The 230,686-nt window shown below is 49.6% G+C and carries 202 protein-coding genes (2 of these 202 cut by a window edge); 70 read left to right on the forward strand and 132 right to left on the reverse strand.

The features are described from left to right. Together JYB87_RS15735 and phsA are read right to left on the reverse strand one after the other, a co-directional pair. Window positions 1-375: the 5' portion of a 4Fe-4S dicluster domain-containing protein gene (locus tag JYB87_RS15735; protein WP_207354394.1), read on the reverse strand. The gene continues 198 nt to the left of window position 1, outside the view; 375 of the gene's 573 nt are visible here — the first part of the coding sequence; the start codon lies at window positions 373-375; the stop codon falls past the left edge of the window. 12 nt (window positions 376-387) lie between these two features. Beyond that, entirely contained in the window at window positions 388-2,667 is a 2,280-nt protein-coding gene (phsA, locus tag JYB87_RS15740; RefSeq protein ID WP_207354395.1) for a thiosulfate reductase PhsA, read from the reverse strand. Between the two features lie 564 nt (window positions 2,668-3,231). Between phsA and JYB87_RS15745 the strand changes: the two genes are divergently transcribed. The 4 genes from JYB87_RS15745 to JYB87_RS15760 all read left to right on the forward strand — a co-directional run bounded on the left by JYB87_RS15745 (window position 3,232) and on the right by JYB87_RS15760 (window position 8,177). Next, window positions 3,232-3,558 carry a c-type cytochrome gene (locus tag JYB87_RS15745; RefSeq protein WP_207354396.1) on the forward strand — a complete coding sequence of 109 codons (327 nt, stop codon included), beginning with the start codon at window positions 3,232-3,234 and terminating at the stop codon, window positions 3,556-3,558. A gap of 122 nt (window positions 3,559-3,680) precedes the next feature. After that, window positions 3,681-5,408, forward strand: coding sequence for a DUF3373 domain-containing protein (locus JYB87_RS15750; protein ID WP_207354397.1), 1,728 nt, complete (start codon window positions 3,681-3,683; stop codon window positions 5,406-5,408). 36 nt (window positions 5,409-5,444) lie between these two features. Beyond that, the gene (locus JYB87_RS15755) at window positions 5,445-6,824 is read left to right on the forward strand and encodes a tetrathionate reductase family octaheme c-type cytochrome (RefSeq protein ID WP_207356738.1); all 1,380 of its coding nucleotides are present in this window, start codon (window positions 5,445-5,447) and stop codon (window positions 6,822-6,824) included. Window positions 6,825-7,034: 210 nt separating this feature from the next. Then, entirely contained in the window at window positions 7,035-8,177 is a 1,143-nt protein-coding gene (locus tag JYB87_RS15760) for a putative sulfate/molybdate transporter (RefSeq protein WP_207354398.1), read from the forward strand. A gap of 38 nt (window positions 8,178-8,215) precedes the next feature. On the opposite strand, the gene JYB87_RS15765 is transcribed toward JYB87_RS15760, so the two are convergent. Then, window positions 8,216-9,982, reverse strand: coding sequence for a sensor histidine kinase (locus JYB87_RS15765; protein ID WP_407695852.1), 1,767 nt, complete (start codon window positions 9,980-9,982; stop codon window positions 8,216-8,218). Window positions 9,983-10,233: 251 nt separating this feature from the next. On the opposite strand from JYB87_RS15765, the gene JYB87_RS15770 reads away from it, so the two are divergent. Then, entirely contained in the window at window positions 10,234-10,833 is a 600-nt protein-coding gene (locus JYB87_RS15770) for a response regulator transcription factor (protein WP_207354400.1), read from the forward strand. A 25-nt stretch (window positions 10,834-10,858) separates the two neighbouring features. On the opposite strand, the gene JYB87_RS15775 is transcribed toward JYB87_RS15770, so the two are convergent. The 3 genes from JYB87_RS15775 to JYB87_RS15785 form a co-directional block, all read right to left on the reverse strand. After that, window positions 10,859-11,815: a pseudouridine synthase gene (locus JYB87_RS15775; RefSeq protein ID WP_207354401.1), complete on the reverse strand. Its 957-nt coding sequence runs from the start codon at window positions 11,813-11,815 to the stop codon at window positions 10,859-10,861. 169 nt (window positions 11,816-11,984) lie between these two features. Next, complete coding sequence (locus JYB87_RS15780) at window positions 11,985-14,939, reverse strand: TonB-dependent receptor (RefSeq protein ID WP_207354402.1); 2,955 nt, start codon at window positions 14,937-14,939, stop codon at window positions 11,985-11,987. A gap of 629 nt (window positions 14,940-15,568) precedes the next feature. Then, complete coding sequence (locus JYB87_RS15785; RefSeq protein WP_207354403.1) at window positions 15,569-17,770, reverse strand: S46 family peptidase; 2,202 nt, start codon at window positions 17,768-17,770, stop codon at window positions 15,569-15,571. A gap of 125 nt (window positions 17,771-17,895) precedes the next feature. Between JYB87_RS15785 and dnaB the strand changes: the two genes are divergently transcribed. Further along, window positions 17,896-19,302: a replicative DNA helicase gene (dnaB, locus tag JYB87_RS15790; RefSeq protein ID WP_207354404.1), complete on the forward strand. Its 1,407-nt coding sequence runs from the start codon at window positions 17,896-17,898 to the stop codon at window positions 19,300-19,302. A gap of 58 nt (window positions 19,303-19,360) precedes the next feature. Continuing rightward, a complete protein-coding gene (gene alr, locus JYB87_RS15795; protein WP_207354405.1) occupies window positions 19,361-20,437 on the forward strand; it encodes an alanine racemase in 1,077 nt (358 codons plus the stop codon). A 53-nt stretch (window positions 20,438-20,490) separates the two neighbouring features. Here the strand turns inward: alr and JYB87_RS15800 are convergent, their stop codons facing one another. Next, window positions 20,491-20,955, reverse strand: a complete 465-nt coding sequence (locus JYB87_RS15800) for a chemotaxis protein CheX (RefSeq protein WP_207354406.1) — start codon at window positions 20,953-20,955, stop codon at window positions 20,491-20,493. 435 nt (window positions 20,956-21,390) lie between these two features. After that, entirely contained in the window at window positions 21,391-21,555 is a 165-nt protein-coding gene (locus tag JYB87_RS15805) for a hypothetical protein (RefSeq protein WP_207354407.1), read from the reverse strand. Between the two features lie 1,100 nt (window positions 21,556-22,655). Between JYB87_RS15805 and JYB87_RS15810 the strand changes: the two genes are divergently transcribed. Together JYB87_RS15810 and JYB87_RS15815 are read left to right on the forward strand one after the other, a co-directional pair. Further along, entirely contained in the window at window positions 22,656-25,052 is a 2,397-nt protein-coding gene (locus tag JYB87_RS15810) for a TonB-dependent receptor plug domain-containing protein (RefSeq protein WP_207354408.1), read from the forward strand. Window positions 25,053-25,143: 91 nt separating this feature from the next. Further along, window positions 25,144-25,611 carry a YhcH/YjgK/YiaL family protein gene (locus tag JYB87_RS15815; protein ID WP_207354409.1) on the forward strand — a complete coding sequence of 156 codons (468 nt, stop codon included), beginning with the start codon at window positions 25,144-25,146 and terminating at the stop codon, window positions 25,609-25,611. Between the two features lie 21 nt (window positions 25,612-25,632). On the opposite strand, the gene JYB87_RS15820 is transcribed toward JYB87_RS15815, so the two are convergent. From JYB87_RS15820 to JYB87_RS15830, 3 genes are all read right to left on the reverse strand, one after another. Next, entirely contained in the window at window positions 25,633-25,827 is a 195-nt protein-coding gene (locus JYB87_RS15820; RefSeq protein WP_207354410.1) for a hypothetical protein, read from the reverse strand. A gap of 174 nt (window positions 25,828-26,001) precedes the next feature. Further along, on the reverse strand, window positions 26,002-26,823 hold the full coding sequence (rhlP, locus tag JYB87_RS15825) for a rhombotarget lipoprotein (protein ID WP_207354411.1): 822 nt from the start codon (window positions 26,821-26,823) through the stop codon (window positions 26,002-26,004). A 94-nt stretch (window positions 26,824-26,917) separates the two neighbouring features. Further along, window positions 26,918-28,807, reverse strand: a complete 1,890-nt coding sequence (locus tag JYB87_RS15830) for a cation:proton antiporter domain-containing protein (protein ID WP_207354412.1) — start codon at window positions 28,805-28,807, stop codon at window positions 26,918-26,920. Between the two features lie 315 nt (window positions 28,808-29,122). Between JYB87_RS15830 and JYB87_RS15835 the strand changes: the two genes are divergently transcribed. Then, on the forward strand, window positions 29,123-29,722 hold the full coding sequence (locus JYB87_RS15835) for an NAD(P)H-dependent oxidoreductase (RefSeq protein WP_207354413.1): 600 nt from the start codon (window positions 29,123-29,125) through the stop codon (window positions 29,720-29,722). Window positions 29,723-29,790: 68 nt separating this feature from the next. On the opposite strand, the gene JYB87_RS15840 is transcribed toward JYB87_RS15835, so the two are convergent. From JYB87_RS15840 to JYB87_RS15855, 4 genes are all read right to left on the reverse strand, one after another. Further along, window positions 29,791-30,360 (reverse strand): PepSY-associated TM helix domain-containing protein, encoded by a 570-nt coding sequence (locus JYB87_RS15840; RefSeq protein WP_228729890.1) that lies wholly within the window; start codon window positions 30,358-30,360, stop codon window positions 29,791-29,793. Beyond that, complete coding sequence (locus JYB87_RS15845) at window positions 30,353-30,814, reverse strand: DUF4920 domain-containing protein (protein ID WP_207354414.1); 462 nt, start codon at window positions 30,812-30,814, stop codon at window positions 30,353-30,355. Before JYB87_RS15845 ends, JYB87_RS15840 begins: the two co-directional genes overlap by 8 nt. Before the next feature lie 312 nt (window positions 30,815-31,126). Continuing rightward, window positions 31,127-32,851, reverse strand: a complete 1,725-nt coding sequence (gene poxB / locus JYB87_RS15850; protein WP_207354415.1) for a ubiquinone-dependent pyruvate dehydrogenase — start codon at window positions 32,849-32,851, stop codon at window positions 31,127-31,129. A gap of 261 nt (window positions 32,852-33,112) precedes the next feature. After that, window positions 33,113-33,766, reverse strand: a complete 654-nt coding sequence (locus JYB87_RS15855; RefSeq protein WP_228729891.1) for a YitT family protein — start codon at window positions 33,764-33,766, stop codon at window positions 33,113-33,115. A gap of 483 nt (window positions 33,767-34,249) precedes the next feature. Here JYB87_RS15855 and JYB87_RS15860 point away from each other — a divergent pair, with 483 nt between their 5' ends. The 3 genes from JYB87_RS15860 to JYB87_RS15870 all read left to right on the forward strand — a co-directional run bounded on the left by JYB87_RS15860 (window position 34,250) and on the right by JYB87_RS15870 (window position 38,252). Then, window positions 34,250-35,773: an alkaline phosphatase gene (locus tag JYB87_RS15860; protein ID WP_207354416.1), complete on the forward strand. Its 1,524-nt coding sequence runs from the start codon at window positions 34,250-34,252 to the stop codon at window positions 35,771-35,773. Between the two features lie 19 nt (window positions 35,774-35,792). Continuing rightward, on the forward strand, window positions 35,793-37,424 hold the full coding sequence (locus JYB87_RS15865; RefSeq protein WP_207354417.1) for an alkaline phosphatase: 1,632 nt from the start codon (window positions 35,793-35,795) through the stop codon (window positions 37,422-37,424). A gap of 84 nt (window positions 37,425-37,508) precedes the next feature. Beyond that, entirely contained in the window at window positions 37,509-38,252 is a 744-nt protein-coding gene (locus JYB87_RS15870) for a hypothetical protein (protein ID WP_207354418.1), read from the forward strand. Window positions 38,253-38,337: 85 nt separating this feature from the next. Here the strand turns inward: JYB87_RS15870 and JYB87_RS15875 are convergent, their stop codons facing one another. Then, window positions 38,338-39,507: an HDOD domain-containing protein gene (locus JYB87_RS15875; RefSeq protein WP_207354419.1), complete on the reverse strand. Its 1,170-nt coding sequence runs from the start codon at window positions 39,505-39,507 to the stop codon at window positions 38,338-38,340. 134 nt (window positions 39,508-39,641) lie between these two features. Here JYB87_RS15875 and JYB87_RS15880 point away from each other — a divergent pair, with 134 nt between their 5' ends. After that, window positions 39,642-40,949, forward strand: a complete 1,308-nt coding sequence (locus JYB87_RS15880) for an HD domain-containing phosphohydrolase (RefSeq protein WP_207354420.1) — start codon at window positions 39,642-39,644, stop codon at window positions 40,947-40,949. A 64-nt stretch (window positions 40,950-41,013) separates the two neighbouring features. Here JYB87_RS15880 and JYB87_RS15885 read toward each other — a convergent pair whose 3' ends face one another. From JYB87_RS15885 to JYB87_RS15945, 13 genes are all read right to left on the reverse strand, one after another. Continuing rightward, window positions 41,014-42,345 (reverse strand): ATP-binding protein, encoded by a 1,332-nt coding sequence (locus JYB87_RS15885; RefSeq protein WP_207354421.1) that lies wholly within the window; start codon window positions 42,343-42,345, stop codon window positions 41,014-41,016. A 4-nt stretch (window positions 42,346-42,349) separates the two neighbouring features. After that, window positions 42,350-42,928, reverse strand: coding sequence for a chemotaxis protein CheC (locus tag JYB87_RS15890; protein ID WP_207354422.1), 579 nt, complete (start codon window positions 42,926-42,928; stop codon window positions 42,350-42,352). After that, a complete protein-coding gene (locus JYB87_RS15895) occupies window positions 42,925-43,290 on the reverse strand; it encodes a response regulator (protein WP_207354423.1) in 366 nt (121 codons plus the stop codon). Before JYB87_RS15895 ends, JYB87_RS15890 begins: the two co-directional genes overlap by 4 nt. A 130-nt stretch (window positions 43,291-43,420) precedes the next feature. Next, on the reverse strand, window positions 43,421-46,531 hold the full coding sequence (locus JYB87_RS15900) for a bifunctional diguanylate cyclase/phosphodiesterase (protein ID WP_207354424.1): 3,111 nt from the start codon (window positions 46,529-46,531) through the stop codon (window positions 43,421-43,423). A 313-nt stretch (window positions 46,532-46,844) separates the two neighbouring features. Next, window positions 46,845-47,906, reverse strand: a complete 1,062-nt coding sequence (locus tag JYB87_RS15905; protein ID WP_207354425.1) for a protein-glutamate methylesterase/protein-glutamine glutaminase — start codon at window positions 47,904-47,906, stop codon at window positions 46,845-46,847. Between the two features lie 18 nt (window positions 47,907-47,924). Continuing rightward, complete coding sequence (locus JYB87_RS15910) at window positions 47,925-48,434, reverse strand: chemotaxis protein CheD (RefSeq protein WP_207354426.1); 510 nt, start codon at window positions 48,432-48,434, stop codon at window positions 47,925-47,927. A 5-nt stretch (window positions 48,435-48,439) separates the two neighbouring features. Continuing rightward, window positions 48,440-49,279 carry a CheR family methyltransferase gene (locus JYB87_RS15915; protein ID WP_207354427.1) on the reverse strand — a complete coding sequence of 280 codons (840 nt, stop codon included), beginning with the start codon at window positions 49,277-49,279 and terminating at the stop codon, window positions 48,440-48,442. Continuing rightward, window positions 49,279-49,845 (reverse strand): chemotaxis protein CheW, encoded by a 567-nt coding sequence (locus tag JYB87_RS15920; protein ID WP_207354428.1) that lies wholly within the window; start codon window positions 49,843-49,845, stop codon window positions 49,279-49,281. The genes JYB87_RS15915 and JYB87_RS15920 overlap by 1 nt, the downstream gene beginning before the upstream one ends. Window positions 49,846-49,854: 9 nt before the next feature. After that, the gene (locus JYB87_RS15925; RefSeq protein WP_228729892.1) at window positions 49,855-51,795 is read right to left on the reverse strand and encodes a HAMP domain-containing methyl-accepting chemotaxis protein; all 1,941 of its coding nucleotides are present in this window, start codon (window positions 51,793-51,795) and stop codon (window positions 49,855-49,857) included. A gap of 48 nt (window positions 51,796-51,843) precedes the next feature. Beyond that, the gene (locus JYB87_RS15930; RefSeq protein WP_207354429.1) at window positions 51,844-54,018 is read right to left on the reverse strand and encodes a chemotaxis protein CheA; all 2,175 of its coding nucleotides are present in this window, start codon (window positions 54,016-54,018) and stop codon (window positions 51,844-51,846) included. 25 nt (window positions 54,019-54,043) lie between these two features. After that, window positions 54,044-54,361, reverse strand: a complete 318-nt coding sequence (locus JYB87_RS15935; RefSeq protein WP_207354430.1) for an STAS domain-containing protein — start codon at window positions 54,359-54,361, stop codon at window positions 54,044-54,046. 12 nt (window positions 54,362-54,373) lie between these two features. After that, on the reverse strand, window positions 54,374-54,742 hold the full coding sequence (locus JYB87_RS15940; protein ID WP_207354431.1) for a response regulator: 369 nt from the start codon (window positions 54,740-54,742) through the stop codon (window positions 54,374-54,376). Window positions 54,743-54,792: 50 nt separating this feature from the next. Beyond that, a complete protein-coding gene (locus JYB87_RS15945; RefSeq protein ID WP_207354432.1) occupies window positions 54,793-55,926 on the reverse strand; it encodes a methyl-accepting chemotaxis protein in 1,134 nt (377 codons plus the stop codon). A 325-nt stretch (window positions 55,927-56,251) separates the two neighbouring features. Between JYB87_RS15945 and JYB87_RS15950 the strand changes: the two genes are divergently transcribed. Continuing rightward, window positions 56,252-57,408 (forward strand): IS3 family transposase gene (locus tag JYB87_RS15950; protein WP_207354433.1). Its coding sequence is split into 2 segments (ribosomal slippage): window positions 56,252-56,489 and window positions 56,489-57,408, totalling 1,158 coding nucleotides; the frame shifts between segments, so codons are not numbered across the junction. A gap of 101 nt (window positions 57,409-57,509) precedes the next feature. Beyond that, window positions 57,510-58,325, forward strand: coding sequence for a class I SAM-dependent methyltransferase (locus JYB87_RS15955; protein ID WP_207354434.1), 816 nt, complete (start codon window positions 57,510-57,512; stop codon window positions 58,323-58,325). A gap of 33 nt (window positions 58,326-58,358) precedes the next feature. Here the strand turns inward: JYB87_RS15955 and JYB87_RS15960 are convergent, their stop codons facing one another. The 9 genes from JYB87_RS15960 to JYB87_RS15995 all read right to left on the reverse strand — a co-directional run bounded on the left by JYB87_RS15960 (window position 58,359) and on the right by JYB87_RS15995 (window position 65,657). After that, on the reverse strand, window positions 58,359-58,784 hold the full coding sequence (locus JYB87_RS15960; protein WP_207354435.1) for a PaaI family thioesterase: 426 nt from the start codon (window positions 58,782-58,784) through the stop codon (window positions 58,359-58,361). 63 nt (window positions 58,785-58,847) lie between these two features. Further along, window positions 58,848-60,554: an FAD-dependent oxidoreductase gene (locus JYB87_RS15965; RefSeq protein ID WP_207354436.1), complete on the reverse strand. Its 1,707-nt coding sequence runs from the start codon at window positions 60,552-60,554 to the stop codon at window positions 58,848-58,850. 244 nt (window positions 60,555-60,798) lie between these two features. Further along, window positions 60,799-61,326 (reverse strand): NifB/NifX family molybdenum-iron cluster-binding protein, encoded by a 528-nt coding sequence (locus JYB87_RS15970; RefSeq protein ID WP_207354437.1) that lies wholly within the window; start codon window positions 61,324-61,326, stop codon window positions 60,799-60,801. A 264-nt stretch (window positions 61,327-61,590) separates the two neighbouring features. Beyond that, window positions 61,591-62,715, reverse strand: coding sequence for an NAD(P)-dependent alcohol dehydrogenase (locus tag JYB87_RS15975; protein ID WP_207354438.1), 1,125 nt, complete (start codon window positions 62,713-62,715; stop codon window positions 61,591-61,593). A 626-nt stretch (window positions 62,716-63,341) separates the two neighbouring features. After that, on the reverse strand, window positions 63,342-63,833 hold the full coding sequence (locus JYB87_RS15980; RefSeq protein WP_267459551.1) for a phosphorylase family protein: 492 nt from the start codon (window positions 63,831-63,833) through the stop codon (window positions 63,342-63,344). After that, a complete protein-coding gene (locus JYB87_RS18800; RefSeq protein ID WP_267459552.1) occupies window positions 63,823-64,071 on the reverse strand; it encodes a phosphorylase family protein in 249 nt (82 codons plus the stop codon). Before JYB87_RS18800 ends, JYB87_RS15980 begins: the two co-directional genes overlap by 11 nt. Window positions 64,072-64,114: 43 nt before the next feature. Further along, the gene (gene pnuC, locus JYB87_RS15985) at window positions 64,115-64,852 is read right to left on the reverse strand and encodes a nicotinamide riboside transporter PnuC (protein WP_207354439.1); all 738 of its coding nucleotides are present in this window, start codon (window positions 64,850-64,852) and stop codon (window positions 64,115-64,117) included. A gap of 233 nt (window positions 64,853-65,085) precedes the next feature. After that, window positions 65,086-65,256: a DUF3012 domain-containing protein gene (locus JYB87_RS15990; protein WP_037441757.1), complete on the reverse strand. Its 171-nt coding sequence runs from the start codon at window positions 65,254-65,256 to the stop codon at window positions 65,086-65,088. A 32-nt stretch (window positions 65,257-65,288) separates the two neighbouring features. After that, complete coding sequence (locus tag JYB87_RS15995) at window positions 65,289-65,657, reverse strand: SpoIIAA family protein (RefSeq protein WP_207354440.1); 369 nt, start codon at window positions 65,655-65,657, stop codon at window positions 65,289-65,291. A 126-nt stretch (window positions 65,658-65,783) separates the two neighbouring features. On the opposite strand from JYB87_RS15995, the gene arfB reads away from it, so the two are divergent. Further along, window positions 65,784-66,200 carry an alternative ribosome rescue aminoacyl-tRNA hydrolase ArfB gene (arfB, locus tag JYB87_RS16000; protein ID WP_207354441.1) on the forward strand — a complete coding sequence of 139 codons (417 nt, stop codon included), beginning with the start codon at window positions 65,784-65,786 and terminating at the stop codon, window positions 66,198-66,200. Between the two features lie 68 nt (window positions 66,201-66,268). After that, window positions 66,269-66,715: a type II 3-dehydroquinate dehydratase gene (aroQ, locus tag JYB87_RS16005; protein ID WP_207354442.1), complete on the forward strand. Its 447-nt coding sequence runs from the start codon at window positions 66,269-66,271 to the stop codon at window positions 66,713-66,715. A gap of 31 nt (window positions 66,716-66,746) precedes the next feature. Here aroQ and JYB87_RS16010 read toward each other — a convergent pair whose 3' ends face one another. Then, on the reverse strand, window positions 66,747-67,316 hold the full coding sequence (locus JYB87_RS16010; protein WP_207354443.1) for a hypothetical protein: 570 nt from the start codon (window positions 67,314-67,316) through the stop codon (window positions 66,747-66,749). A 179-nt stretch (window positions 67,317-67,495) separates the two neighbouring features. On the opposite strand from JYB87_RS16010, the gene ubiD reads away from it, so the two are divergent. Both ubiD and fre read left to right on the forward strand, forming a co-directional pair. Next, window positions 67,496-68,977: a 4-hydroxy-3-polyprenylbenzoate decarboxylase gene (ubiD, locus tag JYB87_RS16015; RefSeq protein WP_207354444.1), complete on the forward strand. Its 1,482-nt coding sequence runs from the start codon at window positions 67,496-67,498 to the stop codon at window positions 68,975-68,977. A 55-nt stretch (window positions 68,978-69,032) separates the two neighbouring features. Then, on the forward strand, window positions 69,033-69,731 hold the full coding sequence (gene fre, locus JYB87_RS16020) for an NAD(P)H-flavin reductase (RefSeq protein WP_207354445.1): 699 nt from the start codon (window positions 69,033-69,035) through the stop codon (window positions 69,729-69,731). 63 nt (window positions 69,732-69,794) lie between these two features. Here the strand turns inward: fre and pncB are convergent, their stop codons facing one another. Both pncB and JYB87_RS16030 read right to left on the reverse strand, forming a co-directional pair. Then, the gene (gene pncB / locus JYB87_RS16025; protein WP_207354446.1) at window positions 69,795-71,063 is read right to left on the reverse strand and encodes a nicotinate phosphoribosyltransferase; all 1,269 of its coding nucleotides are present in this window, start codon (window positions 71,061-71,063) and stop codon (window positions 69,795-69,797) included. A 10-nt stretch (window positions 71,064-71,073) separates the two neighbouring features. Beyond that, the gene (locus JYB87_RS16030) at window positions 71,074-71,700 is read right to left on the reverse strand and encodes a nicotinamidase (protein ID WP_207354447.1); all 627 of its coding nucleotides are present in this window, start codon (window positions 71,698-71,700) and stop codon (window positions 71,074-71,076) included. 365 nt (window positions 71,701-72,065) lie between these two features. On the opposite strand from JYB87_RS16030, the gene JYB87_RS16035 reads away from it, so the two are divergent. Next, a complete protein-coding gene (locus JYB87_RS16035; RefSeq protein ID WP_207354448.1) occupies window positions 72,066-74,225 on the forward strand; it encodes a methyl-accepting chemotaxis protein in 2,160 nt (719 codons plus the stop codon). Window positions 74,226-74,304: 79 nt separating this feature from the next. On the opposite strand, the gene JYB87_RS16040 is transcribed toward JYB87_RS16035, so the two are convergent. Then, complete coding sequence (locus JYB87_RS16040; RefSeq protein ID WP_207354449.1) at window positions 74,305-74,820, reverse strand: GNAT family N-acetyltransferase; 516 nt, start codon at window positions 74,818-74,820, stop codon at window positions 74,305-74,307. A 211-nt stretch (window positions 74,821-75,031) separates the two neighbouring features. Between JYB87_RS16040 and JYB87_RS16045 the strand changes: the two genes are divergently transcribed. Both JYB87_RS16045 and JYB87_RS16050 read left to right on the forward strand, forming a co-directional pair. After that, window positions 75,032-76,513: a sensor domain-containing diguanylate cyclase gene (locus JYB87_RS16045; protein ID WP_207354450.1), complete on the forward strand. Its 1,482-nt coding sequence runs from the start codon at window positions 75,032-75,034 to the stop codon at window positions 76,511-76,513. Window positions 76,514-76,592: 79 nt separating this feature from the next. Further along, window positions 76,593-77,114, forward strand: a complete 522-nt coding sequence (locus JYB87_RS16050) for a GNAT family N-acetyltransferase (protein WP_207354451.1) — start codon at window positions 76,593-76,595, stop codon at window positions 77,112-77,114. On the opposite strand, the gene JYB87_RS16055 is transcribed toward JYB87_RS16050, so the two are convergent. Continuing rightward, entirely contained in the window at window positions 77,115-77,816 is a 702-nt protein-coding gene (locus tag JYB87_RS16055) for an oxidative stress defense protein (RefSeq protein WP_207354452.1), read from the reverse strand. A 205-nt stretch (window positions 77,817-78,021) separates the two neighbouring features. Between JYB87_RS16055 and rimO the strand changes: the two genes are divergently transcribed. Beyond that, on the forward strand, window positions 78,022-79,464 hold the full coding sequence (gene rimO, locus JYB87_RS16060; RefSeq protein ID WP_207354453.1) for a 30S ribosomal protein S12 methylthiotransferase RimO: 1,443 nt from the start codon (window positions 78,022-78,024) through the stop codon (window positions 79,462-79,464). A gap of 77 nt (window positions 79,465-79,541) precedes the next feature. On the opposite strand, the gene JYB87_RS16065 is transcribed toward rimO, so the two are convergent. After that, window positions 79,542-79,772: a ribosome alternative rescue factor ArfA gene (locus JYB87_RS16065; RefSeq protein ID WP_207354454.1), complete on the reverse strand. Its 231-nt coding sequence runs from the start codon at window positions 79,770-79,772 to the stop codon at window positions 79,542-79,544. Between the two features lie 236 nt (window positions 79,773-80,008). On the opposite strand from JYB87_RS16065, the gene JYB87_RS16070 reads away from it, so the two are divergent. Beyond that, entirely contained in the window at window positions 80,009-80,647 is a 639-nt protein-coding gene (locus JYB87_RS16070) for a hypothetical protein (protein ID WP_207354455.1), read from the forward strand. A 53-nt stretch (window positions 80,648-80,700) separates the two neighbouring features. On the opposite strand, the gene pmbA is transcribed toward JYB87_RS16070, so the two are convergent. Further along, on the reverse strand, window positions 80,701-82,044 hold the full coding sequence (pmbA, locus tag JYB87_RS16075) for a metalloprotease PmbA (RefSeq protein ID WP_207354456.1): 1,344 nt from the start codon (window positions 82,042-82,044) through the stop codon (window positions 80,701-80,703). A 158-nt stretch (window positions 82,045-82,202) separates the two neighbouring features. Between pmbA and yjgA the strand changes: the two genes are divergently transcribed. Beyond that, window positions 82,203-82,742, forward strand: coding sequence for a ribosome biogenesis factor YjgA (gene yjgA / locus JYB87_RS16080; RefSeq protein WP_207354457.1), 540 nt, complete (start codon window positions 82,203-82,205; stop codon window positions 82,740-82,742). Between the two features lie 55 nt (window positions 82,743-82,797). On the opposite strand, the gene JYB87_RS16085 is transcribed toward yjgA, so the two are convergent. The 33 genes from JYB87_RS16085 to JYB87_RS16245 all read right to left on the reverse strand — a co-directional run bounded on the left by JYB87_RS16085 (window position 82,798) and on the right by JYB87_RS16245 (window position 121,166). Beyond that, entirely contained in the window at window positions 82,798-83,952 is a 1,155-nt protein-coding gene (locus tag JYB87_RS16085; RefSeq protein ID WP_207354458.1) for an ABC transporter permease, read from the reverse strand. Further along, entirely contained in the window at window positions 83,949-85,097 is a 1,149-nt protein-coding gene (locus JYB87_RS16090) for an ABC transporter permease (RefSeq protein WP_207354459.1), read from the reverse strand. Before JYB87_RS16090 ends, JYB87_RS16085 begins: the two co-directional genes overlap by 4 nt. Continuing rightward, window positions 85,097-86,074 carry an HlyD family secretion protein gene (locus tag JYB87_RS16095; RefSeq protein ID WP_207354460.1) on the reverse strand — a complete coding sequence of 326 codons (978 nt, stop codon included), beginning with the start codon at window positions 86,072-86,074 and terminating at the stop codon, window positions 85,097-85,099. Before JYB87_RS16095 ends, JYB87_RS16090 begins: the two co-directional genes overlap by 1 nt. Then, window positions 86,064-87,461 carry a TolC family protein gene (locus JYB87_RS16100; RefSeq protein WP_207354461.1) on the reverse strand — a complete coding sequence of 466 codons (1,398 nt, stop codon included), beginning with the start codon at window positions 87,459-87,461 and terminating at the stop codon, window positions 86,064-86,066. Before JYB87_RS16100 ends, JYB87_RS16095 begins: the two co-directional genes overlap by 11 nt. Window positions 87,462-87,561: 100 nt before the next feature. Further along, window positions 87,562-89,010: a metalloprotease TldD gene (gene tldD, locus JYB87_RS16105; RefSeq protein ID WP_207354462.1), complete on the reverse strand. Its 1,449-nt coding sequence runs from the start codon at window positions 89,008-89,010 to the stop codon at window positions 87,562-87,564. Between the two features lie 38 nt (window positions 89,011-89,048). Further along, a complete protein-coding gene (locus tag JYB87_RS16110; RefSeq protein WP_207354463.1) occupies window positions 89,049-89,894 on the reverse strand; it encodes a carbon-nitrogen hydrolase family protein in 846 nt (281 codons plus the stop codon). Beyond that, window positions 89,848-94,137: a YhdP family protein gene (locus JYB87_RS16115; protein WP_207354464.1), complete on the reverse strand. Its 4,290-nt coding sequence runs from the start codon at window positions 94,135-94,137 to the stop codon at window positions 89,848-89,850. Before JYB87_RS16115 ends, JYB87_RS16110 begins: the two co-directional genes overlap by 47 nt. Further along, the gene (gene rng / locus JYB87_RS16120) at window positions 94,137-95,648 is read right to left on the reverse strand and encodes a ribonuclease G (protein WP_207354465.1); all 1,512 of its coding nucleotides are present in this window, start codon (window positions 95,646-95,648) and stop codon (window positions 94,137-94,139) included. The genes JYB87_RS16115 and rng overlap by 1 nt, the downstream gene beginning before the upstream one ends. Window positions 95,649-95,738: 90 nt before the next feature. Next, window positions 95,739-96,320: a Maf family protein gene (locus tag JYB87_RS16125; RefSeq protein ID WP_207354466.1), complete on the reverse strand. Its 582-nt coding sequence runs from the start codon at window positions 96,318-96,320 to the stop codon at window positions 95,739-95,741. A 2-nt stretch (window positions 96,321-96,322) separates the two neighbouring features. Beyond that, the gene (gene mreD, locus JYB87_RS16130) at window positions 96,323-96,811 is read right to left on the reverse strand and encodes a rod shape-determining protein MreD (protein WP_207354467.1); all 489 of its coding nucleotides are present in this window, start codon (window positions 96,809-96,811) and stop codon (window positions 96,323-96,325) included. Next, window positions 96,808-97,692, reverse strand: a complete 885-nt coding sequence (gene mreC, locus JYB87_RS16135; protein ID WP_207354468.1) for a rod shape-determining protein MreC — start codon at window positions 97,690-97,692, stop codon at window positions 96,808-96,810. Before mreC ends, mreD begins: the two co-directional genes overlap by 4 nt. Before the next feature lie 48 nt (window positions 97,693-97,740). Beyond that, window positions 97,741-98,790: a rod shape-determining protein gene (locus JYB87_RS16140; protein WP_037441700.1), complete on the reverse strand. Its 1,050-nt coding sequence runs from the start codon at window positions 98,788-98,790 to the stop codon at window positions 97,741-97,743. Window positions 98,791-99,002: 212 nt separating this feature from the next. After that, window positions 99,003-102,428, reverse strand: coding sequence for a DUF6701 domain-containing protein (locus JYB87_RS16145; protein ID WP_207354469.1), 3,426 nt, complete (start codon window positions 102,426-102,428; stop codon window positions 99,003-99,005). 268 nt (window positions 102,429-102,696) lie between these two features. After that, entirely contained in the window at window positions 102,697-103,161 is a 465-nt protein-coding gene (locus JYB87_RS16150; RefSeq protein ID WP_207354470.1) for an MSHA biogenesis protein MshP, read from the reverse strand. Continuing rightward, the gene (locus JYB87_RS16155) at window positions 103,151-103,954 is read right to left on the reverse strand and encodes a PilW family protein (protein ID WP_207354471.1); all 804 of its coding nucleotides are present in this window, start codon (window positions 103,952-103,954) and stop codon (window positions 103,151-103,153) included. Before JYB87_RS16155 ends, JYB87_RS16150 begins: the two co-directional genes overlap by 11 nt. Further along, window positions 103,954-104,442 (reverse strand): type IV pilus modification PilV family protein, encoded by a 489-nt coding sequence (locus JYB87_RS16160; protein ID WP_407695819.1) that lies wholly within the window; start codon window positions 104,440-104,442, stop codon window positions 103,954-103,956. Before JYB87_RS16160 ends, JYB87_RS16155 begins: the two co-directional genes overlap by 1 nt. After that, window positions 104,432-104,899: a type II secretion system protein gene (locus JYB87_RS16165; protein ID WP_207354473.1), complete on the reverse strand. Its 468-nt coding sequence runs from the start codon at window positions 104,897-104,899 to the stop codon at window positions 104,432-104,434. The genes JYB87_RS16160 and JYB87_RS16165 overlap by 11 nt, the downstream gene beginning before the upstream one ends. A 25-nt stretch (window positions 104,900-104,924) precedes the next feature. Then, window positions 104,925-105,416, reverse strand: a complete 492-nt coding sequence (locus tag JYB87_RS18850; protein ID WP_207354474.1) for a prepilin-type N-terminal cleavage/methylation domain-containing protein — start codon at window positions 105,414-105,416, stop codon at window positions 104,925-104,927. Between the two features lie 36 nt (window positions 105,417-105,452). Further along, window positions 105,453-106,055: a prepilin-type N-terminal cleavage/methylation domain-containing protein gene (locus tag JYB87_RS16175; RefSeq protein ID WP_207354475.1), complete on the reverse strand. Its 603-nt coding sequence runs from the start codon at window positions 106,053-106,055 to the stop codon at window positions 105,453-105,455. Between the two features lie 62 nt (window positions 106,056-106,117). Beyond that, complete coding sequence (locus JYB87_RS16180; protein WP_207354476.1) at window positions 106,118-106,609, reverse strand: hypothetical protein; 492 nt, start codon at window positions 106,607-106,609, stop codon at window positions 106,118-106,120. Next, the gene (locus JYB87_RS16185; RefSeq protein WP_207354477.1) at window positions 106,609-107,829 is read right to left on the reverse strand and encodes a type II secretion system F family protein; all 1,221 of its coding nucleotides are present in this window, start codon (window positions 107,827-107,829) and stop codon (window positions 106,609-106,611) included. The genes JYB87_RS16180 and JYB87_RS16185 overlap by 1 nt, the downstream gene beginning before the upstream one ends. A gap of 2 nt (window positions 107,830-107,831) precedes the next feature. Then, the gene (locus tag JYB87_RS16190; protein WP_324032289.1) at window positions 107,832-109,580 is read right to left on the reverse strand and encodes a GspE/PulE family protein; all 1,749 of its coding nucleotides are present in this window, start codon (window positions 109,578-109,580) and stop codon (window positions 107,832-107,834) included. Beyond that, window positions 109,577-110,845 (reverse strand): tetratricopeptide repeat protein, encoded by a 1,269-nt coding sequence (locus tag JYB87_RS16195; protein WP_207354478.1) that lies wholly within the window; start codon window positions 110,843-110,845, stop codon window positions 109,577-109,579. Before JYB87_RS16195 ends, JYB87_RS16190 begins: the two co-directional genes overlap by 4 nt. Further along, window positions 110,842-111,738, reverse strand: a complete 897-nt coding sequence (locus tag JYB87_RS16200; protein ID WP_207354479.1) for an ExeA family protein — start codon at window positions 111,736-111,738, stop codon at window positions 110,842-110,844. The genes JYB87_RS16195 and JYB87_RS16200 overlap by 4 nt, the downstream gene beginning before the upstream one ends. Before the next feature lie 3 nt (window positions 111,739-111,741). Further along, window positions 111,742-113,439: a pilus (MSHA type) biogenesis protein MshL gene (mshL, locus tag JYB87_RS16205; protein WP_207354480.1), complete on the reverse strand. Its 1,698-nt coding sequence runs from the start codon at window positions 113,437-113,439 to the stop codon at window positions 111,742-111,744. A 2-nt stretch (window positions 113,440-113,441) separates the two neighbouring features. Continuing rightward, window positions 113,442-113,777 (reverse strand): MSHA biogenesis protein MshK, encoded by a 336-nt coding sequence (locus JYB87_RS16210; RefSeq protein WP_207354481.1) that lies wholly within the window; start codon window positions 113,775-113,777, stop codon window positions 113,442-113,444. Then, window positions 113,761-114,420, reverse strand: a complete 660-nt coding sequence (locus JYB87_RS16215; RefSeq protein WP_207354482.1) for an MSHA biogenesis protein MshJ — start codon at window positions 114,418-114,420, stop codon at window positions 113,761-113,763. The genes JYB87_RS16210 and JYB87_RS16215 overlap by 17 nt, the downstream gene beginning before the upstream one ends. Then, the gene (locus JYB87_RS16220; RefSeq protein WP_207354483.1) at window positions 114,417-115,016 is read right to left on the reverse strand and encodes a PilN domain-containing protein; all 600 of its coding nucleotides are present in this window, start codon (window positions 115,014-115,016) and stop codon (window positions 114,417-114,419) included. The genes JYB87_RS16215 and JYB87_RS16220 overlap by 4 nt, the downstream gene beginning before the upstream one ends. After that, complete coding sequence (locus tag JYB87_RS16225) at window positions 115,013-115,879, reverse strand: MSHA biogenesis protein MshI (protein ID WP_207354484.1); 867 nt, start codon at window positions 115,877-115,879, stop codon at window positions 115,013-115,015. The genes JYB87_RS16220 and JYB87_RS16225 overlap by 4 nt, the downstream gene beginning before the upstream one ends. A 174-nt stretch (window positions 115,880-116,053) precedes the next feature. Continuing rightward, window positions 116,054-117,961 (reverse strand): RNase E specificity factor CsrD, encoded by a 1,908-nt coding sequence (gene csrD / locus JYB87_RS16230; protein WP_207354485.1) that lies wholly within the window; start codon window positions 117,959-117,961, stop codon window positions 116,054-116,056. A gap of 256 nt (window positions 117,962-118,217) precedes the next feature. Further along, window positions 118,218-119,462 carry a malic enzyme-like NAD(P)-binding protein gene (locus JYB87_RS16235; protein WP_207354486.1) on the reverse strand — a complete coding sequence of 415 codons (1,245 nt, stop codon included), beginning with the start codon at window positions 119,460-119,462 and terminating at the stop codon, window positions 118,218-118,220. Window positions 119,463-119,988: 526 nt separating this feature from the next. Continuing rightward, entirely contained in the window at window positions 119,989-120,201 is a 213-nt protein-coding gene (gene rpmE, locus JYB87_RS16240) for a 50S ribosomal protein L31 (protein WP_037441662.1), read from the reverse strand. A gap of 122 nt (window positions 120,202-120,323) precedes the next feature. After that, window positions 120,324-121,166 (reverse strand): fimbrial protein FimV, encoded by an 843-nt coding sequence (locus JYB87_RS16245; protein ID WP_207354487.1) that lies wholly within the window; start codon window positions 121,164-121,166, stop codon window positions 120,324-120,326. A gap of 102 nt (window positions 121,167-121,268) precedes the next feature. On the opposite strand from JYB87_RS16245, the gene priA reads away from it, so the two are divergent. The 5 genes from priA to hslU all read left to right on the forward strand — a co-directional run bounded on the left by priA (window position 121,269) and on the right by hslU (window position 127,964). After that, window positions 121,269-123,464, forward strand: a complete 2,196-nt coding sequence (priA, locus tag JYB87_RS16250; RefSeq protein WP_207354488.1) for a primosomal protein N' — start codon at window positions 121,269-121,271, stop codon at window positions 123,462-123,464. A 131-nt stretch (window positions 123,465-123,595) separates the two neighbouring features. Next, window positions 123,596-125,341 carry an arginine--tRNA ligase gene (gene argS, locus JYB87_RS16255; RefSeq protein WP_207354489.1) on the forward strand — a complete coding sequence of 582 codons (1,746 nt, stop codon included), beginning with the start codon at window positions 123,596-123,598 and terminating at the stop codon, window positions 125,339-125,341. 3 nt (window positions 125,342-125,344) lie between these two features. After that, window positions 125,345-125,932 carry an SPOR domain-containing protein gene (locus tag JYB87_RS16260; protein WP_207354490.1) on the forward strand — a complete coding sequence of 196 codons (588 nt, stop codon included), beginning with the start codon at window positions 125,345-125,347 and terminating at the stop codon, window positions 125,930-125,932. 159 nt (window positions 125,933-126,091) lie between these two features. Beyond that, window positions 126,092-126,616, forward strand: coding sequence for an ATP-dependent protease subunit HslV (hslV, locus tag JYB87_RS16265; RefSeq protein ID WP_207354491.1), 525 nt, complete (start codon window positions 126,092-126,094; stop codon window positions 126,614-126,616). Between the two features lie 22 nt (window positions 126,617-126,638). Then, window positions 126,639-127,964: an HslU--HslV peptidase ATPase subunit gene (hslU, locus tag JYB87_RS16270; RefSeq protein WP_207354492.1), complete on the forward strand. Its 1,326-nt coding sequence runs from the start codon at window positions 126,639-126,641 to the stop codon at window positions 127,962-127,964. Between the two features lie 64 nt (window positions 127,965-128,028). On the opposite strand, the gene JYB87_RS16275 is transcribed toward hslU, so the two are convergent. Continuing rightward, window positions 128,029-129,792, reverse strand: coding sequence for a sensor domain-containing diguanylate cyclase (locus tag JYB87_RS16275; protein ID WP_207354493.1), 1,764 nt, complete (start codon window positions 129,790-129,792; stop codon window positions 128,029-128,031). Between the two features lie 166 nt (window positions 129,793-129,958). Beyond that, window positions 129,959-130,411, reverse strand: coding sequence for a YhbP family protein (locus JYB87_RS16280; protein ID WP_207354494.1), 453 nt, complete (start codon window positions 130,409-130,411; stop codon window positions 129,959-129,961). 160 nt (window positions 130,412-130,571) lie between these two features. Here JYB87_RS16280 and JYB87_RS16285 point away from each other — a divergent pair, with 160 nt between their 5' ends. Further along, the gene (locus JYB87_RS16285) at window positions 130,572-131,153 is read left to right on the forward strand and encodes a nucleoside triphosphate pyrophosphohydrolase family protein (protein WP_207354495.1); all 582 of its coding nucleotides are present in this window, start codon (window positions 130,572-130,574) and stop codon (window positions 131,151-131,153) included. 105 nt (window positions 131,154-131,258) lie between these two features. On the opposite strand, the gene JYB87_RS16290 is transcribed toward JYB87_RS16285, so the two are convergent. The 11 genes from JYB87_RS16290 to uvrD form a co-directional block, all read right to left on the reverse strand. Further along, window positions 131,259-132,587: a c-type cytochrome gene (locus JYB87_RS16290; RefSeq protein WP_207354496.1), complete on the reverse strand. Its 1,329-nt coding sequence runs from the start codon at window positions 132,585-132,587 to the stop codon at window positions 131,259-131,261. Between the two features lie 50 nt (window positions 132,588-132,637). Beyond that, on the reverse strand, window positions 132,638-134,917 hold the full coding sequence (locus JYB87_RS16295; RefSeq protein ID WP_207354497.1) for a xanthine dehydrogenase family protein molybdopterin-binding subunit: 2,280 nt from the start codon (window positions 134,915-134,917) through the stop codon (window positions 132,638-132,640). Next, on the reverse strand, window positions 134,914-135,408 hold the full coding sequence (locus tag JYB87_RS16300) for a (2Fe-2S)-binding protein (protein WP_207354498.1): 495 nt from the start codon (window positions 135,406-135,408) through the stop codon (window positions 134,914-134,916). The genes JYB87_RS16295 and JYB87_RS16300 overlap by 4 nt, the downstream gene beginning before the upstream one ends. A 364-nt stretch (window positions 135,409-135,772) precedes the next feature. Beyond that, on the reverse strand, window positions 135,773-136,780 hold the full coding sequence (locus JYB87_RS16305; protein WP_207354499.1) for an ABC transporter substrate-binding protein: 1,008 nt from the start codon (window positions 136,778-136,780) through the stop codon (window positions 135,773-135,775). Between the two features lie 206 nt (window positions 136,781-136,986). Continuing rightward, window positions 136,987-137,817, reverse strand: coding sequence for a class I SAM-dependent methyltransferase (locus tag JYB87_RS16310; protein WP_207354500.1), 831 nt, complete (start codon window positions 137,815-137,817; stop codon window positions 136,987-136,989). 29 nt (window positions 137,818-137,846) lie between these two features. Then, window positions 137,847-138,872 carry a FecCD family ABC transporter permease gene (locus JYB87_RS16315; protein WP_207354501.1) on the reverse strand — a complete coding sequence of 342 codons (1,026 nt, stop codon included), beginning with the start codon at window positions 138,870-138,872 and terminating at the stop codon, window positions 137,847-137,849. A 2-nt stretch (window positions 138,873-138,874) separates the two neighbouring features. Then, window positions 138,875-139,648: an ABC transporter ATP-binding protein gene (locus JYB87_RS16320; RefSeq protein WP_207354502.1), complete on the reverse strand. Its 774-nt coding sequence runs from the start codon at window positions 139,646-139,648 to the stop codon at window positions 138,875-138,877. 10 nt (window positions 139,649-139,658) lie between these two features. Beyond that, window positions 139,659-140,714: an ABC transporter substrate-binding protein gene (locus JYB87_RS16325; RefSeq protein ID WP_207354503.1), complete on the reverse strand. Its 1,056-nt coding sequence runs from the start codon at window positions 140,712-140,714 to the stop codon at window positions 139,659-139,661. A gap of 70 nt (window positions 140,715-140,784) precedes the next feature. Beyond that, window positions 140,785-142,941, reverse strand: coding sequence for a TonB-dependent receptor (locus JYB87_RS16330; RefSeq protein WP_207354504.1), 2,157 nt, complete (start codon window positions 142,939-142,941; stop codon window positions 140,785-140,787). Window positions 142,942-143,358: 417 nt separating this feature from the next. Then, the gene (ubiA, locus tag JYB87_RS16335) at window positions 143,359-144,234 is read right to left on the reverse strand and encodes a 4-hydroxybenzoate octaprenyltransferase (RefSeq protein WP_207354505.1); all 876 of its coding nucleotides are present in this window, start codon (window positions 144,232-144,234) and stop codon (window positions 143,359-143,361) included. A 174-nt stretch (window positions 144,235-144,408) separates the two neighbouring features. Beyond that, window positions 144,409-146,577, reverse strand: a complete 2,169-nt coding sequence (gene uvrD, locus JYB87_RS16340) for a DNA helicase II (protein WP_207354506.1) — start codon at window positions 146,575-146,577, stop codon at window positions 144,409-144,411. A 208-nt stretch (window positions 146,578-146,785) separates the two neighbouring features. Here uvrD and JYB87_RS16345 point away from each other — a divergent pair, with 208 nt between their 5' ends. Then, on the forward strand, window positions 146,786-147,541 hold the full coding sequence (locus JYB87_RS16345) for an AzlC family ABC transporter permease (RefSeq protein ID WP_207354507.1): 756 nt from the start codon (window positions 146,786-146,788) through the stop codon (window positions 147,539-147,541). Further along, window positions 147,541-147,861 carry an AzlD family protein gene (locus JYB87_RS16350; RefSeq protein WP_207354508.1) on the forward strand — a complete coding sequence of 107 codons (321 nt, stop codon included), beginning with the start codon at window positions 147,541-147,543 and terminating at the stop codon, window positions 147,859-147,861. The genes JYB87_RS16345 and JYB87_RS16350 overlap by 1 nt, the downstream gene beginning before the upstream one ends. 72 nt (window positions 147,862-147,933) lie before the next feature. On the opposite strand, the gene JYB87_RS16355 is transcribed toward JYB87_RS16350, so the two are convergent. Next, window positions 147,934-150,336 carry a TonB-dependent receptor plug domain-containing protein gene (locus tag JYB87_RS16355; RefSeq protein WP_207354509.1) on the reverse strand — a complete coding sequence of 801 codons (2,403 nt, stop codon included), beginning with the start codon at window positions 150,334-150,336 and terminating at the stop codon, window positions 147,934-147,936. A 280-nt stretch (window positions 150,337-150,616) separates the two neighbouring features. Here JYB87_RS16355 and JYB87_RS16360 point away from each other — a divergent pair, with 280 nt between their 5' ends. Then, window positions 150,617-151,114, forward strand: coding sequence for a YbaK/prolyl-tRNA synthetase associated domain-containing protein (locus tag JYB87_RS16360; RefSeq protein WP_207354510.1), 498 nt, complete (start codon window positions 150,617-150,619; stop codon window positions 151,112-151,114). Here JYB87_RS16360 and JYB87_RS16365 read toward each other — a convergent pair. Together JYB87_RS16365 and JYB87_RS16370 are read right to left on the reverse strand one after the other, a co-directional pair. Next, complete coding sequence (locus JYB87_RS16365; RefSeq protein ID WP_207354511.1) at window positions 151,111-151,434, reverse strand: NAD(P)H-binding protein; 324 nt, start codon at window positions 151,432-151,434, stop codon at window positions 151,111-151,113. The genes JYB87_RS16360 and JYB87_RS16365 overlap by 4 nt on opposite strands. Before the next feature lie 47 nt (window positions 151,435-151,481). Beyond that, window positions 151,482-152,687, reverse strand: coding sequence for an RNA-guided endonuclease InsQ/TnpB family protein (locus tag JYB87_RS16370; protein ID WP_207354512.1), 1,206 nt, complete (start codon window positions 152,685-152,687; stop codon window positions 151,482-151,484). Between the two features lie 45 nt (window positions 152,688-152,732). Here JYB87_RS16370 and tnpA point away from each other — a divergent pair, with 45 nt between their 5' ends. Continuing rightward, window positions 152,733-153,149, forward strand: coding sequence for an IS200/IS605 family transposase (tnpA, locus tag JYB87_RS16375; RefSeq protein ID WP_207354513.1), 417 nt, complete (start codon window positions 152,733-152,735; stop codon window positions 153,147-153,149). A gap of 62 nt (window positions 153,150-153,211) precedes the next feature. Here tnpA and JYB87_RS16380 read toward each other — a convergent pair whose 3' ends face one another. From JYB87_RS16380 to JYB87_RS16400, 5 genes are all read right to left on the reverse strand, one after another. Next, entirely contained in the window at window positions 153,212-153,547 is a 336-nt protein-coding gene (locus tag JYB87_RS16380; RefSeq protein WP_207354514.1) for an NAD(P)H-binding protein, read from the reverse strand. A 198-nt stretch (window positions 153,548-153,745) separates the two neighbouring features. Next, window positions 153,746-154,492, reverse strand: a complete 747-nt coding sequence (locus tag JYB87_RS16385) for a fumarate reductase iron-sulfur subunit (protein WP_207354515.1) — start codon at window positions 154,490-154,492, stop codon at window positions 153,746-153,748. Continuing rightward, window positions 154,489-156,489 carry a fumarate reductase flavoprotein subunit gene (locus JYB87_RS16390; protein WP_207354516.1) on the reverse strand — a complete coding sequence of 667 codons (2,001 nt, stop codon included), beginning with the start codon at window positions 156,487-156,489 and terminating at the stop codon, window positions 154,489-154,491. Before JYB87_RS16390 ends, JYB87_RS16385 begins: the two co-directional genes overlap by 4 nt. Window positions 156,490-156,568: 79 nt before the next feature. Continuing rightward, a complete protein-coding gene (locus JYB87_RS16395; RefSeq protein ID WP_207354517.1) occupies window positions 156,569-157,240 on the reverse strand; it encodes a fumarate reductase cytochrome b subunit in 672 nt (223 codons plus the stop codon). A 205-nt stretch (window positions 157,241-157,445) separates the two neighbouring features. Continuing rightward, window positions 157,446-158,171, reverse strand: a complete 726-nt coding sequence (locus tag JYB87_RS16400) for a fumarate reductase cytochrome b subunit (protein ID WP_207354518.1) — start codon at window positions 158,169-158,171, stop codon at window positions 157,446-157,448. A 372-nt stretch (window positions 158,172-158,543) separates the two neighbouring features. Between JYB87_RS16400 and prmA the strand changes: the two genes are divergently transcribed. The 3 genes from prmA (at window position 158,544) to fis (ending at window position 160,869) form a co-directional block, all read left to right on the forward strand. Then, the gene (prmA, locus tag JYB87_RS16405; RefSeq protein WP_207354519.1) at window positions 158,544-159,431 is read left to right on the forward strand and encodes a 50S ribosomal protein L11 methyltransferase; all 888 of its coding nucleotides are present in this window, start codon (window positions 158,544-158,546) and stop codon (window positions 159,429-159,431) included. 146 nt (window positions 159,432-159,577) lie between these two features. After that, a complete protein-coding gene (gene dusB / locus JYB87_RS16410; protein WP_207354520.1) occupies window positions 159,578-160,549 on the forward strand; it encodes a tRNA dihydrouridine synthase DusB in 972 nt (323 codons plus the stop codon). Window positions 160,550-160,563: 14 nt separating this feature from the next. Further along, on the forward strand, window positions 160,564-160,869 hold the full coding sequence (gene fis / locus JYB87_RS16415; RefSeq protein ID WP_207354521.1) for a DNA-binding transcriptional regulator Fis: 306 nt from the start codon (window positions 160,564-160,566) through the stop codon (window positions 160,867-160,869). A 224-nt stretch (window positions 160,870-161,093) separates the two neighbouring features. Here the strand turns inward: fis and JYB87_RS16420 are convergent, their stop codons facing one another. The 4 genes from JYB87_RS16420 to JYB87_RS16435 form a co-directional block, all read right to left on the reverse strand. Next, entirely contained in the window at window positions 161,094-161,681 is a 588-nt protein-coding gene (locus tag JYB87_RS16420; protein ID WP_207354522.1) for a hypothetical protein, read from the reverse strand. Beyond that, window positions 161,678-162,130, reverse strand: a complete 453-nt coding sequence (locus JYB87_RS16425; protein WP_207354523.1) for an ankyrin repeat domain-containing protein — start codon at window positions 162,128-162,130, stop codon at window positions 161,678-161,680. The genes JYB87_RS16420 and JYB87_RS16425 overlap by 4 nt, the downstream gene beginning before the upstream one ends. Window positions 162,131-162,146: 16 nt before the next feature. Continuing rightward, window positions 162,147-162,731, reverse strand: a complete 585-nt coding sequence (locus JYB87_RS16430) for an ankyrin repeat domain-containing protein (RefSeq protein WP_207354524.1) — start codon at window positions 162,729-162,731, stop codon at window positions 162,147-162,149. A gap of 320 nt (window positions 162,732-163,051) precedes the next feature. Then, entirely contained in the window at window positions 163,052-164,932 is a 1,881-nt protein-coding gene (locus tag JYB87_RS16435; protein WP_228729893.1) for a methyl-accepting chemotaxis protein, read from the reverse strand. A 293-nt stretch (window positions 164,933-165,225) separates the two neighbouring features. On the opposite strand from JYB87_RS16435, the gene JYB87_RS16440 reads away from it, so the two are divergent. Continuing rightward, entirely contained in the window at window positions 165,226-165,900 is a 675-nt protein-coding gene (locus JYB87_RS16440) for a TorF family putative porin (protein WP_207354525.1), read from the forward strand. 48 nt (window positions 165,901-165,948) lie between these two features. Here the strand turns inward: JYB87_RS16440 and JYB87_RS16445 are convergent, their stop codons facing one another. The 3 genes from JYB87_RS16445 to JYB87_RS16455 form a co-directional block, all read right to left on the reverse strand. Continuing rightward, complete coding sequence (locus tag JYB87_RS16445) at window positions 165,949-166,137, reverse strand: zf-HC2 domain-containing protein (RefSeq protein ID WP_207354526.1); 189 nt, start codon at window positions 166,135-166,137, stop codon at window positions 165,949-165,951. A gap of 2 nt (window positions 166,138-166,139) precedes the next feature. Beyond that, window positions 166,140-166,703, reverse strand: coding sequence for a sigma-70 family RNA polymerase sigma factor (locus JYB87_RS16450; RefSeq protein ID WP_207354527.1), 564 nt, complete (start codon window positions 166,701-166,703; stop codon window positions 166,140-166,142). A 105-nt stretch (window positions 166,704-166,808) separates the two neighbouring features. Beyond that, complete coding sequence (locus JYB87_RS16455; protein ID WP_207354528.1) at window positions 166,809-167,351, reverse strand: hypothetical protein; 543 nt, start codon at window positions 167,349-167,351, stop codon at window positions 166,809-166,811. Window positions 167,352-167,652: 301 nt separating this feature from the next. Between JYB87_RS16455 and JYB87_RS16460 the strand changes: the two genes are divergently transcribed. Further along, window positions 167,653-167,919 carry a hypothetical protein gene (locus JYB87_RS16460; RefSeq protein WP_207354529.1) on the forward strand — a complete coding sequence of 89 codons (267 nt, stop codon included), beginning with the start codon at window positions 167,653-167,655 and terminating at the stop codon, window positions 167,917-167,919. Window positions 167,920-168,015: 96 nt separating this feature from the next. Further along, a complete protein-coding gene (locus JYB87_RS16465) occupies window positions 168,016-168,990 on the forward strand; it encodes a GGDEF domain-containing protein (RefSeq protein ID WP_207354530.1) in 975 nt (324 codons plus the stop codon). A 10-nt stretch (window positions 168,991-169,000) separates the two neighbouring features. Here the strand turns inward: JYB87_RS16465 and guaD are convergent, their stop codons facing one another. Then, the gene (gene guaD, locus JYB87_RS16470; RefSeq protein ID WP_207354531.1) at window positions 169,001-170,347 is read right to left on the reverse strand and encodes a guanine deaminase; all 1,347 of its coding nucleotides are present in this window, start codon (window positions 170,345-170,347) and stop codon (window positions 169,001-169,003) included. A gap of 441 nt (window positions 170,348-170,788) precedes the next feature. On the opposite strand from guaD, the gene JYB87_RS16475 reads away from it, so the two are divergent. The 5 genes from JYB87_RS16475 (at window position 170,789) to JYB87_RS16495 (ending at window position 173,881) form a co-directional block, all read left to right on the forward strand. Next, entirely contained in the window at window positions 170,789-171,184 is a 396-nt protein-coding gene (locus JYB87_RS16475; protein WP_324032653.1) for a type IV pilin protein, read from the forward strand. Between the two features lie 25 nt (window positions 171,185-171,209). After that, window positions 171,210-171,656: a GspH/FimT family pseudopilin gene (locus JYB87_RS16480; protein WP_207354532.1), complete on the forward strand. Its 447-nt coding sequence runs from the start codon at window positions 171,210-171,212 to the stop codon at window positions 171,654-171,656. A gap of 38 nt (window positions 171,657-171,694) precedes the next feature. Next, on the forward strand, window positions 171,695-172,111 hold the full coding sequence (gene pilV / locus JYB87_RS16485; protein ID WP_207354533.1) for a type IV pilus modification protein PilV: 417 nt from the start codon (window positions 171,695-171,697) through the stop codon (window positions 172,109-172,111). Between the two features lie 8 nt (window positions 172,112-172,119). After that, entirely contained in the window at window positions 172,120-172,656 is a 537-nt protein-coding gene (locus JYB87_RS16490; RefSeq protein WP_207354534.1) for a PilW family protein, read from the forward strand. 64 nt (window positions 172,657-172,720) lie between these two features. Then, window positions 172,721-173,881 (forward strand): pilus assembly PilX family protein, encoded by a 1,161-nt coding sequence (locus tag JYB87_RS16495; RefSeq protein ID WP_207354535.1) that lies wholly within the window; start codon window positions 172,721-172,723, stop codon window positions 173,879-173,881. Between the two features lie 94 nt (window positions 173,882-173,975). Here JYB87_RS16495 and JYB87_RS16500 read toward each other — a convergent pair whose 3' ends face one another. After that, window positions 173,976-174,857: a LysR family transcriptional regulator gene (locus tag JYB87_RS16500; protein ID WP_207354536.1), complete on the reverse strand. Its 882-nt coding sequence runs from the start codon at window positions 174,855-174,857 to the stop codon at window positions 173,976-173,978. Between the two features lie 140 nt (window positions 174,858-174,997). Between JYB87_RS16500 and JYB87_RS16505 the strand changes: the two genes are divergently transcribed. Beyond that, the gene (locus JYB87_RS16505) at window positions 174,998-176,650 is read left to right on the forward strand and encodes a tannase/feruloyl esterase family alpha/beta hydrolase (protein WP_207354537.1); all 1,653 of its coding nucleotides are present in this window, start codon (window positions 174,998-175,000) and stop codon (window positions 176,648-176,650) included. A 91-nt stretch (window positions 176,651-176,741) separates the two neighbouring features. Here the strand turns inward: JYB87_RS16505 and JYB87_RS16510 are convergent, their stop codons facing one another. Further along, window positions 176,742-177,974: a M24 family metallopeptidase gene (locus JYB87_RS16510; protein ID WP_207354538.1), complete on the reverse strand. Its 1,233-nt coding sequence runs from the start codon at window positions 177,972-177,974 to the stop codon at window positions 176,742-176,744. A 136-nt stretch (window positions 177,975-178,110) separates the two neighbouring features. Then, entirely contained in the window at window positions 178,111-180,510 is a 2,400-nt protein-coding gene (locus tag JYB87_RS16515) for a glycoside hydrolase family 127 protein (protein WP_207354539.1), read from the reverse strand. 96 nt (window positions 180,511-180,606) lie between these two features. Between JYB87_RS16515 and JYB87_RS16520 the strand changes: the two genes are divergently transcribed. Continuing rightward, the gene (locus JYB87_RS16520; protein ID WP_207354540.1) at window positions 180,607-182,364 is read left to right on the forward strand and encodes a DUF885 domain-containing protein; all 1,758 of its coding nucleotides are present in this window, start codon (window positions 180,607-180,609) and stop codon (window positions 182,362-182,364) included. Window positions 182,365-182,441: 77 nt separating this feature from the next. Here JYB87_RS16520 and JYB87_RS16525 read toward each other — a convergent pair whose 3' ends face one another. After that, window positions 182,442-183,728, reverse strand: coding sequence for a hypothetical protein (locus tag JYB87_RS16525; protein WP_207354541.1), 1,287 nt, complete (start codon window positions 183,726-183,728; stop codon window positions 182,442-182,444). A 442-nt stretch (window positions 183,729-184,170) separates the two neighbouring features. Here JYB87_RS16525 and JYB87_RS16530 point away from each other — a divergent pair, with 442 nt between their 5' ends. Next, window positions 184,171-185,571, forward strand: coding sequence for a DUF945 family protein (locus tag JYB87_RS16530; protein WP_207354542.1), 1,401 nt, complete (start codon window positions 184,171-184,173; stop codon window positions 185,569-185,571). A 93-nt stretch (window positions 185,572-185,664) separates the two neighbouring features. Here JYB87_RS16530 and JYB87_RS16535 read toward each other — a convergent pair whose 3' ends face one another. After that, complete coding sequence (locus tag JYB87_RS16535; protein ID WP_207354543.1) at window positions 185,665-186,867, reverse strand: MFS transporter; 1,203 nt, start codon at window positions 186,865-186,867, stop codon at window positions 185,665-185,667. Window positions 186,868-187,505: 638 nt separating this feature from the next. Here JYB87_RS16535 and JYB87_RS16540 point away from each other — a divergent pair. The 4 genes from JYB87_RS16540 to JYB87_RS16555 all read left to right on the forward strand — a co-directional run bounded on the left by JYB87_RS16540 (window position 187,506) and on the right by JYB87_RS16555 (window position 192,733). Next, a complete protein-coding gene (locus tag JYB87_RS16540; RefSeq protein WP_207354544.1) occupies window positions 187,506-188,798 on the forward strand; it encodes a cytochrome c in 1,293 nt (430 codons plus the stop codon). A 19-nt stretch (window positions 188,799-188,817) separates the two neighbouring features. Next, the gene (locus JYB87_RS16545; RefSeq protein ID WP_207354545.1) at window positions 188,818-189,303 is read left to right on the forward strand and encodes a (2Fe-2S)-binding protein; all 486 of its coding nucleotides are present in this window, start codon (window positions 188,818-188,820) and stop codon (window positions 189,301-189,303) included. Then, the gene (locus JYB87_RS16550) at window positions 189,287-191,590 is read left to right on the forward strand and encodes a xanthine dehydrogenase family protein molybdopterin-binding subunit (RefSeq protein WP_207354546.1); all 2,304 of its coding nucleotides are present in this window, start codon (window positions 189,287-189,289) and stop codon (window positions 191,588-191,590) included. Before JYB87_RS16545 ends, JYB87_RS16550 begins: the two co-directional genes overlap by 17 nt. An 84-nt stretch (window positions 191,591-191,674) precedes the next feature. Continuing rightward, a complete protein-coding gene (locus tag JYB87_RS16555) occupies window positions 191,675-192,733 on the forward strand; it encodes an XdhC family protein (RefSeq protein WP_207354547.1) in 1,059 nt (352 codons plus the stop codon). 29 nt (window positions 192,734-192,762) lie between these two features. Here JYB87_RS16555 and JYB87_RS16560 read toward each other — a convergent pair whose 3' ends face one another. Further along, window positions 192,763-193,344 carry a nucleotidyltransferase family protein gene (locus tag JYB87_RS16560; RefSeq protein WP_207354548.1) on the reverse strand — a complete coding sequence of 194 codons (582 nt, stop codon included), beginning with the start codon at window positions 193,342-193,344 and terminating at the stop codon, window positions 192,763-192,765. A gap of 255 nt (window positions 193,345-193,599) precedes the next feature. Here JYB87_RS16560 and JYB87_RS16565 point away from each other — a divergent pair, with 255 nt between their 5' ends. From JYB87_RS16565 to JYB87_RS16590, 6 genes are all read left to right on the forward strand, one after another. Continuing rightward, window positions 193,600-194,001 carry an HvfA family oxazolone/thioamide-modified RiPP metallophore gene (locus JYB87_RS16565; RefSeq protein WP_207354549.1) on the forward strand — a complete coding sequence of 134 codons (402 nt, stop codon included), beginning with the start codon at window positions 193,600-193,602 and terminating at the stop codon, window positions 193,999-194,001. A gap of 67 nt (window positions 194,002-194,068) precedes the next feature. Then, on the forward strand, window positions 194,069-194,899 hold the full coding sequence (locus JYB87_RS16570) for an HvfB family MNIO-type RiPP peptide maturase (RefSeq protein WP_207354550.1): 831 nt from the start codon (window positions 194,069-194,071) through the stop codon (window positions 194,897-194,899). Further along, window positions 194,889-195,665, forward strand: a complete 777-nt coding sequence (locus JYB87_RS16575) for an HvfC family RiPP maturation protein (protein ID WP_207354551.1) — start codon at window positions 194,889-194,891, stop codon at window positions 195,663-195,665. Before JYB87_RS16570 ends, JYB87_RS16575 begins: the two co-directional genes overlap by 11 nt. A gap of 11 nt (window positions 195,666-195,676) precedes the next feature. Then, window positions 195,677-196,279, forward strand: coding sequence for an HvfX family Cu-binding RiPP maturation protein (locus JYB87_RS16580; RefSeq protein ID WP_207354552.1), 603 nt, complete (start codon window positions 195,677-195,679; stop codon window positions 196,277-196,279). A gap of 126 nt (window positions 196,280-196,405) precedes the next feature. Beyond that, window positions 196,406-196,966 carry a DJ-1/PfpI family protein gene (locus tag JYB87_RS16585; protein WP_207354553.1) on the forward strand — a complete coding sequence of 187 codons (561 nt, stop codon included), beginning with the start codon at window positions 196,406-196,408 and terminating at the stop codon, window positions 196,964-196,966. A gap of 146 nt (window positions 196,967-197,112) precedes the next feature. Then, window positions 197,113-197,838 carry a hypothetical protein gene (locus JYB87_RS16590; RefSeq protein WP_207354554.1) on the forward strand — a complete coding sequence of 242 codons (726 nt, stop codon included), beginning with the start codon at window positions 197,113-197,115 and terminating at the stop codon, window positions 197,836-197,838. A gap of 65 nt (window positions 197,839-197,903) precedes the next feature. On the opposite strand, the gene JYB87_RS16595 is transcribed toward JYB87_RS16590, so the two are convergent. The 5 genes from JYB87_RS16595 to JYB87_RS16615 form a co-directional block, all read right to left on the reverse strand. Continuing rightward, the gene (locus JYB87_RS16595) at window positions 197,904-198,221 is read right to left on the reverse strand and encodes a hypothetical protein (protein WP_207354555.1); all 318 of its coding nucleotides are present in this window, start codon (window positions 198,219-198,221) and stop codon (window positions 197,904-197,906) included. Window positions 198,222-198,342: 121 nt separating this feature from the next. Further along, a complete protein-coding gene (locus JYB87_RS16600; RefSeq protein WP_324032300.1) occupies window positions 198,343-201,471 on the reverse strand; it encodes an efflux RND transporter permease subunit in 3,129 nt (1,042 codons plus the stop codon). A gap of 2 nt (window positions 201,472-201,473) precedes the next feature. Then, complete coding sequence (locus JYB87_RS16605) at window positions 201,474-202,622, reverse strand: efflux RND transporter periplasmic adaptor subunit (protein ID WP_207354556.1); 1,149 nt, start codon at window positions 202,620-202,622, stop codon at window positions 201,474-201,476. 227 nt (window positions 202,623-202,849) lie between these two features. Then, window positions 202,850-204,553 (reverse strand): formate--tetrahydrofolate ligase, encoded by a 1,704-nt coding sequence (locus tag JYB87_RS16610; protein WP_207354557.1) that lies wholly within the window; start codon window positions 204,551-204,553, stop codon window positions 202,850-202,852. Between the two features lie 144 nt (window positions 204,554-204,697). Continuing rightward, window positions 204,698-205,531, reverse strand: a complete 834-nt coding sequence (locus JYB87_RS16615) for a MaoC/PaaZ C-terminal domain-containing protein (protein WP_207356746.1) — start codon at window positions 205,529-205,531, stop codon at window positions 204,698-204,700. Between the two features lie 183 nt (window positions 205,532-205,714). Here JYB87_RS16615 and JYB87_RS16620 point away from each other — a divergent pair, with 183 nt between their 5' ends. Beyond that, on the forward strand, window positions 205,715-206,488 hold the full coding sequence (locus JYB87_RS16620) for a methyltransferase (protein WP_207356747.1): 774 nt from the start codon (window positions 205,715-205,717) through the stop codon (window positions 206,486-206,488). A 15-nt stretch (window positions 206,489-206,503) separates the two neighbouring features. On the opposite strand, the gene JYB87_RS16625 is transcribed toward JYB87_RS16620, so the two are convergent. After that, window positions 206,504-207,370 (reverse strand): TraB/GumN family protein, encoded by an 867-nt coding sequence (locus JYB87_RS16625; RefSeq protein ID WP_207354558.1) that lies wholly within the window; start codon window positions 207,368-207,370, stop codon window positions 206,504-206,506. 45 nt (window positions 207,371-207,415) lie between these two features. Here JYB87_RS16625 and JYB87_RS16630 point away from each other — a divergent pair, with 45 nt between their 5' ends. Both JYB87_RS16630 and JYB87_RS16635 read left to right on the forward strand, forming a co-directional pair. After that, window positions 207,416-207,721, forward strand: a complete 306-nt coding sequence (locus JYB87_RS16630) for a prephenate dehydrogenase (RefSeq protein ID WP_207354559.1) — start codon at window positions 207,416-207,418, stop codon at window positions 207,719-207,721. Between the two features lie 105 nt (window positions 207,722-207,826). Then, complete coding sequence (locus JYB87_RS16635) at window positions 207,827-209,572, forward strand: GGDEF domain-containing protein (protein WP_207356748.1); 1,746 nt, start codon at window positions 207,827-207,829, stop codon at window positions 209,570-209,572. Window positions 209,573-209,596: 24 nt separating this feature from the next. Here JYB87_RS16635 and JYB87_RS16640 read toward each other — a convergent pair whose 3' ends face one another. Further along, window positions 209,597-210,127 (reverse strand): DUF3016 domain-containing protein, encoded by a 531-nt coding sequence (locus JYB87_RS16640; RefSeq protein WP_207354560.1) that lies wholly within the window; start codon window positions 210,125-210,127, stop codon window positions 209,597-209,599. Between the two features lie 397 nt (window positions 210,128-210,524). Here JYB87_RS16640 and JYB87_RS16645 point away from each other — a divergent pair, with 397 nt between their 5' ends. Both JYB87_RS16645 and JYB87_RS16650 read left to right on the forward strand, forming a co-directional pair. Next, window positions 210,525-210,797 carry an HU family DNA-binding protein gene (locus JYB87_RS16645; RefSeq protein ID WP_207354561.1) on the forward strand — a complete coding sequence of 91 codons (273 nt, stop codon included), beginning with the start codon at window positions 210,525-210,527 and terminating at the stop codon, window positions 210,795-210,797. Between the two features lie 279 nt (window positions 210,798-211,076). Further along, entirely contained in the window at window positions 211,077-211,766 is a 690-nt protein-coding gene (locus tag JYB87_RS16650) for a TorF family putative porin (RefSeq protein ID WP_207354562.1), read from the forward strand. A gap of 149 nt (window positions 211,767-211,915) precedes the next feature. Here the strand turns inward: JYB87_RS16650 and JYB87_RS16655 are convergent, their stop codons facing one another. Genes JYB87_RS16655 through JYB87_RS16665 form a run of 3 tightly spaced genes read right to left on the reverse strand, consistent with a single transcriptional unit; the run spans window position 211,916 to window position 216,205 of the window. After that, entirely contained in the window at window positions 211,916-213,628 is a 1,713-nt protein-coding gene (locus tag JYB87_RS16655; protein WP_207354563.1) for a putative bifunctional diguanylate cyclase/phosphodiesterase, read from the reverse strand. Between the two features lie 11 nt (window positions 213,629-213,639). Then, window positions 213,640-214,068 carry a response regulator gene (locus tag JYB87_RS16660; protein ID WP_207354564.1) on the reverse strand — a complete coding sequence of 143 codons (429 nt, stop codon included), beginning with the start codon at window positions 214,066-214,068 and terminating at the stop codon, window positions 213,640-213,642. Beyond that, the gene (locus tag JYB87_RS16665; protein WP_228729895.1) at window positions 214,049-216,205 is read right to left on the reverse strand and encodes a sensor histidine kinase; all 2,157 of its coding nucleotides are present in this window, start codon (window positions 216,203-216,205) and stop codon (window positions 214,049-214,051) included. Before JYB87_RS16665 ends, JYB87_RS16660 begins: the two co-directional genes overlap by 20 nt. Window positions 216,206-216,486: 281 nt before the next feature. Between JYB87_RS16665 and JYB87_RS16670 the strand changes: the two genes are divergently transcribed. Then, a complete protein-coding gene (locus JYB87_RS16670; protein WP_207354565.1) occupies window positions 216,487-216,669 on the forward strand; it encodes a hypothetical protein in 183 nt (60 codons plus the stop codon). A gap of 96 nt (window positions 216,670-216,765) precedes the next feature. Here the strand turns inward: JYB87_RS16670 and JYB87_RS16675 are convergent, their stop codons facing one another. Beyond that, window positions 216,766-217,731 (reverse strand): PDC sensor domain-containing protein, encoded by a 966-nt coding sequence (locus JYB87_RS16675; protein WP_207354566.1) that lies wholly within the window; start codon window positions 217,729-217,731, stop codon window positions 216,766-216,768. 334 nt (window positions 217,732-218,065) lie between these two features. Here JYB87_RS16675 and JYB87_RS16680 point away from each other — a divergent pair, with 334 nt between their 5' ends. After that, entirely contained in the window at window positions 218,066-219,883 is a 1,818-nt protein-coding gene (locus JYB87_RS16680) for a M4 family metallopeptidase (RefSeq protein ID WP_207354567.1), read from the forward strand. 61 nt (window positions 219,884-219,944) lie between these two features. Here JYB87_RS16680 and JYB87_RS16685 read toward each other — a convergent pair whose 3' ends face one another. The 8 genes from JYB87_RS16685 to JYB87_RS16720 all read right to left on the reverse strand — a co-directional run bounded on the left by JYB87_RS16685 (window position 219,945) and on the right by JYB87_RS16720 (window position 228,124). Next, a complete protein-coding gene (locus JYB87_RS16685) occupies window positions 219,945-221,315 on the reverse strand; it encodes an alanine/glycine:cation symporter family protein (RefSeq protein ID WP_207354568.1) in 1,371 nt (456 codons plus the stop codon). 190 nt (window positions 221,316-221,505) lie between these two features. After that, a complete protein-coding gene (locus JYB87_RS16690) occupies window positions 221,506-222,453 on the reverse strand; it encodes a DMT family transporter (protein WP_228729896.1) in 948 nt (315 codons plus the stop codon). A 127-nt stretch (window positions 222,454-222,580) separates the two neighbouring features. Beyond that, complete coding sequence (locus JYB87_RS16695) at window positions 222,581-224,035, reverse strand: MBL fold metallo-hydrolase RNA specificity domain-containing protein (protein WP_207354569.1); 1,455 nt, start codon at window positions 224,033-224,035, stop codon at window positions 222,581-222,583. Window positions 224,036-224,171: 136 nt separating this feature from the next. Then, window positions 224,172-225,404, reverse strand: a complete 1,233-nt coding sequence (gene arsJ, locus JYB87_RS16700; RefSeq protein WP_207354570.1) for an organoarsenical effux MFS transporter ArsJ — start codon at window positions 225,402-225,404, stop codon at window positions 224,172-224,174. Further along, a complete protein-coding gene (locus JYB87_RS16705; protein ID WP_207354571.1) occupies window positions 225,401-226,420 on the reverse strand; it encodes an ArsJ-associated glyceraldehyde-3-phosphate dehydrogenase in 1,020 nt (339 codons plus the stop codon). The genes arsJ and JYB87_RS16705 overlap by 4 nt, the downstream gene beginning before the upstream one ends. Window positions 226,421-226,466: 46 nt before the next feature. Then, complete coding sequence (locus tag JYB87_RS16710) at window positions 226,467-226,700, reverse strand: thioredoxin family protein (RefSeq protein ID WP_207354572.1); 234 nt, start codon at window positions 226,698-226,700, stop codon at window positions 226,467-226,469. Window positions 226,701-226,719: 19 nt separating this feature from the next. Further along, complete coding sequence (locus JYB87_RS16715; protein WP_207354573.1) at window positions 226,720-227,706, reverse strand: permease; 987 nt, start codon at window positions 227,704-227,706, stop codon at window positions 226,720-226,722. Between the two features lie 55 nt (window positions 227,707-227,761). Beyond that, a complete protein-coding gene (locus JYB87_RS16720; protein WP_324032303.1) occupies window positions 227,762-228,124 on the reverse strand; it encodes a metalloregulator ArsR/SmtB family transcription factor in 363 nt (120 codons plus the stop codon). 491 nt (window positions 228,125-228,615) lie between these two features. On the opposite strand from JYB87_RS16720, the gene JYB87_RS16725 reads away from it, so the two are divergent. The 3 genes from JYB87_RS16725 to proB form a co-directional block, all read left to right on the forward strand. Beyond that, window positions 228,616-228,795 (forward strand): hypothetical protein, encoded by a 180-nt coding sequence (locus JYB87_RS16725; RefSeq protein WP_207354575.1) that lies wholly within the window; start codon window positions 228,616-228,618, stop codon window positions 228,793-228,795. 13 nt (window positions 228,796-228,808) lie between these two features. Then, complete coding sequence (putP, locus tag JYB87_RS16730) at window positions 228,809-230,302, forward strand: sodium/proline symporter PutP (protein WP_207354576.1); 1,494 nt, start codon at window positions 228,809-228,811, stop codon at window positions 230,300-230,302. 75 nt (window positions 230,303-230,377) lie between these two features. Then, window positions 230,378-230,686 carry the 5' portion of a glutamate 5-kinase gene (gene proB / locus JYB87_RS16735; RefSeq protein ID WP_207354577.1) on the forward strand. The gene runs 840 nt beyond the window's last position, so 309 of the gene's 1,149 nt are visible here — the first part of the coding sequence; the start codon lies at window positions 230,378-230,380; its stop codon lies beyond the right edge, outside the window.

Consider the following 230,686-nt stretch of genomic DNA (forward strand, 5'->3'; position numbering starts at 1 on the left):
TGTATCGGTACAGAAGTTACATTTATCGGCTACCCGAGTGACAGGGTTCATAAAGCGCACTTTGTAGGTACACGCCGCCACGCAGTATTGGCAACCCACGCACTTATCTTTGTTGATGGTGATAATGCCATCATCATTGCGATAGGCTGCGCCAGTTGGGCAAACCTTGATACAAGCGGCATCCTCACATTGTTGGCAGGAGATGCGCGCATAGCTGTAGTGCAGATTAGGCATCTCACCAAAGGGGCCTTCAACGCGCACTTGCAATCTTGCTACGCCATCGGGCACATCGTTTTCAGTACGGCAGGCGACATTACACGCCTGACAGCCGATGCATTTGTTTTCGTCATGCACCATGACATATCGCTTATTCATGTTGGCCTCCCCTTATGCCTTTTCCAATTTCACGCCGGTGGTATGGACACACATACCGCTAATAGGCGCTGTTTGGTGAGGTAGCAAATTACCGCAGTGGATCCCCTTACCTGTGGCACGGGTGAGTTCGCGGTTCTTCGAGCCAAAGCCCATGTAGGCAAAAACCGTATCGGGACGTATGCCCTTGGTGACCAATGCCTTGCCCTCTTCACTGCCAGCACTTGAGGTCAGCCGAATCTTATCGCCATCGGCAATACCGCGTGCGGCTGCCGTTTTGGGATGGATCCACACCGCGTTGTCAGACATTAAGTTGGCCAGCATCGGCACATTGTGCGTGGCACCGTTGGTGTGTACCGCGACTTTGCCTTGAATAAAGTAGAGCTCATCGGGTTGCTTGAGGGTGACATCACGGAAGACGATGTTGCCGCGTCCAGCAACAAGGGCTTCAACCGTGTCGGAGTACAGCTCAATTTTGCCGCTTGGAGTTTTAAATTTCAGATGCGAGCCATAACTGCCATCGTCGTCAGCCGCGATAGCAGTGGCAAATTCCGCAGTAAAGTCGGCCACCATTTTTGGTTCGCGCAGCATCAGCGGCTTACCAAAACTGACATAACCCTCTGTTTTAATGCGCTTCAGTAACGCATAATCTTTATGGACTTGGGCTAGTTGCAGAGTATGAATATCGTCCCATGGATAATAGTCTTGATACCCCAATTTGATGCCTAATTCGCGGAAGATCTGCCACGCTGGCTTGGTATCGCCAATCACCTCAACCACTTGTTGGCGCACATAATAGGCAGGGTTCTTACCTGACTTATCGGCAATCTCTTCATCCCGCTCCAGATAGGTTGACTCAGGCAGCATATAATCAGCGTAAGCCGCGGTTTCGCTGATATACAGATCGCAGGCCACCACCAGATCGAGCCCTTTGAGCACTTTTTCGATGCGCGCTCTGTCGGTCATGGTTTGCATTGGATTGGTACGCGCCATAATCCAGCCATGGATTGGATAAGGCTTGCCCGTTTCAAAGGTATCGAGAATCGATTGATACACCCCGCCCATGCTGGCAACGAGGCTGAATTGTTTATCGTAGGTGTCGATCCGTTCAGCAGTCGGACTTGGGATTTTCACCCCAGGTTTTGCCAGACTCGGGGCCACATCAGCACCGGCAAACTTGTTGTAAGTTTTGGCTTTTTTACCGGCATAAATGCCGCCTTTACGCTCAAAGTTGCCAATCAACACGTTGGCGGCATAGATGGCGCGGCGCAGTTCAAACTCTTCTGGCGTAAAGGTATTGCGGTGACCAAAATCGACCACCGCATGGGGTGCAGCTTTGGCCAGCTCATGGGCAATACGGCGAATGTCCTTGGCCGACACATCGGTTAAGCTTGCCGCCCATTCAGGGGTGTAGTCACGCATCTGCGCTGCAAACTGTTCAAAGCCCGCGACATAACGTTCAACAAAGGCTTTGTCGTAAAGATTATCGGCAATCAGCACATGGTTCAGCGCCAATGCGATGGCAATATCACTGCCGGGTTTGACCGGATACCATTCGTCCGCTTTGGAGGCGACCACTGAAAACCGCGGATCAAACACCACTAGTTTGGCGCTTTTCTCCATCTGCGCCTTCATCAACCCGCGGGTTTCCGACATGTTGATGCCTTCGTAAAGGTTATGGCCAAAGTTGATAATGTATTTGCTGTTGCCAAGATCGCGTTTGACCTTAGTGCCAAACATCACTTGCGCTGCGACACCATAAGCACCGGGGCAAAGCGAGAAGTGAGTAAAGGTATTGGGGCTGCCGTAGGCTTTGGCGAGATCAAACACATAGCCATGCTCAGAGCCAGATTTAGACGAAAACACCACGCTTTCTGCGCCATGTTGTTGCTTGATCTGCTGCATTTTTTCAGCAATTTCGGCGTAGGCTTGCTCCCAGGAGATCTCTTGCCACTTACCTTCGCCACGCTCGCCGACACGCTTCAATGGCTTCACAATCCGCTGTGGATCGTAGAGTAAGCTGTGCCCAGCACCACCACGGGCGCACACCTTACCGCCAAAGGATTTGGCCGCTTTATTGCCTTCAATAAAGACGGTTTTGCCATCGACCACTCTGGCCGAAATTGGACAGCGAGTTGAACACATTTCACACATGCTATTGACGGCGGTTGCACTGCCTTTGAGTGGCTCAGCGCCCATTGCGGCAATGGAGCCGGGCAGCCCCCCTGAAAATGCACAAGCCGCCCCACTGGCTCCTGCGCCTTTCAGAAAGGCCCTTCGATCAAGCTTAATCATGGTTAACCTCCAACATCTTCCTCAGAAGATGAGTCGCTCACTTTTGAATTTTGCTTCGGTAACTTACGCAGTTACCTGTGTATTCGAGCGTATTGTTAATCCACTCAGAAATTATCGGTATTGTGGTAAACCACAATGGTGAAATGACTGTGATCTAACACACTAGGCTATTTCACAGAATTGATTTAAATGTGAACGAAATAACATTTTAAATTAATGTTAAATCCAACCAATTTTATTTTCGCTGGCAATCTTTTTTATTGCGCCATTTTCACAAATGTTAACTTGGTCACTATTAAAAAATGCCATTAAGCCTGGGTATATTTATTTATCATGAATTATTAAAGTTATTTCATCTTAATGATTTTACTAGATTTATTAATTCATAAAATTCTTATCAATTAGATTTTTTTCAATGAAATTTTTATCAATTAGAAAAATTTCATGAAAGTGATCAGCCTCAAATCTTCACATTTATACCTTTGCTAAATTGTTAACCGTTAAAAAAACAAAAATTCATTTCGCTAAAGAAATGAGCATTAAAATACGCAATATGAGGACTCGATGATGAAAACTAAACTCCAGCTTGGTGTGGTATTGCTGGCCGCTTTATTCGCTGTTGGCGCAACCGCGGCGGAAGGTGGAAACCCTAAAAAGGGCAAACATCTCTACAAAAAAGAGTGCAAAGTTTGCCATAGCAAAAGTGACGCCGCAGGGGAGATCACCCCAATGAGCAAAACCATGGCGCAATGGGACCGTTTCTTTGACAAAGACAAGCACGGCGCTAAACCCGAAGTGTTTGAAAAACTGTCAGAGCAAGATATCAAGGATATTCAACAGTTCCTGTATGACCATGCGGTGGACTCAGCACAACCACAAACGTGTGGTTAAGCCAAACCACGCTAGTTCGTCACCCACACCAATTTAATTGAAGGCAGTAAAAAATAATGGGGCTCAGCCTCAGGGACACTTGCTGCCTAAAAAAGACCGGATCACCGGTCAGGAGAGAGAATATGCGCACTCTTGTCGCGATTGTTGTTGCACAGGCGTTAGGGTTATCCGTGATGGCTGCCCCTGCTGTTTATGCCGCCGATCAACAGGATTCTGCCAAAATTGCCGAGTTGAAAAAGCAGCTGGCGGATCTTACCGAGGAGTTAGAAGATCTGACGACTCGCGTCTCGAAAAACGAACGCCATAGCGCTACCGACCGCATCGTACTGAGCGGCGATTTCCGCGTGAAAGCACACTCATTGCATTACCAAAACGTGACCTGGAATCCTGCGATTGCAGTGAACTTCAGTGATTTTGGTATGCGCGCTATGGCAGGTGAATATGGCAATCCTATGGATGCTAACTCACCGCTAGGCAAGATGATGACCGCCAATCCCGATCTGGCCATGGCGTTTCAGAGCGGCATGTTGCAAGGGGTGATGCCGTACGTTTTAGCCAACCCAGAAACCCAAGATATCGATAATGATCTGCTGTACACCACTCGGTTACGCCTCAACCTCAAGGCAAAAGTGTGGGACAACGTCGACTTTGCTGGCCGCCTGAGCATGTACAAAAACTGGGGTGATAGCACTGGCGTGCAAGTGTTTGATTCTTGGCGTTCATTCTCAATGGATGGCACCAACTCGGGTAACACATCCGGCGATTGGTTGCGGGTAGAACGCGCCTACTTTGACTGGCGTGATATCGGCGGTTCCCCCTTCTATTTATCGATTGGTCGTCGTCCATCTACTTATGGTCCTCCTAGCCAATACCGTGAAAACGAACTGCGTGGCGGCACCCCATCTGGCCACTTAGTTAACTTCAACTTTGATGGTTTGACCTTAGGTTACAAACTGGGTGAATTGCTTGATGTTGAAGGCATGGTTGTGCGCTTCTGCTACGGCCAAGGCTTTGAATCACAATGGGGCAATGGCGAACTGTTTGGCGACACTGTCACCAAAGATACCCACCTGGGTGGCTTTAACATTGACGTGATTAACGATGGCAACCACTTCCTGCAGTTAACCTTGTTTGGCGCCAAAGACATCAACGATGGCTTCAAAGGCACTATCGCCTTCCCTAACCAATTGGCCAGCATTTTTGCGCCAACCATGTATCAAGATCTGCAAAAGTTCGACAGCTTCAACTTTGTGACTCGCGTACAACCAAGTGGTGTGATTGGCGATATGTACTTGGGCGGCATCGGCTATGCCTACGAATCCGATGACGAACAGAAGTTTTTCGCCTCCTTTGGTTGGACCCAAACCAACGGTAACGGCAACGCCGGGATGTTTGGTGGCATGTTGTCTGACGCCGTATTCACTGCCGAGTTAAACGCTGACGGTACTGAAATCATTATGAGCCCAGCTACCGCCGACGATGACAGCAGCCACAACGGTTACGGGGTGTATGTGGGCATGCAGATCCCTGCACCTTACGGCAAAGTAGGCCTTGAGTATAACTACGGTTCTAAATACTGGACCCCATTCACTCAAGCGCAAGACGACCCTATCGGCAGCAAGTTAGCCACCCGTGGCCACGTGGTTGAAGGCTACTACATCTTTGATGTGAATCCGAAGATGTTCATCAAGCTGGCTGGCCTGTATTACGACTATGACTACACCGGCAGTGGCACCCCAGTGGGTGCGCCGCAAAAAGTGAGCGATGTCATCGCTGGGCGCGCTTACTCACTGCTGCCTGTGGTTGATAAGGCATACGACGTGAACGCCTCACTCACCGTGAACTTCTAATCGAGCGCCTCGGTTCGCCGAGGCAGGAGCAACATGATGAAACGACATTTACTGTTATTGCTGGCATTAGCCGCGAGCAGCAGTTACGCCGCAGGCCCTCACCAAGATGTTCTGCAAGGCCCATTTGCCAACGGCTCAGCAGTGACTGAAGCGTGCTTAGCCTGTCACGAGCAAGAAGCCACTGACTTTATGACCAGCTCACACTGGACTTGGGAATTAGAGCAGAAGCTGCCAGATCGCACAGTTAAACGTGGTAAGAAAAACGCAATTAACAACTTCTGTGTGTCAATCTCCGGCAACGAACCACGTTGTACCGTGTGTCATGCGGGTTATGGTTGGAAAGACAACAGTTTTGATTTTAAAGATAAAACCAAAGTGGATTGCTTAGTCTGTCACGACACCACCGGCAGCTATGTGAAAACCGTTGCGGGTGAAGCCATGGAGAATATCGACCTGGTGAATATCGCCCAAAACGTCGGCAAACCGGTACGTGATAACTGCGGTAGCTGCCACTTCTACGGCGGCGGTGGTGATGCGGTTAAACACGGCGATTTGGACTCCTCAATGGCCTATCCGAGCAAGTCTCTCGACGTCCATATGAACGCCGATGGCAATGATTTCAAATGCCAAGATTGCCACCAAACCACTGGGCACCAGATCAGCGGCAACGCCATGGGTGTATCACCCGGCGGTGAAGATCATATCGGTTGTGAAAACTGCCACGATAAAGCCCCACACGCCAATAAGCGCTTGAATGCTCACGTGGAAACCGTTGCTTGCCAAACCTGTCACATTCCATTCTTTGCTCGCGAAGAAGCCACCAAGTTGACATGGGATTGGTCTACCGCTGGTAAAGATCTGCCTGAATCTGAAGATGAATTTGGTCGTCACACGTATCTGAAGAAGAAAGGCAGCTTCACTTGGGGCAAGATGGTGAAACCAAGTTACGCTTGGTACAACGGTCATGCCGATGCCTATATGGCCGGCGACAAGATGGACCCAACCAAAGTCACCAAACTGGCGTATCCATTGGGTAACATCAGCGACGCTAAAGCCCGTATCTACCCCTTTAAAGTCCACATCGGTAAACAGGTTTACGATAAGAAGAACAACATCTTCTTAAATCCAAAAACCTACGGTAAAGGCGGCTATTGGTCAGATTTCGATTGGGATAAGGCGATCCGTCTCGGTATGGATGCCAGCGAGGCGATGAAAGCCGCCGGCGTGTCTTATAGCGGTGAGTTCGACTTCGCTCCAACTGAAATGTGGTGGCGCATCAATCACATGGTGTCACCAAAGGAACAAGCACTGAAATGCAGCGAGTGTCACTCTGCTGAAGGTCGCTTGGATTGGAAAGCCCTCGGTTACGATGGTGATCCAATGAAAGTGAAGTCTGGCGCGCGTCACGCCAAGTAAACGCTCTCCACCCTGCTTGCCAGCCTGATGAGGTTTCTCAGGCTGGCTTTTTATTTCAGACAATACGTCCAACTGCTTAAACAATATGTCCTAATCCCCTACTTTATGAATGGATAATTATTACTAATTTGGTATTTTAGCGCCGGCGCAGATAATCAAAATTGGCACTATACTTGCCATTGACGGTTATCTTTCACAACGGCAACCTCTATGACATCTGACTCAAGTAACGCAAAATCAGCGAATCAGTTTGTTGGTGAACTGACTGGCGCCTTTGCGGATTTGGGGACTTTTCTCCCGTTAGTACTTGGCCTTATCGCGTTAAACCAATTTTCCCCTCAAGGTATCTTTTTTGGCTTCGGTGTCATGTGCTTTGGCGTAGCACTGTTTTATCGTCGTCCGATCCCGGTACAACCCATGAAAGTGATCTCCGCCTTGGTGATCGCGCAGGGACTGAGCCCGGGCATGATGCAAGCCAGCGCCATGTTGATGGGACTTATTTTGCTTGCACTGGCCTACAGCGGCGCAATTGAGTGGTTGGCGAAACAGATCTCTCAAGCGATCTCGATCGGTATTCAGTTTGCGATTGGGTTACAGCTGTTGTGGATGGGCGCCAAGATGATGTCGCTATCGCCACTTATTGGCTTTGGCGCGTTTGCGGTGATCTTCCTCGCGCGCTTCTTGCCACTGCGCTACCTGTCTATGCCACTGGTCATCGTGCTTGGCATGTTGTGGCAATATCATCTGGGCGATAACAGCGCAGAATTTCAGTTTAACGACACCGCTTGGCACCTTGGCTGGCCAGCAATGAATGACTGGCAAAGTGCATTAACCTTGCTGGTGTTGCCGCAGTTGGCAATGACGCTGACTAACGCGGTGATTGCCTCGTCATTTATGGCGAAAGATAAATTCCCGGAAGATGCAGCGAAATTTACCCCGAAAGCGTTTGCCACCAGCTCAGGTTTTGCCAATTTGTTGTTAGCCCCCTTAGGTTCGATTTCGATGTGCCACGGCGCGGGCGGCCTTGCGGTGCAATACCACTTTGGCGCACGCAAAATGTGGGCACCGCTGATTTTTGGTAGTTTCTGCTTGATGATTGCCTTGTGTTGGGGCGAAACCGTGGCGTGGCTATTAAGCCTGATCCCGATGGCAATTTTGGGCAGTTTGCTTTCAACCGCAGGGTTACAACTGGCTTGGTCAAAACGACTGATTGATGGTCGGCCATTCTGTATGGTGGTGATTGCGGTAACTGCAACATTTAGTTTGGCATTTAATGCAGCGATTGGGCTACTGGCAGGTTTAGCACTGGAATTTCTGCGCCGCCGTTGGCATCTGGTAGCAGCCTTGCGCTAACCCTAGCGTTGCAATTCCCGCGCATATTGAGTTTGTGGTTACTGTTGCCCTTGTTCAGGAAAATAAGGTAGCCATAAACTCACTTCACAACCGCGTTGCGTCGACCGATTTTTTAGCTGCAACACGCCATGGTGCTCCAGCACCACATCACGACAAATCGCCAAGCCCAGCCCTAAGCCATTTTCTTTAGTAGATGCGAATGACTGCATCAGCGCTTCAACCGGCTTACTTAAGCCACTACCTGAGTCGGTAATCTGCAACAGCAACCATGAATGCGGACTTTGTTGCTGTTCTACTGGTGCCGCAGTTTGATAATGCAGTTGAACCAGCAACTGCCGCTCATCTTGATTATCTTCCATCGCATCAATAGCATTTTTTAGCAGATTCACCAACACTTGGCTCAGGCCAACACTGTCGCCGTAAAACCTCGTGGCTTCGCCCTCAATGGTGACCTTGAGTTCAATCTGATGCTGCTCTAATGACTTATGAAGCAGTACCAACGCATCCTCTAACAGCTCACCCAATAACAAAAATTGAAAGCCGCTGCGGCGCTGCTTTAGCAAGCCGCGAATACGATGCACCACGCCCCCCGCACGTAACGACTGAGTATGAATTTTGGCGAGCACTTGGGCTAATTCATTCGGCAGCGCATTCGGCTGAGCTTGCTGTTGCAATAACATCAACGCGCCTTCGCTGTATTGGGTTATCGCCGCAATCGGCTGGTTCAGCTCGTGCGCTAACCCCGCGCCAATTTCGCCTACAATCGCGGCACTTTGCATCCGCTCCAGCTGCAACTCTTTCTCTTTAATCTCCCGCTCGGCGGCCAACAAGTGTTCATTCTTTTGCCGAAAACGATACTCCAGCCACAAGTGATAAAACGGAGCACCCACGATAATCAATAGCAACGCCCACGCCCATTGACGCTGGCGTTTAAACCAATCGACCGCGACTTGATACAGTGGTGGCGGATTGTTTTGCAACTGCAGTTCATCGTACAAACGGATGACTGTTAGCTGACTCACCGGCGACGTCCAGCCCATTAATCTGGCAGTAATCGCAGCATTCGAATCGGCCGAGAGCTCGAACAGCGCCTGCGTCAGTTTTTGGGTAATCGGACTCGGCACCAAATCTGACGCCGCAAATGACCAGTTAGGATACAGCGTGGTGCTAGTATCACAATCGTAGCCTTTCAAGCGTTGACCGTTGATCACCCGAAAATCATCACGCCCGATTAGGCCCTCATCCACCATCTCTTCTAATGTGCAAAACGGGGTGATCGCCGCATCGACTGAACCATCACGTACTTGGTACACCAATGGCTCCAGCGGAAATCCCAAAAAATGCACAGTGCCAAAGAAGCGGTTGCCCTCAAACCCTTTTTTATTGAGTAAGCCTATGGTCGCTTGGTAGCCACCGAGAGCTTCAGGATCAGTTGCCACAATAGTGCTGTTATGCAGATCGGCAATGGTTTGAATCGCGCTATCGGCACGGACGATAATTGCCGAGCCAATCGCATAAGTGGCACCATTGTGTTTGCGACTGCGCATGGTTGCTAACCATGAAAGCGGTAACTGATTGGAAAGATTAAGATATTGCCCAGGGTTAGTGACGATAAATTGAATACGATGCTCGATCAGTTGCTGATCCATCTGCTTAAACGTGAGTGGCACCACCTCAAAGCGATTACCGGGCAGGCGGTCGCTGAGATAATCCATCATGGGCTGCCAGCGCATAATGCCTTGGTTCACGCCATGATTGGCCAGCACCCCAACTCGGAAGGTCGCCTCGATGGGATAGTCGCCCATCTCCGCATCCGTGGTATTGGCAAACACCTTAATGCAGTAACCGAGCAGCAACAGCCACAGTAAGCAACGCAATCAGTCAGCTCCACCTATTTTGAATAATGTTTAGCCTACTGAGCAATCAATCCAAATTCTATGAGCTACTGCAGATCCCCATATTTAGCGCGTGATCAGTCTCTAAAAGCGGGCAGTTACTGTTGCTGTGATAGATATTTAGTCGTTAGTCTGGCGTAAAACGAGCGGGAGATTATGCGATGTCAGCTAACCCTGTGGTGTATTTGGTCGATGATGATGCGGCAATCCGCGACTCACTGACATTTATGCTAAAGCAGTATCAATATCAATTGATTAGCTTCGAGAGTGGTGCAGAGTTTTGGCAGCAAGCCGCGTGGCACCAGCCCGGCTGCGTGATTCTCGATAGCCGCATGCCCAAACAAAGTGGCCAAGAATTACAGCAACAACTTATCCAGCACGACAGCCCGCTAGCGATTATCTTTTTAACCGGTCACGGCGATCTGCCAATGGCGGTCGATGCCTTTCGCCAAGGCGCCTGTGACTTTTTCCAAAAACCTGTGAATGGTAAAGAGTTAGCCGCCGCCATTGCCAAAGCGCTCGACTTCAGCCAACGCACCTATGAACAGCAGCAACTACAAACCCTGTATAGCAGCCTGTCTCAACGAGAACAGCAAGTAGTCGCACTGCTTATCGACGGCAATACCAATAAACAGATGTCTGAAAACCTGTGTTTATCACTGCGTACGATTGAGGTTCATCGCGCCAATGCGATGAAAAAATTGGGAGTACATACGATGGCAGAGTTAGTGAAATACACTCAGCTTTCTTCAGCGCAATAGCCTGATTTATATGCCTGAGACCCGATCAAACCCAAGGTGAACTTGTCAGTGGCGCAAGCTCAAACTCAGCCTCAAAACCTGCGCAGCGCACCTCGCGATGTTGCTGCGTGAAAGGGTCTATAAAAGCTAAATGATACGCCACTAATTTAAGTGGCTTGTGGTAATCATCAGCTTGCTTGGGCTGCAAGTTGGGATAAAAACGATCATTGAGTAGCGGCATCCCTAACGCCTCCATATGCAAGCGCAGCTGATGGGTCTTGCCGGTGATGGGGCGCAGTGCAAACAATCCTAATCCGTCTTTTACCGTCAGTAAGCAGATTTCAGAATGACTATTGGGTTTGCCTTGCACACATTGCATGGTAAAAGTGGGATTACCCACCTCAATGCGATTACGCACAGTCCAAAAACGTGGTGTAGCTAATACACCATTTGGATATTGCGCCGCCAATTCTGGTGTGAGTTGAGCCACCGCCTGATAAGTTTTTTGAATATTGCCATCGCGAAATAATGCATGGTACGCATCACGACTCTCGACGGTGGCGGCCATCAACATCACTCCGGCAGTATCGCGGTCTAACCTATGAGCAGGAATAATCGTGTCGATGCCACAACGGCGCCGCAATCGATTGATCAAACATTCATTCACATACTGACCACCGGGTGTCACCGGCAAAAAGTGAGGCTTAAACACTAACAGGCTGTGCACATCCTGCGCGAGGATCTGCTCGCTAAACGGAATAGCCGCTTCCGCCGCTACCTCGCGGTAGTAATACACCCGCGCACAAGGACGGTAAGGCGTATCGGGGCTTATCAACTCACCATCTTGCCAATGCACCTTGCCATCACGTACCCGTGCTTGCCACACATCTGCACCAATCTGTGCAAAATGCTCGCACAAAAACTCCAGCACAGTGTCTGCCGTATGCTGCTGAGGCAAAACAACGAATGATGGCTGCGCCGCGATAGAAGTTGTCGAGGTCATGGGTGATTTTAACAGTGAAAGACAAGCAGCATTTTATTGAAACTTCGACGCAGATGCGATGCTTTCAATCGCCGCTAAATCGAAATGGCAACCAAATAAAAATCCCTACTGACTACTCAGTAGGGATTTTAAAAGATACAACGTTAATGATGCTGTTATATCAGCAGTACTAGAATTTCACGCTCGCGCTAAATTCAACATAACGTGGCGTTTGGAACGCAGTGGTTGCACCGTAGTCTTCATCCAACTGACCTGGATCACCTAGTTCAAAGTACTCGTACTTACGAATGCTCGCAGAAGAGTTGAACACGTTATATACGTTGGCTTTCAGGATAACATCCAGATCTTTAGCCACTTCCCAAGTATAAGAAGCTGACAAGTCTAAACGGTAAACCCAATCAGTTCTGCCTGCGCTACCACGAGGATTGTAGTCGTAGCTACCGTCTTCGTTCATTGTGTAGTAGGTGTCACCGTAGTCAGGAATACCTGATGGGCTGCCGATACCGAACTTGTTGCGTGGACGACCTGATTCGACGCTTAAGTTAGCACCGACGGTCAGATTTTCAGTCAAGGCATAAGCACCAAACACCTTCAACATATGACGGCGATCGTTAGGCAGATAGCCATCAGCACCTTCCATCAGGATTGGGAAGTCGAAGTCTTGGGTCAAACCAGCGTCGGTTTGCGCGTTGTCTGATTTCACCAAACCTTCGGTGTTACCGTAGCTTTGTGACCAAGTATAAGTAACGTTCATGGTCCAATCATCTGACCAACCACGAGCCAAGTTCAGGTCGATTGCGTTATAAGTACGTTCCGCTTCTGGATAAAGCAGTTCTGCACCAGGAATAGTTTCCATAGTGTCAACCACGCCATCACAATCGGTGTCCAGTTTAACAGTCATGTCTTTACCTGGGTTACCCAGTACATAACCGCCACCACCTGGATGTTCACAACCATACTTGTCTTCAGTCCAGTGACTGATAGTCATGTCGTCGATTGCACCATTCAACTTACGTTGAGTACCTTTAATACCCCATGACCAATCTTCGTTAATCATCGCTTGGTAACCAATGATGATTTCATCTTGGTACATAGGGTCTAGCTCTTGGTCAACAATCGCTTGAGTATCTGGGATTTCACCATCAGCCAGTACTGAGTCACCACCAATTTTATCGCCTAAGATTGGTGTTGGAACAGTTGCACCATTGATAACATCAGCGCCAGTGCCTTCCAGTACATAGTATTGACGTACGTCAAATTCGTTACCTGACAAACGAACGTTGGTGTTACTTGCAATCGGCAGATAGTAACGACCGATGTTCGCAAACAGTTTAGATTCACCGTCGCCATTGATATCCCATGAAGCACCAATACGAGGCGCGATCATGTCATCAATTTTCGCAAATGAATCACCTACTGAGTTCATGTTGTCAAATGAATCCCAACGTAAGCCGATGCTTAAGGTCAGGTCATCAGTCACACTCCAAGTATCTTCAATGTAGATAGCTTGAGACTCAACTTTAAAGTCACCGCCCACAGTACGCTGACGTGAACGCGCGTATTGAGTTACACCCACTGGAGTACGGGTACCGTTGGCCAACATAGCACCAACAGCAGGGTTACCTACGTCGTAGTAAACCCAGTAAACACCACCTGGACCGGTGTAGAATTGGTTACTGTTAGATTTATTGTTTTCTTGGTCATAACCGAAGGTCAAAGTGTGTGATTCGTTAATCACCCATTCAAAGTCAGCGCGGAACTCTTTACGCTCGTCTTCACCTTCACTAACAAAATAAGCGTCAGAAGACACACAACCGTTGTAGTAATACTCAGCAACGTCACGCGTGTCGATGATCATGTTACATTGATCCATCACGTCTGAGGTTGTGGTTGAAGCTAGGCTGTATTTGTTGATGCCATACAGCAGCTTAGCGGTGAAATCATCGGTTAATTGACCGGTATAGGTCAGCACATAGTTATCACCACCAGACTCATCAACCGCAGGGCTTAATGCTAAGCCAGTTGACAGTACATTAGTCTTGGTTGTTGACTTGTCTTTATCAGAGAAGCCTAAGAATTCCAAGGTGTGGTTTTCGGCGATGTTCCAGTCTAATTTCAAACCCCAGAATGGGTTATCAGACTTACTAGAAGTTTCCCAATCACCTTGGTTAGTGATGGCATCTGACTTATTGCTACGTGGTTGGTACATGGCGAAGAAGAACAATTTATCTTTAACCAATGGACCAGATGCGTAGATGTTACCTTCATACAGGTCATTGCTATCGTTTGAGTTATCGATATACAAATCACCATTTGAGTTGTAACTGTTCGGTGCGTTAGAACTCAGTGAATCCGGGCGCCAACGAACGTTGCCACCAAATTCCCAATCGTTACTACCGCGTTTTACCACGGCGTTAACCACACCACCGGTCGAACGACCAAATTCAGCACCGTAACCACCGGTTTTAACTTCAAACTGGTCGTAGAAGTCAAATGGAACGTTTGAAAAACCAAGACCGTTACGGAAGTTGGTTACGTTCAAGCCGTTAATAAAGAATGCGTTTTCAGCGACTGATGCGCCACCAAACGAAGCAAAGTTACCAAAACGAGCATCACCACGAGTGGTACCTGGTGCCAACAGTGCAACGCTGGTTACGTCTTTTGGCAAAGGCAAACGCTCAATTTCAGCCTGGCTGATCACCAGAGAAGATTCTGATGAAGTGGTATCAAACGCGGCTACACGACTTCCTACTACAGAAAGACGTTCCATACCTTCAACGTTCATCACCGAGGTAACTTCTGCGTTACCACCGATGGTTACCATCACATCATCAATTACCTTTTCATCATATCCGTCAGCGGTAATTGTGATGGTATATGAACCGATAGGTAAGCGAGGGATACGATATTTACCGGTAGCATCAGTAGTGATGCTACGGGTTAAACCTGTGGCTTTGTTTTTAATTAAGATAGAGGCGTTACTCAGGGGGGCCTCAGTTTGAGAAAGCACACTACCTTGAATCGTACCGTCAGTGTTACTTGCTGCAAATGTTGGAACACTAATTGCGAACAATGTTGACACTGAGGCAGCGATAAGCGACCGCCTAAACTGTTTTTTTATCATCTTGCTCTTCCTTGCTGCCGGACATGGCTTTTAGTAATTGTTTTCAAGTTGATACGATAACGCACAACGGTGTTAATGTTTACACCCTTATTTAACATTGTTCAACATTAGATTGATAAACCTAGACAGAGGTTTTAACGCGAGAAAATCATGATTGATAAGCAATAATGCAAAATTAATGCGAATTATTAACCAATGACGATTTTTATTGATAAAACATCAACACATCGCGCGATAAAATAGACAATACAAACATTGTTGCTAGATTTGTTGAGATTAACATTTCGAACGCTACACATTCAGCTCCTCACAACCATCTAACACTCAAGGATATAAAACAGCAATTTCATTTAATATCAACAATTTATATTGAAATACAAAGAAAAATTGGCATATCGACTTCCCAAGCGTCACTCAGATTGAACGGATTTGATTAACTAGCAGCTACAAAATTGACAAAATTTCAGCCAATAACGCCTATTCAAAAATACGTAAGAAAGTATTTCAGTAACACCTAATGTGACAATCTTGTTTTTAATATGTTTATATTTAGATATTAATTAGTTAACAACAAAAAGACCCTGAGTTATTCAGGGTCTCTTAGGGCATTTAATGTAACAAAACTGTGCTTAATTGCTGTAGTTAACGCTGAGCTCTTGCTGCAGGTTATCGGCGTGATCGACTTCATCCATCATCCACAGGATGTAACGAATATCGACATGCACTGCACGGGTGATTGAGGTGTTGAAGAACCAGTCTTTGGTAATGGCTTCGTAGGTGGAATCAAAGTTCAAACCCACTAACTCGCCTTTGCCGTTAAACACTGGTGAACCTGAGTTACCGCCGGTGGTATCAACACTCGATAGAAAGTCGACCGGCACTGAGTTGAACTGCTCGGGTGCGGCATCACAAGAGACTAACCGACATAACCAAGAACGATCATCTTGGTAAACACTCTTCACCATATGCTTGCCAAAGCGACGTTCTTTAATGGCATCTAACAGTTTTTGCGGTGAGTTGTACGGTGCTACGCCGGTATTCTTCTCCAAAATCCCTTCTACGCGAGTAAACGGTTGTTTGTACACCGCATCACGCGATTGATAGCCGTCCACTTTGCCGTAGCTGATCCGCAGCGTGCCGTTGGCATCTGGGTAAACGGGCTTACCTTGCGCCTTGTTGTATGCAATGATCGCCGCCATGTAAGCTGGGCGCGCAACCGACAGTTCACCGGCCAGATATTTATGTTGCTGCTCTAACTGCATATTGGTGTCATACAGTTTTACCGCGAGCTGAATAAACGGATCGCTGGATTGTTCAAACGCAGCTGGCGTTTTTTCCATCCATGCGAGGCGCTTAGCTTGGTCGGTGAGTTCTGAGGCTTGATACAGCGCATCGACCAGCTCAGGTAAGTTTTGCGTTTTTTGCGCGGCCAACCAGCTATCAAATGCGGCAATGCGCGCATCTTGATTGATATAACTGGTCAAATCCATCAGCCACAATTTTTTATCAACGCTCGGCGCAAATGAAGAGTCGATACGCTTTAGCCTTGAGGCAAACATATCCAGATCGCGCTGCTGATATCCCGGCTCACGCTCGGCATCGGGCTTTTGCTGCTCTTTTGCTAACCGGTATAAACGAATTGCAGTATCTAATAGCGTTGAAGAGCTGACGTTATCAAAGAAGAATTCTTGCTGATAGGCGTGTTGTTGCTGGCTCAGCAGTTGCTCCAATGCCTCAATTTGCGCCAATGTGTCACTGTTTTTCTGCTGTTTTAACCAATCAATAAAGGCAGTTTGCTGCTGCTCACGAATGCCTAGAATGTCGGTTTTATGGAAGCCATCCAGCAGACCGTTCAGTTTTTTCATGCGGTTCGCCATGCTGGCCATGGTGCCGGCGTAACGGATCTCAATCGCTTTATCGGCGTTGCCCATCTCAGTGATGGTGTCGATACGCGCTTGATAACGTTTAGCTTGCTGCGGATATTCCCATTCGCTGGCAAACTTCAATTCAGACGGCAATTTGTAACGGCTGGTGCGACCTGGGTAGCCCGCCACAAATACGCCATCGCCGGCCTTCACGCCACTGCCATTGATCTTCAAAAAGCTCTTTGGCTGATAGGGCACGTTGTCTTTGTTATATGACGCAGGCTGACCATCTTTGCCTACGTAAGCACGCAAGAAGGAGAAGTCACCGCTGTGACGCGGAAACTCGTAGTTATCAATATCACCACCAAAGGCACCGATACTTTCTGCTGGCGCATACACTAAGCGCACGTCGCGAATGATCAGCTGTTTAATCAGGTAATATTCCAAGCCATCGTGAAAGCTACGCACATTACACCGGTAGTTGTCAGAACTTTCACATTGCTTCACCAGCGCTTTACTGCGATCTTCAATGGCTTGGTAACGCGCTAATGCTGCATCTGGTAGGTCTGTCGTCACAGTTTGAGTGACGTCTTTCACCTCTTCAGTGACGTACAAACGCTCATTAGGGCCTGCTGATGGTTCGGCATCCATTGTGCGCGCCAGAAAGCCCTCGTTCATGTAATCATGGTCTTCACTGGAGTTATACTGAATCGCCCGAAACGCACAGTGATGATTAGTGACCACCAGCCCTTTTGGCGAAACAAAACTGGCTGTACAATAGCCCAAACCAACAACGGCATTCATTGGATATTGACTAAGATCCGCCAGTTGTTCTGCGGGAATTGAGATGCCGCTTTCCTTTAGCTTATCGGCGATTGAGGGCATTTGGTAAGGTTGCCATTGACCTTCATCTGCAACAACTGCATAAGATGAAAGCGCCAAGGCGACAGCCAGAGCGATACGCATGAGTAATCCTTTTTGTGAATTTGTGCGCACAACATCAAGTGCGCCCAACAACTCAGTTGCTGGTAATTAAATAGTCGCCGAATTTATAACACGTTTTAGCCATCGATTGGAGATTCGAAATCGCTATGCCACAGCCTGCTGCTTTCAGCTCACGTGACAAACGCAAAGACGCACAAACAGAAGCGTTGAAATTACCGCCTCACTCCATAGAAGCAGAGCAATCTGTGTTGGGGGGCTTAATGCTGGATGCCGAAGCTTGGGACAAAGTGGCCGAATTGGTGGTGCGTGAAGATTTTTATTCTCGCGCCCACAAGCTGATTTTTACCGCCATGCAAAGTTTGACCGAACGCGGTCAACCAATCGATTTGATTACGGTTTCTGAGCAACTTGAGCTAACCGATGAGCTTGAAGATGCCGGTGGCTTTGCCTATCTCGGCGAAATTGCCAAAAACACCCCAAGCGCGGGCAATATTCTGTCCTACTCCGCCATTGTGCGTGAACGCGCTGTGGTGCGCGAGATGATCCGTGTTGCCCACGAAATTGCCGATGCGGGTTACAACCCTGAAGGACGTGACTCCAGCGCCCTGCTCGATCTCGCTGAAAGCAAAGTCTTTAAAATTGCTGAGCAACGCGCCAATGCCAACGAAGGTCCAGAGGGGATCAAATCGATTCTGGAAAAAACCGTCGACAAGATTGAGCAGTTGTATAACAACCCGCACAACGGGGTGACAGGGGTGTCTTCTGGCTTTGGCGATCTCGACAAAATGACCGCTGGCTTCCAATCCGGTGACTTGGTGATTGTCGCGGCGCGTCCATCGATGGGTAAAACCACCTTTGCGATGAACCTGTGTGAAAACGCTGCGTTAAGTGAAGATAAACCGGTACTGATCTTCAGCTTAGAGATGCCGTCCGAACAGATCATGATGCGTATGCTCGCGTCTGTCGGCCGCGTTGACCAAACTCGTATTCGTACTGGTCAGCTAGATGATGACGATTGGGCGCGAGTGTCCTCCACCATGGGCTTGATGCTCGAAAAAGGCAAAATGTATATCGACGACAGCTCAGGGTTAACGCCCACTGAAGTGCGCAGCCGTGCCCGTCGTATTGCCCGCGAACACGGTGGCTTATCGATGATCATGGTCGACTACTTGCAGTTGATGCAAGTACCCGCGTTGGCCGACAACCGTACGCTAGAAATTGCCGAAATCTCGCGCTCACTAAAAGCGTTAGCCAAAGAACTCGAAATTCCGGTGATCGCGCTGTCACAGTTGAACCGCTCGCTCGAACAACGAGCCGATAAGCGCCCAGTGAACTCGGATCTTCGTGAATCAGGCTCTATCGAGCAGGACGCGGATTTGATTATGTTTATTTACCGTGATGAGGTTTATCACGATGACTCTCCAGATAAAGGCACTGCCGAAATCATTATTGGTAAACAGCGTAACGGCCCCATTGGGCGGGTGCGTTTGACCTTCCAAGGTAAATTCTCACGCTTTGACAATTATGCTGGCCCTCAGTTTGAAGAAGACTAGCATTGAGAAATTCGAGCACAGCAACGCTGTGCTCATCAGTATGTAACGAAGGTATAACGTGAAACCTTTTCCTCGAGCAGAAATCAGTCGTCAGGCACTGCAGCACAACCTGATGCGTCTTCGTGAAGTTGCTCCCCACAGTAAAATCATGGCTGTTGTAAAAGCGAATGGATATGGACATGGGCTGTTGAATGTAGCCGAGTGTGTCAGTGATGCTGACGGCTTTGGCCTTGCGCGACTGGAAGAAGCTCTGCAACTTCGCCAAGGCGGAGTTACTGCCAAGCTATTGCTATTAGAAGGTTTTTTTCGTGCAGAAGACTTGCCACTGCTGGTAGAACATCAGATCGATACCGTGGTACACCATGCATCGCAGATCGAGATGCTGGAACAAGCGAATCTGACAAAGCCGGTGACCGTCTGGTTGAAGATCGACAGCGGTATGCACCGGTTAGGGTTTTCACCGGCGCAGTTTGCTGATGTTTATGCACGACTCAACCGCTGCGCGAATGTGGCCAAACCGATTAACTTTATGAGCCACTTTGCCCGCGCCGATGAACCCGAGCAACCGCACACGCTGCAGCAATTGAGTATTTTTGATCGTTTAGTGCGAGAGCTTCCCGGCGAGCGTACTTTGGCTAACTCAGCAGGCGTGTTGTTTTGGCCAGAGAGTCAAAAAGAGTGGGTTCGCCCAGGCATTGCGCTCTACGGTGTATCACCGGTTCACGGCGACAATGGCCCAAAACACGACTTGATCCCCGCGATGACACTGGTGTCTCAGTTGATTGCTGTGCGAGACCATCAAGCAGGTGACCCTGTGGGTTACGGCGGTTATTGGACGGCCCCCGCCAACACCAAACTAGGTGTTGTCGCGATTGGCTATGGCGATGGCTATCCTCGCAATGCGCCAGAAGGTACGCCGGTGTTTATAAATGGCCGCCAAGTGCCGATTGTTGGTCGGGTATCAATGGATATGTTGACCGTAGATTTAGGTGAGGATGCCACAGATAAAGTGGGAGACAGCGCAGTCTTGTGGGGGCCGCAACTGCCAGTAGAAGAAGTGGCCGAAAAGATTGGCACTATATCCTACGAGCTGGTGACTAAACTAACGCCGCGCGTGGCGGTTTGTTTAGAGTAATAGAGTTTTTTTCTTGAAATAAGACGTAGCGCTTTGTTGTGCAACGCAAAGCGTTACTCTTCAAAACATATTTCGATAAACGCGGTGCCATAAGGCGAAGTAAACGGCATGATAATTTTTTTGCCATTCGCTTTATGAGAAATCGTATGATTAAGCCCACAGACTACTGCGGGTGTGGCCATGTCAAAGTCATAACCCTTTTCCGCCAACAGTTTCTTGGCGCCGCCAGTGACCATATTGGTCAGTTCCCCCACCAGATCAGACACTTCCTCATTCAGCTTGCCTGGGTTTTCACCGAGCATATTTTGCATAATTTCGAGAATCAATCCCTGTTCAAAAGTGATCGACAGTGAGCCGCGAGTCTGCGGACTGATCATACCAATCACCCCTGAAATGTCGCCTTTGGCAAGGTTATCAGCTTTAAGTTTGGGCTTACCCGGTGTCAGTTTGAGATTAGCCATTGTCGAGGTGACATTGAGTAGCGCGATAAGAAAAGGATTAATAAATTCAACATTCATAGTTCGCTGCGCCTCACATCTTTGCGGCCAAAAATTCATTCGCGAGGTACAAGCTTAGATCAGCTCAGCGCAACTTGAGAGTGAATAACCAAGATTTTTCCGCAAAGCCTACGAAAACGTCAGCAACAACCAAAGAGTGGCTTATCGCCAGTGGAATTATCTAGCTAAGACAACAAATCAATTGATTGATTTTTGTATATTTAATTAATTTTAGTGTTAAACAAAGATGGGATAGTGAGATGAAATCTATAGCGTGATGGGGAGTGTAAAATTGGCCCCTGATCGGGGATAGCATCGGAATCTCAGACAGGAAAGACCTGAAAGGAATGGATTATTTGCTGTTCTTTTTCGCCGCTTGTTTACGGGTGTTTTGCAGATACAGGTGATAGTAGTTTTGCATACCGTAGACCATATTGTTTCTCCTTAAGGGTTCAGTTAGCACACTGCAACGTTGTTGGTTGCGAATGCTGGTGCTTTGTTTGATTGCGCACTTTTCGCAGCAGTTGTGTCCACTTTAGCGACTGTCGCTTGTGCTTTCACAGTTTTACGATTAGGGCGCTCGTAGTACATGTAATAGAAGTTTTGCGCTCCGTATACCATGTTGTTTCTCCTTTTGTGTAAGTTAATTACTTTCGATGGTGTAATTATAGGCATCAGCGTGCGCTATCGCAACATTTTTGTGTAAAAAAATTACAAAAACAAATGTGCACACATAAGCATATGATTTACATCGTAATAAATACATATTACAGCATGAGCAGATGTGCCATACACCTTGAATTCTATGTTTTAAAATTACATAAATCGTCATTATCAGTGAAAAATCGTCATTTTTTGTAATTGTGTTACATATTAAATCATTTGCCATGACAGTCACTGCTGCGCTACACGTCAACAAGATCTCACCCACAGTGACAGGCTCCCCTGCCAAATCAAAAGGTGCAGCGTTGATCGCGAATGCGCAAACGAATCACGCTAAAAAGGTCAACAGTAGACCGCCAACGGCCGCGAGCAACCAAGCAAGGCGTGAATGTGGACTGTGGGTGCACAGATCGTTCAAATACAAGGCGCAGCCTGCGGCGAAGGCTTGTTGGCACCGCCCTAAGTCAGAGGCAGCCAGTATGTAATGGGACGAGATGAGTTTGGATAAAGCAACAAGGTAAACAGCAAGCGCAATCGGAAGGTATACAACGTGAGCAAATAAATACCATTCGCGTAATAAATTAAAAATCTGATGAAATATTAAACAGCACGGTCACTTGTGGGGGGAAAACCTCAAACATCAGTATTCAATTAATTAATCGACCAATTTAATTAGCCACATCTAAATAACAACTCGCGCACAAAAATGTTAATATTTAATATTATTTGTTAACAATCTGATAATGAGTTTATAAGTTTTTCAATCTAAATTGTTTTATTTACAAAACACAGTTTAAATCGCGCAACCCCCAAAAAACGGCTGTTTTTTAGTCAAACATAGCGATCGCGCAATTTATCAACAACAATAATATCAATATTTAAAATAGCTGCTTAATTACTGACGATATATTAATGAATTGGCAAGCACGCAATTATGATTATTAAATTTTGAGTAGTTCTGTTTTGATTTCATTATTGCTTTCAAAAAAAATTTACACTAGCTTGATAGCTCATAACAATAACTCCAAAATCACAACATAATTACAACAGAGGATTATATGAGACTATCTATCATTTCGCTTGCTGTCGTCAGTCAGCTTGCGGCAATTGCGAGTGTGTCGGCAGCTGATGATGCCAAGATTGAGAAGATTTCAGTTGTAGGCTCTCGTTTAGCCGTGCGGACAGCGACCGATACCCCAGTACCGGTAGACATTATTACCGCCGAACAGCTCGAAGCCACCGGTTTGACCGAAACAGCCAAGGCGCTGCAATCAGCCGCACCAAGCTACAGCTTTCCTTTTTCTGCAGTGACCGACGGCTCTGACGCGGTTCGCCCAGCCAGTTTACGCGGGATGTCCCCCGATCACGCGTTGGTATTGGTCAACGGCAAGCGCTATCACGGTTCAGCGTTGGTGCATTTGAACGGTACCGCCAGTAAAGGTTCGTCCAACGTTGACTTGAACACCATTCCAATGACCGCTATTAAACGTATTGAAATCCTGCGTGATGGTGCCTCCGCACAATACGGTTCTGACGCGATTGCGGGCGTGATCAACGTGGTGCTAAAAGATGCTGACGATGGTGGTTTGGTTAATGCACAGACAGGCCAAACCTATATGGGCGATGGCGAACAATGGCGTGTTGGGGTAAACAAAGGACTGCAAACCAATGAAGATGGTTTCGTCAACATCTCGATGGAAGCGCAACACAAAAACAGCACCAACCGCGCGGGTAACGACCCACGTCAACAATATGCTGCACTGGCCGATGGTAGCCCAGATCCACGCGAAGACAGCTTTGATAGAAAGAATCACCAGGTGGGCGACGGTACTTACGATAACTTGGGCATCTTTGTTAACGCCGGTCAAAGCTTCTCGGATAAAAGCAAACTGTATGCCTTTGGCGGCTTCAGTCATCGCGAAAACGAATCTGGCGCCTTCTATCGCCGTTCATTGGATGCGCGTAACTTAACCGCTATCTATGAAGATGGCTTCCTGCCAAAAATCGCTCCGAAACTGACCGACTACACTGCAGTGGTGGGCTACAAATTTAATCCGCTGGAGTGGGACGTTGATGTCTCAGCCGGTTACGGTAAAAACGAATTTGAATATCACGTCAACAACAGCTTGAACGTGTCTTACGGCGATGCCAGTCCAACCAGCTTCTACGCCGGTACCCTGTCAACTGATGAGCTCGACTTCACCATTGACGCATCACGTTATATTCCGTTCTACAACAGTTCAGATTTGATGCTGGCACTAGGCGCTTTGTGGCGTGAAAACAGCTATAAGATTGAAGCTGGTGAAGAAGCCTCCTACGCCAATGGCGGCTTTGGTGGCGCAACCGGTAGCCAAGGTTTCACAGGTTTTACCCCAGAGTCTCAAGTGGATGAAAGCCGTCATAACACTGGCGTTTACGCTGAAGTTGAAAACCAACTGACGCAAGATTTCTACTGGGCTGCTGCGGCACGTTATGAGTACTACTCTGACTTTGGTAGCAACACTAGCTGGAAGTTAGCTACACGCTATGAACTGTCGGATCGCTTTGCGGTACGTGCTACTGCGAACACCGGCTTCCGCGCCCCAAGCGTACAACAGCTGTACTTCTCTAACATCTCTACCCTGTTCTCTAACGACCCAGTGACCGGCCAACCTGTACCAACAGAATCAGGTACCTTCAACAGTCTGTCAGATGTGGCCCATGCGTTGGGGATCAGCGAGCTGAAACCTGAGAAATCACAATCGATCAGCGGTGGCTTGGTGTTCACTGGCGATGATGGTTTGAGCATCACTCTGGATGCGTACCAAATCGATGTGGATGACCGTATCGTCCTGTCGAGCTCAGTGCGTCCAGACCAATCAGAAGCTGTTGCAGCTGCGCTTGCAACCACCAACGCCCAATCTGCGCGCTTCTTCCTGAACGCGGTAGATACCCGTACACGTGGGGTGGATTTTGTCGCCAGCAAAGGCTTCTCATTGGGCAGCTATGGCGACTTGAACACCAGCTTGGCATACTCATACAGCATCACCGATATTCAAAGCATTCATTTGCCAAACACCTTCGGCGACTTAGACCCAGCGTCACTGTTTGATAACGTTGAGCAAGTGCGAATGACCCGTGCGACACCACGTAACAAGGGGAATTTGAACTTCAGCCATCATTATGGTGATTTCAAAACCAACCTGCGCTTCAACTACTTCGGCGAATACATGATTGCCTATTCAAACGGTGAAGAAGCCGTTTATGGCGATAAGATCACCACCGATTTGTCGGTTGCCTATAGCGCGACAGATAATCTGACGGTGACTTTGGGTGGCCAAAACTTGTTTGATGTTTATCCAGACAAAGCGCCTAGCACGCAGCAGTTCAACGGTATTTTTAAATACCCAATCACCAACGCGCCATTTGGCATCAACGGTGGTTACTACTACTTAGATCTGCGTTACACCTTCTAATCAGGGTTAACGCATTAAGAGGCCAGCAAAGTTGCTGGCCTCTTTGTTTATTGGCGATATACTTGGGCAGCCTTTTTACACGGAGTTCACCATGATCCTTGATACCCTTGCCAACCGTCATCTGTACAGCAATCTGCATCCACGTTTAAAACTGGCACTGGAATTTGTTGCCACCACCGACTTTAGCCAATTGAGCAAAGGCGTGCACAAAATTGATGGCGATAAGCTGCTGGCCATTATCAATGAATATGAAACCAAGCCGCAGGATCAAGAGATGTTTGAAGTACATCGCCGCTATGCCGATGTGCAGTATGTGATTAGCGGACACGAAGAGTTTGGCTATTTACCATTCAACGGCCAAGATGCGGATATTCCCTACAATAGCGAACGTGACTTTGCCAAGTTTGACTATCAAAAGCACCAACAACACGCTGGTTTTATGCCGTTAAATCCGGGCGTATTTGCGGTGTTTTTCCCTGGCGATATGCACATGGCTGCCACCCTTGATACCCCAGTGGCAGTGCGTAAAGTTGTGATGAAAGTGCAGTTGGAAGACTAACGTTTAGCGCATAGGCCAAGCTTAGTCTTGCTGATCCTCAGCGGAGTGATGCTTGGCCCATTCATTATGAAATAGCGCGGCGCAGATCATCGCCACAAACACCAACAACATACAGATACTGCGCGCCAGTATACTGTCATCTCGTAACAGAAAAGATAATGACGGCGAGATGACTGCCGCAGCAATCAGATAAATACGATTAATTCGTGGATCCATGAAGCACCCGCTGCTGAGCAAGCCAAGAATTATTCAGTCTATCGGCTGAGCATCAAAAAGCCTGCGATCTACCACTCACTTTAGTGAATGCTGTACGGTATTTCACAGGCTGTTCGTTGGCTGAAGCTATGCGGATTGAGGCTAGGGTTAGACCAGCTGCGCCCCTAAGCAGCGTTAGCCTCTTGCGCGCCGCCACCGAAGCAGTGGCAGCAGTAACAACGCTAAAATCCCTAATGCACCGCCGCTGTAGCCAGCACGATTTTCGACCTTGGCCACATGCTCTTCTTTCACCCGCGTTTTAAAACGGCCCAGCTCAGCATCAAGGTTGGTAATCATATCGTTCACCGCTAACTGGTAACCTTTGCGCGATTGATTGTTGATGGTGACATCTACCCCAATCGCCGTGCTACTTTCTTTCAGTTGGCTGACGCCCGGGGCACGGAACAACATTTTGTGCGTCGCCAGATCAAATACCGCGGTATCAACAAAGGTCTGCACACTGTTTTGATTGCCCGGTACTGTGTACAAGCCAACGATGGTCCAGTACAGCAAAGCTGACTTGCGCTCTAGCGATTGCTGCAGCTGGTCATAACTCACTAAGGCCATGATATCAACATCAAACATGCGCCCAACCTGGTCCAGCGTATCAAAACCGTTAGCCCCTTTAAGGTAAGTACTGGGGATTAACTCGATGTGGCCAATGTAGTCATACTGCACGAACGCCGCCTTAACTTGCTCCAGCAGCTTCATCTGCTCGGCAACACTCACACCCTCTTGGCGCCATGCTTGTGGTGGCACAAAGGCAATCCCAACGCGTACCGGTAACTTTAACAGCGGCACGGCCGGCGTTAACGCTGGGCGCGGGGCATCTTTGGGATAGAGAAAGTCCACCAGACTACTGGAAACGGTGTGATTACCACTGTGATGGCTCACCAACTGACTACAGGCACTCAAACACAACACCATCAAAAAGCACAGCAATGTACGTACATTCATAACAGCGTCCTAGCAATGATTGTGGCCTAACTATAGCAATGGCAACGCGATGACAGCCAACCAAATCTAACGATTACAACGGAGTTTTCAGCCCTCATTCAGCTGTCGATTTTTGTGGCTGGTCAACGCCATCACGCAGGCGTCTTAACTTGGCTTCCATAGAGGGCGCATAGGTCTGTTGAAATTCAAACACCCGCTCTACGTAAGCGTCGTTTTCATGTACCGGCACACCGATACGATACACATCGGCCACCTCAATCATGTTCTGCCGATCATAGTCGTTAAACACCTCTTTCATCTCTTCAGCCGCCGCTTTGGAAATGCCCAAAGCTTCAAACGCCGATCGCCCCATGCGCAAACTACTGTCAAACGTTTCACGAATAATATCGCGGCAACCATAGGCATACAGATCGTAAACATGGTGGCGATCAACCGCACGGGCGATCACATGCACCTGCGGATAAGCTTTGGTCACATGCTGCACCAGCTTAGAGATCTGCTCTTTTTCATCCAATGCAACCACCAAGAGTTTGGCGTCATTAATGCCTGCCGAATGCAGCAACGACGGCTGAGTAGCATCACCGAAGTAGGTAGTCACTTTAAAACGTTCCAATGCTTCGAGGCGCTCATGGCTGTAATCAATTACCGTGGTGGCAAACCCCGCGCTACGCAGCATACGGTCAACGATGCCACCCACACGCCCAGAACCAGCGATGATGATTTTGGCATCGGAGGCTGGAATATCATCCGCCTTGTTAGACACTTTGGCGCTGCAGCGTTTAAGAATGACTTTTTCATAAAAGATAAACATCAGCGGCGACAGTAGCATCGACATCGCCACCACCAGCATCAAAATATCCGCTAATGACTGCGACAGCACATGATTGGCCACCGTGAATGACAACAGCACAAAGGCAAATTCCCCGACCTGAGAGACACCGAGCGCCAGCAGCCATTTGTTACTGCCTTGCACCTTAAAAATCGCCGCTAAGCCAAAGAGTACCGAGGCTTTGATTAAGTACAGCAGCAGGGTTAACCCAAGGATTAAGCCGAAGTCAGCAATCAATAGTGCAAAGTCGATGCGCGCACCGACAGTGATAAAAAACAGTCCTAACAACAAGCCTTTGACTGGATCAATATTGGCTTCTAACTCATGTTTATAGGCTGAGTTTGATAACACCAGACCCGCCAAAAATGTCCCCAATGCGGGCGATACCCCCACCAACGACATCAGCAGCGCCACCCCAACCACAAACATGAGTGCGGTTGCGGTAAACAGCTCTGACAAACGTGCCATCGCCACATAACGAAATATCGGCGCAGTCAGGTAGTTACCACCGCCGACCACCAGCAGAATCGCACAGATGGTGACTAACGCCGTTTGCCAGCTGCTAAGCCCAGCGACCAAGCTGATTTCGGTGGCTGCCGTACTGTGGCTCACCACCTCGCTGCTGCTGGCCACAGCACCACTGTCCAGCGCCAATAACGGCAACAACACCAACATGGGAATTACCGCAATATCTTGGGTAAGCAATACCGAAAATGAAGCGCGGCCACCATCGGAATGCATCAAGCCTTTTTCATTGAGGGTTTGTAGCACAATGGCGGTAGATGAGAGCGAGAACATTAACCCAATCGCGATTGCCACAGGCCACGATTGCCCCAGTGCCACAGCGATCGCGGCAATAATCGCGGCAGTGATTAAGATCTGGCCGCCACCCAACCCCATTAAGCGATATTTCATCGCCCACAACTGCTTTGGCTCCAGCTCTAACCCGACCAGAAACAGCATCATCACCACGCCAAATTCTGCCACATGTTGCACCGAACTCACGTTCACCCCCAGTAGCGACAACAACGGGCTAATGGCAATCCCTGCCAGCAGATAACCGAGCACGGAACCGAGCGAAAACCGCGATGCCAGTGGCGCAGCGACTACGCCAGCCACCAAAAATACGAAGGTGATGAGTAAAATATCGGTCATGAGTATCCTTTCAATGTTGCTGCGCTAGCGGCCACCAAGCGAAGGGGAACGGCCTTTGCGTTTCTGCGCTATCACCATAGCCTATGATCCTTTGCGCTTAATAGCACTCGCCATCGCATCGATTGCGCCAATTCCACCACAAGCATTGCCTAATCATCCATATATTTTGCCTGAACGGCCAAGCCGACTAGTCAGCGGCTGGCTTTTCATTCAAAATTCATTTTGAGATTTTATCGTTAATTCATCAACATAAACGTAAACCACTACTTGAGTAGTTGGTTTACATCATTCGCAATTTATCGCCAAGGTTCGCCCATGAAACAGCTTTTCTCGCTTCGACTCATCCTGCTACTGCTGCTAAGCATCTGCAGTTCCATCAGTGTATTTGCTGCCGATAAGCCCTACAAAGCCGCCGTAAGTACACTGGTCATTGTTTCTCATCCGTATCCTGAACGCTCGGTGATGACCAAAGGCATGCAGCAAGCTGCAGAAAGTGTCGAAGGCGTGACAGTACGCAATTTAGAAACCATTTATGGCTTTGATACCCGCGCGATTGATGCTGATAAAGAGCGTGAGCTCACACGCCAACATCAACGGATTGTGTTTATGTTCCCAACTCACTGGTTCAATATCACTCCGATGATGAAAGCCTATCTGAACGATGTGTGGGGCGGTGTGGGCCCGGGGTTGTGGCAAGGCAAAGAGATGTTGATTGTGACCACTGCCGCGGGCGATAGCTCTACCTATGGCGAACATGGCCGCATCGGCATCGACCTCGCCGATGTATTTTGGCCGATGAAAGCCAGTGCGATTCATGCTGGCATGACCTACCTGCCGCCGCTGGCGTTCCAAGGCGTTTCACGAAGCAAACTGCCGGAATACCAACAGGCACTGATAGAGCGATTACAGCAATAAGTCGAATGGGCGATGACACAGCCTCGGCTGCATTGAGCAAACGAGGCTGTTTTGTTTGGTGGTCTGCGCTACAAAAGCACAAACACAGTGGGCAACGCTATCCCAGCGATTAACAACAGCGACCGCTGCCGCCAAGGGCTGTGTTTACCTTTGACCATAAACAGTGCGGAAAGCGACAGGAACAGCAACATCGCCGCATAAAGATCGGAGAAGATCACCCACGCGCGATGGCCTTCATTGAGGTGCAGTTTGTTAAAAGCTCGCAGCAGATATCGCGGTTGAATGAACTCCAACTGCAGTTGATGACGCTCTACATCCAACACCATATTGCTGCCATCTTGCAGAAACAGTTTGAACTCAGTGGGCGAACTCCAATAACTGGTCTTAATCGGCAACTCGGTATCGGCCACAAGCAGCATCTGCTGCACGCGTTGTTCATCGCTCAACTGGCGCCACGGCTGCGCAGGTAGGGTTACAGTTTTCAGCTCAACCTGATAGTTGGGATTCCAATCATGAATATGGTTGACCGCAATCCCCGAGACCGCAAACACTATGGTCAGCCCAACGCAGAAGTAGCCAATGTCACGATGCAGCGCGCGATTGAGCTTGAACCAGCGAATGCCGCCCCGTTTAATCAAGAATCTTCACTCCGCTTGGGCGCAGCTGATAGATATCAATAGGCTGAGTCACACTGGCCACATCAAATGCTTTTCCTTGAGATTTGGCTTGCTCGGCTAAATAGTCGCGGCTTTTCTCTAAACTTAACGACACTTCAGCCAATTTACCGGTCACAATCGCTTCGCTACCACGGGCACTCAATGGAAAGACCATTTCGCCATCCGGCACCTTGATGTACAGCTCTTGGAATTGCTGATCTGATTTTACTGTCATCCAGCAGCCGCGTTTTTCGCACACATTGGTGACCACGCCTCTAATAGTCACCTGTTTGCCAACATAAGCTTTTGGGGTCGCTAAAATCGTGGAGACCTGAGTCAATGCTTGTTCATCAACCCCGCTACCAAAGGTTAACGGAGTGGCGTTCAGTGCGGCGCAACTACTGAGCAACAGTAAACCTAATAAATATTTTCCCATGTATGCAATTCCTTAGCGTTATCAGCGGCTCCGTAATAGCGGAGTCACTTATTGAATGTTAACCTCAACGTCGCTGGCGCCCTAGATAACGCAGCAGATAACGAGCGAGAGAGCACATAGTGCAATGAAAACCGCTCATTGGCCAATGCTCATCTTTTATCCAAGCAGCTGAATTTGCGGCGATGTGGTAATTTGTGATCCATCACGCAGGCAATAACTGCTCGCGCACCGATAAGGTGCAGAAATTTAACAAAAAAGCCGCTCTCTCAAGCGGCTTAGGTCAGTTGAATTGCATCACATCAAGGCGAGATGTTAGCGGAACCAGTTAGTTTTACTCAACTCAACCAGCTCATCGCCTCGGCCATTAATAATCGCCTTCATCATGTACAAGCTAAAGCCTTTGGCGTGTTCAAATTTGATTTGTGGTGGCATGGCCAGCTCTTGTTTAGCGGTATCCACTTCAATCACTACCGGGCCTGAAAAATCAAAGGCTTCACTCAACGCGCCGTCTAAACGTTCAGGTTTACTGACATGTATCCCACGAATTCCACAGGCTTCAGCAATGGCAGCAAAGCTCGGATTTTGCAGATCGGTGTCACTGGAAAGGTAGCCCGACGCTTTCATTTCCATCGCCACAAAGCCGAGCGAGCGGTTATTAAACACTACTATTTTGACTGGCAGATTGAGTTGCTTCAGCGACAGCAGATCGCCCATCAACATTGAGAAGCCGCCATCACCGCACATGGCCACAATTTGGCGTTTACGGTCAACGGCTTGCGCGCCCATCGCTTGGGACAACGCGTTGGCCATTGAGCCATGATTAAATGAGCCAATAAGACGGCGTTTACCGTTCATCTGCAGATACCGCGCCGCCCAAACGGTGGGTGTACCCACATCACAGGTAAATACGGCATCCTTGTCAGCTTTTTCACTGATCAAACGCGCCAGATACTGTGGGTGAATAAGGTTATGAGAGGTTTTGCCATCCGCTAAGGCATCCAAATCTTGGCGTGCATCATGATAGTTTTTCAAACATTGATCTAAGTGTGCTCGTGAACGGCCAGATTCGATCTGCGGCAGTAACTCTTTTAAGGTCGCGCCCACATCACCAAGCACGCCATAATCAATCTGCACATGACGCCCCAATGCAGCGGGGTTGTTGTCGACTTGCAGAATTTTGGCTTTTTCAGGATAGAAGGCACGATAGGGAAAGCTGGTGCCGAGCAGTAGCAAGGTATCGGCTTGACGCATGGCGTGATACCCCGAGGCAAAGCCAATCAAGCCAGTCATCCCCACATCGTACGGGTTGTCGTATTCCACATACTCTTTGCCGCGCAGCGCATGCACTATCGGTGCTTGCAGCTTAGCCGCTAACGCCACCACTTGGTCATGGGCATTGGCACAGCCCGCACCACATAAAATGGTGACATTGCTGCTGGCGTTAAGCTGATGGGCTAAGGTCTCGATATCCGAGGCGGCAGGTGTATAAACTGCGGCTGCGGGCAAACTCCATTTGGGCTTCACGCCTTCCGGCATAGGTTTAAGCGCGACATCGCCGGGCAACACAATCACTGCCACATCACGATGCAAAATGGCTTGGCGCATTGCAGTTTCTAACAGGTAAGGCATCTGCTCTGGGTTAGAGAGCAATTCACAAAAAACGCTGCACTCTTTAAACAGCTCTTGCGGATGGGTTTCTTGAAAGTAATTGGTGCCAATTTCGGCAGAGGGAATATGAGCAGCGATCGCCAACACGGGGACGCGGTTGCGGTGACAATCATACAAACCGTTGATCAGGTGCATATTGCCCGGGCCACATGAACCAGCACACACTGATAAACCACCTGAAATTTGGGCATCAGCCCCTGCCGCAAACGCTGCGGCCTCTTCATGACGAGTACCCATCCATTCGATGGTGCCTAACTTACGCAAACTATCACTGATGCCATTTAAGGAGTCACCAGTGACGCCCCACATCCGTTTCACACCCGCTTGGGTGAGGGTTTCTGCAATAAAATGTGCAACGCTCTGACTCATACAACATACTCCACTGTCCAGAGCCAATATATTCGGTTTTTTATTTCAATAATACCGAATATATCGACAATCAAAATACCTTTTAAATGCCTATTGCAAATTATCCTACTGCAGGATTTTGTGATCAATATCGACCTTAGACTTTAGTTAGCCAATGTTCTTATAAGTTAGATATTCTCGATTCTAAAAAGGAATAAAAAAGGCCATTCATATGAATGGCCTTCATAACTTTTAGGCATGAACCAAATAATATGGCGTACCTTAAGCGGTATATCGACCTGGTTTATGGTAGAAGGTCAGCACGATGTTGGTGATGACTGCACCGAGTACTGACAGTGCCAACATCCATGGCGAGATGATAAAGAAGGATGCCACCACGATGGCGGAGTCGAGCAACATCTGAATGTTACCCGCACGAATGTTAAAACGATCTTGCATATACAATGCGAAGATATTGAAACCTCCGAGACTCGATTTGTGGCGGAACAAAATCAACAAGCCACTGCCAAGCAACAACGCGCCCATGACTGAAGCATAAATCACGTTGATATAGTCAAAGTGCAGCACCATACCAAGCGCATCGGTCATTGCGCCCACAGCCACGATACACACAAAGGTTTTAATGGTGAAATCTTTGCCCATACGAGTCCATGCCAACCAGAAAAACGGCAGGTTTAGCAGCACAAATAACGTACCAAAACTCAAGCTACACAGATGGGTGAGTAACAGTGCGGCACCCGCGGTCCCCCCGGTTAACAACCCAGATTGACGTAAAAAGAACACACCTAGCGCCACAAAACAGCAGCCAACGAACAGCCCTGTGACATCTTCTACCAAAGAATGACCCGCTTTTTTTACCTTCTTAAGCTCGGTCTCCATGGCCACCTCTGCGTTTATTGTTTGTTCAGCCTTCATAGTTAATTACCAATATTTTGTGAATGGGGGAGCGATATTTTTTGTTTTTCTACCCATTAAATGCGCCATTTCACGCATATTAGTCAATCACCATTGTGTAAATAATTGCCGCTACAAACGGCCAAAACTGGAATCTTTAGTAAACACTTAACCATTTATGAGTAACCAAACTGGGGGGTAATTAGAAAAAAGTTCAATTGACAAGCCTAGTTGCGTAACATTTGTAACATCTGCACACTAACGCCAACGGATGTAAATAAATTGATACAGAGGTTATCAAGTTTATTTTCCGGTGTGGTTACACCCTACTCAGCGGCTCATCATCCACGCAGTGTTGTCTAAATAAATCGCTTTCCTTTAAAGTGACCGCGTTCACAAAATTTCACCTTTCGGCAACATTACTGTCACCTTGCGTCCCCACAATCTTCGCCAGCCGGTAGCACACGCCGGTAACTCCTACAGGAAAATAACGCGAGGAAAGCAATGAAAACCCTACCCCACGTTCTGGCTGCGCTGACTGCGGCTGTGGCGACCGCGTTGGTGAGTCAAACTGCCAATGCCGCTGTGTTACCCGATTATCAAACTCAAAGTGGCTGGTTCACCGCCGGTGCAGACGCCGTAGCCGCCAAAGTTGCCCAAGTGCGTAACACTGCTGGCGCCAAAAACGTCATCCTCTTCGTTGGCGATGGCATGGGCGTATCAACGCTGACCGCAGCACGTATTTATCAAGGTCAAGCCGCGGGCAATACCGGTGAAGAAAACCGCCTCAGCTTTGAAACCTTTCCCTATAGCGCATTGGCAAAAACCTATTCAGTTAACCAACAAACACCTGACTCAGCGCCAACCATGACGGCGATGATCACTGGGGTGAAAACCGAAGACGGTATGCTGTCTGTGTCAGCGGATTCGATTCGTGGCAACTGCTTGTCAAGCAAAGGCAACGAGCTGAAAACCACATTGGAACTGGCGGAAAATTTAGGTAAATCGACCGGTATCATCTCGACCGCGCGTTTGACTCATGCGACGCCAGCGGCAACGTACGCCCATTCGCCAGAACGTAACTGGGAAGCGGACAGCGACATGACTACAGAAGCCATCAACAACGGCTGTCACGACATTGCCTATCAGATGGTGATGGATGCCCCAGGTGATGGGTTAGAAGTCGCCCTTGGCGGTGGCCGTAGCTACTTCCTACCAAACACAGTGACCGATGGCGAAGGTTCACGTGGTCGTCGCGCTGACGGTAACGACCTGACGGCAAAGTGGAGCGAGAACTTCAGCAACGCTGCTTACGTGTGGAACCAAGAACAATTTGACGCCATCGATACAGCAAACGTTGATCACTTGCTGGGGCTGTTCCAAGGCTCTCACATGCAATATGAAGCCGATCGCGCGGATGACGTTGGCGGCGAGCCATCACTGGCTGAAATGACCAGCAAAGCTATCGACCTGCTGGCGAAGAACGATCAAGGTTATTTTCTAATGGTTGAAGGTGGCCGTATCGACCACGCCCATCACGCCGGTAACGCCTCTCGCGCCTTGCAAGACACGGTCGCTTTGTCTGATGCAGTACAAGCGGCCATGGACAAAGTCGACTTATCCGACACCCTAATCATAGTGACTGCAGACCACAGCCACACCTTCACTATTGCTGGCTACCCAGCGCGCGGTAACCCAATCCTTGGTTTGGTCCATGCCCCAGAAGATGAAGCAATCGCCGCTGCACCTACACGCGCTGGCGATGGCATGCCATACACCACTTTAGGTTATGCCAACGGCCCTGGCGCTAAAAACGGTGCCCGTGCGGATTTAACCGCGGTTGACACCACAGATGTGGAATTCCTGCAACAAGCTCAAGTGCCAATGAGCAGCGAAACCCACGCCGCTGAAGATGTTGCCATCTATGCCACTGGCCCAGGCGCGTATCTGTTCCAAGGTTCAGTAGAACAGAACGTTATTTTCCACGTGATCAACCAGGCTGCGGCACTGGGTGGCACCAAGTACTGATTTTTGAAGGACGCAAAAAATGAAATTGAACGCAATTGTACTGGCGATGACCACCGCAATCGCAGCATTAGCCCTGACGGGCTGTGGTGATGACGGCGAGAACGGCGCAGTAGGTGCCACCGGCCCTGCGGGTCAAAATGGCACCAATGGTCAAAACGGTAATGATGGCCGTGACCACACCGCCGTGAATCAATGGTTCACTCAAGGCCAAGCCACAGTAGCTAACGCCAGCGAAACCTCGGTCAGCGATCCTAAAGGCCGCGCCAAAAATATCATTCTGTTTGTGGGTGATGGTATGGGCGTGTCAACCTTGACGGCAGCGCGCATTTATCAAGGGCAACAACGCGGCGAAAGCGGCGAAGAAAACCGCCTGAGCTTTGAAACATTCCCATACTCTGGTTTGGTTAAAACCTATTCATCAAACCAACAAACACCAGACTCAGCACCGACTATGTCGGCAATTGTGTCCGGTGTAAAAACCAAAGACGGCATTATTTCGGTCAGTGATGCGGCCATTCGTGGCAACTGCACCAGCGGTCAAGGTAACGAAGTGATGTCAGCGCTGGAGCTGGCAGAAATCGCCGGCATGAGCACAGGTGTGGTATCAACGGCGCGTTTAACCCACGCCACCCCTGCAGCGACTTACTCACACTCAGTTGAGCGTAACTGGGAATCGGATCGCGATATGCCGCAAGCCGCATTGGATGCAGGTTGCCACGATATCGCCTCACAGCTGATTGATTTCCCATACGGCGATGGTATTGAAGTCGCGCTCGGTGGTGGTCGTAGCTACTTCATGCCGAACACAGTCACAGACCCAGAATACGCCCGCGCAGGTCGTCGGAACGATGGCCGCAATCTCACCACCGAGTGGACCAGCAAATACAGCGATGGTGCCTATGTGTGGAACCGTGAGCAGTTCTTAGCGGTAGATACCTCGACCACTCACCATCTGTTAGGTTTGTTTGAAAACTCGCATATGCAATACGAAGCCGACCGCGCTGATGACGCTGCTGGTGAGCCTTCACTGGCAGAAATGACCAGTCGCGCATTGGATGTGCTCAAGCAAAACGACAAAGGCTACTTCTTGATGGTTGAAGCAGGTCGTATCGACCATGCGCACCACGCTGGTAACGCATCTCGCGCTCTGCAAGACACTGTGGCGCTATCTGAAGCGGTACGTGTAGCGATGGAAAAAGCGGATAACGACACACTGATCCTAGTCACTGCCGACCACAGCCACGTATTTACCATCGCCGGTTATCCTGTGCGAGGTAACCCAATCCTTGGTTTGGTTCGCGGTGTAGATGATAGCGGTGAAGCCGCAGCCACCTATACCACCGACAGCAACGGGATGCCGTATACCACCTTAGGTTACGCTAACGGTCCAGGATTTGGTTTTGGTAGCGATGCGATGAATACCGATAGCTATCGTCCAGATCTGAACCTATACAACGTCACTGACGTGGACTATCGCCAAGAAGCAACTGTGCCGATGGACAGTGAAACTCACGCGGGTGAAGACGTAGCCGTGTATGCACGTGGTCCTGGTGCTCAGTTGGTCACCGGTTCAGTCGAGCAAAACTTGCTGTTCCACGTGATGAACTACGCTGGCGATTTGGCTGCTCGTGCCGAAGCGAATCAAAACTAAGTAAGTAGGTGATGGCCACCGCTGATGCTCAAAATGCATGACGGATTGAGCCACTGAGTAGCGGCCATCACTTTTGGAGTTTTTATGAAATTTTCACATTCAATCTGCGCTTTATTCACCCTGCTGAGTTGTAGCACCTTTGCGGCGAACGATACGCAAAGTCTGCCAGTTTGCCCAACCACCTCACATCAACTGAGCCACAACGACACGTTTGGGGTGCAGTACCAACTTTCAGGCGCACAGCACGGCACGCTGCAACTGCTGCGTAGCCAAGCACAAACCGCTTACTACAATCCAGAAAATGGCGTGGCCGAATGGTGGAATTTCGCAATTGCAGATCATCCAAGTTTTATCCGTGTATTTGCCAAGCATCAACGTCGTATCGACTATTACACGGGCGATCTACGCACCCTGAATATCAAGGTGTCGCAAGCTGAAATGGAAAGCTTTGCCACCGCGCAACTGCTAAAACAACTGAGCCACAAAGGCCCAGCGACCTGCGACGGCAGCCAAGTTTATGAAGGTGATGTGAAACAGATGCACTATCGCGTGATATGGAGTGATGAACTTGGTTTACCGTTAGAACTCAGCATTACCCACAACGGCCAAACCAAACAATGGCAAGCACAAAAGCTGATCCCCGCCAATGAAGTTGAGCTGACCTTAAGCCGTTGGCAACAGTTTAGCGATACCGATTACGCCGACATTGGCGATAATGAAACCGACCCGTTTTTGGCACAGATGATCAACCAAGGCTTTGTTGAGCACAGCGAACATGCCGTGTATGACAGCAAGGGCAAGCCAATGCATGGCGAGCATATCCATTAAGCACTTGTCGCGGTAACAGTCAAAAACGCTTATAAAAACATAACGCCGGATAAATCCGGCGTTATTAGTTCTCACTACCAGTGCACTATTTCGCTTTGTCCGACAGCAACAAGGCTTGTTGCAATTCAGGCAGATGAATCATGCTTAGCAGCTCTTTGCGCTTAGTGCTATTGGCCACCAGCCAACGTTTTCCCAAAAACAGAATAAACTGCTTCAAGCCGTTAGGTTGTGATTCATCGGCGGGCATATCTTGCTTCAACACCATAGTGCAGAATTCAGCGGGATACCCCCACAGCGTCAGCATATATGCACTCACCAGCGCACTATTTTCCAGTGACAACAACGAGTGTTCCGCGGTTAACACCAACGCCGTACTGGATGCGGTGGCATTCTGCAAGCGGGCGTGTTCCTCACAATATTGTTGCGTGGCTACAATTAACCGCCCTAAGCCACTTAACATGGCGGCCGCGAACAGCTCATCAACATGATCCGCAGGCAGATCGAGGTACTCAGCAATATGTCGAGATAACCGCGCATGTGCCAAAGCAGATTCGTTAATGCAACGCAGCTGCTCCTCCGGCAAGCGACAGCTCAGCGTGGTATCCACCAACATTGAGATAATAATTGCCTCGGTCAGCTTAGAACCAAGGCGCATTATCGCTTCGAAAATTGACGTGGTCTTACGGCCAAAGCCAAAAAATGCTGAGTTGGCATACTGCAACAACTTGCCACTCAACACTGAATCTTGTGAAATCAGTTCCGCGAGATCTTCAATATCGAGTTCGGGATCGTTCAGAATTCGCTTAAATTGGATCAGCAATTGCGGCATAGCCGGCAACTCCTGCAAACACCCTAATATTTGACGCTCCGCCGCCGTAAACGGCAGCAGCTTTAAACGCTCGGCACAGCTAAACAGGTAAACCAGATCTTGCTCTTTATAAGGCTTACCAATCATAAAATGACTACAGTGATACAAGCTTTCAAGCACTGCGGGTGAGGTGTCGCCAGTCAGCAATACCCGAATAGCAGACGGCATTTTCTCACGCACTTGTTTAAGTAGTTCATTCCCTCGAATACCTGGCATCACATAATCACACACCACAATATCCACCGGCTGTTTGCAGCTGGCTTGCCATTGAGTAGGTTCGGTCGACAGGTAGATACGCCACTCTGGTCTGATCCGCCGCGCAGCGCGTTGCAGAGCTTTTAACACTAACGGGTCATCATCAACAAAGAGTACCGTCAAGGGCTCCATACTCTTCTCCAACAGTAGTGACAGCTGAGAAATTTAGCCACGATGAATTAGGCGGCTATCAACTTGATAATACGAAGTTTACAACATAAATTTAATTCGTGAGGTTAATTCGCGGCTTTTACAGGGTAGACATAATGCCTAATCAAGAAAATGAACCCCAAGCCACCATCCTATGCGTTGACGATGAGCGCAGTATTCTCAAATCATTACAACGATTATTCGTAGGCAAACCCTATCAGGTCAAGTTAGCTGATAGCGGTCAAGCTGCGCTTAAAATCATGGAAGAACAGCAGGTACAAGTGATTATCAGTGACATGCGGATGCCACAAATGAGCGGTGCCCAGTTTTTAAGTGAAGCCGCCAAAATGCAGCCGAACTCCTATCGCATCTTGATGACGGGTTATGCGGACTTGGCCTCTACTGTCGCCGCAATCAACATCGGTAAAATTCATCGCTACGTGCAAAAGCCATGGGATAACGCGGAGCTGATTGAGTTAGTAGAAGACGGCCTCAGCTATTTTCGGCTGCTGATGGCCAACAAGCAGCTAACCGCCAAAGTCGCACGGCAAAACACGCAACTTAAAGAACTCAATCAAAACCTTGAAGCGGTGGTCGACCAGCGCACTAAACAGCTGATACGAACGATCAATCAAGTCAAAACCCTGCTCGCCGATCGTGAAACAGAAAATAGCGCCATTTTGGAAGTGCTATACAACATCATCAGTATCAATCCGCAGTTAAGCGGTGACTACGCGCGGCATGTATCACACACTGCAGCCGAATTGGCCAGAATGGCTAAGTTGGACCAAGAGCGCTGCCATGTCATCGGACAAGCCGGGCTTTACTGTGAGTTAGGTAAACTCAGTTTTCCGACCCAGATGCTCGAAAAACCGGTTCATAAAATTGCCGGTGCTGAGTTGAACTCCTATTTAACCCACCCGCAAATGGCAGAAGATATGTTACGCCCGGCGGTTCATCTGCAAGCCATGTCAGATATCATTGCCTATCAATACGAAAAATATAATGGCAGCGGCACGCCGAAACAACTCAGTGGCAAGACAATTCCAGTCGGCTCACGTATTCTCGCAGTCGCGCGCGATTTTTGGGCGCTCGTGTTCCAACAGTTAAACCCAAAAGAAATGAGCCATGAAGAGGCCTACGAGTTTTTAAAACGGCAACAAGGCGTAGTCTATGACCCTGATATCATCAAATTACTGGGTATGATGCTTGCGAACACGAGCAAGGTAGCAGAACCTGAGATGAATAATGAAGGACGTCCTCTCGACCAAGTTGCTATCGGGATGAAGTTGAAGCGCAATCTCTACAACAGCCGACAAATGCTGATGCTACCCAAAGGTCATGTGATCACCCAAGAATCGATAGATCATTTACGCCAGTATCTACTAAGCCACCGAGAAATATTACGATTAGACGTGGAGTAAACTTGCGCTCGGTTAACCACAGCCATCACGTTCAACGTGGCAAGCCGCCACGTTTTTATCGTTATTAGGAGGAGGTCATTGCTGCCAAAGAGGCCTTTTTCTCTCGTTCTATTACGTGCGCTTCTGTTAAGAAGGGCAGATAAATATCAAAAGTGGTACCCACACCTTTCTCGCTAGTCACCTTCATTTCGCCTTCATGCTTTTGCACAATTGAATAAGAAAGTGACAATCCCAGTCCAGTACCGCTGCCAACCGGCTTGGTAGTAAAGAAAGGATCGAAAATCTTATCAAGATGCTTTTTCTCAATCCCCGAACCAGTATCGCGAATCGACACCACTACACCATCTTCACAGCGTTTAACACTAACGTAGATATCGCCTTTCTCATCAATCGCTTGGGCAGAGTTCACCAACAGATTCATAAACACTTGGTTGAGTTGCATTGGCTGACAATAAATTTCTGGCAAGTTAGCATCGTAATCACGATGAACTTCCACTTTGTATTTCAGCTGGTTACTGACAATTTTCAGGGTATTTTCCATCCCTTCCGTTAGATCTGAGTATTGCCAATCACTATTATCGACATGAGAAAACGACTTGAGGTTTCTAACAATCGCAGCCACCCGCTCCGCCCCTTCCAACGACTCATTGACTAAATCGATAATATCTTCCTTGATGAATGCATATTGCTGCCGTTCTAAAAAATCCGACTTAAGCTGTTTGTAGGTGGTTGAAGCAGATTTATCGATCACCTTTTCGGTGAACTCAATAATTTTAATGAGATTGCCAACATAGTCTTGCAGACTCTGTAGGTTAGAGTTGATAAAGCCGATGGGGTTATTAATTTCGTGTGCCACGCCCGCAGCCAACTGACCGATCGAGGCCATCTTTTCTGCTTGTAGCAACTGGCCTTGCGCCATTTCTAATTTTTTAATTAAGGCGCGCTGCTCAGCGTGTTCCGTTTCAAGTTGTTCAGATAACGCTTTTTGCGCATTAAAGTATCCTGCAAGCGCGGTCACATCATGCAAGATCAAACAAATGGACTGTACCTCGCCGTTTTCGATATCCAGCGGAACAATCTCCATATTTTGATACATCATGGTTTCTTCGCCGGTGATCGGGCGGCTACTTTTGAACTTGAAGATATGTGGCCGATGCTGCCAGTAGGAAAAGCTCGGATTGTTAAGTACAAACACGCTATTTAGCTTCTTTTTCAAAAAACGTGCTTCGTCTTTAAACAATTCAAGAATGTTTTGCCCTGCAGCTTGTTCAACAGGAATATCCATTCGATCCGCAAAAAAACTGTTCCAATAACGAATATTGAACTCTCTATCGAGTACACAAATACCTAACGGTAATTTATCTACTAACGCGCTGCAGCCGAGTACATCTACCATTTGGTTACTCCAACAGCGAATTCAGACGTTCTATCAGGCTTTGTACTGAATGTTCTTCTAAACAGATCAAGACATTAGAGCGGAATTCAGATTGTTCAACATTAAATTCCACTTCCATCAACAAGGCACTGTCCCAGCGAAATTGATCGGTTTTTTCAGCAGTCGGAAAATAGGATGTTGGCATACTGAGGTTAGCTTTCAGTCCAAGTTGCTCAGTAAACCCTTTTAAACAAGCTCCCGCCAAAATGTTAGCCAACTCCAGCATGAGTTCTTCGGTGGCGGATTCATCCAGCGGCAAGTCATAGTCCATCAAGGATGCAATTGCATCTGCACCATCTTTAGATAACAAGGTTATCACTTCGCCGTGAAGTCCACCCAAAAACGATTGACGGGTAAACCAATTCACATCCGTTGATTCAAAAATACGCGCAAACTCTTCCGGCGTTACCGACACAATATGAGGAATCGACAGAGTTATCTTAGTCTCAATCAGCTTGGCCAACTCATTGGCGGCTTGCCCCATTGAGATATTCATTAACTCCTGCAACACATCACGCTGATCCTCGCCGAGATGTGCTTTCATATCAGCCCCACCTCTAACAAGGCCTGACGGAGTTCATCGGCTGCGAGGGGTTTTTTCAAAAAACGATAGGCTCCGAGTGAGTTCACTAACTCTACTGCTTCTGGCTGAATATCGGCGCTGATAACAATCACCACGGTTTTATTGTGATGTTCGTTGAGGTACTGCAATACTTGAAAACCATCCATTTCAGGCATGGTGAGATCTAGAAATAACACATCTGCTAGACCGGCTTTCACAGCATCGATGGCCTCTTTACCGTTCGAGGCCTCGTGCACAGTCACATCCCAGTCGGGAGGCAAAGCGCGCCGAACGGTTTTTCGAGAAAAGGCCGAATCATCGGCTATGGTGACAGGGACCGGCATAGTTTCTCCTTGTGAGAGTTGGGAAAACCTTTTTGCTCTGTTAAAAAGTATTTTCGCGACTTGCTAGTTTGTCAAAGAAACTGCCTTATACCTTTTGATATTGACTTGAGATTTAATGAGTTAAGCAGAGTTAGTTATCGCCATTGGCAAGCTTTACGACATTACTAGCCCGAAAGTATCGCTCAGCAAATAGCGCCGCAGGTACAGGTTTAGAAAAGTGAAAACCTTGGTAAAAATCGCAGCCGAACATCAGCAAATACTGCTTCTCAGCCTCAGATTCAATCCCTTCCGCCACCGTGGTTAACTCCATGGTGTTGGATAACGAAATAATCGCATTCACTATGCCCTGCTTCTTGGCATCGGTATCAATATCGGTCACGAAAGCGCGATCAATCTTGAGCGTATCAATAGGGAAATCAAAAAGATAAGACATACTTGAATAGCCAGTACCAAAGTCATCAATGGCAATACTCACCCCTAATGCTTTTAATGCTCGCAAGGTGGAGACGGTGTACTCAAGATCGCCCATCGCTACTCGTTCAGTAATTTCCAACTCCACCAATGCCGCTGGCACTTGATAGCTTTGCAGCAGATATTGCAACTCCTCGACAAACTGTGGCCGTTGGAACATGGGCAATGACATGTTTAGCGCAATGGGTTTGACATCAAACCCTTGGCGACACCACTCACCGAGCTGGGTGACGACCGCGCACAGCACCCAACGATCAATCTGCACAATTTGCCCTGACTCTTCCGCTTGCGGAATAAACTCAGCCGGAGAGATGGCGCCACGTTCAGGGTGATACCAACGCACCAGCGCCTCAGCACCAACAACGACATTGTCAAAAATGCGCACTTTGGGCTGATAATGCAGCACAAATTCGTTATTTTCGATGGCGCGGGCTAAATCATATTTGAGCCTAAATTTGGCCATCGCTTGGGTCTGCATCTCAGCAGAGAAAAAGGCGTAGGTTGCTCGGCCTGCAGCCTTAGCACGATACATTGCCGCGTCAGCATTTCCCACAATCTGATCGAGAGTTGCACCGTCAGTTCCAGAAATCGCAATACCGATACTACAACCAATATTGACCGTTTGTTGACCGATGTTAAATGGACTACTGATGGCATTAATGAGCCGCTCCGCTTGCTCAACCGTTGACGCTGAATCGTATTGGCTCAACAGTAAAAATTCATCACCGCTAAAACGAAACAGCCATTCAATCGGGGTTAACAACCGCTGTAAACGTAAAGCGACGGCTTTAAGTACCTCATCACCAAATTGGTGCCCCATGGCATCATTGACGTGTTTAAAGTCATCTAAGTCAATAAACAACACCGCAAGTTGTTTGCCACGCTCATGCACCTGCTCCACTACATCACCAAATTGCTGCTTTAAGCTATTGCGGTTTGCCAGCCCGGTTAAGGTATCAAAGTTAGCAAGACGGCGGGCGTTTTCAGTCGCATGCCATTGCGCGGTTGTATCTTCCATCACCGCAATAAAATGCTCGGCCTCACCCAATTCATTGCGCACCTCTGAAATAGTGCCGCGCTGAATATACAGCTCACCATTTTTCTTTTTATTCCAAAACTCGCCAGACCAATGACCGTGTTGCTGCAGTTGCCGCCACAGCTTTTCATAAAATGCATCATCTTGGCGGCCAGATCTTAACATCCGCGGGTTTTTCCCAATCACTTCCTCGAGGCTGTAGCCTGTAATGCGACAAAATGCTGGATTGACTTTGATGATTTGGCCGTGCAGATCGGTGATAACAATCGACTCTTGACCGCATTCAAACACTTCGTTGATGAGCTTAAGCTGCTGCCGACTTTCTAATGCATTCAACGCAAAGCTGATGGTTTTTACCAGCTTTTCAAACAGTGCGGTTACCGCTTCATCAAACACAAACGCCGTAGAATCAAATACTGTCAATACCGCATAGAGCTTGCCTTGCTTATAAATCGGAAAGGCATAAATCTGCTTGTAGGAACAGCTATGGTCACAGTTGCGGCAGATCTGGGCATTGTTGAACGATTGAAAACCGGAATGCTCAGTCAAACGCTGAGGATCAACCACTAAGGACAGCCCAGTTTCGATACATTTATTCGCTGGATAGATGTATAGCTGCGATACCTTGGCTTCGCGTTGTTCTAACTGGTTTTGCTCATCAAAGGAACACACCGCAATACTGGTTTGTTCGAGACCAATCTTATGGGTCACGATGCGGCAAACTTTTTCAAAGACTTCAGCTTCTGAAAAATTATCACCCACCATCTCTTGGTTAATCGCACTTAAGGCTTCATACATCCGCTTGCTGCGACGCATCCGGTTAAAGGTACGATAACGTTCGCTGAGCAATGACGAAATAAGCAGGTTAAGACTATGAATCGATAGGATCAGCAGCGCTAAAAGCAGGTAATTGTGTACGCCTTTGGCGCGTAGCAAGGTTATCTGTACCTGCTCAAACTGGTAAACAGTAAGTAGCGCTGAACTCACTAACATCCACGCATTGAAACGCAGAGAAAATTTGACCGCAAAGAAGCCAAACATCGGCACAAAAATAAAGCTTTCGGGCGGTACGCCATGCTCTCGAATCCAACTGTCGTTAAACACGGCGAGAATCAATCCAATCGCCAAACACCACAGCAATAGATTGAGATAGTTAGATACTGCGGGCTTGCGGTTAGTCACCCGCATCAACAGGATTAGTGAGCTAAATAATACTGACGACAGTGCCAAATTACTGAACCAGTAACCCCATTGCAGTGAAAAAACGACAGTCTCAGACGGCAGCACCACGGCCGGCAAAAATGCCAATAGCGCACTGGGCACCACACAGCCAAGAAACAGAAAATTAAACGCTACTTCCATGCGTTCAAAGTTTTGGCTTTCCCAATGAAAGATGCGAAATAGAAAGAAGCCCACCATGCCTTGCAACCAATAGCTCAGCGAGAGGATGACGGCATCTGCAAGTCGATGTTGGTAGAGAGTGAGATTGAGCAATAAGCTAAGGATTAGTATGCCAAAGATAAAAAAGCCATCTTTGACCATAGGGCGAGGTAACATCAACATCACCGCGACGACCATAGCACCTGCAGGGTCGATAACTGCCAAGGCATTGGGATGTGCAAAAAAACTGGCCACTAATATCGAAATTAGACCATAAAGCAGTACCCAAGGGGCACGATATTCTTGAAACATTTGGCTCAAGTTTAGCGTGAGCTTGTCCAAGCGATTTCTCATAGTTGCATCACTAGCGATTCACATTTTCCAGCGATAAGTGAATAGCTGACTCCATTAATTTGATACAGGTTCGTCCTTGTAAAAACATCCCTCAAAAGGACATGAGTTGTCGGTGCCAAACAGAGCTTACCAAGCTGAGGACAGATCGATGCTATGAGATATTTAGTTAAGGCTCAATTAATAGACAATGGAAATTCTGGATCTGCTAGAAAGATCACGCAGTTATCAAACATCTGGAGCAATAAAGCATGACAACCTTGATTTATTGTACGTAATTCATATTTACTGTTCTGTGATAAAAACGAACAAATGGTCATAATTCAGTGATATCACGGGCAACATCTTCTAATGAGATGATCCGCCCTACAGCGCCCATCTCGATCGCTTCTTTTGGCATACCAAATACCACGCAACTGGCTTCATCCTGAGCAATGGTGTCTGCGCCTGCACTGCGCATTTGCTTGAGACCTCGCGCGCCATCATCCCCCATGCCAGTCAGGATATAACCCGCAGCATCTTTGCCTGCAACCGTTGCAACCGATCGAAACAACACATCAACAGATGGCTTATGACGATTTACCAGTGGACCATTGATCACTTTTACACTATATCGAAAACCTGTTTTGACAAGCTGCATATGACGACCACCGGGGGCAATCAAAGCTCGCCCGGGCATCAGTAGGTCATTATCTTCCGCCTCTTTTACTTCAATCTGACACAGGGTGTTGAGTCGTTGAGCAAACATTGCGGTAAATTTTTCTGGCATGTGCTGCACAATAACAATCCCCGGCACATCAACCGGTAATGCAACCAAAATTCTTTCCAACGCCTGCGTTCCCCCCGTAGAGGTACCAATTGCAACAACATTACGTTTATGTGGTTTCGCGGCTATGTTAGGTACAGGTTGCGGCTTTGACTGAGGAGGTCTGACGGCTGCTTTCACAATATTTTTTAATCGTGCCGAGGCTGCGGCCTTAACCACACTCACCACATCATTGGCGCTATCTAGCAAAAAGCTTTTGAGCCCCATCTTGGGTTTAGTAATCACCCCAAAAGCCCCTATCGCCATTGCTTTTAACGTGACATCAGCGCCTTGCTCTGCAAGTGTTGAACAAATAATTACCGGGGTAGGACGCTGCTGCATAATTTTCTGCAAAAAGGTGATGCCGTCCATTCGCGGCATTTCAATGTCTAGCACAACGACATCTGGCCATTCTTTTTCCATTCGGCGCATCGCAAAAATCGGATCAGCAACCGACGACACCGTGGCAATAGCTGCATCCGCCAGTAACAACTCGGTCATGACCTGACGCACTACCGCAGAGTCATCCACGATAAGGACATTGATCCCCGCACTACCCTTTGCTAGCAACATATTCCACCATCAGTGTCATCAGTTTGCTTTACCGTATTGCACCCAAACGTTTCCCGTCGCCAATTCAAAAACAATTTTACGATAGCGACGACCACCCACATCTTCCGCTTTAATACTAAATCCTGATTTCACAATTTGCGTACGCCCGTAACAGATATTAGCATCCGCTACGTTCAACTCTGGATGATATTTGTCTTGTAGACGTATGACATGACTGCCGCCGAACATTTTTACCTGAAAATCTGAAGGCTTATGGCCAGCGCTCTCGATCTGTTCAATAAAGAAGTTAATTGCATCGCTGCCATAGTAGCCGATGGGATGATGGCCATTTTTTACGTAGTTATCTCGATTAGGCAGCAAGAAGTGGCACATTCCACCGACTTTTAATCTCGGGTGCCAAAACGTCAACGCGACACAGGAACCAAGCAGGGTATGTACCACCAAATTAGATTCATGCCACTCAAAATGCAGTTCCGCGGGTTGCAATACAATGCGTCGATGACCATTAACGCCTGGATATCCTTTCATAGCGATTATCCAGCGATATAAACAGAAGGCCGTATTAACGTCAGCTTGTCGCTAATCCCATTTAAACTTTCAGCATGCCCGATTAACAGATGGCCACCGGGCTTAAGGTGCCGCAACACATTTTCTACAACATGAGTTTTTGACTGCAAATCAAAATAAATCATTACGTTACGAAGAAACACCAAATCAAAGCTACCTAAACTTTCCGGCGGTTGTTGCAAGTTAGCTTGACTGAAATGCACATGCCGACGTAACTCTTGTTTGATTTTAAACGTGCCTGCTTTAGCACCTGCACCTTTTAAACAATATTGATGCAACATCGCAGTGGGAATATGGTCTATTCTTGTGAGCGGATAGACCCCTTTACTGGCTCGCTCAATCACCTCCACGTTGATATCGGTGCCAATAATTTCCCACAAACCGCTATGATGGGTCGCCAACTCCATTGCGAGGGAATATGCCTCTTCTCCGGTAGAACTCGCAGCACTCCAACAACGTAATTTACGCCCTTGTTTTAAAGGTAAAATCACTTCACGAATAAAATCGAAATGCGCGATTTCCCGAAAAAAGAAAGTCTCGTTAGTGGTTAATAGATTAAGCGCTTTTTGCCGTTCAGTGACCGACAATGGATGCTTATGATTCGCAATAATATCAAGATATTGGTGAAAGCTAGTCAGGCGTAATTCGCGCAGACGACTACCTAACCGGCTGGTCACTAATGCTTTTTTGTTATCTGATAAACGAATACCAGCGATGTCATACACCCAACGACTGATCTGCTCAAACTCCTTATCTCGCAGCTCAATGGGTGTATATCCCGTGAGATTCACAGGCGTGGCAGTCATTAAGATAATCCTTCATCCATGGCCATATCTCGCACCTGTTCCATCAACGCCATCTCTTCAATGGATAGCACTCTGTCTTCAGCAAGAATGATGACAAAGTCATCGTCGATCTTACCCATGGCCTTGATAAAGTCCGTACGAATACTTGCGCCAAAACTAGGTGTACTGCGTAAGTTATCGCCTTCAATTTCAAGTACTTCGGACACACTATCGACCATGACACCAATAACTTGTTCGGTGTCTTCGTGTTTTATCTCAACAATCACAATACACGTGCGACGAGTGACAGTGCCAGCCAATAATCCAAAGCGATTGGCTAAGTTCACGACAGGAATCACCTCGCCACGAAGATTGATAACCCCCTCGATAAACGCCGGCATCATGGGCACTTTCGTCACTTTGCCATATTCCAAAATCTCTTTTACATGCAAAATACCAAAGGCATAGAGCTCTTGATTCAGGAAGAAGGTCAAATACTGCGACGTTTGATCATAATTAGCATAATTCGCCTCAGCCACTGACTGCTTTGCCGGCACCAGACTTTTACTGCGATTACTCTGTGTCATGAGTGCCTCCTAAAAGCGAACATACTCTCCGTCAACATCATCGTTTTCTTCTATTAAAGATTTGGAAGAAACCTTGTGCTTGGCGGTAGCCACTTTAATCGCTTGCCGATTACGTCCTTGAGCCGTCTTAAAGAAGGTCATAAGCTGCTGCAATTGTTGCGCTTGGCTACTCATCTCTTCGGCTGTTGACGCCAACTCTTCCGAGGCAGATGCACTTTGTTGAGTAATGCTATTAAGCTGTTCCATCGCTTGATTGATTTGTGTAGCACCAGTGGATTGCTCGATAGATGCGGCACTGATTTCTTGCACCAAATCTGACGTACGTTCGATAGACGGCACCATTTCTTGTAACAACTTGCCAGCTTGTTCAGCTAACCCAACGCTGTTTTTGGCCACTTCGCCTATCTCTTGTGACGCAATCTGACTGCGCTCGGCTAGCTTACGAACTTCAGCAGCAACCACGGCAAATCCTTTACCGTGTTCACCTGCTCGTGCCGCTTCAATCGCCGCATTTAACGCTAACAAGTTGGTTTGATAGGCAATGTCGTCAATAATGCCAATCTTTTCGGCAATGGATTTCATGGCGGAAACCGTTTTCTCTACCGCCGATCCACCTTCACGAGCCTCTTTCGCAGCCTTTGATGCCATACCATCAGTTACTTTGGCATTTTCCGTATTTTGTTCAATTGACGCTGACATCTGCTCAACCGATGAAGTCGTTTCTTCAACACTTGCCGCTTGTTCGCTCGCGCCTTGGCTTAACGACTGCGAAGTGGCAGATACTTCTTCTGAGGCCGATGCAAGCGCATCACTGGCACTATTAACGTCACCGACAATCTGCGATAGCTTGCGCACCATGTTTTGGATGTTCGCCACAAGGCTGGTTTGATCATTTTCACGCAGATCAAACTTCACGGTTAAGTCACCTTCAGAGATATCTTTGACCAATGCCGCAGCATAATTTGGCTCACCGCCTATCTGCAGTAGTACCGAGCGCGTGATGATGTACCCAACAATTATCCCCAGTATCAAGGCGATCGCGCTGACGGTTAACAACAACCATTGAGCCCTGTCATTCGACGCCACTAGTTGAGGACCAAGCGCATCTTGCTGGCTCTTAATTTCTGAGGTCAATTCCTGTAAAAGACTGGCGATGTTTCTGCCACCGGTAGTCAATTGATTATCCATCAAGCTATTGCGCTGATTGATGGTTTCTACTAGGTCGTTGAACGTTTTAATATAAAGGTCACTGGACGCTTCAATACCGCGCAAGATTTCTTTCTCTTCGGCAGAGGTCATTAGCGATTCCAATTGGCGTAGGTCACCGTCAAATTTCATGTGTTCGCTCTCAACTCGCTGTACGTTTTCGTCAACGTTTTCGTCAAGAAACTTTACAACGTATAAACGCATTAACAGCAGATTGCGCAAGGTTGCCCCCACGTTATAAGAAAGTTCTGCATTCGTGGTGTCTTTTGCCGATTTCAACAAGGCTGTCATCCGGCCTTCCATTTCCGGCCCTAGACGATCTAACTGACTTTTTACCAGCGCTTGGCGTTTGTTCGCGAGCGCCACAATTTTGTTAAACGCCTCATCATATAGCCCAAGCTCTTTTTCCATTTGTGCATAAAGTTTAAGCTGAGAGTCCTCAACAACCATCTGCTTCGCATTAGGAATTAACTCCAATAGCTCCGTCCAACGTTGCCGTTGGACTTGCAGTGCTTGTTCAGAAGGTTTTGAATAGTAATAAAGCGTTGCGATGCGCATCGATAGCATATTGGCCTGAATTCTGCCTGCTTCGACAGCATTGCGCGCATAACCTCGATAAGTGTTAAAACCACTATCTGCGGTATACAGCGCATTAAAAGAGATAATCACGGCCAATGTGAGAAGTAGTAACACAATCCCAAATCCGCCCCCGAGTTTTACGCCAAGTTTCATGTTTTTCAGCATATCCCTGTACCTTTTCAAAACCGCTGTTTGCTATTTATTGACGCACTATCAACGCCTGTACTGCAGTTGTTCACACTCAATGATAGAGTTCATTAATCCGTGAATATCGAGAATCAATGCCACCGAGCCATTGCCCATGATGGTGGAACCACTAATACAACCTACTCGAGAAAATAATTTGCCTAATGGCTTGATAACTGTTTGAAATTCCCCAAATAATCTATCTACAACGATACCGGCATACTGCCCAGCTGATTGCACAACAACGACACTTTGGCGCCGAGGGCGTGGGCCACTAATCTCCAAACAGTCCCGCAAAAAAATGAGCGGCAAGACTTGCCCTCGCAAATTCAGATAAGGCTCGTCGTCTTGCGCAATCGCGGAACCGTTAAGCTCTAAACATTCCTGCACTAAATCCAGCGGCAACACATATTGTTCGTCGGCAACACCAATAACGAATCCATCAATGATGGCTAAGGTCAACGGCAGAATGATGCGCATCGTTGAACCAACGCCTTGCTCACTTAGCACTTCGACGCGGCCCCGTAAGTCACTGATATTACGTTTAACCACATCCATCCCTACTCCTCGCCCCGACAAATTTGACACTTGTGCGGCTGTCGAAAAACCGGGTTCAAAAATGATGTTGAATAGCTCTTCATCGCTCAGATTTGCGTTTTCTTCCAGTAGACCTTTTTCAATGGCTTTTTGACGGATCACCTGTGGATCTAATCCTTTGCCGTCATCGCCTACCTCAATCACAATATTGCCGGAGTCATGGAATGCATGCAGAGAAATGACTCCACATTCGGGCTTGCCTAATTCAAAACGGCGTTGCTGTGATTCGATGCCGTGATCAATGGCGTTGCGGACTAAGTGCATCAACGGATCGCCAATCTTTTCCACGACTGATTTATCTAACTCCGTATCAGCTCCGCTAATTTGCAGTTCAATTTCTTTATCCAACTCTTTGGCAATATCTCGCACGACTCGCTGGAAACGACTAAACGTTGCCCCAATGGGCACCATTCGCAGTTTGAGCGCGGCATCGCGAACTTCTTCAAGTAGATTATTGAGAATGGAAACCGACTCACATAATGAAGAGTCACCAAAATTTTCAGCCATCAACGAGGTGCCAGCACCTGCGGTCACAAGCTCGCCGACGAGGTTGATCAAATGGTCAAGCTTGTCAGCATCAACCCGAAGACTCTTTTGTTCTTTCGCGAGTGATTCACGCACTTTGCTTTGTTTGTTTAATGCGGCATCTAACACCGGATTCAGTGATGCATCTTGCTGTGCAATGATTTCGCCAATAGGAGCATTCTGTACCTGCTGTTGCGTCGTTAGTGCACGCGCTAATTCCGCCTCAGTTAATGCGCCACATTCCACTAAGATTTCACCTAGCCTTTGATCAATTTCTGGCATAGATTCAATCAGTTGAATGTATTCAGTGAGTTGGCTATTCGGTGCGATGATGTGAATTTCGCTATCTTCTTTAACGAATTCAAAAACATCTTCGATCTCTTGCTTGCTTGCTGAAGATGCAAACTGAAGATCAAACCCCAGATAGCAACTTTCACTGTCATATTGTTCAATGGGGGGAATAAACTCAGACAACGGCGTGATGGTTTGAACTTTTCCGAGAGAACCGAGGAAGCTGATAAATGACAAGGGATCCATGCCATCACGAAAAGAATTTAGACCGAATCGAACGGAAATATGCCAGCACTCATTGTGTACCGCATCAGATGTCATTCGCTCAAATTTTGGTGAGACATTCGCAAGCTCAGTCGCCATTTTTGCAGGTGCTTTGTCAGCAGCATCAGGCTGGACGAGGTATTGATTCAATTGACTTAACAGTTGTGACCCAGACTGCTTAATCTCACCATCCACCTCCTCTTCCGCCTCTGCACAATCCACCAGAATGGCAATATGATCACGGCACTGCAGCAGTAATGAGACCAGCGCATCATCCGCCTGCAACTGATGATTACGCATGCGATCTAAGACGCTTTCAACCACATGGGTAAACGCCACAATTACATCAAGATTAAAGATGCCAGCAGAGCCTTTGATGGTATGAGCGGCACGGAAGACCGCATTCAGGCTTTCCTGTAGTGAATCCTCTTCAATACCCTCCAGTTGCAACAGTTGGGTTTCCATATCTTCCAACAGCTCGCGACTTTCAGTAAAAAACGTTTGCAGTGCAGCATCCATGTTCATTCTGCTGTTTCCTCGCAAAAAGCAGCTATACGTTCCCTGACAGCACTACAGGGTCATCAAACCAATTCAATAATCCCAACGACTCAAATAGCCGCAGCACTGATGCAGAGTGGTTGACCATGCTAAAAGGTCGACCTAAACGCTGACGTTCGATACGAGCCAACATCAGCAGTTGCGCCCCACTGCTATCGATTTCGCTCACCGAGTTAAGGTCAATCACCAGTTGTTCAGCACTGCCTATTAACGGCAATAGCGCTTGCGCGAGTGCTTCAATGTCATAAATGGTCATCTCCCCCTCGAGAAGCACTACATTCACACCTTGGTCAACGTCATGTTTCAGCATAGACAGCTCCTTTTAGGGCATGATCAACTTACCAACCGCTGCCATAAGTTGCTGAGGATTAAATGGCTTTACGACCCATGCTTTAGCGCCCGCGGCTCGTCCTTGTTCCTTTTTGGCAGCCTCTGATTCAGTTGTCAGCATGATGACCGGGGTGAACTTGGTATCTGGCCGAGCTTTTAACTCTTTAAGCAGAGTGATACCGTCCATATTGGGCATGTTTACGTCACTAATGACCAAATGTACGCGAGCTCCCGTCAGTTTATTTAGCGCATCACGTCCATCGCAGGCTTCGATGGTGGCATATCCAGCACTTTTTAATGTCATGCTTACCACCTGCCGAATTGACGCTGAGTCATCCACGACTAAGATTGTTTTACTCATACGCGTATCCCTTAACTCATGGTAAAAACAGTTATTTTTGTTGGAGCGTGCTAAAAGAAAGTCACACCATCATCTTCCTGTACGTCAGTGTTACCCCCTGAGTGAATATGATGCTGCTCGATCATGGTGTAACGCTGCTTCATGTTGTCTAACCATACGTCCACATTAAAATCTTCAAGAACCTGTGCCGGTGCATCTTTGAACTGCCCCACCATGTGATGTAAATCATCCAAATTAGAATCGATCGTTTGCAGTACTTGGCTGACACGATCTTGAAATTGCAGTTCCATAATCACACCACTAATGGAATGGCGGACTTGCTCAGCATCTTCAAGCAGCGCATTAGATTGCTGCTCCATCGTTTGAACGACGTCGGTAAAATGGGATATCACCGCATCAATACATTTTTCGGTGTGTTGAAGTTGCTCATTCTCAACATCCATAGCATGTTGGGCAGTACTAAACGTGCTCTCTATTGCCTCATTAACCAAGGTGACTTTTTCGGTCATTTTGGAGGCGGTTTCTTGCGAGCGAATTGACAGCGAACGCACTTCATCAGCGACCACGGAGAATCCTCTACCAGATTCGCCCGCCCGCGCGGCTTCAATGGCGGCATTTAATGCCAGCAGGTTAGTATTTTTGGCGATAACCACAACTCCTGCCGCCATGGCGCTAAGTTCGGTGGTATACGTTTCGAGATGGCGCATCTGATCTAACATCGCGGCACGAGTGGCTTGGGTTTCTCTAAGCGCTGATACGGCTTCAGCTAAGCTGTTACTACTGCTACGAATGACATCGACAATGTGGACATCACTATTGTTAGAATTTAACGCAGCGGCATGAGATAAACGCTCAGCAAGTTGACCAAACATCGTGGATAGCCCGGCGACAGCGGTGGCCGATTGTTTATCCGCGTAGTTAATATGGCCTTGCCAAATCGGTAATGTTTTTTCGAGCAAAGAAACTAACGGCAATTCAGCGGAAATGGCGGTATTGGACTGCGACTGGTTAGCAGGATCTGCAAGGTCGAGGTTGTTGCTTAGATGAATAATACGTTGAATTGCCCAACTGCTTATCGTTGCGCCTATTGCTGCGGCAATAGCAAATGCGATCCATTCACTACCAGTTAATCCAAATCCGGCCAGCGCAATGCCTACAAGTATCAGAGGCGCTGTAACAGTCACAACTATCCATAGCAACATGTAAATAATTCATCCATAAGATGTGCAAAATATCGTCAATAAAGTATTGCAGAACATTTTCACTCCACAAGTTAATTTCAGTATATTTTTTAAACACATATAAAAAACTATCGATAATTTACTTACATTTCATGAGGTTATATTTAGACGTTTGTTGCAGTGTCCTCTGCTACACGAATCAGCAATAGTTCACTGTTTTATATATAGATTATTGATAAATTGAGGTGGCAACTCACAGGCTGACTGAATAGCCACTGATTTCCTAGACACCTTTTAGTTAGATAAACTAGCTAAAAAAGAGGTGTCCATGAGCAATAAACGTTACCCCGAACAATTCAAAATCGAAGCAGTGAAACAAGTCACTATTGCCGGCCATTCTGTTGCTGACGTTGCTCAGCGTTTAGGTACCACCACACACAGTCTTTACGCTTGGATTAAGCGCTATGGTCCAGATTCCGAGGAACACCTTCAGCAGTCTGCTGAGTCCGCCGAAATTCGACGACTACAAAAAGAGCTTAAGCGCGTTACTGAAGAACGTGACCTGTTAAAAAAAGCCGCGGCGTACTTCGCAAGCCACCCCGAGTAAGATACGCCTTTATCCAAGAACATCATCACAGCCACTCTGTGCGACAACTGTGTCAGCTGTTTGATGTTCATCCGAGCGGGTATTACGCGTGGAGAAGTTGCACCAAGTCGAAGCGACAACGAGATAATGAACGGCTGACAGGTCAACTCAAACATTGTTGGCTTGAGTCTGGTGGCGTCTATGGATACCGCAAACTTCATCGAGATCTGCGTGATCTTGGTGAGCAATGCGGTATTAATCGCGTACATCGCCTGATGCAGCGAGCGGGATTGCGAGCACAAGTTGGTTATCGCAAGCCTAGAGCTCGTAGTGGTGAGCAGCATGTTGTAACACCAAATCGTTTAGAACGGCAATTTAACCCCTTAGCGCCGAACAAGGCGTGGGTGACGGATATTACCTATATCAAAACACATGAAGGTTGGCTCTATCTTGGCGCAGTGATGGACTTGTTCTCACGTCGCATTATTGGTTGGTCAATGGGCAGTCGTATCACCAAAGAGCTCGCGCTAGATGCTTTATTAATGGCGGTATGGCGTCGTAAACCTGATGGCAAAGTGCTGGTTCATTCAGATCAGGGAAGCCAATACACCAGCCATGATTGGAATGAATTTTTAAGTGCTCATGGCTTGGAAGGTAGCATGAGCCGTCGAGGCAATTGCCATGATAACGCCGTAGCTGAGAGCTTCTTTCAACTGCTGAAACGTGAACGAATTAAGCGAAAAATCTATGCGACAAGGGACGACGCAAAGATAGATGTGTTTAATTATATTGAGATGTTTTACAACCCAAAACGACAGCATAGTTCCAATGATGGGCTATCACCGTTAGAGTATGAACGTCAGTATTTTAATGAGGCTAAAAGTCGTCTAGTGAAGTAGTGGCGATTCAGACAAATTTGAAATAATCAGCTCACTAGGAAATCCTGCAGATAAAGCGCACACTTACACCAAGGAATGCTAATCAACCAAGGAGCTGTTGCATGTTAATTGACGAGCTAGATTTCGCCGCCCTTTATCACCAACAGATGCAGCAAGCCGGCCGAACCACCAAAGCCCCTGAGCATTGGGATAGCCGCGCAGAAAAAATGGCGGAACTCTGTGCCAATAAACAAGATCCCTATCTGCAGCAATTGCTGGCCAAAATCGATCTCACTGGCGCCAAAAGTTTACTGGACGTGGGATGTGGCCCCGGCACAGTCAGCCTTAATGTGGCCGACAAGCTCAACCATGTGTGCGGTATTGACTACAGTACCGGCATGCTTGAGGTTGCTCAGCGCTATGCCAGCCAACAGCAATTGTCTAATGTCGAGTTCATTCGCCGTGCATGGGAAGATGATTGGCACGATCTGCCCCAATGTGACATTGCGGTTGCCTCACGATCGACCTTAGTGGCTGACTTAAAGGCAGCGATGATCAAACTGAATAATCAAGCCAAGCAACGGGTTTACACCACCCATACTGTAGCAACCTCATTTGTGGATGTGGCGATTCAGCGTGCCATAGGCCGCCCAGTGGTGGAGCTGCCTAACTATATTTTTGCGGTGAATATTCTCTATCAATTGGGAATTTACGCAAAAGTCGACTTTATTCGTGGGCCAAATTGTCGTAATCAAACCAGCAGTTACGAAGCCTTTGCGGAAAGCGTGAGTTGGTCACTGAGCGGCTTATCCGACGATGAACAACAGCGGCTATTTGATTACTACCAAACTCAGAAACGTCATGGCGATGTACTGGTGACCCCCACCAAAGATTGGGCATTGGTGTATTGGGATGTGGTGGATTTAGCTCAACAATAACTGATGTCTGCGTTATTTATCTAAAACATAAGGCTATGGTGCTACCTTCGGCTGCTTGGGCAACATAAATTTTGCCTTTGCGCTGGCGTAGCACAAGCCGTTAGCCACCAGTTCAGCTTCCATCAGGTATATGTTGCGTTTTTGCGCCAACTGCCGCCCAATCACCGTGAGCCGACTACCAATAGCAATCGGCATGTGAAAGCGCACATCAAGGCTTGCGGTCATCGCCTCAATTCCCTGCGCCACTAGGCACTGGGTCATGGCGGCATCAAGCAGCGTGGCCGCAATTCCACCATGCAACACACCCTGATAGCCTTGATAACGTTGATCAACCATAAAGCGGGCTTGTACTTGCTGCGCTCGCATCTGGGTAAACAGCAGATCCAAAGAGGCCGGGTTTTGTTCCGGTGCAGCACATACAATGCATTGATGGTGACTGTCAGCGCGCTTGGTTTTCATCATGCCCTCCTAAAAAAACAGCCACCCCATTGAGTAGCTGTTTCTATCGGCCCTAATCGCTACTTAGTACTCAATGGTAGCCATATGGTACGTCTTATAACCACCGGTTAAATTTTTAGTCTTAAACCCATGTTGTTGCAGCATCCGGCTGGCGACATGGCCACGGAGCCCTACCATACAGGTCACTAAAATCTCTTTATCTTTTGGCAACTCATCTAACCGCTGACGCAGTTGATCTAACGGAATATTGAGCGCATTCGGAAACGCGCCAATTTTGGTTAGCTCAGGCGGATTGCGTACATCTAATAATATCTGCTCATCGGTCATGTGCAGTACATCGTCCACCTGACACACAGGATCAATACCATCAAGCATATTGGTAGCCACCATCCCTGCTTGGTTGATCACATCGCGTGCGGAGCCAAACGGTGGCGCATAGGTCAGCTCCAGATCTTGCAGATCGCGCACCGTTAGCCCTGCCCGTTGCGCCACCGCTAACACATCGATTCGTTTATCAATACCGTCTAGCCCAGCCGCTTGTGCGCCTAAGATCTTGCCGGTGTCAGGCGTGAACAATAGTTTTAACGTGACAGGATGGGCTCCCGGGTAGTAACTGGCGTGGCTGGCAGCATGAACATAGACCTTCTCGTAATCCATCCCCAGACGCTTGAGGGTTTTCTCATTGAGTCCAGTGCTGGCAATCGCCATATCAAACAACTTACAGATCGCGGTGCCTTGGGTGGCTTGATAATGTTTATCGCCGCCGAGCATGTTATCAGCGGCAATCCGCCCTTGGCGATTCGCGGGGCCTGCCAGAGGCACTAAACTCGGTGCGCCAGCGACAAAATCTGGGGTTTCAACCGCATCGCCCACGGCATAGATATCGGGATCTGAGGTCTGCATAGCGCTGTTAACCTTAATGCCACCGCGCTCACCTAAGGCTAATCCGGCATAGCTTGCAAGCAAGGTTTCAGGGCGCACGCCAATCGCCATAATGACGATGTCGGTTTGCAGTTGCCCATTGGACAGCGTCAGTTGCAGTTCGTGATGTGGTTTCTTCGCCACATCATATTGATCCATCGCCTCGGCTTCAGCGGGATGCAACTCAATAGGTGCAATCGCCTCAAGGCCTGTTTTCAAGCGCAAATCTACCCCTTGGCTGATCAGCTTTTGGTGCAACATGTTGGCCATTTCGATATCCACCGGCGCCATCACTTGGGGTGACAGCTCAACCAGCGCCACGTTCAAGCCCCGATGTTTTAGTGCTTCGGCCATCTCTAAGCCAATAAAGCCGCCGCCAACCACAGTGGCATGTCGCGGTTTATAGGTAGCTAAAGCCGCCAAAATGGCGTCCATATCGGGAATATTACGCAGGCTAAATACGTGCGAATGATCAATGCCGGAGATAGGTGGTTTGATGGGCGATGCCCCAGGGCTGAGCAGTAACTTGTCGTAACTGAGCTGGTAAGCTTCGCCGCCATGTTGTGGCTGCACGGCGACAGATTTGTTTTGTCGATCGATTGCGGTAACTTCGCTAAACACCCGCACGTCAACATTAAAACGTTGTTTGAAGCTATCAGGCGTTTGCAGCAGCAAGGCATTGCGCAATTCAATTTCACCGCCAATATGATAAGGCAAGCCGCAGTTGGCAAACGATACAAACTCACCCCGCTCCAGCATAATAATCTCAGCATGTTCATCCATACGACGGGCACGCGCAGCCGCTGAAGCTCCACCGGCAACCCCCCCAATAATGACGATTCGAGTCATACGCACTCCTGTTTGATAGTTAATGCTGTTCCATCTTGAATGAGTTGTAGCGGCTTAATCGCCTTTTTGCCATGAAACACAAAATAGAAACTAGCGAGACAGCACATTTTTGAAGGGTCGATGTTGGCAGAATTCAAAAGATTTTTCTACATTAGATTTATTTTATGGATGACTAACATACATTCCTAAAAAAGTGCGGCCACCGAAGGAATGACCGCACAAGCGTGCAAATGCACAGGGAATTTTAATGACGGCAACAGCCTCCGCAGCGTTCACCCGCAGCCGTTTTACGTTGGCAACATGGCACATGATCTGCTGCATGGCCGTGTTGGTCGGCATGCCCTTTGTCGTCATGGCAACAGTGACCATGTTCAGCATCATGATCACAACCGCAGCCACCCGCTGCCTGCTTTTTCTGATAGTTAACCGAGGGTCGGCCTTGTTCAGCAGCCGTCAGCGGTAACAGAAAACGTGGCACGCTATCCTGCAGTTGCACACTGTCAAAGTGACTACTACCGCTTTGAAATACTTGAAATTTGGCATCAAGCAGGCGCGCTAAGAAACGCTCACCTATGTTACGCACGATTACCCGATCCACCTGCTGCTGTTGCAACAAGGTGATGATGTTCGCCTTACCGGCACAGCCATTTTCCAAGCCGGGGTTCGGCGCTTGCACCACCGACGTTCCTTGTTCATTAATAAAAACAAAGCTATCAGCTTTACTGAAATGGGCGGCGATCTTGTCGCGCGACATTGGAATTGCGGTAATCATCTTCAATCTCCTGAGTGATAAGCGCTGCGGCTAACACTGAAGCAATGCCAGTAAATTGCATATGCTATTTATACCGCCAATAATTTGCATATGCCAAATACTTTTTTGTGAAAGATGCACTAATCGCGATCCATCTCACGTCTATCGCGATCGCGCTGAACAAAACGTGTAGTAATAGGAGGAATGAAAAAAGTGGGAGACGGGAAAGAACAACCAACAAAAAAGGAAGCCCGCAGGCTTCCTTCATCACATCAGCGATAATACTTAGCGCGCGATACGCACGATAGGTTTCAGGGTAACCCCTTTTTCACTGTCAGCAGCGGCTTCGTTGATTTGCTCGAAGTCGTAGAATTTCACCAACTTATCAAATGGGAAACGCCCTTGCTGATACAGTTCCACTAACAATGGGATAAATTGTTTAGGGTTTGAATCACCTTCCACGATACCGCGAATGGTTTTACCGCCAAGCAATACATCGTTTACATCAAAGGTTGAATCAGTACCCAGTTTAGGCGCACCAACAACACCGATAGCACCTAACAAGCCAAGTGAATCAATGCCTTGGCGCAACACTTGTGGGCGACCGGTAGATTCCAGCGCGAACTTAGTACCACCGTTAGTGATCTCTTTAATACGGGCAACTGGATCTTGCTCTTTACTGTTGATCACATGAGTTGCGCCCAACTCTAACGCTAATTCGAGGCGTGATGGCACCACGTCTACCGCGATAATGGTGGTGGCTCCAGCAACACGAGCGGCCAACACGGCAGACAGACCGACTGCGCCAGCACCAAAGGAAACAAAACTGCTTCCTGGGGTGACTTTCAGCGAGTTAATCACTGCGCCTGCACCGGTTTGAATACCACACCCCAATGGGCCTAACAGCTCCAGTGGAGCATCAGCAGGCACTTTAACGGTATTGTTTTCAAGGCTTAACGCATAGGTTGCAAAGGAAGACTGAGCAAAAAAGTGGTCATGCAAAGGTTCGCCATGGGCATCAATCAAGGCGGTTTCGCCGTCAGTGCCTGAACCTTGGAAGTTACGAGGATAGAACTCATCACAATAAGCGGCATGACCATCAGAACATTGATGACAATGGCTACAATAGCCATAGGTCAACACCACGTGGTCGCCCACTTCAATGTCTTTCACCAACGGACCAACCGCTTCAACGATACCAGCACCTTCGTGGCCTAACACGGCAGGCAATGGCACTGGATAATATTGATCGCGCACAATCATGTCGGTATGGCACATGCCGGTAGCCAGCACTTTAACCAACACTTCATCATTCTTAGGCGCACGAATACGTGCGTTTTCAATCACAAACGGCGCGCTTTGTTCGCGGGTAACCGCGGCACGGATATCATAAAAAGCAGGAGAACTCATGTGGCACCTTCCTTGACTGCAAATAGGAAAAATCGGTGCTTGCAAGGAGTAAGGCGAAAGCCTTGGTATTAGCCTGAGAAAGCATTCCAACCCATAGCCGATTGCAAGCGGAAGAAATGCGCCGCTCAGTTGCTACTTTGACAGGAGTATTCAGCCCAGGCAGCGCATTTTTGTTAACTTGGTCACAAAAATAACGCTGAGCTGACGAGAAAAATATTGCGTTTTTTACCCACTACCTTTCTAATTTTTAGAAAAATAACACAAATGGCCGTTCGCTCACAGTTCGTCAGCGAAACACCTACCCAGTAAATTTGACGCACGTGATTTGATCGCAGCACTGTGGACAGCGTTGCTAGAACGCCTTACTGCTTGGGGCACAACAACGAAATGTCGGACTAAAACTCTTGTTATTTAACATGTTGAGTAGCAGTTGAGCTGCTTAAGCTTCATTTTTGCCAAAGTTATTCGGCAATTTTAACGGGATTGGCGTGACATCGACCTTGAAACCTACTTAAACGATCACTTATTTATAAGCATCAAATGTACCGCCGTAAGTCGGCATATTGAGCAAATTATTCGAAAAGTCCATACATAAGCTAGGGATACTTTGAGCCCTGCGCCAGCCATTACAGATTAATGAGTGCGGTTAATGCTGCTCTCGCGGCTAACAACTCTGCATGCATCATCGCCTTTTCAGCACTGGCATAATCGCTCACCCCTGCAGCAACATCTTCGCCGTAGCGCACCACATTATTGAGTATTGACGCAACGGCCACATGACGTAGCCTTCCAACCGTCAGCAATGCCGCGGTTTCCATGTCAGCGCCAAGTACGCCGAGATGATGCCATTTGCGGCAAATATCGAGCTCATTATCGACATAAAAACTGTCATGGGAACGCACCACGCCACAGTGGTAACCGTGCTGATGCTGACGCATGAAATCTATTAAGCCGTTAACCAGCTGCCGATTAGCCAGCGCGGGATAACTGATTGGTGCATAGTTGGCACTGCCGCCATCATCCCGTACCGCGGCTTCGGCAATAATGAGATCACCGAGCGCAATATGCGATTGATACGCGCCCGCCGAGCCAACGCGAACCAAATACTTAGCCCCCACACTGCACTAACTCTTCCAGCGCGATAATGGCAGATGGCGCACCGATCCCCGTACTACATACCGTGATTTTCTTGCCCTGTAGCTCACCAGTGATACTGGTAAATTCACGCTGGCTGGCAAGCTGCTTAACATCGTTAAGCAGCACTGCAATGCGGTTAACTCGGGCGGGATCACCACAAAGGATCACTCGTTCACTGACCTGTGCAGGGGTTAATTGAATATGCGCTTGAAGTGTCATGCTGGCTCCTTTGGGTTATATGCGCCTTTCAGCTGTGGCCAGCTCAGTCTGCGACTTGGGGGCTCAGTGCAAAGCGACTACCGTTGAGTTTGGCGGTCGCCATCCAACTTCTAGCACCATTGCCAGCGATAAACAGCAAAATGGTGTACTCAATTGCCATCGCATACACGCCCTGGGCGGCATACACCCCCACACTAATGATGTTCACCAATACCCACAGCCACCAGTTTTCCACGTATTTGCGGGTCATCAACACTTGAGCTATCAGTGACAACACTGTGATCATCGCATCCCATAACGGGAATTCGTCGGGCGCCAATTCAGGCATGGCGATATTCGCGTCGAGCAGATTGAGTGCTTCTACCGTGCTGGTAGCCAAGGCGGCAAACACGGGATCGATATAACGGCTGAGCAATCCCACCGCTGCAATAGCGATACCTACCGTCAACAGCAGCCACTGGCGTGATAACCAACGCACTTTCAGCGGCTTGCCACCGTCACTCGGATGAGTCCAGGCATACCAGCCATACACATTGGCGCAGAAGAAAAACAGCTGCAGCAGTAGCAAGCCATACAGCTGAATTTGAAAGAAGATCACCGCAAACAGGCTAACGTTGATCAGACCAAAAGGATAATTGAGGGTCTTTTCTTGGCTGGCGAGCCAGATACACAGCAAGCCAAATACCGTACCGACCGCTTCAATCCATGACATGGCATAACCGCCGCCAAGCGGGATAGTCACCAGTGTATTGTTGATATCAAACCAACTGACAATGTCCATCTTTTGTCCTTTCAACTGCAGTTAAGCCGCTATTTTTTCACGGAATGAGCGCCGTGGCTATCAATGGCAGATGATGTGATTGTGCCAGCAAGGGGGATGAACAACGGCGAGAACGAACAAAAGCTGATTGGGAAAAGAAACGATGTACTGGGATGCAGATGCACTAAGAAGCGCTGAGAAGAAAACAAGCATGTTGCTGGCAAGTTTCCCAACCAGCAACGACTAAGCCAGTATTATTTAAATACGCAGTGTTTGGCGTAATCTTTGGCTTCATTGGCGGTCCAATCACCACTGTCTTTTTCTTTCATCTGCTTGCACCAAGCATCACTGCCCACTTCAGGTGCACAGGCGCTCAACCAAGTTACCGCACACAGGCTCAGCATCAACATTGCGAATTTTTTCATGACCTAGATTCCTTGTGAGAGTCTGATTGTAATTACTCAACGTGAGAGCGCTTACAAATCCAATTAATCGCTTCTTGTTTGCGCTCCAGCGGATACCATGCAATTTCGCCACTGACGAACGGGCCAAGCAAGCGCACCGCATTGCCCACCCAATCAGGGCCACCCACAAATACCAATGCATCAAATGCGGGCAACTGCACTTCACCAACCCCTGAAAGCGACTGCATATCCCAACCTTCCAGCAATACGTCAGCTTCAATATAGAGACATACTTGTCCCCAATCTTGACGATAGCCTTTAATAGCAGGTTGTAGTTTGGTGCGATAATCCAGCGCAGAGATACGTCCACTGGCAAATAAACTGATAATCCCTTTGGAGATATCAGGGATCTGACACAACATATAGATTGGCTCCAAAACTCGGAAACGCGACCGGGCGAATAATAACAGTGTTAGACTGCACTTGCTAACAACATCGTTCGATTGCCGATGTTCCAATGAATGACTTTAACTGGCGGTAGTTTGCCAATGATTACCATATCAAACCGTGTGCAAGTTTCAGAAAATGAGATCGAATGGCAGTTTATTCGAGCCAGTGGCGCCGGTGGTCAACATATCAATAAAGTCTCCACCGCGGTGCAGCTGATTTTCGATATTCGTGCTTCGAGCCTGCCCGAGTTTTATCAACAAAAGCTGCTGACCTTAAACGACCATCGTATTACCCAAAGTGGCAAGGTGATCATCAAGTGCCAGCAAAGCCGCAGCCAGGACGCCAACCGACAACAAGCGTTAAGCCAATTTGTTGAGTTGCTACAATCGGTGACGCTGGTGCAAAAGCGCCGCATTGCCACCAAAGCCAGCTATTCCAGCCAACAACGACGCATCGACAGCAAAAAAAAGCATGGCAACACTAAGGCACTACGGCAGCAAAAATTTAGCGGCTGATCATCGACAAAGCCGGTGGGAAGTGCTCAAATCAGAAGCACCCGCCACAGTGCTAAGGCAATAACATCATGCGAAATAAAGGAAAAGTTCTGCTGCTCAATGGCCCCAACCTCAACTTGTTAGGTCGCCGTGAACCAGAGATTTATGGAAGCCAAACGCTAGACGACATCATAGGTTTACTGCATGCCCAAGCTTCTGGTGGTGGAGTTCAACTGGATCATCTGCAGTCCAACGCAGAATACGAATTGATTGAAGCCATTCACGCTACCGATGCGGCGATTGCGGTCATCAATCCAGGCGGTTTAACCCATACCAGCGTGGCATTACGCGATGCTTTCTTGGGGGTGGATTTACCTTTTATTGAGGTGCATCTGTCTAACATTCATGCCCGCGAGCCGTTCCGCCACCACTCATTTTTATCCGATAAAGCGCTGGGCGTCATTGCTGGCCTAGGAGCACAAGGGTACGAGTTTGCGCTCACTGCCGCGATGCGACATCTGAAAAAAGCAGGCTAATCCTGTTCAAAAGACACCATTGAACTGCCACTTAGCGGTTCAATGGTTGATACATTTCCGTTTGCCAATCAAAGCGATAACGCTGCCCTTGCCACTCGTACTCAGTGCCATTTTCGGTTTGAATCACCCGAGCATTTGCGGGCAAACTTCGCACGCTCGGCAATGCCATCGCCTGTGCTGCCTTGGCTGCCTCTTCACTATCGGCAATGCGTAACACCTGTTGTGCCACTGATTCGTTGGCATAAGCATCGGCACTGTTCTCTGCCGCTAACGCATTTTCATGCTCAAAGGTTGCCGAATATATCGGCGTATTCAACGATGTAGTAACTGGCGTCAAACTGACATTCGGTGCGTAAGGGGTGTAATAAGGATTGCTGGCATATGGGGTTGGATAATAATCCGCTTGCGACTGACGGATAATTTCCGGCAATACCAGTAAGGTGGAGAGCCCTAAATACCAACCCCAATCACTGTGATGATGATGTCGATAGCTATGGTGACGTGGATAGAAATTATCTCGATGTCCCGCCATTGCCGGTGCACTGGCACTTGCCAGCAACACGGTGGCGCATAAGGCATGGGTTATCAGTTGCGACTTCATAAATCACCTCGCGTTCAAGCTCGGCCACTATTTTAGCGCGATTGATATTTGCGCGCATAATTAATTCGAACAAGCACGGATTGGCTTTCTGCTTTTGCGAGCCTAAATGGTTAACCGTGCGCCAGAAAAATGCTATAGTGCGCCACATCACATTTTTGCATATTCAAACCGGTATCCACATGAGTTTTAAGGATTTACGCAGCTTTCTAAATCACTTAGAAAGTCAGGGAGAGTTAAAACGTATTAGCCACCCTGTCGATCCGCACTTAGAGATGACAGAAATTGGCGATCGCGTTTTGCGTAACGGTGGTCCGGCGTTGCTGTTTGAGAACCCCATCGGCAAATCGATGCCGGTGCTGCTCAACCTGTTTGGCACGCCAAAACGGGTGGCAATGGCGCTGGGAAAAGATGACCCGTTAGCCCTGCGTGAAGTGGGCGAACTGCTGTCGTTTTTGAAAGAACCTGAGCCACCACGCGGCTTTAAAGATGCCATTGAAAAGCTGCCACTGTTTAGGCAAGCGCTAAACATGCCACCGAAAACAGTGCGCAAAGCGCCATGTCAGGAAGTGGTCATCAGTGGTGATGATGTCGATCTCACTCAACTGCCAGTACAACATTGCTGGCCGGGTGATGCTGCGCCCTTGGTCACTTGGGGGTTAACCATCACCAAAGGCCCGCGGCAGAAGCGGCAAAATATCGGCATCTATCGCCAGCAGTTGTTGGGTAAAAATAAGCTGATCATGCGTTGGCTGTCCCATCGTGGCGGTGCCCTCGATTTCCAAGATTTCAAAGAGAAATTTCCCGGCGAAAAATATCCGGTGGTGGTGGCACTGGGCAGCGATCCTGTCACTATTCTGGGTGCTGTGACACCTGTGCCCGATGGCATGAGTGAATACGCGTTTGCGGGTTTACTGCGCGGTGAACGCACCGAAGTGACTAAATCACTCACCTGTGATTTAGAAGTGCCCGCCACCAGCGAAATCATTCTCGAAGGCTATATCGATCCCGACGAGATGGCGGTGGAAGGCCCCTACGGCGACCATACGGGTTACTACAACGAAACCGATAAATTCCCGGTCTTTACTGTGACCCATATGACCCATCGTAAAGATGCGATCTACCACAGCACTTATACCGGCCGTCCACCCGATGAACCGGCGATGTTGGGCTTGGCACTGAACGAAGTATTTGTGCCGATTCTGCGCAAGCAATACCCAGAAATTGTCGACTTTTACTTGCCGCCAGAAGGTTGCTCCTATCGCATGGCGGTGATCTCGATGCGTAAACAATACGCGGGGCATGCCAAACGGGTGATGATGGGCGCATGGTCGTTTTTGCGCCAGTTTATGTACACTAAATTTATTGTGGTAGTGGATGATGATGTGAACTGCCGCGATTGGAAAGACGTGATTTGGGCGATTACCACTCGCATGGATCCGATCCGCGATACGGTGTTAATGGACAACACCCCTATCGATTATCTTGATTTTGCCTCACCCGTGGCTGGCCTAGGCTCGAAAATGGGGCTTGATGCCACCAACAAATGGCCCGGTGAAACCCAACGTGAATGGGGTACACCAATCAAGATGGATGACGCTGTTAAACAGAAGATTGACCAGATTTGGGACAAACTCGGCATTGATGACGCGCCGACACTGTAACCCTTAGTTTCTTGCTGAACGCTATTGCCAGCACACGAGTTGATGAGGAAACCGCATGAACAGCATTCGCTGTAAAGTAGAACAACTAGCGCCATTTAATGATGCTGTATATCAAGTGACTTTGCGCCCTGAGCATCCGTTTGAGTTTGCAGCTGGCCAATACCTCAGCATCATAATGGGTGAAAAGGACAAACGCCCATTTTCTATTGCTTCTGCGCCAGGCAGCGAGCTACTTGAGTTGCACATTGGTGCGGCAGTGAGCGAAAGCTACCCGATGCAGGTGGTTGACCTAATGCGTGAACATGGCGAAGTACTGATTGAAGCGCCAGCGGGTAATGCGTTTTTACGTCATGAAAGCCATCGCCCACGCATTTTAATCGCCGGCGGCACAGGGTTCTCCTACATTAAAAGCATTGTGGAACAGCAAATTGCGCTAGGGCAAAACGTGGAAACCACCCTTTATTGGGGTTGCCGCACGCCCGCAGCCATGTATTACGAGTCGATCGCTCGTCAGTGGCATGAGCAACACCCGTGGCTGCACTTCGTACCTGTGGTAGAAGAAGCCCCTGCCGACTGGAATGGTCGCATCAACCGCTTGCTGGATCAGATCAAACAAGACTTTGTCAGCGTTAACGGCTACGACATCTATATTGCAGGCCGCTTCCCGATGGTGGGCGCTGCCCGCGAGTTGTTCCGTGAAATGGGCGTTGAAGAAGCCCATCTCTATGGCGATGCCTTTGCTTTCATCAAGTAACCGCTCGAGAGAACGAAAAAAGCCCGCGCTGCGGGCTTTTTGCTAACTAAGCAAAACGTTCGGTTAACCTTTGGTATATACCGGATCGCGATCATCAATTAACTTGTCGCGATCATAGAACTGCTGCAGCACCTTTTGTTGCGCGCTGTCTTCCACCTGAAACACCTGCATCAAATAACGCAGGAAGTTTTCATCATCACACATGGTTTTGCCCGGCGTATCGGAGATTTTCGCCACCGGCATGCCGTTGAGCTTGGTCAGTTTCATTACGATATTGATCGGCTCGTTTTCAAACATATTGCCCATCAACCAAGTACCAATACCAAACGAGGTATTAATCCGGCCACGGAAATGTTTATAGATATGTACCGCGCGTTCAAAGTCGAGCGCATCAGAGAACACTAAGCGCTTATAGGTCGGATCAACGTCCAATTCCTCTAACCGCTTAATAATCTTTTCGCCCCACACAATCGGGTCACCACTATCATGGCGGAAACCGTCATAGAGCTTGGCGAGGTAACGATCAAGATCGCGGCAGAATGCATCCACCCCAATCACATCGGTCAACGCCACCCCTAAGTCACCACGGTACTCCTTCACCCAGTTTTCCAACGCCATTTTTTGGCTATCCACCAAGCGATAATTCAAGGCTTGGTGACTCTGCAGCCATTCGTGCGCCATGGTGCCTTGGCAACGCAACCCGAGCTCCATCGCCAAGTGGGGATTCGAGGTGCCGGCAAAGTGATCCGGCAAGGCATCTTTCAATTGGGTCAGGATCTGCTTTTGCGCAGTAAAACTGAAACGACGCCGAGTGCCAAAGTCGGTAAACAGGAAGTCGCTTAAATCAACTTCATCGCCTAAGCGTTCCAGAATCTGAATTTTTTGCTGGGTCGCCGCATAGATTTTGTCGCAATCAATTTGCGGATAACGATAGCGGTTACGAATTTCAGAGACCGTGGCCAACACGGGGATCTCCATCGGCGACACATGCAGCAGCGGGCCGTTGCCCTCAATCACCAATTGACCATCTTCGGCGCTGACATCAATAAACTTGGGGTTAAAGCGAAACAGGCGCAAAAACTCCAAATAGTCGCTTTTCAAAAAGGGATACTTGGCCAAATGTGCCAGTTGTTCATCGCTTGCACTGAACTCTGCCATGCGATCAAACTGTTCGCGCAGCGGCTTCACATACATGCTTAAGTCTTCATTGCTGCGGCAACGAAAGGTCCACCGCGAGCGGGTATTGGGTTGTTGGTGCAGGTACGCCTGCTGCATGGTGAGTTTATAGAAGTCGGTGTCCAATAAGCTTTGAACGGCAAGCGATTGAAACATATGGCTCTCCTTAGCCGAGCATGGCAGATAGTACTGCCGCATCCTGAGTTAAAATAATGCCAGCAGCTTGCATCTCATCACAGGCGGCATTGGCGCCCGCTTCGCTGATTGCGCGGCAAGCAGCAAGGTTGAGATAGACTCTAAAGCCCGCATCTGCCAATTGCAGCGCGGTCGTTTTAACACAGAAATCGAGTGCTAACCCGCCCACAATGACAGTGGTCACTTCTTTTTGCTGCAGCCATTCAATCACCCCAGTAGAGATGCGATTGCCTAAATCATGATAGCAAGCGCCATAAGGATGCATTGCCGCTTCAACACCTTTGTAGACAAGGAAATCGTACTCGGCAGGATTAGGCAACCCCGGAATGAGTTCAAAGCCGTCGGTGCCCGGCTCAGCATGGCGCACCCAAGTGAGATCCGCATCGGCATAATTCAGCGGTTGTAACATCTTTTCGGGTGCATCAACCACCCATTTTGCGTTGGCGCTGTGGGCGTCTTTTGAGGCGATGCGATAGTCGGCAAGTGCGGCTTGAGCATTGAGTTCTGCGGCAATTTCATCACCACCGCTGACCGGTAGTTCATTCGGGCACAGTGGAGTGAAGGTACGCTGGGCATCCACGTCAAACGAGGCAATCATAAGCTCATTCCTTTGGAACAAATAAGATTTATGCTGTATTGGCACTATAGCAAAGCAGGCTGATTGCTCTAAGAAAAAACTGACCTTGGCGTCATTTTTCGCCGGGAAACTTAGCCTGGTTACCCTCAGTTAACAACCCGCACCACCAGCTGTTTACAGCGGCTTTTGCCACATTCGGCGAAATTATCATCACAATCGAGCATTTTCTCGATTAAGAACTCACTTAATCAGGAATATTCCGCCTGAAGACACCCCATTTTTAATAGAAATTTCTTTTTGCGGTGGCATTCACTTAAAAATCGACCAGAATTTTTAGTAACACCACACATGCTTCGGCTTCGTCCTCTGTGCAAGGAACTTCATTAATGAAAATTGCATCGATTCAAGGGAAAATTGCCGCTGTGGCAGGGATATGCCTTTTAATATCAGCAGTAACACTTATCGGATACGCATTGTTTAGCGCCAATGAAAACGAAACGTTAGTTTCTAATCGCGTTGGCACCTTAGTCGAGAAGCAGGCCAGCGACGCCTTGCTTACCCTCGCACAGGAACGAGCCGGCAGTATCGCCACTGAGTTTAGTCACGCTCTGGATATCACCAAAACCTTGGCTAACAGCTTTGATTTGGTGCATTCAGAGACACGACCAGTGAATATCTCTCGCGCAGAGGTGAACAATATTCTCTACAACGTGTTGACCCGCTACACCAACCTCAACGGCACCTATTCGTGCTGGGAACCCAATGCCCTAGATGGCCGAGATGCCGACTTCGTTGGGGCCAATGATGGAAATAATAAAGAAACGGGACGCTTTACCCCCTATTGGACCCGCAACGCCGCGGGCCATATTGCAGTACAACCCCTTGTGGAATACGACACGGATACCAAGCACCCGAATGGCGTACTCAAAGGTGGCTGGTACATAGGCCCGAAAAACACCCTAAAACCTAGCGTACTCGATCCCATTCCTTACATAGTACAAGGCAAACAAGTGTGGTTGGCTACAATCTCTGCGCCGATTGTCGAAAACGGCAAGTTTTATGGGGTTGTAGGTGCCGATTACGACCTGACGTTTGTACAACAACTGGCGACTAATCTGCAAAAAGAGCTATACAACGCTACCGCTGAGGTCACCATTGTGAGTTATCAGGGGCTGGTCGTTGCAAGTAGCTCGCAGCCAGACAAAATTGGCCAGCCATTAGCCCAAGTTGTGGGCGATGCGCGCGCGCAAAAAGCGATTGAACGTATTCAAAAAGGTGAAACCTTACTTGAAAACGACCAAGAAGCGAAAAAGATGCGCGTGTTAGCGCCAATCACCCTCGGTGATACAGGTAAACCATGGGCAGTAATGATCAATGTGCCTCAAGAACAGGTGCTGGCTGAAGCAATGGCCTTGAGCAATGAACTGGCTGAAAACAGCCGCAGTGATGTTTTTTGGCAGTTTGCCGTGGGTATTGGGGTGACCGTAGTGGCACTCGTCGCCTTATGGTTATCAGCAGGTAGCATCGCCCGGCCGATCAGTGAAGCCGCCAGTGTCGCCCGCACCATTCGCCTTGGCGATTTTTCCAAGCGGATGCAATATCAGTCAGGGGATGAAGTCGGCCAACTCGCCGATGCACTCAATGAGATGAGCGCCAGCCTCAATGATCGCGCCGGATTAGCGAAGCGGATCAGCGAAGGGGATCTGACCGTTAATGTAGAACTCGCCTCCAGCAATGACCAACTGGGGCAAGCGCTGCGAGAGATGGTGGCACATTTAAGCCAGTTGGTGCGACAGATCCAAGACACCTCGCAAAGCATTGCTGACAACTCCACCCAAGTGTCAAATCTCAGTGAAGTGTTGTCCGATGGCGCCATGCAGTCGGCATCATCGATAACCCAGATGGGCGCGGCGATGGTAGAAATATCTAGCCAGACATCCGCCAACGCCGATAACGCCGACAAAGCCAACCGCTTCTCCAATGAATCCACAACCGCCGCAGAAAAAGGCGCAAGCCATATGGAAGAGATGGTCGCCGCGATGAAAGCGATCCACGACTCCGGCGAACGGATCCATCAGATCATCAATGCGATTGATGAAATTACTGCACAAACCAACTTGCTGGCACTGAACGCAGCAATCGAGGCGGCGCGCGCAGGTGATGCAGGCCGAGGCTTTGCGGTGGTCGCCGATGAAGTTCGCCAGTTGGCGCAACGCAGTGCTGATGCAGCAAGTGATGCCGCCAAGTTGATTGATGAAAGCTCGGCCAATACCCAGTCTGGGATTGCCATTTCACAGCGTACTGCAGAAGCCCTCACCCAAATCCGCGCCTCTACCGCAGAGGTATCGGCGTTGGTGGCCAATATTGCAGTGGCCTCAGAGGAGCAAGTACAAGGGATTAACGAGACCACAACTGGCCTGAATCAGGTAGATGGTGTCACCCAGCGCAACAGCGAAAACGCCATGGCCTGTAAAGAATCAGCCTCGGAACTGTTACGCCAATCCACACAACTGAAAAATTTGGTAGCACGCTTTAAAGTGAACTAACTCATTGAGGTAGCTTTCACCGCAGTGCAGCGGGTTTCAATCCTTGAACTGCGGTGAATTTTTATCGAATAAATCCAAGCTAGGCTAAGTTAATCCAATAACGCACCAACGGCTCAGGGTCATCCATGCCCACAATAACCTTGTCTACTTCACCGCCATTGGCTTCAATGACTTTCCGCGACGCTTTGTTTTGCTCTTCCGCGACCAACAATACACGGGTTAAGCCGCGTGCCCGCGCCTGTTGCAAGACCTGGTGCAACATCATGGTGGCATAGCCTTTACTGCGCTGCGACGGTGCAACATCGTAACCAATATGGCCGCCTTCCCAATTCAGATAGGGAGTTTCAATATGGTGGCGTAAGCGAATTGCGCCGAGAATCTCGCCATTGTCCACCAGCCAATAATGGTTGCAAGGCACTTGCTCAGGCATTAATTGCTCGCCGCGCGCTTCGGCATGCAGCTGCTGTAAATAGCTGGCGAAATCCTCAACACCTGCCGCATAGTAGCCCGCATTACTGGGGTCCCATTGCACAAAGTCCTGATAAAAACGATAAAATGCTGCTTGAAAAGCGCTATCTGGTGCAATCAACTGCATTTTCTACCTCGTGACTTTTAGGATTAGCAGATTCAAATCGTCGAGTCCCTCAATGAGCAGCCACGACCGTGTGATTAGGTACAACAGACGCCGCGGTTGAGCGCTGAAAGCTAGCAAAAATGAGATATCTCAGACTAAAATCAGCCATAAGGTTGGTTACCATAACACATCGACCAGCGATCTGTTGTCGGCCGAAGCATAGAGAGATAACTTGCCAACATTAACGCCTCAAAACGACCAAGAAACAGCACTCAATTTGCCACTGTGGTTGAGCAATAAGCTGATGCGCATTCCTCTGTTAAGCGATCTGCTGCTGCTGGTCTTATGGCTGCTGCTGTGGCGGGTTGCAGCGTTGATGGAATACGCACCTCACGCCAGCATTTGGTTTCCGCCAGCAGGTGCCAGCTTCGCGGCATTTTTACTGCTGGGGCTGCGCGCAGTGCCGGCGATTGCCATTGGCAGTATTCTGGTGACTTTCTGGGAAAGTTATCTCTATCATACGGGTATGTCGGCAACACAATTGCTTAGCATCGGCAGCCTGTTTGCCATCGCCCATATTTTGCCCTATTACGCAGGCGCCAGTATTTTACGGATGTTTATTCACAGCGATGAGCAAAAGCTGCCAAGGCTGATGCTGGCATTTGTGATTATTGGCCCGCTCAGTTCGCTCAGTGCCAGTTACTGCATTCAAATTTCTTTGATGTTGGGCGGTGCCATCTCTGCTAATGACAGCACCAATTTCCTGTGGATCCCGCTGTGGGTGGGTGATTTGATTGGGGTCATGGTGTTAACACCATTATCGATTGGGCTGGTCAGTCGGATTTTCCCTAATAGTGGCGTGTGGCTCAGCGAGATTGGCCTGCGGCAGTCGCCCGGCCCCAACCTGCCATTTTTTGGCAAACTGCTGTTGGCGGCGTTTTTATCCACGCTGATCATGTTTACTGCAGCGTTTTTCCAAGTGCGTGAATTAGCCTTTGGGATTTTCTTTATCGGCGTGGTGCAGATGTGGATTGTCTACACCGAAACCCCGCTGAGGAGCGCTGTGAGTATCGCTTTTCTCAGTGCGTTAACCGCTTTGCTGGTGCAGCAATTGACGCTCGGTGACGATGCGCTGATTTATCAGTTTTCCATCAGTGTGCTCGCCGCCAGTACCTATTTTGGCTTGTTGATTCCGGTGTTGGCGTCCAACAACGAACGCCTGCAAGAGATCGCCCATAAAGATGGCCTAACCAAGGTGTTGGCACGGCAGTATTTCTTCCAACTCGCGGCGCAAGAGTTACAACGTGCCCGTTACTACCATCAACCCATCTGTTTGGTAGTGTTTGATATAGACCACTTCAAAAGCATTAACGATACCTACGGCCATACCGTGGGCGATCTGGCATTGAAGCAGCTCAGCCAAACCGTGACCTCTGAGCTTGGCCCGGCAGATTTGTTAGGGCGTTTTGGCGGTGATGAGTTTATGTTGCTGCTGCCTGGCAGCGACCTTGAACAAGCCCAAAAGCTGCTGTATTTGGTGCGCGAGAAAGTGATCGCGCTGAAGTTAGAGCAGTTAGATATTCAGCTCAAATGCAGTGCTGGGGTCACAGAAATTCTGGCAGAAGACACGCTTTTGAAAGCGTTTGAGCGTGCCGACTGCATGCTGTTTGAAGCGAAAAAACAAGGACGTGACAAAATCGTGGCCACGATCTAACCCAGTTACAATCTGGTGATTCGCGCGCCCGCTTGTCTGTGGCATACTCACGCCAATTCAATCTTGGTCGCTGCTGAATATGCACATTATCAACTGTACCGCCGCAAAGCACGGCGCTGCCATTTTGGCGATTTTTAACGATGCCATCGCCAACACTACCGCCTTATATGAATACGCACCGCGTGATGAGGCGCGGATTGCGCAATGGTTTGCCACTAAAGCGGAGCAACACTTTCCAGTATTGGGCATGGTAGACGATCAACAACAACTGCTTGGCTTTGCCAGCTATGGCCCATTTCGTGGCTATCCTGCCAATAAATACTCGGTGGAACACTCAGTGTATGTTGCTGCAGAACATCGTGGCAAAGGCGTGGCAAAAGCCTTGATGCAGGCATTGATTGATGCGGCAACCGCGCAACAACTGCATGTGATGGTGGGGGCGATTGATGCCACCAACCAAGCCAGTATTCAGCTGCATCAACGCCTCGGGTTTCAACATTCCGGCACCTTGCCGCAGGTGGCATTTAAGTTCGGGCGCTGGTTGGATCTGGCGTTTTATCAACTGATCCTGCCAACGCCGTCGCATCCTATTGACGGATAATTACTGCTTCAGTTTATAGCTGACTTCAACGCGATCAGAGAAGGTGACCGAACCATACTGATAACTTTGATCGCTTGATGCCTGCTTCAACTCCGCAGTACTGAAGCGTAAACTCGCGACCGGTGTCTGCTCAAAATAACGAATCGACCATACCCCATCGAGCTTCGCATCAAAGCCTTTGGCTAACGCTTTGGCCTTTTGCTTGGCATCCGCAATCGCCGCATCACGCGCTTGCAGTTTCAACTGCAGCTCTTTACTGGATTTCAGATTAATCGCCCGTACGCTATTCAAGCCTTCCGCTAACGCCTTATCTAACACCGGATTTAACAGCGCTAACGGCAAGGTCAGCGTCACGTCACGACTGGCGCGATAACCGACCAGCACAGGTTCTTCATCTTTGGGATAACGATACTGTGGAGCCAAAGCTAAGTTGGCACTGCTGATATCTTGTTTCGCCACGCCGGTTTTTAACAAGCGCTCGATAAACGCCGCCACAGCCGTGTCTGCCTGATCTTTAGCGGCGGCTGCGGTATCGGCTTTTACCACCACCGCCACAGTGACTTGCGCTTGATCAGGTTCAGCCTCAATCTGACTGACGCCAACGGTTTCTAACAAGGGTAAATCCGCCGCCTGCAGCGCATAACTGGCCAATAACGCAGGCATTCCACAAAGCACAACACGAGTTAACGGAGAAAATTTCATTTGATATTCCTTGCGCCATAACGTCAGCGATTACGCTAGGAGATGCAGCCCGAATTGGCAAGCACTACTCCGCCTTTGTTCAGGCGCGCTTCAGGATGTTTTTTAGCCAACGACGCTGTACCTTTTAGCTGGCTGCGGTATAATCGCGGCCTTATTTTTCTGGGCTAACTGCCCAGCCCGTTAATAGCATCGCGGAACGCCTATCTTGAAAAATTCAGTTGAGACTTTTGACCCGAAACAGACCACCACTCTGGAGACGGCCGAGAAAACCCTCGCGCAAACAGCAGACAGCAATAACGCTGTGGCCAGCGGTAACCGCATTGGCTTTGTCAGCCTTGGTTGTCCCAAGAATTTGGTAGATTCAGAACGTATTCTGACCCAACTACGCATTGATGGTTATGAAGTCACCAACAGTTACCAAGACTCTGACTTAGTCATCGTCAACACCTGTGGTTTTATCGATGCCGCAGTGGAAGAATCCTTGGATGCGATTCGCGAAGCGCTGGAAGAAAACGGCAAAGTATTGGTCACTGGCTGCCTTGGCGCCAAAGAGAACCAGATCCGTGAAGTACACCCAGATGTGTTGGAAATTACTGGCCCGCATAGCTACGAAGCTGTGCTCTCGCATGTGCACAAATATGTGCCAAAGCCAGCGCACGATCCATTTACCTCACTGATCCCACAAACAGGTGTGAAGTTAACCCCTAAGCACTATGCCTATTTGAAGATTTCTGAAGGCTGCGACAACCGTTGCACCTTCTGTATCATTCCTTCGCTACGTGGTGACCTCGACAGCCGCGAAGTGGGCAGCGTATTGGATGAAGCCAAGCGCTTGGTTGAAAGTGGCGTACAAGAAATTCTCGTAGTTAGCCAAGACACCTCAGCTTATGGTAAAGATTTAGGTGGCCGTACCGGTTTCTGGAACGGTATGCCAGTGAAACAAAACATCACCGAGTTGGCGCGTCATCTGGGGCAGATGGGCGCGTGGGTGCGCTTGCACTACGTTTACCCATACCCTTGGGTCGATGAGTTGATCCCGCTGATGGCGGAAGGTTTAGTGCTGCCGTATCTGGATCTGCCACTGCAACATGCCAGCCCACGGGTACTTAAGCTGATGAAGCGTCCGGGCCGTATCGACCGTCAATTAGAAGCAATCCGCAAATGGCGTGAAATCTGCCCTGACTTGGTGATCCGTTCAACCTTCATTGTAGGCTTCCCAGGCGAAACGGAAGAAGACTTCCAAATCCTGCTCGACTTCCTCAAAGAAGCGCGCTTGGATCGCGTGGGTTGTTTCAAATACTCAGAAGTTGAAGGCGCTGCCGCCAACGAACTGGGTGAAGAGATGATCAGCGAAGAGGTAAAAGAAGATCGCTATATGCGCTTTATGGAAGTGCAGGCGGAGATCAGTGCTGAACGTTTAGCGCGTTTAGTTGGCCGTGAGTTGGATATTCTGATCGACGACGTAGATGAAGAAGGTGCAATTGGCCGTTGCTATGCCGATGCGCCAGAAATCGACGGCATGGTGTTTATCAATGGTGAAACTGAACTGGAACCGGGCAATCTGGTACGTGCAGTGATTACTCACTCTGATGAACACGATATGTGGGCAGAACTGGTAGATATGCCAGATGAAGCTGAGCAGGATTAATTAGCTCGCGTGAAACGTGTTTAGAAGCGTGCCGCATGGCGCGCTTTTTTATGCGCCAAACATTTTTCGCTACCGCGTTAACAGCCTACAGACATAGCTAATCCATAAAAATCAAAAGGGGCAAAGCCCTTGTGTGCTTGCCCCTTTTGGTTGCGTTGCTTACGTTGAAACGCCCCTTTGCCCTTTTTCGCCGACTCAGTGCGAGTGCGAAACAGCGGACTGGTGACGGCGGCTTTAAGCGCGTTATCCATAATATCTCCGCGCCCAAATTCATGTTGCGGTTGCGACCGCAGCTTAGCTTTTGCCATAACAACTCCTTCGGTTTGTACGACTGAATTAACTGACGCGATTTAGCGTCGATGATTGGACATCCATCTACAGCAGATGTTCAAAAAATCGGCCGCAATACTACGCCAAGCGGGTTAAAAGTCCAGCAATTTTCATCTGTATTTCCCCGCCACAATGCTATACATTGACGCAAAGCTATTAATTGTCCGACACCACAATTAATCATCACAACTACAATAATCGAGACACATTTTTCATGACTGTTGGCGCAAAAGGATTGATTCGCACAGGCTTGATTTCTATCGGATTACTCGCTGCTCAGAGCGGTGATCCAGCTCAAGCGGTATCATTGAGTATTCCCCCATTAATGACTGCACCCGAGATGCTGATGCAGCTTAACCAACAACTTATCCTCAGCAAGAATGCCCCACGAAGACTCAATGCTTGGTGCAAAAATGTGTTGGGCGATCAGCAAGGAATTCGCGTCAGCCAAACCAATGGCGCAGCACCACAACCCAGTGCCGAAATTCGACAACTGCTGCAGGTAACCTATGACACTGAACTGAGTTATCTCAAGTTAAGTTATCAGTGCAATCGCCAAGTGGTGGCAGTTTATGAACATTGGTATGTACCGAGTCTGGTACCGCCAGAGCTAAAAGATAACCTGCAACAAGCCGACCTCCAGCTCGGTGCCCAACTCCGCCAGCTGGGGTTCTATCGGCAGAGCTTGAGTAATCGCCCATTATGGCCAGAGACAGGCGCCCTACCAATCTTTGTGCTGCAACATCAAGCCTTGTGGTATCGCAGCGACAAAACCCCATTTAGTGCCGTGACCGAACATTACACCCGGCAGTTACTGCCGTTGGCACAACAGGGGCAACATTCGCCCTACTGAAAAAGGCGCCACTGGCGCCTTTTTTATGGATATTTGAGTAAAGATGTCCGCGATTAGTTACCGGCGATCTTCATTTCATCGAGCAAAATGGCGCCGGTACGAATTGAAGAGCGCAACTCGCGATCACTGCTGACCGCCACCATATTGCGGTACATATCTTTCAGATTACTGGCAATGGTGATCTCTTCAACGGGATAGAGGATTTCACCGTTTTCGACGTAAAAACCTGCCGCGCCGCGCGAGTAATCACCGGTCACTGCGTTAACGCCTTGCCCCATCACTTCAGTGACTAATAAGCCAGTGCCCATCTGTGTTAACAGTTGTTCCAAGGTTTTACCGCTGTCGGACACAGTCCAGTTGTAAATACCGCCAGCATGACCGGTATTCTTCATACCGAGTTTACGCGCCGAGTAACTGGTCAACAGATAGGTTTGCAGCACACCATCGGTGATGATGGCGCGGTCTTGAGTCGCCACCCCTTCACTATCGTACATGGCGCTGGCCAAGCCGCCGCGTAAGTGCGGTTGCTCTTGAATACTGAACCATTCAGGGAATAGCTGTTGATTGAGCGAATCCTGCAAGAAGCTGGATTTGCGATACAAACTTGAACCGCTGATCGCGCCAACAAAGTGCCCCAGCAAACCCGTGGCCAACTCTGGTGCAAAAATCACCGGCAGTTTGCCAGTAGGTAATTTACGCGCGCCAAGTCGATTAATGGTTTTCTTCGCGGCACTGCGGCCAATCTCAGCGGCAGACAACAGCTGCTCATATTGGCGCGCCACAGCGTAATCATAATCACGCTGCATATCGCCCGCTTCATCGCTGCCAATGACCACACAGCTCAAGCTGTAACGGCTGCTGCAGTAACCGTGCAAAAAACCGTGGCTATTGCCATACACTTTAATACTGCTGTGCGAATTCGCCGTTGCGCCATCGGAGTTGGTCACCCGCGGATCAAATGCCAGCGCAGCGGTTTCGGCTTCAATGGCTAATTCAGCCAACTCTTCAGCGGTACTATGGCGTGGGTGGTACAGATCTAAATCGGGGAATTCGGTCGCCATCAACTCGGCGTCAGCTAACCCTGCAGCAGGGTCTTGACTGGTATAACGCGCAATGCCATCGGCGGCTTTTACTGCTTGGCGAATCGCTTCAGGAGAGAGATCTGAAGTTGAGGAGTTGCCCTTGTGCCCATCCCGGTAGACGGTGATCCCCAAGGCACCATCTTTATTAAATTCAACCGTTTCCACCTCTTTTAAACGACAAGAAACACTCAAACCTTGCTGTTTACTGATGGCAACTTCGGCGGCACTGCTGCCTAAACTGCGGGCATATTCAAGTGCTGTGGCTACCGCATCTTGCAGTGCCGACAGCTCGGAATCGATGAATGGAACTGACACTATGCAACTCACTCAAGAAAATTATGCCGTTAAGCATAACAAACCCGCGCTGAGTTCTCATATACAAAACTGACGAAAGCGAATGAAAATCGGCGCCGATGCAGACGAAATCGCTTTGTAATGCTACAATCTGCGCGATTTCACAGGAAACCAGAGTTATGAAGATCGTCGACGATTCCGAGCTGTTAAAACAACCCTATGACCACGATGGCGAGTATGTTAGTAAGTCCGCATTAAAACGCGAAAGTACTGCTGCTCAAGACCTAGGTGCGCAGTTACTGACACTTAGCAAAAGCCAGCTAGACCGTATCACCCTTGATGATTCGCTGCTGGATGCGTTGGCGTTGGCTAAAAAAATCAAGCCGAATACTGATGCTCACCGCCGTCAGGTGCAGTATATCGGCCGTTTGATGCGTAATATTGATATTGAGCCGATTAAAGCCTCACTAGACAAGATCATGAACCGTAAAAATCAGGTGGCTGCGCAAGTGCAGTTGACTGAGAAATTACGCGACAGACTGTTAGCGGAAGGTGATGCTGCGGTGCAAGAATTGGTTGAACAATACCCATCATTGGATCGCCAAAAATTGCGCCAAATGCTGCGTCAAGCCAGCAAAGAGTTGACCAAAGTGGAGCTGAGCCAATCAGCCGCAGCCAGCAACTTGTTTAAATATCTGTTGGCAGAAACCTCAGCGTAATTTTCGGATTTCGGCTAACAAGAAACGCCATCGGCTCACTGCTGATGGCGTTTTTTTATGGCAAATGGATAGCATCGGCCAACGCGAGTTGCCGACGACGTACACCCCACACAGCTAATAGCAGATACCCCAACGCCAAACCCCATAACTGCAACCACTGCGGCATGATTTGGCTCCAATCCGCGCCCATCTGATTTAGTTGCAACATCGCCATCATGCCCGGAATGGCAGGCACCAGTTGCGAAAGCCAAATCAACGGCTCAGGGATTAGCGTCAGTGGCCACACAAAGCCGCCCACAAATAGGATTGGCATCGAGGTTAACAGCATCACTTGGGTGGGCAAATCACGCCGATTGAACAAGGTGCTGAGTGCCATGCCCGCCGCTGCGGTGGCCAGCAAAAATGGTAGCATCAGCAGTAATACTTGCCCAAGGGACGCCAAACGCCCGACATCGTAACCGTAGAAGCACCAGCCGACATAGAAAGCACTGAAAAAAGCATACAGCAGTGTGAAGGACGCGATGCGTAAGCACACAGTGGTTAACGGCGAAAACTGCTGCCAGTAACCTGTTTGACGCCATTGCCCAGCGCCCAAGATCCCCATACCGATCAGCAGGGTTTGGTGCAGGATCAGCAAAAACAACCCTGGCACCACATAGCCGGGATAACCCAAGCCAGCATTAAATACCGCCACTTCATTCAAGGCTATTGGTGCAACCTGCTTCGCCGCAGCAGCAGGTAGAATGCCGTTGGCCAACAACCCTTGCAGCTGCAACTTGCCGCTAATATCGAGCCCGGCTTCGGTTAAGCCCCGCACCACCGCCGAATAGATCAGAAAGTAGCTGGCATCTCCGGCAAAACCTAGGGTGACTTGCTGACCGCGTAAAAGATCGCGTCGAAAGCCTTCGGGGATCAGCAACAGCCCTTTGGCCTGATCACGGTCGATCATTGTCTGCGCTTCCGCCACTGAGCCCGCTCGCGCGATAATAGCTACTTGTGAGTTGGCATCGGCATAGCGGATCATCTGCCGCGATAACGATGAGTTATCGAGATCAACCACCACCACAGCTTGGTCAGTGGCCACTTGATGAATATAGGGCAACGGATAGAGCACTGAGTAAAACAGCACACCGCCAAACAAGGTCAAGGCGATAGCACGATCGCGCACAATCGCCAGTAGATCAGTGACTATCCAACCCCAGTAACTCATGGCGCCACCTCGGTTACCATCAATGCCGGGTTGGGGCGGCGTTTATAAGCCAACAAAAGTGCTGGGATCAACAGCAGTAAAAAACCCGCCATCCCCGCGCAGTGTTGCCACATCAAGGGCACATTGCCATAACTGACGAGGCTGATCTGCGCTTCCATGTAATGGCTTGATGGCATCAATTGACGCCATAGTTTAGCGATCGTCGGCATTTCGGAGGTAGGAAAGGTAATCCCCATATAGGCAAAGGCTGGGGCAAACAACGCGGTCGAAAAGCTGATCACCCGCGCACTATCGGCCAGTAAAAAGAAGATGGTCATCACCCACAAACCAACTGCAAGTAACAAACACAACTGCACCGGCAGCAACCATAACAGCTGCGCGGCAGGTAAGCCGAGATAGCCATAAAGCAGCGCTAACATAAATTGACCATGCAGCAACAAGATGGGCAAATAGAGCGCCAATTTGGCACCGATAAGCTTCAACCAACCAATTTGATAGCTTTGTTGCCAATGGCTTGGAGTTAGTTCGCGATTGAGGGCATTGGCAAAGATCAACATCGCCAGCAGTTGCCATAAAGCCACCAAAATCGGCGGCACTAAAAAGCCAACGTAGTTGGTATTGCGATTAAACAGTGCGGTGGTTTGAGTCGTGACGGGGGCAATGTGGGTAGTCACTAACTTCGCTGGAACGCCATGAGCAAGCAGCGACTGCCGTGACAAATGCTGTAAGCCGTCCGCCAGCGCTAAACTGATTTGCGACGATAATAGCTTACCCACCAACAGAAATTGGCCGGTGTAACGAATATCAATTTGCGGCTGTTGCCCCAGTAGCAACTCACGGCGTAAACCATTGGGCAGTGTGACCATGGCAAACACCTCACCTTGGCGCATTGCCGCCACGGCGTCAGCGTGATTGGTGTAGCTAATTACCTGATTTACCGGGCTGGCGTCTAACGAACGGCTCAGCATTCGGCTAACGCTGGAGTTATCCTGATCCACCAATGCCACCGGCAATTGCCGCGGCAGTCCCGAAGAAAATAGCCACCACAGCATTAGAAAGCCGAGCAGCGGAATATAACTGATTAATGCCAGCTGCCAGTTGTCCTGCTTAAGTAAGCGAAGCTCACGCCGCAGCAGCGCCAACATTAGTCCATCTCCTCCAGCAGCACCGTCATTCCAGCGCGAAGATCCGCAATCGGCGTGGTAGGCCGTAGCTCGACCTCAAAGGTGCGCAGATCAAAATCATGGCCGCTTTCGGTAGCACGCCAAGTAGCAAAATCGCCCAGCGCACTGATATAACTCACTTTAAATTCAAATGACTTGCCCAATGCGGGAATGCGTAGTTGCTTAATATCACCTTGATGGAACTGCTTTAGCGCATCTTCGCGGACTTGAAAGATGGCCCAGCTATCTTGCATATCAATCAAGCTCACTACCGGAAAACCGCTACCAGCCAGCTCTCCCGGCTGCAATAACACTTCGGTAATTTCACCAGATTTTGGTGCACGCATCTGACTATCGGCCAGTACCGCATTCACCTCTTGCACAGCGCCCTCGGCGCGTTTGGCATTCCCAGCAGCAGCAACTTTTTGTTCGCTACGGGCGCCCTCTTGTGCCATATCAAACATCGCTTTCGCTGCTTGTTCGGTATATTTGGCCGCTTGCCATTGGGTATAGGCTTCATCGCGTTTCTGGCGTGCGACCACCCCATCATGGTGAAGGTTTTCCACACGGTCATAAGTGGTTTTCGCCAGCTCAGCAGCCGCTTTGGCTTTGAGCCACTGCTCGCGGGCTGCGGCAATTTGTTGCTTACGGGCACCGTTGTCTGCCTCTTGCTGCAAGGCTTGCGCCGATTGCAGTGCGCCACTGGCTTGCAGCAACTTGGCATTGAGTTCAGGACTATCAATAGCAAACAGCAGATCACCTGCTTGGACACTGTCACCGCGACGCACCATCACTTGCTCTACTCGGCCCGCCACTTTAGACGAGACGTTGTATTCACGCGCTTCCATCTGTCCTTGCAGCGGTTGTGGCGTGGGCGTGTAGGCTAACACCAAGCCATAGATCAGCGCGGCAGCAATGCCACCTAAAGCGACCGTCGCTAGTACCGAATTAGCGCGCATTCCTTATCTCCTGCTGTTTACTGTATCCAATAAAATCATCTAATTGCCCGCTAACTGCCATCAGGTGTGCATAGGCTTGCAGATAGCGATATTGCGCCGCCAACTGCTTGGTATTGACTGCACTGAGTTTTAATTCAGCGTCAACGCGCTCCACCGAGGTCGCCAAGCCTTGATTGAATGCCAATTCACGTAGGTGCAGATTTTCGACCGCTAATTCCCGCGAGGTATTCAGCGAGTGGATCTCCTCTGCGGCCTGTTGCATCTGGCGGTAACTCTGATCCACCAGCAGGCTCAGATCTTCGGTGGTTTGTGCTTTGGTATAACGGGCTTGCAATAACGCACTTTTCGCCGCCAACACTTTGCCACTGCGGCCATCGCGGCTAATAATCGGCACTCGCACCCCTACGCCCACCATCCAATCCGGGCTCATCTGCGACAGTAAGCTATCGTCTTCATACAGGGTGTAATTACCGAACAGATACACTGTGGGCTTAAATTTGCCATTTTCCAAATCAATCAAACCCTTGGCTTGTTGCTCTTTGGCCGCGAGCAGTTTAAGCGCTGGATGTTGGCTTAAAGTTAATTCAGTCACTTGCGGCAGTGACGGCGCTTGCTGCAGCACGAACATCGGCGTGCTGGCATTGGCGTCGGTTTGATGCAGTAAACGTCGCAGCGCGATTTGCGCCAACTCAAATTGGCGCGTGGCACTCGCCAACGTCACCTTGGCATCGTCGAGCGCCACTTCAGCGTTGAGTCGCTCAACTTTGGCTATCTGCCCCTGCTGTTCCATTTTTAGCGCGTGCTGATAATGGGTGGTCAGCGATGCGACCAACTGCTGTTGCGTGCTCACTAACGACTGGCTCACGGTCACGGCAAAATAGCGATCGATCAGCGTGGTAAATAGCTCACGCCGAGTCAGCTCATGTTGCTGTTGTTTTTCGGCCAGCTGCGCCTTACGGATGCCTTGTGCCGCAGTGATTTGGCCACCGGTGTAAATCGGCCACATCGCCTGCAAGCTGGCGTTAAAGACCTCTTGCTCGGTGAACGGCGTAATAAACATCGCATGGGGAATGGCGGCAAAAATTTGGGCAAACTGTGCAGGTAATGAGGACAGATCCATTGATGCCAATGGATTTAAGCGGGTGATATCCAGTTCGAGCGGCTTTTCCAGCCGAGTATAACTGCCGTTTAGGGTAAGTGACGGCAAGTAAAGCTCTTTGGCTGCTTGCTGCTCAGCTTCGGCAGAGACCATTTGCAGGCCGTCCGCCGCTAACTTATCGCTCACTTGTTGTAGCTGTTGCCATGCATCAGCCAAACTCACTGGCGTTGCCTGTGCCAACGGCAACCACAGCAAACTTAACCAACACACTATTTTGTTGCGCTTCATCCAAACCTCTAGAGTATTTACTCTAACTCCATGTAGATAATATCACTGGCACCTATGAGATGCCAGCAAGCCAACAAAGGCGACATTAAACCCAACTGGTTTAAGCTGTGCCGCCTACCGTCATGCGGTCGAGTTTCAGCGTAGGTTGGCCAACGCCGACGGGAACGCTTTGGCCATCCTTACCACAAACGCCAACCCCTTTATCCAACGCCAGATCGTTACCGACCATGGAGATCATGCTCATCGCTTCTGGGCCGTTACCGATCAAGGTGGCACCTTTGACCGCTTGGGTAATTTCGCCGTTTTCAATCAGATAAGCTTCTGAGGCAGAGAACACAAATTTACCTGAGGTGATATCCACTTGGCCGCCACCAAAGTTAGGCGCGTAGATCCCCTTTTCAACTGAGGCGATAATGTCTTTTGGATCGCTCTGCCCCGCCAGCATGTAGGTGTTGGTCATCCGTGGCATTGGCAGATGGGCATAGGATTCACGGCGGCCGTTTCCGGTCGGCGCTTGTCCCATCAAGCGCGCATTGAGCTTGTCCTGCATGTAGCCCTTGAGCACGCCGTTTTCAATCAATACGTTGTAATGCGTTGGTGTGCCTTCATCATCGATATTGAGCGAGCCACGACGATTTGGCAGAGTGCCATCATCCACAACAGTGACCAGTTCTGACGCCACTTGTTGCCCCACACGCCCACTAAAGGCACTGCTGCCTTTACGGTTAAAGTCACCTTCAAGGCCATGACCAACGGCTTCATGCAACAATACGCCTGGCCACCCAGCACCCAATACCACCGGCATTTCACCGGCAGGTGCATCAATGGCCGTGATGTTGACTTGCGCTTGGCGCACCGCTTCACGGGCAAAGGCAAAGCACATGGGCAAACCATCATCGCCATTAGCCATCAATACTGAGTAGTCGTGACGACCACCGCCACCTGAACCACCGCGCTCACGGCGCCCCTTGTCTTCAATAATCACCGAACAGTTAAACCGCACCAGTGGCCGAATATCGGCAGCCAAAGTGCCATCACTGGCGGCGACGAGGATCTCTTCGTAAACCCCAGCAAGGCTGACCACCACTTGAATGATGCGGCTATCAAGACTGCGAATATAGGCATCAGCTTGTTTGAGCAGCTCAATTTTGCGGGCTTCGTTGAGCGCCGCGATTGGATCGTGCTCGGCATATATCGGCTTAACGCCGCGACGTTTCCACGCCTGTACCTTGTGTTGGGCGCCACTGGCGGCAATACCACGAGCGGCTTCAGCTGCTGCGGTTAACGCGTGCGGAGTAATTTCATCCGCGTAAGCAAATCCGGTTTTTTCACCACTGTTGGCGCGTACACCCACGCCCCGTTCAATATGAAAACTGCCTTCTTTGATGATGCCGTCTTCCAGCACCCATGACTCGTGGCGACTGCCTTGGAAATACAGATCGGCAAAATCCACTTGATGCTGATGGATGCGTTTCAGATAGCCTTGCAGATCTTCGAGATCGAGTCCTTGCTGTAACAGGCTGTCCCCAACTTGAGTTAAAAATGGCATGAATACACTCTCACTAGAACACAGGTTCTGGTTGATAATTATTTTTTCGACGCCGCCTGTAATTGCGGTGCCGCAAAGCGATTATGTTGGCAGACTGGCATATCTTGACGAACTTTCGCAACTAGCTGTTTATCTAGCTTAGCTTGCACCCAGCCGGTGCCCTCGGCTAACTGCGCCACAATGTTGCCCCAAGGGTCGACAATCATCGACTGCCCCCAGGTTTGACGCCCGCCTTCATTATGGGCGCCCCATTGTGCCGCCGCCAAAATATAGCACTGGGTTTCGATGGCGCGGGCGCGCAGTAAAACTTCCCAATGCGCCGCCCCCGTGACTTTAGTAAACGCCGCGGGAACGATAATCAGCTCAGCTCCCTGCAGCCGCAGTGCTCGAAACAGATCGGCAAAGCGCAGATCGTAACATACGGTCATCCCCAGATTGCCAAAGGGCGTGGGGATCACCGATACCCGCTCACCCGCGCAAAAGGTGTCACTTTCACGATAGGCGCCAGTGTTATCACTGACATTCACATCAAACAGATGCAATTTGTCGTAACTGCCGAGTTCAACACCTTGATCGTCAAACAAAATGCTGCGGCTATACACGCGGCCATCCCCACTGGCGACTGGAATCGTCCCTGCCGCAAGATATACTTGATAACGTTTAGCTAATGTGGCGAGTCGGGCTTTGAGCGAATCATCGCCGCTGGTTGACGCCCAAGCTAACTGCTCACCTTCGTGGCCGCCGAACAACAAACTACATTCTGGCAATACCACCAATTGAGGCTCAGCGGCCTGACGCGGTAACTGCGCCAGTTGCTGCTCAATAAACGCGAGATTCTCAAGCGGCTTGCGGCTGCTTTGGCACTGTAACAGGCTGACTTGCATGGGGTAGCTCCTCGGTCGCTGGCGGCTCGGGTTGTGGCAATGTCATGGCAGGGGGCAATTGCTCAGCTGTTGGTTCAACGGCTGGCTCAACCTGCGACTCAAGCTTCGGTTGCGAGGGTTGCGCAGCAGGAGATGTTGGCATCGGCACCACATTGCTTGGCATAGTCTTTTGGCTTGCATCATTTGCTGCTGGCACAGCAACCTCAACTGCCGCTGGCGCGGTGGCATCAGTGGCGTTTACATCACCGCCATTGTGTAGTTCCGCCTCTGTATTATTGGCATCCACCGCGTTATCCGTCGGCAGAATACTCTTCGGGATCTCTATCTCTTTGCTTTTACGCTCAAGCTCTTCCAACTTAGGATTCGCCATGGTGCCAGTGAGGCGGAAACGAATTTCCGAGATGACTTCAATCACTGGCTCGAGCACCTTGGTTAAGGCGAACGCGCCCAAGCCCATCGTCCACGCGCTGGTACTCAGCAGTACCACCGTTGGTACACTTGAGGCCAATTTTGGCGCAAAACGAATGTCATAGTTGAGGCTTTGACTAACCAAATCGGTGTAACCGCGCACATTCATGTTGCCCGCTACCGCATCCATCTCGGTATTGGTGGTTTGTAACTGTCCGTTATTCAAACGCAAGTCGCCACCAAAGCTATTGAAATAAAGCCCTTTACCAAACACATCCGAGAAATCGAGCGACAGTTTACGCAGCAGCGAATCCAAGCTAAACAGCGAGAAAATGCGCGCACCTTTGTCGCTTAGCTGCTCCATATGGCCTTTACCAAGATCAAAGCGCACGTCACCGTTTAAGGTCGGCAGATTAAAGGCGGTTGGGCTGCCGTGCCAATCAAGGTTAGCGTTGAGCTTTAACGCCGATTCTTTCACGCCTGGGTTGACGTCAAAAATGGCCGCCAGTTGTTCAAAATTGGCCGAATCTACGGCAAAGTTGACCTTGGTGAGGTTCTCGCCATCTTTGGTTAACCAGTCGCCCTGCCCTTGCAACTCACCTGCTGGCGAGCTTAACGAAAAGGTTTGGATATGATAGCCACTCTCTGACGGTGCGCCTTGTAATACTAGGTGACCAAGACCGCGTCCGAGGTAACTAAAATCGTTAATATCCACCGCTAATGGCGGTAGTTGCGATGGTTCAGTAACGGTAGCGGCAGAGTCTGCAGCGGTTGCAGGGACGGCTACCAATGCCAAGTGATTCGCGACCACTTTTAAGCCTTGATTCCACCAATCGGGGAAGATCTCCACGCTGCCGTTAAATTCCGGTGCGTCGATATTAAACTGCCAAGACTGCTCAGTATCATGCGCGTCTAGATTCACGTTGGTGAATTGATGACCCAACATGGCGAGTTGTGCCACGTTACCGCCGATCGCCGCTAATGGAGGGAAGAAGCCTCGCGGTTTTGCCGCGTCTATCAGCTCGACAACATCAGTGGCGGGGACCGCCGTCGCATCCATTGCTGCGGTGCTTGCTGCCACATCAGCATTCACCACGGGCTCAGCACTTTGGCGATCCGCTTGCACTTTGCCATAATTAACAAAGGCTTCAATCACTGGTTGCCAATCATTAAATTGGGTTTCGCCTAACGCCAGCCACAACTTACCATCTTGCTTCGTCAGACTATCACCGCTGCGGAAAGGGCGACCGAGCATGACATCGTAGCTTTTCAGATTGTCGGCATCGACATCAAAACTGCCCCAGAATTCGGCGAGATTGGCCATGCGGATATCGAGTGATGCCTGTTTATCGTCACCCAGTAGTTCAGCCGAGGCGCTGAGTGGTTGCCCGACCAGCTTATTAAATGGTGCCGGCATATTTAACGCGGTTTGGGTTAAATCGGCATCGGCATTGGCTTGCACGCGAAAACCTGTGTCATCAAAAATCAGCCGTAAGTTAGCGTTCCAGCCCATTTTGCCGCTATAAAACGGTTTGAGCGGATTGTTGAGTTCATCGGGCAAGCGACTCAGATCCCACTGACTGTTCAGCTTCACATTGACACCAAAGTGCTCATTGACGCGGCCAGTATTGAAACTCAAGCTCAGCGGTTGACGGTACATGAATCCGGTCAGTTTTTCGGAGCTAATCAATTCATTGACAAAGCTGACATTGCCATTCAGCTTATTGAGGAACACCCCAGGTTTACTGACGTACACTGGCGTATTGTTAAATGCGACCTGACCCCGCACATCCGTTTGACCACCTTCGTAGAGCGGAATGTCCAGATGCAACTCGCCTTCAATCGCGCCGCGGATCTGCACGATATTGAGGGTGGAACTGACACTGGTCAGCGGCGAACGTTTCATCACCTCGGTGACATCTTGGCCTCGGGCATTGAGCTTGGCATCCACCAACAACTGGCTATGCTCAGCCATAGTTGGGATCACAATATCGGCGCCGCTAATATCCACTTTGCGCAGCATCCCTTGCTGCACATGGAGCTTCATGGCGGCGTTTTCAAATAGGGCATCGAGGGTTAATTGCGTCACCGCAGGCCAGTTCGGCTGAAATGCATAGCTCCCTTGCTTCATAGTAAAGCCTGCTTGAAATACCCCTTGCTGCTCGGCATAAGGAAAATCGGCAAAGGCGCCGCGCCACACCACGGCGGCATCATCGGTATGCCCCGCTTTGATGGCGTTGGTCAGATAGCTGCTAAGGTCTTTACCCATCGCTTTGATCGGAAAATAACGATGCGCTTTGGCCATATCATGCAGTTGCAGTGCTGCTGACAAACTCAGTTGTGGACTCTCGCTAAAATCCATCGCGGCGCTGGCGTTTAAGCTTAAATCTGAGTTAGCTAACGCCAGTGCAGGCACGATTAATCGCTGCGCCGCCAGATCAAACCCCAGTTTCATTGCCTCGCCGTCAAATTGTAACGGTGCGCTAAATTGATCGCCAAAATCTAACTGATAGGCCTGCGCTGGAAGCTCGGCAGACAGAAAGCCGCCATGCAACGCTAAAGTAATATCGAGCGGAGCACTGCCCGGTACGCCTGCCGATGGCCGCCAACTGACCTGTTTAATCGGCACGCTCAACTGCAGTTGTTGATCATCACCTTGATAGAGATTCAGCGCGCTAATTTGCCCGCTCGTATTGAGATCCAACACTTGCTGCAGCGCGGTCGGACTAATGCCCGGGATTAACGGGATAAGTGGCCGCAACGCTGACAGCTCAATGCTCGACACATGACCATACAGCTGCTTACCACGGCGCTCGGCCTGTACGCTAAAATCCTGCCACGACTGCTTGTTACTGCGAAATGCCAGCCCCTGACTGCTAAATTGCCAGCCAGTTGCGGTGCTATGCCACACAAAATCACCGCCATCAATGGCGAAACTTTGCTGCTCGTTCTCCTGCTGCCAATCTAATGCGCTCTGCCCCAGCCGAATCAAACCACTGCCAATGCTGCGCTGACTAACATCAAACCAAGCTTGTAGATTAACCACCCCTTGCACCGGAATCGACAGCGGCTCATTTCGCGCTTTACTGCGCTCAGATGCCCATGCGCCTAGGTTAAGTTGATTAGCCGTCAGGTAGAGCTGGCCTTTAATGCTGTCAGGATCATAACCATCCCCTGCAAGATCGACATTGAGGCTTAAGTGCTCACCGCCCAAAGGGGTTTCATCCAGATACAGTGCGCCACTGGCGCGGTGACGCTGACCGTGATTGAGCCAACGCAATTGGCGCAGATGGATGGGTTGATATTGATGCGCCGCGGACACCAACTGCACCGTGGCATCATCAATCGCATATTGTTCGAGTTGCTCTAACAGCAAGGCATAGAGCCAATCAAGATTCGTGTGAGTAGAAGCCGCTTTTGCGGTGGTCGCAGCAGACGCAGCAGCCGGGCGAGTCAACTTGTCGAGATCGAGCGTCAGATAGACATGATCAAAGTTAACGTTTTCAACCTGTGGTTTAAGGGTTAGCAGGGTTTGCCAGAAATCGAGTTTAATCTGCACATTTTGCACCGCAAAGGTGAGCGGTAGCTGCGATTGCTGCGGCAATGACACAGACGCGACGCTGACCGACGGGCCATACGCTTGCCACTTGGCGGACAGTTGGCCTAACTTCAGTTGCACCCCATACTGCTGCTCAACGTATTGCGCTAAACGCTGTTCATCGAGCTGCGGCAGTAGGCCGCGAATAAGACTGACCGTTAGCGCGAATAACACCAAAATCAGTGCTAAAACTTGCCAAAATAGCCGGCCAATCTTGTAAGTTAGGCGTTGTGTCACTAAACCATCACCACATCAAATTTGCTTTGCACGTACATAGGTTCACACTGCAACCGCACTCGCTTACCGATATACACTTCCAGCTCAGCCAGCGAATGTGCTTCATCGGCAGCGAGACTTTCATACACTGCGGGCGCGCAATAAATCAAAAACTCATCGGCTTTATAAGTACGGTCAAGGCGGATAATTTCGCGGAAAATCTCGTACGACACGGTTTCCACCGTCTTCATTGAACCGGCACCACGACATGCTGGGCATTCGCCACACAACACATGCTCTAAACTTTCGCGGGTGCGCTTACGGGTCATTTCCACTAAGCCCAAGCCACTAAAGCCGGAGATATTGGTTTTCACCCGATCTTTGGACAACGCGGTAGCCAGACTGTTCAACACCCGTTGCTTGTGCTCCTCGTTGGTCATATCGATAAAGTCGATAATGATAATGCCGCCGAGGTTACGTAAGCGCAGTTGCCGCGCAATCGCTAAGGTGGCTTCCATGTTGGTGTTGAAGATGGTTTCTTCGAGGTTCCGATGCCCTACAAAGCCACCGGTGTTGATATCTACCGTGGTCATGGCTTCGGTTTGATCGATGATCAGATAGCCGCCGGATTTAAGCTCAACCTTACGTTCCAGTGCGCGCTGGATTTCATTTTCAACGTCGTACAGATCAAACAGCGGCGACGGGCCGTCGTAATGCTCAATCTTTCCTGCCACCTCGGGCATAAATTCTTGTGCAAACTGCTGCAGCTCTTCGACAGTGCTACTGGCATCCACTTGAATACTATCGAGATCGAGCCCAACAAAATCACGCACCACCCGCACCGGCAAGGCGAGATCTTGATAGAGCAACATAGTACCCGGGCGTTTACGCCGCTCACTGACTTTGGCCCACACGCGGCGTAAAAATGCCGCATCTTGGCGCAGTTCATCGGCGCCCGCGCCTTCTGCCGCTGTGCGGATAATAAAGCCGCCATCTTCATCCACAAACGGCACGGTAATATCTTTGAGGCGTACTCGCTCCTCTTCAGACTCAATCCGCTGCGACACACCGATGTGGCTAGAGCCCGGCATAAATACCAAATAACGCGAGGGAAGCGTGATGTCGGTGGTTAAACGCGCGCCTTTGGTGCCGAGAGGGTCTTTCACCACTTGCACCATAATGTCTTGCCCTTGGCGGACCAATTCGGCGATATCGCGCACCACAAAGTTGCCTTTCTCAATGTCGGCAACACATTCGGTATGCGGGAAAATATCGGACGCATGCAAAAAGGCGGCTTTATCTAAGCCGATATCCACAAATGCGGCTTGCATGCCGGGTAACACTCGGCTAATTTTGCCTTTGTAGATATTACCCACCAAACCCCGCTTCATACGGCGTTCGATGTGGACCTCTTGCAATACACCATGTTCGATCAAAGCAACTCTAGCTTCTGTGGGAGTCACGTTGATCAACAGCTCTGAACCTGCCTTACGCGGTGCAGCCTTGCTATTGACGAAACCATTGGAACTCACAATGTACCCCTGCTGAATGCTGATCGTTTGATTTTATCGGTTGCTTCAGATGAAATCTGCACCCGAAACGCGTTAAAGCCGAATTAATGCTTAAACCAGCTGCATTTGTTGTAACAAACTACGCGTTTCGACCAGCGGTAACCCCACCACGGCGGAATAGCTGCCATCGATGCGACTAACAAAGCTGCCGCCTAAGCCTTGAATACCATAGGCACCGGCTTTATCCATTGGTTCACCAGTGGCGATATAAGCATGAATTTGGGCGTCGGTCATTTCGGTAAAGGTAACGTCGGTGGTGACTAGGGTCTGCAGCATTTGAGTCGCAGAAACTAACGCCACCGCGGTCATGACCCTATGAGTCGCACCACTGAGCGAGCGCAACATGGTGAAGGCATCCTGCGCAGTTTGCGGTTTGCCCAACACTCGCTCGCCGACTACCACGATAGTATCTGAACCAAGTACCGCAGCACTGTTGTCGGCCACTAACGCCAACCCAGCTTGCGCTTTCTGCAACGCTAAGCGGGTGACAAAATCCGCTGCCAATTCACCCTCGCGCGCTGACTCATCAATATCGGTGGCTAACACGTCAAAGGAGAAACCCGCCACGCCCAATCCAAGTTGCGCCAATAATTCACGTCGACGCGGAGAGGCTGATGCCAGTACCAATTTCATTGTTAACGCACCTTATATCGACGTCTGATACGTCGCAGTAACCAATAAATCCAACGCCACAAAATCATGCCGGAAACGACAGGCCATAAGAGTTGATTGGAAAACTCTGAATGGTCGAGCAAAAATTGCAGCCAAAAAACGATCAAATGATAAATACACAGCACAATGCCGATCAACACTGTTTGCTGCAAAAACGAATAGGTTCGCAATCGTTGGAAATTAAGCACAATCAGATAGATAACCAACGAATAAGCCAATGAACGGATCCCGAGATGCGCGCCAAGTAACACATCCAACAAAGTGCCCATCACAAAGGCGGTAAGAATGTTGTAGCGATGCGGCAGCGCCATCGACCAGTAGATGAGGATCAACAGCAGCCAATCCGGACGAAATGGCACTATGGTATCTGGCACTGGCATCAACTCAAACAACAAGCCAACTAACAGCGAAAACCAAACGATAAGGCGTCCGCTGGCACGATCTAAGGTCATGACTTAGGCACCTCCGTTGCTTGTGGGTCTTCGGTTGGGCTCGCAACCGGCTTCGCGCCAGCATCGGTTGCAGTTTCCGGCCAAATCAGCAGCAGATAGCGAATGCGATCGAGCGCGGCCATCGGCTGTGCGGTCACTTTGAGATAGTTTTGCCCATCGTCACGATTGATATTAATCACCCGCGCCACCGGATAGCCTTCAGGAAAACGGTTACCGAGGCCCGAAGTCACCAGCAAATCACCGACTTTGATGTCGGTACTCTTCGCCACATATTTCAAATCGAGTTGGTCGAGTTCACCGTTACCGTTGGCGATGATACGCACATCGTTACGAGTGATCCGCACCGGAATGCCCTGCTTCGGATCAGATATCAGCAGTACTCGCGCGGTTAAAGCATTTACTTCTACCACTTGACCGACCACGCCTTGCGCATCGACCACAGGTTGCCCAACCACCACACCGTTATTGCTGCCGTGATTGATCACCACATATTGATGGAAAGGATCACTGGCCACTTCAATCACTTCAGCCACCATTTTGCGGGCATCCATGTGCAGCGGTGACCCCAATAGCGCCCGCAAACGCTCGTTCTCTTGACGCAGATGCTCAAAGCGTTGCAAACGTTCACTCATCAGTAGTTGCTGACGTAAGAGCTCTTGGTTTTGCTTCTTCAACATGCTGAGCGAGGCAAGGTTCTCAGCACTCCAATCAAAAAACTCACCGGGTGCAGTGGCGATATACTGTACCGGGCTTAACAACGATGCCAGTGACTCCCGTACTGGCTCTAATTTTTTATTGGCAAATAACAATGCCACCGACAGAAGTACTGCCAGTGTCAAACGAAACTGAACGGAAACACCACGGGCAAAAATTGGCTGCATAAAATAAATAAGGCGGCATTACACCGCCATATTGGATAGTCCTTAGAATTAATTCTCTTCAGAGAATAGATCGCCACCGTGCATGTCGATCATTTCCAACGCCTTACCGCCGCCACGGGCTACGCAAGTCAATGGATCTTCCGCCAGCATCACAGGGATGCCAGTCTCTTGCATCAGCAGACGGTCTAAATCGCGCAGCAAGGCGCCGCCGCCGGTGAGCACCATACCGCGCTCAGAGATATCAGAAGCCAATTCTGGTGGCGATTGCTCCAGCGCCGCCATCACTGCACTGACGATACCTGACAGCGGCTCTTGCAGCGCTTCCAGAATTTCATTGCTGTTCAGGGTGAAGCTTCTTGGTACACCTTCGGCCAAGTTACGGCCACGGACTTCGATTTCCAGCACTTCATCGCCTGGATACGCAGTACCAATAGTGTGCTTGATGCGTTCAGCGGTGGCTTCACCAATCAAGCTGCCGTAGTTACGGCGCACATAGTTGATGATCGCTTCATCAAATTTGTCACCACCGATACGCACTGATGATGAGTAAACCACACCGTTCAACGAGATGATGGCCACTTCAGTCGTACCACCACCGATATCCACCACCATAGAACCGGTCGCTTCAGATACAGGCAAGCCAGCACCGATGGCTGCCGCCATTGGCTCTTCAATCAAATACACTTCACGCGCACCAGCACCCATCGCAGATTCTTTAATCGCACGACGCTCAACTTGGGTTGCGCCTACAGGAACACAGACTAAAACACGCGGGCTAGGACGTAAAAAGCTGTTGTTATGTACTTGTTTAATAAAGTACTGCAGCATTTTTTCAGTGACGTGGAAATCTGCAATCACGCCGTCTTTCATTGGGCGAATCGCTTGAATATTGCCAGGTGTGCGCCCCAGCATCTGTTTTGCTTCCATACCGACTGCGGCGATTGATCGCTGCGCGCCGTTATTTCGGTCCACACGAATGGCAACAACCGAAGGTTCATTGAGCACAATGCCTTCGTTTCTTACATAAATTAAGGTGTTGGCGGTACCTAAGTCGATCGAAAGATCATTGGAAAAAATGCCACGCAGCTTTTTCAACATTTAACTAGCCTGTATTCTGTGGAGTCGGAGAAGAAGATTTGAAAATTAGCTAACTTTATCAATGCCACCCCAGTTCCACAAGCCTGCAAAGCCTAACAAATCCTGACGAATGGCATTTTTTTGAGACGAATAATTGCGTTCTGACGGAAGTCAGACTATTGGCGGCAAAATTAACCGGAATATGTTGCTTTTTTAATCTTAGCGAAATGACGTCAGTGCAGCTCGCGACGGTTGATCACTCGATCATTGCCACGATAGCGACCGAAGTAAGCACTGGCTCTGGGCTCCTGCAGTGCTTCAGTGGCACCATCAAAACCCCAATACCACAATAACCAAGGTGACACGCTTACAGGTGCGGTCACTTTACCGCGGTATTCTCCAGACGACAACCAACGCAAACCAAAACGCCCTGCTGAGACCGCTGCGGGATCACCAAAACGCGAAATCGTTTGGCCGCTACTCAGTTCAGGCTCAAACAGATAGCCAAGCGAGGCATTCGAGGTTTGACTCAGCATGGTTGGCGTAATCACCGAGCAGCTGTCAGCCACATTGGTTTGCCACTGACTACCATTCCAAAACTCAGTTTCACCGCTCATCAATACTGGCTGATTTTCGGGGCCGTAGGAGTTATTTAGCACCGCTCGTCCAAGGCGCATATCCAGTGTCGCTAAGCGTTTGGCGGTGCAACTACTATCAGCCGCACAGTCTGTCGCAGCAGTCACCAGCATATCGGCAAACGACATCGGCACTCGATCGGGATCATTCACCGCCACCCCAACATCCAAGGCAAAATAAGGCCCATCCGCGTTAGGCGCCGCATCACGTGCAAAGGTAAATAACACATTTGAGAACGCCATCTGGCCGTTAACCCAGCTACCACTAATACTGCTTAAGCGCGACGATAGGTCGACGCCATCATTGCCATTTTCAGCCAGCAACTGTGGCACACCAAAGGCAAACGCTCCGCTATAGTTTTGAGTAATGTGGCCGCGGTGATCCAGCGCTTTTAAGGTCAAGCTGGTGGCGATTGGTTGTGTCATATAGCTAAAACTGCCACAACTCGGCGCCATACTTACACTCTCAGCCACAAACTGCTTAGGGTAAATACGCCCAATAGCATCAGAATAATACGCTGGTAAATTAAAGGCATTGCTTCCAAGGTAAAGTTGCTGACTGTTAGTGCTGGCTGCAATTTCAAATACACCCACTTCTGAAATCGCTTGCTGGGTAATGGATGTACCCTCTAAAGAAGCAACTTGGTTGTACGTCTTGACACTTAGCTCCCCTAACGCCCCAGAACTCGGAGCGATAAGCCGATGCGACAGCGAGATATTGTTCATAGCGAAAGACGGCGTATCAGGATTATCGCAAATATTTTGATCATTATCACTCTGCCAGCTTTTCGCTCGTACATTAAGACCAAATGCATCTCCGGTTGCTCGGTATCCTTTGCAAGTTGCGTCTCTAGAGGGGCAGACTGTCTCACTTTCAGAGGAAGAAACGCATAATCCAACGGGAAAACTCACAAAACTGTCGCGCCCTTCAAGTACCAAACCTGCTTCATCTCCTGAGCCAGTGTATCTGGCCAGTAATTCAAGCTTACCTGCATCGTCAAAATTTACCGTCATATTGGCAATGCCGGATGCATTAAAGGAAAGTGATGTTTCAGTTGGATTGGCGGCGTTTCTAAAAACTGGCGCGTTATTCACCATTACCTGTGTATTTGAAATAATGGGATCTTCTAATGCCGATGACCAAAAATTAATGTCTTTATTTGTAGACTTAAATAAGGTTGTACATTGCTGAGTTACATCATCTTTTTTAACCGCCTTGATCTGTACATCAACAGGCTTTCCTGCAAGCTTGTCCGGCACATCAAACACGAAGCCACTGTCTGCAAAACTAATACTACATGCGGCATGACTTAGCCCGGCTCCGCTGCGTTTACATAATGTTTCACTGAAGGCTTTTGTTAATGGCTCAGAACCGTCTACACCTACAGTAACAATGCCTGCTGTAGTATGTTTCAAGCTAACCGTAGTGACGCCACCAGTAAAGGTCACCGTGCTGCCACCCACCCAATGACTATCCGCTGCAGTTGAAGGAGATAATCTTGCCGTCACTCGCTCAGTGTACAACTCGCTACAGCTTGGGTTGTTACATGCTTTTATCGTTACGGCTAAAGGTTCACAGGTCAACGGAGACCCAGCATACTCAAATTCAAAATGATCAATCGTTGAGGAAATAGCTGTCGAGTCCGCAGCACAAATTTTAAAATTATCGAGTTCATGAATATTGTTTGAACCACCTGTTGACCCCGTTAATGACAACATAAAACTAGCCGGTAACGGTGCTTGACCAGATTGTGAGATTACATCAAAGCTTGGGATCAGCGTTTGGTAACCGCTGCCAGAATCCCGTTCCAATTGAACCAAGGCTTTGCCTGATGTGCGTGAATCATAGGTCATTCGATATTTAAAATTAGCATTGTTGTTGTCATCAACTTTCGGAGCTAAGCAATGACCGTAACTGTTCCAATATTGTCCGTCGTTACATGCACCATGCAAATATCGGTAGCCGCTAACGCCACGTCCAGAACCACGGATCGCAACAGTTTGTGGTCTATACCCAATATTGTACGAACCACCTTCATTGGAAAAGTTACCATATTCATCTATGCCTACACCGAGCCAACCACCCGCAAACCCTCCGATTCCCGGTTTAAAACCATACCCCAGCGGACCGCCAAATGCTCCTGGTTGAGGCGTAACAGCAGCGTCAGACAAAACAAACGCAATACCATCAGCACCATTACCGCCATAGGCGTAATGATTAAATTCAATAGTGATAAGATTATTATTGGTTGGGAATAAACGCTGGAAAGTTGCCGACGTCGCTTGGTTACCTGCATTTTCAGTTAACCTCAAACGCCCATTAATCGAGGAGGGAGTAAAGCTACCATTACTTCGCGCAACCACCCAACGTGCGCTCTGCAAAGCAGAAGTAAAATCATCATTAAAACAGGTAAGTGATGGTGGTCGAGTGACATAATTAATCGACGATGTCCCCGTCATAACCAAACTCCCAGCAGTGACACGTCCAGAAATCGACGATGTATCGTCCAACTGCAATTGATGATGCGTGTAGACGTCACCGTCAACTTTACTTGATCCATGCATTGCAAACGTATTGTAGGCAACGACCAGCAATGCACTATTGCTGTCCTTAAATAGAATGTCACCGGAACTAAGCGCGCCATCCTTAACAAACAAACGAACATTACCTTCAATCAAAATATGTCCATTGCTGTTCAGTGCAAGACTTTCAATCCAATAATCGCCGTTCGACAAAGTCACGGTCGCTCCACCACCAACAGCAACAGCCTTTAAGCGATACTCTTGATGTTGTGATGCAAAAGACAGTGAACAACGGCTATATAAACTAACATTAGCAAATTGCGTTTGGCTGCTATTACCCAAAGTTATGCTATCGTTATCTTGACAATATGTGATCGAATAGTCGCCTGAAGATACGCGATAGCTGTTACTACCTGACAAGGATAGCGCGGTGGATGTTTGGTTGGTAATCGCACAATAATCCCTTCCACCAGTGACACTATCACACGCTTGCGTTGGCATACCACTTCCTAGACTCGATGTACAAAAGTCCAACGGACGCCCATTATCGCCGTACATTCTACTTTCGCCGTACATGGCTAATTGTGTGTCTTTTCTTCCACACATACTGCTGTAATCTGTTGATGTGCCTTGAGCCACATCCGGGAAAACTTTATTAAGATCGACAGTGTCAAAAGCAAAGGTCAATTGACAAAATCCGGCAATCGCGAAGAACAAGAAAAAACGTGTTGCCAGTATGTTAGTGGTCAATTTTAATAATGAACTCGTATTACTCACGTGCTTCAACCTCCACACTGCGACTAACTCTCAGACATTGGCGCTCATCAACAGTACCGCTATCACAATTCCCTGTTTGGCAAACTGCATGACTGGTGATCCGATACAAGTGTGCGGTGCCCACAGTAAATGCGGTACAACTCAGCGTAATTGAATCGCAACCATGAAACCCCGTCACATTGGGTGGTGTCCAAGTTGAGGCAACATTACTGCAACTCACGGTGCCACCATTGAGCGGAAACAGCTGCGCTAACGCCGCATCGGCACCGCTGTTAGCGGCATTGAACGCTCGCAAGCTCCACACCTCAAGGTTAACCCCTTCATCTGCATCAGTGCCGATACGTATCAAGCTCGCGGCAAGCACAGCAATCACCACGATAATAAACAGCGCAATCATCAATGCACTGCCTTTCTGGGTGTTAATTAATCGCAGTTGAAAATGTTTGTTACGGGACATTGAACACCTGCACTTGATGCTGATAAGTGAACGATGAACCCGCCACCTCAAAGGTTGGTGATAACTGCACGATCGCATTATTGGTCAAACTGGCAGGCGCAATTGAGATAGGTAACTGTTGGCTGAAATCATTCACCAAGTTTTCCGCCATTAGTACACCAACAAGGTTTGGGCGCAATTGCTGATTTTCAGTATAGCCGTAGTCTTGATAACGGTAGATCTGCCCAGTAGCAAAAAAACAATAACTGACGGGCGCTGATGCCACATAAAAACGTTGCGCCGGAGAATGCTCGCTAAAACGGACACTGGCCGAAAACGTCACCGTGGTGCTATCGCCCGTAACAGCAACACTACTTATTTTCTGCCGTTTACTAATGCTTGGATGATAAATGTCGTTACTTGCGAGCGGATAGATAAACAGTTGCCAGTCAGGTTGCAATGCCGAAGAGGGAGTAAACAATGTGCCCGTTTTCGCTGGCTTTTCAAACGGCATGTCAAGATAGCTGCCGCTGGCCTCAATTGGTACAAATTCAATGCACTGTTGGCTGGCAGGGGTTGCAGGATCAACATATTGCGGCGTTAACCGTAAGCTGCCCGGCACCGCATTGCGTAATTCGCGGGTCATACGTTCAACCGCGTAACGGCTGCTGCCAATAACCTGATCAACTGCGGATGAATCGACAAAAATGCGGGTACCAAAAATCAGAAAACTGCTAACCCCAATAGCAAGGATCCCCAGCAAAATCATCACAGTAACCAACTCGACTAAGGTAAATCCACGCGCTTGCCGCATCAGTAATTACTCCTGACCAGATCAAACACTATCGGCTCACCCGCAGGCGTAGTGACCACTACTTCAATCAACTTATTGTTGGGATCAAGCAACGACACCGAGACACTAAATTGATAGCCTGGATAACTGCTGGCATAGCTATCACTACTGTTCAACATCGGCGAGTCTTGGGTAAGGCCGTGATAATCATCGACATCATCGTAATCATTACGAGATGACTCTTCCGGCCCGATGTTACCACTACACGCAACGCCACTCGGCGAACCGCAAGGAGGTACACCATTCATCGGTGTATTCTCATCAAACGCTTTGCCCCAAATCTCGTTGAGAATACTCTGGCCTAATTCTGCAGCGCGCACCCGTTGCATGGTGTTGGCCGCATGATCACTCTGCGGAAATAACACGCTGGTAAGCAGCACAATGGAGATGCTAAACACCACCATGCCGACAATCAGTTCAATCAGCGTAAAGCCACGATTAGCCCTCATGGATATATCCTTGCGACTCAATGGCAATCGCGAGGGTTTCATCGGCGACCACCCGCAAACAATCTCCAGCACAGCCTATGGTGGTGCGGCCTAAGTGGTCAAACCCGATGGAGAATACGCCCCTACCGTCAGCAAGCGTCAGGGCTGCGCCACGAGGAAAACCTTGCTGTGGCTCGTTGAAAATGACGCCGCTGCAATCTGCCGTCAAATGCGTGAGCTGATAGCCAACTGTATCAACATTCAGTCGAAAACATCGATCAGGATTATTAAAGGCGAGCATTTGATCACGGCGCAACTCAGCGATGATCTCTTGCCGAAGGGCAAAGGCACTGTAGGAAGATGCCCCAAAGAAACGGGGTAATACCACCACCGAAATGATCGCCAATAACAGAATAGTGACGACCAGTTCGATGAGAGTGAATGCTCTTAAACATCTAAAAACCTGATATTTGAGCATATAGTTTAGGATTTAACCGCTAATGTTAGCAGCCAGTATCAACTACTGTAGCTGTAGCACGTTGTCCAACTCCACCAGAAGCTACATATAATACATGGCAAGTTTGTCCACTATTTGGTGCGCCCTGTTGGTAAATAGTAACTGAGGTCCCACTAACTGTGCCAATCCAATCGGTTGCAGGATCTGCATTCGCAGCGCCTATTTGGGCATCAAGAGCAGCATTTAGTGCATCTCGAGTCGCTGCGATATAGCCATTAACAACCGCGACATCATCTGTCGTTGCTGCCGTACCAGCGATATCAACTGTACCATCACCTGATGTAGAACCTTGGATTACCGCCTTGGAATAGACCATCGAGTTTGCACCATCGATCGCTGATTTCATGCCTTGCAGCGTTGAGGCTCGCGCATCGCTCTGCAGGTTAATAAATTTAGGCGCTGCGACCACGGCAAGGATCCCTAAGATGATGATCACTACCACTAATTCAATCAGGGTAAAGCCTTGTTGCTTTTGCATATCACTTTCCTTCAAGCGGTGTTAAAACGATTTTTGTTAGTTAGTAAAGCTAGTTACCTGACCCGTCGCTGGGTTGTACACAATGCCGTTCGCATTCGGTGTATCCATAGTTGGTACTGGGCTGGCAATACCTGTGTCCTGATCAATCACTAATGACGCAACCTGATGATACACACATAAATCAATACCATTGACTGAGCCGCCATTAAGCGTAGTGACACTTCCCCCTTGGCTATCCAGTACTCTCACAGTGTAGCGTTGGTCACGCGCATCTGCAGTATAAATTACATTTTTTGGTGCGCTTTGTAGCACATTTTCAAACACTTGCTGACAAGTTTGGTCGGTCATGGTGGTCGCAGAGGTGTTAGTCAACCCCGTCGGAAAACCAAAACGTGGGTCAAGTGCGATCCGCGTACCATCCAAAATCACCGAACTATTTCGCCGACCATCCACTTCCCACTGAGAACGCACAAAGCTCACCGCAGTAGACAAACCACCAGCCACACCTTCAACGCTTGCGTTTTCGGCATCATCAGCCACATTCAAAAACCGCGGAATCGCGGTGGCAGCCAATAAGCCGAGGATCATAATCACGATCACCAACTCAATCAGCGAAAAACCTGTTACCTTGCGTTGCATACTGCTCTCCTTTGGCTGTATCCGATTTTAGCAGTTAACTATATAAAATCTAATGTAATACTTTAATTTGAATCATTTCCAGAAAAAGTCACTCGACCACTACTAATCTGATAGCTAATGCGCTGTCCAGCACCACTACGGAATTGGCAAACCTGCTGCGTGGAATCAAAGTCGGTACTGATCTCCGCCTGTTGCACCGACATGCCCAACAACTCTGTCCAAAGCTGTTCACACCCTGCTGTATTCCAAGTAACAATCGTCGGCCATCCCCCCTTGTCCATTAAAATGGTATTGGTCGCTTGGCCGTTCTCAAACATTAACCAATCGGCGGTCATCTTTTGCGGCTTACCTAAGCTTTGCCATTGCGAACGCACCATAGCAAGCACATTCAGCAGCCGGTTATGTTCCAACGCTAAGCCATTGCTAGACAACGTATTTATCCCATTAAAATAACGATTAGCTAACACCAACATCAACAGCAGAAACACCAGCAAGGCGATCGTGATACGAAACAGCCCGAGTGATTTCAAATCGCCCTGCTCTTGAGGTTGCATTAGCGACCTCCTTTGACCACGTTGAGCATGTCCCACATTGGCAGGTAGATACCCAGCGCCAAAATCAACACTATCACCGCCACAATTCCGATCAAAATAGGCTCTAACCGTGCAGTGAGGTTTTTAAGATCGTAATCCACCTCACCTTCGTAGAAATCAGCAGCATCGTTTAACAACTGTTCAATCTGGCCTGTCTCTTCACCGACAGACACCATTTGCAACACCAATGGCGTGAACAACTTACTGTTGCGCGACACCCGCAACATAGATTCACCGGCCTCGATACCACGGCGCATACCGACGATACGGTTGTGCATAAAGCGGTTATCGACCGCATCAGCCACAAGGCTAAGTGCAGTGGTCATCGGCACCCCGGCACCCAACATCATCGCAAAGCTGCGGCAATAGCGCGCCAACGTCGAACGCTCAATAATCGAGCCCACCACGGGCAGATGCAGCTTCATCTTATCCCACTGGAGCTCACCATTTTCGGTCTTGTGCCAGTAACGAATCCCAAAAAATGCGGCACCAACACCGACAATCATCAGCGGCCAATAGTTCACAAACAGACTTGAGGTACCTATCAAAAGTTTAGTCGCCCAAGGCAATTCGGCATTAAAGCGGCTAAACATATCGGCAAATTTGGGGATCACAAAAATGTTCATCACCACCAAGGCAATCACCACCGCCAACAGCACAAAGATCGGGTATCGCACTGCGGCTTTAATGCGGCGACGGGTTTCCTGCTCGCGCTCAATATATTTTGACAGCTGCATAAAGGTTTCTTCTAAGCGGCCGGTGTTTTCCCCAACGTGCACCATAGAAACAAACAGCGGGTCAAAAATATGAGGATGCTGGTTCATGGCCGACGACAATGAGTAACCGGCAGTCAGCTGCACCAACACCTCATTTAACGCCGCTTGTAATTGCTTCGAATGGGTCGACTCCGCTAACCCAGCAATGGCTCGCAACATCGGAATACCACTGCGGGTCAAGGAATACATCTGCCGGGTAAATATTTGCAGCTCGTCTAAGCTAATTTGACTGCGAAACAACGCGGCGAAATCGACATTTTGCCGCGCTTTGGCTTCACGCAGCTCGAGTGGAATAACCGCGCGCGCCATCAGTTGATCAGCTGCAGCATTGGCATTCGCAGCGTCCAATTTGCCGGTTACGGCTTGTCCTGATGCATCCCTGCCGCGGTATTCAAATGTCGGCATAGTTAAACTCCGGAACCCATCAGTTCAGCCACGGGGATTTGTGCATCTGACACATCTTCGACAAGGTTCGCCACCTCATCCAACGTGGTGATGCCACTGTGCAGATATTCCAGCGCGGATTGCAGCAAAGGTTTAAACAGTGGTGACTGTTTCGCGACTAAGGTGAAGCGTTCTGGGTCGCCCGAACGCATCGCTTCAATCATCGGCTCATCTAACTCTAGAATTTCGAACACACCTACTCGGCCACGATAACCAGTGCCGGAACAACTTTGACAACCGCTGCCTTTGCGCAATTTGGCACTGGCAAAATCGATATTTGAAACGCTGGATAACCATGCGTGCTCTTGTGTATTAAGAATGTAAGGCTCAGCACAATGCTCGCAAATTCGGCGGATCAATCGCTGGGAAATAATCACCCGCAACGCACTTGCCACCAAATAACTGGCCGCCCCCATATCGATCAAACGCAATGCACTGGTAATAGCATCGTTGGTGTGCAACGTCGACAGAACGAAGTGACCGGTTAATGCGCCTCGTAAGCCGATTTCTACGGTTTCGCGGTCACGCATCTCCCCCACCATGATAACGTCCGGATCTTGACGCAGGGTGGTGCGCAGTACGCTGGCAAAATCGAGCCCAATCTTATGGTTAACCTGCACTTGGTTGATCCGCGGCAGTTTATATTCCACGGGATCTTCTACGGTAATAATCTTGCGCTCGGCCTTGTTCAGTTCACTCAAAATGCCATACAGGGTGGTGGTTTTACCGCTACCGGTTGGACCGGTCACCAACAGCATCCCATGAGGGCGATGGATCTGTTGCCGAATCCGCATCAGCAGCGAATTGGGCATCCCTGTCTGCTCCAAGGTTAACAAACCTGCAGATTGGTCCAACAGACGCATTACCACGGATTCGCCGTGATAAATTGGCATAGTCGACATACGCACATCGATAGGGTGGCCTTTGACATCAATATGGAAGCGGCCATCTTGCGGCAGACGTTTCTCCGAAATATCGAGCCCAGCCATCAGCTTTAAACGTAATACCAGTGCCGACGCAATGTTGACCTCTTTTAACAGCGTCTCTTGCAGTAAACCGTCAACCCGATGGCGAATGCGCAGCATTTTATCGTCAGGTTCGATGTGAATATCTGAGGCACGAATTTGCACTGCGTCTTCAAAAATAGACTGCAGCAACTTCACAACCGTGGTTTCGTTGTCGGTATCGGCTGAGGTGATGGCGTTCAGGTCAAACTGCTCACCAGCGGAGTATTCCTCCTCCAGCTGCCCCGCCATCTGTTCGATCTGGCTGGTGAGGCGATACAAGCTATCAAACGCAGTAAACAGCTGTTGCTCTTTAACAACCGCTAGTTTGAGCTGTCGCGGTGCGAGTAAAATTTCTAATTCATCAAGCGCTTGCAAGTCAGCGGGATCACTCATTGCCACCAGCACGGAATCCGCATCAGCTTCAATCGGTAAAGCACGGAACCGTCGCGCCTGTACTTCAGACAGCAAGGTCACCACACTTTGTGGCACCACCCGACGGCTGATATCCATCATCGGAATACTTAACTGCTGCGACAAGAATTGCAGCATCTGATCTTCACTGATGTAATCGAGATTGATCAGCGTATAGCCAAGCTTACGCCCAGTCTTGCGTTGTTCCGCCAGCGCACTGACGAGTTGTTCCTCAGTGATAATATGCTCTTGTACCAACAAGTCACCAAGGCGCATTTTGAGTCTGGGTTTCAACGTACTTCTCCTATCTGCAATAAGCGGCTTTCAATGTACGCGCGTGCATCGACCGATAGTCCACTCATCGTGAGCGCCTGGCGGTATTCGCTAACAGCCGCTGCATAATTGCCTTGGGCATCTAATGCATGGGCATAGCCAAAACGCCAGCGGCCATCATCTGGCGCAAGCAGTAACAACTGCTGATAACCTTGAGCCACCTTCAACCAATCCTGCTGTTGCTGCGCAATACGTAGCACTGCAAGCCATTTTTCATTGGCCAGCGCGGAGTTATCGCTGATGCGTTCCAAACTGTTAGCGGCTTGTGGCCATTGGGCACGAGCAATCTGCACCCGCGCCAGCAACAGCCAAAACTCGTCATATTGAGGATAGTTCGCTACGCCAATTTGCAGTACGGCTTCGGCATCATCCAATTTGGCTTCAGCGTAATAAAGTGCCGCCAGTTGCCGTCTTGCTTCATGCAAGCTGGGGTTATTACGTAATGCTTGATTCAGTTCCACCACCGCCTGCTGACGATTACCGTCGGCCAGCAACACCTTGGCTTGCTGCAGTTGCTTTTGCGCCAATTGCGCTGGAGTTAACTCAACTTCGGTGATCTGCAGCTGATTACTGCTAGTGACGTTTTTTGCAGGCTTCTCTCGCGAGTTACTGGTCGACGGCTGCGTCACTGGCGCAGACGAAACCTCGCGTTGTTGTTCAGTTAACCTGGCAGCAGGTTCAACCACTGAGGTTGGAGCAACTGCCGTTGCCATCACTGCGGACTGAGTGACAGTGGCGTTTGGCGCTGGAGTAGACTCAAGATGAGCAACAGCGTCCGCAGGATTGGCCGGAGTTACTGTCGGTATTGTGGGTGTTACTTGCTGCTGCGCAGCAGTTTTAGCAGCAACATCCACGGAAAGCGCGGGTTGAGATTCTACGGCCGTAGATGTGGCAGTAGGTGCAGGCGAAGAGACCGTTTCTGCAGTAGTTTCAGTAGCAACATTTTCGGCAGCGGTTGTCTCTTGCGCGGCGAGAGCAACAGCTGGCGCATCAGCTGCCAACGATGCCGTGTGCACTAGCTCTGGTTGGTTGGCGTGTTTATCCGCTTGAGTGAGTAACCACCAGCCAAGGGCAGCCATTAACACGCCCAGCATCAACCCCAGCATTAATAACTTCCAACTCGATTTGGCGGGGGTGACCGACAACTGTGCAGTTGCTGCAGCACTAAAACCATGCTGTTGTTGGCGCTGATCAAGGTCTTTTAACATTTGATTGACGACACTCATAACAGACCTCGCCACAGCATGGCGCCACCGGCCAATGTTAATGCCATCAACAGCAGCCCCCACAACCAAGTTTGGCTAATTTGACTCGCATCTTCGGTGTCTTTAATTGCCGCACGCACATGCTTGTGGTTAACGCAGCTCAGTCCCTCACCAAAACTTAGCATCAGCGCCTTATGGGCAAGCACATTGATCAAACGCGGAATACCCCGTGAACCTTTAAACAATAACTTAGCCTCAGCAGGATGGAATAAAGGTTGGCCTTGATAGCCAGACACAGCCAAACGATGGCGCACATAGGCCGCCACTTCATTTAAGGTCAATGGCCGCAACTGGTAGCTAAAGGTGATGCGCTGCCGTAGCTGGCGCAGATTATCTTGCGCTAAGCGCTGATCCAACTCAGGCTGGCCGAATAACACTACCTGCACCAATTTGCGTTGCTCAGTTTCAAGGTTAGTGAATAGTCGCAGCGCTTCAAGGCTCTCATCGGGCAAAGCTTGGGCTTCATCCAGCACCAGCACAATTTGCTTGCCATCGGCAGCAAGATTTAGCAGCTGCTGCTGGATCAAGCCGGTCAGCTGCAGTTGATCGTGCACATCGGCCGTAGCAATGCCGAGTTCTTCCGCCACAGCTAATCGCAATTCCATCGGATTTAGATAAGGATTAGGCAAATAAGCGCACACAAATGAATCGGGTAATTCGTTCAGCAACTTGCGGCAAATGAGGGTTTTACCTGTCCCAACTTCACCAGTGACTTTGATGAACCCCTCACCCGATTGCAGTGCTACTTGCAGTACTTGCAGCGCCTCGACATGAGGCGCCAGTCCGAAAAAGAATCCGGTGTTTGGGGTGAGCGCAAACGGCAAAGTTTGCAGACCAAAATGTTGCTGATACATGGCTTAGTTGCTCTGTGGATACCAGCGATCTAACAAGGATTGTGATTGCTGCAGCTGTTGCTGCCAAGTGTCAGCGCCCACCACAGTCGGTTTAATTAAAATGACCAGTTCGGTTTTGTTTACCGCTTTCACTTTATTGGTAAACAATTGCCCCAATAACGGCACATCACCCAGTAGCGGCACTTTCGATTCACGATCTGAGCTGCTGGTTTTCATCAAACCACCAATCACCACCACATCGCCAGAACGGGCGCGGATCACCGTGTCGGATTCGCGGATCTCGCTTTGTGCCAAAGGCAGTTCTAATGAGTCGTTACCCACTTGAATGTTCTTTTGCTGATCGCTGACATCAGTTACTGAGGGATGCACATGTAACAGCACATTACCATCGCCATCAATTTGCGGTGTCACATCGAGCGCAATACCGGAGAAGAACGGTGTCAGCTCCACATCTGGGGTAGTGACCGACGTTGAGGCACTTGCCACGGTTGAGGCAGAAACGTTGGTCACGTAGTACTCATCGGTCCCCACTTTAATAATCGCTTTTTGGTTATTCGATGCGGTTACCCGTGGACTCGATAGCACATCCACATCGCCTTGAGTTTTCAGTAAGCTAATCAAACCACCGAAATCTGAACTACCATCGGCACGATTTTGCGCGAAGGTGAATGAGGTCACGCCGCCAATCGCTTGGCTGATACTGTCACCAACCGCACCGGCAGACGTACTAAAGTTAAATGCAGTATTGCCATTCGCCAACGCGGTACCTAGCACGTTATCCCATTGAATACCTTGCTGATAATTATCAGACAACTGCACTTCAACAATTTTGGCTTCCAAAACCACTTGCCGTTGCAGATGCTGCTCCGATTGATTTAAAAACTGACGGATTTGCCGCAGTTCATCAGGGAACGCCCGCACGGTCACCAAACCCGCTTGTGGGCTCACCACCACACTGCGACCATCACCGGTAGCGCCAATAATAGAGACTAAGGTTTCTTGCAATTTACCCCAAAAATCGGTCTTGGTTCGCGATGAAATAAAGGTGCCGTTGGTAGTGTTATTGCTGTTATTTTGATTGAAATTACCAGAACTGTTGCCACCGCCATTATTGTTGGATTGGAAATTACTATTGGAATTACTGCCATTACGGTTGCTGCTATTGTTGTCGGTAATCCGACCAGAGCTGACTGAGGTCAGTGATAACCCATCGCGCTCCATATCGAGGTAATTCACCGCAAATGTTTCGCTGCGCATGCCTGCAGGATAGATTTGCAGCACTTTACCCGCACGAGCGATTTCATAACCGTACAGGTCTTGAACTACCTTCAGTACTTCCGGCAGGGTCACCCCTTTTAACGACAGCGAAATCGTACCGCTGACATTGGGGTGAACCGCCACACTCAGCGGAGTACCTTCCACCAAACTGTTGAAAAACACTTTGGCATCAACATCATGCGCTGACACATTAAAGCGCTTCTCAACCGGCGCTGCGCTGACACCCGATAATAAACTGCCACCCGTCAACTCTTGCTGCAGACTCGCAGGCATAGGCGCTGCGGGCGGTACCGCTTTTTGCTCGGCAGGCTTAAGCGACTCATTCAGTGCTTGTTTTGATGCCGCCGGATTGGGTCTATCCGTCGCCTGACACCCGGCAAGAGCGAGAGAAAGACAGCAAAAGAGGAAAGGCAGTTTATTCATTGTTATCTCTTCTTGTTCTGCTTAGTCACAGTAGGAAACAGGCTTAAACGACGCCCATCCGCCAGCGAAACTTGGTTATCGTGGATGGCGCTAATCACCACGCCGTTAACGCTATCACCCACGTGATAAATCTGATTATTGATCACAGCATGTTTACCGGTTGCCCCCGTAACAATGCTGTTAAGTTGCAAGCGCACTTCTGCACTCGGCAAGGCCTCCGCCGCACTGCCCATGCGTACGCCCGCAGGTGGCATCGTGGGATCACGTAAGCTGGCAGCACTCGCGGGTAGCGTAGCCACCAATAACACCCAAAGTAATCGCTTAGTTGTTAGCAACACTGATGAAATCCTTATTGATACTTAGGGTATAGAGTGACAACTCCACTTGTGCCAGCGGATACTTATCTACCTGATAATCCAATGACTTCCAGTATAGCTTGTGCTCCATAGATTCAATCGCTTGGACAAACTTCATCACCGCAAAGTAATCCCCTTCAAAGGTCATCACTATGCCATGGCTATAGAGATTCATCTCGCCGCCTGATGCTTCATCGCCCACTTTCAGCAGCGGGTTGGGTTCAACTGATTTAAAGCTCGACAGCGTGACACCTTTACTGCGTTCCAGCAGTTGCGCCAATAACATCGGCATTTTATCGGCAGGGATCAAATCTAAAGTTTGCTGGTTAAGCTGCTGATCGATGTCAGCAATCTGCGCGATGAATTGCTGCTGTTGCTGACGTAACTCTTGATTAGGATCTTGCGCTAGGCGCTGGTTTAATAACACGATTTGGTCATTAGTATTACGCAGCAACTTAGTTGCGCTTTGCTGTTGCTGCTGTAACTTACCATGCTGCGTCCACATTGCATCAAAGGGAACATACACAATCGACGCAGCTAACAACCAGCAAACCAAGGCCACCATCTGCCGTTCACGTTGTGACAGCGGGTTATACAGGCCAGCAAGCTTTTCAAAGTATTTCATTTGGTTGCCTCCCCTAACTCACTGGTCAGCACAAAGGCTAATGGCTGCTGCTCGCCGCGTTCCATGGTCATTGAAGCAAACGACTTCCCTTTGAAACTCTCGGTTTGTGATAGTCGACCAATCCAAGCGGGCACTTCGGCAGGCTTGTCGCTGTAACCTTCAAAGCGCAGTGCTTGCTCGTCAAATCGTAACCGTGTCAGCCAAATCTTACCGTCAGACACATCAGCCAACTCTTGCAGCTTTTCGGTAAATCCTACCGACTTTAACTGTTCGCGTTGCTTGAGTTCATGCAGCAACAAGGTTTTGAGTCGCAGCTCCTGCTGCTGTTCAGTAACCTGCGCTTGCAGGGCAGCATCGGCTTGATGTTGTTGAAGTTTTAGCTGCAGGCCATCTCGCTGTTGTTCAGCAGTTTGAGTCTGAGTTCGCAACTGTGCGAGCTGTGTCTGCAGTTGCTGATTTTGATACCAAAGCAAACCGTTAGCTGCAGCGCCGAGCAAGATAATCAGCCCAAATAGCGCAGCCAAACGAGTAAAGGTAAGCCGCTGCTTCGGCGGCAATAAACTCGCCGAAAAGAGGTTAACACGGGTCTTACTCATGCTTCCTCCCGTGACAATTCTAAGCAGCCAAGCTCAGCAAATTTGGCACAGATATCAGCCGCCTCAACCAAATTAACCGGTTGGTTGAAGTTAGCCGATACTAATTTGCCCAACAATTGACGCTCGCCCGAACACAGTAATTCAATAGAATTAACTGGCGCTTGGCGCATCTGGCTTTCAAAAAAGTCCATCGAGCGTTGCAGTTCCAAACTAAGACTGTCAGCAATTCGCCCCCGCAAATCATCTTCGGTATAACTATCGAGCGCGCTAAAGCCACGCACGCGGCGAAACATCCACAGTTCGCGGTTTTTCACCACGGTTAGAAACACATCTTCACCCGGCACATGACTTACAACGAGACGGGCCTGGTTATCGGCCTCAAACAGATTGGCTGGCATCAGCTCTTCAATGCTGATCCCCACAATTTCAAGGCCTTGCGCTTGAGCCGCCAGCGCCATCTTGCTCAATTCTCTGCGATCGGTAATCACCACTTGAATCTTGCTGGCTGAGGCTGAAGGGAATTCAAAATAATCAAGATGGATGTCAGTAACCGGTGTTTGCACCATATCTTTTACCGACCACAGCAAGGCTTGCTGCATTTCATCTTCTGGCACATTGGGCCTGTCGACTGTCAGCACTTGATAACGCCCAGCTGCTAATACCAATTGCAGCGTGGCAGCACCGTAATTCGTAGCCAGTTCACTAAATAGCGCACTCCAGTCGCCTTGATGGCTATAAAAACGCACGTCATGCTCCGCCGTGGCCTTACACGCCCATGCAGCGTTGGCGCTGACAAAGAGTCCGAGTTGTTGTTCTGGTCGTTTCGCACGCCAAAATTGCCATCGTTTTAGGGCTGCTGTCATATTGCTTTTAAGTTCTCATCGAGTCATTACAAGCTTAAAAACGTGAGCGCTGCTGCACTGCGCATCTACAAATTTAAATGGATGTTATACGCTAATTAACTAATTCTACAGAGAATAATAGGTGAAAAATGTAAAGCTGTGCTGTGACTTTGGGCTAAGTCGCAACAATAGTGATTAATCTATTGAAATTGGGTCACTAAATAACGGGCCTTGAGCCGCACTAATGCCTAAAATTTTCAGTGTTTGCCACTCTTCTAATAGCTCAACCCCCTCTGCCACAACGTCAATATCTGTCAGCGGTAAACTCCCCATTAGACTACGAATAAACAGCTGATTCTCAGGACGTAAATGAATCTGCTTCACCAACGAACGGTGCAGTTTCACCATGTCAAAACCGGCTTCTACAATATATTGAGTACTAATCACCTGTTGCCCCACATGATCAACGCACAAACGCGCGCCCATCATTTTGATCATCTGTAATCGTGGCTGCAGTTGCACTAAAGCCTCAACGGTGAATGACTCATCAACTTCCACGATCAACCGCGGCATCAGGTCGCGATGCTCTAACATGATCCGTTTTAACCAACGGAAAAAGTCGTTATTCATCAACGTATCGTGTGCCAAATTGATACTGAAATAATCCGCGCCATGGCCACTAGGAAGCAGATCATAAATAATCCGCTCTAAGGTAAAACGCTCGATTTGTGGAATTAAACCACACTTGATTGCCATCGGCAGAAACAGGGTCGCGCGCACTAAATTGCCGTCGACTTCGCGCGCTCGAGTAAAAATTTCGCGGTGATGGACTAAACCATCGGCATCAATCACAGGTTGCGCGAAATTCACAAAACGCTTGTCGGCCAAAGCCATCTCTAAGAAGGTACGCCAACGCACAGAGCCGCGGGCAAACTCTGCATCCACGGCGCCTTTGTCGTACATAAACCAGTTATTATTGCCCTGCATCTGTGCCGCCCGCAGCGCCATTTCAGCTTCTTCTAACAACTGATTGGGCTCATCACCCAACTTAAAATAGGCGCAGCCCACATGACAAAAGGCATCGTGTTGTGCCACTTCGTCTGGTTTTAGGCTGGCGCACAACTTCACTAAGCGTGAAGCTAACTGTTCTGCTTCAGCTAAGCTGATCTGCGTCACCAATACTGCGAACTGACTATGACTGCGGCGGGTCAACACACTGTTAGGCACCGACTGCAGCATGCGCCCGATATGATCGACATTGAGCAACAGATATTCGCGCAAGCCGTTATCGCCTAATAGTTGATGCAACTGCTCAAGCTCTTCAAATTCCAACAGTAACAACGCACCGTGAGACATCATGCCGCTGCTGCCACTGAGCGCATCGAGGCGGTTGTCAAACAGCAGCCGATTACCGATACGGGTTTCATGATCAAGAAAAGTGTTACTGCGAATAAAGGTATCAAACCGCGCCCGCTCCTTTTTGGCTTCAGCGAGCTGATCAAGCAACTGCGAAATGGCGCGATTAATAAAGCGAGGGTGGCCTTTGCTGTAGCGATTGCGCGCCAGTTCATAGCGACCTTTAAGGATCAAATGACAACGCTCACCGATGGTTTCTAATCCAGCGAGCTGATCGGCATACCAGCGATACCCTAAGCGCGCGGTGATAAGCACGCCGACAAAACCCATCAGCACAATCCAGATTTCAAATTTATTCGGCAGGTAATGCCACAAGGGCTGCGGCAACAACAGTTGCATCCGAACTTTGGGTTGCTGTGGCAGTTGCAGATCAATCACCCTCGGCATATCAGCGAGTTGACCACTGACGTATTCATACAGCAGTTCTTGGCCATTCCAGACCCGTGCTTCTAACGCATCGGCGGAGCGGATTAGATCAGGCAGCCATAAATTGATTTGAGGTAACTCTTGCTGATGAAGATGAGATGCTAAAGATTGTTCAATAACATCAATATGATGCTGTTGAAAACGGTAGGTCAATTGCGAATAGGCCATAATCGCCATCAATAAGCCCACCAAAAAGGTGATGCTCAGCGACAATAGCCAAAAGCGCGATAAACGAATGGTGAGAAGCCGAGTTAATTCCATAAATGTGGCGTTCCTGATCACCGAAATTGTCGGTCAAGCTAGTCACAACACAAGCAAATTTACGCTGGCGAACGCATAAACAAATCCCGCCAACATAACCACATTTACCCAAGCCTTCGTTAGTCTAGATATTCCGAAAAACCGACTTATAAGGCTTTTGATTATTAAGCAGTTAGCCCCAAAACGCAACCGCACACCCATAACAAAAACGCCCTCACGAAGAGGGCGTTAATCGAGGCGAAATAACAGTAGCCGCTTACTCTTGGTATTCTGGTACTGTATTGATTTCAGCCACACCTGATTCAATCGCAGCAATCGCAACCGCTTTGGCTACGCGCGCTAACAAACGTGGGTCCATTGGCTTTGGCAGGACGTAGTTTTTGCCAAATGTCAGCTCAGTAATGTTCGGGTAAGCCGCCAATACTGACGCGGGTACTGATTCTTTCGCCAACTCAGCCAAGGCATACACTGCTGCCAGCTTCATTTCATCATTGATTTCACGGGCACGCACATCCAGCGCACCACGGAAAATGAATGGAAAACACAACACGTTGTTCACTTGGTTTGGATAATCGCTGCGACCCGTACCCATAATCAGATCGCTACGGGTAGCGTGGGCAATCGCTGGGTTGATTTCTGGATCAGGGTTTGAACAAGCGAAAATCACTGGGTTGTCAGCCATCAACGCCAACTCTTCCGCGCCCAACAGGTTAGCACCTGACAGCCCCAAGAATACGTCAGCCCCTTCCATCGCATCACGCAGCGTACGCTTTTCCGTTGGCGTGGCGAACAAGGCTTTATATTCGTTGAGATCGGTACGGTCACTGTGGATCACGCCTTTACGGTCCAACATATAGATGTTTTCACGTTGTGCACCACACTTCACCAACAAGCTCATACAGGCGGTCGCTGCAGCGCCAGCACCCAAGCAAACAAATACAGCATCTGCAATATTTTTACCTTGGATTTCCAGTGCGTTAATCATACCTGCAGCCGTCACAATGGCGGTGCCGTGTTGGTCGTCGTGAAATACCGGAATAGCACAACGGGAAATTAATTCACGTTCAATTTCAAAACACTCAGGTGCTTTAATATCTTCGAGGTTAATACCGCCAAAAGTATCGGCAATAGCTTCAACAGTATTAATAAAATCTTCGTTTGTACGATGTTTAACCTGAATATCGGTCGCATCGATGTTAGCAAAGCGTTTAAATAATAGCGCTTTACCTTCCATTACAGGTTTAGAAGCCAAAGGACCAAGATTACCCAATCCGAGAATTGCAGTACCGTTTGAGATTACAGCAACAGTATTGCCTTTGTTGGTGTAACGGTATGCATCTGCAGGATTAGCAGCGATTTCACGTACGGGCTCTGCCACACCTGGGCTATAAGCTAACGCCAAGTCCATACTGGTTTCAGCAGCTTTGGTAAGTGCAACAGCGGTTTTCCCGGGTACAGGGAATTCATGGTAATCAAGTGCTTTTTGACGGAAATCGGTCATCTTTCTTTCCTAAGTTCAAGCCAATATATTAGTGCCCACTACATTTGAATTTATCGCCACATTTTGAATAGTTAGAAGTGTGACCAAATACAAATAGGGTCGCTAAAGATACTTGATATCGACCATTAATCAAACACTATTTCCGAAATTTTCGCGTTCACCCAAGACAACGATTTATATACATTATTTTCAAAAGTTACATAACGGAAATAAGAATGAAACAAGCCATCAAAGATGAAATCGGATTACAAAAAACTGTGTCTTTAAAATAGAAAAATGGCGCTTATTCAATATAAGATTTAAATTAATTACAGAGCTTAGTGAGTAACATTCATTTGGCAAATTTGACAAGCTTTGCATTTCCATAATGCCATATTGTGACGTAACGCACATTTGCTGATATATGAACATCATCCAAGCTCAAAACCAGCCTAACGCATCAATGTTGCCAGCGGCGTAACCGTGCTGATTGAGCAAAGAAAAAGGCGTCCAGAGGACGCCTTTTTCAGAATCAGTCGCTTGGCAATTATTTCTTGCCCAGTACACCGAAACGCTTGTTGAACTTCTCGATGCGGCCACCGGTATCAACAACTTTCTGAGTACCAGTGTAGAATGGGTGACATGCACCACATACGTCCAAGTGCAGGTTTTTACCAGCAGTTGAGTGTACTTTGATCACGTTACCGCAAGTACAAGTTGCAGTGATTTCAGCGTATTCAGGATGGATACCTGGTTTCATAGGGATTACCTCAAGTTTAAGGCCATGTCGCTCTCCCAACCCGAAGTTGAGCACCACATGCGGTTAATACAATATGTGTTAGGGCGCAGGATTCTACTGGATAGCTACTGTTAATTCAAGCGCTAAAGCAGCGCATCAAATTTTTTCTCTGCCACCTTTTTGTCCGCATATTGTGCCAATAACTGCGCGCTAGGACAGCGCAATTGAGCATCACGTCGAAGTGACGACGGATTACCACGATAAAACGCCTTAGGGTTCGCCTCTAAAATCCCCAACGCCGCCGCATACACATTTGTATTCCACTCTTTTGCGTAACGATTGGCTAAGCGCCATAAGGTTTGGCTACCGTTATAGTCCAAACGACAACCATCCATGTAAGCGCTTGAGTTGGCGCTTGAGTTGGCGCTTGATTTTACGCTTGAATTTACGCTTGCCACCGCGGCACTCTCGGGCGCTGCGCTAATGGCTTTTTGCGGGCTGGCGGTCTTCGCAGCATTGGGCGTTGGTGCCGATTTAGCCGCAGTAGCTTCAAGCGCTGGCACTGCAACACTTGGCTCAATATGGCGATATAACGACAGCTTTTTGCTGGAAGGCGGGTCGGCAACGGGAACCGAATCAGCAAACAGCGGCAAGCTTGCCACCGTCAACCAACGTTGCTGCAGATATTCATTCACGACCAGCTTGGCGTCAGGGTCAGTCACTTCATCAATCCCTTGCAGCAAATACATAAAATCGTTGATACGATCAACCATCAACCGCTCTTCACCGCTTTGTTGCTGCACAATAAATTGCAGTCGCTCGGTGTCTGTCACGTCGGAAACAATATTGAGTTTAATCAGCGGGATTTTGCCTAAATCGAATAAGCGCTGATTGATACTAACATGCGAGGTGCCAGCCCAAGCACTGTTAAACAGCATCACAACAGTCACGATGAGGTAACTCAATCGCTTAGTTTGGCTTTTCATACGATTCCTTAGCACTGATTTTCTGTTTAATCCACTGGCTCTAGCATACTTCAGTCGTTACACTGGCCAGCAGTATCCGTCCACAACTGTATATCGTTCTCCATGCCGCAATTTGCCGAAATCGCCCTTCCAGTCCCATTACGGCAAAATTTTAGCTATCGCATTCCTGACACCATCACCACCGCAATCACCCAAGGGGTGCGGGTAGAAGTGCCTTTTGGCCAACAAAAAATGATTGGCCTAGTGACCGCATTAACCGACAGTTGCGCTCTACCGCCACAAAAAATTCGCAATATCAACCGAGTATTGGATGGCGAATCTTTGCTCAGTGAACCACTTTATAAACTCACCGAGTGGGCAGCAAGATATTATTTTTGTAGTCACGGCATGATGTTATCGCAAGCGATTCCAGTCGCGTTGCGCAAAGGCGCCAGTGCCCAGCCAGAAACCATCCGCTATTACGCCTTGACTGAAAAAGGCGAGCAGGCAGATAGCAACAGTCTTGGCCGCGCCCACGCACAGAAAAAAATTGTCGAGCTGCTCAAAGGCAGCGAAGTCACCGTTGAAGAAGCGCAAGCATTAGGACTCAGCCCCAGTGCATTGAAATCGCTGCGCGAGCGCGACTGGATTGACATATTTGAACAACCGGTGACCACCGATATCAGTTGGCGTGATGAGTTAAAGATGGGCGAAGCGCCACATCGGCTCAACAAACAACAAGCCGTTGCTGTGGCAGCACTGAATCATCAACAAGGCTTTAATTGTACCTTGCTTGAAGGGGTGACAGGCTCTGGCAAAACTGAAGTCTACTTGGCATTGATTGAAACCGTGCTGAAAGCGGGTCATCAAGCCTTGGTGCTGGTGCCAGAAATTGGCCTAACCCCACAAACCATCAACCGCTTTAAACATCGTTTTCATGTGACGATTGCAGTGCTGCACTCTGGCCTGACCGATAAACAGCGGCTCGATGCTTGGCGCCAAGCCCGCAGTGGTGAAGCAGCCATCATCATCGGCACTCGCTCGGCGCTGTTTACCCCTATGCGCTGGCCGGGAGTGATCATTCTTGATGAAGAGCATGATAGCAGCTTTAAGCAGCAGGAAGGGGTGGGTTACCACGCCCGCGATTTAGCCGTAATGCGCGGCAACCTTGAAAACATTCCGGTGGTGCTCGGTAGTGCAACCCCGTCACTGGAGTCGCTGCACAACGCCATTGCCGGACGCTACCATCACCTGCAGCTGAGCGAACGCGCCGGTACTGCGGTCAAAGCCCGCCAAGGGGTGATTGATATTCGTAATCAGCCATTGCGTGGCGGCGTATCGCAAGCACTATTTAACGAGATGCGGCTGCACCTGCAAGCTGGTAACCAAGTACTGCTGTTTCTCAATCGCCGTGGCTTTGCGCCTGCGCTGCTATGCCATGAATGTGGCTATCTGCACGAATGCGATCGCTGCGATGCCTTTTTTACGCTGCATCAATCTTTGGGTGAAATTCGCTGCCACCACTGTGGTAATCAGTATGCAATTCCGCGTCAGTGCCACAACTGCGGCAGCACCATGCTGCAAGGGCAAGGGATTGGCACAGAGCAGCTCGAAGGCATTCTCAGCAAAGAGTTTCCAGAGTACCCGGTGGTGCGGATTGACCGCGACACCACCAGCCGCAAAGGCTCTTTGGAGCAACAACTGAATGCAATTCATCGCGGCAGCTATCGGATTTTGGTTGGCACGCAAATGCTCGCCAAAGGCCACCATTTTCCTGATGTGACCTTGGTTGCCCTGCTCGACGTGGATGGCGCATTGTTTAGCGCAGATTTTCGCGCGCCGGAACGGTTTGGCCAGTTGTATACCCAAGTGGCAGGCCGTGCCGGCCGCGCCAGCAAACCGGGGACTGTACTGCTGCAAACCCATCAAAGTGATAACCCGTTGCTGCAAGATCTACTGCAACGCGGCTACAGCGAATTCGCACGGTCGCAGTTAGAGGAACGTAAGCTCGCCCTGCTACCACCTGTGTGGCATATGGTGCTGGTACGTGCCGAAGCCCATCACGCAGAAGATGCCGAAAACTTTCTCAGGGCGTTTGCCGAACATTTCGGCCAGCAGCCATCGCTAGAGATCATTGGTCCGATGCCTGCGCCGCTCGATCGAAAAGCCGGATTTCATCGCCGCCATCTGTTGGTACAAGCCGCCGACCGCCGGTTGATCCAACAACTGTTTGAACATGCTCTGCCACTGTTAGAGCAGCTACCGCAGGCACGCCGTTGCCGGTGGAGCATCGATCGCGATCCGCAAGATCTGCTGTAACTTGCACAATTTAGGGGCAAAAAGCGCGATAAAAATCATCCCTGCCGTAGCTTTCATATAGCTATAACCGCTAGAATGTACGGTTATTCCGTTATCCACCTATTTCAGTCGTCAGTGTCGATAAAACGCCAATGAAAGCACATATTCAATCTTTGCTCGAACAAACCGTAGCCACCTTGAAACAACAAGGGATCATTCCCGAAGATGCCGCACCAAGGATTCAGGTCGATCGCACCAAGGATAAAACACATGGCGATTTAGCCACTAACTTGGCAATGATGCTGAGCAAACTTGCGGGTAAAAACCCGCGCGAACTGGCTAACATCATCATCGACAATCTACCTGCGTCCGCCAACGTCACCAAAGTGGACATTGCCGGCCCAGGGTTTATCAACTTTTTTATCGATGAAAATGCGCTGGCAAATCAACTACAAGCCGCGTTAAACGATGCCCATCTCGGCATTAATTTGCCTGCAGAACAAACCGTGGTGGTTGACTATTCATCACCTAACCTCGCCAAAGAGATGCACGTGGGTCACCTGCGTTCCACCATTATTGGTGACGCCGTGGTGCGCGCATTGGAGTTCATGGGGCATAAGGTGATTCGCCAAAACCACGTGGGCGATTGGGGTACGCAATTTGGTATGTTGCTGGCCTACATGGAAGAGCTGCGCGCGGCCAATGGCGAAGCGACTGAGATTGAACTGTCAGATTTGGAAACCTTCTACCGCGCCGCCAAAGTGCGTTTTGATGAATCAGAAGATTTTGCCACTCGCGCTCGCCACTTGGTGGTTGAGCTGCAATCGGGCGACGAATACTGCAACAAACTGTGGCGCGAATTTAACGATATTTCACTGAGCCACTGCCATAAAGTCTATGAGCGTTTAGGTGTCAGCCTGACCCGCGCTGACGTGCATGGCGAAAGCGCCTACAACGATGACTTAGCGCAAGTTGTAGCGGATTTGGATGCCAAAGGGCTGCTGTCTGAAAGCGATGGTGCCAAAGTGGTCTTCCAAGAAGAGTTCCGCAATAAAGAAGGCGAACCGCTGCCTGTCATTATCCAAAAAGCCGATGGCGGTTACCTGTATGCCACTACCGACTTAGCAGCGATGCGTTACCGTTCGGGCACCTTGAATGCCGATCGCGCACTGTATTTTGTTGATTTGCGCCAAGCGCTGCACTTCCAGCAAGTGTTCAGTCTCGCCCGCACCGCAGGTTTTGTCCGTCCAGAGATGACGCTGGAACACATGGGCTTTGGCACCATGAACGGTGAAGATGGACGTCCATTCAAAACCCGTTCTGGCGGCGTTGTGAAACTGGTCGACCTGCTCGATGAAGCCTACACTCGCGCCATTGAACTGGTACGTAGCAAAAACCCAGAAATGGATGAAGCAACCCTGACAGAAATCGCCCGTGTGGTCGGTGTAGCGTCAGTGAAATACGCGGATCTCTCGAAAAACCGCAGCAGTGATTACATCTTCAGTTTCGATCAAATGCTCAGCTTTGAAGGTAACACCGCACCATACTTGCTGTATGCCTACACCCGTGTTGTCGGCATATTCAAGAAAGCGGCTGATATCGATTTAAGCAACGCCAAAATCGAACTCAACGAAGAGAAAGAGAAAGAACTCGGCACTAAGCTGGCACAATTTGGTGAAGTACTGGCACGCGTGGTCGACAAAGGCCAACCCCATCTGCTGTGTGCTTACCTGTATGAGCTGGCTGGAGCCTTCTCTAGCTTCTATGAAGCTTGTCCGGTATTGGCGGCCGATAACGAAGCCGCGCGCGACAGCCGTTTATTGCTGTCACAGTTGACCGCGAAGACCCTGAAACAAGGTCTGGGTCTGCTGGGTATTGAGACTTTGGAACGGATGTAACCCATGCGAAGCGACTATGCCAACAGCAAGCCGCGCCAACCTCGCAAGCGCGGTGCTAACAGCAAAAGCAAAGCGACGGCTGCGCCACGCCGCCCAGTATCACCAATCAAGTTCGTGGTGGGCTTGGCCGTGCTTGTGGGGTTTATCTACGCGTTGTGGTTTTTAAAGCATGACGGCACTGACGCCGCGAGCGGCAATGAACCACAAGCTGTGACAACCAAAGCGGCGGCACCAGCAACAACCAATCCGAAAGATACGTTGCCACCAAAGCCGAAAGAAGAGTGGACCTATCAGAAAGAGCTTGAAAACAAGCAAGTTGAAGTGGATGTACCAGCGCAGAGCAATCAGCCAAGTCGCCCATATCAGATGCAATGTGGCTCTTTCCGTAAGGAGTCACAAGCTCAAGAGATGAAAGCCGTTATCGCATTCCAAGGCATTGAGGCGCAAGTACGTAAAGTCGGCGGCAACAATGGTGATTGGTTTAAAGTGATCCTTGGCCCCTATGATGCGAAGCGCCAAGCTGAGCGCGATCGTCATACCCTGCAACGCGTAGGTCTCAACGGCTGTATGATCTGGCTTTGGACTAATTAACCCGTTGGTCACATAAAAACCGCCTTTTTGGGCGGTTTTTTTATTTTTACGCCAATCCCCACGCATTTGCGAAGATGACAGTTGATATTACGCCAAGGCCGCCCCATATACAGCTGTATCACCCACTGGTTCACCCACCAGCATTTGAGAGGAAGTATCGTGACCACAATCGTATCAGTACGCCGCAATAATCAGGTTGTTATGGCGGGTGACGGTCAGGTTTCATTGGGAAACACCGTCATGAAAGGCAACGCGCGTAAAGTTCGCCGTCTGTACCACAACAAAGTGATTGCCGGTTTTGCCGGTGGTACTGCCGATGCCTTCACCCTATTTGAGAAATTTGAAGCTCAGCTAGAGATGCACCAAGGCCATCTGATGAAGGCCGCCGTTGAGCTTGCCAAAGAGTGGCGCACCGACCGCGCTCTGCGCAAACTAGAAGCGCTGCTCGCCGTGGCTGACCACTCCGCCTCACTGATCATCACCGGTAATGGTGATGTATTGCAGCCAGAAAACGATTTAATTGCCATCGGCTCCGGTGGTAACTACGCGCAATCAGCGGCCATCGCCCTGCTGCAAAATACTGAACTGGGCGCCCGCGACATCTGTGAAAAGTCGCTGACCATCGCTGGTGATATCTGTGTGTTCACCAACCAGTTCAAAACCATTGAAGAACTCAATTACTAAGCCGGAGCGTTGAGGAAAGATTATGTCTGAGATGACCCCCCGCGAGATTGTCCATGAACTGGACCAGCACATTATCGGTCAGAACAAAGCCAAACGTTCGGTAGCGATTGCGCTGCGTAACCGCTGGCGCCGTATGCAGCTGGATGATGCACTGCGTCATGAAGTGACTCCAAAAAACATTCTGATGATTGGCCCCACCGGTGTCGGTAAAACCGAGATCGCCCGTCGTCTGGCCAAGCTGGCCAACGCGCCATTTATCAAAGTGGAAGCGACTAAATTCACTGAAGTCGGTTACGTTGGTAAAGAAGTCGATCAGATCATTCGCGATCTGACCGATACCGCAGTGAAAATGACCCGCGAGCAGCAGATGAAAAAATGCCGCACCCGCGCCGAAGAAGCCGCAGAAGAGCGCGTATTAGATGCGCTGCTGCCGAAGCCGAAAAACGACTGGGACAGCGAAAAAGACGAGCAATCGCACACCCGCCAAATCTTCCGCAAAAAACTGCGTGAAGGTCAGTTGGATGATAAAGAGATTGAGATCGACGTGATGGGCCCGCAAGTGGGCGTTGAAATCATGGCGCCTCCCGGCATGGAAGAGATGACCAACCAGTTGCAGAGCCTGTTCCAAAACATGGGCCAAACGCCAACTAAGCGCCGCAAACTGAAGATCAAAGATGCCATGAAGCAGCTGACTGAAGAGGAAGCGGCCAAACTGGTGAATCAAGAAGATCTGAAAGACCAAGCGATTGAATTAGTAGAACAACACGGCATAGTATTCTTGGATGAAATTGACAAAATCTGTAAGCGTGGCGAAAGCTCAGGCCCAGATGTATCACGCGAAGGGGTGCAACGTGACCTGCTGCCGTTGGTTGAGGGCTGCACCGTCAACACCAAGCACGGCATGGTGAAAACCGATCACATTCTGTTTATTGCCTCTGGTGCGTTCCAGATGTCAAAACCGTCAGATCTGATCCCCGAGCTGCAAGGCCGTTTGCCGATCCGTGTTGAGTTGGATGCGCTGACCGCGGGCGACTTCAAACGTATTTTGACTGAGCCGCACGCGGCGCTGACTGAACAGTACCGCGCATTGATGGCCACTGAAGGTGTCACCATTAGCTTTACTGAAGCGGGCATTGAGCGCATCGCTGAAGCAGCGTTCCAAGTCAACGAAAGCACCGAAAATATTGGCGCTCGTCGTCTGCACACCATCATGGAACGCTTGATGGAAGATATCTCTTATGAGGCATCCGACAAATCAGGTGCCAGCTATGTGATTGATGCCGAATACGTTAATGCGCATCTGGATACGCTAGTACACGACGAAGATTTGAGCCGCTTTATTCTGTAATCTCTCAGTCTGGGTCACACAAAAAACGGCGCTATTCAGCGCCGTTTTTTATCCAGTCATCCACCTACTCGCCTTTCACGCAATTGCGGCCAGCGCTTTTTGCTCGTGAGATAGCAAAATCGACCCGCGATAACAAAGCATCCAATGTGTCTTGCTCATCATGAAACTTAGCCACGCCTATTGAACAGGTGACTTTGGGCAATTCAGGAATACCTTTAATGGTGAGTGACTGCGCCACCCCAGCGCGGATCCGCTCAGCAATTACCAACGCTTCACCATAATGCAGTTGCGGTAGCAGCAGCATAAAGCAGTCACTTTCATAACGTGCAAACCCATCTGTATGGCGCACACAGCGATTGACAATATCGACCAAATTGCACAGCAGTTGATCGCCAATGGCATGACCAAAATCTTCATTCAGTTGTTTAAAGCCATCTAAGTCGATTTTCAACAGCGATAATGGTGCACTAATCATGCGGCAATGCTGAAACTCTTGTGCCAACTGCTCTTCAAAGGCGCGGCGGTTTAACACTCCGGTTAAGCTATCAAGCTGCGCTAGGCGAGTAAGCTCCTGATTTTTGGCGTTAAGCTTTTCAGTCATACGCGAAATAAAGCACATCAGTCGTTGTAATCGGTTGAGATTACGCGACATCTTCATCTCAGCCCGCTCGGTGATCAGCCAATCGTCTTCCTCTGCGGCGGGAGCGGGTTCTTCGCTAAACCCTACGGATACAATGGTGGCATTGAGTACATCGCGTGGCACATTGGCAGTATCGATTTCGCCATAGGTGAAAAACCCCGCCACCGCCGCCACGTCTTCAAAGGGCTGAATCTCAGCCCGCGGATCATCTTGTAGAAATGACTGCCGACAACAACACGAGAAGACTAAAATTGCCTCTGGACCAAAGCTGATTAAATCGTGCCGAGCAAAACTTAAATCGCTGAGAATACTGTTCACATCGCCGTAGCCAAACTGCACAGTATCACCAGGCTCAAGCTGGGCGAGAAAGACCAGCTCATGCGCCTCACCCACGGCAATTGGCACTCGCGCCACCAGCTTGCCCCCATGATTGGCCATTAGCGGGAATTCCATTGCCGAACTAAAAAATCCCGTTTTTTCGATACCAATAAAGTAGTTATACAGATCGTAAGCCGCGATATTATCGATGGTTTTAACCACATCACCTTGAGTGCTCGTGACCGTCATACCCTCGCCAAACGGTGTCCAGCCAAGGTAGTTAAAGGTTTTGATCCGTAACGCTTCACCGTAAAACGCTACGATGACTGAGCCAGCGTCCGACAAGGCTTGATCCAACATCACCGAGGTTGACAGCTTTTGCGAGAAATCCCCGGCAAGGCCACCAAAAATGGGCAGATTGACTAACTCATCACTCATACCCCGCAGCAAGCGCGTGGTGGCCAACTTGGTGGGATTGCTGAGAAGCAGTACCCCTTGCAGATCCCTTTGCTTGATTGCCAGTTCCGCCGCCATATTGCGCCCATCAAGGTACTCGTCATCTGGGCTGGATTGCAGCAAAGTGGCAACAAAAGAGGACTTATCGAACCGAAGTAACGACACCACCGTGGCATTATTCCAATCGCTGCCAGCAGAGACAATCCCCATCGCGGAGCAGCCGACCACGGTAATATTGGGCAGTTTGGCACGCAGTTCGGCAGAGACTGATAGCAGCCAACCGGATTCGAGATTGCGGGAATACACTTGAGCTAACACTCTGCCACTAGGCAGGTTTAGCCAACTTGAATCTAATTGTTGCAACGCTTGTTGGAGCTGATTTTGCGATTGCACAGTCAGAACAACATGCTCCATCTACGCCTCCACCGAATGAATATTCATCGAGTCAATTGGGAACATCGACTTTAATGAGCAGTATAGTTCAAGTTTGGGAGGACTCTGTTTGCGGTGCTATTTTTGTCTGAAAAATAACATTAACGATAAAATCGAAAGGTAAATAAGTCACTGATAGTTATAAAAGTCACGCTGAAATTGTGCAGTCATCCAAGCGTTGCCAATGGTGCTTTTTGCCAAAACCGAGCAGGTTGTCGGTCATTTTGATGGTCTGCAATTCTAGCTGCCACAACGGCGCCGATTTGAGCCGCGCAATTGGAAAATGTTCACAGTATTGGTGCGTTATAGCCTCCACATCGGCGGCGCTGACCCGCTTGGCAATAGCACTAAATTGAATCCCCTGAATTTTGGCCACATTGCGGGTTTGGTCGGCAATGGTGCCTGCAATCTGTGGTCGCTCCAACATGGCTTGGGTATGACGACTATCATCGGCGGTCATCAAATAACAACTGGCGCTGGCGCTATCGAAGTAATAGAAGCAGCTGGCACACCAAACACCATCAGTGTCGACTGTCGCCAAGGTCAACACATGGTGCTGTTGCAGATACTGACTAATGGGGCGTGGCATTTCGACTAACATGATGCGGGCACAATAAAAAACTGGGTGGATGCAGTCTAAAGCAGTGACCGAGCTGCGCCAACTCTTGTCGGCAAAATCTAGCAAAGGCACAAGATTTTGAACCCACAGCATGAGCGCTTTATCATAGGTACTTTATTTGCCCCAGCCTACGCAGTGACTTATGAAATTACTCCAACTTAACCACGCCATCTACCAGCAGCTGTATACCGATATTGCCGAATTCCGCCATACCTATGATTTGGCCGTCGCAGATCCTAGTTCGCTGACAGAGCAGCAAGACGCGCTACATACCTCGCTGATCACCGAAGAGTTGACCGAACTTGCTGAAGCACAAGACATCGTCGAACAGGCCGACGCGATTGTGGATAGTGTGTATGTGCTGATGGGACGCCTAGTGCATTTAGGCATCGACGATGTGACCCAAGACAGCACAGGGATCAGCTATCTGATTGATATTTTGCTGCAAGTGGCCAATGCCCGCACCATCGATTTCATCAGTTGCTGGCATGAAGTCCATAGCTCCAACATGAGCAAAGTCTGTCGTACCCAACAAGAATTAGACGACACCATCGCCCATTACGCCGAGCAAGGCATTAAGATTGAAGGCGTGAGTAAAGGCGGTTACTTGATTGCCAAATGCGCCGAAGATTGCCAACTGCAAGGCAAATTGGTACGCCGTGGCAAGGTGTTGAAATCCGTTTATTATCGCCCTGCGGATCTGGCTAAGTTAATCACCGGCTGATGTCTCAGTTGTCGACATCCTAGTAAACAGACCGCAGCAAAAAGACCACAACAAAAAGGGGCGCTTTAGCCCCTTTTGTCTCTGCACGAATAAATCCGCTCACCATTAGCGCATCTGCAAAATCACCACATCACTGCTGGCTGGGTCGGTATCATGGCGGATGGTTTTTACGGAATCGGCCGTTACCGCTGCACCTTGATTACCCCACGCACTGCGGATAAAACTCAACACCGCCGCAATCTCCTGATCGGATAGTTGCTGCCGAAACGGCGGCATACGATAGGCATCGGGCACACCTTGAGTCACAATCCGGCTTGAGCCGTTCAAAGTAATGTTGATTGCCGATGCATCATGGCGGGTCAACATCGAGCTCGCGCCCGCAAGTGGCGGGATCCATTGCTCGCGCCCAATACCATCGGCGCCGTGACAAGCGGCACAGCGCGTCAAATAAATATGCGCGCCTTGCGAGTTGGCCGTATTGGCGCTGAAGGTTTGCTGCTGATGACGCCAAGGTTCACCATCTACGGCAGGATTGCCCGGCAGTGACTTTAGATAGTGGGCAATGGCAGACAGATCTTCATCACTCATAAATTGGGTGGAGTTGTTGTACGCGTCAGTCATCGAGCCGTACACTACCGCGTGTTGGTTGCGGCCATTTTTCAAAAACTGCACCACATCCGCTTCACTCCAACGACCAATGCCAATGTTGTGGTCATTGCGTAAACTCGGCGCATACCAACCATCTAATAGCGCCCCCGCAAGATACTGTTTACTCGATTGATCCAGCGCTTGCTCTTGCATCGCTAGGCCACGCGGGGTGTGGCAACTGCCGCAATGCCCAGGGCCTTGCACCAGGTATGCACCGCGGTTCCATTGCGCATTTTCGGCGCTATTGGGTTGATAACTGCCCTCGTCACTAAACAGGGCCGCCCACAGCGCCAACGGCCAACGCATATTCAGCGGCCACGGGATATCACTGGCATGATTCGGTTGCGCAACCGGTGCCACGCCATGCATAAAGTAGGCGTATAAGGCTTTCACATCGTCATCAGTCAGCTTGGCGTAGGACGGAAATGGCATTGCCGGATACAACCTATGACCGTCTTGTGCCACACCGTGACGCACGGCACGATCAAAATCCGCCAGCGAATAGCGGCCAATTCCAGTGGCGTTATCTGGGGTGATATTGGTGCTATAGACGGCGCCGATCGGCGTCATCATCTTCAAGCCACCACTGAACGGCGCTTTATCTGGAATGGTATGACAGGCAACGCAGTCGCTTAGGCGCGCCACATACTCACCGTGCTGGATAAGCTCAGCTGCTGGCGCGTCCAACGATTCGCCAGCAAACGCCGACACTGGTGTACGGTTGCTAAACCATGCAACCGCAGCCGCAATAATGACAATGAAAACAACGAGCGACACTTTTTTCACAACAATCCCTCTTTCTTGGCAGTCCTTAGGTTCCAGTCCATCGGCTAGACTCAGTCTTCGAGCGACGATCGAGACAGCGGCATAGTGCGAATACGTCGGCCAAGTAGCTGCGATACCGCATTCACCACCGCGGGCGGAATGGCCGGTAAACCGGGCTCACCGATGCCGCCCATTTTGGCGCCACTTTCAACAATGCTCACGTGCACTTTGGCCATCTCATCTGGGCGTAAAATCGGGTACATGTCATAGTTGCGCGCCAACGGTTTGCCTTTTTTGTAGACTACCTCTTCCATCAACACTTGCGACAGCCCCAATGCCACCGCCGAATTGACCTGCGCTTCAATAATCGCCGGATTCACAATCGAGCCGGGGTCGACAGCTTCCCACACGTGATGCACTCGCACTTGGCCGTGTTCAATTGACACTTCGGCAATAGCCGCAGCTTCAGTACCAAACGGCGATGCCATCGCAATCCCTCGAGCACGCTTAGTGCCATCTTCCGCGGTAAATGGGCCACGTTGCCAGCCACCGGCCGATGCGACGACTACCTCTAACAAGTGCGATAACCTTGGATTGTCTTGCAACAACTGTTTGCGGAATTGATAAGGATCGACGCCCGCTTTGTCGGCCATTTCATCTAGAAAACATTCGTAGACGAAATCGTTCATCGAATTACCCACTGAACGCCAATAGGCCAGCATGGTCGGATTTTTTACATAATCGCGGGCAATACGCACATTGGGAATTGCGTAGGATTTGCCTGAGAGTCCCTCAACTGCAGTGCCATCAACCTTGTTAGGGTCGCGGCCATAAATGCCTTCACTTGGCCCTTCACAAGACGAAATCGCCTCTAACGCGACGGGCTTGTTATCTTTAATTTCAGCCCGTAGTCGCACCGCGGCCATCGGTCTGAGCGGATCACGCAGGAATTCTTCTTCACGGCTCCAAATCACTTTGACTGGCTTGCCCACGGCTTTGGCTAACTCAATCGCCTGTGGATAAGGGCTGGCCGCTGGATAGAGAAAATGACGACCGAAAAAACCACCCAGAATCGGTGAATGTAGCGTGACTTTGTCTGCGGTTAAGCCGCTGCGCTTGGCGATGTCCGCCAGAAACATGTCGGGCGCTTGGTTCGGTAGCCATACCTCTAAACTGCCATCTGGGTGAAACTGCGCCAGCGCCGATGGCGGCTCTAACTGCGCATGATGCACATATTGGGTACGATAAGTGGCACTGATAAGAGCTTCTGGGCTGGCGCTATTCAGCAACTTCACCGCCTCGCCTTTGGTTTCGGCGTCGTCACCGGGCTCAGTACGTTTGGCCAGTAACTCGCTAAATGCCTCACTAGAAAAATCCGCTGGCATATGGCGGATGTTGTTTTGCTCTGCCCCCTGCGCCGCTAACCACTCTACCTGCACCGCTTCAACCGCGCGTTTGGCATTCCACCAATGCTCAGCGACCACCGCCACGGCGCCAGCACCTGCAAGAATATGCACTGAGTGCACCCCGTACATGGCTTCTACTTGGGCTTGATTGAGAATTTTTGCCGCAGTCATGCCTAAGCGTGGCGCATGTTGTACTGCCGCATGCAGCATTCCATCTGCTTTAATATCAATAGTATACTCGGCCTTACCAGTGGATTTTTCATACACATCCACCCGCGCTACGCCCTTGCCAATCCAACGAAAATCTTTCGGGTCTTTTAAACTGACGCTATCAGGATCTGGCACAGCAAGATCGAGTGCCTTGATGGCAAGCTCACCATAACTGAGGCTGCGCTGGGTCTTACCATGTACCACCTTACCCGGTTCAGTCGCTAGTTCATCAATAGCCACTTTCCATTCTGCGGCGGCGGCCTGCAGTAACATCTGCCGCGCTAAGGCACCCAGTTTGCGCATCACCGGATAACTAAAACGCACCGACATACTGCCGCCGGTAATCCGGCCGGGGCCGGCGATCATCACTTTGAAATCGGGGCCGGTTGGGGCGTTCTCCACAATAAAGCTGGCAGGATCAGCGTCCAACTCTTCACCGACAATCTGCGCCATGGCGGTAAAAATACCTTGGCCACCTTCGACAAAGGGGCTTTGCAGCAAAATGCGGTTATCTGGGGTGATTTGCAGGAACGCGGGGACACGCGTGCCCGCTGCCATTGGTTTCGCCTCAGCTGCTCGCGCTTGACGCAGCGGTAGTCCTACACTCAAGACCAAGGCACCCGCCGCTAAACCAGCAGAAGATAGTAAAAATTGCCGCCGCGAGACGTTGACCGGCTGAGCATGAGTTAACTCGGCGAATTCGGCATCAGTCAGCGAGGAAGTAAACGATTTCATGCATTGTCCTCCACTTGTTCTGCGTCTTTGTGGGAGGCACGAGTTGCATCGTAAGCCAGTTCGTCAATAGCTTGTTCGATAGCGTTATAGGTACCGCAACGGCACAAGTTGCTAATCGCCGCACTAATTTCATCTTTACTAGGATGTGGCGTGGCTTTGAGTAAAGCGGTTACTGCCATCACTTGACCGGATTGGCAATAACCGCATTGTGGCACTTGGTGTTGCACCCAGGCATCCACCACCCGCTTGCCAATGGCATCCTCTTCGATAGCCTCAATGGTGGTGATCTGTTTGCCCACAGCATAAGACGCGGGCATCACGCAAGAGCGTACTACCTCATCGTCTATCATTACCGAGCAAGCGCCACACTGAGCTAAACCGCAGCCATACTTGGTACCCGTTAAGCCGAGATTATCGCGCAGAATCCACAGCAGTGGCGTATCTTCTGGCGCATCGACATCGTAAGTTTGCTGATTAATCTGAAGTTTCATGTCGTTTCAAAGCTCCCTATTGTGCTCGACAGACAGCGTTCATGCTGGCCAAGATACTGAGGTTATGTTGGCTAAAGGCGGCCAACGCTGATGTTGGGTTTATACATGCTGCCGCATGGGTAGTATCTGTAGAGAACACTGACATCTGTCATGGTAGCGCAAGCTTGTTATTTTTGTGAGAGATGTAACATATTCTTACATTGCGCACGCATCACAAACTTGATAGAGATTTGATTAGACAGACTGGGGATAAAAATTACAATCGCCAGCAACTCATTATGCTCATGAGTTGCTTTCATTAATTGAACAGCATCCACAACAGTTAACCTTGCGGAGTCGCAGCGTTAGCAAATCAAACGTTGTGTTAGGACTCAACCGGGACTAAAAAGCTGTCAATATCGGCATCAGCGAGTGAGATACCATAAAATTTTTTATAGAAGTCATAGGTTTCTTGGCGAATATCAATGTCCGCAAACGCCGTTGGGTAAAGTGTTTTGGCTAACCACAAAAACTGCAATGCCTGTTCCGAGGTTTCACGGCACCACCAAAACAAGCCGCGAGGATTGGCATAAACGCGATTATTTTTAACCGCGGCAATCGTTCGCCAGCGAGGATCTTGGTTAATCGTGATGACATCACGTTGCCGCATGCTCACAATCACATCCGGTTGCGCTGCCATAATCACTTCAACATTGACGTTGGCGTTACCATGACGGACATCCAGCAAAGACCAATCTTCTGCCACATTGATCCCACCCGCCAAGTCTATCCAATCCTGATTGAGCGATGGCCGCGAAGAGGTGGTCAATGGGGAACCGGAAGCGACATAAACTCGCAAACGTTGCTCAGCGGGCACCCTCGCTAGGCGCTCTGCCACCAAGCTTTTATTTCGTTCGAAGTAGGCTTTATAGGATTGCGCCTTCGCATACGCATCTGGGCCAAGTATTTCACCGGTGAGCAGCACCCGTTCAATCAAACTCACCATTGAGTTTGCTGGGAAACTTGCCACTGCAATTCCGTGTGCTTCAAGCTGGGCTCGTTTATTCTCTGGAAACCCCGCCGCCACAAACAGAACGTCAGGATGCAATCGCATCAACTGCTCGACATTCACTTCCGCAGAGCCTGCCATGGTAGATAGTTCTGTATCTTTAATACTGGGGATAAATTTCTGAAAAGCGGGAGTATTTCTAGCATAACGTGTAGTCGCGACAATTTTGTCACCGTAACCCAACATGGCTAATACTGAATTTTGTGCTTCCCAACTGGTCGCGACTTTAGTGACCTGCTCAGGCACTGTAACAATTTGCTCTGCATATGCTACCGTTCTGAGCGATTCCGCCCCGCAAACCATAGGTGTTGCGAGTATTACCATCCAGCAAGCACCCAAAAACGAGTGGTATCGCCTCATAATATCATCCCTATTGATAGTGAAATGTCCTATTGCGCAAACGGTATATAAAAAACTATATAACGATAAAATAGCACCATTCTGAGATCAACCTGCAAATAGCCACATCAACCCAAAAAAAGGCGCTCAGCCGATAACCGAACACCTTTGCTGCTGGTTAACCACGCTGTCTAATCTATGGTTAACTCGCTGGTTTTCCACCACATAACATAAGTGCGACTGGCGCAGAATAAACGAAAGCCCTGCTCATTGGCGGTGAGACGTTTATCTACATTGGCGCGATACTGCGCCTCTTTATCCGCCGGAATATCGCCCACAAAGCGCAGCGCCCCGTAGGCTTCTTCACGACTGGTAAACTGCGCTTCGTAGCCATCATCCACAATGCGAATATTCGGCTCGGCGCCCATGTCATACAGCATATTAAAAGTGATGTTGTAACCAAAGTTACGGTCATTGCCATGCGGCACCGGCGGAGTATCAATCACACCCTCTAAAAAGCTTAATTGGATTTCCCGCAGGCTCGGCGCATTGGCAAAACTCATCACCACCGCATATTTACGAGCGATTTTGTTGAGCTTAATCAGATCAGAAAAACCAACCGAGCGCGACGCAACAGCAATATCGTGCACGCCAATCTGCGCCAGCGCGTCGTCACTGTTCCAATCTTGCAGCTTAGGGGTGATGTTACTCACGCCCGCAAGCTCGGCGTTGTGCATACAGCGGCTGAGCATATTGTCGAAGGCATCCACACTGGTCACGCTTTTGACTTTTTGCGCCATAGGCACCGACAAACGGCCGGGGCCACAGCCGATATCTACCACAGTATCGTCGGCGGTGAGCGGCATGCAATCCACCTGCATTTGAGTGTAACGGCGCTCCAGTTTGGCCATGCCGTCGTACATGTCGGTGATCTGGTTCCAATCAAATTTGGCCATTTGCCCACTGGTCGCGGGCGCCATCATCCGCTCACGCAGCAAGCGCCAATTCACTAATCCTGTCATAACTACTCCTAATAACGTGCTGGTTGCGCTTAATTCCAGCCGCGGCGAGCGCGATGTAGCACCAGCAAAAATAGCGGTAAACCAAGGCATTCAGTGACGATGCCGATCGGGATTTCCACCACACTAAAACCACGACCTAAACAATCTGCCAGCAGCAAAAAGATCGCGCCGAGCATAATACTGACGGGCATCAAGCGGCTGTTTTCCGGCCCGACCAACATGCGAGCAATATGTGGTGCGATTAAGCCCACCCAGCCGACCATGCCAGCAATCGATACCGACAGCGCCGACGCCATGGTTGCCGCCACAATCACGCCGTAACGCACCACATTAACTGGCACACCCAGTGCGCGCGCTTCTTCATCGCCCATCGACATCGCATCTAACGAGCGGCCAAACGCCCACAACACCAGCACCGCCACTAACATTGGCGGCAGTAGCCATAACACGTCCGACAAACCCGACATGCCGAGGCTGCCCATCAACCAATACACAATCGAGGGCAACTCATCTTGTGGATCAGCAGCAAACTTCACCAGCGATAACAACGCACTAAACAGCGCACTGCTGATAATGCCGCCGAGCAGCAAGGTGATCATCGAACCACCACCAAAGATCAAGCCGATCGCCACGCCAATACCCACCGCCAGCAAGCCAAAGGCAAACGCCATCAGCTGAATCGTTAGCCAGTTACCGTGAAACAACATGCCAAGCGTTGCCCCAAAGGAGGCACCCGCCAGCACACCGAGCATGCCGGGTGACACTAATGGATTACGAAATACCGCTTGAAAGGCGGCGCCGGAACCTGAGAGCGCCATGCCGACCAGAATCGCGCCAATCACCCGCGGCAAACGCACATCCAGCAAAATGTTCGATAAAATGCTTTGACGATCTTCTGGCAGCGTTGCCAATCCCAAATGACTGCCAACGAAACGGCAGATCTCCATGATAGTGATGGGATAATTTCCTAACGACAGAGCAAATAACAGCATCGCCCCTAGCAACAATACCAGCGCCGCTAATTGCCCGTTAAAGCGTGAAAAAATACGGTTCATGCTTAGGCAACTCCTCGCGTAAATGCGGCTAATTCTTGCGCCGATAAGTCATAAAGCTGTTGGATTGCTGCAGGAGTGAGAATCTCTGCGGGGGCACCGTTGGCCATCACTAAGCCTGATTTGAGCATCACTGCCCGATGAGCGATCATCCGTGCATGGTGTGGATGATGGGTGGTCATCACCACTGCGTAACCGTCTTCTGCCAGTTGCCGTAACTGCGCCAAAAGGCGCGCTTGGTGACCAAAATCTAACGCCGATGCGGGTTCATCCAACATTAGGATTTTGGCGCCCTGCACGAGCGCGCGGCACACTAATGCCAATTGCTGCTCACCACCAGAGATTTCGGTATAACGCCGTTCGGCAAGATGCTCGATCTTCAATCGTATCAGCACCTTGGCGACCAACTCACCGTCGCGCTCACTCATGCGGCCAAACACGCCGCCGGAGTGATAGCGCCCCATAGACACCACTTGGCGCACGGTATAGGGAAATGGGCTGATATGATGTTGTGGCACATAAGCGATATGACCGGCGATTTCGCGGCGGGTCATCTGCGTCAGCGGTTTATCGGCCAGCGTCACCTCACCGCTGGCCGGCGGATACAGCCCAAGCAGCAACTTTAGCAGGGTACTTTTACCGGTACCGTTAGGGCCAAGCAGCGCCAACACTTCACCGGCGCGAATATCCAAACTTACGCCGTTGAGCACCTGCTGTTTGCCATAGCCATAGGTCAGTTGCTGTGCTTGTAGTAACACCGCATTTGCTTTTGATTCCATTGCCACCACTCTACACCGGCTTCAGCGGTAGCTGATTGAGAAAGGCATTCACGTCATCAGCTGACAAATCGATATTGTAAAACTTCTGATAGAAATCATGGGTTTCTTGCTTAATATCGATATCTTTAAACTGCTCAGGATAAAGCTTGGTCGCCAACCACAAAAATTGCAGCGCCTCTTCTGAGGTATTGCGGCTCCACCAAAACAGCCCGCGTGGATTGGCATAGATGCGATTGTTCTTCACCGCTTTTACGGTGCGCCAGCGCGGATCTTTTTTGATGGCATCCACATCGCGTTTGCGCATGGCGATAATCACATCGGGATTGGCGGCCAATACTGACTCAATATTCACATTGGTATCGTTCGGCATCACCGATGCCAATTGCCAATGCTCAGCAACGTTAATCGCCCCAGCAGCATCCATCCAATCTTGGTTCAGCGATGGCCGACCAGACGTGGTCAGCGGCGTACCTGAGGCAACATAGACACGCGCACGCTTATCTGCGGGCAAGTTGGCCAATCGCTCCGCCACCCGTTGTTTGTTCCACGCAAAATAATCGCGATAGGCAATCGCGCGTTTGGCGGCGTCAGGGCCGAGCATTTCGCCCACGACGCTGACACGGTGGAGCAAGGCCTCAAACGAATCCGAGGTAAACTCCACCACGGCAATGCCAGCCGCTTCAAGCTGAATCTTTTTGGTGTTTGGAAAGCCTTCGGCAACGAGCATCAAGTCAGGATGCAGACGCATCAACTGCTCGACATTCACATCACCGGAACTCGCCATGGTCGACAGTTCAGTATCTTTGATGGTGGGGATAAATTTTTGAAACGCAGGGGTGCTGCGCGCGTAATGGGTTGTGGCGACAATTTTGTCACCAAAGCCTAGCATCGCTAACACGGAATTTTGCGATTCCCAACTGGTCGCCACCCGTTCAATGGTTTGTGGCAGCACGACCGTTTTACCATCGTAATAAATGGTGCGAGTATCGGCCGCCAACGCCAGCGCGGGCAACAGCATCAGCACTGCCGCTATAGCGCGAGAGAATAAATGATGTTTGATTGTCATTACCTTATCCCTTTGGGCAAGCATACAAAAAAGAGCGATTAGCCTGCGCCAATCGCTCTAATGATGCTGGTTAGAATTTCACGGTAGCCGTCAGCTTCAACTGACGTGGTTCAGCGAGGAACGCGGTGTTGCTGGCGCCCAAGCTGCCGTAAATATTGCCAGGGAAGATGGCCGCCCAATATTGACGATCAAACAGGTTGGTCACGTGCAATTGAATTACTGCGTCGTTGATGACCTCTTTTGGCATCACATATTTCATGCCCAAATCCACTGTGGTGTATGAACTGGCCCAAGAGGTATTAATGTTGTTTGCCGCACGCTTACCGCTGTAATGCACGTTACCAGTAAATGATAGACCCGCTACCGCTGCAACCGTGTATTCCATCAACAAGTTGCCTTGCCACTTAGGTACGCCCACCACCAATTTGTTCGCTGTTGCAGGATCGAAAGCGTCTTCCAAAACGGCATCCAAATAAGTGACACCACTGAAAATCTTGAAGTCTTCAAACAGGTAGCCGTTAACGGTCAGCTCAGCACCTTTGTTGTTTTGCATCCCTTGTTGACGGTAATAGCCATCACCGCCTTCATAGGCCATTGGACGTTTAACGCGGAACAAGGCGGCATTAATATCAAATTCGCCGACACTGGTTTTGATACCAATTTCATTTTGGTAGCTGCGTACAGGATCTAAGCTAGTCCCCGCATTTTGCGCGTTTGTAGAAGCACTACCGCCCGCTTCTAAGGTATCGGCGTAGGTCACATAGGTGGTGATATTCTCAACAGGCTTGTAGATCATCGAGATAGTCGAACTCACGCCGTCTTTGCTGTAATTACCTGTGGTATCGCCGTTGGCATTGTAGTTTTCCACGTCAAAATCGCTGTAGCTGCCGACTAACAGGGTAGACCAATGTTCATTCCAGGTGATGGTGTCACCAATAATGCCGCTTTGAACGCTGGTGTTGCCTGAATGATACATAGGCACATGTAAATTCAGATCTGGCGCATCGTAGGCTTGTGGTGCATCCAATGGGCTAGTCCCCAATGTTGCCGTAGCACGGCGGCTGGCGGTGTACATGTTCCAACTATACCCGGCAGTGCCAAACACCAGATCATGGCGCACATCGCCGGTGTATACCTGACCCACCAAGTTAGCCATGTTACTGGTTACGGTAAACTTGCCTGCAGCACCGGTGCTCGACATCCGTTGGGTAAAGGTATCATCAGCGTTGATCACATTGCTCACGCCGTTAAGGGTACGTTTTGCATCTTGATGCAGGATCCCGGCGGTTAATTTCCAATCTTCACCCAGAGTGCGAATCACCTTGATACTGCCGGTGGTGGTTTCCAAGCCACTACCACTATATGGCTGACCATAACCTTTTTTACTGGCATCTAACGCCGCAGGTAACCCGATGCTGCTCCCATAAGAGAAGCCGCCCGCTTCACCGAATTTATCAAATTTGTAATAGCTGCCGTTTAGCTGAATAGTGGTGTAGTCATCAGGGTTGATATCAAACGCTAAACCAACAGCTTTGCGATTTAGGTGTGAGTTACTCACGTAGCTTTCACCCTCTTCCTGCAGCAAGTTAATACGGTAGCCAAAGTACTCGTTCGGGCTGCCACTGGTATCGGTGTGCAACAACCAGGCGCCATTTTCGGTCATACCCGCGGTCACGCTGGTGAAGTAGTTTTCGGTTGGGCGTTTGAACACATAGTTAAAGTTACCGGCTGGTGAGGCTGGGCCATAGATTGCCCCCGTTAACCCTTGAATGACTTCCACTCGTTCCAGCAACTCCAGCGGTTGTGCTGTCGTAGCCACAACATTCATACCGTCTAAGTGGTTGTTGTCGACTACGCTGCCTTGCATCCCCCGGCTTTGTGGACGACCAACATCAGTGCCCCCGCGCGCTTCCATTTGGGTCGATGGCATGTATTTGAGGATGTCATTCAAGTTGGTGGCGTTGACGTTGTCCATCAATTCGCGGTTAAACACACTAATGGCATAAGGCGTATCTTGAATAGAGCGGCTGCCTAACAACCCCAGATCCACTGTTTTAGGGCGGAAGCCATCTTTATTGTACTTATCACCACGTACCACAATCACTTCGGTCTTAGCCTTGTCAGCTGTGCTTGCTGTTGTCGCTTCTTCAGCGATAACGCTATGACTTAGTGCAGCCGCAACGGCAAGTGTAACGGTGTTCAGAATGAACTTTTTCGACTTCAACATTCCCATGTTCCTTTGCTCACAACAGTTACGACGATTTACCTTTTACAGAAAAGGTCAACAATCGTTGATTTTTAATTAAATGACACCTAAGCCCCTGTGACCAATAGTCCCAGAATAGCCCTATATAGGTGGTAGTGTGGATCTGGCGCATGCCATGGTTGGCAACACCTTGATTACTCACCGTGGTTGAATGGCGAGTATTAGCGCAATAACGATGAAATCAACACCGTTATATAAATTAGTGCATAACGGTAATGTGATCGAACTCATGAGTCAATATTCGTTAATATGAACTTCACAAAAACGTGCATTAACGCAGCGTAAATTAGTAAGTGTGGAAAACTTGCGACATTTTGATACAACAAAGGCCACATTGAGGTGGCCTTTGAGCTGAAAACTTAGCGGTAAACGAAGTGATTACAATGCGGCGGTGTGCAGGAGGTAATCCATACCGAGGAACACAAACAGTGACATACCAGCCCAGTTGTTGTTTAAAAAGGCTTTTAAACATGGGGCGCGTTCACGGCCATGGATCAAGCGTTGTTGGTACAAACCAAAGCCGATAAACAGCACAATGCCGAGCAGATAAAGCGTGCCACGTTCAGCGATAAAACCCGCCACCATAAAGCACGCCAGCGCGGCAATTTGGAATAAACCGATGATTTCACGGTCATGTTTGCCGAACAAAATCGCGGTCGATTTGATGCCGACGCGCAAGTCATCTTCACGATCGACCATGGCGTACATGGTGTCATAGGCCACAGTCCAGCACCAGTTCGCGGCAAATAACCACCAGGCTTCGGCAGGCACTTCACCGGTTGCCGCAGCGTATGCCATCGGAATTGACCAGCTCCACACCACGCCCAAAAACATCTGCGGCATATTGGTAAAACGTTTGGTGAAGGGGTAAATCACTGTCAGCACGATGCCGATGTACGACAGTTTTACCACCAGCGGATTGAGCATCAGCACTAAGCCAAAAGCCAATAACCCCAGCACCACAAACAGTAACAAGGCTTCTTTAACACTGACTTCGCCACTGGCGAGTGGGCGCATTTTGGTGCGTTCAACATGGCCATCGAGCTTGCGATCGGCGTAATCATTGATGATGCAACCACAGGCACGCATGACAAACACGCCAACGATAAAGATGACCAGCACCTTGAGATCCGGCATACCGCCTGAAGCTAACATCAGCGCCATGAGGCAAGGCCATAATAAAAGAAAGGTGCCGATTGGACGGTCGATACGCGCTAAGCGCGCATAAGCATGTAACTTATCCCTGAGTGTCATTGGCTTGGTTCTCCGCACCGCTGCCGTGATTGCTAACTGCGCGTATTATGGCGCAGCCAAAATGTGATTTACACCACAAACTAACTTTTTAGCATCAAATTTTTAAGAAGATATTACCGATTTTATTAATCGATACGTCAATAGTGTTCTCGCAACAATAGCATGCTGGCTGCGCTACACAGACTCCAACTTAGCATAGGCCACCACCAACCATTTACTGCCGAAGTCGTCAAAATTCACCTGTACCCGCGATTGTGCGCCAGTGCCCTCACTATTGACCACAGTTCCTTCGCCAAACTTGAAGTGACGCACTCTGGCACCATGTCTAAAGCCACTATCACCGGTTTGAGTGTTGCTTGATTGGCTAAAACGGGTACTGAACGCTGGTGTACTGACTTGGGCTTTTAAGCGCACTTCGCGAATACATTCTGGCGGCAGTTCTTTAATAAAACGCGATGGGCGTGAATAGTTTTCACGGCCATAAATCCGCCGTGATTCGGCATAAGTGATATACAACTGCTGCATCGCTCGGGTCATGCCCACGTAACACAAGCGCCGTTCTTCCTCTAAGCGATCGCCCTCTTCCAGCGTCAACTGACTTGGAAACAAGCCCTCTTCTACCCCCGCCATAAACACTACCGGGAACTCCAAGCCTTTGGCAGTGTGCAAGGTCATCAACTGGACTGCGTCAGCGTTGGCATCGGCTTGGCCTTCGCCCGCTTCCAACGCGGCGTGGGATAAAAATGCGTTCAACTCGCCCATATCGAGCAGCTCTTCTGGCACTTCAAAGGTACGCGCGGCAGTCACTAACTCTTCTAAGTTTTCTACCCGGCTTTGTGCTTTCTCGCCCTTTTCCTGCTCGTACATGGTCTTAAGGCCAGAGGCTTGCGACACATGGTCCACCATGCGATACAGCGCCATCTCTTCCGTTTCGCGCGCCATGGTCACAACCAGATCGAGAAAGTTTTGCACCGCGGTTGCGGCGCGGCCACTGAGCAGTTTTTTATCGAGCGCCTGCAATGCGGTTTGCCACAGCGTAATGCCGTGCTGCCGTGCCGTCGTTCGCAGAATTTCCAAAGTGCGATCGCCAATGCCGCGAGTGGGCGTATTTACCACCCGCTCAAATGCGGCATCATCATCATGATTGGCCATCAAGCGCAGATAGCCCATGGCATCTTTAATCTCTTGCCGCTCGAAGAAGCGCAAACCACCGTAGATTTTGTAGGGCAAGCCTTTGTGTAATAAGGCTTCTTCTAATACCCGCGATTGCGCGTTAGAACGATACAAAATGGCACAATCGCTAAGATCATTGCCCATGTCTTGCCAGTCGCTAATTCGGCCGACAATAAAGCGCGCTTCATCGAGTTCGTTAAAGGCACTGTAAACGGCGATCGGTTCGCCATCGGCATCTTGAGTCCACAGATCTTTACCCAAACGGCCGGGGTTGTTGGCGATCAGCTCGTTGGCAGCTTTCAAAATGTTGCCAGTGGAGCGGTAGTTTTGCTCCAACCGAATCGTCTCAGCACCGGGGAAATCTCTCAGGAATTTGTGCAGGTTTTCTACCTGCGCGCCGCGCCAGCCGTAAATCGACTGGTCATCATCACCGACGATCATCACATGGGCAGTAGTGCCCGCTAGTACTTGAATCCACTTGTACTGAATAGTGTTGGTATCTTGAAACTCGTCCACCAAAATATGCTGAAAGCGGTCACGGTAGTGCTGCAAAATCAGCGGCTTGTATAACCACAACTCATAAGCACGCAGCAGAATTTCGGAGAAGTCCACCAACCCAGCGCGGTCGCACGCCTCTTGGTAAACCTGATACACCTCTTTTAACTTTTGCTCTAACGGAAACGGCCCCGCTTCGATATCTTTCGGGCGAAAGCCTTCATCTTTTTGAGTGCAGATATAGTTTTGCACCATCCGCGGCGGATAGTGTTTTTCATCCAGATTAAGGCTTTTAAGGATGCGTTTGATCAGCCGGTATTGGTCGTCGCCATCCAAAATTTGGAAGTTTTGCGGTAGGTTGGCGTCCTGCCAATGGGTGCGCAGCAAGCGGTGCGCTAAGCCGTGGAACGTACCAATCCACATCCGGCTCATGTTGTGGCCGACCACTTTCTCTACCCGCTCGCGCATCTCGCGCGCGGCTTTGTTGGTAAAAGTTACCGCCAAAATCGAGTACGGACTTTGGTTCTCTACCTGCATCAGCCATGCAATACGATGAGTTAACACCCGCGTTTTGCCTGAGCCGGCCCCCGCCAGCACCAACATGCTGGAGAGCGGCGCACCAACTGCCTCGCGCTGTTTCTCATTTAGGCCATCAAGTAAAGAAGATACGTCCATCGTTGCCTCCGTCAAAATCGAGGCGGCATTATAGCAGGAAAGCCCTAGGAGGTTGACGAAGATTCAATGGCGCCGAGCTGAACCCGCCCGCAGCTGCTTGATCGCTAATATCACGGCGATAATTTCAACTTTAGGCTTTACATCGCTGGCACGGCTGGCAATATCAAGCTTTCCTAAAAGTCACCTGTATCAGCATCTATACACTTCGATGAGTACACCCAACCTCAGTTCGCCGGCACCCGCTTCCGGCCATGGCCAAGATTGCCCCCAAGATAGCGCCAGCAATAAAAGTGAATTTTGGCGTGGTATGAAAACCTCGCTGCCGATGACGCTCGGGTTTGTGCCGTTTGCCTTGGTCCTCGGCGCGCAAGCGGTGCAAAAAGGCTTTACCGTGCTGCAAGTACCGCTGATGACTGGGGTGAACTTTGCCGGTGGCTCGGAGTTTACTGCCATCAGTTTGTGGACCTCGCCACCGCATCTGCTGTTGATTGTCGCCATGACCTTTTTGGTCAATAGTCGCCACATCATTATGGGCGCGGCTTTTATGCCGTTTATGCGCCACCTCAGTAAAAAGCAGGCGTTGCCGCTGCTGTTTTTAATGTGCGATGAAGCCTGGGCCATCGGCATTACTGACTGCCAAAAGCGTAAAACAATGCGCTTGAGTGTGCCGTTTTATCTTGGTGTTGCGCTGTGTTTGTACAGCACTTGGGTGCTATTTACTGGCATCGGCGCCGCGGTAGGGCCGCTGATTGGCGACGTGGAACAATACGGCTTTGATATGGCGTTTACCGCGGTATTTTTGGTGTTACTCAAAGGCATGTGGCGTGGCATCACCTTATGTTGGCCGTGGTTTGTCAGTCTTATAGTGGCGGGCATTTTGTATCATCTATTGCCGGGCGCTTGGTATGTGGCAGGTGGCACACTGGCAGGCATTGTCGCTGCACTGTTCTGGGGGAAACGCTGATGAATCCATTAGAAAATTTGGTCATGCAACACTTAGCAGTGCTGACCATTTTAGCCATGGGCATCACCACTTATCTAACCCGAATTATCGGCTACTTAGCGTTACGTAATCGCAGCCTTAATCCGCGTTTAGAGCGCGTGATGGAAGTGGTACCCGGCTGCGTGCTGATATCGGTCATCGCGCCAGTGATCTTCTCGGGTCACATCACCGATATCATCGCGGTTGCCATCACCTTTGTTGCCATGCTGCGCTTCTCGCTGTTACCAACGGTGATCATTGCGATTGTTGCCACCGGACTACTACGGCACTGGTTGGGGTAATTATCTCACTTACAACCCAGCATAAAAAGGCCGCTCAAGGAGCGGCCAAGGACTCAGGATTTCCCAACAAACTTAGAAACGGTAAGTCGCTTCTGCGTAGTAGTAGCCACCATTAAACCCAAATGGGGTGTTGGTCAGTGGGTACTGGAAGATACCGTTGTAGTTGTTGTTTGACGGACGTTTCTCTGGGTAGGTGTCAAACAGGTTTTGCGCACCCACTGTAAAGGTCAGAGTATCCGTTGCGGCATAGGCCACAGACAAATCAACCGTGGTTTTGCCTTCATATTCTTTATCACCAGTGCTGCTGTACGAAATAGTGTAAGGGCCAAAATAGCTGGCACGCAGGCTGGTGGTGAAGTCACCCAAGTGGTGAGTCAAACCAAGGCTACCGGTGTGATGTGAGGTGGCTTCCGTCATACGCACTTGCTCAATGTTATCAAACAGCTTGCCTTGCAAGTCGTCCAAAATTTCTGGCAAATGAATGTCTTGAATATCAGTGTTGTTGTATGCGTAAGCGATGTTCGCTTTCAACTCACCAAGGCTACCCAAGTCAAACTGTTGTGCCACGACTAAGTCAACGCCGCGGGTACGAGTATCTACCGCGTTGATAAAGAAGCGCGCCGATTCAGCGTTAGTGCCCGCCAATGCCGCACCGACTACATCAGAGTCGCTGGCACGCAGTGAGCTCGACAACACGATGCGATCATCAATATCAATCTGGTAGCTATCCAGCGTGATGGTTAAACCGTTATCGCCGGTGTAAACAAAGCCCAAACTGAACGAGGTAGACTCTTCAGGGCGCAGTTTGCCCACTTGCAGAGCTTGAGTTACAGGCGACAAGTTGTTGAACGTACCTGACTCGGTTGGCACCAGTTGCCCCGTGGTTGGGTCTGGATTAAACAGGGTCGAGATGTTAGTAAAGTACAGTTGTTGCACGCTTGGCGCACGGAAACCGGTGTTGGCTGTAGCGCGAATTGCGAAGTTGTCGTTGAAGTCGTAACGACCCGCCAGTTTCCAGCTAATTTTGTCACCGAAGTCGGAATAGTCTTCATAACGCAGCGCGGCAGACCAATAGATAGCTTCGCTCAATTGGTTTTCAAGTTCAGCGTAAACAGCGGTGTTGTGACGGCTTTCGTCCACTTCAGATTCTGGGGTAAAGCCACCAAAACCTTGGCTGCCTGCAGGTTTGTTTTGGTAACCGCCGTTCGCATATGACGCTTCTTCACCAGCTTCAATTTCGTAGCCGTTTTGGCGCCATGCTGCACCTACCGCCAACATGATGTCGGATTGGTTATAGAAGGCAAAATAACGTGAAGCATCAATAGTCAAATCGATTTCATCAGTCGACAGGGTACCGGCATCAAAGCTGGTTTGGCTGTCTGGGCCATAAGAGGCGTTCAATGAATCTTCTACGCGGTATTGGAAGCTGTTTTTACCGTAACCAGCGGAGCTATCGACGTGCCATTTACCCAAGTCAAACTCGTAACCAACCAAGGCTGAGTAGTCTTTGATGCGTGGCGCCAGAATCGGCAAATAACCGTCTGGGTAGATTTCCGGTACGTTGTTGTCTTGCAACGCGCGGCGATAAAAGGCACCGGAGTGGGTTTCACGGTCGCTGATACCACCATTGAAATAGAATTTGTTTTCACCGAAGTACTGCGCACCGTTGGCAAACAGCGCTAGGTTGTCGTATTCCGCATCACCGACGTGGAAGTTTTGGCGATCAAATGTCGCTTCACGTGGATCGCGACTGCCGTCGGCCAATCGAGGATATTGATCGCGAGGATCAAGACCTGCACGGTTGGTTTTGTTTTTGTGTTGTGCTTCCAGCGAGATGTTCACATAGCCATCTTCACTCCAGCTCAAACCTTTGTTGGCACCAATGCGCCACTGTTCGCCGTCACCCTCATAGGTTTGGCCCAATTGAGTGGTCACCATGCCGCCGTCGCGGTTGTCTTTCAGTACCACGTTGATCACGCCAGCAATCGCATCCGAACCATACTGTGCCGCCGCGCCATCACGCAGGATTTCAATGCGTTTGATAGCCGCCATTGGGATGGTGTTCAAGTCAACGTTTGACGCACCTTTACCCACAGTACCTGACAAATGCACAAGTGCTGAACTGTGGTAACGCTTACCGTTGACCAGCACCAAAGTATGATCAGGCGACAGACCACGCAGGTTGGCAGGGCGAACCGCGTCAGAACCGTCGGTTACCGCAGAAAATGGAAAACTATAGCTCGGCGCAGCAAATTGCAGTGCACGGGCAGTTTCAGTCAAACCAGTGGCTTCCAGCTGTTCAGCGGTGATGATATCCACCGGCGCAACGCTGTCTGTGGCAGTACGCATCGCAATACGCGAACCCACCACCGAAATTTTTTCCATGTTGCTGTTTGCTGCAGCGTCTGCGGCGTAAACGGCAGGTGCAGCCCATTGGCCAGCAACAGCCAGAGCGATAATCGAAATGCGTTTCATGAGTTTAAAACCTTAATGAATGTGCAACTAATCGGATAAAATTAAAGAAAAATCAAAAGAATGGAGAAGAGAGTGCTCGTTCTACATCAACAAATTGCGCGCATCTTACCATCGCCGTTTATAACCAATTTATTCAAATTTGTGATAGAAAATTCAAATTGGGTATAACAGGGATGAGTTATTTAACTGATTAATTAGGCTTATCAGTCACTTGCACCTACTGCGCAGCTCTGGCACATTGGAACAGCAACTGAAAAGTGACCAAGACTGCTGGCAGCAAATGTTAAACTCGAACGTATTTCAAACAATTTATCAACACCTTAGCGAACATAATGCGCGCTTTCGGGTAGTCGAACACCCAAGTGCTGGGCGCTGTGAAATGGTGGCACAACTGCGCGGTACTGAGCTGGGGCAAGGCGCAAAAGCACTGCTGACACACCTCAAAGGTAACGGGGTTAAACGCCATGTGTTGGCCATTTTACCGGGCGATGCCCAAGCAGATTTAGCCAAATTGGCGAGTCACTTTGGTGCCAGAAAAGCTTCGCTCGCCAGCCCGGCAGAAATGACAGAACTCACCGGCTGTGTCGCTGGCGCCATTCCCCCCTTTAGCCTACATCCTGCCTTAACCTTGGTGGCGGCGCCGCAGCTGTTTAGCCGCTATGAGGAAATCGCGTTTAATGCCGGCAGCTTAGAGCGTTCAATCATTTTGGCGACCGACGATTACCGTCGTATCGCCCAACCCGAATTGGTTGATTTTATTCGTTCAAGCACCGACTAACGCGCCAACGGAGCCAACGCTTGTTCAATGCTGTGGTCACCGTCTGTCAGCTCGATAATCACTTGGCTGAGGTTATCGTGCGCGACCAAATAGGCCAGCGTTGCCGCCACGTTATCGCGCGACACAGTACCATAACTGATTGCAAATCCGGCATTAATTCGCGCGGTTGCAGCAGCATCAGTCAATGTGCCTGGCCGCACAATCAGCCAATCTAAGCCACTGTTAACTAAGTAAACGTCTGCCGCCTTTTTCACTTTCATGTAGTGCTCAAAAGTGTCCGAGACTACGCGACCTCGGCCAGCCTCTGGAAACGCCGACACCAAATTGACATCCTCCTCGCCGTAAACGACGAGGATTCCTACTGCGGTTAAGCGTAAACGCCTGACTCGCTTCGGTGGGTTCCTGCTGCTGGCGGCATTGTTGCACCACTCACTTCACAGGCTAATCGGGCGTGTCCCGCCCTTAATACGTTGATCGCGCCGACCACATCGGCATTCTCTTCAAAGCCACATTCCACACAGGCAAAGCGGGCTTGAGTCATACGGTTATCTTTCGATATATGACCACAGCATGGGCATGTCTGGCTGGTGTTTTTCGGCGGAACGGCGATCAGGTGGCCGCCATTCCATGCCAGCTTGTAATCGAGCTGGCGACGAAACTCAAACCAGCCTTGATCGAGGATGACTTTATTCAGTCCTGACTTTGCTCTGACATTCCGACCCTGTTGCTCTGCGGTTCCTGACGCTGATTTTGACATGTTTTTGACCTGCAAATCTTCAATACAGACTATCGCGTGGTTTTTGCTAATGTCGCTTGAAGTTTTATGCAGGTAGTCACGGCGGCTGTTGCCGATTTTTGCATGGACACGCTGGACTTTAGCTTTAGCCTTTTTCCAGTTGTTGCTGAATTTTACCTTGCGGCTCATGGCCTGCTGCGTTTTACGCAAGGCGCTTTCCAGCGTTTTGAAGCTGTTGCGTGGTTCATAGAATGAACCGTCAGACAAGGTGGCGAACCGAGCAATACCCACATCAATACCTATCATATCGCCACTAGGTGGAGGAATAGCAGCGTCACGTTCAGTCTGAATAGCAGCAAACCATTTGCCGCACGACTGACTGACCGTGACGTTTTTAATATTACCTTCTACCATCCGACTGTTACGGTAACGGCACCAGCCGATTTTGGGCAGAAATATACGATTATTTCCCTGCTCCAGCTTGATGCCCTGCGGGTAACGGAAACTATCACCTGAACCTTTCTTTTTGAAACGGGGAAAATCAGCACGTTTGGCAAAGAAGTTTTTGTACGCCCGATCTAAATCTTTCAGCGACTGTTGCAGTGTTTGAGAAGGTGAGTCAGACAGCCATTGTGTTTCTGGCACTGCCTTCCATTGTGGTAACAGGTTGTTCAATTCAAAAGCGGAGAGTTTCTTTTCACCCTGTTCATGCCGCTCTTTTTGCAACGCCAGCGCCTTGTTATAGACAAACCGGCAGGCACCGGAAAAACGGCGCATCTGGCGCTGTTGTTCTCCAGTGACGATCAGTTCGAATTTGTAGGCTTGCAGTCGTTGCATGGCTTGCTCATACTGTGTCAATACAACTCAATTATAGATTGGTCCATGGAAATTAAAAGTGATTTAAGACATGGTAGACATTGTGTTTTTAAAATGCATGTCCATTTGGTCTTTGTGACAAAATACCGCCGCAACGTCTTTACCAAAGAAGTGCTGGATGATCTAAAAATCTTTTTTGAAAAGGTCTGTCTTGATTTTGAATCAGAGTTGGTTGAGTTCGATGGTGAGGATGATCATGTGCATTTACTGGTGAATTATCCGCCCAAAGTGGCGGTATCTGTATTGGTGAATAGTTTGAAAGGCGTTTCGAGCCGGATGATCCGAAAAAAGAATTACCCTTCGATCAAAATGAAACTTTGGGGCGGGGCGCTTTGGTCTCCCAGTTATTTTGCGGGCAGTTGTGGTGGTGCGCCAATTGAGATCATCCGGCAGTATATTGAGCAGCAACAAACTCCGGCGTAGCCTTCAGAACGGCTTCGCCGTTGCGCTATTCATCCTCGCCCTGAACGGCGAGGTTTTCCGCGCTACCCGATAAATCGGGAGATGCCAGCCAGTTTGGCAGCTTCCACCGACTTTTCTAAGCCAACACCGTCGATGGCGGTAGTGGTTTCTACACCGCCTTTACCGCCCGCGCCCGCCGAAAACACCACGACGTCACAATCATGCATCAGCTCGGCCAGCGACTCAGGACTGAGCGTTTGCAGATCGCCAAAGATTGGCGTAGCTCCTAAGGCTTTCAAGTCAGCTTCTTGCGCCAACTGCCGATACAAACTGACTGGCACATCGCCCTGCTGAACCAGTCTTGGCGCCAGATGACGGGCGATTTTGCCGTTCCCGCCGACAATAAATATCCGTTTCATACAACCTCCTCATACCGCCTTGTGCGAATCTTTCAGTTACCGCACAAGTTATTGAGTGAATTTATTTAACGTTAATAAGGCTATCACAGCCACGCTAACCTCGGCTGTACATAGCCAAGATGAGCACGTCACTTAATGCAGCGCATAAAAAAACGGCTACCGCAAAAAATACGATAACCGCTTGTTGAAACAGTAAAATTACGCTTTAGAGATGGTAATCAAAGTCCCCGCCATCTTGCGGCGCAGATAGGCAATCTGCTGCATATGCGGCAGATCTTTCGGGCAATTATCTTGGCAACCCAGCAGCGTCATACAGCCAAACACACCATCTTGAGTACCAATCACATGGTAAAAATCTTCCGCGCTGCGCGCATCTCGACTATCCAGCTCAAAGCGGGCGATTTTCATCATCCCCACCGCACCAACGAAGGTATCGCGCATCTGCGCCGTGGCACAGGCGGATACACAGACACCGCACTCGACGCAACGCTCTAACTCGTAGAGTTTGGCGGCTTCTTCTGGATCCATCGGCTTTTCAATGCGGTGAATATCGTTGCCGGTTTCATCAGGATGCAGCCACAGCTTCAACCGCTCGGCCAATTCGCGCATAAACTTGCCGGTGTTCACCGATAAGTCACCAATCAGCTCAAAGCCCGGCAACGGCATCAGGGTAATCATGCCGTCGGGATATTTAGCCGTCAGAGTGCGACAAGCCAAGGTTGGAAAACCGTTGATCACCATGGCGCAGCTGCCACAAATGCCGGCACGGCAGACGAAGTCAAACTGCAACGAAGGATCTTGCTCAGCACGCAAACGATTCAGCGCAATAAACACGGTCATGCCCGGCGTTTCTTCCAACTGATACGACTTCATTGACGGCTTATCACCGGGCTGCTGCGGATCATAACGAAAAATATTAAATGTCAGGATACGGCTATGGCTCATGAATTTTTTCCGCCTTTAGAAGTACTTTTTGTTTGGTCATGAAATCTTTGGTTGGCTGGGCGTAAATGCTCCGGCAACTCAAACGGCATAATGGCTTGTTGCAGCTGTTCACGGCTGGCATCATCGCCAAGCCCCGCAATAATGGTGGCGATTTCATCCTGACGTTTTGCGGTGTCAGGGTGGGCAATCGCATTATCTGCACCATAACCACGATAGCCTGGCGGCAGCTCCATCTGCATCACGTCAAGCATTTCATAGCTCAACGTTGGGGTCAGATCTTCGCTGTTTGGCCAGCTTGCCAAGGTACGGCTCAGCCATTCTTTATCGTTGCGTTGTGGATAGTCTTCCCGAGCATGGGCACCGCGGCTTTCAGTGCGCGCCAAGGCTCCACAAGCAACGGTCAATGCCACTTTGATCATGCGTCGTACACGCAACGCCTCGACTAATTCAGGGTTCGCATGGCGCTTGGTGCATTTGAGTTTGATATTACGTGAACGCACCAACAGCTCTTTTAGCTCAGTGACCGCCACTTCTAATTCCGGGCCGTTACGGAAGATGCCGACATAGTCCATCATCAACCGTTGCATCTGAGCTTTCAGAGTGAAGGCGTTTTCCCCGTCGCCACCGCTGCACAGCTCGTCGATTTCGTGTTGCAGTTCATTGCTGAATTTGCTGACTAACTGAGTATCGACCACCAGATCTTGCTGCTCACAGAAATCCGCCACATAGCTGCCGATGATCATCCCAGCGACCACGGTTTCCGCCAGCGAGTTACCACCCAAACGGTTAAAGCCATGCATGTCCCAACAGGCCGCTTCACCTACGCTAAACAGGCCTTGCAGCTGTGGGCTCTCACCTGTAGGTTTGGTGCGAATACCACCCATCGAATAGTGCTGGGTTGGCCGGACAGGGATCCACTCATCAGCCGGATCGATGCCTAAGAAGTTTTCGCAGATCTCTTTCACTTCACGCAGGTTGGTTTCAATATGCTTGCGCCCCAACAGGGTGATATCCAGCCACAAATGCGGGCCATAGGGGCTATCAACCCCAAAACCTTTGCGCATATGTTCGGTCATGCGGCGAGATACCACGTCACGCGAGGCCAGCTCTTTCTTCTCTGGCTCATAATCCGGCATAAAACGATGGCCGTTGCAATCACGCAGCAAACCACCGTCACCGCGGCAGCCTTCAGTGGTCAAAATGCCCACTGGCACAATCGCCGTTGGGTGGAACTGCACCGCTTCCATATTGCCCAAGGTCGCTACGCCGGTTTCCAGCGCCAGCGCTTGGCCAACACCTTCGCAGATGATGGCGTTAGTCGACACTTCATAAATCCGGCCATATCCACCGGTCGCAATGGTGGTAGATTTAGCGATATAAGCACGCAGTTCACCGGTGATGAGACAGCGAGCAATCACCCCATGACAGCGTTTACCATCATGAATAATCTTCAGCGCTTCTACCCGTTCGTGTACCGGAATATCCAGCGAAATCGCTTTGTTATCGACGGCATACAAGAGTGAGTGACCAGTACCGTCGGCGGTATAACAGGTGCGCCATTTTTTGGTGCCGCCAAAGTCACGGGCGTTTATCAGGCCGTGCGCTTCTTTGGCTTCTTCAATGGTGACCCGCTCCGCGTTCACTACTACTTCTCTTGGCCCCGCGGTCACACGGGTCCAAGGCACTCCCCAATTCGCCATCTGCCGCACCGCTTTAGGTGCGCAGTGAGCGAACATACGCGCGACGGTTTGGTCACATCCCCAATCTGAACCTTTTACGGTATCTTGAAAGTGCACGTCTTCGTTATCGCCATCACCTTTGGTGGTGTTGCCGAGACTTGCCTGCATGCCCCCTTGCGCCGCAGCGGAGTGAGAACGTTTAGCAGGGATCAGCGACAACACTAAGGTATCAAGCCCACGCTCTTTAGAGGCAATTGCCACCCTCAGGCCCGCTAAGCCGGCACCAACCACTAATGAATCGGTATAAATCAGTTTCACGCCTGCTCCTTAACGGCTACTGCTGTCAATTTCTGGTTCATTTTCTTGGGATAACTCATTATTGTTATTTATTGTTAGCTCAACTCGCATGGGGGATAAATGCCAGTAACGACGCCACCCCAACGGTAACAAAAGCCACACTTACAATTGTTTTAATCTTGCGTAATCGGCTGCGACTATTCAGATCGCGCGCCGCGCCCCACTTCAATGCCACTCGGTAAATACCGATGGCCGCATGCAGTTCCACCATCAATAACAACGGCAGATACACCATCCACACGCCTTGGTTCCAAATCCGGTCGGCACTGCCTTGCGGGCCGATGGTTTCTGGCGATGAACCGATCAACCATAGATGCACGGGTAACAACAGCAGGATCACCACCCCCGTAATCGCTTGCCAACGCCACAAACGGGTATCACCGTGGTTGATCACTTGCATCTGCTGCTGCAGCGCACGTTGCTGGCGCAAACTCATGGGTAACTTTTGCAGTGCTACCACGACATGCACCAATGCGATTGCCGCAATACTGATAACAATACAGGTCACCACCCACGGATAACCGTGACCATCGCTGGAGAGGAAGCTCAACTCCATGTTGCGCGCCACCCATTCCATGGCATCGCCACCCAGCAATATCGACGACACTAAGACTAAATGTGTCCACAGAAACACCGCCAGAATCACCCCGGATAAACTCTGGCTTAAATCCATCCACGCACTCAATTTTCTAACACTAGGTTTGATTGTCATTGTTTTCGCCTCGCGCTTTAGCTTTGTGAGTCATCTCATTAAGTCTTAGCTACGAAAGGTAATATCGCTCACAAATTCATTTAAAAAACTGAGATAGATCAACCTGAAGGCGAATAATTAACCGCCAACTAAATTAATAACAATGCAAGCAAACTTGCTGCGCTCAGCGTCAGTACGCTAAAACGCAGCGGTGTTCGATGTAGTATTAATGAGGCACGTAAGGCTGTACGGGTACGCTTAGTTCGCTGCCCATCATCAGATAGGTCACCAAGCTGGCACCACCTAGGCATAAAAAGTACACAATCAATACTTTCGCGACTTTGCGAAGCCCAGACCGTTTGGTGGTAATGCCCCACTTAACGGCCACACGGTACAAACCAATCATGGCGTGGATCACCACCGCAGGCAGCAGCAGGGCATACAGCACCCAAGCATTGGCGTGATAAACGCGCCACGCTGACAAATTCGGACCGATTTCAGGATCGGTGATCATGGTGACCAAGTGCATAGAGGCCAAAAAGAACAGTAAAAAGCCGGTGAGCATCTGCCAAAACCACAGCTTACTGTCTTGATGGTTGATGAGATGAAGATGATTACGCAGTGCCCGCCATTGCCCCAATTGCACCGGGAAACGACGCAGTGCGGTGGCAGCATGCACCATCAGCACTAACAGCATAAACAGCGAAAACATCTGAGTGACTATCGCAATGCCATGACCAGACTGGGTAAACAAGCCCCCTTCTAGCACTTGCACGACGCGATAGAATGCTTCTTTTCCGAATAGAATCGACGATTCGAAATGCAGATGTAACAGTAAAAATAACCCAAGCATGACCCCTGAAGCACTCTGCAGACGATCAGCCATAGCTGACCACTGATAGCTTTGAGGATAGCCCAGCCAACGCCCACCAATCTGATATTTAGTTAACATGATTTCAAAAGTTACTTAAGTTAATTTAGCGAGCATTTCAACATATCCAAAAGCGGTTAAATTCCAAACGGCTAAATTTACCTTTGTGATCATGTTCAACAAAAAAGTGTTCTTAGATATTTAGAGATCACATTATTCATTTAAAAAACAACATAGGTCATACCAATTAACCACTTCAATTCAGTCAGTTAGCTGTAACCCTCAAACAAAAAGGTAAGAGAATTTCACAGAAATAGCCGCTACTGTTCTATAAATAGAAAGATGGTTACATCAACAGCTGCAGTTCAACTGGCAGTAAATAGCCGCCTTGCACTAAAATAGCGCCACTTTGATTGTGGCCACCGCGCCGCCGGACCAAAAAAGAGAAAACCTATGCCGTGGATCCAACTACGCCTGAACAGTAATAAAGAACATGCCGAAGCACTGAGTGACGTGCTGATGGAGCTGGGCAGCGTGTCTATCACCTTTGAAGATAGCTTTGATACGCCCATCTTTGAACCTAAGCTCGGTGAAACGCCGCTGTGGGACAGCACCACAGTGATTGCACTGTTTGACGCGGCAGACGATCTCGATCCAGTGATCGCCGAACTCAAAGCACTGCCTTATATGAGCAGCGACACCGACTACAAAATTGAACAAGTCGAAGACAAAGACTGGGTGCGTGAATGGATGGATAACTTCCACCCAATTAAATTCGGCAATCGTTTGTGGGTTTGCCCAAGCTGGCGCGAAGCCCCGGAGCCGGATGCGGTTAACGTACTGCTCGACCCAGGTTTAGCATTTGGCACCGGTACTCACCCAACCACCGCACTATGTATGGAATGGCTCGACAGCCTAGATCTTGCTGGTAAGCAAGTGATCGATTTCGGCTGCGGCTCTGGCATTTTGGCGGTTGCCGCGCTGAAACTTGGCGCGCCACATGCCACCGGCATCGACATTGACTATCAAGCGATCGATGCATCGAGAGAAAATGCCCGTCGTAACGGCGTAGAAGACAAGTTATCCCTCTATTTACCAGAAGATCAGCCTGAAGGTATTCAAGCCGATGTCCTAGTGGCCAACATTCTTGCTGGCCCACTGCGCGAACTGGCACCGTTAATTGCTGCGTTAGTGAAACCAAATGGTGTACTGGCGTTATCTGGTTTGTTAAATGAACAAGCAGAAGAATTACGTTCTATTTACAGCCAGTGGTTTGAGATGGATGCAGCTGCTCACAAAGAAGACTGGAGCCGCTTGACAGGACGGCGTAAAACGCAGTAATAGGCCGCCAAGGCGCGCCATTACTGCGTTCGTCGCTTTTAAAAGTCAAGAAAAAAAGTTTACTCTCAGGTGATTTTTTAACCTTTCCATGGCCGATAAAAAGTCGTACTATAGCGCCCCTTTGAAGAGCGAGGTGAAACCGCGACATGCAAATTGGCCCATATCAACTGAACAATCAGCTGATCGTGGCACCAATGGCAGGTGTCACTGATCAGCCCTTCCGCAATCTCTGTTTACGTTATGGCGCCGCCTTAGCCGTATCAGAAATGATGTTGGCCAACCCCGATATTTGGGACACCGACAAAAGCCGGTTGCGCATGGCGCATTCGGGTGAGGAAGGCATACGCTCAGTACAAATTGCCGGAGCAGATCCGAAGGAGATGGCTTGGGCCGCCCGCTACAATGTGGAGCAAGGCGCGCAAATCATCGACATCAACATGGGCTGCCCCGCGAAAAAAGTGAATAAAAAGCTAGCAGGTTCAGCGTTGCTGCAATCCCCAGCACTGGTCAAACAGATTCTGGATGCCGTGGTTGCTGCAGTAGATGTACCCGTTACGCTGAAAATTCGCACGGGCTGGGACCCTGAGCACAGGAATGGTGTTCAAATAGCCCAAATTGCTGAAGAGAGTGGTATTGCTTCACTGGCGGTTCACGGCCGCACGCGACAATGCATGTACAAAGGTAATGCCGAGTACGACACCATCAAAGCAATCAAACAAAATGTGTCGATTCCTGTGGTGGCCAATGGGGATATCACCACACCGGAGCAAGCCCGCTTTGTGCTGGACTACACCGGTGCCGATGCCCTGATGATTGGACGAGGCGCACAGGGAAGACCCTGGATTTTTCGTGAAATCCAGCATTACCTGGACACCGGTAACAAACTGGAACCCGTGGGGAGTGCTGAAAAGCGTCAAGTGATGCTGGAGCATCTAACCAAACTCTATGGTTTGTATGGCGAACTTAAAGGCGTTCGTATCGCCAGAAAACATATAGGTTGGTACCTGGACCAGGATGAACAGCGTCAATTCCGTGCTGACTTCAACCAGCTGGAAAGCGCTGCTGAACAATGTTCCATGGTGGAACGATTTTTTGATGAATGTGTTTTAGATAATTAAAGAGCAGAATACGAATGTTTGATCAGACAACTCACACAGAAGCTCATCAGCTTACCGTAGGCAAAATCGAAACCGCTAACGGCACTATCAAGCCTCAACTGTTGCGTGACGCAGTAAAACGCGCTGTCAGCAACTTCTTCAGCCAGTTAGATGGTCAAGAAGCGCAAGAAGTATACGAAATGGTACTTTGCGAAGTAGAAGCGCCACTGCTTGATATCATCATGCAACACACCCGTGGTAACCAAACTCGCGCAGCAAACATGCTGGGCATTAACCGCGGCACTCTGCGTAAAAAATTGAAAAAGTACGGAATGAACTAATCTAAGTTCATAACGTATTGAAATAAAAAGGCCTTTCTTTAACGAGAAAGGCCTTTTGCTTTTTATGTACCTTTATATGTACCCGAAAAAGAAAATCTAGTGGTGAGAATCACATTACTGTTTTGCTGTCGGTTAGCATTCACTACGGTTACGCCACACAAAAACTCATATCATTGCCAACAACTTTGACGCATTACTCGACACAATTCTGTCTTGCAAAAGAGCTACAAAAACGGGATACCTAACAACGCAGCAATGATGCCTATCGGCGTAATAGGGATGGGTAATAATGATTCCCCTACGACATCCGCTAATCCATCACTTACTGCATCACTTATCATGTCATCGCCAATACTGTGGATTGCTGTATCAGATAAAGCGTTAACCACGGCCTCGGTTAACGCTTCATTATCCAAGCCAGAGTCAATCACCATAGCGCTATCAAGGTGATCGGCAACCTCACTAGTAACAATAATGGCCGTGTCTGGATTTTCAGCTAAGGTCTCATTTATATAGCTAACACTGTCCGTCGCTTTTAATTGGACTTCAGCGGCTATCTCATCATCATCCATCAACGCAATGTCTAAAATTGGATGATTGGTTGCCTCAAATAAAATGGCATCCATTCCTTGTTCATTGAGCGCCTTAACAACTTCTTGCTCAAACAAAATGCCTTTGATATTGCTCACATGGCCGACCATCACGTCAGGCTCTATATCATTAAAGTAAGCCATAATCTCGCCATTGCTGGCCAGCTCTAGCTCATGGTAACCTCGCCTTACCGCATCAAATACGGCATGTTGTCCAATCATTGTTGGCGCGTTCCTTTTAGAAGTCGAGCAATCCCCTTAAAGCTGGAATCTCCGTGCAAAGGCGCTTTACTCGACGCTATATCGTGCGCAGTCTTGCCATGTTTGTTTTGGAGCTCAGTATTGGCTCCAAGCTCCACCAGCATCGAGGCAGTTTCTAAGTATCCGTGTTGTGCAGCAACAATGAGTGCTGAATGGCTTTCCTGGTCGCAAACGTCTAGCGACGCACCATTTTCAAACAGCAGTTTTATTGTAACGGCTTGATTATATGAAGCCGCAAAGTATACCGCCGTCCTGCCACCACTACTTTGCAGGTTCACATCGGCGCCTTTTTCAATAAATAGCGAAATCAATTCATTCATACCATTAGAAGCCAGCATCGCTATCGCTGGTAAAGAGTTTTTAGCCCTCGCATTCACATTCGCTCCGGCGTTAACCAAAGTCTTCACCATGCGTTGATCCCCCTTCTCAATCGCTAAAAACCGCTCCAGCAACTAATAACTTATCAACAACCTCAATACGCTGTTTGAAAAAGGCGCCCGTTACCGCGTTCCAACCATCGTTGTTACAAACGTTCACTGACGCGCCATGCTTTAGCAGAAATTCAACGGCTGCAATACGCCCTTTCATGGCGGCCCATATTAACGGTGTCCATCCCTTATGGTTGCGGATATCAACTTCAGCCCCTTTCGCAACCATCAGCTCTGCCAACGAAAAATATTCGTTATCCAAGCACAGCAATAGGGCACTACTCATTTGCTTTGGACGGTAGTTAGTGTTTGCACCTAAAGTCAGCAATTGTTCTGCAATAGCAACAAAACCCAAATCGATCGACACACGCAAAGGATTATGGCCAGAATGATTAACATCAAAGCCGCTGGTACTGATAATGACCTCTGCTAAAGAAGTAAAACCATGGCTCAATGCCAACTCAAATGGCGTTTTATCGCATTGCTCAAATACGGTGTTCACAAGCTCTGGATGAGAAGCAAGTATCTGTTGTACGGCAGGTTTATCACCTGCCTCAACGGCCTGCCATAATGCATTAGTCACTGATTGATGCCTCCTGATCCACAAATGCGATCTCAGACAGATTAAGCATCTGCTCTCCTTTGCTATTGCAACAACGCTTGCCTTGTAGTTTATTGATAAACAGTCGTGCTAGTGGGTTCATATTCAATGTGTGATCCGTTTTAAACTAAGCATTGGCAGATGATAAAGGGCTCAACATATCCTTGTTTATGCATGATTTTGAGCGAACTATTACCAGAGTAACAGATTGATTTTGCCACGTATTATCTACAAGTATCTAGACAAAATAATGAAACAAAAAAGCCACTTCGAATGAAGTGGCTTTCGAACCTGCGACAGTGCTAAATCTTAAACCGATTCACGATCGCGACCAGCTTACGGTTGATCTGGTCGATTTCTTCTGCACCATGTAATGCCTTTTCACCGTGGCGGTTAAGGCTAATCACAATGTCGCTGATGGCGGTCATATTCTTACTCACATCTTTGGTGACGCAGCTTTGTTCCTCTGCGGCGGTGGCAATTTGGCCACTTAAGCCATTAATTTCATTCACGAAGTCAGTCAAGGTATCCAAACTACTCACCACATTCTGCGAACCTGCGGCAGTTTCTTCACATCGTTGACGGGTTTCAGCCATCGATTTCTCTACTTTGCTACAGCGATTTAGCAGCACTTCAATGGCTTGGGCAATCTCTTGGGTACTGGCGGTGGTGCGGCTTGCAAGTAAACGTACTTCATCGGCAACCACCGCAAAGCCACGTCCTTGTTCTCCGGCTCGGGCTGCTTCAATAGCTGCATTTAACGCCAATAAGTTGGTTTGCTCGGCAACCTCACCAATCACATTCAAAATGGTGCTGATACTTTTCACTTGCTCACTCATCGCCTGTACATCACCAGAGGCGTTTTGCACATCGGTGATCAAGGCAGAAACCGTATTCTTGGAACGCTCGACAATATTTTTCGACTCATCGCCAGTGCGACTGGCACGTTCGGTGATCTCGGCGGTGTGCGACGCATCGAGCGCCATCGCATTGGCAGTGGCATCCATCTCTTCCACTGCAGTGGCAATCTGCTCGGTTTCGGTGACATGGTGTTCGAGGATCGCACTGTTTTCAGCTGACTGTTCGCGCACCTTAGTGATATTTCGTTGAAGCTCTTCACTGGCGGATTTCACCTCCAGCATCATCTTCTGCAAGCTGGTAATAAACGCGTTTACCCCTTTGGAGATTTGACCAATATCGTCATGGGTCGTGACCTCTAAGCGCTGGGTCAAATCACCGTTACCACTGGAAAGATCAGTAATGGTATTGCGCAGTGAAATAATCGGCCGATACAACATTTGGATCAGAAAAAAGGCAATTAACACGCTGACACTGGTCGCAACAATGGCTAGCATTATTGATTGATTACGCGCAGTTTTCAAAGCGGCAAAAATAAGGTTTTTATTAAGGCCAATGGCATAGACCCAAGTTTTATTACCAACATTAATCTTTTTTGAGAACAGCAACTTATCTTCACCGTTGAGCACATAATCTTGCACCAGATAGTCACTGTTAATCGCCTTTTGCGCCGACTCAGCAAACCAATCAAAACTGCTGGCCTTTTGTCCTGCTTTTAATGCTGGCGATGATGATGCCAATACAGTGCCATCGCTGTTGAGGATTAACCCGACAGCTCCCACCATATCTTTAGCTGGCTCTACCAACTGATTAAGAAAAGAGAGTTCGATGTCGACGGACACAGTGCCATCCGACACTTTGTTAACGATCGTGACCCAATAAATACCATCGCTGCCGCCCTGATAGGGCTCTGAAACCGCCACGCCGCTGGCGCTCATCGCCTCTTTAAACCATGGTCGTTGGGTCACATCACCGGCATATTTGTGGTTTGGCCAACTATCACTCTGTTGGTTCCAATAACCATCACCATTAGTAAAGGCGATGACGGCACTGGAAGTATTAGCTGCATTGGCTAAAAACTTGGTCTTCTCAACCACCTCGTCCGGCGTACCCTGCAAACTACGATTGGCAAACTGCTGCGAAATCTTATTGATAGCCTGAACTTTATCGTTCACCAAACTGCCAGCAATTTCAGCGCGATTTTCTACATAGATCTTGCTCTGGCGCATGATGGCATCAGTCAACGTACTCTTTTGTTCGATATAGGAAACTAAACTCGCAATCGATACTGAAAATGCCACCAGCAACAGTATGGAAATCAACAAAGATTTCTTTAACCCTAATCCCTTCATAGCGCGCCCTAATGCCAGAAAAACATCTAACATCAAGAATAGTAGAAAAAAACTACAACCCCAGACGATTCAGGACTTTTTTCAACCCGCTGTTTGCTAAGCCACAGCAATGGAGATAAATCGACAACTAAAGGTGAAATTGCTCGCACGCCTGAGCAAATCTGTTGCTATATTTTTTAAGTCGCTAGCAAATTAATCCCATGTAACCGCGAGCTTTCAGCAGGTCGTTCGCCATTACGTTCACCCAAAGTCCAAGGAGTTTTGCCATGAGAAAAGTGTTGGCCTTGCTGCTGTTGGTGGTAGGGTTACCTTTTAGCACTGTCGCTGCGACCTCTCTGAGTATCAGTGGTTACAACGACTACCTGTTTAACGGCATCAGCCTGACTCAAAAGAATCCTGCGCTGCAAGGGGCTCTGGATTGGAGTCATGATTCGGGGGTTTATAGCGGATTATGGCTAGGCAATGTTGACCTGTATGATGCGGACGCCGAAGTGGATGTGTATGCGGGTTATAGTCGGCCACTCAGCAGCAACTGGGCGCTAGATGTTGGTGTAGCCAAGTACACCTATTGGGGTGACCCGAGCAGTGATGGGATGAATTACGCTGAAACTCACGCCGCTATCAGCTATCGCGATACCACCTTAACCACTTGGTATGCATGGGATTATTTTGGCACTGGCGCAGGTCACTTTATTGTTAAATTGGCACAAAACGTACCTATCACTGACAACGCATCGCTTTATCTTGCGGTTGATCGATCGCAAACCCTAAACAATGAAAAATGGGCGTGGGAAGATAAAAACTACTACATCCATTGGGAAGTCACCGGCAATTACGCCCTGCAAGGTTTTAACCTCTCGGCGGGCGTGCACAGCACAACCTTGTCGACTTTTGGTGATACTCGGCTACTGTTTGGCGTATCCAAAAGCTTTTCATTTTGACGCTGAAACAATCAGCCCGTACAGGATTTCATGACTAGGGTGACGTTACTACTCGTCACCTTGCTTGTGTGAATATTCGCGGGATATTTTTCGCAATACCGTCATTTGCTCACCAAAGTTGGTACAGCCGCGGCACACGAACAGATGACATTTTAACGAGACCTTTTCGCCAAACCCCAATGGCCGTTCGAGCTGTTCAGATAACAGTTGGGTGGCTTTTTTGCAGGTGATGATCATACTTACGCCTCCTGAAACCAGTGGTGAGTTAAGCATTCACGTAGCCGAATACGCGCACGATAGAGCATCACATATAGATTGCTTTGGCTGACATTGTGCAGCTGACAAATCTCATCCGCCTCAAGCTCAACAAACTCACGCAACATAAATAACCGCGCTTGCGCCTCGGGCAGGTGGGTAAGGCATGTTTCAAATACTTGCCAAAAATCATCAGACAGCGCTTCGGTCGATGGGCAATGCCACGCTTGTGGCTGTTCGCCATCTTGCCAATGCTCGCGCCGATCAAACATCAGTTGCTCCATCTGAGTCGGTTCATCCAGTTCGCTCACATCTAACTGGCGTTTACGCGCTCGCAGCACATCCACAATCTTGTGTTTGAGAATGCCAAATACCCATGTTTTCACAGCAGCACGCTGCTGAAAACGATCGATATTTTTGAGTGCGCCGATCAGCGCCTCCTGCACAGCATCTTCGGCCAGATGCTCATCGCGTAGCTGCAACATGGCAAACTTGAGCATCTGCTGACGCAATTGGGCTATTTCACCTTCATCCAATGCTTGGGTCACGTGTTGAGTCTCTTTGGTGGCTAACTGTCATGCGTCTTCTGCCTTTAGTCGCTTGGCATGCTTAATCTCTTACACGGCGACTGCAAAAATTTCTCGCCGATGTGTTTAAAATCGATAAGCGAACTGATTGGCATCGCTGCTATCTGGCATACATTTACTGGCGATATCAGCGCGCAAAGCTTTGGCCAAGGTGCCGGCATTTAGCAACGTCAGCCAATGATCATATTCGGCGATATGTGCTCCATCATCCTCTTTAATGATGTTGGCGTAAGCACGCAGCATACTGCTCACCCCAGCCATTTGGGTTTTAAACACATCTTGTTTGCTGTCCGGGTGTTGCAGCTGAAACGCGGCATTGCCGAAAAATGACTGTACCAGCAGCTCTTTGCCGTAGGGTAGCTCCTGCCGACTAGGAAGTGGGCCAAGAATATCGCAAACGCTGATCAGCACGGCATCGCTATCCCGTGTCCATTCAAACAGTTGCTGGCGTAGCTCATGGGCTTCTGCGGCCAGTGGCCGTTGTTCGAGCTGTTGGGTTATGGCAATAACATCGTCAGCATCGAGCAGCAACGGCTCAGCTTTTACCGGCAGCACGAGTGACCACACCATCGCCATGACGGCCACACTAAGTTGCAGCAATTTGTTCAAAATTCCCTCCTTAAACATTCAGTTGGCCAAGCTATCGGCTCACCCCATGCGTATAGCCTACAGCACAATCACCCGTGCGTTCGCAGCGACAGTAGAGTTAGGCGAGTCTAGCGGCCAGAGCCTTTATTAACTCCCCAATAATAACGTTTTCGCTCGGCGTTGCGCCGCAAGTTAACGGAATTTAATGGGGTAAGACCGTTAATCGGCTGCGCTGGCTAACAAAAATTCAAAACACATATTTGATAATAATTCTCATTAACTTATATTGATATTAAACGTTGCCGCGACGAGGAGCCTTATCATGTCACGCAATATTAAGTTATCGATCAGTGAAACTAAGCTTGCCCAATTGATGTTAGCAGGTGAGCTGTGCGCCGCCGATATTCAATGCTTGGACCGTGAGTCAAAAGAGGCCGTTTGGCGTTTATGTTTATGGTGTTGTAGCAAGCGCAGTGGCTGTCAAGATTGCCAACAACCGTGCCAGCAGTCGTGTTCACCACAGCAAACGCAGCAGCAAGATCAAAAAACGGCACCGTTTAGCGACATCACGCTGCAACTACATCGATGAACTTACCGATTCATCCGGCCTAGCGGTGTTTTCTTGCATCGGGCTGCGGTATAGTTTGCCCATCGATTTCTCAGCCCATATATAGCCCGCTCTGTTATGGACAAACACCTGAAGAAACTGCAACAGCTCGAGCACGAGAATGCTCGCTTAAAGCTTGAAAACGCTCGGCTGAGCGAAAAGCTTAATGCAGCCTTGGACGGCACTGGCTTATGTTTATGGGAACATCATTTGCCCACTGGGCAGCTCACCATTTTCAATATGGAATGGGGCCAAATGCTTGGCTTTCATCCACAAGAACTCGCCGCCCATTTTGATACGTGGAAGCGCCACCTGCACCCTGACGATTACGATCTAGCTGTGGGCGCTTTTGAAGATTTGGTCAACGGCAAAGCCAGCTCCTATCAAGCAGTGCATCGCATGCTGCATAAAAATGGCAGTCACAGTTGGGTAGCCGATCGCGGCCGTGTGGTGGAGTTCAGCGAGGACGGCACACCACTGCGGGTGATGGGCACCCATGTCGATATCACCCAAGAAAAGCGCTATGAATTAGCATTAGCCAAATTAGCCAGCACAGATCCACTCACAGGCTTACTTAACCGCGCCAAACTTGAGCAGGAATTCAGCGCTTTTAATCAGGCAGAAATACAGCAGCAAGCGGTGTTGGTGTTTATCGATTTAGATAACTTTAAGCAGGTCAATGATCAGTTTGGTCATCACGCTGGCGACAAAGTATTGATTCAAGTGGCTGAATGGCTGAACGTGTTAGCCCCTGCAAACGCTTTGGTGGCGCGCATGGGCGGCGATGAATTTGTGCTGCTTTGCAGCTACTGTAATATCAGCACGATCAAGCAATTAACCACTCAGCTCTTGGCGTGCAGCACCCAGCCGATAAAGCTAGAAAATGGCTTAGCAGAGATTGGGTTTAGTATTGGCGTGTGCGAATTTACTACGCCGCACGCCGACTTTAACGCGCTCTACCAACGCGCCGATCACGCCATGTACCAAGTTAAGAAAAATGGCAAAAATGGCGTGGTCTATCTGCAAGCAGATTCAACATCCAACGGCATCTAAACCGCGCTTTTTAGCTGGCGCTGTACACGCACCGCCCAGCCACATAGGTTGCGGCAATATTCCGATCATCCCCCAGCATCATCAACGCAAACAAGCGATCTTCTAGGCCATTACTGTTATGCATTCTCAGCCGTTGCACTTCGGTTGCCGCCCAGTCTAAGACTACCAAATCCGCTTCGCTGCCGACCGCTAATGTGCCAATTTTATCGCTCAAACTTAACGCTTGAGCGCCGCCCAAGGTAGCGAGATAGAAACCATCCAAGGCGGAGAGTTTTTGCCCGCGCAGCTGCATCACTTTGTAGGCATCGCTCAAGGTTTGCAGCGGCGAAAAACTGGTACCTGCACCAACATCGGTGCCAAGCCCAACACGCACCTTGGCCGCGGTTGCGCGTTCTAAGGCAAATAAGCCGCTGCCTAAAAACATATTGGAGCTGGGGCAAAACGCGATTACCGAGTCGGTCTCACTAAACGCTTGCCACTCTTCATCGGTCAGGTGAATTGCGTGGGAAAAAATCGATTTTGCTCCGGTCAAGCCATAGTGCTGATAGATATCAAAGTAACCACGACATTCAGGGAACAGCGACTTCGCCCACTCGATTTCATTTTTGTTTTCAGAAACATGGGTTTGCACATATGTGTCGGGATATTCCGCCTTCAACCGCCCGGCCATGTTAAGTTGCTCAGGTGTGGACGTCGGCGCAAACCTTGGGGTGATAGCGTATTGCAAGCGGTCACGATTGTGCCACTTTTCAATTAAAGCCTTGCTTTCGGCGTAACCAGACTCAGGGGTATCGAGCAGATATTCCGGCGCATTGCGATCCATCATCACCTTACCGGCGATCAGACGCATATTTCTCGCGGCGGCTTGCTCAAAAATCGCATCCACCGATTGCGGATGCACAGTGCCAAACACCAGCGCTGAGGTCGTGCCGTTTTTCAGCAGTTCGTTAATCACAAACTGAGCAATCTTGCTGGCGTAATCTTTATCCGCAAATTGTTGCTCAGTGGGAAAGGTGTAGGTATCAAGCCACTCCAGCAACTGCTCGCCATAAGCGGCAATCATCTCTGTTTGTGCGTAGTGGATGTGAGTATCTACAAACCCCGGCATGATCAGTTGCCCAGAACGGTCTTCAAGCTCTGGGTAACGCTCAGCATCTTCGGCATGATAATCACGCAATTCCGCAATCAGCCCATCGTGAATCACGAGCAAGCCATCAGCAAAAAATTGATAACTGTGTTGCGGGTTAGCCACTTCGGCAGGGTTGGCAATAAAGTGCAGAAAACTGGCGCGAATGGCGCGTTTTTCAACAAAAGGGCGAGCGCTGGCGACAGCTGGCTCTATCGAAGGGATCGACATAACAAGACTCCATTGAATACCTAAATATCAATGGTTTTTGACTGTGACTAGCGCGAGTAGCCAAAGCCCTTGTTAATCGATTTTGTATAACAACCGAAAACCATAAAAAGCGTCAGTATCATAGCGATAAATATGCCAATAGTTAACTTGTTATTTTTGTGGGTATTTTGTGCGGATGGGCAACCAATCACTGCGTTAGCTTGGTGCAGATGGCTGATGACAGCCCCAAAAGAGTGCTTAGATGTACAAGATAACGGGCACCTTTGAGTTCACACGGATGTGTTAACACCCTCAATGAAAACACTATCGTCCTGAAGACGCCTATTTTGCATTGCAATTTTTAGCGCTTTTACGCTGACATCAACTTTGTCTATACAACTTTTCATTTTGTGTTGCTAGAATAGCGTTAGTTTTTTGACACTAGATAGATAATTGACGGATATGGAAATCTGTAAAATCAGAACCAGCACGGGATTTACCCTAATTGAATTGATGATAGCGGTTGCAATAGTCGGTATTCTGGCCAGCATCGCGCTACCGTCATATCAGGAACATATACGTAACACCCGTAGGACTGATGCCCGTGAGGCATTAATCAATAGCGCTCAGATAATGGAGCGACAATACACATCAACGAATGCCTATACTGGCGGCTCTATCGTTAAAGATGATTCAGTTTCTTCGCCTGGTGGTTTTTACAGTATCACGGCCACTGAACTTACAGCAGATACCTATACATTAGTCGCGACGGCTATTGCCCCCCAAGACAAAGATGTTGCCTGTAAAACCATGACCATTACCCAAACAGGAACAAAGACACCCACCGCCTGCTGGTAGTCATACATTCAAAGCGAGCACATGGATGCGCACCAAGAAAATCCAAGCTTTTACCATAACCGAACTTATGATGGTCGTGGCCATATTGGCGATCATTGCCAGTATTGCTGCGCCGTCGTTTGTGTCGATGATACGCGAAAATACCGCACGGACGCAGGCTAATGAGTTGTTAGCATTGACAAATTATGCTCGTTCCGAAGCCATTAAACGTCAATCCAATATCCAAGTCACGATCACATCGTTAGGAACTGCTGGCTGGAAGGCTCAGGTTCTTTCCAACAACGAACTACTCAAAGAAATGGATAAAACAAGCAGTGTGGTTAGCGTTAGTGCTGCCAATTTAGGTTTTGATATTCGAGGTCGACGGGTAGGTACCGATAACTGTGTCAGTGTCAGTTATAGCAGTTACATAAAACAGTTACAGGTTGGACTTGGGGGTAACCTCAAAGTGATTAATGGCAGTTGCTCATAAGCCTGCAGATGTGTAGGCATATGAGTATGGGAAATGGAATGAACAAGCGTAAGCAAAATGGATTTTCTCTTATAGAAATCATGGTGACCTCATTTATTGTCGCTTTCGGCTTAGTGGGCATGGCGGCGTTACAGCTCAAGTCGCTTCAAGCTGCGCATTCGGCATACCAGAGATCGGTTGCCAGTGTAATTGCACTGGATGTTGTTGAGCGTCTTTGGGCCAATATGGCTATGGATACACCTCTCAGTGATGCAGAGTTGCGGGAACAGTCTCTTGCACATTGGCAACAAACGACCAATAACCGTCAGTCATTACCCGGTTTAGGGCTCACCCTTAACCATCCTCTAGGGACGAACACCTATGTGATTACAGTGGATTGGAGCGAGTCCCGCTTCGGGGCAAATGATGTGCCGTCGCAGTTCGTCTACTCTGTCGATCTCTATCCCAATAGTTGAGGTCAGCAATGCACAAATCTAGGTTGCTTTTTAAAGCTACTCAAACAGGTTTTACCCTCATTGAGTTGATGGTTAGCCTTACACTCGGGTTAGTCGTCATGCTGGGTGCATCCCAAATTTTCATCAGTGTAAACAGGGCATATACCGAAACCCAACGTTTTGCCCAACTGCAGGGGGATCTATCCCTTATCAGCGACATGCTGGCGTCTGATACGCGAGAGGCCTCAACCGTCAACATCGTCAATGATGAAAGTGGGAACAGTACACTGACACTGACCGTAGCGAGCGGAAATATCGTTTACAACTTAGCCAACGGTAATTTAAATCGCACCCAAGCAGGCGTGACAGAATCGATGACCGAACAAGCAGCGAGTTTTACGAGTCAATGTGTTGCGCCGGATCTGAGCACGTCATGCACTAGCCCTATCATGCTAACGCTTGCTGTGGGACTTAATTCCAGCGATGGCACAGCTACGCGGGTTCACTTAGTCGAATTTAATGTTGCGATACGAAATAACGTGTTGGCGATAAAGTTTGCGAGTTAGCGGTAAGCTTGGGCATCGTTAATGAACGGGTTAACTCTTAAATAACTGCATAATTGGGAATGCTATGCAAGGTAAACATAAGGGCGTTGTATTAGTTATTGGGCTGGTGTTTTTACTTATTATCACCCTTCTTGGCGTTGCGGGGGCGAGTCATTCACTCTTCGGAGAGCGTATGGCCAGTAATAACAAACAGATTGCCGAAGCTTTTATGGCTGCTGAAACTGGGGTAGTTAATGCCGTCGCTTGGCTCGATAACCCGGCTAACGAAGCATCGTGGGGGCAGGAGAACGCGAGTAAAAATGCCATCAACGCCTTTTCATTAGCAACGGGCAGCGCTGCTCGCTGGCAGATAGACAGTTTGGCTTTTGCGGGCGATGAAGCCACTATCGTCAGTTGTGGCACAATTAATAGCTCAGGTGTACACCGTTGTATCTCCAGCACTTATATCAAAGGATCGGGGGGCGGCAATCTAGCAGCCATGAACATCATTGGTAAAATCAAGACCTTTGATACAGCTAACAGCAATCAATTCAAATTGATTGGCGGCGACGGCGGCCCCGCACTGGCGACGGATACGCTAGATAATGTGCAGCTGATTACCGATGACATTGAAAGAAAGGGGCGAATGGCAAACTATGTCGGTGGTATCAGAGAGGTCAAATTCGATGATCCCTTCGGCGATCCTGCCAAAATGGCAGAATTTATCGAAGGCATAAGACTTCAATGGAATTCTATGGCAAGTAGCAACCCGAATAAGGGCACTGCACCTACTGATATGGGCACCACAGCATCACCCAAAATCACCTACTACAAAGGCGATTTGGAACTAAAAGGTAAAGGATTTGTGGGCGCAGGGATACTTGTCATTGTTGGAAATTTAACGATATCTGGCAACAACTTAGATTATGATGGACTGATAGTTGTCACAGGGCAGTCGTTCAGCATAAGCGGTGGCGGCAGCAGAGATGTTACTGGTGCAATCGTGTTCGCAAACCCAATCATGACTGATAGTGTTTGGTCTTTTGGTGAAGCAGAAGCCACTTTCGAATTTGATGTCAGTGGTGGCGGTAACGCGACTTTTACCTATGACGAGCAAGTTCTTAATGCTGCTCGAAACCTGCTCAGTGACGATAATGTTGCCAAGGATCTCTGGCAGCTTGAGGGGTCAACAAGTAACGCTTCTAGTAAAAGTAAAGTAGCAAACTGGCGGGCTTATACCGATTAGCAAACAGCCAGCTAATCCCAAAGTGCTCAATGAGTAAGTCACCTTGCACCCTTTCGCCTCTCAATGATTGCCAATTAACTCGATTGACAGGTTACTATTGTGAGTGCAATTGCTGACATGTCGCTAATAAACATTCGGCAAAATACTGGGTGGCAGGGCCCGCTTCGGTGCGGTTATTAATCGATAAATACAGCGGAATACTGTACTCCACCGGCTTAGTCAGTGGGATTTTTCGTAGCTCGCCGCTGGCAAGAAATGGCGCGATGCTGTGCTCTGGCAAACTGCCGTAGCAGATTTTGGCTTTAATCGCCGCCACGGCCGATTCGACTGAATTAACCGCCCATTGCTGGCGACTCAGATTGCCAAGAGTTTCAACATCTCGCCCCAACCGTTGGTAATAGATCTGCTTATATTGCATCAACTCTTCAGTGCTCAGCGGCCCCTGATGGTCGGTAAAAATCGGATGTTGCGGCTGCGCCACCGGAATTAGCCGGACTTCTAACAGTTTCGGCCCCGGCAATAACCCCGCTTCAGATACCGAAATGGCAAGATCGCAGGCAGTGTCGTCACTCGCTTGTAAGCGCATCCGTTCATGCAGGTGCACTTGGGTGAACGGGTAACGCTCGGCAAGACGGGCAATCGCAGCAAACAACACATCTTTGGGGAAGATATTTTCCAGCAACAGGTGAATGTTGGCTTCAACGCCACTACTCAAAAAGCGTGCTTTCTTTTCTAAGTTTTCAAAATCTTGCAGGAGCGGCAGCGCATCATTCAGCAGTTTTTGGCCGATATCGGTGAGTTCGCAGCGTTTACCATCCATAGTGATCAGCTTAACGCCCAACTGCCGCTGTAATTTGGCGATGGCATAACTGACGGTGGATTGGCTGCGATTTAGCTGCTCGGCAGCCGCAGTAAACCCGCCCGATTCAAACACCGCTTTAAAGGCGAGCCACTGTTCTAAGGTTGTTTTATACACAGCAAAATTCTCATCTACAGTTAAGCCAGCATTCGAGCCATCCCATCGAATATATAGATGGATGATGGCTATATTTTGAATTTTTGATTCAATTTATAAATGATAACCTAACGCAAATGTTACTGAGATGCGAGTCACTTATGAGCAAATCGATCAATACTTCAGCCACACTCAAGGGGCTATCGGCCGTGAGTCTGTTAGCCATGCTTGGCGTTAGCGGCCAAGCGCTGGCAAGCGAAGATGTGCAAACCAGCTGTGAACAGTTAATGAATGTGGCCATCACTAATGGCCAAATTACCGAAGCCCACATGGTGGCACCGGGAGATTCAAGCAAAGACCCATTCCGCATGTTCACCGGTAGCAGCAACAAAACCTTTAAGTTGCCGGAGCACTGCCTCGTGCGCGGCGATATTGAAAAACGTATCGGCGCCGATGGCAAAACGTATCGCACCCAGTTTGAAGTGCGTTTGCCAACCAAATGGAGCAAACGTTTTATGTTCCAAGGGGGCGGCGGTACTGACGGCTTCCTCGCTAACGCGCTGGGCACCATTCCAAGTTCAGGTTCAACTGCCCTACCTGCTCTAGCGCGCGGTTATGCGGTCGCATCTATGAACGGTGGCCACGATAGTCCAGACCCAACCTTCGGCCTCGATCAACAGGCGCGTATTGATTATGCCTATGCTGCGCTCGGTAAAGTGACCCACGCCGCCAAAGCGATTATCAGCACTTACTACAACGCTGAACCCGCACACTCCTACTTCATGGGCTGCTCTAACGGTGGCCGTGAAGCGATGATGGCCGCCCAGCGCTATCCGTTGGAATTCAACGGTGTGGTTGCTGGTAACCCAGGTTTCCATTTAAGTCGCGCATCGGTCGCAGAAGCATGGGACACCCAAGCATTGATGAGCGTCGCGCCAGATGCGAAACAAGGCGGCAAGGTGCTCGCGAATGCACTAACCCAACAAGACTTAGACTTGGTTAGTAATACCATTTTGCAGCAATGCGATAGCTTAGATGGCGTGAAAGACGGCATTGTTGCCAACTATATGGCGTGTAAATTCACTCCTGATACCCTGCGTTGCAGCAACAAAAAAGATGGCCAATGCTTAGCGGATGCCAAAGTCGATGCACTGCAAAAAGTATTTAACGGTGCGGTAGACAGCCAAGGCAACAAACTCTACAACAGCTGGCCATACGATACCGGTGTGAACGCTCCGGGCTGGCGTGCATGGAAGCTAGGCACCTCGCAAGACCCAGCGAAACCAAATGCGCTGAACACCCACTTAGGCGCAGGTTCAATGGCGTTTTACTTCCTGACACCAGCGAACCCAAGCTTCAATCCGATGACATTCAACTTTGATACTGACACAGCGTTGACCAATGAAACCGGTGCGATCAACGATGCCACATCTACCTACCTCAACAGCTATGTAGCAAAGGGCGGTAAGATGATCGTGTTCCAAGGTGTGTCAGACCCTGTTTTCTCCGCCGACGATATTCGCGATTGGTATGTGAAAGCACAGCAAAACACCGCCAAAAACAGCGACAAAGATTGGGCCCGTTTGTTTATGGTGCCAGGCATGAACCACTGTGGTGGCGGTCCAGCATTGGACGACTTCGACCCACTAACCGCCATCCAAAACTGGGTAGAAAAAGATGACGCACCGAACGCACTAAAAGCCCAAGGTAAAGCGTTCCCAGGTAAATCAATGCCAATCTGTGCTTACCCACAAACTGCCCAATACAACGGCAGCGGTGATGTAAACGCATTTGATTCTTACACTTGCAAATAATCAAAACTGCAAATAAGTAGTTGTTATAAAACATAAAAGCCAGCGATTCACTGGCTTTTATGTTCAATTTTCAACTAGCAGTTAACGGGCATCAATCACCAAATGGGTTATCAATGCTGTGGCTCGGTTCAGTGAACCATTCCGGCCCTGTTTTCCCCATATAGAAGTGATCTTCTAAGCGCACACCAAACTCCTCTGGCACCACAATCATCGGCTCATTTGAAAACACCATGCCAGTTTCCAGCGGGATTTGATTGCCACGCACCAAGTACGGCGCTTCGTGAATATCCATGCCTAAACCGTGGCCGGTACGATGCGGCAACCCCGGCAACGTATAATCAGGCCCCAAACCATCCGCTTGCAGTGAAGCACGCGCGGCGGCATCAACACTGCCACAAGGCTCACCAAGTTTCGCCGCTGCAAAAGCCGCGAGCTGGGCGTTTTTCTCCGCCTGCCAAATTTGCAATTGTTTCTCGCTCGCATCACCAAACACATAACTGCGGGTGATATCTGAGTGATAACCTTTGAGCTTACAGCCAGTATCAATCAGCACCATATCGCCCGCTTTGAGGGTTTGCACATACTCCACACCGTGCGGATAAGAAGTCGCTTTACCAAACAGCACAATGCAGAAGTAAGAACCGCTGGCGCCCACTTTACGGTGCGCTTGCTCGATAAATTCTTCCACTTCGGCGGTGGTAATACCTTCATGCAAAATGCTGGCGGCGGCTTTGTGTACTTCCAGCGTCATCTGCATCGCTTGCTTGATCAGCGCAATCTCTTTCGCCTCTTTGTGCATTCGACAATGGGCGGTGACCTTGAAGCCGTTGATGATGCTTAGTTCGCCCGCCTGTTGTTGAATGCCATCCACCATGAAAAATTGAGTCGATTCATCCAACGCCAGTTTGCCACTGCTGACGCCACGCTGTTTCAGTGAGTCAATCAATAGCGCATAGGGGTTTTCATGCTCATGCCAGCCGAGGATTTCACCGTCAATCACTAAGCGCTGTTTGATGGTATCGATCTCAAACGCGGGGGAAAGGTAGTAAACCTCGCCCGATGGCAGCAATACCGCGCCCATCAAACGCTCGCTCACGCCCCAGTTGATGCCGGTGAAATAGCTCAAGTTGGTGCCGGAGTTAATGTAGAGTGCAGCAATGTCGTTGGCTTGCATGTAGGCCTGAGCTTTAGCAAGACGCTCTTGGTAATCGGCCAGTTCAATCTTGGCCGCGCCAGCGGTCATATCGCTCAAACGGGCTAATGCTTGCTCCGGCGTACTGCCGCCGATGCCTTTGGTGTTCCGAGTAATATTGTCGATGCTCATGCTTGTCTCGTTGTCAAAATCTGTAGTTATTGATTGGCTTACAGCAACTACACTGCAGCTTAATTCATTATTGGTTTAACTCTTTTGTGGTTCATGTTTGTGGTTTATGTCATCGATGGCTCAAGCCATCCTCGATTTAAACCTTCTTGGGTTTAAACAGCAGTACGCCAAACACTGGGCCAGCGGTGTTACCTAGCTCGGGTTCAAAACGCACCTTAATCTGGGTTTTGTCACGGGTCAGCCGTTCGGGTATGTCATACTCCACTTCAAAAAATTGGCCGGGATGATCAAAGTTCAGCGTTTGGCTGGCAACACGTTCACCATCCACCAGAATATGGAACAGGCGTTGACGCTCTTCGCCCCAATAACTGGCTTGCAGTTTCAAAGGCCCATCAGCCGCTTGCATAGTGAACGAGAAGAACCCGCCGCTGCGCGCATCCCGCCCCGCACGGCCGCGATACACTACCGGATAGCTGATCTCAGATTCGAGCTGATGATTCCGCTCCGGCTGCATTTCACCGAGATGCATCACATCCACCGAACGCTTAGCCAAATCTTGCAAGCGTGCTTGCTCGGCAGCATAAGCCACTTTGGCATCAGCCCACTCGGCATCACTAAAGCGCTCGAAATAGACAGCACTGCGACGATGATGCTGAGCATAAAACGGCACAAACGTCATATCGTGTGGTCGGCCGATACCTTGGCTGGTAAACGCCGCTTTGCTGGCATCAATCGTCTCGAACTTACTGACTAAATCACTGCCCACCAGCGCGGGGGCAGTGCCGCCGTAATCTTCGTTTTCACTGCCGAGATCGGCCGCCAGCACCATGGGGCCACGCAGCAAGGCCACCAGCTTGTTACTGCCCGTGGCGGTTTCAAAGCGCAGTTGCAGCGGCAGGGTAAATTCGACCACATCGCCCGCTTGCCAGCGCCGACTAACGGCAACATAACCGCGATCGACATTGGCTTGCGTGACCGGTTTGCCGTTGACGTTCAACTGCCACGCATCACCCGTCCACGCCGGAATCCGCAGCGCCAGCGTGAATGCTCGCTCGGCCTGTTCCACGGTAATCGCTACTTTGCCCGCATAAGGATATTGTGTATCGAGCCGCAGTTTGCCTATACCGCTGACATTAACCGTCGATGCAATAAACAGGTTCACCAGCAGGGTGTCATCCTGCTGCCACCAGATGGAATCGCCGTGTTTGGCGTGGCTTTCCATGCCAGAGCCAACACAACACCAGAACGAATCAAACGGAGTGGAATATTCGCGCACCGCGCCAGACATCAGCGGCGTCATGTAGGTCACCATGCCGTTTACTGGGTCAATCTGCGCCAAAATATGATTCAGATGCGCCCGCTCGTAGAAATCAAAATAGCGCCCGTCCACTTGCCAACTATAAAGATGGCGCGTCAGCTTGAGCATGTTGTAGCTATTGCAGGCTTCGCAGGTTTGCTCGGTAATATGATTGGCGATGGTATCGGGCGCCGAAAAATACTCGCGGTCAGCATTGCCGCCAATCACGTAGGAGTGATGCTGCGTGACCGTTTGCCAGAAGAAGTTCGCCGCCGTTGCTGGCGTGCTGGCGCCGGTCAGCTCATGAATACGCGCCAGCCCGATAATCTTGGGAATTTGAGTGTTGGCGTGATGATTGGCCAGCTGATCGGTTTGTGCCGCTAACGGATCGAGCACTTTATGGTGGTGCAAGCGCAGCGCCAATTTGAGCCAGCGTTCATCCTTGGTGCGGGCATACAGCTCGGCAAAACTTTCGTTGATGCCGCCGTGTTCACAATCCAGCACGCGCTGCAGTTGCTCATCAGTTAACGGCGCAAACACTGCTTCGATATATTCACCAAGCTTGAGCGCAATCGGCAGCGCCGCATTGATGCCGCAATACTGCTCGGCATCAAACAGCCCAGCATACAGCTTGTGCCAGTTATACAGCGGCACCCAGCAACCGTTGAGATCGAACCCCGCCGAACGAATATCGCCAGCGCGAATTTCAGCAAATATTTCCTTACCATCAACTATGCTGCCGTCCTTGCGTTTGCGGGTAAATCCAGCAACATAACCATCGCCCTGTGCTTGCTGCACTTTGGTCAGTTCACTGACGATGTACTGCAATCTTTGTTTGGCTTGTGGCTCACCGGTTTGCGCATACAGCAGCGCTAACGCCGACATATAATGCCCGAGGGTATGCCCAGCAATGGTGTCGCTCTCCCAGCCGCCGTAAACCTCGCCTTTGGCTGTGAGTCCGGCAAATAAACGGAAGTTGTGCAGTAAGCGATCAGGCTCAAGCTGAAATAGATAGCGATGGTTCGCATCGACCGCGCGTTTAAAGTCTGAATCCAATAATCGCACTGATGCCAAAGGTACAGGCTGTGCTGTACTTGGCAGCGGTTTTAACGGCACTTTTACTGCCGTTGCTGGTGACGACTGACTACAGCCGCTGAGCGGTAATGCGGCGGTGGCCGTTAGCACGGCGCCCCCTTTAAGCAATTGACGACGCTGGCGCGAAAAACACAGCTGACACATGCAAAGCTCCTGCTGCAGGTTGTTGACGGGTAAGGGTTTTCATGTTCTTTTTAAACGACTAAAAAATAATAAAACGATGACAACAAGGAGAAGGCTGTGCCTAGCAAACCCGTTTTTCCACGCATGTTATTATTAGCCTCAATTTTGGCGATCCAACCAGTATCCTATGTGATGGCCAGTAGCGCCGACCAAACATTTGAAAAGCTTTATCAAACCGAATGGAAATGGCGTCAAGATCAAAACAGTGTGGATGAGGATAGCGTGATTGCCTCGGTACCGAGTGCATTACCGAATGTTAGCCTGAGTAAGCTACAAGCCAATCTAACTTATTGGCAAAATGTGCAACAAAATTTGTCAAAAATTGACCCAAGCAAGCTGTCTGATGACAACGCGATGAACTTGCTGGTGTATCAACAGCAGATTGCTTCGCTGATGTCGGACATCACCAATAAAGTGTACGAACGGCCACTGTCCGGTGACACCTCGTTTTGGGGCGATCTGACCTACATGACCGACGATGGCTTTCACACCGAGCAAGATTACCGCAACTACGTCAAATGGCTGAGCGATATGCCACGCTACTTCAGCCAAAACATCGACAATATGCGCGTTGGTATGAAACGCGGCTTTGTACTGCCAAAGATTAGCCTGCAAGGCCGTGATGCCACCGCCGCATCGGTAGTCGATGCCAAAGGTGACAGCAATATCTTCTTCCGCCCGTTCACCAAGATGCCAAGCAATCTGCCCGAAAAAGTGCAAGCCGAGCTAAAACAAGCAGGCTTAAAGGCGATTGAGCAAGCGGTGATCCCAGCACATAAACAAGTGATGGATTTTCTGCGTAATGAATATATTCCCAATGCTGCTGACTCTCTGGCTGCCTATGATCTGCCAAACGGTAAAGCCTTCTACCAATCGCAAATCAAAAAATACACCACGCTGGATTTAACCGCCGAAGAGATCCACCAAATCGGCTTGGATGAAGTAGCCAGCATCAAACAGCGTATGTTTGATGTCATGAAGCAGGTGAAGTTTGACGGCAGCTTAAAAGAGTTTCTCGATTTTCTGCGTACCGATCCGCAGTTCTACGTGAAAACTCCACAAGCCCTGCTTGACCGCGCCGCATGGATTGCCAAAGAGTTCGACGCCAAAGCCGCCCAATATTTTGGTCGCTTGCCACGTAGCCGTTTTGCGGTCATTCCCGTACCAGACGATATTGCCCCTTACTACACCGCAGGTCGCGGCGGCCCAGGCGTGTATTTGGTCAACACCTACAATCTGCCTGCACGACCACTGTATTCATTGCCAGCGTTAACCCTGCATGAATCAGCCCCAGGCCATGCGTTCCAAATGCCATTGGCAGCAGAAAATAAGGCGCTGCCGGAGTTTCGTCGCAACTATTACATCTCCGCCTTTGGTGAAGGCTGGGCACTGTACAGTGAAAAACTCGGCGAAGAGATGGGCATGTACCACACCCCGTATGAAGTGTTCGGCATGTTGAGCTATCAGATGTGGCGCGCGGCCCGTTTGGTGGTAGATACCGGTATTCACGCCAAGCATTGGACCCGCAAACAAGCGCAAGACTTTATGTTGGATAACACGGCGCTGTCGACCCACGAAGTCACCACTGAGGTGGATCGCTACATTGCGTGGCCGGGTCAGGCCTTGTCGTACTACTTGGGTGAAATGGATATCGTCAAAAATCGCCAGAAAGCGGAACAAGCGCTGGGTGAGAAGTTCGATATTCGCGCCTTCCATGACACGGTATTGCAACTGGGTTCAGTGCCTTTGTCAGTGCTGGATGCACGCATTGACAAGTTTATTGCCGATGGTGGTAAATCACCGTATCAAGACTAACAGCGTGAATTAACTCGCTGCGATAAAACACCAAAAGCCACGCATTGCGTGGCTTTTCTTTCGACTTACTTTCGTAATTAACTGCCAAAAATCATCCAGTTCAACGCGCCAGCGCTGAACCACATAAACAGCAGATAGCGCCAGTTATCGCGTAAAATTCCTAAACTGCTCGCTTGATAACGACTCACCATAGCCAAGCCGACACCCGACAGCGGGCTCACCGCCGTCGCCGTGCCCCAAACCGACAGATACAAAAAGGCGAGTTGGTTCAGGTCTTGTGCGATTGGCAGCAACAGCGGACTCGCCAGCGACACGCTTACTAGCGGATGCACCCCAATCAAGCCCACCAGAATCATCAGTAAACTGGCGCTCCAAAACACCCACGGCGAAATATGCTGAATGTTGAACTGGAACAGTTCAGGGTAGCTGGCAATTAAAGCGGCGACACCGCTGGAAAATACTCCCGCTGCCAAAAACAGCGCAAATTGGCTGGCCACACTCGGCAAACGCCGTTCGATATAGTTAACCAGCACTTGCTTGCGCGGTCGCCCTTTCAAAAACAGCAAGGCCGCAATCGGTGCCGCCACGCTGATAATAGTTAGAATATGCACATCTGGATAAAGATAGTGCAGCACCAACACCAAGATCGCCAACAGGATGGGCATCAATAAACTATCGCGTTTTAGCGGATAACCACGAAAGCCGTTGATGCGATAACGGCGCATCTCATAATAAGTGAACACCGCCATCAGCAGCGCCAATATCAGCCCCGGCACCATGGTGTGAGTCCACTGCGCGCCGTTGGCGTAGGTCATCGCCACCCCAAAAGCGATAAAGAATGGTGACCAATAGCCGCCGGAGCAGAAGCCGCGCATCAACACCACAATTTGGCCTCGGGTCAGCGGCGCTTTGCGTTGCAAGCGATCGCCCACCACAAAAATCACCGATAGATTGATTACTGCACCGAGCAAATGGCACGACAGTATCGTCGACCAAAAGCCGCGTTTGCCCATCGGCTGCGAGGTATCTTCCGCCTCAGGATTGGTCAACGCCAAAAACGACACTGCGGTAAACATGGTCAGCAGCGGTAGGTTGCGCGATATTGCACTAAACAAGCCGACATCGGTGCCTTTAACTACACCCCACAGCAACATGATCACGCCGCAACTGAACAGAATCGCCGCTTGTTTATGGGCTGATTTACCTAACGATGGCCAGCAAAAGGCCACCGCAAGCCAAGAGATAACTGCCGGAAGCAACAGTGATAGTTCAAGTGCCAGCGCAAGTAGATAACTTGCGGCAGTGGCACAGACTAGCCACCCGGCAATGCGAGTACGTTGAATAGGAGTAAGCGCGAGTAACATAGTGGGCTTCAGCAGACAGCGACAACAATACGGCAAGCAGCCGCGAATAGGTCGATTTTAACAGGGATAACCCACTGCTTATAGCGAATTTCACAATAAATTATTCTGCATCAATTAGTTAATCACAAAATATTGAAGTAGCTAGCAATGGGATTCAGCGCAAGAGACAATGACCGCAAGCATCTACTCATACGACATACCCGTTGCCAGCGCGCAGCAAAATTCAGTGTAAATTCAGACCTCAATTTTAATAATTTTCGACAATAGAGTAGCTTAAGCCCTGTCATCTACACAGCCATTAGGGAATACTGTGGCACTATAGCAACAATTATCCGCTGAATGGGCAGCGCTGACGTAAGCTGCGACAGAGTTAAACCTGCCCCTCACCCTACCTTGCCGTTTACAAACGCTTCGGCAAGGTATGATTAGAAAAGGATTTTTCATGAAAAAAGTTTTGCTTATTGGCGCCGTAGTAGTGGCTGCAGCTGTGGTGGCAGCACCCAAGCTAGGCAGCGCCCGCTTTGATCAGCAGTTAAAACTGGTGGTAGACAAAATCAATCAAACCCCCGGCTACAAAGCCACCCTGATTAGTCATCAATCGGGCTGGTTTAGCGCTGATAGCAGTATTGAACTCGGGTTAGATCTGGCGCAAATCGCGCGCTTTAATCAAAGCGACCTGTTGGCAGCGCTGCCTGCGTTGTCAGTAACCAGTCATTTGCATACCCAATTCGGCCCGCTACTGTTCAATGATAAGGCCGCCTTAGGTTGGTATAGCACTCAGCTCACCATCGCCGGCGAGCAGCTCCGCGACAAATTAACCTGGGATGCAAATCGCCCCTTGCTGAGCATTGAATATGCCGCCGCCTTTGGCGATGCGTTTTATATGCAAGACAGCATCGCGCCGTTTAGCTTCAAAGATGACTTAGAGGAGATCCAACTGAGCTTTAGCGGTTACCAAGGCCAGGGTTCATGGATTGGCCGCGACTTAAGCTATCAAGGACTGGCCGAGAAAATGGACATCAGTCTGCCAGAAGATGAAATCCATATTGGCAATATCGGCCTTGCCACAACTGCCGATGTCAATTTAGCGGAGCTAATGTCACGCCACGGTTATGACGCCAAAACCAGCGTCTCAGTGGATTACATTGATACCTTTCAACTGCAACTTGAGAAGTTTTTGCTAGCGTTTGAAAGTCAGGTCAACAAAAGCAATGACACCTCTGCCGTCAGCATGAGTTTGAGTTTAGATAAAGCCACTTATATGGCGTCTGCCTTGTCGAATCTGGCGCTTAATTTCAGCCTAGAAAATATCGATAACGCCTTTGTGAAGGACTACGTGAAATTTATCGAGCAGCTCAGTGGCAACACAGATCCTGCGCAGATGCAGCAACAATTGGCGCAATTTGTGATGCCGAAACTGCCGCAGCTACTGGGCAAATCACCTCGAGTACAACTGTCTCTCAGCGGTAATCTGCCCCAAGGCAGTTTAATCGCCAATGTTGACACTAGCGTGGTCAATACCGATAGCAGCCTGTCGCCAGCGCAATTGATCGATGAGCAATTTTGGCTACAACATTTAAAAGCGCAGTTACACGCCAAAGCGGATGAAGACGTTGCCACCTTGATAGCAGGGTTAGTATTAAAGCAGCAGTTAGCCAGTAGCTCGCAATTTGCTGAGATGCCTGCCGAGCAACAACAGCAACTGATTAATGGTCAGTCCGGCTTGATGCTGCAGCAACTCCTCCAGCAAGGCATGCTCACACAAGAAGAAGGCACCTTTAGCATCTCAGCCTCGTTGGAAGACGGCATCGCCAATCTGAACGGCCTGCCGATCCCACTCTAATCGCCTACGAAAAACTAAGCGCCCTAAAAGACAACGCCTCGTCAATCCAGCAGATGACGAGGCGTTTTTATTGTGCGTTGTCAGTCTAATCGCTTAACTGGCCGACTCCAGTTCTTGATTACGTTGTCGACCTTGGACGCGACTGATCAGCCACATGATAAAACCACCGCCAAACAGCAGCGCCGCAATATAGCCGGTATCGTTTGCCGCATAGCCATTGAGGAAGATATAACTCCCAGCGACTGGACCAATGGCGTTGGCGGAGTTAAAGGCACATTGCAACAAAGCCCCAATAACGGCGTGACCGCCCTTGGCGACCCGCATCAACATCGCTTGAATAACCGTGGTTAAACCGAGGCTGGCACCGAGTAAAAACACTACGCCGAACAGGAACCATACATTGGTGGCCGCTTGCACATAGATAATGGCCAGCGCCATACAATACAGCAGCACGATACCGGTGACTTTGGCCACCACCCGATCGCGCACATGGCCGAGTAGCCAGTTGCCCACCGTAGAACCCACCCCAAAGATCACCATGGCGATGGATATGTAATATTCCGGCACCTTAGTGACGGCCAACATGGTGTCGGCCAGATAGGTGTAGAGACAGAACACGCCCCCAAAACCAATCACCCCAATACCCACAATCGGCCAGATCAGCGGATCTTTCAGCACTGCTAAATCTTTTTTCAGCCCTTCGCCTTCGGCGGCCAACGACGGCAAAACTCGCCACAGCAGAATACAGGCGATAAATGCACCCGCCGACACTAACACCAGCGCCCAGCGCCAACTGACGTTCTGCGCTAATAAGGTGGCCAGCGGCACACCAACAATGGTGGCGATGGTCAGGCCGGAGAAAACCCGCGACATATACAGGGTGCTGCGGCCTTCTGGCGCTAAGCGTGCGCCAAACAGCAAGGCTGTTCCAAAATAAGCGCCATGCGGTAAGCCACTTAGAAAGCGGAACAACACCATCTGCTCAAACGAGGCCGCCAGTGCGCTCAAGCCATTAAAAGCAAAAATCATAAAGGCAAATAACACCAACGCTGAACGGCGATTCATTTTTGGCGTGAGCATCATCAACAGCGGCGCACCCACCACTACGCCTGCAGCATAAGCACTGATCACTTGGCCCACTTTGCCGGTGGACACGTTAAACGCTTCAGCAATCAACGGCAGCATCGGCATCACCGAGAATTCGGTTAAACCTAACAAAAACGTGCCGATGGCGAGCGAAAATAAGGTCAAGCCGATCGGACTACGACTGATCACTTGATTACCAGTTGCACTCATGGATTCTCCCGAAACAACAAAAAAGACGGCTCAACGAGTGTTGCCATAACACTCGTCACGATTTACTCGGTATTGCCACTGAACCGTTTAGCGCGATAAATGACATAGCGCTGACTAGCGTAAAAGTTGGTTATTTTACGCCAAAAATACTAATACTAAAGTATTGGTTGAGCTATTTAGTCAGGATTGTTGTTAGTTAACCTCAATTCGCCCCCGTTGCGATGTTACCCAAGCCCGTCAGTGCGCACCTCGCTCGTCATTAAAATTAAAATCAATCGCCATAACCGATAAAAACGATTACTGATGTCATATAAGCGAAGATTAAACCTTAATTTTGCTAAGGAAATTGAGTCAGTTACCGATTTCTGCGCCGCTTTTTTAGTCGATTTTTTTCAATAATTCACTTACTTCACAAGAAAAAATTTCATCTAGCCGTCACAGGTAAGCGCTTCACCCGTAAGGGGATTATGGTTTACACTAGCGATGTTTTGTTAACTTGGTCACATTTAGTAACTAACCTGTGCACCAAAACGCCCTTCGCGTCGCCGCAAGGATAACGAAGCGACTTTCACAAGGACGGTGGAATCCACTCCACTGTAAATAAAAACAACGTAATAAAACTCATGAGGCAATGTGATATGAAACGCGGTTTATACAGCGTGGTTATCGCTGTGGTCGTCGTATTGGTTGGCTTTGGCATTTACGCCTGGCACCCGTCGATCGCTCCGGTAACGCCACCAGCCAAGGATCAGTTTTCAGCAGACATAATTGCAAAAGGTAAGGTGTTGGCAGCCGCTGGCTACTGCAGCACTTGCCATACTGCGCCAGGCGGCAAACCTTTTGCCGGCAACTATGCCATGCACTCTGATTTCGGCACTATCTATTCCAGCAACATCACACCCGACCAAGCTACAGGTATCGGTAACTGGTCAGAAGAAGCGTTCATCCGCGCCATGCGCACCGGCGTAAGCCGCGACGGTAGCCATCTGTTACCGGCATTTCCCTTTGAACACTTCAACAAGATGACCGATGACGATATCAAAGCGGTGTACGCCTATATCATGTCGTCTGTTGCGCCAGTGCAACAAACCAAGCAAGAAAACGGTATTCCGTTCCCACTGAACATTCGCTTCCTGCAAGCGGGTTGGAAACTACTGTTTGCCGACACCAGTGATTTCAAAGCTGACAGCAACAAGTCTGCCGAATGGAATCGTGGTGCTTATTTGGCGGAAGGGATTGCCCACTGCGGCGCCTGCCACACGCCGCGTAATGAATTAGGCGGTGAGCTGCGTGATCAAATGTACAGCGGCGCAGCCATTGATGGCTGGATTGCCCCCTCTTTGACCGCTTCTAGCACTGCGCCACTGAAATGGCGTGAACAAGATTTCTTTGAATATCTCAGCACAGGTAACTCACCTTTCCACGGCAGCGCCGGTGGTCCAATGGCGCCTGTGGTACACGATGGTTTGTCAGCGTTATCAACCCAAGATATTCAAGCGATTGCCACTTACTTTGCTGATAAAGCGGGTAACGTGAGCGAAGACCCAGCGCAAAGCCCAGCCTTAACCAAAGCGGTGGCGGCGCAACAATTGCCGGATCTGCGCACACACCAAGGCGCCCGTTTATACGCGGCCTCTTGTCAGTCTTGCCACTACAGCCAGCAAAAACTGGTGAAAGGCCGTCCGTTATTGGCATTAGGTTCTGCGGTGCATCTTGATGATCCTGCCAACTTAATCAACGTCATTTTGGATGGTTTCCGTGCCGACCAAGGCATTAAAGGTGTGGTTATGCCCGCCTTCCGCGATGCACTGAGCGATGAAGATATCACCGCACTGGCTGCCTACCTGCGTCAAGCCGCAGGTGAACAACCTTGGCCAAACCTAGAACAGCGTGTGGGTGAGATCCGTCGTCAACCCCGTTTTGAGCATTAATCACGGGAGAAGTGAGAACATGGCTAAATTTATTTTGAACGGCAAGCCAGTGGCTGTCGATGTAGACGGTGACACTCCACTGTTGTGGGTGATCCGTGACGAACTGAACATGACCGGCACCAAATTTGGGTGCGGTATTGGTACTTGTGGGGCTTGTACTGTGCACGTGGGTGGCCGCGCTACCCGCTCATGCACCACACCACTCTCTGCCGTTGAAGGCGCAGAGATCACCACCATCGAAGGCTTGTCTGAACAAGGCACGCACCCAGTGCAAGTGGCTTGGCAAAAGCACCAAGTGCCACAATGTGGTTACTGCCAATCAGGTCAAATAATGCAAGCAGCTGCATTGCTGAAAGATATGCCGAATCCATCCGATGAAGATATCGATGCAGTAATGAGTGGCAACATCTGCCGCTGTATGACCTATGTGCGTATTCGTGAAGCAGTGCGCGAAGCGGCCAATACCATGAGCATGCAGGGAGGCAAAGATGAGCAGACTGCCTAATAAGGACAATGGCACCGGCTTAACACGCCGTGGCTTTTTGGTGGCAATGACTGCCGCTGGCGTCAGCTTTGGTTTTCCACGCGTTGCATTCGCGGCGATGGACCCAGCCACAGATGACGGCCAACCACTGCCAAACGCAGCATCTGTGTATGAACCATCACTGTGGTACTCCATCGACAGCGCCGGTAAGGTCAAAGTGAACATCATCCGCGCCGAAATGGGCCAACACGTGGGAACCTCTATCGCCCGTATTCTGGCTGATGAGTTGGAAGCCGACTGGGATGACGTGGAAATCATTCACGTCGATAGCCACAAAAAATGGGGCCTGATGGTCACCGGCGGTAGCTGGTCAGTGTCACAAAGCTGGGACATCTACCGTCAAGCCGGTGCGGCAGGCCGTACTGCGCTGATTGAAGCTGCTGCCAACCTGTGGGGTGTGCCAAAACGTTTGTGTCACGCAAGCAAAGGCCAAGTGATCTGCGGTAAGAAAACCATCAGCTATGGTGAGTTGATTGCCCAAGGCGTCAATCGTCAGTTTACTGAAGCAGAGTTGAAGTCACTGGAGCTGAAACCAAATCAAGAGTTGAAATTGATCGGTCAGCAAGTGCGTGGCTTGGACATCAACAACAAAACCACAGGTCAAACCGTATTTGGTATTGATGCCAAAATCGACGGTATGGTGTTTGCTGCGCCGATCCTGCCACCAACCCGTTATGGTTCAAAAGTGTTGTCAGTCGATGACAGCGCTGCCAAAGCAGTGAAAGGTTATCAACAAACCCTGACCTTAGCCGACCCAAGCAACACAGTGCCAGGTTGGGCAGTGGTGATTGCCAGCAGCTACTATGCCGCTAAGAAAGCCTCTGAGTTGGTGAAAGTAGAATGGCAAGCGGGTGCGGCCACTAAAGTGTCGGAAGCCGACATCATCAACCACGGTCGTGAGTTGCTTAAAGATGCCAGCAAAGGCGCAATTTTGGATACCGGCGACAGCAACACTGAGCCAGTGTTTGCCCAAGCGGCATCGACCATCGAACACGAATACATCACCGATACCGTACTGCACGCGCAGATGGAGCCGTTGAACGCACTGGTGTTCCAAAACGAAGATGGCGTGTGGGAAGTGCACTCAGGTTGCCAATGGCAATCGCTGACACTGCCAGTGTTGTCGGCAGCGCTGCAAGTGCCCGAAGACCAAGTGGTGATCAAGGCTTATATGCTCGGTGGTGGTTTTGGTCGTCGTCTGAACGGTGACTACACCATTCCTGCGGCATTGGCGTCTAAAGCCCTTGGCGGCAAACCAGTGAAGTTAGTGTTCACTCGCGAACAAGACCTAGAGTTTGATAGCCCGCGCTCAGCGTCACTGCAACAACTGAAAATGGCGTTCGATGCCAACAAACAGGTGATTGCGATGGAACACCACGCCACTGCTGGCTGGCCGACCGAAGTGATGATCCCTGTGTTTATGCCCAAAGGCACCAACGACCAGCCGTACGATCCATTTGCGATTGCAGGTGCTGACCACTGGTACAGCGTTGGCGCACAAAAAGTTCGTGCGGTATCGAACGACTTAGCAAACGACACCTTCCGCCCCGGTTGGTTACGTTCAGTGAGTCCAGGTTGGGTCGGTTTCGCGGTAGAAAGCTTTATCGATGAAGCGGCACACCACACAGGTACTGATCCGCTGGCATTCCGCCTTGAGCACTTAAAAGCTGAAGGCCGTAACGCAGGTTCAGGCCCAATCGCCTCTGGCGGTGCAGGTCGTCAAGCGGCAGTACTGAAAAAAGCTGCCGAGATGATCGGCTACGGTAAACAGCTGCCAAAAGACAGCGGTATCGGCATTGCCTCAACCTTTGGCCAAGAACGTAACATGCCAACATGGGTCGCCGTTGCTGTACAAGTGAAGGTTGAACGTGATACTGGCTTAGTGCATGTTGAAAAACTGCATGTGGCTGTTGATGCCGGCATCATTGTTGATCCTAATGGCGCAGAAGCCCAATGCCAGGGTGCGGCACTGTGGGGGCTATCAATGGCGCTGTATGAAGGCACCAAGCTGGTCAACGGTAAGTTCAGAGATCTTAACTTTGATACTTACACGCCACTGCGTATTGGCCAAACCCCAGAGGTGAAAGTCGAGTTTATCAAAAACGACTATGCGCCTGCGGGCTTAGGTGAACCTGCGGTAACCCCAGTTGCCCCTGCGATTGCTAACGCGATTTACAACGCGGTTGGCGTGCGTCTGCGTAAAATTCCAATGACGCCAGACGACGTGAAAGCAGCGTTCAAAGCCTAGTGTTTCGGCCCGAGTTTGTCGGGCCTGTTTCATCTTTTTACGGCGTGGTCACTGCATCGCGCCACTCTATTCAGGAGCTGTCTTATGTCCTATCTTTCGCAACCTCTCGATGCTCGCGTATTGCAGCAAGCGATCAACTGGGCGGAATCCGTGCCGGTTTGGCTGTGTACTGTGTTGCACACCTGGGGCTCATCGCCACGTTCGCCAGGCAGTTTATTGGTTGCTACTCAAGATGGACGCCAAGAGGGCTCATTATCTGGCGGCTGTGTTGAAGAACACTTTATCAAGCAGATTGCTGATAGCCGTTGGCAACAAGCGTCGCAAGTGGTGCGTTACGGGGATGGCGAACTCGCGCCGGAAGTGACTCTGCCCTGCGGCGGCATTTTAGAAATTTTGGTGGAATATCTGCCCGCTGGCGAGGCGACTATTGCCTATCTCAAACAGCAATTAAATGCGGTGCAAGGCTATCAAGCGATCCGCAAACAGCTCACCCTGCCCAACGCTTGCGAGCAGATTGTGGAAGATGACTTTGCCGGTACCACCGCGGCAATCACCTATCAAGCGCCCAATATTGATATTCGTATGGCGGCAGCACCCCGCTTGCTGGTCGCAGGTTACTCACCCGTTGCCCATTACTGCATGGAATTTGGTCATGCGCTCGGTTTTGAAGTGGTATTACTGGAGCCAAGAGAAAACGTGCGCGCCAATATCGAACAGCTGCCTGATGGCGTGCGTTTGCTGGAAATCTTTCCGGCCAAATATCTAGAGCAGCAAGGCTGCCACGCCAATACCGCCATTGTGTCGCTGACCCACGATCCACGCTTAGATGATCTGACCATGATGGAAGCGATCAATACCCCTGCGTTTTACATTGGCGCGATGGGCTCAAGCCGCAACAGCGCCAAACGCCGTGAACGTTTAGAACGGATTGGCGAGCTGACCGAAGCGCAGCTGTCACGGATTCATGCACCGATCGGCTTAGCGATTGGCAGTAAAACGCCTGCGGAAATTGGCTTGGCCATTATGGCGGATATCGTCCGCATCAAGAATTTGGGCCATTTAAGTGCCAAACCCGTGGTGCAAGGCACCTTAAATCAGCTGGCTCCGCTCAGTGAAGAAAATGGCGCCAGTTGCGCCATCTAATCTTTTGCTTAGATTAGCTAAAGCAGCGACTAATGGGCTGGCAGATCGGCATCTTTAATGACGCCAATGTGCCCTGACAGTCGCTGCAACTTACTGTTTTGGAGTAACGCGCGCGCGCCTTTATCGCCTTGCAACTGGCTTAGCACCGCATAGTAACCTTTACCAAATCCGACCGGATGGCCGGGCACCTCTTCAAACATCAGCCGCGCTTGGGCGTCATCACTGGTGAGTGCGGCCGCCACTTGCAGATAATCACTGCTGTGTAACCAGCCCATATCCGCTGGCGCAATCAACCAACCAGCCCACTCAGCACTATCGCGCACACCTGCGGCAATGGTTTCGCTCGAACCTTGGCTATCAATCAGTGTCACCTCGGCACCAAACTGCTCAGCTAAGGCAATCACCGCGGTTTCGCTGGGCCGGGTAACCAATCGCACCGGCAAACCCGACGCCACCGCTTGTGACAACGAAAACGCCAGCAGCGGCACTTGATCGCCATTAGCATTGGGGTACATGGCCAACAATTTATTGCCTTCGCCGCCCGCGGCAATAAAACGTTCCCCTTTGCCCGCCGCCAACAACAAAATGCCCACCTGTGATTGTGATGCCACCGCTTACCACCTTTTTTAACACTCAATTGCTGCAGGCAGCCTAACGCTAAATGGATGCCAGCTCTATTATTTTTCGTCAAAGGCAGTTATTCCCTATCAATTAATTAAAAATAATTTTGCGATCTGTGTAATAAAAACGACACTGTAAACGACAGATGTATGAACCCAGCAATTTGCTGTTCAGTAAATCACCGCGCCCACGACTGCCCACCAAGGCACGGGCCATGTCATTGACCCATGATTGAGGAAGGAACGATGAATCAAGTTAAAGCAACCACACTGGCGTTAGCCTTGAGCGGATTAGCAGCAGCGACAGTGGCAACCGAAGTAACTGCCAACCCATTTAGCATGACCCAACTGGCCAGCGGCTATCAGTTAACCCCAGATGGCCCGGATAAAGCCAAAGAAGGCAAATGCGGTGAAGGTAAGTGCGGCGCTGAGAAAAAGGCTGAGAAAGAGGGTAAATGTGGCGAAGGCAAGTGTGGTGCCGACAAAGCCGCGATGAAGATGGATAAAAAGGCCGCCAAGGAGATGAAACAGGGCGACAAAATGAAAGAAGGCAGCTGTGGTGCCGAGCACAAGATGCAGCATGAAGGCAAATGTGGCAATGAAAAAGCCATGGAGAAAAAAGCTGAGAAAAAACCAACGCCATTCTAATCGCGTTGGCTTAAGTGCTGAGGAACGGCAGTTTGGCGTTCCTCAGTGGCCATAACAGGAGGTGTTGATGAGCATGGTGCAAGGAGCCGGACTTGGCTTACGCCGTTCCATGATGGAACAAGTACTGCAAAGCAATGAACGACCAGATTTTTGGGAAATCGCCCCAGAAAACTGGCTCAAGCTCGGCGGTAAGTATGCCAAACAGCTGAACCAGATCGCCGCTGAGCAACCGCTGTTATGTCATGGCCTGTCACTGTCTATCGGCGGCCCCGAGCCGCTCGATATGACACTGCTGCAGCAGATCCGCACCTTTATGGCACAGCATGGCATTGAGCAATACTCTGAGCACCTCAGTTATTGCGATGCCGCCGGTCACCTGTACGATCTGCTGCCCATTCCGTTTACTGCAGGTGCAATTGACCATTTGGTCAGCCGTATTCATCAGGTGCAAGAGTTTTTGCAACAGCCATTGATCCTCGAAAACTCCAGCTATTACCTGATGCCCGGCGCCGAAATGAGCGAACTAGAGTTTATTATTGAGGTGCAACGCCGCTCTGGCTGCGAGCTGTTGTTAGACGTCAACAACGCCTACGTAAACGGCCATAACCACGGCTACGATGCGCGTGCGTTTATTGCAGCGCTGCCCAGCCAAGCGATTCGCTATCTGCATATTGCTGGGCATTTACAAGAAGATGATGGCTTAATTATCGATACCCATGGCGCCGAGGTGATCGACTCGGTCTGGCAGCTGCTGGCGCATACTTATCAAGTCCACGGCGTCAAACCAACGCTGCTCGAACGTGATTTTAATATTCCGCCTTACGCTGAATTACTGCAGGAATATCGATACCTAAAACAGCTGCAACAGCAAGCACAGGAGCTTGCCCATGCCAGCTAATCCGCAAGATTTTCGCGCCCAGCAATATCAACTGGCGGCACATCTGCGTGATAGTTCGCAACCGATTGATAGTCGACTCGATAAACGTCGAGTCGCGGTTTACCGCGAACTCACGCGCAATAATATTTACGGTTTTATCGACAGCACCTTTCCTTTGTGCCGCCAGATTTTGGCGGATGAGTGGCCACAACTGCAGGATGAATTTGTGCGCTGTCACCGCTGCACCAGCCCGCTGTTTTTGGATATTCCTGCGGCTTTTGTTGAATTTATGCAGCAGCATTATCCTGATGGCATTAGCAACAAGCCCTTCATCAATGAGTTGCTGCACTATGAATGGCTGGAGCTGGACATTGCCACCAAACCGGCAGCAAGCCTCGCGCCCTTGCCATTGACTGGCACCGCCGACATTGCCCATGCCACGCTGCAGTGCTTTGATGCGGCAATTGCCATCAGCTACCGCTATCCGGTGCAGCAAATCAGCGTTACTCAGCAACCGCAGCAATTGCCAGAGCAGCCAAGCCATCTGTTGCTGTATCGTGACGAAGACGATGAGGTCACCTTTATGGCAATCTCGGCACCCTTAGTGATCGCACTCAATCTGCTCAGCCAAAGCCGTGGGCTCACGCTGGAGCAGTGGCTCAACCAACTGGCCGAACTGTGCCCACAAATTCCCATTGAACTATTAACCCAAGGCTTAGTGGCGATTCTGCCCTCGCTGAGTGAGCGCGGCATTATCGGCCTCGCAGCTGGCGCTGCCCTAATCTAAGGAGCTCCCCAATGAACCTATTCAATTTCGCTGGTAAGTACTACCAGCGTGGGCTGACTGTTGCCCAAAAACTGGATTTTATCGCGCCGCTACTGCTGCGATTTTACCTTGCGCCGATCTTTATTTTGGCTGGTTGGCACAAGCTCAGCGACCTTGACAGCACCGCTTACTATTTTGGCGAATATCTGGCACTGCCCTTCCCCGAGCTACTGGCACTGCTCGCAGGTACGGCAGAGTTTTTCGGTGGCGTAGGATTGCTGCTAGGGCTGGGGGTGAGATTGTTTGCCCTTCCCCTGATGGTGACCATGCTGGTTGCGGCGTTCACCGCCCATTGGTGCAACGGCTGGCATGCTTTGCCGGAAACCCAGCTCACCATGCCGTGGGAATGGCGCACCGATTTGATAGCGGGAGCCAGCGAACGCAAGCAAGCAGCAATCGCATTGCTGCAACAGCACGGTCACTATGAATGGCTCACCGAAACCGGCAATTTCACCATTTTAAAAAACGGTATTGAGTTTGCCGCCAGCTATTTTGTGATGTTGCTGGCGCTGTTTTACCTCGGCGCTGGCCGCTATTGCAGTATTGATTACTGGCTCAAAAAACCTCTGCTGTAGCGCTTAGTCAGCTAGGCATGGAGATAGCCATTAGTAGAGTATTTATTCAGCAATGGCAGGAGTAACCTTATCACTGACGCCCTGTCGCAACAGTGAATGTTGCGAGTCAACAATAAGGAGATTCCTATGGCTAAGGTATTGATTATCGCTGGTGATTTTGTCGAGGACTATGAACTGATGGTGCCATTTCAAGCACTGCAAATGGTAGGGCATGAGGTCAGCGTAGTATGTCCAGACAAGTGCCAAGGCGACACCATCAAAACCGCGATTCATGACTTTGAAGGCGACCAAACCTACACCGAAAAGCCGGGGCATCTGTTCAGCCTCAACGCGGATTTCAGCCAAGTGTTAAGCAAAAACTTCGATGCGCTGTTAATCCCCGGTGGCCGCGCGCCTGAATATCTGCGGTTAAATAGCAAGGTGGTGAGCTTAGTCAAAGAGTTTGCCGAGCAGCAAAAGCCGATCGCAGCCATCTGCCACGGTGCCCAGCTGTTAGCTGCAGCCAACGTAATTCGCGGTCGCAGCATTTCCGCTTATCCTGCCTGCGCCCCAGAAGTCGCATTGGCTGGTGCCGATTATGCCGATATTAACGTTACCGATGCGATTACCGACGGCCAATTTGTCACCGCGCCCGCATGGCCTGCACATCCTGCATGGCTGGCACAGTTCAATCAGTTGTTAGCGTAACATTAGTGTGTGTTGAGTTTGGCCACGGCTTTGCTGTGGCCTTTTTGTTTCTAAGCAAATCATCCACTTATTTTGTGGCGTGGATGTTAGAGTAACCGCTGAAGTTACCGCTGCGATATCAAACCATTAGCGAAAGGAAGGCTAAGATGAACAAAGCGATATGTCTGTTATTTGCCTTATCACCGCTATCAGCACACGCCACGACGTGGAGTCCCACCGAAGTAACCGATCCCATTGTGGCCGGCGCCAAGTGTCAGGTACATGAACCGATCAGCTATGGCGGCTATATCTATAATTGGCCCTCAAAGTATGATCAGGTGTTTTGGCCGCTCACCGATGAAAATGGCATCTGGTTTTGTGAAAAATCGGGCTTTACCGCCTTTATCGGCGACTTTGATAAGTTAACCGCGGCAGAGCGGGACAGAATCGGGGCATTTCTTAACGATAATCCGCCAAAAGACAGCGCCATAGAGACGCGGCTGGCACTGCTCGAACACATTTATGCGCTGCGAGACACCTCAGCGTCGTTCAAAAATCGGCTGTTACGAGTGATTGCCCGCTGGCACCAGAACTTAGGCAATCTGGAACAAGCCAACCAATATCGGCAGCAGGCGTTAGCGCAAATCAAAACCGCATTGGCGGGACAACTGGACGCTTATCAACGACTGGAATACCTCTACCTTGCCGCCAATTACAGCAAGCAGTTTGGTGATGACGCCGCGGCAGATGCATATCTGAAGCAATTGCATGACGCCATCGCCAACGCGGACGATGAGCAGAGTAAAAACTTTGCGGCATATTTGAATGAACTTGCGCCTGAAAGCAAGTTAATTACCGCAGGCGGCGTATTAGACCCGTTAGCACCGAAATAGCGCTGACGACAGCAGCAGGTGAGCCGTTTACCGTGCTTACCTGCATGCGTTTGAAAACTGAAGCATTAACGATCGAAATGCTGTTCAACCTTAGGCGGACGCTCGACCACTTGCAGTTGATCCATCAAATTGGCGGTAAACAGGGCGATAACGCTGAGAATCGCCACCACAATGCAGCCTGGGCGCCAGTCCGGCAACCACCACGCGACGAGGGATGCAGCCAACGCCAGATAAAATCCCAGCAGTTTGATCCGCAGTAACCAAGCACTACGCCCTAGCCACGCGCCACAGGCTGGGCAACGGATCTGCGAAGTAAAGCCTTTGCCTCGCTGTTCAACAATTTTATCGATATGAATTCTCTTGTTGCAATGGCTACAGATCATGACGCTCAACTATCACACGCTAAAAGGGCGAGCATTCTAACAAACTGCTCGCCCCAAGGTATAGCGTTGGCTTAACAACGCCAGCGCGCCGCATCACACGCTGGAATATTGCCGACTGAACTTAATCGTTGTGTACCGGTTTACGCTTCGGAAACAGCTGCCGCACCAACACAAAAAACAGCGGCACTAAGAACACCGCCAACACGGTTGCGGTTAAGGTACCGCCGACAATCCCTGAACCAATCGATGTACGGCTATTTGCACCCGCGCCCGTAGACAGCGCTAATGGTAAGGTACCGAAGATAAACGCCAGCGAGGTCATCAGAATCGGCCGCAAACGTAAACGAGCACCTTCTAAAGCCGCATCCAACGCCGATTTACCGCGTTGATAAGCTTCTTCAGCAAATTCGACAATCAAAATCGCGTTCTTAGATGACAAACCAATGGTGGTCAGCAGTGCCACTTGGAAGTAAATATCGTTTTCCAAACCACGGACTGAGGCCGCCACCGCCGCGCCAATCACCCCCAGCGGGATCACCAGAATCACAGAAAACGGTACCGCCCAGCTTTCGTACAAGGCCGCCAAACAGAGGAATACCACCAGAATAGAGATGCTATATAACAATAAGGTTTGCCCTTGGGCTAACTGCTCTTGAAACGACAAACCACTCCACGCATAACTGGTTTTGCCGGCGGGGAGATTGTCAACGTGTCCAGCAATTTGCGCCATCGCCTCACCAGAACTGACGCCGTTTGGCGCCCCTTGCAACTGATAAGATGCCTGACCATTAAAACGGCTGAGCGACTGTGGCCCCGAGCTCCAACGAATATCGCTGAAGGCCGAAAATGGCGTCATGCTGGTGCTGCCATTGTCGTCACGGCCACGCACATACCACTGGCCTAAATCGCTCGGCGCTGCGCGATAAGGTGCATCACCTTGCACATAGACCCGTTTAACCCGACCATTATCAATAAAATCATTCACATAGGTGCCAGCCCAAGCTGTGCTCAGGGTGCTAGTGACATTCGACATGGTTAACCCAAGCGCCATGGCCTTCGCATCATCAATATCCACTTTCAGCTGTGGTGAGTCACTCAACTCGCCCTCACGCACGCCACTCAATAGTGAGTCTTGTCGTGCCGCTTGCAGCAACTCCTCTTTATAGCTTGCCAGCTCATCACGGGTGGTACCGGAATTGGCCAACAACTCGATAGTAAAGCCGCTGCTACGGCCTAACCCGCGAATCGGTGACGGCGACATGGCAAATACCCGCGCATCACGAATCGATGCCAGATGTTGACTGGCGCGACGGGTAATAGCTTCGGCGCTGTTTTCATGCCCCGGACGTAACGCCCAGTTTTTCAGCGACAAAAACGCCATTCCCGAGTTTTGGCCGTTACCCGCAAAACTAAAGCCAGAGATGGTAAAGATAGCATTAAGGTTGTCTTTCTCGTGGGTCAGAAAATATTGTTCAATCTGCTCTGCAACTGCACGGGTACGCTTAATGGAGGCTCCAGTTGGCAGGTTAAACTGCACCATGGCATTGCCCTGATCTTCGTTCGGCAAAAAGCCGGTAGGCAGGCGGTACATCAACACCCCCAATACCGCGACGATGGCAAAATAAAACACCATCCAACGTACCGGCGCATTTAATACCTTGGCCACCCGACCTTCATAACGGCGGGTCATGCTGTCAAAGTTACGGTTAAACCAACCAAACACACCTTTCACGCTGTGATTGGCATCGCTCGGTTTGAGCAAGCTGGCGCACAGTGTTGGGGTTAAGGTCAGCGCCACTACTACCGACAGCAGCATGGAAGAAACAATCGTGATCGAGAACTGGCGATAGATAACCCCGGTTGAGCCGCCAAAGAAGGCCATCGGCAAAAATACCGCCGACAACACTACCGCAATCCCTACCAAGGCAGAGCTGATCTCTTGCATCGATTTAATCGTGGCGGCTCGGGGCGATAATTTTTCTTCGCGCATCAAACGTTCAACGTTTTCCACCACCACAATGGCATCATCCACCAGCAAACCGATAGAAAGCACCATACCGAACATGGTCAAGGTATTGATAGAATAGCCAAATACCTGCAACACACCGAAGGTGCCCAGCAATACCACCGGCACGGCAATCGCGGGGATCAAGGTCGCGCGCCAGTTCTGCAGGAAGACGTACATCACCAACACCACCAGCAAAATCGCCTCAAACAGCGTTTTCACCACTTCTTCAATCGAGATGCGAATAAAGTCGGTACTGTCGCGCGGAAACGCAACTTTATAGCCATCTGGGAAGGAGCTCTTCATCCGCTCAATCGTGTCTTTCACTTGTCGCGCGGTCGTTAACGCGTTCGCGCCGGGCGCCAGCATCACCGCCATGCCAGAGCCTGGATGACCATTCAGCCGCGGTAATGAACGGTAGTTTTCGCTGCCAATTTCCACCCGCGCCACATCTTCCAGCTTAACGTCTGCGCCATCGCTATTATGTTTCACAATGATTTGGCGGAACTGCTCTGGGGTTTGCAGCATCGACTTAGCGGTGACCGTCGCATTCAGTTCTTGCTCATCAAGGGTCGGCATGCCACCAATATTACCTGCGGCTACCTGAGTGTTTTGCGCGCGAAGCGCACTGGTGATATCCGATGGAATGAGGTCATAAGCCGCCAACTTATTTGGGTCGAGCCAAATCCGCATCGCATGCTGACCACCAAATACCCGAATGTTCCCCACCCCTTCTATGCGGGCGATAGTGTCTTGCATGTTGGACACCAAAAAGTCCGACACATCGTTCGATGAGGCAGTATCGGTCTCATCATAAAGCGAAAACACTAGCAAAAAGTCACTTTGGGATTTAGTCACCGTCACCCCTTGCGACTGCACCACAGTCGGCAACCGTGAGGTGACTTGCTGTACCTTGTTTTGCACCTGCACTTGCGCCGTATCGGCATCAGTGCCTTGCTCAAAGGTTACGGTGATTGACGCGCTACCAGCCGATGAACTGGTGGAGGAAAAATACAGCAGGCCATCAATCCCGGTCAGTTGCTGCTCCAAAATTTGGGTGACACTGTTTTCCACCGTCTGCGCATCGGCACCGGTGTAAGTGGCAGAGATACTGATCGTCGGCGGTGCAACATCAGGGTATTGCGCAATTGGCAGCTTGACGATGGAGAACACCCCCGCCAGCATGATCACAATCGCGATTACCCACGCAAATACCGGACGGTCGATAAAAAACTTTGCCAACATGATTATTGGCCTCCCATCGCCGTTACTGTCTCACTGCCTGCCAGATGCGCCGTGACGACTTGGCCTGGGCGTACTTTCAAACTGCCTTCAATCACCACTTTGTCGCCCGCCTGCAAACCTGAGGTCACAATCCAATCCGACGCTACTGCGTTACCCAGTTTTACTGGCTGACGAACCACTTTATTGTCGCTATCCACTAACAAGGCAAATGCATGACCGTTGGCATCATGGGCAATCCCCTGCTGCGGCACTTTGATCCCATTAGGAATAATGGCTTGGGCAAAGCGGGCACGCACAAACATGCCCGGCAACAACAACTGCTGTGGATTGGCAAACTGTGCCCGTAAGGTGACAGAACCCGTGGCGCGATTTACCGCGACCTCACGCGCTAACAACTGCCCTTTAACGGCATATTCACTACCATCTTCCAGCGTTAAGCTCACCTGCATATCGCTTTGCTGCAGTTGGCCACTAGCGATCGCTTTCTTCATGGTCAGCAGATCTTTGCTGGATTCTGTTAGATCCACATAAATTGGATCTAGGCTATGAATGATGGTCAGTGCTGTGGTTTGGTTGCTGGTGACGAGTGCGCCCTCGGTGACGCTGGAAATACCGATGTAACCGCTAATTGGCGCCACCACTTGAGTACGTTTTAAGTTGATCGCCGCACTGTTCACAGCCGCTTGTGACGCTTCCACACTAGCTTGGGCTTGCAGATAAGCCGCATGTGCATCTTCTGCATCTTGGCGGCTCACATCATTGGCTTTCACCAATTTGCGATAACGTTGATCGCGCAGCTCGGCGGTGGTTAATGCCGCTTGTGCGGTCACCAAATTGGCTTTGGCTTGATCCAATGCGGCTTGGTAGCTTTCTGGATCAATGAGATAAAGCAGATCGCCCTTGTTCACCCAAGTGCCTTCTGTAAATTGTCGTTGCTGAATAATGCCACTGACTTGCGGCCGCACTTCCGCGGTTTGCGCTGCGTTTACCCTGCCTTGCAACGAGGCAATCATTGGCAAAGTCTCAGGATTCACGGTCACCACAGTGACATTAACTGCGGGAGCTTGAGCGGCTGTTTGCGGAGACTTAGTTTGGTCACATGCAGTGAGCAACAGCAGTGAAAGCAGCGACAGCGGAAATATTTTTGACATGTGGGGGAGCCTCAAGGGGGGCGAAAGTGTTAAAAATAAACAATTGTTAACTTATATAATTTGTTCCACTTTACCAAGCAACCTAAGGCAAACAAATGCAAAGATTGCAGAACAATTATTTCAAGATGTTTATTTGACACACATTTGTAACAACTCAAAAAAATGCCATCAGTCGCGGGCGTGCTAACTGATGGCATCAATAGGCTTTAACACCTTATTAATTAAACTTAAAAACCTTGAATATCGCCGTTTTCGTCAATATCCAACTTTAAATAACCGGGTTTAACGCCCAGCCCAGGCATGGTCATAATGTTGCCGGCAAAGGCGGTTACAAACCCTGCTCCAGCATTCAATTTCAGCCCGACTATCGGCAGCACAAAGTCGGTTGGCGCCCCTTTTAAACGCGGGTCATGACTTACCGACATTTGGGTTTTCGCCATACAGATCGGCAGATGATCAGCACCTAACGCCACAATTTGCGCCAACTGCTGCTCAGCTTGCGCCGACAGTTCGATAGCGCTGGCGCCATAACCGCGGGTTGCCAGTTGCTGTAAGCTGTTGAGCAAGCCCAGCTCCGTACTATACAAATGAGTAAAATTTGCAGGTTGTTGCAGGCAAGCCACCACGGCGGCGGCCAAGTCGGTCGCACCATCTGCACCGTGAGCAAAGGCAAGGCTTAACTCCACCGCATCAGCCCCCGCCGCCAAGGCCTGCTCAGTTAACCATTGCAGCTCTGACTCGGTATCATCTGGGAAGCGGTTGATGGCAACCACTACAGGCAGACCATATTTTTTAACGTTGGCGATATGCCAATTAAGGTTGCTCATGCCCTGCGCAAGTGCATCAATATTCGGATAGTGGATCTCGCTGGCAGCAACACCTGCATGGCTCTTCAACGCTTTGAGCGTGGCAACCAAAACAACGCAATCGGGATGAATGCCGGAAGCGCGAGCTTTGATATTGCAGAACTTTTCAAAGCCCATATCAGAGCCAAAGCCGCCTTCAGTAACGACGATGTCGTTCAGCCCCAGTGCAATTTCATCCGCAATCACCGATGAGTTACCGTGGGCGATATTGGCAAACGGGCCGGTATGGATCAAACAGGGTGCGCCATTGATGGTTTGCATTAAGGTGGGCTCAATGGCTTCACGCAAAATCGCCGCCATCGCGCCAGCAACCCCTAGTTGTTCAGCGGTGATTGGCACACCATTGACATCAAACGCCAACAGCAACTGACCTAAGCGGCGGCGCATGTCGGCCAAATCTTGACTGAGTGCAAGTACCGCCATCAATTCAGATGCAGCGGTGATATCAAACGAACTCTGACGCTCTGGGCCATTATTGCCCAAGCCGATGCGAATGCTACGCAGCGCCCGATCATTATGATCCATCACCCGATTCCACACGATATGTTGCGGGTCAATGTGAAGCGCAGCCAAACCGCTTTGACGGGTGAACTCTTCAGCGCCTAAACGCTGTTCGTGGTGTACGCGCGCATCAATGGCTGCCGCAGCCAAGTTGTGCGCCGCGCTCACCGCATGTATATCGCCAGTAAGGTGCAAATTGAGCTCTTCCATCGGCACAATTTGAGCATTGCCGCCGCCCGCTGCACCACCTTTGATCCCAAACACCGGCCCCATGCTCGGTTGCCGCAAACAAGCGCACACCCGCTTGCCTAATTGGTGCAACGCTTGGGTGAGGCCAATGCTGGTGACGGTTTTGCCCTCACCAAAAGGGGTGGGGGTAATTGCAGTCACCAGCACCATTTTACCGCGTGGCTGCTTAGCCACTCGGGCAAGTGCGGTTAAGTCGACTTTGGCGCGAGTCGTGCCATAGCAACGAAATTCATTGGGGTGAAGTCCCATTTGTGCCGCAATGTCGGCGATGGGAGTTATCTGAGTCTGACGCGAGATTTGAATATCTGACAACATGTAGGGTTCTGCTCTTACGGCGGATACGTCTTAAAAGCAGGCATGATAGGGGAAAAGCCTCGATTACTTAAGCGGCAAGTTTCCCCTTGAGGTAAAAGCACAACGCCGCTCAAAAAACTGAGCGAAGCGTTTTACTTTTGCCAATTAATCAAGGTACTCGATCGTACCAAACAGATGTGGCCGACGGCCTTTTTCGTCGCGCAGTTCAAACATAGTGCCGTTGCTGCTGGCTTGGGCAGCAAAACTGACGGTAGCAGGCATAAACAGTGGCAATTTAAAGGCGACATCCACCGCGAATGGATAGTGATGGATGTTCGGCAGTAGCTCAGCCACACAGCGGGCTTTCGACCACATGCCGTGCACCAAAATACGATCAAACCCAAAACGCTTCGATAAAATCGGGTGCAGATGAATTAAGTTATAGTCGCCTGACACTTTGGCGTACTTGCGGCCTAAATCATCTTCCAGATGCCAGAACACCGCGTCATCCCACGCCATATCGCTGGCTTTGGGTGGTCGGGCGCGCCCAGGCTTACCGGTGCGATACAAATAGGTCGACACCGAACGCCAGACGACTTCGTTGCCCACAAACACTTCAGCGAACACATCGAACTCTAAACCAGCATGAGTTTCGCGACTGTCTTTCAGCGAACACTCAAGGCTGACGGATTCGTCAACGGTTACTGGCCGCAAACACTCGATACGGTTAGCTAAATGGATCAGGCCGATTAAGGGAAATGTCACTGATTCATGGGTAAACAGCGTCGCATGCAAGCGAAACACTAACACGTGCAAATAGGTTGGCGGTAACACCTTGCCATCAAACTGAAAGCCGCATACGTCAGCATATTCGGCGATATTACCGCTATGAAGCGCCACATCAGCAGTGGTCACTTTTAACGAAGGCAGCGGCTGTTGGTCCCATCCCGGCTTGCGACCAAAGAAAATTTTGCGGTACAGCGAAAACAACGAGGGCATTGCCCGCAATTCCATACAGGATTCCATTTACCTTTCACCACTGAAAATAACAATCAAACTGCAGAATCAATAGCTTGCACCAGCTTACTGTGCGCTATTATCTCAATGAAATAATTAAGATTAGTGTGTTTGAGACTGAATTATGAGAAAATTCAGCAATGCTCCACACTAAGCCATTCCATCGTGCAGGACAAGAATTTCGATACACTGGTCGGCAAATTTGCCAACAACATATATGGTACACCCAAAGGTGAGATTCGCGCAGCGGTAATGTGGCGCGACTTGCAGGAAATGCTCGCAACCACCGGAAATCGCCGACTACGCATCCTTGATGCGGGCGGCGGTTTTGGCTATTTCAGCATGAAGTTAGCCCGCTTAGGTCACGAAGTGGTACTGTGCGATATCTCGCGCAATATGCTGCAAGAAGCGCAACGCTTGCTCGATGAAGAGCCAGAGCCGCTGAATGTTTCACTGATACATAGCCCGATTCAGGATCTGTCAGCGAACACTTTGGGGCAGTTTGACATGATCCTCTGCCATGCGGTGGTAGAATGGCTGGCTGATGCCAAAACTACGATGACCAATCTGTTGACACTACTTGCACCCAATGGTCTGTTTTCATTAATGTTTTACAACGTCGAGGCGATGCGATTTCACGCTTTGATCTCAGGTAATTTTGACTACGTCAATAACGGTTTGAAAGCGCGAAAAAAATCACGTTTAAGCCCAAATCATCCGTTGGCCATCGCTGAAGTGGAGTCTTGGTTCGCTGAATGGCAACTCGAAACGCTGGGGATCTCCGGCGTGCGGGTGATTCATGACTATATGAACCGTCGCTTACCGGTGGATTTCAGCGTCAAACAGTTGGTCGAGATGGAGCTGAGCTATTCGCGCCAACAACCTTATCTGTCGTTAGCGCGTTATGTACACCTCATGGGGCGTAAACCGAATAACTAACACTTGCGCAGCCACTTAGGGGCATTGCTGGGCGTTGCAATCCAAGGTGGTTGCGCCCGCTTGCTGCAGCAAAGCCAATACGCTGCGTTCGCCCACCAAATGCGCTGCACCAATTGCCACGAACAACGGCTGCTCTGCCGAATCAAGATATCTGGCAATGCCATCGGCCATGACGCGATTGCGCTGCCATAACACTTTGTCGATTACGTCAATGCCACCCGGCTGTTGCAAATCTTCTTCGCTGATCTGTTGCAAGGTTGCTGCATCGCCACTCTTCCATGCATTGACGAGCCGGTCGAGCTCGCTGTTCGGTGAAGACAAGGCATCGCGTACCATTGCCCATTGTGCATCAAGTTCGAGTGAGGCCAACATGGCGAACTGCTGTTCATAGCTTTCGAGCGCTAACAACGGCCGTTGCCCAAGTTGCTGCATCAGTTGGGTTTCGGTGCCGTAATTGGCGCTATAGCCCTGTTGTGTTAAGCGTAACAGGGTAAATTGCATCGCCTGCAGCCACGGCGATAACCCTTTAAACTGCTCGCAATAGGTTTTGTCGGCGCAGTAGCGATTCAGCACAGTTCGGGTTTCGGCATCTGGGGTTTGCGGCGTCATACCGTACTGACGCATCAGCCCAATACCGCTTGGGTCACGCACATCTACTTCTAATACTAATGCGCCGGCGCGCGCATAAGCCTCGCGGATCTGAGTCGGCAGCGGATAAAACTCAGCTTTGCCGACATGAAAACTGCCCAGCACCCAGGCAGTTTTACCTTGGTAACTGACATGATAAAACAGCGGCGTAATCGCGCCATTGGCGCAGACTGTGCCACTGAAAATGAGCATGCAGCTACAAATGAGTCGCTGCCATCGTCTTGTTGCTGCCATAGCGCTTCCTTATAATGCCCCCATTTACCGAAGAGGGAGGCCGTTATGCCATACGGCAATGTGATTCCACAACTTATGACCAATCTGCAAACGGCCTATCGCCAAGCGGTTGATGCTGATGCCAAATTGGATCAATTGCAGCAGGCTGGTCATGCTAAATTTTCTAAAATTTTTACGGTTGAACAGGGATTTAACACCCAAAGCACCCGTTTTTTGCCTTATGTTAAAGAGTTGGCCGAAGCGGTGGCAAAGCTCGAACAAGCAGAAGACCAAGCGCTGCTCGAGTCCATTGTTAAACGTCTCGGGCTGATCCTCATGACCTTAGCGCAGTTTAAAGAGCAAAGCCGCTAGTCAAACCTAGCTCACAGTTTCAACATCTTGTTTGCAGATGTCATCTGGTTGTCACCGAGGCTTTTTATGCTGCCTGAATTTCAGCAGCCATCGGTGACCGCCAACATGCATAGCTTTGCCGAAGCCCAAGTACTTGGCAGAATCTTGAGTACTGAAGCAATCAACGTGCACTTTCAGCCCATTGTTAACATTGCCGCTGGCCGCATTCATGGTTACGAAGCCCTAAGTCGTGGCCCAACTGACAGTATTTTGCACAAGCCCTATCACCTCTTTGGTGCAGCCGAACGGCAAGGGCGTTTGTCAGAGTTAGAAACCCTCTGTCGCAGTGCCTCGATTCAGCAATTCAAACAGCGGCAACTACCGGGCAAATTATTTATCAACATCAGCCCCAAAGCCCTGCTCGATCCCGACTATCCCAAAGGCCAAACCCTACGGCTGGCACAACAACTGGGCTATGCACCTGAGCAAATCGTGATTGAACTGTCAGAACAATACCCTGCAGAAGATATCGACCTACTCAAATCTTGCTTAGACCACTATCGCAGCCAAGGCTTTCAGGTGGCGCTTGATGACTTAGGCGCGGGTTATTCTGGATTACGGCTTTGGTCAGAACTTGCCCCTGATTATGTCAAAATCGACCGCCATTTTATTGATCGCATCGATCAGTTTCCGGTAAAGCAGGAGTTTGTTCGCTCGATTGTTGAACTCTGTCAAAGTCTCACCTGCAAAGTGATCGCCGAAGGGATTGAAACCGAAGCGGAGTTAATGATTTTACAGCGACTGGGGATCAGCTTGTGCCAAGGCTTTTTACTGGGCAAACCGAGCGCTCATCCGTTAACGAGCCTGCAATATCAAGTAAAGCATGCGCCCAAACTGCAGCAACCCCGTTTTAGTGAGTCAGCGGAATGTTTATGTGAGCTTAGCGACACCCTGCCACCAAACACGCGCTTGAAACAATTGAGCCAACATTTTATGCAGCGCCCTGCGTTACAAGCCGTGGCGGTGATCGACAACGATAACGCGCTTGGGTTGGTGTATCGTCAAAGTTTGCTAGAGCTGTTTTCTACACCCTATGGCCGTGCCTTGCATGAAAACCATCCACTCACCGAGATTATGGATGCAAACGTGTTGATGGTAGAAGCCTGCACGCCGTTATCACAAGTCAGCCACCAGTTAACCGCTGACGATAACCGCTTAATTGCGCAACAATTTATTATTTTGCGCCAAGGTAAGTTCTTAGGTATTGGCCATACCCGCGACTTGCTGCAGCGCATTACCGAGCAACGGATTCAAACCGCACGTCATGCCAACCCGTTAACTGAACTGCCCGGCAACGTGCCCATTCAGCAAGAGTTACAACGCTTAGCGCACAGCAATACACCGTTTTACTTGGCCTACTTTGATCTGAATAACTTTAAGCCTTATAACGATGTTTATGGTTTTGCCAAGGGCGATGATGTGATCCGCGAAACCGCCAATTTATTGCGCCAATCAGCAAGCCAGCCGTTTATCGGCCATGTGGGCGGCGATGATTTTGTGATGATTGCGACCGAGGCGGAGATGGTCAACCAGTGTCAGCAGGTCCTTAGCCAGTTTGAACAAGTCAAACCGCGCTTTTTTAGTGCAGAACACTGGCAACAACAGCATTTCAGCGCCAAAGATCGCCAAGGGCAGCAATGTGTTTATGGCTTAGTGAGTTTAAGCGTCGGCATATTGCCACCGGAACTCACCTTAGGTGCAACCGAAGCTCAGCTGTCGAGTTTGAGTGCGTTTGCGAAAAAGCAGGCAAAACTGTCACCGGACGGTTTTTGCCTGCTGCAACACACGCTAGAGAGTCGTCATATCGCTTAACTTAATGGAACGCAAGGTCGCGGCTTAAGCTTTGGGCACCACAGTTTTGCGTAACCATGCTTCTAGCATGGCTTTTTCATAGCGTAGCGAATCACTATCATTCATTGAGGTGTGGTCCATAAAGCCCATATCGCGCAGGTTTTCACTGCCGACCATGATCACTTGCTCACCCTCTAACACGCGGTAGCTAAAACTGATCCGTGGTGGATAGATTTGTTTCACGACGCGGATTTCATTGACTGTCGCAGCACCAAAGGTGGGCAAGACATCGCCGGCAAGATCTAAATCGGTCACGACCAGCTCCAGTTTCTCACCACTCTTTAATAACTTACTGGCATTTTTATCCAGTGATTTGGTGAGCGCCTCAAACACTCGCTGGCGATATACAGCACGGTTTTCGGTCGCGGAACGGACATCGCGATATTTTTCTGGTGCCTGCCATTCAATTTTAACAACACCGGCTTCGGTAATGTTGTTTGCTGCGGCCTCATCTGCCGTTGCAGTGGTTGTCAATCCTGCGAAAAACAGCCCGGCGATTAATAATCCGACTTTCATGTGTGCCTCCTCAATTCACTCGGACGTCCCATTTGGTCATCCCGTTACTGGCTAATTGTTCAGCTTAAACTAACGCTAAGTTATATCCACTAAGTTGGATGTTAGCCAGCGGCTTCAGTTCCCGCAATCGCCGAAACATTGCTATTCTCGCAAGATTGACCGGACCTTTCGGACAGCAGTTATTTGACGCTAACGCCGTAATTGACGGCATTAGCGCTGAAAACAATCGCACGGTTAGCAACAATTCCGCTTTTTTATTAATCAACTCTCAGTTATGCGATTTTGTCCTGACAATTTACTCTAGATCTCGCAATGTGCCTCTTTTAACCACACGCATCTTGTGGCAAGTTAACAGCGCTATAACAATAATGATTTGTCATACCAAGAGAACATAAATATGAATAAAGCTGAACTTATCGCCAGCATTGCTGATAAGGCAGACCTGACTAAAGCCCAAGCAACCTCTGCGCTGAAGTCAATTGAATCTGCTGTTACCGAAGCACTAAAGGAAGGCAAAAAAGTCTCGATCGTAGGTTTTGGTTCATTTGAAACCTCTACTCGCGCCGCTCGCGTAGGTAGAAATCCATCTACTGGTGCAGAAATCGAAATTCCTGCGGCTGTCATTCCAAAATTCAAAGCTGGTAAAGCATTGAAAGATAGCGTGAATTAATCAGCGTATGATCTTTGTCACAAAACGCCTCTTTATGGGGCGTTTTTCATTTTCCACCAGCGCATGTATTGCACCATCTTTGAACCTATCGCACAAATATAGTGCAATCGGGTATCAAAATATTAGATTACAAATTCTTAACCTTTTGTAAAATATAACTTTTCACTTTTGGCACATTCTTCGCTCTATAAACATGCAATCAATCAACACAAGACTAAGCTGCAACGTCTGAACCTACAGATGAGTGGCAATACAATAGGGAACTAGGGGGAATTGAGAATGAAACAGAAACTGCTATCGTTGAGCGTACTTGCAGGTTTAATGTTGGTCGCGCCTATGAGCCAAGCAGAAGTTACCGGTAACATCGGTGCTACTTCTAACTATTTGTGGCGTGGCGTGAGCCAAACTGGTGATGCTGCTGCCGTACAAGGTGGTATCGATTACGCGCACGAATCAGGCTTCTATATCGGCACTTGGGGTTCAACTGTAGATTTCGGTGATGACACCAGCTACGAAATGGACTTCTACGGTGGCTATGCAAACTCTATCGGTGACATCGGTTATGACGTTGGTTACCTGTACTACGGTTATCCAGACGCTGAAGGTGATATCGATTTCGGCGAACTGTATCTGACCCTGTCTTACGAGTGGTTAGAAGTTGGTGTGGCTAAATTCGTAAACGCTGGTGACGATGTGGCAGCTGACGGTTTAGATGAAAAAGACTACACCTATCTGCACGCTGCTGCGACTTTCCCTGTCACTGACACCGTAAGCCTTGGCTTGTACTATGCGTATTCAACCGGTGATGTGATTGAAAGCTGGTATGGCGAAGACAACTACTCTGAATACGCAGTTTCTGTCACCAAAACCACCGCTATTGGTGACGTAACATTCCAACTGGCAAACACTGATCTGCCAGGTGATGACGTGAAATTTGTAATGAGCTATAGCTACGGTTTCGACTTCTAAGCTAAGCCTAGAAAACCTATAAAATAATAACGATATCAATAATAATATTGGGTTTAACGGCAGCACGGATAGCTTACTTGTAACCCATTATCGCTCAATCAATGTGCGCTTAAATCGCCCGTTATCTTTTTGATAACGGGCTTTGTTATTTAGGCTTTCGGCAAAATGAATTGGCGCTCGAATTCCGCCGCTGGTAGCGGCTTACAGAAATAATATCCCTGCAAAATATCGCAGCCGTGGGCACGGCAAAACTCGGCATGCTGAGCGGTTTCCACCCCTTCCGCGACCGCAATCACATTTAACCCCTTGGCAAAATTAAGCAAGGCGCTTAACAACCGCCGACTGCGCTCACATTGCTCAAGGGGTAGCACAAAGCTCTTATCCATTTTCAACACTTGGATCGGAAAATCTTTGATGTGCTCCAACGACGAAAACCCAGTACCAAAATCATCTAATGCCAAGGTGACGCCCAGTTTGCGCACCGCCTCTAATGTCTCAGCTAAGGCCAGAGAATCCTCAATCAAAGCATTTTCGGTCAGTTCAAGTTCTAAATATTGTGCGGGCATCGCCGAACGAGCCAGCGCCGCGGTCACTTGCGGCAGTAACAGCTGTTTTAAGTTTTGTGAGGGAGACAGATTCACCGCCACCGAAATCGGTTCCTGTGTATCCGGCAGCATATTCAGCCAACGTTGGTTTTGGATGCAGGCTTCAGTCAGTACCCACGCGGCCAACTCATCCATCATGCCGCGTTCTTCTGCCACCGGTAAAAAGGCGTCTGGCGCTAACATACCCATGTCAGGATGTTGCCAACGCAATAAGGCCTCGGTTCCGACTAACTCGCCGGTCGTTGCAGAGAATTTTCCCTGATAAAACAAGCGTAATTGTTGCTTTTCAATCGCCTGATTCAGGCCTTGGGCGATTTTAATACGTTGATTAACCGCGATATTCAATGTCTCTGAGTACACTTGATAGCGGTTACGGCCATCGTGCTTGGCTTTGTACATGGCAATATCGGCACATCGCAGCAATTCAGAGCCACTCTTTGCCAGTGCACCATAATAGGCGATGCCAGCACTGGCACTGATGCTAAGCATTTTGCCTTGTACTTCATAACTGGGTTGTAAAACCTCAAGACAGCGCGTTACCCATTGCTCAGCCTCTGCCACCGCTTCATCGCCGCAAAGCACAGCTACAAATTCATCGCCACCAATACGAGCGATCATGCCTTTAGAGGGCACTAACCTTAATAATCGCTCTGCCACCAACTCTAATAGCCGATCACCCGCTTGATGTCCTAAGGCATCATTAACCAGCTTGAAGTCATCCAAATCCAATAAGATCAGTGCGAGTTTGCCATGCTGACAACGCGCTTTGGCTAACTCACGGTAAAGAAAGGTTTCAAAGCCATAACGGTTAGCAAGCTGAGTCAGCGAGTCATGTTCAGCCAATGATTTCAATTGCTGATGGCTACGCCGCAACTCTTGCATGATGGCCGCCCGTTGATGGGCTTGGCGAATTGCACGGGTTAAACGGCGGCTGTTTACTTCATCTTTTAACAAGAAATCCTGAGCACCAAGCTCAATACAGCGCTCGGCGAGCGTTTCATCTTCGTAACGGGAAATGATCACCACCGCGGTATCATCGCCCACGGCATGGCTCAGGCGAGCAAGCACTTCAATCCCGTCAGCATCAGGCAAACGGTAGTCGAGTAAAATGCCATCAAACGTTTGTTCAGCAACGAGTGCCAAACCTTGCTCTGCGGTGGTAGCTTCAGAAATTTTTACGCGAAGAGAAGAATCCGCCAATGCCCGCTGAATAGCTGTTCTATCGATTTCATCATCATCGATCAGCAGTAGATCCATCTACAATTCCTCTACTGGTTAGGAAGTTCCACAATACGCCAATAGTGCTCGAGCATATCGAACAGATTTAAAAAACCATTCTGCAGATTGTTTTTGACCACGTATCCCGCAACATGCTGCCGATAAGCCTGCAACTTATCTTCGTCCGCATTCGAGGTGGTCAACACAAATACCACCGCCAATGATATTATGGGGTCATGTCGAATCTGCTCTAAAAATTCTAGCCCATTCATCCTCGGCATGTTCAAATCCAACAAAATAAGATAGGGTGCCTCCACTTGCTGCGCCCGTAACATCTCTAACGCTTCGACGCCATCGCGCGCGCGAACAATGGGATTCAATAAGCGCAACTGCTGCATACACCGTTGCACCGCCATAAAGTCGATATCATCATCTTCAACAATGAACAGGGTGACTTGCTTATAAGCTTGTTGTTCCATCAACATCTCTTCCTATTTTTTCGGGCCAAGTAAAATAAAAACAACAACCGCGACCTTCTGACTCAATCCAAATCATGCCACCAAAACTTTCTACGCTTTTTCGCACTAGCGACAACCCCATGCCGCTACCTTCTACTTCATCGCGCGGTTTAAGCGTTTGGAAAATTTCAAACACTTTTTGGTGAAACCGCTCAGGAATCCCCGGGCCATCATCCTTAACGTAAAATTGCCAATATCCCTGCAGCAACAGGGCACCAACGTGAATGGTTCCGGCGGGCATATCATGATGCTTGATGGCGTTGTTAATTAGGTTACGAAATATCAGATCTAGCGGGACTTTTGCGGTAGTAAACTGCGGCATCTCAGTATCAAACACTAATTGAAAGTCAGCTTTAGTGTTCACCAAAGAAAACACATCGCTCACCAGCTGTACGGTGTTGACCGGCACCAACTCAGCGTCAATACGCCCAATACGAGAAAACGCCAGTAAGCCATCCAACAAGCTGACCATACGCTGTACCCGATTTTGGATCAGCCCGAGATACTTCTTCACCGTCTCACTGGTGTTGTCAGCAAGATCCTCTGCCAACCAATCAGATAACTGCTCAATGCCGCGCAGCGGCGACTTAAGATCATGTGAGGCGATATAGGCAAAGCTATCAAGCTCACTGTTGATCCGTTCCAATTCCGAGGTATAACGTGAACGCTCGCGCTCAGCACGTTTACGCTCTGATACATCATTAATCGTGGCTAATACCGCTTGGCCATCACTGAACATAATCGGGGTCAAACCGACCTCGACATCCACCAAGCTACCATCACTGCAAACACCTTTCAGATCGGGACGTTGCGACATCATTTTGGCGTCAGGACTTTTAAAATAATGCGCAATATGTTGTCCATGTTGCTGATGCAGATGTTGCGGCAACAGCATAGACACACTTTGGCCAAGCATTTCATCACGTGAATATTTAAATAGCTGTTCGGCGCGGGCATTAACTAAGATCATGATCCCTTTATTGTTAATCATCACCAACGCCGAAGGTGATGCTTCTATCACCAAGCGAAAGCGCGCTTCATTGGCAAGCATCTGCTTGGCAAAGCGCTGCTCGTGATGGCGCGCCAGCGCATTGCGATACAGAAAATAAAACAAAATCACCAGAAAAAAAGCACCAAATACAGGGACTAAAAGCCGCTGCCAAGTCTCAGCATTACTGACAAATTTCGCATTAGTGCTGAGCGATAACGACCAAACATGGCCCATTAAATTGAGCGGAATAACGGTGCGATAGCGGCTGTTTTCGGCAACACCATTGCTGTACATCAGCTGTGCCGGAGTCGTCTCTTCACCATCAAAAATAGACAGTTCAAGATTGGCATATTGATCGCGAAGAACATTTTCTATCAGGTTATTCATGCGAAACGCCGCATACACTACGCCTCGAGGCTTGCTCAGCGGTTGCCCTGAATCATCCGCTTGGTAAAGCGGCAAATACATTAAAAAGCCGGCCTGAACATCACGGGCGGTTTCTTGTACTAAGGTGATTTTTCCTGAAATCGCGGCTTGCTGCGTGGCAAAGGCGCGGTCAATTGCTTTACGCCGAACCGGTTCTGAGTACATATCAAAGCCAAACGCGCGTTGGTTCCGCCAATCAAACGGTTCTAAATAGATAATGGAATGATAAATATCACGCTGAGGTTCAAGTGGATGCACATGGTAATCTGGGAAGCCTTCGGCGTGAATTTGCGCTTCATGCGCGGGTAGCTCGTCCGCATTGAGAATAACACTGTATCCCATCCCTTGAATGCCTGGGTAGTACTGCTCTAAACGGGCGTTACTCACATAGTCGTGCCATTCTTGCCGTGACACAAACTCAGACGACATAAACAAACCAATCCCACCACGTAGCATCAACTCATAGGTTCGCATCCGCTCGACGATAGCATCTCGTAATTGCAGGCTTTGAAATTGAAAGCGTTCTCGACCACGTGAATCGATATAGTTATTCGCCGTATACCAACCCAGCATGGTGAAGAAAATAGCCAAAACCATGATAAGCCACACCATGGAAGGCAGCTTAAACCCTGCCGTTACTTCACCATTAATGCGAGTTTCATTGGTCAATTCCCTTCCCATGAATGACGTCCATATTGCTAGCTTTTTAGTACTGCTAAGTGTGGTAGGTGGCTGTAAATTTGCAAGTTATCTCATATCTCTCAATTTCAGCCTTGAGCAAAAAAAATTTCGCCAAAAATTGCGTCAAGGATCGCATTCTTTTGTTGCAGCAGTTACTAAATTAGCAGCCAAGGGATGACAAAAATGCCGGAGAGCAGCTTCTTTCAGTAACATCATTGTTGCTAAGTAAACGCCGTGAGTTGGCTTGAACGTTGTAACACACACATCGATCAGGAGTAGATATGGCTCATATTTTTGAAGTTTTGCCCAACGACGCCGAAATCGAGGCTTTGACTACCCCAAGAAACCGTCAAGCCGCTAAGGCATTACAACATCGTCGTGAAGTTCGCCGCCGTCTTGATGACTGTTTAGAACGGCTGCAATTACGACGGGCGCTCGATTTAGATGAGGATGAAAGCTTCTAAATTAGCACTCAAAATTCCCTAGCCTGCCCTATGGGTGCTAATCCAACGCAGCTGATTGTTTTTATCTAAGACCAACCCGCAAACATAAAACAGGGCTTAGCCCTGTTTTCTTTTGTAATCAGTATGCTGCATCAATAACACTTCTGCTTTGGCCCCCAAATAAACGTAGAGTCCTAAGCCGACCAACAGCCCCACCACCGCTAACATCATAAAAATCGCGCCTTGAATATATTCAAAATGGCCCAGCGACGCCTTAAACATGGTCAGCAGTGCCTCAATGGAGATAGCAATGAGAATCGTCGACACAAAGCGGGTAATCGTCCGTCGTGTAGAGCTGTGGCGAAAGATATCTTTATGCATCAACACCTCCTCTTCGAGAATCGTTTTCCCCAAATCGAAGATGGCTAACGCTAACGTAATAAAGATGATAATACTAAAGGGCTTAAGCGAGTCATGCTCCATGCCGTAATTGCTGCTGAGTAACAACCAGATGTCACGCGCCGAGATACCGATCAGCACAGCCACTATGATGAACAACCCAGTCACGAGGGTGGCGTATACTGCTTTAAAAATCGGCGTCATGCGCCGCCGCGCACGGTCGCCCATCATATATTCAATGAGGCAGGTGAGATTAATATCAACCACCACAAAGCCTTTATTGCCGCCCGCCAATGTCTGTGCGATCGACGCGGATAAACAAAGATGACCGGATGCGTTAGACAGATAAGGTCGAGTGATCTGCACGCCGCTGCGATCACGCACGTTAAGATAGTAAGGACGTTGGCTACGGTCTGGGCTTTCACCTACGCTGAGCAATTTGACCTGTTGATTGATCAACGCCAGATTAGGGCTGATCTGGCGCCCATGACTATCTAGCAGGTACATCAATTCCACAAACGGGTAGCGCGCCGCCACATCGCTGAAGACTTTAATCGCCTTTCCCGTATCCACAAATAGCTCAACATCGGCCATCCCGGTCAAAATCGATTCGGCCAACTCTTGGATCAATGCTTCATATTCATGGTAGCGCTCGATTACGCTGAGGTAACTCATGCTCGCCATTTGCTGTTCCCTCATCCTTTGAGATATTGGTTATTAATCAAGCAGCTTTAATGCCAAACAAAAAATCATACAAATAACAATCAATTATCATTAAGCAATCACTTATTTATGCGTTAAATCAACGCAGTTGCACCAAAAAACAGCAACTAGAATGCGCAATCGCGCCCGTTTGCACCACTCACCACACGGGTTGATACGCTAACAGCACACTAAATTATTTTGATTTAAGTCAATTTTAATGTTGCTTATTTGTATGGAATTAACTATTTGTAAACAACTGTCAGTTTCGTGGCAGCAACAGAAACCGATGTGCGTGAGATAGGAAATCTATTAAATGAAAATAAAAGCAATATCAGCTGCAGTATTTGCAGCCATCATTTACTCGCCAGTCAGCAACGCAGCAAGTGTGGAACATATTGCCCCCGGCAGTGCAAAAGCCAAGAGTATTGCGCCTAGCACCAATCCCGGCAAAGCTTTAGGGGTAACTAAGGACCATAGTTTTACTGGCAAACAAGTCAAGGTCGGTAACAAGTTAAAGGCTCGTTTACAACAGTTTTATAAAGGTGTGCCCGTTTACGGCGTATCGGTAGCTGCTGATGTGAGTGCTATGGGTGTTTACAGCAAGCTGTCGGGGAGCTACCTGAAAGGGATAGAACACGATCTTCCATCTGTTACAGCCAAACTCGATCACGCCACAGCCATCAAACAGGCCAAGCAAGCGCTCAATTTAGAAACCACTGAACGCAGCAGCGCCAAACTTTATATCTGGCAAGACAAAACCTCTGGCCAAGCACATCTCGCTTATTTAGTTGATCTGTTTGTTGCTGAGCCGGCCCCGAGCCGACCATTTATTGTGGTTGACGCTAACACAGGTGAAACCCTTGCCAACTGGGAGCAATTAACCCACAGCCAACTGGCGACTGGCCCTGGTGGCAACCTGAAAACAGGCGAATACTTCTATGGGGTTGACTATGGCAACTTAGTGGTCAGTGACAGTTGTCAGATGGATAACAGCAATGTCACTACCATTAATATGAATAACCGCACCAGTGGCAGCGGTTCAGTAGTGCAATTTACTTGCCCTAACAGCCCTGAAAACCTGGTTAACGGAGCCTATTCTGCAGAAAACGACGCGCACTATTTTGGCGGCGTGATCTTTGACATGTACTCCGATTGGTTCAACACCTCACCGCTCACCTTCAAACTGCAAATGCGCGTCCACTACGGCAGAAACTATGAAAATGCCTTCTGGGATGGTACTGGCATGACCTTTGGTGATGGCGCGTCGACCTTCTATCCGTTGGTAAGCCTAGACGTATCCGCCCATGAAGTGTCACACGGTTTTACTGAGCAAAACTCAGGGCTGAACTACGAAGGCGAAAGTGGTGGTATCAACGAAGCCTTCTCGGACATGGCAGGTGAAGCAGCAGAGTTCTTTATGAAGGGCAGCAACGACTGGATGGTTGGTGCTGAAATTTTCAAAGGCAGTGGTGCCTTGCGTTACATGAACCAACCTAGCCTCGATGGACGTTCTATCGATAGCGCTGACGATTACTACAGCGGCTTAGACGTACACTACAGCTCCGGGGTGTTTAACCGCGCCTTCTACCTGTTGGCAACAGATGCAGGTTGGGATACCCGTAAGGCCTTTGAAGTGTTTGTGAAAGCAAACCAACTTTATTGGAACGCGGATTCTGGTTTTGATGCTGCAGCCTGTGGTGTAGCCCAAGCAGCCGCCGACTTGAACTACAGTGTGAGCGATGTCGAAAGCGCGTTCGCTGCAGTTGCGGTGGATGCAACTTGTAGCGGCGGTACCGATCCTGAACCACCAACACCACCGACTACAGAAGTATTGGTAAAGGGTACACCAGTGACCAATATCAGCGGCACTGCAGGCTCAGAACAGTTCTGGACCTTTGATGTGCCAAGCGGTGTTAAAAGTCTTAGCATAGCGACTAGCGGCGGCTCAGGTGACGTCGATATGTATGTGAAGTTTGGCAGTGAGCCAACCACTACCAGCTATGATTGTCGCCCTTACCGCAGTGGTAACAACGAAAGCTGCAGCTTTAGACGTCCTGCCAGCGGCACCTACTACATCATGCTTAAAGGTTACAGCAGCTATGCTGGTGTGACACTGAGCGGCTCTTACTAACAAGCCGCTACTCAAAACAAAGAAGGCAGCCTAGGCTGCCTTCTTCTTTTCTCAATCCGGACTATTTAGCCTGTGCTTCTAACGCCTTTTTCCGCGCAAAGTATTCTTTGGTGAGCTTGAACACCACAGGGCTCAACAACATCAAGGCAATTAAGTTTGGCAATGCCATCATGGCATTCAGTGTATCCGCCAATAACCAAATGAACTCCAGTTTTGCGATAGCACCTATCGGTACCACCAAGGTGAAGATTAAGCGGAACGGCATAATGGCTTTAACACCAAACAGGAACTGCACACATTTTTCGCTGTAGAAACTCCAGCCCAAAATGGTTGTGAATGCGAAAATGGCCAGCGCAATCGCCACAATGTAGTTGCCGATCGGGAATGCATGTGAAAACGCCATCGAGGTCAATGCCGCGCCGTTTTCACCCGAACTCCAAGCCCCAGACACCACAATTGCCAACCCGGTAATAGAACACACCAGAATGGTGTCGATGAAGGTACCCAGCATCGCAACCAATCCTTGGGTGACAGGATTATTGGTTTGTGCAGCGGCGTGCGCAATAGGGGCGCTACCAAGGCCCGCTTCGTTGGAGAACACACCACGTGCAACCCCGTAACGAATCGCCGCCCACACTGCAGCACCAGCGAAACCACCTTGCGCGGCAACAGGTGAAAAAGCGCTCTTCACGATCAGTATAAATGCAGCAGGAATTTCAGCAGCGTTCACCACCAAAACCGCCAAACCACAGACGATGTAAAACACTGTCATCAGCGGCACGAGGCGACCGGCAACTTCGGCGATACGTTTAATCCCGCCCATTAATACCGCGCCCACAAACAACATCATCACCACACCCGTGATCCAGGTAGGCACGCCAAAGTTAGCTTGCAGCGCATCAGCAACTGAGTTCGCTTGCACTGTGTTGCCGATACCAAAACCCGCAAACGCACCAAAAAACGCAAACAGTAAGCCGAGCCAAGTCCACTTTTTACCTAAGCCGTTTTTGATGTAATACATCGGGCCACCAACATGGTGCCCTTTTTCATCTTCTTCACGGAATTTAACGGCAAGCACAGCTTCAGAGTATTTGGTACCCATACCCACCAGCGCTGTACACCACATCCAAAACAGCGCCCCGGGACCACCCACCGCAATCGCGGTAGCAACACCGGCAATGTTACCGGTACCAATGGTGGCAGACAGCGATGTCATCAGTGCATTGAATGGGCTGATCTGCCCTTGAACATCGTCTGCATCGTCTGGTGTACGACCAGACCAAAGCAGCTTAAAACCAGTGCCTAGTCTGATAATAGGCATCAGTTTCAGACCGATGGATAAAAATAGCCCAACGCCTAGGATCATGACCAGCATGGGCACACCCCATACTATTCCATTCACCTGGTTTACTAGAGCAACAATTGCTTCCATTCCAACCTCGTTATTGTTTTTTATAGTTATGACAGACATACAACCGCAGGGGGTGGTCATATGGTGAGCTGCCAGATTACAACGAATGGTTAACAATTGGGAATAGCTTGGTACGGATAAACCAAGCTAACTTTGGTAACGAGCTATGTTATTCGGAATTCCCCAAAGGATTTTCTGCGGAATATTCAGCCTAACTGACGCTTTTGTTCATAGTTTGCTGAGTTTTTGGCTTGAGTTGCACGCTCATCACGGCGAGTACGATCACGCCGATGCCCAGTTTTGATAACAAATTAAGCTCGCCGACTTGCAAAATATCGCGCCACCAACCGGCGTACACCAACATATCGGTACTGATAAAACTGATAATCGGCGTCAACGACAGCATGGCCCCTACCTGCCCCGCAGGTAACGATTTCATCCCTTGAGCAAAACAGGCGTAGGCCAATAATGTGGCCACGGCACTGGCGATCACTATCGTCCAAGACTCGCCGTCTAACGGCTGCCACACACTAAAATCACACACAGGCAGCAGCACGATGGCGCCCAACAAATAGATAACTAACAGAATATTGGTTGGCGACAACACCCCTGCTAACTGGCGCTGCAACAACACGCTGACACACCAGCACAACACGGACAACTGGATCAGCATGACGCCGAGCAAAACGTTACCCCCTTCGGCTCCGCCATCGAAATGCAAATAAGGGTTAAAAAACATCAACATGCCAACAGCTAACGCCACAAAGCAGCCGATTTGAAAGCGAGTTAAACGTTCACCAAATACCAAAAAGCCACCAATCGCTAAAAAGACGCCAGAGGTCTGAAAGTTCAGTTGTGCAGTGCCCGGCGCCAAATATTTGAGTGCTACCATATAGGCCAGATAGTTAGCCAGCAGCATCAATCCGGCCAAGGCTAACCAACCCCATTGCCGTTTGGTCACCTGCTTAAACGGAGCTAAGCCACCCGCCAAGGTTTGAAATACCAGCAAGATTAACCCTGCGGCACCAAAACGAAACCAAGTGAGATTCACCGCATCAACAAAGCCGACAGTGAGCTTTAACGCAACGGGCATCACGCCCCAAAAAATAACAGCCGCCGCAATAAACAGCAGCCCAGAACGGGCAGTATTTGTGGACAAAGGAAGACTCCGAGATACAACATCGGTACTGGTTGAGGGGAAGGGATTCGCGAACAAGCGCAGTACAGGCACTGCACAATATTTTGCCAAATTCACTGCCATAAACCAAGCGTAATCGTGCGTGAGGTCACTCTGCGAATGCTGCCGCTGCGGGTAACCAAACCAACTCAGGTAAGGCGGATAAATCCAAGGTGTCACCATGTTGAGCGATCACCGCATGGGTATCAGGACACTGCTGCGCCAACTTGGCTAATAAGGCTTGTTGAGCGTTCGGTTCACCGTGCACCAAAATCAATGGTGGCGCTTTGGCAAAATGTTGATACCAACGCAACAGCTCCGCTTGGTCGGCATGAGCCGATAATCCGCCAACTGTGTGGATCTTGGCACGCACTGGAATGCTTTGGCCTGAAATGGTCAACTCTTCTGCCCCATCCACCAGCAACCGCCCCGGCGTACCTAAGGCCTGAAAGCCGCAAATGATCACGTCGGAATTAGGTCGCGCCAAATTGTGTTGCAGATGACAGCGAATCCGGCCGCCATTACACATACCACTGCCAGCAATAATGATCAGCCCATGATCGATGTCATTGAGGCTCATCGACTCTTCGGTATCACGAATAAAACGCACCTGCGACAACAACGGGTGTACACCGGGATGCATCTGCGTTAGCTGCTGAAAATCTTCATCCATCAACGGATAGTTACGCACGTAAATACGAGTGGCTTCTATCGCCATCGGGCTATCGAGCACAATACTCCAGCCTGATAACTGCCATTCTTTGGCGTAAAGATGAAACAGATAGATCAACTCTTGCGCCCGCCCGACCGAGAATGCGGGAATCAAAATATTGCCGCGGCTCGATTGAATGGTTTTGGCAAAAATCGCCTTTAACTCTTCGAGCGTATCTTCCCAACTGCGGTGCAAGCGTTCGCCATAAGTGCTCTCCATCAGCACAAGATCGGCACTATCAATAAGCTCAGGGTCACGCAAAATTGGCATGCCCTTGCGCCCCAAATCGCCACTGAAAACGACTTTGCGTTGGCGTTCGCCATCCTCTAAAAACAGCTCCACCAGTGCGGAGCCAAGAATATGCCCCGCATCGTGCAGCATGATATCTACACCCGGCATCACCGGAACCAATTGCTCATATTCCAGCGGAATCAAGTGGTTCAGTACCTGCTCCACGTCCTCCTCGGTAAACAGAGGTTCGAGCGGTTGAAGCTGCTGTTTTTCGCGGCGTTTATTCACCCGCTCGGTATCACGTTGCTGCAGCTTGGCAGCATCACGCAATAGGATTTCGCATAATTCAGCGGTGGCTTTATGAGTATAAATGGGGCCATCAAACCCTTGTTTGACCAGCGCAGGCAAACGGCCAGAGTGATCGATATGCGCATGGCTTAATACCACCGCAAAAATATCGGCCGGAGAAAATTCGAACGGTTCGCGGTTGCGGGCAACATCGGTTTTACCGCCTTGGATCATGCCGCAATCCAACAACAGTTGACGTTGATTTAACGTCAGCAAATGACAAGAGCCAGTCACCTCTTCCGTTGCCCCAATAAACTGCAATGTCATTGACATAGCCACCTCCGCAGCTGCGCTTATGTACTCTATAAGCGTAAGCCCAAATCGGCTAAGTTGCTTGTCAAAATCTGTGAAAACTGGGCGCAAAAGACGCCTGATGACAGACGTCTTAGCAGCAAGAATATATCGAGAATTACTGTGGTTTTGCTTTTGGCAGGGCGAACGAAATCACCCAAGTGAACGCCAGCAAAATGGAGCTTGCCCACAAGCAGGCATTGAGCCCCGCTTGCTGAAATAACCATCCGGAAAACACGGTGCCGAGCAGTCGCCCTGCGGCGTTGGCCATGTAGTAGAACCCCACATCAAGCGACACACCATCGTCACTGGCATAGTGCACAATTAAAAAACTGTGCAGTGACGAGTTCACTGCAAACAACACGCCGAACAGCATTAATCCGCCCAGCAGCGTGATTTGCGGCGACCAGCCCGCGTTTAACCCCAACGCGATCAGCGCTGGAATTACTGCCAGCAACATCACCCAACCGACCGCGGCGTTGCGCCCTGGTGGTTGGGCATTTTGCTTACGCGCCCCAGTTAACTGCGGCGCAAAAGTTTGCACTATGCCGTAAGCGATCACCCAGCTGGCAAGAAAGCCGCCCACCGCCCAATGATCCCAACCAAACTGATCGGCCAGATACACAGGCAGCGCCACCACAAACCACACATCACGCGCGGCAAACAAGCATAAGCGTGCGGCAGAAAGAATGTTGACTGAGCGACTCTTGGAAAAGATATCGCGAAACTTGGGTTTGTTTTTGGCTTTGCCCAGTTCGCTTTTCAACATCACTAACGAGCCGATCCAAACCAGCAACAGCAGCAGCGCCATGGCCAATACTGCCCCTTTGAAACCGAGCACGGTCAACAGGGCGCCACCGAGAAAGAAACCAATCCCTTTAAGAGCGTTTTTCGACCCCGTCAGCAGCGCGATGTAGCGGAACAGCAAACTGTCTTGGCTTTGACCGTCAGCTTGAGCTTGCGGCAGCAGGGTTTTCACCGCACTTTTGGCACTCATCTTATTGAGATCTTTGGCAATCCCCGAGAGCGCCTGCGCAGCCATCACCCACGCGACCGTTAGCCAAGTGGTGGGCACCAGCAACATCGCCAACGCTAGCACTTGCATGCCTAGGCCAATATTCATGGTGCGGTTCAAGCCGATGCGTGCGCCCAACCAGCCGCCGACCAGATTAGTGACCACCCCAAAAAACTCGTAAAACAGAAACAGCATGGCAATTGCCAGCGGGCCGTACCCCAACTCATTAAAGTAGAGCACGACTAACATTCGCAGCGCGCCATCGGTCAGAGTAAACGCCCAGTAATTACCGGTAATCAACAGATATTGCCGTACCGCTGGCGTAATGCGACTCATGCAGACATGCCTGCATCAATCATCGCCACCATCCGTACTAATTCGGCAGTGCGATTTGCGTAGCCCCACTCGTTGTCATACCAGCAATACAGCTTGAGTTGCGTGCCGTTGACCACCATAGTGGATAGCGCATCGATGATGCTCGAACGTGGGTCAGTTTTATAATCCACTGACACCAGTGGTCGCTCTTCGTAACCCAAAATCCCCTTGAGTTCGCCAGCGGCCGCGTCTTTCAGCAACGCATTCACTTCCGCTTCGGTAACGCTGCGTTCCAATTCAAACACACAGTCGGTCAACGAAGCGTTTGCCAACGGCACCCGCACCGCATGGCCGTTCAGCTTACCTTTCAATTCAGGGAAAATATGGGTAATCGCAGTCGCGCTGCCGGTGGTGGTTGGGATCAGGCTTTGACCACAGGCGCGAGCGCGGCGCAGATCTTTATGCGGCGCATCCAAAATAGTTTGGGTATTGGTGATGTCATGAATGGTGGTCATCGAGCCATGTTTGATGCCCAAGTTTTCGTGAATCACTTTCACCACAGGTGCCAAACAGTTGGTGGTGCAAGACGCTGCGGTGACAATGGTATGTGCGGCAGGATCATACAACTGATGATTCACCCCCATCACTATATTGAGTACGCCATCCTCTTTCACTGGTGCAGTCACCACCACCCGTTTAACGCCTTGTGCCAGATATTGCTGCAACAGCGTTTTTTGACGCATTTTGCCTGAGGCTTCAATCACAATATCGCAGTTCGACCAATCGGTATCACTAATCGCTTTGTTTTGGGTCACCTTAATGCTGTGACCGTCAATGGTCAGCGATGAAGGCTCGCCCGTGATCGCGTGCGGCCAACGGCCATGGACGGAATCAAACTCCAGCAGATGTGCGAGTGCCACGCCATCGCCGGCTGGATCGTTGATCTGCACAAACTCCAGCTCCGGCCATTCCCACGCCGCACGTAATGCCAAACGCCCCATGCGGCCAAAACCATTAATGCCTACTTTAATTGCCATGTTTCACCTATTACCACGTCAAAAAATGATCTGTTCTACGCCAGCATTAAGCCAACCATGACTCAATCTGGGCTTTTTCTGGCATGGAGCCGCTGTGTACTACTTGCTCGTCAATCACCACCGCCGGAGTACGCATAACGCCATAGCCCATAATCGCTTCTGGGCTGGTTTCTTTGCTTACCGTCGCCTCAACCCCCAGCTCGTTCACCACTTCACTGATCAGTTCAGCGGTTTTGACACATTTAGTACAGCCACTTCCTAATACTTTGATCTGTTTCATTTTTATATCCTTCATATGCTCAGAGTAACGGGCCGATGAGGTTGAATAACCATCCCATCAGCGTAAATGCGGTCAATAAAATCAGCAGTACCGCGGCCAGCAAACGCCACTGCATCACCTGCTTGAGTAACACAAATTCGGGAAAACTGGCGGCCACCGTCGCCATGCAAAATGCCAGCGTGGTACCGATAGGTAAGCCATGTTGCAGCAAACTCTCCATCACCGGCACTATGCCAGTCACGTTGGAATACAAAGGTACGCCCAACATCACCGCCATTGGCACCGACCACCACTGGCCTTGGCCAAGATGGTCAACCACCCAGCCTTCTGGCACAAAGCCATGCAGGGCGGCACCTAAACCGACCCCAATCAATACCCATTTCCACACGCGGCCAAAAATATCGTGGGTTTCTTGCTTAGCGAATTGATGCCGTGCCTGCCAGCTCAACACCTCTGCTTCACCCGCCTGAAACTCTTGCTGTTTGCCACGTTCCAGCGCTTTGGCGGCAAAAGCTTGTAGCCACCGTTCGGCATGAATTGCATCCAGCAACGCCCCTGCGCAAATCCCCACTAACATGCCCACGGCAATGTAGATCAGGGTAAATTTCCAGCCAAGAATGCTCAGCAGCAGCAATACTGCGACTTCGTTGATCAATGGCGAGGTCAGCAAAAACGCCATGGTGATCCCCAGCGGAATCCCCGCCGAAGTGAACCCCAAAAAGGCGGGAATCGACGAGCAAGAACAAAATGGGGTGACCGCGCCAAAGGCCGAACCCAACAAATAGCCAGTGGTGCGATGTTTGCCAGCCAAGTAGTCTCGCACGCGCTCCACATTAAGCGAGGCACGCACGAGCGCCAACGCGTAAATCATCACCACTAACAACGCAAAAATCTTAGTGGTATCTTCCACAAAAAAATGCAGTGCTTCACCTAAACGCTGCTCGGGCGTCAGTCCCAGTAGTTGAAACACCAACCAATCGGCAAACTGAGTAAAAATCGCGAACATATTCTGCTCCTTGATTAAGCTGCTCAGCTAAGCTGCTCAGCTATGGCCGCCCGACTTAACATGCACTGCTGGCCGACGCATTTTGGCAACAACGGCCGGGACGAAATGTCATCGCTTGTAAACGTTGCAGCGGTTGCTCAATCAAGTCAGGATTGCCCGCTAACGCGGCTTGCAAGATACCGTGGCACCATGGCGGCAACTGCTCATCAAAACGATAAAACACCCATTGACCTTGACGCCTATCTTGCAGCAATCCCAACTTACGCAGGTTGGCCAAGTGGCGGGAGACTTTGGGTTGGCTCAAGGCCAAGGCTTCGGTCAACTCACACACACACAACTCGCCAGAATGCTGGATCAGCAATAGGCTCAATAAGCGTGTTTCATCCGCCAGTGACTTAAAAAAATCCAAAGGTTGCACGTGGTACTCCTTGTTATTCGGCATTAAGAAAATCAGCTATCACTAAATATATGGCAAGCCGAATATATGGATTTAAGCATATGCGTTTAAGCATATATAACAAGTTTAGATTGCAGTTTTGTGACCTTGGGAACAGTTGTGATTCAGGAGGAAATTACGCTCACAAAAATTAGTTTGAATACTAAATTATCTTCGGTAATTACTTGCCAATTTTTCATCAAAAAATCGCTACAAGTGTAGTGCAATTAGCCATCTCAGCTTGCCATGAACAGTCAAAAATTCAGTGAAACAACCACATCAATATATTGTTTATACTGAATATTTACTTTTATTAATGATTTTAACTCTTAAGTAGCTGTTGATATATCAGGCTGTTTAATGAATAATAACGCCTCATCAAAATCATTCGAACACTAATTATTTTTATTTAATTAGCCTTCAAATGATTTTGCCTTTAAGCCATCAAACCGACGACTTAAACAGGAGAATCAGTGATGCATGCCAACAACCGTCAGGAGCCCGACAGTTATACGGTTCACCCCCTTTCAGCTCAGCATTTGCAAGAAAAACTCACCTATCTGCTGCAGCTCAGCTGCTTCTGGCTCGTACTGGGAAGCTACATAGTTCCGCTCTGCAAACAAAAAATTAGCCAAGCGTTAAATCCTCAATAACAGGCAAACCCACATGGATTATTCAACCTACATTGCACTGGCCATTTATTTTCTGGTCATGCTGGCGATAGGTCTGTTTGCCTATCGCAACTCTACTGATGATATTTCGGGATACATTCTGGGTGGACGTAATGTCAGCCCACAAGTAACCGCGCTCTCTGCCGGTGCATCCGATATGAGCGGCTGGATGCTGATGGGCTTACCGGGGGCGATGTTCGTCCAAGGCTACAGCACCATCTGGATCGCCATTGGCTTGGTGCTCGGTGCGCTGGCTAACTATTTACTGGTGGCGCCAAGGCTGCGGGTTTACACCGTTGAAGCCGATGATGCGCTGACCCTGCCGGACTTTTTCAGTAAACGATTTGGACTGGAAAACGGTGCAGTGCGGATGATTTCGGCTGCGGTGATTATTCTATTTTTCACCCTCTACACCTCATCAGGTTTAGTCGCTGGCGGTAAGTTGTTTGAAACCGCCTTTGGCTTGGACTATCAAATTGGCTTGCTGGTTACCGTAAGCGTTGTGGTGGCCTACACCCTACTGGGTGGCTTTTTAGCGGTGAGCCTGACCGACTTTGTGCAAGGCTGCATCATGTTTGTTGCCTTGGTGTTGGTGCCTTATGTGGCATACACCCAGTTTGATGGCCGTGCCGATCTGCTGGCCAACGCCCGCAGCACCATAGATTCCATCGCCAACATGGGCGATATCGGTGTGGTGGCAATTATCTCTAGCCTCGCGTGGGGGCTGGGTTACTTCGGTCAACCGCACATAATTGTGAGGTTTATGGCAATCCGTTCAGTGCAAGATATTAAAATCGCGCGCCACATCGGTATGAGCTGGATGATTGTCACCATTATCGGAGCACTGGCCACCGGCTTAGTCGGCGTGGCCTATGTACACAAATTTGGCTTGGCGCTGAAAGACCCTGAAACCATCTTTATTGTGTTCTCGCAGATTCTGTTCCATCCGTTAATCACCGGGTTCTTGCTGGCGGCAATTCTCGCGGCCGTCATGAGCACGATTTCAAGCCAGTTGTTGGTGTCATCAAGCTCGCTGACGGAAGACGTGTATCGCGCACTGTTTAATAAAGATATCGGCGACAAAAAACTGGTGAACATTGGCCGTCTGGGCGTATTCGCAGTTGCCGCAGTGGCTACCCTGTTGGCGTTTGATCGCTCAACCAGCATTCTCGACTTGGTTAGTAATGCCTGGGCGGGTTTTGGTGCCGCATTCGGTCCGTTAGTCTTGCTATCGCTGTTCTGGCACAAAATGAATCACAGCTCAGCCATTGCAGGGATTGTCTCCGGCGCGCTCACCGTGTTGTTTTGGATTTACGCACCGGTACTGCCCGATGGCAAAACGCTGTCGAGCGTGATGTACGAAATCATCCCAGGCTTTATTGTCAGCGGCATCAGCATAGTGTTGGTTAGCCATTTTGGCCGCGATCCCTCGCGCGATGTGCAGCAAACGTTTCACGATACGCAAGCAAAGCTACAACAAGCGCGCTAAGCAACAATCAATTCAGGACGACGTCGTCGTCCCCACATTTCCATTTCACTCTTAACTAAGCTCAAAAAGGACGTTATGAACACGCAAGCTAGACAACGTATTGTGCTGAAGGTTGGCAGTGCATTAATCGCACCTGACCGTCAGGGCTGCAGTTCTCGTTATCTTCTTTCCATCGCCCAATTTATCGTGCGCTGCCGTACCGAGGGCTTTCAAGTCATTCTGGTGTCTTCTGGTTCCATTGCAGCAGGTGCGCATCGCTTTCCAGTGCAATCGGCAGATAACGCCAGCGATCCACAAGCACAATTAGCGCTAAAAAAAGCCATGGCGGCCGCCGGCCAAACCGAAATGATGGCCACCTGGGACAAGTTTTTTGATTTTCCCACC

The sequence above is a fragment of the Shewanella avicenniae genome (genome assembly GCF_017354945.1).
In the GTDB taxonomy this organism is placed as follows: Bacteria; Pseudomonadota; Gammaproteobacteria; order Enterobacterales; family Shewanellaceae; genus Shewanella; species Shewanella avicenniae.

Coding starts and splice junctions, on each gene's coding strand:
- phsA (WP_207354395.1), bottom strand. CDS start 2,667: ATGATTAAGCTTGATCGAAGGGCCTTTCTGAAAGGCGCAGGAGCCAGT.
- JYB87_RS15745 (WP_207354396.1), top strand. CDS start 3,232: ATGATGAAAACTAAACTCCAGCTTGGTGTGGTATTGCTGGCCGCTTTA.
- JYB87_RS15750 (WP_207354397.1), top strand. CDS start 3,681: ATGCGCACTCTTGTCGCGATTGTTGTTGCACAGGCGTTAGGGTTATCC.
- JYB87_RS15755 (WP_207356738.1), top strand. CDS start 5,445: ATGAAACGACATTTACTGTTATTGCTGGCATTAGCCGCGAGCAGCAGT.
- JYB87_RS15760 (WP_207354398.1), top strand. CDS start 7,035: ATGACATCTGACTCAAGTAACGCAAAATCAGCGAATCAGTTTGTTGGT.
- JYB87_RS15765 (WP_407695852.1), bottom strand. CDS start 9,982: ATGGGCGACTATCCCATCGAGGCGACCTTCCGAGTTGGGGTGCTGGCC.
- JYB87_RS15770 (WP_207354400.1), top strand. CDS start 10,234: ATGTCAGCTAACCCTGTGGTGTATTTGGTCGATGATGATGCGGCAATC.
- JYB87_RS15775 (WP_207354401.1), bottom strand. CDS start 11,815: ATGACCTCGACAACTTCTATCGCGGCGCAGCCATCATTCGTTGTTTTG.
- JYB87_RS15780 (WP_207354402.1), bottom strand. CDS start 14,939: ATGATAAAAAAACAGTTTAGGCGGTCGCTTATCGCTGCCTCAGTGTCA.
- JYB87_RS15785 (WP_207354403.1), bottom strand. CDS start 17,770: ATGCGTATCGCTCTGGCTGTCGCCTTGGCGCTTTCATCTTATGCAGTT.
- dnaB (WP_207354404.1), top strand. CDS start 17,896: ATGCCACAGCCTGCTGCTTTCAGCTCACGTGACAAACGCAAAGACGCA.
- JYB87_RS15800 (WP_207354406.1), bottom strand. CDS start 20,955: ATGAATGTTGAATTTATTAATCCTTTTCTTATCGCGCTACTCAATGTC.
- JYB87_RS15805 (WP_207354407.1), bottom strand. CDS start 21,555: ATGGTATACGGAGCGCAAAACTTCTATTACATGTACTACGAGCGCCCT.
- JYB87_RS15810 (WP_207354408.1), top strand. CDS start 22,656: ATGAGACTATCTATCATTTCGCTTGCTGTCGTCAGTCAGCTTGCGGCA.
- JYB87_RS15815 (WP_207354409.1), top strand. CDS start 25,144: ATGATCCTTGATACCCTTGCCAACCGTCATCTGTACAGCAATCTGCAT.
- JYB87_RS15820 (WP_207354410.1), bottom strand. CDS start 25,827: ATGGATCCACGAATTAATCGTATTTATCTGATTGCTGCGGCAGTCATC.
- rhlP (WP_207354411.1), bottom strand. CDS start 26,823: ATGAATGTACGTACATTGCTGTGCTTTTTGATGGTGTTGTGTTTGAGT.
- JYB87_RS15830 (WP_207354412.1), bottom strand. CDS start 28,807: ATGACCGATATTTTACTCATCACCTTCGTATTTTTGGTGGCTGGCGTA.
- JYB87_RS15835 (WP_207354413.1), top strand. CDS start 29,123: ATGAAACAGCTTTTCTCGCTTCGACTCATCCTGCTACTGCTGCTAAGC.
- JYB87_RS15845 (WP_207354414.1), bottom strand. CDS start 30,814: ATGGGAAAATATTTATTAGGTTTACTGTTGCTCAGTAGTTGCGCCGCA.
- poxB (WP_207354415.1), bottom strand. CDS start 32,851: ATGAGTCAGAGCGTTGCACATTTTATTGCAGAAACCCTCACCCAAGCG.
- JYB87_RS15855 (WP_228729891.1), bottom strand. CDS start 33,766: ATGAAGGCTGAACAAACAATAAACGCAGAGGTGGCCATGGAGACCGAG.
- JYB87_RS15860 (WP_207354416.1), top strand. CDS start 34,250: ATGAAAACCCTACCCCACGTTCTGGCTGCGCTGACTGCGGCTGTGGCG.
- JYB87_RS15865 (WP_207354417.1), top strand. CDS start 35,793: ATGAAATTGAACGCAATTGTACTGGCGATGACCACCGCAATCGCAGCA.
- JYB87_RS15870 (WP_207354418.1), top strand. CDS start 37,509: ATGAAATTTTCACATTCAATCTGCGCTTTATTCACCCTGCTGAGTTGT.
- JYB87_RS15875 (WP_207354419.1), bottom strand. CDS start 39,507: ATGGAGCCCTTGACGGTACTCTTTGTTGATGATGACCCGTTAGTGTTA.
- JYB87_RS15880 (WP_207354420.1), top strand. CDS start 39,642: ATGCCTAATCAAGAAAATGAACCCCAAGCCACCATCCTATGCGTTGAC.
- JYB87_RS15885 (WP_207354421.1), bottom strand. CDS start 42,345: ATGGTAGATGTACTCGGCTGCAGCGCGTTAGTAGATAAATTACCGTTA.
- JYB87_RS15890 (WP_207354422.1), bottom strand. CDS start 42,928: ATGAAAGCACATCTCGGCGAGGATCAGCGTGATGTGTTGCAGGAGTTA.
- JYB87_RS15895 (WP_207354423.1), bottom strand. CDS start 43,290: ATGCCGGTCCCTGTCACCATAGCCGATGATTCGGCCTTTTCTCGAAAA.
- JYB87_RS15900 (WP_207354424.1), bottom strand. CDS start 46,531: ATGAGAAATCGCTTGGACAAGCTCACGCTAAACTTGAGCCAAATGTTT.
- JYB87_RS15905 (WP_207354425.1), bottom strand. CDS start 47,906: ATGTTGCTAGCAAAGGGTAGTGCGGGGATCAATGTCCTTATCGTGGAT.
- JYB87_RS15910 (WP_207354426.1), bottom strand. CDS start 48,434: ATGAAAGGATATCCAGGCGTTAATGGTCATCGACGCATTGTATTGCAA.
- JYB87_RS15915 (WP_207354427.1), bottom strand. CDS start 49,279: ATGACTGCCACGCCTGTGAATCTCACGGGATATACACCCATTGAGCTG.
- JYB87_RS15920 (WP_207354428.1), bottom strand. CDS start 49,845: ATGACACAGAGTAATCGCAGTAAAAGTCTGGTGCCGGCAAAGCAGTCA.
- JYB87_RS15925 (WP_228729892.1), bottom strand. CDS start 51,795: ATGCTGAAAAACATGAAACTTGGCGTAAAACTCGGGGGCGGATTTGGG.
- JYB87_RS15930 (WP_207354429.1), bottom strand. CDS start 54,018: ATGAACATGGATGCTGCACTGCAAACGTTTTTTACTGAAAGTCGCGAG.
- JYB87_RS15935 (WP_207354430.1), bottom strand. CDS start 54,361: ATGCTGAAACATGACGTTGACCAAGGTGTGAATGTAGTGCTTCTCGAG.
- JYB87_RS15940 (WP_207354431.1), bottom strand. CDS start 54,742: ATGAGTAAAACAATCTTAGTCGTGGATGACTCAGCGTCAATTCGGCAG.
- JYB87_RS15955 (WP_207354434.1), top strand. CDS start 57,510: ATGTTAATTGACGAGCTAGATTTCGCCGCCCTTTATCACCAACAGATG.
- JYB87_RS15960 (WP_207354435.1), bottom strand. CDS start 58,784: ATGAAAACCAAGCGCGCTGACAGTCACCATCAATGCATTGTATGTGCT.
- JYB87_RS15965 (WP_207354436.1), bottom strand. CDS start 60,554: ATGACTCGAATCGTCATTATTGGGGGGGTTGCCGGTGGAGCTTCAGCG.
- JYB87_RS15970 (WP_207354437.1), bottom strand. CDS start 61,326: ATGATTACCGCAATTCCAATGTCGCGCGACAAGATCGCCGCCCATTTC.
- JYB87_RS15975 (WP_207354438.1), bottom strand. CDS start 62,715: ATGAGTTCTCCTGCTTTTTATGATATCCGTGCCGCGGTTACCCGCGAA.
- JYB87_RS18800 (WP_267459552.1), bottom strand. CDS start 64,071: ATGACACTTCAAGCGCATATTCAATTAACCCCTGCACAGGTCAGTGAA.
- pnuC (WP_207354439.1), bottom strand. CDS start 64,852: ATGGACATTGTCAGTTGGTTTGATATCAACAATACACTGGTGACTATC.
- JYB87_RS15990 (WP_037441757.1), bottom strand. CDS start 65,256: ATGAAAAAATTCGCAATGTTGATGCTGAGCCTGTGTGCGGTAACTTGG.
- JYB87_RS15995 (WP_207354440.1), bottom strand. CDS start 65,657: ATGTTGTGTCAGATCCCTGATATCTCCAAAGGGATTATCAGTTTATTT.
- arfB (WP_207354441.1), top strand. CDS start 65,784: ATGATTACCATATCAAACCGTGTGCAAGTTTCAGAAAATGAGATCGAA.
- aroQ (WP_207354442.1), top strand. CDS start 66,269: ATGCGAAATAAAGGAAAAGTTCTGCTGCTCAATGGCCCCAACCTCAAC.
- JYB87_RS16010 (WP_207354443.1), bottom strand. CDS start 67,316: ATGAAGTCGCAACTGATAACCCATGCCTTATGCGCCACCGTGTTGCTG.
- ubiD (WP_207354444.1), top strand. CDS start 67,496: ATGAGTTTTAAGGATTTACGCAGCTTTCTAAATCACTTAGAAAGTCAG.
- fre (WP_207354445.1), top strand. CDS start 69,033: ATGAACAGCATTCGCTGTAAAGTAGAACAACTAGCGCCATTTAATGAT.
- pncB (WP_207354446.1), bottom strand. CDS start 71,063: ATGTTTCAATCGCTTGCCGTTCAAAGCTTATTGGACACCGACTTCTAT.
- JYB87_RS16030 (WP_207354447.1), bottom strand. CDS start 71,700: ATGATTGCCTCGTTTGACGTGGATGCCCAGCGTACCTTCACTCCACTG.
- JYB87_RS16035 (WP_207354448.1), top strand. CDS start 72,066: ATGAAAATTGCATCGATTCAAGGGAAAATTGCCGCTGTGGCAGGGATA.
- JYB87_RS16040 (WP_207354449.1), bottom strand. CDS start 74,820: ATGCAGTTGATTGCACCAGATAGCGCTTTTCAAGCAGCATTTTATCGT.
- JYB87_RS16050 (WP_207354451.1), top strand. CDS start 76,593: ATGCACATTATCAACTGTACCGCCGCAAAGCACGGCGCTGCCATTTTG.
- JYB87_RS16055 (WP_207354452.1), bottom strand. CDS start 77,816: ATGAAATTTTCTCCGTTAACTCGTGTTGTGCTTTGTGGAATGCCTGCG.
- JYB87_RS16065 (WP_207354454.1), bottom strand. CDS start 79,772: ATGGCAAAAGCTAAGCTGCGGTCGCAACCGCAACATGAATTTGGGCGC.
- JYB87_RS16070 (WP_207354455.1), top strand. CDS start 80,009: ATGACTGTTGGCGCAAAAGGATTGATTCGCACAGGCTTGATTTCTATC.
- yjgA (WP_207354457.1), top strand. CDS start 82,203: ATGAAGATCGTCGACGATTCCGAGCTGTTAAAACAACCCTATGACCAC.
- JYB87_RS16085 (WP_207354458.1), bottom strand. CDS start 83,952: ATGAGTTACTGGGGTTGGATAGTCACTGATCTACTGGCGATTGTGCGC.
- JYB87_RS16090 (WP_207354459.1), bottom strand. CDS start 85,097: ATGTTGGCGCTGCTGCGGCGTGAGCTTCGCTTACTTAAGCAGGACAAC.
- JYB87_RS16095 (WP_207354460.1), bottom strand. CDS start 86,074: ATGCGCGCTAATTCGGTACTAGCGACGGTCGCTTTAGGTGGCATTGCT.
- JYB87_RS16100 (WP_207354461.1), bottom strand. CDS start 87,461: ATGAAGCGCAACAAAATAGTGTGTTGGTTAAGTTTGCTGTGGTTGCCG.
- tldD (WP_207354462.1), bottom strand. CDS start 89,010: ATGCCATTTTTAACTCAAGTTGGGGACAGCCTGTTACAGCAAGGACTC.
- JYB87_RS16110 (WP_207354463.1), bottom strand. CDS start 89,894: ATGCAAGTCAGCCTGTTACAGTGCCAAAGCAGCCGCAAGCCGCTTGAG.
- JYB87_RS16125 (WP_207354466.1), bottom strand. CDS start 96,320: ATGAAATTGGTACTGGCATCAGCCTCTCCGCGTCGACGTGAATTATTG.
- mreD (WP_207354467.1), bottom strand. CDS start 96,811: ATGACCTTAGATCGTGCCAGCGGACGCCTTATCGTTTGGTTTTCGCTG.
- mreC (WP_207354468.1), bottom strand. CDS start 97,692: ATGCAGCCAATTTTTGCCCGTGGTGTTTCCGTTCAGTTTCGTTTGACA.
- JYB87_RS16140 (WP_037441700.1), bottom strand. CDS start 98,790: ATGTTGAAAAAGCTGCGTGGCATTTTTTCCAATGATCTTTCGATCGAC.
- JYB87_RS16145 (WP_207354469.1), bottom strand. CDS start 102,428: ATGCCAACGCAAGCGTGTGATAGTGTCACTGGTGGAAGGGATTATTGT.
- JYB87_RS16150 (WP_207354470.1), bottom strand. CDS start 103,161: ATGTCCCGTAACAAACATTTTCAACTGCGATTAATTAACACCCAGAAA.
- JYB87_RS16155 (WP_207354471.1), bottom strand. CDS start 103,954: ATGCGGCAAGCGCGTGGATTTACCTTAGTCGAGTTGGTTACTGTGATG.
- JYB87_RS16160 (WP_407695819.1), bottom strand. CDS start 104,442: ATGAGGGCTAATCGTGGCTTTACGCTGATTGAACTGATTGTCGGCATG.
- JYB87_RS16165 (WP_207354473.1), bottom strand. CDS start 104,899: ATGCTCAAATATCAGGTTTTTAGATGTTTAAGAGCATTCACTCTCATC.
- JYB87_RS18850 (WP_207354474.1), bottom strand. CDS start 105,416: ATGCAAAAGCAACAAGGCTTTACCCTGATTGAATTAGTGGTAGTGATC.
- JYB87_RS16175 (WP_207354475.1), bottom strand. CDS start 106,055: ATGCAACGCAAGGTAACAGGTTTTTCGCTGATTGAGTTGGTGATCGTG.
- JYB87_RS16180 (WP_207354476.1), bottom strand. CDS start 106,609: ATGCAACCTCAAGAGCAGGGCGATTTGAAATCACTCGGGCTGTTTCGT.
- JYB87_RS16185 (WP_207354477.1), bottom strand. CDS start 107,829: ATGCCGACATTTGAATACCGCGGCAGGGATGCATCAGGACAAGCCGTA.
- JYB87_RS16195 (WP_207354478.1), bottom strand. CDS start 110,845: ATGAGTGTCGTCAATCAAATGTTAAAAGACCTTGATCAGCGCCAACAA.
- JYB87_RS16200 (WP_207354479.1), bottom strand. CDS start 111,738: ATGTATCAGCAACATTTTGGTCTGCAAACTTTGCCGTTTGCGCTCACC.
- mshL (WP_207354480.1), bottom strand. CDS start 113,439: ATGAATAAACTGCCTTTCCTCTTTTGCTGTCTTTCTCTCGCTCTTGCC.
- JYB87_RS16215 (WP_207354482.1), bottom strand. CDS start 114,420: ATGAAATACTTTGAAAAGCTTGCTGGCCTGTATAACCCGCTGTCACAA.
- JYB87_RS16220 (WP_207354483.1), bottom strand. CDS start 115,016: ATGAGTAAGACCCGTGTTAACCTCTTTTCGGCGAGTTTATTGCCGCCG.
- JYB87_RS16225 (WP_207354484.1), bottom strand. CDS start 115,879: ATGACAGCAGCCCTAAAACGATGGCAATTTTGGCGTGCGAAACGACCA.
- csrD (WP_207354485.1), bottom strand. CDS start 117,961: ATGGAATTAACTCGGCTTCTCACCATTCGTTTATCGCGCTTTTGGCTA.
- JYB87_RS16235 (WP_207354486.1), bottom strand. CDS start 119,462: ATGACCGATTTCCGTCAAAAAGCACTTGATTACCATGAATTCCCTGTA.
- rpmE (WP_037441662.1), bottom strand. CDS start 120,201: ATGAAACCAGGTATCCATCCTGAATACGCTGAAATCACTGCAACTTGT.
- JYB87_RS16245 (WP_207354487.1), bottom strand. CDS start 121,166: ATGAAAAGCCAAACTAAGCGATTGAGTTACCTCATCGTGACTGTTGTG.
- priA (WP_207354488.1), top strand. CDS start 121,269: ATGCCGCAATTTGCCGAAATCGCCCTTCCAGTCCCATTACGGCAAAAT.
- argS (WP_207354489.1), top strand. CDS start 123,596: ATGAAAGCACATATTCAATCTTTGCTCGAACAAACCGTAGCCACCTTG.
- JYB87_RS16260 (WP_207354490.1), top strand. CDS start 125,345: ATGCGAAGCGACTATGCCAACAGCAAGCCGCGCCAACCTCGCAAGCGC.
- hslU (WP_207354492.1), top strand. CDS start 126,639: ATGTCTGAGATGACCCCCCGCGAGATTGTCCATGAACTGGACCAGCAC.
- JYB87_RS16275 (WP_207354493.1), bottom strand. CDS start 129,792: ATGGAGCATGTTGTTCTGACTGTGCAATCGCAAAATCAGCTCCAACAA.
- JYB87_RS16280 (WP_207354494.1), bottom strand. CDS start 130,411: ATGTTAGTCGAAATGCCACGCCCCATTAGTCAGTATCTGCAACAGCAC.
- JYB87_RS16285 (WP_207354495.1), top strand. CDS start 130,572: ATGAAATTACTCCAACTTAACCACGCCATCTACCAGCAGCTGTATACC.
- JYB87_RS16295 (WP_207354497.1), bottom strand. CDS start 134,917: ATGAAATCGTTTACTTCCTCGCTGACTGATGCCGAATTCGCCGAGTTA.
- JYB87_RS16300 (WP_207354498.1), bottom strand. CDS start 135,408: ATGAAACTTCAGATTAATCAGCAAACTTACGATGTCGATGCGCCAGAA.
- JYB87_RS16305 (WP_207354499.1), bottom strand. CDS start 136,780: ATGGTAATACTCGCAACACCTATGGTTTGCGGGGCGGAATCGCTCAGA.
- JYB87_RS16310 (WP_207354500.1), bottom strand. CDS start 137,817: ATGACAGGATTAGTGAATTGGCGCTTGCTGCGTGAGCGGATGATGGCG.
- JYB87_RS16315 (WP_207354501.1), bottom strand. CDS start 138,872: ATGAACCGTATTTTTTCACGCTTTAACGGGCAATTAGCGGCGCTGGTA.
- JYB87_RS16320 (WP_207354502.1), bottom strand. CDS start 139,648: ATGGAATCAAAAGCAAATGCGGTGTTACTACAAGCACAGCAACTGACC.
- JYB87_RS16325 (WP_207354503.1), bottom strand. CDS start 140,714: ATGACAATCAAACATCATTTATTCTCTCGCGCTATAGCGGCAGTGCTG.
- JYB87_RS16330 (WP_207354504.1), bottom strand. CDS start 142,941: ATGTTGAAGTCGAAAAAGTTCATTCTGAACACCGTTACACTTGCCGTT.
- ubiA (WP_207354505.1), bottom strand. CDS start 144,234: ATGACACTCAGGGATAAGTTACATGCTTATGCGCGCTTAGCGCGTATC.
- uvrD (WP_207354506.1), bottom strand. CDS start 146,577: ATGGACGTATCTTCTTTACTTGATGGCCTAAATGAGAAACAGCGCGAG.
- JYB87_RS16345 (WP_207354507.1), top strand. CDS start 146,786: ATGAGTACACCCAACCTCAGTTCGCCGGCACCCGCTTCCGGCCATGGC.
- JYB87_RS16350 (WP_207354508.1), top strand. CDS start 147,541: ATGAATCCATTAGAAAATTTGGTCATGCAACACTTAGCAGTGCTGACC.
- JYB87_RS16355 (WP_207354509.1), bottom strand. CDS start 150,336: ATGAAACGCATTTCGATTATCGCTCTGGCTGTTGCTGGCCAATGGGCT.
- JYB87_RS16360 (WP_207354510.1), top strand. CDS start 150,617: ATGTTAAACTCGAACGTATTTCAAACAATTTATCAACACCTTAGCGAA.
- JYB87_RS16370 (WP_207354512.1), bottom strand. CDS start 152,687: ATGCAACGACTGCAAGCCTACAAATTCGAACTGATCGTCACTGGAGAA.
- tnpA (WP_207354513.1), top strand. CDS start 152,733: ATGGAAATTAAAAGTGATTTAAGACATGGTAGACATTGTGTTTTTAAA.
- JYB87_RS16380 (WP_207354514.1), bottom strand. CDS start 153,547: ATGAAACGGATATTTATTGTCGGCGGGAACGGCAAAATCGCCCGTCAT.
- JYB87_RS16385 (WP_207354515.1), bottom strand. CDS start 154,492: ATGAGCCATAGCCGTATCCTGACATTTAATATTTTTCGTTATGATCCG.
- JYB87_RS16395 (WP_207354517.1), bottom strand. CDS start 157,240: ATGACAATCAAACCTAGTGTTAGAAAATTGAGTGCGTGGATGGATTTA.
- JYB87_RS16400 (WP_207354518.1), bottom strand. CDS start 158,171: ATGTTAACTAAATATCAGATTGGTGGGCGTTGGCTGGGCTATCCTCAA.
- prmA (WP_207354519.1), top strand. CDS start 158,544: ATGCCGTGGATCCAACTACGCCTGAACAGTAATAAAGAACATGCCGAA.
- dusB (WP_207354520.1), top strand. CDS start 159,578: ATGCAAATTGGCCCATATCAACTGAACAATCAGCTGATCGTGGCACCA.
- fis (WP_207354521.1), top strand. CDS start 160,564: ATGTTTGATCAGACAACTCACACAGAAGCTCATCAGCTTACCGTAGGC.
- JYB87_RS16420 (WP_207354522.1), bottom strand. CDS start 161,681: ATGATTGGACAACATGCCGTATTTGATGCGGTAAGGCGAGGTTACCAT.
- JYB87_RS16425 (WP_207354523.1), bottom strand. CDS start 162,130: ATGGTGAAGACTTTGGTTAACGCCGGAGCGAATGTGAATGCGAGGGCT.
- JYB87_RS16440 (WP_207354525.1), top strand. CDS start 165,226: ATGAGAAAAGTGTTGGCCTTGCTGCTGTTGGTGGTAGGGTTACCTTTT.
- JYB87_RS16445 (WP_207354526.1), bottom strand. CDS start 166,137: ATGATCATCACCTGCAAAAAAGCCACCCAACTGTTATCTGAACAGCTC.
- JYB87_RS16460 (WP_207354529.1), top strand. CDS start 167,653: ATGTCACGCAATATTAAGTTATCGATCAGTGAAACTAAGCTTGCCCAA.
- JYB87_RS16465 (WP_207354530.1), top strand. CDS start 168,016: ATGGACAAACACCTGAAGAAACTGCAACAGCTCGAGCACGAGAATGCT.
- guaD (WP_207354531.1), bottom strand. CDS start 170,347: ATGTCGATCCCTTCGATAGAGCCAGCTGTCGCCAGCGCTCGCCCTTTT.
- JYB87_RS16475 (WP_324032653.1), top strand. CDS start 170,789: ATGGAAATCTGTAAAATCAGAACCAGCACGGGATTTACCCTAATTGAA.
- JYB87_RS16480 (WP_207354532.1), top strand. CDS start 171,210: ATGCGCACCAAGAAAATCCAAGCTTTTACCATAACCGAACTTATGATG.
- pilV (WP_207354533.1), top strand. CDS start 171,695: ATGAACAAGCGTAAGCAAAATGGATTTTCTCTTATAGAAATCATGGTG.
- JYB87_RS16490 (WP_207354534.1), top strand. CDS start 172,120: ATGCACAAATCTAGGTTGCTTTTTAAAGCTACTCAAACAGGTTTTACC.
- JYB87_RS16495 (WP_207354535.1), top strand. CDS start 172,721: ATGCAAGGTAAACATAAGGGCGTTGTATTAGTTATTGGGCTGGTGTTT.
- JYB87_RS16505 (WP_207354537.1), top strand. CDS start 174,998: ATGAGCAAATCGATCAATACTTCAGCCACACTCAAGGGGCTATCGGCC.
- JYB87_RS16510 (WP_207354538.1), bottom strand. CDS start 177,974: ATGAGCATCGACAATATTACTCGGAACACCAAAGGCATCGGCGGCAGT.
- JYB87_RS16515 (WP_207354539.1), bottom strand. CDS start 180,510: ATGTGTCAGCTGTGTTTTTCGCGCCAGCGTCGTCAATTGCTTAAAGGG.
- JYB87_RS16525 (WP_207354541.1), bottom strand. CDS start 183,728: ATGTTACTCGCGCTTACTCCTATTCAACGTACTCGCATTGCCGGGTGG.
- JYB87_RS16530 (WP_207354542.1), top strand. CDS start 184,171: ATGAAAAAAGTTTTGCTTATTGGCGCCGTAGTAGTGGCTGCAGCTGTG.
- JYB87_RS16535 (WP_207354543.1), bottom strand. CDS start 186,867: ATGAGTGCAACTGGTAATCAAGTGATCAGTCGTAGTCCGATCGGCTTG.
- JYB87_RS16540 (WP_207354544.1), top strand. CDS start 187,506: ATGAAACGCGGTTTATACAGCGTGGTTATCGCTGTGGTCGTCGTATTG.
- JYB87_RS16545 (WP_207354545.1), top strand. CDS start 188,818: ATGGCTAAATTTATTTTGAACGGCAAGCCAGTGGCTGTCGATGTAGAC.
- JYB87_RS16550 (WP_207354546.1), top strand. CDS start 189,287: ATGAGCAGACTGCCTAATAAGGACAATGGCACCGGCTTAACACGCCGT.
- JYB87_RS16555 (WP_207354547.1), top strand. CDS start 191,675: ATGTCCTATCTTTCGCAACCTCTCGATGCTCGCGTATTGCAGCAAGCG.
- JYB87_RS16565 (WP_207354549.1), top strand. CDS start 193,600: ATGAATCAAGTTAAAGCAACCACACTGGCGTTAGCCTTGAGCGGATTA.
- JYB87_RS16570 (WP_207354550.1), top strand. CDS start 194,069: ATGAGCATGGTGCAAGGAGCCGGACTTGGCTTACGCCGTTCCATGATG.
- JYB87_RS16575 (WP_207354551.1), top strand. CDS start 194,889: ATGCCAGCTAATCCGCAAGATTTTCGCGCCCAGCAATATCAACTGGCG.
- JYB87_RS16580 (WP_207354552.1), top strand. CDS start 195,677: ATGAACCTATTCAATTTCGCTGGTAAGTACTACCAGCGTGGGCTGACT.
- JYB87_RS16585 (WP_207354553.1), top strand. CDS start 196,406: ATGGCTAAGGTATTGATTATCGCTGGTGATTTTGTCGAGGACTATGAA.
- JYB87_RS16590 (WP_207354554.1), top strand. CDS start 197,113: ATGAACAAAGCGATATGTCTGTTATTTGCCTTATCACCGCTATCAGCA.
- JYB87_RS16595 (WP_207354555.1), bottom strand. CDS start 198,221: ATGATCTGTAGCCATTGCAACAAGAGAATTCATATCGATAAAATTGTT.
- JYB87_RS16600 (WP_324032300.1), bottom strand. CDS start 201,471: ATGTTGGCAAAGTTTTTTATCGACCGTCCGGTATTTGCGTGGGTAATC.
- JYB87_RS16605 (WP_207354556.1), bottom strand. CDS start 202,622: ATGTCAAAAATATTTCCGCTGTCGCTGCTTTCACTGCTGTTGCTCACT.
- JYB87_RS16610 (WP_207354557.1), bottom strand. CDS start 204,553: ATGTTGTCAGATATTCAAATCTCGCGTCAGACTCAGATAACTCCCATC.
- JYB87_RS16615 (WP_207356746.1), bottom strand. CDS start 205,531: ATGCCCTCGTTGTTTTCGCTGTACCGCAAAATTTTCTTTGGTCGCAAG.
- JYB87_RS16625 (WP_207354558.1), bottom strand. CDS start 207,370: ATGGCAGCAACAAGACGATGGCAGCGACTCATTTGTAGCTGCATGCTC.
- JYB87_RS16630 (WP_207354559.1), top strand. CDS start 207,416: ATGCCATACGGCAATGTGATTCCACAACTTATGACCAATCTGCAAACG.
- JYB87_RS16635 (WP_207356748.1), top strand. CDS start 207,827: ATGCATAGCTTTGCCGAAGCCCAAGTACTTGGCAGAATCTTGAGTACT.
- JYB87_RS16640 (WP_207354560.1), bottom strand. CDS start 210,127: ATGAAAGTCGGATTATTAATCGCCGGGCTGTTTTTCGCAGGATTGACA.
- JYB87_RS16645 (WP_207354561.1), top strand. CDS start 210,525: ATGAATAAAGCTGAACTTATCGCCAGCATTGCTGATAAGGCAGACCTG.
- JYB87_RS16650 (WP_207354562.1), top strand. CDS start 211,077: ATGAAACAGAAACTGCTATCGTTGAGCGTACTTGCAGGTTTAATGTTG.
- JYB87_RS16655 (WP_207354563.1), bottom strand. CDS start 213,628: ATGGATCTACTGCTGATCGATGATGATGAAATCGATAGAACAGCTATT.
- JYB87_RS16660 (WP_207354564.1), bottom strand. CDS start 214,068: ATGGAACAACAAGCTTATAAGCAAGTCACCCTGTTCATTGTTGAAGAT.
- JYB87_RS16665 (WP_228729895.1), bottom strand. CDS start 216,205: ATGGGAAGGGAATTGACCAATGAAACTCGCATTAATGGTGAAGTAACG.
- JYB87_RS16670 (WP_207354565.1), top strand. CDS start 216,487: ATGGCTCATATTTTTGAAGTTTTGCCCAACGACGCCGAAATCGAGGCT.
- JYB87_RS16675 (WP_207354566.1), bottom strand. CDS start 217,731: ATGGCGAGCATGAGTTACCTCAGCGTAATCGAGCGCTACCATGAATAT.
- JYB87_RS16680 (WP_207354567.1), top strand. CDS start 218,066: ATGAAAATAAAAGCAATATCAGCTGCAGTATTTGCAGCCATCATTTAC.
- JYB87_RS16685 (WP_207354568.1), bottom strand. CDS start 221,315: ATGGAAGCAATTGTTGCTCTAGTAAACCAGGTGAATGGAATAGTATGG.
- JYB87_RS16695 (WP_207354569.1), bottom strand. CDS start 224,035: ATGTCAATGACATTGCAGTTTATTGGGGCAACGGAAGAGGTGACTGGC.
- arsJ (WP_207354570.1), bottom strand. CDS start 225,404: ATGAGTCGCATTACGCCAGCGGTACGGCAATATCTGTTGATTACCGGT.
- JYB87_RS16705 (WP_207354571.1), bottom strand. CDS start 226,420: ATGGCAATTAAAGTAGGCATTAATGGTTTTGGCCGCATGGGGCGTTTG.
- JYB87_RS16710 (WP_207354572.1), bottom strand. CDS start 226,700: ATGAAACAGATCAAAGTATTAGGAAGTGGCTGTACTAAATGTGTCAAA.
- JYB87_RS16715 (WP_207354573.1), bottom strand. CDS start 227,706: ATGTTCGCGATTTTTACTCAGTTTGCCGATTGGTTGGTGTTTCAACTA.
- putP (WP_207354576.1), top strand. CDS start 228,809: ATGGATTATTCAACCTACATTGCACTGGCCATTTATTTTCTGGTCATG.